At 70.8% G+C, this 228,143-nt stretch carries 200 protein-coding genes, 2 pseudogenes and 2 riboswitches; of the genes and pseudogenes, 73 read left to right on the plus strand and 129 right to left on the minus strand.

All coding sequences use genetic code 11. The features are described from left to right. The first annotated feature begins 11 nt into the window (after nt 1–11). From INT49_RS02505 to INT49_RS02525, 5 genes are all read left to right on the plus strand, one after another. Entirely contained in the window at nt 12–398 is a 387-nt protein-coding gene (locus tag INT49_RS02505) for a hypothetical protein (RefSeq protein WP_319021498.1), read from the plus strand. Between the two features lie 125 nt (nt 399–523). Then, nucleotides 524–1,246, plus strand: a complete 723-nt coding sequence (locus tag INT49_RS02510; protein ID WP_193116149.1) for a GntR family transcriptional regulator — start codon at nt 524–526, stop codon at nt 1,244–1,246. Then, the gene (locus INT49_RS02515; protein ID WP_193116150.1) at nt 1,243–2,760 is read left to right on the plus strand and encodes an MmgE/PrpD family protein; all 1,518 of its coding nucleotides are present in this window, start codon (nt 1,243–1,245) and stop codon (nt 2,758–2,760) included. Before INT49_RS02510 ends, INT49_RS02515 begins: the two co-directional genes overlap by 4 nt. After that, entirely contained in the window at nt 2,760–3,668 is a 909-nt protein-coding gene (gene prpB, locus INT49_RS02520; RefSeq protein WP_193116151.1) for a methylisocitrate lyase, read from the plus strand. Before INT49_RS02515 ends, prpB begins: the two co-directional genes overlap by 1 nt. Before the next feature lie 52 nt (nt 3,669–3,720). Continuing rightward, nucleotides 3,721–4,878 (plus strand): bifunctional 2-methylcitrate synthase/citrate synthase, encoded by a 1,158-nt coding sequence (locus INT49_RS02525; RefSeq protein ID WP_193116152.1) that lies wholly within the window; start codon nt 3,721–3,723, stop codon nt 4,876–4,878. A gap of 167 nt (nt 4,879–5,045) precedes the next feature. On the opposite strand, the gene INT49_RS02530 is transcribed toward INT49_RS02525, so the two are convergent. Further along, nucleotides 5,046–5,822 carry a FadR/GntR family transcriptional regulator gene (locus INT49_RS02530; RefSeq protein WP_226849653.1) on the minus strand — a complete coding sequence of 259 codons (777 nt, stop codon included), beginning with the start codon at nt 5,820–5,822 and terminating at the stop codon, nt 5,046–5,048. A 286-nt stretch (nt 5,823–6,108) separates the two neighbouring features. Between INT49_RS02530 and INT49_RS02535 the strand changes: the two genes are divergently transcribed. From INT49_RS02535 to INT49_RS02550, 4 genes are all read left to right on the plus strand, one after another. Beyond that, nucleotides 6,109–7,794 carry an L-lactate permease gene (locus INT49_RS02535; protein WP_193116154.1) on the plus strand — a complete coding sequence of 562 codons (1,686 nt, stop codon included), beginning with the start codon at nt 6,109–6,111 and terminating at the stop codon, nt 7,792–7,794. A gap of 104 nt (nt 7,795–7,898) precedes the next feature. Then, nucleotides 7,899–9,149 carry an alpha-hydroxy acid oxidase gene (locus INT49_RS02540; protein ID WP_193116155.1) on the plus strand — a complete coding sequence of 417 codons (1,251 nt, stop codon included), beginning with the start codon at nt 7,899–7,901 and terminating at the stop codon, nt 9,147–9,149. A gap of 125 nt (nt 9,150–9,274) precedes the next feature. Beyond that, nucleotides 9,275–11,032, plus strand: a complete 1,758-nt coding sequence (gene ilvD / locus INT49_RS02545) for a dihydroxy-acid dehydratase (protein WP_226849654.1) — start codon at nt 9,275–9,277, stop codon at nt 11,030–11,032. A 52-nt stretch (nt 11,033–11,084) separates the two neighbouring features. Then, the gene (locus INT49_RS02550; protein ID WP_193116156.1) at nt 11,085–11,822 is read left to right on the plus strand and encodes an alpha/beta fold hydrolase; all 738 of its coding nucleotides are present in this window, start codon (nt 11,085–11,087) and stop codon (nt 11,820–11,822) included. Here the strand turns inward: INT49_RS02550 and INT49_RS02555 are convergent. Genes INT49_RS02555 through INT49_RS02565 form a run of 3 tightly spaced genes read right to left on the minus strand, consistent with a single transcriptional unit; the run spans nt 11,809 to nt 13,821 of the window. Then, nucleotides 11,809–12,402 (minus strand): AAA family ATPase, encoded by a 594-nt coding sequence (locus INT49_RS02555; protein WP_319021480.1) that lies wholly within the window; start codon nt 12,400–12,402, stop codon nt 11,809–11,811. The genes INT49_RS02550 and INT49_RS02555 overlap by 14 nt on opposite strands. Before the next feature lies 1 nt (nt 12,403). Then, the gene (locus INT49_RS02560) at nt 12,404–13,180 is read right to left on the minus strand and encodes a class I SAM-dependent methyltransferase (protein ID WP_193116158.1); all 777 of its coding nucleotides are present in this window, start codon (nt 13,178–13,180) and stop codon (nt 12,404–12,406) included. 32 nt (nt 13,181–13,212) lie between these two features. Further along, nucleotides 13,213–13,821, minus strand: a complete 609-nt coding sequence (locus tag INT49_RS02565; protein ID WP_319021481.1) for a class I SAM-dependent DNA methyltransferase — start codon at nt 13,819–13,821, stop codon at nt 13,213–13,215. A 33-nt stretch (nt 13,822–13,854) separates the two neighbouring features. On the opposite strand from INT49_RS02565, the gene INT49_RS02570 reads away from it, so the two are divergent. Continuing rightward, complete coding sequence (locus INT49_RS02570) at nt 13,855–14,616, plus strand: phosphotransferase (protein WP_319021482.1); 762 nt, start codon at nt 13,855–13,857, stop codon at nt 14,614–14,616. 46 nt (nt 14,617–14,662) lie between these two features. Here the strand turns inward: INT49_RS02570 and fmdA are convergent, their stop codons facing one another. Both fmdA and INT49_RS02580 read right to left on the minus strand, forming a co-directional pair. Then, a complete protein-coding gene (gene fmdA / locus INT49_RS02575; RefSeq protein ID WP_193116159.1) occupies nt 14,663–15,919 on the minus strand; it encodes a formamidase in 1,257 nt (418 codons plus the stop codon). Between the two features lie 57 nt (nt 15,920–15,976). Continuing rightward, a complete protein-coding gene (locus INT49_RS02580) occupies nt 15,977–16,264 on the minus strand; it encodes an FmdB family zinc ribbon protein (RefSeq protein ID WP_193116160.1) in 288 nt (95 codons plus the stop codon). A gap of 171 nt (nt 16,265–16,435) precedes the next feature. Between INT49_RS02580 and INT49_RS02585 the strand changes: the two genes are divergently transcribed. Continuing rightward, nucleotides 16,436–16,768, plus strand: a complete 333-nt coding sequence (locus INT49_RS02585; RefSeq protein WP_193116161.1) for a hypothetical protein — start codon at nt 16,436–16,438, stop codon at nt 16,766–16,768. Here the strand turns inward: INT49_RS02585 and INT49_RS02590 are convergent. Next, nucleotides 16,755–17,540, minus strand: coding sequence for a TetR/AcrR family transcriptional regulator (locus INT49_RS02590; RefSeq protein WP_193116162.1), 786 nt, complete (start codon nt 17,538–17,540; stop codon nt 16,755–16,757). The genes INT49_RS02585 and INT49_RS02590 overlap by 14 nt on opposite strands. Nucleotides 17,541–17,648: 108 nt before the next feature. On the opposite strand from INT49_RS02590, the gene INT49_RS02595 reads away from it, so the two are divergent. The 7 genes and pseudogenes from INT49_RS02595 (at nt 17,649) to INT49_RS02625 (ending at nt 25,348) form a co-directional block, all read left to right on the plus strand. Beyond that, the gene (locus INT49_RS02595; RefSeq protein WP_193116163.1) at nt 17,649–18,635 is read left to right on the plus strand and encodes an NAD-dependent epimerase/dehydratase family protein; all 987 of its coding nucleotides are present in this window, start codon (nt 17,649–17,651) and stop codon (nt 18,633–18,635) included. Nucleotides 18,636–18,674: 39 nt separating this feature from the next. Further along, entirely contained in the window at nt 18,675–19,175 is a 501-nt protein-coding gene (locus tag INT49_RS02600; RefSeq protein WP_226849655.1) for an SRPBCC family protein, read from the plus strand. Between the two features lie 134 nt (nt 19,176–19,309). Next, nucleotides 19,310–20,062 carry a DUF899 family protein gene (locus INT49_RS02605; RefSeq protein ID WP_193116164.1) on the plus strand — a complete coding sequence of 251 codons (753 nt, stop codon included), beginning with the start codon at nt 19,310–19,312 and terminating at the stop codon, nt 20,060–20,062. A 101-nt stretch (nt 20,063–20,163) separates the two neighbouring features. Continuing rightward, nucleotides 20,164–21,483, plus strand: coding sequence for a sensor histidine kinase (locus INT49_RS02610; protein ID WP_193116165.1), 1,320 nt, complete (start codon nt 20,164–20,166; stop codon nt 21,481–21,483). Then, nucleotides 21,471–22,112: a response regulator gene (locus tag INT49_RS02615; RefSeq protein WP_193116166.1), complete on the plus strand. Its 642-nt coding sequence runs from the start codon at nt 21,471–21,473 to the stop codon at nt 22,110–22,112. Before INT49_RS02610 ends, INT49_RS02615 begins: the two co-directional genes overlap by 13 nt. A gap of 439 nt (nt 22,113–22,551) precedes the next feature. Further along, nucleotides 22,552–23,895, plus strand: a pseudogene (locus INT49_RS02620) (HNH endonuclease); the annotation flags it as partial. Nucleotides 23,896–24,193: 298 nt separating this feature from the next. Next, complete coding sequence (locus INT49_RS02625; protein ID WP_193116167.1) at nt 24,194–25,348, plus strand: FAD-dependent monooxygenase; 1,155 nt, start codon at nt 24,194–24,196, stop codon at nt 25,346–25,348. 11 nt (nt 25,349–25,359) lie between these two features. Here the strand turns inward: INT49_RS02625 and INT49_RS02630 are convergent, their stop codons facing one another. Next, a complete protein-coding gene (locus INT49_RS02630; RefSeq protein WP_193116168.1) occupies nt 25,360–25,959 on the minus strand; it encodes a class I SAM-dependent methyltransferase in 600 nt (199 codons plus the stop codon). Nucleotides 25,960–26,095: 136 nt separating this feature from the next. Between INT49_RS02630 and INT49_RS02635 the strand changes: the two genes are divergently transcribed. Together INT49_RS02635 and INT49_RS02640 are read left to right on the plus strand one after the other, a co-directional pair. Then, on the plus strand, nt 26,096–27,352 hold the full coding sequence (locus INT49_RS02635) for a glycosyltransferase (protein WP_193116169.1): 1,257 nt from the start codon (nt 26,096–26,098) through the stop codon (nt 27,350–27,352). After that, the gene (locus tag INT49_RS02640; RefSeq protein WP_193116170.1) at nt 27,349–28,131 is read left to right on the plus strand and encodes a PIG-L deacetylase family protein; all 783 of its coding nucleotides are present in this window, start codon (nt 27,349–27,351) and stop codon (nt 28,129–28,131) included. Before INT49_RS02635 ends, INT49_RS02640 begins: the two co-directional genes overlap by 4 nt. 25 nt (nt 28,132–28,156) lie before the next feature. Here INT49_RS02640 and INT49_RS02645 read toward each other — a convergent pair whose 3' ends face one another. Both INT49_RS02645 and INT49_RS02650 read right to left on the minus strand, forming a co-directional pair. Further along, on the minus strand, nt 28,157–28,879 hold the full coding sequence (locus INT49_RS02645) for an endonuclease/exonuclease/phosphatase family protein (RefSeq protein ID WP_193116171.1): 723 nt from the start codon (nt 28,877–28,879) through the stop codon (nt 28,157–28,159). 2 nt (nt 28,880–28,881) lie between these two features. After that, the gene (locus tag INT49_RS02650; protein WP_193116172.1) at nt 28,882–29,937 is read right to left on the minus strand and encodes an ADP-ribosylglycohydrolase family protein; all 1,056 of its coding nucleotides are present in this window, start codon (nt 29,935–29,937) and stop codon (nt 28,882–28,884) included. Nucleotides 29,938–30,011: 74 nt separating this feature from the next. Here INT49_RS02650 and INT49_RS02655 point away from each other — a divergent pair, with 74 nt between their 5' ends. The 6 genes from INT49_RS02655 to INT49_RS02680 all read left to right on the plus strand — a co-directional run bounded on the left by INT49_RS02655 (nt 30,012) and on the right by INT49_RS02680 (nt 36,914). Continuing rightward, on the plus strand, nt 30,012–30,827 hold the full coding sequence (locus INT49_RS02655) for a hypothetical protein (protein ID WP_193116173.1): 816 nt from the start codon (nt 30,012–30,014) through the stop codon (nt 30,825–30,827). 81 nt (nt 30,828–30,908) lie between these two features. Further along, entirely contained in the window at nt 30,909–32,963 is a 2,055-nt protein-coding gene (locus INT49_RS02660) for a M13 family metallopeptidase (RefSeq protein WP_193116174.1), read from the plus strand. 25 nt (nt 32,964–32,988) lie between these two features. Then, entirely contained in the window at nt 32,989–33,555 is a 567-nt protein-coding gene (locus INT49_RS02665) for a hypothetical protein (RefSeq protein WP_193116175.1), read from the plus strand. A gap of 43 nt (nt 33,556–33,598) precedes the next feature. Beyond that, nucleotides 33,599–33,706: riboswitch (TPP riboswitch) on the plus strand. A 48-nt stretch (nt 33,707–33,754) separates the two neighbouring features. Continuing rightward, nucleotides 33,755–34,336 (plus strand): ECF transporter S component, encoded by a 582-nt coding sequence (locus INT49_RS02670; RefSeq protein WP_193116176.1) that lies wholly within the window; start codon nt 33,755–33,757, stop codon nt 34,334–34,336. After that, nucleotides 34,314–36,464, plus strand: a complete 2,151-nt coding sequence (locus INT49_RS02675) for an ATP-binding cassette domain-containing protein (protein WP_193116177.1) — start codon at nt 34,314–34,316, stop codon at nt 36,462–36,464. Before INT49_RS02670 ends, INT49_RS02675 begins: the two co-directional genes overlap by 23 nt. A 36-nt stretch (nt 36,465–36,500) precedes the next feature. After that, a complete protein-coding gene (locus INT49_RS02680) occupies nt 36,501–36,914 on the plus strand; it encodes an ankyrin repeat domain-containing protein (protein WP_193116178.1) in 414 nt (137 codons plus the stop codon). A 28-nt stretch (nt 36,915–36,942) separates the two neighbouring features. Here the strand turns inward: INT49_RS02680 and INT49_RS02685 are convergent, their stop codons facing one another. The 5 genes from INT49_RS02685 to INT49_RS02705 form a co-directional block, all read right to left on the minus strand. Continuing rightward, entirely contained in the window at nt 36,943–37,458 is a 516-nt protein-coding gene (locus tag INT49_RS02685) for a GNAT family N-acetyltransferase (protein WP_193116179.1), read from the minus strand. 101 nt (nt 37,459–37,559) lie between these two features. Further along, nucleotides 37,560–38,600, minus strand: coding sequence for an alpha/beta fold hydrolase (locus INT49_RS02690; RefSeq protein WP_193116180.1), 1,041 nt, complete (start codon nt 38,598–38,600; stop codon nt 37,560–37,562). Between the two features lie 9 nt (nt 38,601–38,609). After that, nucleotides 38,610–39,665, minus strand: a complete 1,056-nt coding sequence (locus INT49_RS02695) for an Fpg/Nei family DNA glycosylase (protein ID WP_193116181.1) — start codon at nt 39,663–39,665, stop codon at nt 38,610–38,612. After that, nucleotides 39,665–40,153, minus strand: coding sequence for a ribose-5-phosphate isomerase (locus tag INT49_RS02700; protein WP_193116182.1), 489 nt, complete (start codon nt 40,151–40,153; stop codon nt 39,665–39,667). The genes INT49_RS02695 and INT49_RS02700 overlap by 1 nt, the downstream gene beginning before the upstream one ends. Before the next feature lie 80 nt (nt 40,154–40,233). Continuing rightward, nucleotides 40,234–40,857 (minus strand): mycothiol-dependent nitroreductase Rv2466c family protein, encoded by a 624-nt coding sequence (locus INT49_RS02705; RefSeq protein WP_193116183.1) that lies wholly within the window; start codon nt 40,855–40,857, stop codon nt 40,234–40,236. A gap of 100 nt (nt 40,858–40,957) precedes the next feature. Here INT49_RS02705 and INT49_RS02710 point away from each other — a divergent pair, with 100 nt between their 5' ends. Both INT49_RS02710 and INT49_RS02715 read left to right on the plus strand, forming a co-directional pair. Continuing rightward, nucleotides 40,958–42,760, plus strand: a complete 1,803-nt coding sequence (locus INT49_RS02710; RefSeq protein WP_319021483.1) for an ABC transporter ATP-binding protein — start codon at nt 40,958–40,960, stop codon at nt 42,758–42,760. Then, entirely contained in the window at nt 42,757–44,601 is a 1,845-nt protein-coding gene (locus INT49_RS02715) for an ABC transporter ATP-binding protein (protein ID WP_193116184.1), read from the plus strand. Before INT49_RS02710 ends, INT49_RS02715 begins: the two co-directional genes overlap by 4 nt. Before the next feature lie 61 nt (nt 44,602–44,662). Here INT49_RS02715 and INT49_RS02720 read toward each other — a convergent pair whose 3' ends face one another. Then, nucleotides 44,663–45,967, minus strand: a complete 1,305-nt coding sequence (locus tag INT49_RS02720; protein ID WP_193116185.1) for a hypothetical protein — start codon at nt 45,965–45,967, stop codon at nt 44,663–44,665. A gap of 194 nt (nt 45,968–46,161) precedes the next feature. Between INT49_RS02720 and INT49_RS02725 the strand changes: the two genes are divergently transcribed. Then, a complete protein-coding gene (locus INT49_RS02725; RefSeq protein ID WP_193116186.1) occupies nt 46,162–47,466 on the plus strand; it encodes a protein kinase domain-containing protein in 1,305 nt (434 codons plus the stop codon). Next, on the plus strand, nt 47,463–47,969 hold the full coding sequence (locus INT49_RS02730) for a helix-turn-helix domain-containing protein (RefSeq protein WP_193116187.1): 507 nt from the start codon (nt 47,463–47,465) through the stop codon (nt 47,967–47,969). The genes INT49_RS02725 and INT49_RS02730 overlap by 4 nt, the downstream gene beginning before the upstream one ends. A gap of 13 nt (nt 47,970–47,982) precedes the next feature. Here the strand turns inward: INT49_RS02730 and INT49_RS02735 are convergent, their stop codons facing one another. Next, entirely contained in the window at nt 47,983–48,663 is a 681-nt protein-coding gene (locus INT49_RS02735) for a response regulator (RefSeq protein WP_193116188.1), read from the minus strand. Nucleotides 48,664–48,701: 38 nt separating this feature from the next. Here INT49_RS02735 and INT49_RS02740 point away from each other — a divergent pair, with 38 nt between their 5' ends. The 3 genes from INT49_RS02740 (at nt 48,702) to INT49_RS02750 (ending at nt 52,574) form a co-directional block, all read left to right on the plus strand. Beyond that, the gene (locus tag INT49_RS02740) at nt 48,702–50,525 is read left to right on the plus strand and encodes a sensor histidine kinase (RefSeq protein WP_193116189.1); all 1,824 of its coding nucleotides are present in this window, start codon (nt 48,702–48,704) and stop codon (nt 50,523–50,525) included. A gap of 63 nt (nt 50,526–50,588) precedes the next feature. After that, a complete protein-coding gene (locus tag INT49_RS02745) occupies nt 50,589–51,695 on the plus strand; it encodes a fatty acid desaturase family protein (protein ID WP_193116190.1) in 1,107 nt (368 codons plus the stop codon). A gap of 225 nt (nt 51,696–51,920) precedes the next feature. Further along, nucleotides 51,921–52,574: a DUF402 domain-containing protein gene (locus INT49_RS02750; protein ID WP_226849656.1), complete on the plus strand. Its 654-nt coding sequence runs from the start codon at nt 51,921–51,923 to the stop codon at nt 52,572–52,574. A gap of 14 nt (nt 52,575–52,588) precedes the next feature. Here INT49_RS02750 and INT49_RS02755 read toward each other — a convergent pair whose 3' ends face one another. Together INT49_RS02755 and INT49_RS02760 are read right to left on the minus strand one after the other, a co-directional pair. Further along, nucleotides 52,589–54,364, minus strand: coding sequence for an ATP-binding cassette domain-containing protein (locus tag INT49_RS02755; protein WP_193116192.1), 1,776 nt, complete (start codon nt 54,362–54,364; stop codon nt 52,589–52,591). Between the two features lie 89 nt (nt 54,365–54,453). Further along, nucleotides 54,454–54,954, minus strand: a complete 501-nt coding sequence (locus INT49_RS02760; RefSeq protein ID WP_193116193.1) for a beta-class carbonic anhydrase — start codon at nt 54,952–54,954, stop codon at nt 54,454–54,456. 151 nt (nt 54,955–55,105) lie between these two features. On the opposite strand from INT49_RS02760, the gene pepN reads away from it, so the two are divergent. Further along, nucleotides 55,106–57,667: an aminopeptidase N gene (gene pepN / locus INT49_RS02765; protein WP_193116194.1), complete on the plus strand. Its 2,562-nt coding sequence runs from the start codon at nt 55,106–55,108 to the stop codon at nt 57,665–57,667. 107 nt (nt 57,668–57,774) lie between these two features. Here pepN and INT49_RS02770 read toward each other — a convergent pair whose 3' ends face one another. Continuing rightward, a complete protein-coding gene (locus INT49_RS02770; RefSeq protein ID WP_193116195.1) occupies nt 57,775–58,776 on the minus strand; it encodes an ABC transporter substrate-binding protein in 1,002 nt (333 codons plus the stop codon). Nucleotides 58,777–58,882: 106 nt separating this feature from the next. Between INT49_RS02770 and INT49_RS02775 the strand changes: the two genes are divergently transcribed. Genes INT49_RS02775 through INT49_RS02790 form a run of 4 tightly spaced genes read left to right on the plus strand, consistent with a single transcriptional unit; the run spans nt 58,883 to nt 62,471 of the window. After that, nucleotides 58,883–59,989, plus strand: coding sequence for a FecCD family ABC transporter permease (locus tag INT49_RS02775; RefSeq protein WP_193116196.1), 1,107 nt, complete (start codon nt 58,883–58,885; stop codon nt 59,987–59,989). Further along, nucleotides 59,986–61,047 (plus strand): FecCD family ABC transporter permease, encoded by a 1,062-nt coding sequence (locus INT49_RS02780; protein WP_193116197.1) that lies wholly within the window; start codon nt 59,986–59,988, stop codon nt 61,045–61,047. Before INT49_RS02775 ends, INT49_RS02780 begins: the two co-directional genes overlap by 4 nt. After that, nucleotides 61,040–61,990, plus strand: coding sequence for a mechanosensitive ion channel family protein (locus INT49_RS02785; protein WP_193116198.1), 951 nt, complete (start codon nt 61,040–61,042; stop codon nt 61,988–61,990). Before INT49_RS02780 ends, INT49_RS02785 begins: the two co-directional genes overlap by 8 nt. A 40-nt stretch (nt 61,991–62,030) precedes the next feature. Next, the gene (locus INT49_RS02790) at nt 62,031–62,471 is read left to right on the plus strand and encodes a globin (RefSeq protein ID WP_193116199.1); all 441 of its coding nucleotides are present in this window, start codon (nt 62,031–62,033) and stop codon (nt 62,469–62,471) included. Between the two features lie 27 nt (nt 62,472–62,498). Here the strand turns inward: INT49_RS02790 and INT49_RS02795 are convergent, their stop codons facing one another. Continuing rightward, complete coding sequence (locus tag INT49_RS02795) at nt 62,499–63,080, minus strand: thioesterase family protein (protein WP_193116200.1); 582 nt, start codon at nt 63,078–63,080, stop codon at nt 62,499–62,501. Nucleotides 63,081–63,149: 69 nt separating this feature from the next. Between INT49_RS02795 and INT49_RS02800 the strand changes: the two genes are divergently transcribed. Next, nucleotides 63,150–64,106: an acyl-CoA thioesterase gene (locus tag INT49_RS02800; protein ID WP_193116201.1), complete on the plus strand. Its 957-nt coding sequence runs from the start codon at nt 63,150–63,152 to the stop codon at nt 64,104–64,106. Nucleotides 64,107–64,110: 4 nt separating this feature from the next. On the opposite strand, the gene INT49_RS02805 is transcribed toward INT49_RS02800, so the two are convergent. The 4 genes from INT49_RS02805 to INT49_RS02820 form a co-directional block, all read right to left on the minus strand. Continuing rightward, nucleotides 64,111–64,785, minus strand: a complete 675-nt coding sequence (locus INT49_RS02805; protein ID WP_193116202.1) for a thiamine phosphate synthase — start codon at nt 64,783–64,785, stop codon at nt 64,111–64,113. 20 nt (nt 64,786–64,805) lie between these two features. Beyond that, nucleotides 64,806–65,624 (minus strand): hydroxyethylthiazole kinase, encoded by an 819-nt coding sequence (thiM, locus tag INT49_RS02810; RefSeq protein ID WP_193116203.1) that lies wholly within the window; start codon nt 65,622–65,624, stop codon nt 64,806–64,808. Further along, nucleotides 65,621–67,054: an MFS transporter gene (locus INT49_RS02815; RefSeq protein WP_319021485.1), complete on the minus strand. Its 1,434-nt coding sequence runs from the start codon at nt 67,052–67,054 to the stop codon at nt 65,621–65,623. Before INT49_RS02815 ends, thiM begins: the two co-directional genes overlap by 4 nt. After that, complete coding sequence (locus INT49_RS02820) at nt 67,051–68,727, minus strand: bifunctional hydroxymethylpyrimidine kinase/phosphomethylpyrimidine kinase (RefSeq protein ID WP_193116204.1); 1,677 nt, start codon at nt 68,725–68,727, stop codon at nt 67,051–67,053. Before INT49_RS02820 ends, INT49_RS02815 begins: the two co-directional genes overlap by 4 nt. Continuing rightward, nucleotides 68,710–68,803: riboswitch (TPP riboswitch) on the minus strand. It overlaps the preceding gene by 18 nt. A gap of 97 nt (nt 68,804–68,900) precedes the next feature. Here INT49_RS02820 and INT49_RS02825 point away from each other — a divergent pair. Beyond that, nucleotides 68,901–69,287 (plus strand): cupin domain-containing protein, encoded by a 387-nt coding sequence (locus INT49_RS02825; RefSeq protein WP_193116205.1) that lies wholly within the window; start codon nt 68,901–68,903, stop codon nt 69,285–69,287. 5 nt (nt 69,288–69,292) lie between these two features. Here the strand turns inward: INT49_RS02825 and INT49_RS02830 are convergent, their stop codons facing one another. The 4 genes from INT49_RS02830 to INT49_RS02845 form a co-directional block, all read right to left on the minus strand. Further along, nucleotides 69,293–70,618 (minus strand): ABC transporter substrate-binding protein, encoded by a 1,326-nt coding sequence (locus tag INT49_RS02830; protein ID WP_319021486.1) that lies wholly within the window; start codon nt 70,616–70,618, stop codon nt 69,293–69,295. 36 nt (nt 70,619–70,654) lie between these two features. Next, entirely contained in the window at nt 70,655–73,294 is a 2,640-nt protein-coding gene (glgP, locus tag INT49_RS02835) for an alpha-glucan family phosphorylase (RefSeq protein ID WP_193116206.1), read from the minus strand. Nucleotides 73,295–73,636: 342 nt separating this feature from the next. Beyond that, nucleotides 73,637–75,319, minus strand: a complete 1,683-nt coding sequence (gene ettA / locus INT49_RS02840) for an energy-dependent translational throttle protein EttA (protein WP_193116207.1) — start codon at nt 75,317–75,319, stop codon at nt 73,637–73,639. 88 nt (nt 75,320–75,407) lie between these two features. After that, entirely contained in the window at nt 75,408–75,989 is a 582-nt protein-coding gene (locus INT49_RS02845; protein ID WP_193116208.1) for a hypothetical protein, read from the minus strand. 46 nt (nt 75,990–76,035) lie between these two features. Here INT49_RS02845 and INT49_RS02850 point away from each other — a divergent pair, with 46 nt between their 5' ends. Beyond that, on the plus strand, nt 76,036–76,575 hold the full coding sequence (locus tag INT49_RS02850) for a hypothetical protein (protein ID WP_193116209.1): 540 nt from the start codon (nt 76,036–76,038) through the stop codon (nt 76,573–76,575). A gap of 26 nt (nt 76,576–76,601) precedes the next feature. Here INT49_RS02850 and INT49_RS02855 read toward each other — a convergent pair whose 3' ends face one another. Together INT49_RS02855 and INT49_RS02860 are read right to left on the minus strand one after the other, a co-directional pair. Then, on the minus strand, nt 76,602–77,294 hold the full coding sequence (locus INT49_RS02855; RefSeq protein ID WP_193116210.1) for an HAD family hydrolase: 693 nt from the start codon (nt 77,292–77,294) through the stop codon (nt 76,602–76,604). Further along, nucleotides 77,294–78,442 carry a YlbL family protein gene (locus INT49_RS02860; protein ID WP_319021487.1) on the minus strand — a complete coding sequence of 383 codons (1,149 nt, stop codon included), beginning with the start codon at nt 78,440–78,442 and terminating at the stop codon, nt 77,294–77,296. The genes INT49_RS02855 and INT49_RS02860 overlap by 1 nt, the downstream gene beginning before the upstream one ends. A gap of 86 nt (nt 78,443–78,528) precedes the next feature. On the opposite strand from INT49_RS02860, the gene INT49_RS02865 reads away from it, so the two are divergent. Together INT49_RS02865 and INT49_RS02870 are read left to right on the plus strand one after the other, a co-directional pair. Then, nucleotides 78,529–80,199, plus strand: a complete 1,671-nt coding sequence (locus tag INT49_RS02865; RefSeq protein ID WP_226849657.1) for a zinc-dependent metalloprotease — start codon at nt 78,529–78,531, stop codon at nt 80,197–80,199. Further along, nucleotides 80,189–80,791 (plus strand): NUDIX hydrolase, encoded by a 603-nt coding sequence (locus INT49_RS02870; RefSeq protein ID WP_193116212.1) that lies wholly within the window; start codon nt 80,189–80,191, stop codon nt 80,789–80,791. The genes INT49_RS02865 and INT49_RS02870 overlap by 11 nt, the downstream gene beginning before the upstream one ends. On the opposite strand, the gene INT49_RS02875 is transcribed toward INT49_RS02870, so the two are convergent. After that, entirely contained in the window at nt 80,779–81,414 is a 636-nt protein-coding gene (locus tag INT49_RS02875) for a M48 metallopeptidase family protein (RefSeq protein ID WP_193116213.1), read from the minus strand. The genes INT49_RS02870 and INT49_RS02875 overlap by 13 nt on opposite strands. A 530-nt stretch (nt 81,415–81,944) precedes the next feature. Here INT49_RS02875 and INT49_RS02880 point away from each other — a divergent pair. Further along, nucleotides 81,945–82,103 carry a DUF5679 domain-containing protein gene (locus INT49_RS02880; RefSeq protein ID WP_010551122.1) on the plus strand — a complete coding sequence of 53 codons (159 nt, stop codon included), beginning with the start codon at nt 81,945–81,947 and terminating at the stop codon, nt 82,101–82,103. A 337-nt stretch (nt 82,104–82,440) separates the two neighbouring features. On the opposite strand, the gene INT49_RS02885 is transcribed toward INT49_RS02880, so the two are convergent. The 3 genes from INT49_RS02885 to nudC form a co-directional block, all read right to left on the minus strand. Next, nucleotides 82,441–82,734: a WhiB family transcriptional regulator gene (locus INT49_RS02885; RefSeq protein ID WP_193116214.1), complete on the minus strand. Its 294-nt coding sequence runs from the start codon at nt 82,732–82,734 to the stop codon at nt 82,441–82,443. A 408-nt stretch (nt 82,735–83,142) separates the two neighbouring features. Further along, the gene (locus INT49_RS02890; RefSeq protein ID WP_193116215.1) at nt 83,143–85,263 is read right to left on the minus strand and encodes an ATP-dependent DNA helicase UvrD2; all 2,121 of its coding nucleotides are present in this window, start codon (nt 85,261–85,263) and stop codon (nt 83,143–83,145) included. A gap of 59 nt (nt 85,264–85,322) precedes the next feature. Then, nucleotides 85,323–86,240 (minus strand): NAD(+) diphosphatase, encoded by a 918-nt coding sequence (gene nudC / locus INT49_RS02895; RefSeq protein ID WP_193116216.1) that lies wholly within the window; start codon nt 86,238–86,240, stop codon nt 85,323–85,325. 49 nt (nt 86,241–86,289) lie between these two features. On the opposite strand from nudC, the gene INT49_RS02900 reads away from it, so the two are divergent. After that, nucleotides 86,290–87,270: a phosphotransferase gene (locus INT49_RS02900; protein WP_193116217.1), complete on the plus strand. Its 981-nt coding sequence runs from the start codon at nt 86,290–86,292 to the stop codon at nt 87,268–87,270. Nucleotides 87,271–87,355: 85 nt separating this feature from the next. Here INT49_RS02900 and INT49_RS02905 read toward each other — a convergent pair whose 3' ends face one another. Both INT49_RS02905 and INT49_RS02910 read right to left on the minus strand, forming a co-directional pair. Beyond that, nucleotides 87,356–90,748 (minus strand): ATP-dependent DNA helicase, encoded by a 3,393-nt coding sequence (locus INT49_RS02905; RefSeq protein ID WP_193116218.1) that lies wholly within the window; start codon nt 90,746–90,748, stop codon nt 87,356–87,358. Continuing rightward, nucleotides 90,745–93,942 carry a UrvD/REP family ATP-dependent DNA helicase gene (locus INT49_RS02910; RefSeq protein WP_193116219.1) on the minus strand — a complete coding sequence of 1,066 codons (3,198 nt, stop codon included), beginning with the start codon at nt 93,940–93,942 and terminating at the stop codon, nt 90,745–90,747. The genes INT49_RS02905 and INT49_RS02910 overlap by 4 nt, the downstream gene beginning before the upstream one ends. 120 nt (nt 93,943–94,062) lie before the next feature. Here INT49_RS02910 and INT49_RS02915 point away from each other — a divergent pair, with 120 nt between their 5' ends. From INT49_RS02915 to INT49_RS02930, 4 genes are all read left to right on the plus strand, one after another. Further along, on the plus strand, nt 94,063–94,713 hold the full coding sequence (locus tag INT49_RS02915) for a TetR/AcrR family transcriptional regulator (RefSeq protein ID WP_193116220.1): 651 nt from the start codon (nt 94,063–94,065) through the stop codon (nt 94,711–94,713). Between the two features lie 71 nt (nt 94,714–94,784). Then, nucleotides 94,785–95,006: a DUF3107 domain-containing protein gene (locus INT49_RS02920; protein WP_193116221.1), complete on the plus strand. Its 222-nt coding sequence runs from the start codon at nt 94,785–94,787 to the stop codon at nt 95,004–95,006. 177 nt (nt 95,007–95,183) lie between these two features. Then, nucleotides 95,184–96,779, plus strand: coding sequence for a metallophosphoesterase family protein (locus tag INT49_RS02925; RefSeq protein ID WP_319021488.1), 1,596 nt, complete (start codon nt 95,184–95,186; stop codon nt 96,777–96,779). Nucleotides 96,780–96,842: 63 nt separating this feature from the next. Next, on the plus strand, nt 96,843–98,825 hold the full coding sequence (locus INT49_RS02930) for a DEAD/DEAH box helicase (RefSeq protein WP_193116223.1): 1,983 nt from the start codon (nt 96,843–96,845) through the stop codon (nt 98,823–98,825). A 162-nt stretch (nt 98,826–98,987) separates the two neighbouring features. Here INT49_RS02930 and INT49_RS02935 read toward each other — a convergent pair whose 3' ends face one another. Further along, nucleotides 98,988–99,617 carry a MarC family protein gene (locus INT49_RS02935; protein ID WP_193116224.1) on the minus strand — a complete coding sequence of 210 codons (630 nt, stop codon included), beginning with the start codon at nt 99,615–99,617 and terminating at the stop codon, nt 98,988–98,990. Next, nucleotides 99,618–100,499 carry a PHP domain-containing protein gene (locus INT49_RS02940; protein WP_193116225.1) on the minus strand — a complete coding sequence of 294 codons (882 nt, stop codon included), beginning with the start codon at nt 100,497–100,499 and terminating at the stop codon, nt 99,618–99,620. A 37-nt stretch (nt 100,500–100,536) separates the two neighbouring features. Here INT49_RS02940 and INT49_RS02945 point away from each other — a divergent pair, with 37 nt between their 5' ends. From INT49_RS02945 to INT49_RS02960, 4 genes are read left to right on the plus strand one after another with little or no spacing between them, the layout of a single operon-like run. Continuing rightward, nucleotides 100,537–102,072 (plus strand): aminopeptidase P family protein, encoded by a 1,536-nt coding sequence (locus INT49_RS02945; protein WP_193116226.1) that lies wholly within the window; start codon nt 100,537–100,539, stop codon nt 102,070–102,072. Next, complete coding sequence (locus INT49_RS02950; RefSeq protein WP_319021490.1) at nt 102,069–103,397, plus strand: magnesium transporter MgtE N-terminal domain-containing protein; 1,329 nt, start codon at nt 102,069–102,071, stop codon at nt 103,395–103,397. Before INT49_RS02945 ends, INT49_RS02950 begins: the two co-directional genes overlap by 4 nt. After that, complete coding sequence (locus tag INT49_RS02955) at nt 103,397–104,113, plus strand: DUF1003 domain-containing protein (RefSeq protein ID WP_404801941.1); 717 nt, start codon at nt 103,397–103,399, stop codon at nt 104,111–104,113. The genes INT49_RS02950 and INT49_RS02955 overlap by 1 nt, the downstream gene beginning before the upstream one ends. After that, on the plus strand, nt 104,110–105,258 hold the full coding sequence (locus INT49_RS02960) for an Mrp/NBP35 family ATP-binding protein (protein WP_193116227.1): 1,149 nt from the start codon (nt 104,110–104,112) through the stop codon (nt 105,256–105,258). Before INT49_RS02955 ends, INT49_RS02960 begins: the two co-directional genes overlap by 4 nt. Nucleotides 105,259–105,367: 109 nt before the next feature. Here INT49_RS02960 and INT49_RS02965 read toward each other — a convergent pair whose 3' ends face one another. Beyond that, the gene (locus tag INT49_RS02965) at nt 105,368–105,793 is read right to left on the minus strand and encodes a twin-arginine translocase TatA/TatE family subunit (protein ID WP_193116228.1); all 426 of its coding nucleotides are present in this window, start codon (nt 105,791–105,793) and stop codon (nt 105,368–105,370) included. 133 nt (nt 105,794–105,926) lie between these two features. On the opposite strand from INT49_RS02965, the gene INT49_RS02970 reads away from it, so the two are divergent. After that, on the plus strand, nt 105,927–106,589 hold the full coding sequence (locus INT49_RS02970; protein WP_193116229.1) for an O-methyltransferase: 663 nt from the start codon (nt 105,927–105,929) through the stop codon (nt 106,587–106,589). Between the two features lie 93 nt (nt 106,590–106,682). On the opposite strand, the gene INT49_RS02975 is transcribed toward INT49_RS02970, so the two are convergent. From INT49_RS02975 to INT49_RS02995, 5 genes are all read right to left on the minus strand, one after another. Further along, entirely contained in the window at nt 106,683–106,853 is a 171-nt protein-coding gene (locus tag INT49_RS02975) for a DUF3117 domain-containing protein (RefSeq protein ID WP_193116230.1), read from the minus strand. Between the two features lie 78 nt (nt 106,854–106,931). Beyond that, nucleotides 106,932–107,093, minus strand: coding sequence for a hypothetical protein (locus INT49_RS02980; RefSeq protein ID WP_193116231.1), 162 nt, complete (start codon nt 107,091–107,093; stop codon nt 106,932–106,934). Continuing rightward, entirely contained in the window at nt 107,090–107,827 is a 738-nt protein-coding gene (locus INT49_RS02985; protein ID WP_193116232.1) for an LOG family protein, read from the minus strand. Before INT49_RS02985 ends, INT49_RS02980 begins: the two co-directional genes overlap by 4 nt. 40 nt (nt 107,828–107,867) lie before the next feature. Then, on the minus strand, nt 107,868–108,977 hold the full coding sequence (gene dapE / locus INT49_RS02990; protein WP_193116233.1) for a succinyl-diaminopimelate desuccinylase: 1,110 nt from the start codon (nt 108,975–108,977) through the stop codon (nt 107,868–107,870). A 58-nt stretch (nt 108,978–109,035) separates the two neighbouring features. Beyond that, the gene (locus tag INT49_RS02995) at nt 109,036–110,796 is read right to left on the minus strand and encodes an FAD/NAD(P)-binding protein (RefSeq protein ID WP_193116234.1); all 1,761 of its coding nucleotides are present in this window, start codon (nt 110,794–110,796) and stop codon (nt 109,036–109,038) included. Between the two features lie 62 nt (nt 110,797–110,858). Between INT49_RS02995 and INT49_RS03000 the strand changes: the two genes are divergently transcribed. Beyond that, complete coding sequence (locus INT49_RS03000; protein ID WP_193116235.1) at nt 110,859–111,815, plus strand: hypothetical protein; 957 nt, start codon at nt 110,859–110,861, stop codon at nt 111,813–111,815. 46 nt (nt 111,816–111,861) lie between these two features. On the opposite strand, the gene INT49_RS03005 is transcribed toward INT49_RS03000, so the two are convergent. Next, on the minus strand, nt 111,862–113,133 hold the full coding sequence (locus INT49_RS03005) for an MFS transporter (protein WP_193116236.1): 1,272 nt from the start codon (nt 113,131–113,133) through the stop codon (nt 111,862–111,864). Nucleotides 113,134–113,265: 132 nt separating this feature from the next. Here INT49_RS03005 and INT49_RS03010 point away from each other — a divergent pair, with 132 nt between their 5' ends. The 4 genes from INT49_RS03010 to INT49_RS03025 all read left to right on the plus strand — a co-directional run bounded on the left by INT49_RS03010 (nt 113,266) and on the right by INT49_RS03025 (nt 116,729). Next, complete coding sequence (locus tag INT49_RS03010; protein WP_193116237.1) at nt 113,266–113,937, plus strand: winged helix-turn-helix domain-containing protein; 672 nt, start codon at nt 113,266–113,268, stop codon at nt 113,935–113,937. Nucleotides 113,938–114,023: 86 nt separating this feature from the next. Then, the gene (gene dapD, locus INT49_RS03015; protein WP_193116238.1) at nt 114,024–115,022 is read left to right on the plus strand and encodes a 2,3,4,5-tetrahydropyridine-2,6-dicarboxylate N-succinyltransferase; all 999 of its coding nucleotides are present in this window, start codon (nt 114,024–114,026) and stop codon (nt 115,020–115,022) included. 79 nt (nt 115,023–115,101) lie between these two features. Beyond that, nucleotides 115,102–115,977: a hypothetical protein gene (locus INT49_RS03020; RefSeq protein ID WP_193116351.1), complete on the plus strand. Its 876-nt coding sequence runs from the start codon at nt 115,102–115,104 to the stop codon at nt 115,975–115,977. A 59-nt stretch (nt 115,978–116,036) separates the two neighbouring features. Then, complete coding sequence (locus INT49_RS03025; protein ID WP_193116239.1) at nt 116,037–116,729, plus strand: glycerophosphodiester phosphodiesterase; 693 nt, start codon at nt 116,037–116,039, stop codon at nt 116,727–116,729. 139 nt (nt 116,730–116,868) lie between these two features. Here the strand turns inward: INT49_RS03025 and INT49_RS03030 are convergent, their stop codons facing one another. From INT49_RS03030 to fdxA, 3 genes are read right to left on the minus strand one after another with little or no spacing between them, the layout of a single operon-like run. Next, nucleotides 116,869–118,221: a citrate synthase gene (locus INT49_RS03030; protein ID WP_193116240.1), complete on the minus strand. Its 1,353-nt coding sequence runs from the start codon at nt 118,219–118,221 to the stop codon at nt 116,869–116,871. A gap of 51 nt (nt 118,222–118,272) precedes the next feature. Then, entirely contained in the window at nt 118,273–119,466 is a 1,194-nt protein-coding gene (gene dapC / locus INT49_RS03035) for a succinyldiaminopimelate transaminase (RefSeq protein WP_193116241.1), read from the minus strand. Nucleotides 119,467–119,478: 12 nt separating this feature from the next. Beyond that, nucleotides 119,479–119,808, minus strand: a complete 330-nt coding sequence (gene fdxA, locus INT49_RS03040; protein ID WP_193116242.1) for a ferredoxin — start codon at nt 119,806–119,808, stop codon at nt 119,479–119,481. Between the two features lie 210 nt (nt 119,809–120,018). Between fdxA and INT49_RS21695 the strand changes: the two are divergent. After that, nucleotides 120,019–120,159: pseudogene (locus INT49_RS21695) on the plus strand (acetyltransferase); the annotation flags it as partial. A 46-nt stretch (nt 120,160–120,205) separates the two neighbouring features. On the opposite strand, the gene INT49_RS03045 reads toward INT49_RS21695, so the two are convergent. The 8 genes from INT49_RS03045 to INT49_RS03080 all read right to left on the minus strand — a co-directional run bounded on the left by INT49_RS03045 (nt 120,206) and on the right by INT49_RS03080 (nt 129,887). Further along, nucleotides 120,206–120,847, minus strand: coding sequence for a CDP-alcohol phosphatidyltransferase family protein (locus INT49_RS03045; protein WP_193116243.1), 642 nt, complete (start codon nt 120,845–120,847; stop codon nt 120,206–120,208). After that, a complete protein-coding gene (locus tag INT49_RS03050; RefSeq protein WP_193116244.1) occupies nt 120,844–121,284 on the minus strand; it encodes a hypothetical protein in 441 nt (146 codons plus the stop codon). Before INT49_RS03050 ends, INT49_RS03045 begins: the two co-directional genes overlap by 4 nt. A 4-nt stretch (nt 121,285–121,288) precedes the next feature. Then, entirely contained in the window at nt 121,289–123,211 is a 1,923-nt protein-coding gene (gene typA, locus INT49_RS03055) for a translational GTPase TypA (RefSeq protein ID WP_193116245.1), read from the minus strand. A 115-nt stretch (nt 123,212–123,326) separates the two neighbouring features. Next, on the minus strand, nt 123,327–124,151 hold the full coding sequence (locus INT49_RS03060; protein WP_193116246.1) for a hypothetical protein: 825 nt from the start codon (nt 124,149–124,151) through the stop codon (nt 123,327–123,329). 111 nt (nt 124,152–124,262) lie between these two features. After that, nucleotides 124,263–126,224: an ABC transporter ATP-binding protein gene (locus tag INT49_RS03065; RefSeq protein ID WP_193116247.1), complete on the minus strand. Its 1,962-nt coding sequence runs from the start codon at nt 126,222–126,224 to the stop codon at nt 124,263–124,265. Then, the gene (locus tag INT49_RS03070) at nt 126,221–127,180 is read right to left on the minus strand and encodes an ABC transporter permease (RefSeq protein ID WP_193116248.1); all 960 of its coding nucleotides are present in this window, start codon (nt 127,178–127,180) and stop codon (nt 126,221–126,223) included. Before INT49_RS03070 ends, INT49_RS03065 begins: the two co-directional genes overlap by 4 nt. Continuing rightward, nucleotides 127,170–128,099, minus strand: a complete 930-nt coding sequence (locus INT49_RS03075; protein WP_193116249.1) for an ABC transporter permease — start codon at nt 128,097–128,099, stop codon at nt 127,170–127,172. Before INT49_RS03075 ends, INT49_RS03070 begins: the two co-directional genes overlap by 11 nt. A 138-nt stretch (nt 128,100–128,237) precedes the next feature. Continuing rightward, a complete protein-coding gene (locus INT49_RS03080) occupies nt 128,238–129,887 on the minus strand; it encodes a peptide ABC transporter substrate-binding protein (RefSeq protein ID WP_193116250.1) in 1,650 nt (549 codons plus the stop codon). Between the two features lie 203 nt (nt 129,888–130,090). Between INT49_RS03080 and pgi the strand changes: the two genes are divergently transcribed. Further along, a complete protein-coding gene (pgi, locus tag INT49_RS03085) occupies nt 130,091–131,788 on the plus strand; it encodes a glucose-6-phosphate isomerase (RefSeq protein ID WP_193116251.1) in 1,698 nt (565 codons plus the stop codon). 436 nt (nt 131,789–132,224) lie between these two features. Here pgi and INT49_RS03090 read toward each other — a convergent pair whose 3' ends face one another. Then, complete coding sequence (locus tag INT49_RS03090; RefSeq protein ID WP_404801942.1) at nt 132,225–133,679, minus strand: MFS transporter; 1,455 nt, start codon at nt 133,677–133,679, stop codon at nt 132,225–132,227. Between the two features lie 123 nt (nt 133,680–133,802). On the opposite strand from INT49_RS03090, the gene INT49_RS03095 reads away from it, so the two are divergent. Next, nucleotides 133,803–135,365 carry a flotillin family protein gene (locus INT49_RS03095; RefSeq protein ID WP_193116253.1) on the plus strand — a complete coding sequence of 521 codons (1,563 nt, stop codon included), beginning with the start codon at nt 133,803–133,805 and terminating at the stop codon, nt 135,363–135,365. A gap of 159 nt (nt 135,366–135,524) precedes the next feature. Here INT49_RS03095 and INT49_RS03100 read toward each other — a convergent pair whose 3' ends face one another. The 13 genes from INT49_RS03100 to INT49_RS03160 form a co-directional block, all read right to left on the minus strand. Then, on the minus strand, nt 135,525–136,463 hold the full coding sequence (locus INT49_RS03100) for an epimerase (protein WP_193116254.1): 939 nt from the start codon (nt 136,461–136,463) through the stop codon (nt 135,525–135,527). A gap of 5 nt (nt 136,464–136,468) precedes the next feature. After that, nucleotides 136,469–137,755 carry an acyl-CoA dehydrogenase family protein gene (locus INT49_RS03105; protein ID WP_193116255.1) on the minus strand — a complete coding sequence of 429 codons (1,287 nt, stop codon included), beginning with the start codon at nt 137,753–137,755 and terminating at the stop codon, nt 136,469–136,471. A gap of 22 nt (nt 137,756–137,777) precedes the next feature. Beyond that, nucleotides 137,778–138,656: an endonuclease/exonuclease/phosphatase family protein gene (locus tag INT49_RS03110; RefSeq protein ID WP_193116256.1), complete on the minus strand. Its 879-nt coding sequence runs from the start codon at nt 138,654–138,656 to the stop codon at nt 137,778–137,780. A gap of 97 nt (nt 138,657–138,753) precedes the next feature. Further along, nucleotides 138,754–142,308: a DNA polymerase III subunit alpha gene (gene dnaE, locus INT49_RS03115; protein WP_193116257.1), complete on the minus strand. Its 3,555-nt coding sequence runs from the start codon at nt 142,306–142,308 to the stop codon at nt 138,754–138,756. 402 nt (nt 142,309–142,710) lie between these two features. Further along, nucleotides 142,711–143,442, minus strand: coding sequence for a hypothetical protein (locus tag INT49_RS03120; RefSeq protein ID WP_193116258.1), 732 nt, complete (start codon nt 143,440–143,442; stop codon nt 142,711–142,713). A gap of 123 nt (nt 143,443–143,565) precedes the next feature. After that, on the minus strand, nt 143,566–144,489 hold the full coding sequence (locus INT49_RS03125) for an RluA family pseudouridine synthase (RefSeq protein WP_193116259.1): 924 nt from the start codon (nt 144,487–144,489) through the stop codon (nt 143,566–143,568). After that, nucleotides 144,486–145,187, minus strand: coding sequence for a signal peptidase II (gene lspA / locus INT49_RS03130; RefSeq protein ID WP_319021492.1), 702 nt, complete (start codon nt 145,185–145,187; stop codon nt 144,486–144,488). The genes INT49_RS03125 and lspA overlap by 4 nt, the downstream gene beginning before the upstream one ends. Continuing rightward, nucleotides 145,184–145,900, minus strand: a complete 717-nt coding sequence (locus tag INT49_RS03135; RefSeq protein WP_193116260.1) for a DivIVA domain-containing protein — start codon at nt 145,898–145,900, stop codon at nt 145,184–145,186. The genes lspA and INT49_RS03135 overlap by 4 nt, the downstream gene beginning before the upstream one ends. Nucleotides 145,901–146,031: 131 nt before the next feature. Next, the gene (locus INT49_RS03140) at nt 146,032–146,322 is read right to left on the minus strand and encodes a YggT family protein (RefSeq protein WP_193116261.1); all 291 of its coding nucleotides are present in this window, start codon (nt 146,320–146,322) and stop codon (nt 146,032–146,034) included. A gap of 8 nt (nt 146,323–146,330) precedes the next feature. Then, nucleotides 146,331–146,819, minus strand: a complete 489-nt coding sequence (locus tag INT49_RS03145) for a cell division protein SepF (RefSeq protein WP_193116262.1) — start codon at nt 146,817–146,819, stop codon at nt 146,331–146,333. Nucleotides 146,820–146,999: 180 nt separating this feature from the next. Next, a complete protein-coding gene (gene pgeF / locus INT49_RS03150; protein ID WP_193116263.1) occupies nt 147,000–147,734 on the minus strand; it encodes a peptidoglycan editing factor PgeF in 735 nt (244 codons plus the stop codon). Then, a complete protein-coding gene (gene ftsZ, locus INT49_RS03155; RefSeq protein WP_193116264.1) occupies nt 147,731–149,059 on the minus strand; it encodes a cell division protein FtsZ in 1,329 nt (442 codons plus the stop codon). Before ftsZ ends, pgeF begins: the two co-directional genes overlap by 4 nt. A gap of 231 nt (nt 149,060–149,290) precedes the next feature. Beyond that, entirely contained in the window at nt 149,291–150,124 is an 834-nt protein-coding gene (locus tag INT49_RS03160) for a cell division protein FtsQ/DivIB (RefSeq protein ID WP_226849658.1), read from the minus strand. Nucleotides 150,125–150,167: 43 nt separating this feature from the next. Here INT49_RS03160 and INT49_RS20990 point away from each other — a divergent pair, with 43 nt between their 5' ends. Then, the gene (locus INT49_RS20990) at nt 150,168–150,389 is read left to right on the plus strand and encodes a hypothetical protein (protein WP_226849659.1); all 222 of its coding nucleotides are present in this window, start codon (nt 150,168–150,170) and stop codon (nt 150,387–150,389) included. A gap of 103 nt (nt 150,390–150,492) precedes the next feature. Here the strand turns inward: INT49_RS20990 and INT49_RS03165 are convergent, their stop codons facing one another. From INT49_RS03165 to INT49_RS03230, 14 genes are all read right to left on the minus strand, one after another. Beyond that, nucleotides 150,493–152,088 carry a UDP-N-acetylmuramate--L-alanine ligase gene (locus INT49_RS03165; protein ID WP_193116266.1) on the minus strand — a complete coding sequence of 532 codons (1,596 nt, stop codon included), beginning with the start codon at nt 152,086–152,088 and terminating at the stop codon, nt 150,493–150,495. 35 nt (nt 152,089–152,123) lie between these two features. Next, entirely contained in the window at nt 152,124–153,215 is a 1,092-nt protein-coding gene (locus INT49_RS03170; RefSeq protein ID WP_193116267.1) for a UDP-N-acetylglucosamine--N-acetylmuramyl-(pentapeptide) pyrophosphoryl-undecaprenol N-acetylglucosamine transferase, read from the minus strand. After that, entirely contained in the window at nt 153,212–154,702 is a 1,491-nt protein-coding gene (ftsW, locus tag INT49_RS03175) for a putative lipid II flippase FtsW (RefSeq protein WP_193116268.1), read from the minus strand. The genes INT49_RS03170 and ftsW overlap by 4 nt, the downstream gene beginning before the upstream one ends. Continuing rightward, the gene (gene murD, locus INT49_RS03180; protein WP_193116269.1) at nt 154,699–156,228 is read right to left on the minus strand and encodes a UDP-N-acetylmuramoyl-L-alanine--D-glutamate ligase; all 1,530 of its coding nucleotides are present in this window, start codon (nt 156,226–156,228) and stop codon (nt 154,699–154,701) included. The genes ftsW and murD overlap by 4 nt, the downstream gene beginning before the upstream one ends. Further along, the gene (gene mraY / locus INT49_RS03185; RefSeq protein ID WP_193116270.1) at nt 156,225–157,325 is read right to left on the minus strand and encodes a phospho-N-acetylmuramoyl-pentapeptide-transferase; all 1,101 of its coding nucleotides are present in this window, start codon (nt 157,323–157,325) and stop codon (nt 156,225–156,227) included. The genes murD and mraY overlap by 4 nt, the downstream gene beginning before the upstream one ends. After that, a complete protein-coding gene (locus INT49_RS03190) occupies nt 157,322–158,800 on the minus strand; it encodes a UDP-N-acetylmuramoyl-tripeptide--D-alanyl-D-alanine ligase (RefSeq protein WP_193116271.1) in 1,479 nt (492 codons plus the stop codon). The genes mraY and INT49_RS03190 overlap by 4 nt, the downstream gene beginning before the upstream one ends. A 2-nt stretch (nt 158,801–158,802) precedes the next feature. Next, a complete protein-coding gene (locus tag INT49_RS03195) occupies nt 158,803–160,317 on the minus strand; it encodes a UDP-N-acetylmuramoyl-L-alanyl-D-glutamate--2,6-diaminopimelate ligase (RefSeq protein WP_377802329.1) in 1,515 nt (504 codons plus the stop codon). Between the two features lie 148 nt (nt 160,318–160,465). Then, complete coding sequence (locus tag INT49_RS03200) at nt 160,466–162,199, minus strand: peptidoglycan D,D-transpeptidase FtsI family protein (RefSeq protein ID WP_226849660.1); 1,734 nt, start codon at nt 162,197–162,199, stop codon at nt 160,466–160,468. 83 nt (nt 162,200–162,282) lie between these two features. Then, nucleotides 162,283–162,801: a septum formation initiator family protein gene (locus tag INT49_RS03205; protein ID WP_193116273.1), complete on the minus strand. Its 519-nt coding sequence runs from the start codon at nt 162,799–162,801 to the stop codon at nt 162,283–162,285. Between the two features lies 1 nt (nt 162,802). Beyond that, the gene (gene rsmH / locus INT49_RS03210) at nt 162,803–163,798 is read right to left on the minus strand and encodes a 16S rRNA (cytosine(1402)-N(4))-methyltransferase RsmH (RefSeq protein WP_193116274.1); all 996 of its coding nucleotides are present in this window, start codon (nt 163,796–163,798) and stop codon (nt 162,803–162,805) included. Between the two features lie 198 nt (nt 163,799–163,996). Next, nucleotides 163,997–164,428 carry a division/cell wall cluster transcriptional repressor MraZ gene (gene mraZ / locus INT49_RS03215; protein WP_193116275.1) on the minus strand — a complete coding sequence of 144 codons (432 nt, stop codon included), beginning with the start codon at nt 164,426–164,428 and terminating at the stop codon, nt 163,997–163,999. Nucleotides 164,429–165,187: 759 nt separating this feature from the next. Then, nucleotides 165,188–165,598, minus strand: coding sequence for a DUF3040 domain-containing protein (locus INT49_RS03220; RefSeq protein ID WP_193116276.1), 411 nt, complete (start codon nt 165,596–165,598; stop codon nt 165,188–165,190). A gap of 135 nt (nt 165,599–165,733) precedes the next feature. Beyond that, on the minus strand, nt 165,734–167,005 hold the full coding sequence (gene dinB / locus INT49_RS03225; protein WP_193116277.1) for a DNA polymerase IV: 1,272 nt from the start codon (nt 167,003–167,005) through the stop codon (nt 165,734–165,736). Nucleotides 167,006–167,067: 62 nt separating this feature from the next. Next, a complete protein-coding gene (locus tag INT49_RS03230; protein WP_193116278.1) occupies nt 167,068–167,550 on the minus strand; it encodes an SAV_6107 family HEPN domain-containing protein in 483 nt (160 codons plus the stop codon). A gap of 213 nt (nt 167,551–167,763) precedes the next feature. Between INT49_RS03230 and INT49_RS03235 the strand changes: the two genes are divergently transcribed. After that, nucleotides 167,764–168,618, plus strand: coding sequence for a spermidine synthase (locus INT49_RS03235; protein ID WP_193116279.1), 855 nt, complete (start codon nt 167,764–167,766; stop codon nt 168,616–168,618). A 107-nt stretch (nt 168,619–168,725) separates the two neighbouring features. On the opposite strand, the gene INT49_RS03240 is transcribed toward INT49_RS03235, so the two are convergent. After that, nucleotides 168,726–168,929: a cold-shock protein gene (locus tag INT49_RS03240; protein ID WP_193116280.1), complete on the minus strand. Its 204-nt coding sequence runs from the start codon at nt 168,927–168,929 to the stop codon at nt 168,726–168,728. Between the two features lie 330 nt (nt 168,930–169,259). Continuing rightward, nucleotides 169,260–170,237 carry a proteasome assembly chaperone family protein gene (locus INT49_RS03245; protein WP_193116281.1) on the minus strand — a complete coding sequence of 326 codons (978 nt, stop codon included), beginning with the start codon at nt 170,235–170,237 and terminating at the stop codon, nt 169,260–169,262. A 153-nt stretch (nt 170,238–170,390) separates the two neighbouring features. Between INT49_RS03245 and INT49_RS03250 the strand changes: the two genes are divergently transcribed. After that, nucleotides 170,391–172,637, plus strand: a complete 2,247-nt coding sequence (locus tag INT49_RS03250) for a HelD family protein (RefSeq protein ID WP_193116282.1) — start codon at nt 170,391–170,393, stop codon at nt 172,635–172,637. 180 nt (nt 172,638–172,817) lie between these two features. On the opposite strand, the gene nrdR is transcribed toward INT49_RS03250, so the two are convergent. Both nrdR and INT49_RS03260 read right to left on the minus strand, forming a co-directional pair. Further along, a complete protein-coding gene (gene nrdR / locus INT49_RS03255; protein WP_193116283.1) occupies nt 172,818–173,276 on the minus strand; it encodes a transcriptional regulator NrdR in 459 nt (152 codons plus the stop codon). Between the two features lie 28 nt (nt 173,277–173,304). Continuing rightward, nucleotides 173,305–173,610 (minus strand): peptidoglycan-binding protein LysM, encoded by a 306-nt coding sequence (locus INT49_RS03260; RefSeq protein WP_226849661.1) that lies wholly within the window; start codon nt 173,608–173,610, stop codon nt 173,305–173,307. A 260-nt stretch (nt 173,611–173,870) separates the two neighbouring features. Between INT49_RS03260 and lexA the strand changes: the two genes are divergently transcribed. Next, nucleotides 173,871–174,566 (plus strand): transcriptional repressor LexA, encoded by a 696-nt coding sequence (gene lexA / locus INT49_RS03265; RefSeq protein WP_193116285.1) that lies wholly within the window; start codon nt 173,871–173,873, stop codon nt 174,564–174,566. Nucleotides 174,567–174,661: 95 nt separating this feature from the next. On the opposite strand, the gene INT49_RS03270 is transcribed toward lexA, so the two are convergent. Together INT49_RS03270 and hflX are read right to left on the minus strand one after the other, a co-directional pair. Next, entirely contained in the window at nt 174,662–176,692 is a 2,031-nt protein-coding gene (locus INT49_RS03270; protein WP_193116286.1) for an ATP-dependent DNA helicase, read from the minus strand. Between the two features lie 35 nt (nt 176,693–176,727). After that, the gene (gene hflX / locus INT49_RS03275) at nt 176,728–178,296 is read right to left on the minus strand and encodes a GTPase HflX (protein WP_193116287.1); all 1,569 of its coding nucleotides are present in this window, start codon (nt 178,294–178,296) and stop codon (nt 176,728–176,730) included. Between the two features lie 159 nt (nt 178,297–178,455). Between hflX and INT49_RS03280 the strand changes: the two genes are divergently transcribed. After that, a complete protein-coding gene (locus INT49_RS03280) occupies nt 178,456–179,076 on the plus strand; it encodes a class I SAM-dependent methyltransferase (protein WP_193116288.1) in 621 nt (206 codons plus the stop codon). Here the strand turns inward: INT49_RS03280 and dapF are convergent. Both dapF and miaA read right to left on the minus strand, forming a co-directional pair. Then, nucleotides 179,063–179,911: a diaminopimelate epimerase gene (dapF, locus tag INT49_RS03285; protein WP_193116289.1), complete on the minus strand. Its 849-nt coding sequence runs from the start codon at nt 179,909–179,911 to the stop codon at nt 179,063–179,065. The two genes, INT49_RS03280 and dapF, sit on opposite strands and share 14 nt — an antisense overlap. A gap of 9 nt (nt 179,912–179,920) precedes the next feature. Further along, a complete protein-coding gene (gene miaA / locus INT49_RS03290) occupies nt 179,921–180,985 on the minus strand; it encodes a tRNA (adenosine(37)-N6)-dimethylallyltransferase MiaA (RefSeq protein ID WP_193116290.1) in 1,065 nt (354 codons plus the stop codon). A gap of 146 nt (nt 180,986–181,131) precedes the next feature. Between miaA and INT49_RS03295 the strand changes: the two genes are divergently transcribed. Then, nucleotides 181,132–181,617 carry a YbjN domain-containing protein gene (locus INT49_RS03295; protein WP_319021494.1) on the plus strand — a complete coding sequence of 162 codons (486 nt, stop codon included), beginning with the start codon at nt 181,132–181,134 and terminating at the stop codon, nt 181,615–181,617. Between the two features lie 53 nt (nt 181,618–181,670). Here INT49_RS03295 and miaB read toward each other — a convergent pair whose 3' ends face one another. The 11 genes from miaB to INT49_RS03350 all read right to left on the minus strand — a co-directional run bounded on the left by miaB (nt 181,671) and on the right by INT49_RS03350 (nt 195,128). Beyond that, a complete protein-coding gene (gene miaB, locus INT49_RS03300) occupies nt 181,671–183,263 on the minus strand; it encodes a tRNA (N6-isopentenyl adenosine(37)-C2)-methylthiotransferase MiaB (RefSeq protein WP_193116291.1) in 1,593 nt (530 codons plus the stop codon). A 70-nt stretch (nt 183,264–183,333) separates the two neighbouring features. Beyond that, the gene (locus INT49_RS03305) at nt 183,334–184,017 is read right to left on the minus strand and encodes a regulatory protein RecX (protein ID WP_193116292.1); all 684 of its coding nucleotides are present in this window, start codon (nt 184,015–184,017) and stop codon (nt 183,334–183,336) included. 3 nt (nt 184,018–184,020) lie between these two features. Further along, complete coding sequence (gene recA, locus INT49_RS03310) at nt 184,021–185,157, minus strand: recombinase RecA (protein WP_193116293.1); 1,137 nt, start codon at nt 185,155–185,157, stop codon at nt 184,021–184,023. Between the two features lie 367 nt (nt 185,158–185,524). Beyond that, nucleotides 185,525–185,749, minus strand: a complete 225-nt coding sequence (locus tag INT49_RS03315) for a DUF3046 domain-containing protein (protein WP_193116354.1) — start codon at nt 185,747–185,749, stop codon at nt 185,525–185,527. A gap of 1 nt (nt 185,750) precedes the next feature. Beyond that, entirely contained in the window at nt 185,751–186,056 is a 306-nt protein-coding gene (locus INT49_RS03320) for a helix-turn-helix domain-containing protein (protein ID WP_193116355.1), read from the minus strand. Between the two features lie 205 nt (nt 186,057–186,261). Beyond that, nucleotides 186,262–186,738, minus strand: a complete 477-nt coding sequence (locus INT49_RS03325) for a CinA family protein (RefSeq protein WP_319021495.1) — start codon at nt 186,736–186,738, stop codon at nt 186,262–186,264. After that, on the minus strand, nt 186,735–187,328 hold the full coding sequence (gene pgsA, locus INT49_RS03330; protein WP_193116294.1) for a CDP-diacylglycerol--glycerol-3-phosphate 3-phosphatidyltransferase: 594 nt from the start codon (nt 187,326–187,328) through the stop codon (nt 186,735–186,737). The genes INT49_RS03325 and pgsA overlap by 4 nt, the downstream gene beginning before the upstream one ends. Before the next feature lie 82 nt (nt 187,329–187,410). Then, nucleotides 187,411–190,335 carry an FtsK/SpoIIIE family DNA translocase gene (locus tag INT49_RS03335; RefSeq protein ID WP_193116295.1) on the minus strand — a complete coding sequence of 975 codons (2,925 nt, stop codon included), beginning with the start codon at nt 190,333–190,335 and terminating at the stop codon, nt 187,411–187,413. Between the two features lie 130 nt (nt 190,336–190,465). Continuing rightward, nucleotides 190,466–191,407 carry a 4-hydroxy-tetrahydrodipicolinate synthase gene (gene dapA, locus INT49_RS03340; RefSeq protein WP_193116296.1) on the minus strand — a complete coding sequence of 314 codons (942 nt, stop codon included), beginning with the start codon at nt 191,405–191,407 and terminating at the stop codon, nt 190,466–190,468. A gap of 55 nt (nt 191,408–191,462) precedes the next feature. After that, nucleotides 191,463–194,234, minus strand: a complete 2,772-nt coding sequence (gene asnB, locus INT49_RS03345; RefSeq protein ID WP_193116297.1) for an asparagine synthase (glutamine-hydrolyzing) — start codon at nt 194,232–194,234, stop codon at nt 191,463–191,465. A gap of 165 nt (nt 194,235–194,399) precedes the next feature. Beyond that, nucleotides 194,400–195,128 carry an HAD-IA family hydrolase gene (locus INT49_RS03350; RefSeq protein WP_193116298.1) on the minus strand — a complete coding sequence of 243 codons (729 nt, stop codon included), beginning with the start codon at nt 195,126–195,128 and terminating at the stop codon, nt 194,400–194,402. A gap of 74 nt (nt 195,129–195,202) precedes the next feature. Between INT49_RS03350 and INT49_RS03355 the strand changes: the two genes are divergently transcribed. Further along, nucleotides 195,203–195,973 carry an AzlC family ABC transporter permease gene (locus tag INT49_RS03355; protein ID WP_193116299.1) on the plus strand — a complete coding sequence of 257 codons (771 nt, stop codon included), beginning with the start codon at nt 195,203–195,205 and terminating at the stop codon, nt 195,971–195,973. After that, on the plus strand, nt 195,970–196,284 hold the full coding sequence (locus INT49_RS03360; protein ID WP_193116300.1) for an AzlD domain-containing protein: 315 nt from the start codon (nt 195,970–195,972) through the stop codon (nt 196,282–196,284). The genes INT49_RS03355 and INT49_RS03360 overlap by 4 nt, the downstream gene beginning before the upstream one ends. Here the strand turns inward: INT49_RS03360 and INT49_RS03365 are convergent, their stop codons facing one another. The 6 genes from INT49_RS03365 to INT49_RS03390 form a co-directional block, all read right to left on the minus strand. Next, nucleotides 196,285–196,758, minus strand: a complete 474-nt coding sequence (locus tag INT49_RS03365) for a hypothetical protein (protein ID WP_226849663.1) — start codon at nt 196,756–196,758, stop codon at nt 196,285–196,287. A 12-nt stretch (nt 196,759–196,770) separates the two neighbouring features. After that, nucleotides 196,771–197,538 carry a 4-hydroxy-tetrahydrodipicolinate reductase gene (gene dapB, locus INT49_RS03370; RefSeq protein ID WP_193116301.1) on the minus strand — a complete coding sequence of 256 codons (768 nt, stop codon included), beginning with the start codon at nt 197,536–197,538 and terminating at the stop codon, nt 196,771–196,773. A gap of 62 nt (nt 197,539–197,600) precedes the next feature. Continuing rightward, nucleotides 197,601–198,938, minus strand: a complete 1,338-nt coding sequence (locus INT49_RS03375; RefSeq protein ID WP_193116302.1) for a M16 family metallopeptidase — start codon at nt 198,936–198,938, stop codon at nt 197,601–197,603. 238 nt (nt 198,939–199,176) lie between these two features. Further along, complete coding sequence (locus tag INT49_RS03380; RefSeq protein WP_193116303.1) at nt 199,177–201,417, minus strand: polyribonucleotide nucleotidyltransferase; 2,241 nt, start codon at nt 201,415–201,417, stop codon at nt 199,177–199,179. A gap of 208 nt (nt 201,418–201,625) precedes the next feature. Further along, the gene (rpsO, locus tag INT49_RS03385) at nt 201,626–201,895 is read right to left on the minus strand and encodes a 30S ribosomal protein S15 (protein WP_193116304.1); all 270 of its coding nucleotides are present in this window, start codon (nt 201,893–201,895) and stop codon (nt 201,626–201,628) included. A 168-nt stretch (nt 201,896–202,063) separates the two neighbouring features. Continuing rightward, entirely contained in the window at nt 202,064–203,080 is a 1,017-nt protein-coding gene (locus INT49_RS03390; RefSeq protein WP_193116305.1) for a bifunctional riboflavin kinase/FAD synthetase, read from the minus strand. Between the two features lie 373 nt (nt 203,081–203,453). Between INT49_RS03390 and INT49_RS03395 the strand changes: the two genes are divergently transcribed. Continuing rightward, nucleotides 203,454–205,100 (plus strand): L,D-transpeptidase, encoded by a 1,647-nt coding sequence (locus tag INT49_RS03395; RefSeq protein ID WP_193116306.1) that lies wholly within the window; start codon nt 203,454–203,456, stop codon nt 205,098–205,100. A 125-nt stretch (nt 205,101–205,225) separates the two neighbouring features. On the opposite strand, the gene truB is transcribed toward INT49_RS03395, so the two are convergent. The 6 genes from truB to INT49_RS03425 all read right to left on the minus strand — a co-directional run bounded on the left by truB (nt 205,226) and on the right by INT49_RS03425 (nt 212,192). Beyond that, nucleotides 205,226–206,179, minus strand: a complete 954-nt coding sequence (truB, locus tag INT49_RS03400) for a tRNA pseudouridine(55) synthase TruB (RefSeq protein WP_193116307.1) — start codon at nt 206,177–206,179, stop codon at nt 205,226–205,228. After that, on the minus strand, nt 206,176–206,739 hold the full coding sequence (gene rbfA, locus INT49_RS03405) for a 30S ribosome-binding factor RbfA (protein WP_193116308.1): 564 nt from the start codon (nt 206,737–206,739) through the stop codon (nt 206,176–206,178). The genes truB and rbfA overlap by 4 nt, the downstream gene beginning before the upstream one ends. A 220-nt stretch (nt 206,740–206,959) precedes the next feature. After that, nucleotides 206,960–209,920, minus strand: coding sequence for a translation initiation factor IF-2 (infB, locus tag INT49_RS03410; protein ID WP_193116309.1), 2,961 nt, complete (start codon nt 209,918–209,920; stop codon nt 206,960–206,962). Between the two features lie 95 nt (nt 209,921–210,015). Then, complete coding sequence (locus INT49_RS03415) at nt 210,016–210,321, minus strand: YlxR family protein (protein WP_193116310.1); 306 nt, start codon at nt 210,319–210,321, stop codon at nt 210,016–210,018. A 163-nt stretch (nt 210,322–210,484) separates the two neighbouring features. Further along, the gene (nusA, locus tag INT49_RS03420; protein ID WP_226849664.1) at nt 210,485–211,591 is read right to left on the minus strand and encodes a transcription termination factor NusA; all 1,107 of its coding nucleotides are present in this window, start codon (nt 211,589–211,591) and stop codon (nt 210,485–210,487) included. Nucleotide 211,592: 1 nt separating this feature from the next. Continuing rightward, nucleotides 211,593–212,192, minus strand: coding sequence for a ribosome maturation factor RimP (locus tag INT49_RS03425; RefSeq protein WP_193116311.1), 600 nt, complete (start codon nt 212,190–212,192; stop codon nt 211,593–211,595). Between the two features lie 131 nt (nt 212,193–212,323). Between INT49_RS03425 and INT49_RS03430 the strand changes: the two genes are divergently transcribed. Beyond that, the gene (locus tag INT49_RS03430) at nt 212,324–213,460 is read left to right on the plus strand and encodes a DUF4439 domain-containing protein (RefSeq protein WP_193116312.1); all 1,137 of its coding nucleotides are present in this window, start codon (nt 212,324–212,326) and stop codon (nt 213,458–213,460) included. 52 nt (nt 213,461–213,512) lie between these two features. Here INT49_RS03430 and INT49_RS03435 read toward each other — a convergent pair whose 3' ends face one another. Further along, entirely contained in the window at nt 213,513–215,297 is a 1,785-nt protein-coding gene (locus tag INT49_RS03435; protein WP_193116313.1) for a proline--tRNA ligase, read from the minus strand. A gap of 111 nt (nt 215,298–215,408) precedes the next feature. Here INT49_RS03435 and INT49_RS03440 point away from each other — a divergent pair, with 111 nt between their 5' ends. Continuing rightward, nucleotides 215,409–216,767 (plus strand): glycoside hydrolase family 15 protein, encoded by a 1,359-nt coding sequence (locus tag INT49_RS03440; protein WP_226849665.1) that lies wholly within the window; start codon nt 215,409–215,411, stop codon nt 216,765–216,767. 29 nt (nt 216,768–216,796) lie between these two features. Here the strand turns inward: INT49_RS03440 and INT49_RS03445 are convergent, their stop codons facing one another. The 12 genes from INT49_RS03445 to tsf form a co-directional block, all read right to left on the minus strand. Then, entirely contained in the window at nt 216,797–217,390 is a 594-nt protein-coding gene (locus tag INT49_RS03445) for an AAA family ATPase (protein ID WP_193116314.1), read from the minus strand. 78 nt (nt 217,391–217,468) lie between these two features. Further along, nucleotides 217,469–218,311, minus strand: coding sequence for a GNAT family N-acetyltransferase (locus INT49_RS03450; protein WP_193116315.1), 843 nt, complete (start codon nt 218,309–218,311; stop codon nt 217,469–217,471). 6 nt (nt 218,312–218,317) lie between these two features. Further along, nucleotides 218,318–219,481, minus strand: a complete 1,164-nt coding sequence (gene ispG / locus INT49_RS03455; RefSeq protein WP_193116316.1) for a flavodoxin-dependent (E)-4-hydroxy-3-methylbut-2-enyl-diphosphate synthase — start codon at nt 219,479–219,481, stop codon at nt 218,318–218,320. Between the two features lie 158 nt (nt 219,482–219,639). Beyond that, on the minus strand, nt 219,640–220,989 hold the full coding sequence (locus INT49_RS03460; protein ID WP_193116317.1) for a M50 family metallopeptidase: 1,350 nt from the start codon (nt 220,987–220,989) through the stop codon (nt 219,640–219,642). Further along, nucleotides 220,986–222,269 (minus strand): 1-deoxy-D-xylulose-5-phosphate reductoisomerase, encoded by a 1,284-nt coding sequence (gene dxr, locus INT49_RS03465; protein WP_193116358.1) that lies wholly within the window; start codon nt 222,267–222,269, stop codon nt 220,986–220,988. The genes INT49_RS03460 and dxr overlap by 4 nt, the downstream gene beginning before the upstream one ends. Before the next feature lie 17 nt (nt 222,270–222,286). Further along, on the minus strand, nt 222,287–222,835 hold the full coding sequence (locus INT49_RS21365; RefSeq protein WP_193116318.1) for a DivIVA domain-containing protein: 549 nt from the start codon (nt 222,833–222,835) through the stop codon (nt 222,287–222,289). A 169-nt stretch (nt 222,836–223,004) separates the two neighbouring features. Next, nucleotides 223,005–223,385, minus strand: coding sequence for a DivIVA domain-containing protein (locus tag INT49_RS03475; RefSeq protein ID WP_193116319.1), 381 nt, complete (start codon nt 223,383–223,385; stop codon nt 223,005–223,007). Nucleotides 223,386–223,395: 10 nt separating this feature from the next. After that, entirely contained in the window at nt 223,396–224,676 is a 1,281-nt protein-coding gene (gene rlmN / locus INT49_RS03480; RefSeq protein WP_193116320.1) for a 23S rRNA (adenine(2503)-C(2))-methyltransferase RlmN, read from the minus strand. Next, the gene (locus INT49_RS03485) at nt 224,673–225,578 is read right to left on the minus strand and encodes a phosphatidate cytidylyltransferase (protein ID WP_193116321.1); all 906 of its coding nucleotides are present in this window, start codon (nt 225,576–225,578) and stop codon (nt 224,673–224,675) included. The genes rlmN and INT49_RS03485 overlap by 4 nt, the downstream gene beginning before the upstream one ends. A 28-nt stretch (nt 225,579–225,606) precedes the next feature. After that, a complete protein-coding gene (gene frr, locus INT49_RS03490) occupies nt 225,607–226,173 on the minus strand; it encodes a ribosome recycling factor (RefSeq protein WP_193116322.1) in 567 nt (188 codons plus the stop codon). A gap of 153 nt (nt 226,174–226,326) precedes the next feature. After that, nucleotides 226,327–227,082 (minus strand): UMP kinase, encoded by a 756-nt coding sequence (pyrH, locus tag INT49_RS03495; RefSeq protein ID WP_193116323.1) that lies wholly within the window; start codon nt 227,080–227,082, stop codon nt 226,327–226,329. A gap of 134 nt (nt 227,083–227,216) precedes the next feature. Then, nucleotides 227,217–228,041 (minus strand): translation elongation factor Ts, encoded by an 825-nt coding sequence (gene tsf / locus INT49_RS03500; RefSeq protein ID WP_193116324.1) that lies wholly within the window; start codon nt 228,039–228,041, stop codon nt 227,217–227,219. Nucleotides 228,042–228,143 lie beyond the last annotated feature (102 nt).

Genomic DNA, 228,143 nt, shown 5'->3' on the forward strand with positions numbered 1-228,143 from the left:
CACCTTCACCCATCACGACCCACCCCTCGGACACCTCAACGATGAAAGCCCGAGGCGAGTGGGACCTCGGCGACGGGAACACGATCACCACGGACAACCCCGGCAAGCCGTACCCCTCCGAGGTCGTCTCGGGCACGTACAGCACCGAGGGCTGGTTCGACATCACCCTCACCACCACCTTCACCGGTCAGTTCGCCGTCGATGGCGGACCCTGGCAGGACATCGCCGGCAGCATCGAGGTCGCCTCCGAGCCCGTGCCGGTCTACTCCAAGTCCCTCGAATCGCGCCTGGTCGATGGTGACGTCCCGGTCAACAACGGCGAGGACCCCTGGATCCCCGAGCGCACTGCCGACACCGAAGGCATCCAGGACCCTCACGCGACGCACCGCACCATCTGACCCGGCACCGTCACGCGGCAGCGCCACCGGGCACAGCGCCTCGTCTGTATACATATATCCGGTCACCTGCAGCCAGCAAGGCTGAGAGTGAACACGATAATCACCCGTGTGTATACAGTGATCCTATGCGAGCAAGCGACCGGGCCTACCGCACCCTCCGTGAGGACATCCTCCAAGGCACCCTCGAGCCCGGGACCGTGCTGGGCGAGATCGAGCAATCCGCCCGCCTCGGAATCTCCCGCACACCCCTGCGCGAGGCCCTGGGCCGGCTGGTCGCCGATGGCCTGGCCGCCCCCTCCGCAGGGCGCGGAATGGTGGTCACCGCAGCCTCCCTCGCCGACGCGGGAAAGCTGTTCGATCTGCGGATCGCCCTCGAAGTGCTGGCCGTACGCCGTGCCGCCGAGACCGCGGCGGACGACCCTGCGGCGCACGACCGGTTCGCAGACCTCGCAGGCACCTTCGACCGCGCGATCTCCCCCTTGTCACAGGGCGCCGATCCCACCGACTACTACGCGCTGACCCAGGAACTGGATCTCGCCGTGGACTCCAGCTGCGGCAACGCCTATCTCGCGGACTCGCTGCGCGGGGTGCGGGTCCACCTGGCGCGACTCCGCCGGCTCTCCCGTCACTCCCCCGCGCGCCTCGCGGAGACCGCCCGTGAGCACGCCGCGATCGCCCGCGCCATCGCCGACGGCAACCCGGAGCTCGCCGCGGCCGCAACCGTCGTGCACCTGCAGCAGGCGCTCGCCCATCTCCGCACCGACCCCGACAGCACGACACCCCCACCAGACGCCGTCACCGACCCAGGCCGGAGCTATACCGCGCCGTTGAAGGAGACCACCGCATGAGGAACCACGACGTCCGCACCCACCGCTCCGACGAGAACCTGGCCCGACCGGACCAGCTGGCCTGGGCCATGGCCGAGGTCGCCACGGACCCGGTCGAGGTCGAGACCGAGGTGCAGGAGATGATCATCAACCGCGTCATCGACAACGCCTCAGTCGCCGTCGCCTCCCTGAACCGAGCACCCATCGTCTCGGCCCGTTCGCAGGCTCTCAGCCATCCGGTCGCTACCGGCGGCAGCGGCGCGAGCATCGTCGGGATCGCCGAGAAGAGCTCCCCCGAATGGGCGGCGTGGGCCAACGGCGTGGCCGTGCGCGAGCTCGACTACCACGACACCTTCCTGGCCGCGGAGTACTCCCATCCCGGGGACAACATCCCGCCGATCCTCGCCGTCGGCGAGCACGCGGGCGGCTCCGGACATGACCTCGTACGGGCCGTCGCCACCGGCTACGAGCTGCAGGTCGATCTGGTGCGGGCCATCAGCCTGCACGCCCACAAGATCGACCACGTCGCGCACCTGGGCCCGTCGGCCGCCGCCGGGATCGGGACCCTGCTGGGACTGGACACCGAGACGGTGTTCCAGGCCATCGGGCAGGCACTGCATACCACCACTGCCACTCGGCAGTCGCGCAAGGGCGAGATCTCGACCTGGAAGGCCCATGCCCCCGCGTTCGCCGGGAAGATGGCCGTCGAGTCCGTCGACCGCGCGATGCGCGGGCAGACCTCCCCGGTCCCGATCTACGAGGGCGAGGACGGCGTCATCGCGTGGCTGCTGGACGGCCCGGACGCCCGCTACACGGTCCCGCTGCCGGCGCCCGGCGAGGCCAAGCGCGCGATCCTGGACACGTACACCAAGGAGCACTCGGCGGAGTACCAGGCCCAGGCGTGGATCGACCTCGCCCGCCGCCTGCACACCGAGCACCCGGAGGCCGGCGATCCGGAGAAGGTCGACTCGATCCTGATCCGCACCTCCCATCACACGCACTTCGTGATCGGCTCCGGGGCCAACGACCCGCAGAAGTACGAGCCCACCGCCTCCCGCGAGACGCTGGACCATTCGATCCCGTACATCGTCGCCGTCGCCCTGCAGGACGGGACCTGGCATCACGAGCGCTCCTACGCGCCGGAGCGCGCCGGTCGCCGCGACACCGTCGCGCTGTGGCACAAGGTCACCACGCAGGAGGATGCGGAGTGGACCCGGCGCTACCACTCCCTGGACCTGCAGGAGAAGGCCTTCGGCGGCGACGTGCGCATCACTCTCACCGACGGCACCGTCATCGAGGACAGCATCGCTGTGGCGGACGCCCATCCGCTCGGCGCCCGGCCCTTCGCCCGGGCGCAGTACATCGAGAAGTTCCGCTCGCTGGCCGACGGGCTCGTGGACGACGCGGAGATCGACCGCTTCCTGGAGACCGCGGCGAACCTGCCGGACCTCGCCGCCGGAGAGCTCGGACAGCTCAACGTCCGCGCCGCTGCCGGCATCGTCGACCTCGCCACCGGACCCAAGGGACTCTTCTGATGCTGAACTCCACCAGGACCCCCGCACAGAAGCGCCAGGACCTGCGCGCCCTGCTCGAACCGGGAGCGGCCCAGCCCTTCCCCGGGGCCTTCACGCCGCTCTCCGCGAAGCTGATCCAGGAGAAGGGCTTCCCCGGTGCGTACATCTCCGGGGCGGTGATCGCCAACGAGCTCGCCCTGCCCGATATCGGACTGACCACGCTCAGCGAAGTGGCCACCCGCGGCCGACAGATCGCCGCCGCCACCGACCTGCCATGCCTGATCGACGCCGACACCGGCTTCGGCGAACCGATGAACGTGGCCCGCACCATCCAGGAGCTCGAGGATGCGGGCCTGGCCGGCTGCCACATCGAGGACCAGGTCAACCCCAAGCGCTGCGGTCATCTCGACGGCAAGTCCATGGTGGATCTGGAGACTGCGACCCAGCGGATCCGGGCCGCGGCCGACGGACGCCGGGACGACGGATTCCTGGTGATGGCCCGCACCGACCTGCGCGCCACCTCCGGGCTGGACGCCGCGATCGAACGGATGAAGGCCCTGGTCGATGCCGGGGCCGACGCGGTCTTCCCTGAGGCCCTCGCGGACCTCTCGGAGTTCGAGCAGGTCTGCGCCGCCCTGGACGTGCCCGTGCTGGCGAACATGACGGAGTTCGGCAAGTCCGACCTCTTCACACGCGACCAGCTGGCCGAGACGGGCGTGGCGATGGTGATCTACCCGGTCACGCTGCTGCGCGCCGCGATGGGCGCCGCAGAGCGGGTGCTGGAGACGCTCCTTTCGGAGGGTACCCAGGCCTCGCAGGTGGATGAGATGCTCACTCGCGCCAGGCTCTACGAGCTGGTGGACTACGAGGGCTACAACCGCTTCGACGCCTCGGTCTTCGATGTCGAGGTGCCCACCTCCCACCCCTGAGCACGTCCCACCAGTACGCGCCCGACACCGACGTCGACCCCAGGAGCGAGACATGAACGAGACCACCGAGATCCGCAAGGGACTGAACGGAGTCGTCGCCGACGTCACCGCCGTCTCCAAGGTCAACCCGGAGACCAATTCCCTCCTCTACCGGGGATACCCCGTCCCCGAGCTGGCCGCCACACAGTCCTTCGAGGCCGTGGCGCATCTGCTGTGGACCGGGGAGCTCCCCGCCGCCGAGGAGGTCGCCGCAGCGACCCGCCACGAGCGCTCCCATCGCGCCCTGGACCCCGAGGTGAAGGCGGCGATGGACTCGCTGCCCACCACGTGCCATCCGATGGACGCGGTGCGCACCGCGGTCTCCGTGCTCGGGGCGCTGGATCCCACCGCGCAGGACTCCTCGCCGGAGGCCGAGCTGGAGAAGGCGAAGGTGCTGTTCGCGAAGCTGCCGGCGGTGGTCGCTTATGAACAGCGTCGTCGTCGGGCCGGCGGCCCCACGGAGCCGATCCCGCCGCGGGAGGACCTGGACTACTCCCGGAACTTCCTGTGGATGACCTTCGGCGAGGAGCCGGCCGACGAGGTGGCCGACGCCTTCCGGGTCTCGATGGTGCTGTACGCCGAGCACTCCTTCAACGCCTCGACCTTCACCGCCCGGGTGATCACCTCGACCCTGGCCGATCTGCACTCCGCGGTGACCGGCGCGATCGGTGCGCTCAAGGGCCCCCTGCACGGCGGAGCGAACGAGGCCGTGATGCACACCTTCGACGAGATCGGCATCCGGCCCGAGGAGTCCCAGGAAGAGGCCCGCGCCCGGGCGAAGGCCTGGATGGACGATGCCCTCGCGCAGAAGAAGAAGATCATGGGCTTCGGGCACCGCGTCTACAAGCACGGCGACTCACGGGTACCGACCATGAAGGCGTCGATGGATGCGATGATCGCCTACGCCGGGCGTTCCGAGATCCTGGGGCTGTACGACGGGCTGGAGCAGTCCATGGACGAGGCGAAGGCCATCAAGCCGAACCTGGACTATCCGGCCGGCCCCACCTATCACCTGATGGGCTTCGACACGGAGATGTTCACGCCGCTGTTCATCGCCGCCCGCGTGACCGGGTGGACCGCGCACATCATGGAGCAGCGCGCCGCGAACTCCCTGATCCGTCCGCTGTCTGCCTACGACGGACCGGACGAGCGTCAGGTCCCCAGGGTCTGAGCGCGCTGTCCGGTGCCCCGCCCGGCCGCCCGGCGCCTCGTCGTCCGGTCGGGGCGCCGTCGCGTTCGCGGGACGGGCCGGCCGGTGGGCAGCCAGTCGGTGGGCAGCCAGTCAGTCGGCAGCCGGTCAGTGGGCAGCCAGTCGGTGCACAGCCAGTCGATGGACGGTCAGTCGGTGGACAGGTCCGGCAGCATGTCCGAGGCGGCGCGGATGTGGGTGGCGGTCAGCTCCGCCGCCTCGTCGGCCCGGCCGTCCGCGATCGCCCGGAAGATCCCATGATGCTGCTCGCGGAGGGTGCCCGCGATGTCCTCCCACGTCGCGACCTTGGTGAACGCCTCCAGGATCGGGGCGCGCAGGGAGGCGCGGATCGCCCCGGTCATATCGGAGAACAGCGCGTTGCCCCCGGCCCGGGCGATCGCGACGTGGAAGGCGGTGTCGGCGTCGTTGAAGGCCTCCCGGCTCACGTCGGGTGCGTCCATCACCGCCAGCAGCCGCTCGAGCTCGGCCAGGGCGGCTGCGTCGACGCGCTCCGCGGCGAGCGAGGCGCTGGTCCGCTCCAGCAGGATCCTCGCCTCGATGACCTCCTCGAGACGGAAGTTCGACAGGGCGACATGAAGCCGGAGGAACTGCTCCAGGGCCGCGCTGGGCAGCGCGGAGACGAACGTTCCGGCCCCTCGACCGGATCCGACCTCGGAGCGCAGCACCCCGTAGGCCTCGAGCACCCGGATCGCCTCGCGCACCCCCGCCCGGCTCACCCGGAGCCGGGAGGCGAGCTCACGTTCCGGCGGCAGCAGGTCCCCGACCACGAGCGCGCCGGTCATGATCTGGTCCTCGATCGCGTCGATCACCAGCTCGTAGGTGCTGCTGCGGGTGACCGGGGCCCACGCGGCATCCGCGCCGGTGGCACGCCCTCTGTGCGGTCGGACCTCATCGTTGTTCGCCATGTCGACCATTGACCCGTTCTAGCACAGGTGAGGCCGGCAAGCTCTCGGGATCTTGCTCCGCGACGCTCCAGCGCCTAACATTCAACCCATCCATCATGTGGTCAGACCACAGCGCGGTCTGCCACCCCTGTTCCCACCGACGCACGTTCCCATCGCTTCGCGTCCCCGCCGATGCACGCTCCCATAGGCTCGCGTCCCCACCGATCCCCGTTCCCACCGACTCACAAGGCACGACATCGACGGCGATGCTGTGCAGCACCGCGGCTGATGTGTGTCGGAGGTTCCCATGTACACCCCTGACCTCGCACCCCTGGCAGGCAGCTTGACGCTGTCCTCGCTCGTCGCGCTGCTTCCGCTGCTGACCATCTTCCTCACGCTCGGCGTGCTGCGCTGGAAGGCCCACTGGGCCGGCCTGGCCGCGCTCGTCGTCGCGATGCTGGTCGCCGCCGTCGCCTACGGCATGCCGGTGGACCTCGTGGCCCTCTCCGCCACCGAGGGCCTCGCCTTCGGCCTGTTCCCGATCATGTGGATCGTCCTGAACGCGATCTGGCTGTACGAGCTGACCGTGCGCAGCGGTCGCTTCGAGGATCTGCGCCTGGTCATCGACGCGATCTCCGACGATCCGCGCGTGCAGGCGATCATCATCGCGTTCTGCTTCGGCGGCCTGCTCGAGGCGCTCGCGGGCTTCGGCGCCCCCGTCGCGATCACCGGCGTGATGCTGATGGCCGTCGGCTTCACCGCGATGCGCGCCGCGACCGTGGTGCTCCTGGCCAACACGGCCCCGGTGGCCTTCGGCGCGATCGCCATCCCGATCATCACCGCCGGCAACCTCACCGGGATCCCCTACCAGCACATCGGCGCGATCATCGGGCACCAGGCCCCGTTCTTCGCCGCGGTCGTCCCGCTGTTCCTGGTCTTCCTCGTGGATGGGAAGCGCGGCGTGAAGCAGCTGTGGCCGCTCGCCCTCGTGGTCGGGCTCACCTTCGCCATCAGCCAGTTCGTCTCCTCGAACTTCATCTCCGTCGAGCTGACCGACATCATCGCGTCGCTCGCCGGCCTCGCCGCCGCCGTGATCATGCTCCAGTTCTGGACGCCCGAGGGAGGCAAGGACGCCCTGGAGAAGATGCGCGGCGAGCGCGAGACCGAGCAGGCCGGACCGGTGGACACCGGCTCCGCGGGAGGCGCCGTGGCCACCACGGCGCGCACCGACGTCCGTCTCACCCCGGGCCGCGTGCTCATGGCGCTGTTCCCCTACCTGCTGGTGATCGCGATCTTCTCGGCCTCGAAGCTGATCCCGGTGCTGAGCTCCGCCCTCGCGGCCACCGACATCAAGATCCCCTGGCCGGGCCTGGACGGCCAGGTGCTCACCGCCGATGGCGAGCTCGCCGGCAGCACGGTCTACGCCTTCCAGTGGCTCTCCTCCCCCGGCACGCTGCTGCTGATCACCGGCATCATCGTCGCGATCGTCTACCGCCTGTCCCTCCGCGACGCCGCGGACGTCTACCTCACCAACCTCGTCAAGCTCCGCTACTCGATCCTCACGGTCGCCTCGGTCCTCGCCCTGGCCTACGTGATGAACCTGTCCGGGCAGACGATCACCATCGGCACCTGGATCGCCGGCACCGGCGCCGCCTTCGCCTTCCTCTCCCCGATCCTCGGCTGGCTGGGCACCGCGGTCACCGGATCCGACACCAGCGCCAACGCCCTGTTCGCCACGCTGCAGCAGACCGCCGCCGAGAAGGCCGGCCTGGATCCGGCGCTCCTCGTCGCGGCCAACACCTCCGGTGGTGTGGTGGGCAAGATGATCAGCCCCCAGAACCTCACGATCGCGGCCACCGCCGTCGGGCTGCTCGGGCAGGAGTCCGCCATCTTCCGCAAGGTCATCTGGTGGAGCCTTGGGATGCTCGCCGGCCTGTGCCTCCTGGTCGGCCTGCAGTCCACCGTGCTCTCATGGATGATCCCCACGCTCTGACCCGCCACCACCCACTGCCCCGCACTGCCAGCCCCTGCCGGCCCGCTGACAACCCCCTGACATCCACTGCCACCCATCGACCGTCTCTCGTGAAGGAGCACCCCTTGGTCAAGCGCCAGGTCCCCCGTCCCGCCGAGCTCCTCGAGCTCATGAAGTTCAAGAAGCTCGACCTCGATCCGAAGCATCGCCGACTCTCCTCGGCACTGACCATCGACGATCTGCGAAAGGTCGCGAAGCGCCGCACGCCGGCTGCTGCCTTCGACTACACCGACGGTGCCGCCGAGGGCGAGATCTCGATGCAGCGTTCCGTCGAGGCCTTCCAGGACATCGAGTTCCATCCCGCGATCCTCAACGACGTCTCCCACGTGGACACCACCACCCAGATCCTCGGAGGCAGCTCCTCCCAGCCGTTCGGCATCGCCCCGACGGGCTTCACCCGCCTGATGCAGACCGAGGGCGAGACCGCCGGCGCGGGCGCGGCCGGCGCTGCCGGGATCCCGTTCACCCTCTCCACGCTCGGGACCACCTCAATCGAGGACGTCAAGGCCGCGAACCCGATGGGCCGCAACTGGTTCCAGCTCTACGTGATGAGGCAGCGAGAGGTCTCCTACGGGCTCGTCGAGCGTGCAGCCGCCGCCGGCTTCGACACCCTGTTCTTCACGGTCGACACCCCTGTGGGCGGGGCGCGCCTGCGCGACACCCGCAACGGCTTCTCGATCCCGCCGCAGCTGAGCGTCGGCACGGTGCTCGACGCGCTCCCGAGGCCCTGGTGGTGGTGGGACTTCCTCACCACGGCGAAGCTCGAGTTCGCGTCCCTCTCGTCCACCGGCGGCACGGTCGGCGAGCTGATCGACTCCGCGATGGACCCGACGATCAGCTTCGACGATCTCGCGGAGATCCGCGCGATGTGGCCGGGCAAGCTGGCCGTCAAGGGCGTCCAGACCCTCGAGGACGCGAAGCGGCTCGCCGACCTCGGGGTCGATGCGATCGTGCTGTCCAACCACGGCGGTCGCCAGCTGGACCGCGCTCCGGTGCCCTTCCATCTGCTGCCCCAGGTGGCCCGCGAGGTGGGCAGCGACCTCGAGATCATCCTGGACACGGGTATCCGCAGCGGCGCCGACATCGTCGCCGCGATCGCACTGGGAGCCGACTTCACCCTGATCGGCCGCGCCTATCTCTACGGCCTGATGGCCGGAGGCCGCGAGGGCGTGGACCGCACCATCGAGATCCTCTCCGACGAGGTGGAGCGGACGATGAAGCTGCTGCAGGTCCCGACCCTGAAGGACCTCACGCCGGAGCACGTCACCCAGCTGAGCCGCTACACGCGGATCGGGGAGGGCGCGCGGATCCGCTGAACCGGCGCCCGCCCCGGGCATTCCCCGGTCCGGGCCTGCACCTGCAGGATCGCCCTGCCCCTCGGCCCATGCCCGCCGAGGGGCAGCCCCTTCCCCGCCACGAGGACCCGGCATAGAGTCGGGCCATGAACGCCGACGACGCCCTCAGCACCGCAGAGACCCCTCTCCCCGACGCCGACGCCACGTTCTCCGCCCCGGACATCAAACCCCGCAGCCGCACCGTCACCGACGGGCTCGGCGCCACGGTGTCCCGCGGGATGCTCCGCGCGGTGGGGATGGGCGATGCGGACTGGGACAAGCCCCAGATCGGGATCGCGAGCTCGTGGAACGAGATCACCCCCTGCAACCTGTCGCTGGACCGGCTGGCCCAGGCGGCGAAGGACGGTGTGCACTCCGGCGGCGGCTATCCCCTGCAGTTCGGCACCATCTCCGTCTCCGACGGCATCTCCATGGGGCACGACGGGATGCACTACTCGTTGGTGTCCCGCGATCTCATCGCCGACAGCGTCGAGACGGTGATGAGCGCCGAGCGCCTCGACGGCTCCGTGCTGCTGGCCGGATGCGACAAGTCCCTGCCCGGCATGCTGATGGCCGCCGCGCGCTTGGACCTGGCCAGCGTGTTCGTCTATGCGGGCACGATCATGCCCGGCCGCGTCACCTTCGAGAGCGGCGAGGAGAAGGACGTCACCATCATCGACGGCTTCGAGGCGGTCGGCGCGTGTGCCCGCGGGTTGATGAGCCGCGAGGACGTGGGCCGCATCGAGCGCTCGATCTGCCCGGGCGAGGGTGCCTGCGGTGGTTTCTACACGGCCAACACCATGTCCACGGCCGCCGAGGCGATCGGGATGTCGATCCCTGGCTCCGCGACTCCCCCGTCGGCCGATCGCCGCCGCGATGCCGACTCCCGCCGCGCGGGCGAGGCCGTGGTGGAGATGCTCCGGCAGGGCATCACCAGCCACGACATCATGACCAAGCCCGCGTTCGAGAACGCGATCGCGGTGGTCCAGGCCTTCGGCGGCTCCACCAACGCGGTGCTGCACCTGCTGGCGATCGCCCATGAGGCGGATGTGGATCTCACCCTCGCGGACTTCGCCCGCATCGGCGCGAAGGTCCCCCATCTCGCCGATCTGAAGCCCTACGGCCGCTACGTGATGAGCGATGTCGACCATGTGGGCGGGATCCAGGTGGTCATGAAGACTCTGCTGGACGAGGGCCTGCTGGACGGCGACTGCCTCACCGTCACCGGTCGGACGATCGCGGAGAACCTCGAGGTCCTCGCCCCCCGCCCGGCCGATGGGAAGGTGCTGCGGCCGGCCTCGGCGCCGATCGCACCCACCGGCGGGATCACGATCCTGCACGGCTCGCTCGCCCCCGAGGGGGCGGTCGTGAAGTCCGCCGGCTTCGAGGAGGACGTCTTCGAGGGCACCGCCCGCGTGTTCGAGCGCGAGCAGCATGCGCTGGACGCCCTGAACGACGGGACCATCACCCACGGTGACGTGGTGGTGATCCGTTACGAGGGCCCCAAGGGCGGGCCGGGCATGCGCGAGATGCTCGCGATCACCGGGGCGATCAAGGGGGCGGGCCTGGGGAAGGACGTGCTGCTGATGACCGACGGCCGCTTCTCCGGCGGCACCACCGGGCTGTGCGTGGGCCACATCGCCCCCGAGGCCGTGGATGCCGGCCCGATCGCTTTCGTGCGCGACGGCGACCGCATCCGGCTCGACGTGAGCTCCGGCGCGCTGGACCTGCTGGTCGACGAGGCCGAGCTCGAGACCCGTCGCGAGGGCTGGGAGCTCCTGCCCCCGAAGTTCACCAAGGGCGTGCTGGGCAAGTACGTGAAGCTCGTGCAGTCCGCCTCCACCGGCGCGATCCTCGGCGACTGAGGGCTCCACGATGAGGACTCCGACATGAGGACTCCGACATGAGCCGACGGCCATGACCGCGAGCACCACCACATCCACATTCGTGCTGATCCACGGGGCGGCCGACGTCGGCTGGTCCTGGCACCTCGTGGCCGAGGAGCTGCGCGCGCACGGCCACGAGGTCATCACGCCGGACCTGCCCTGCGACGATGAGAGCGCCGGGCTGCCGGAGTTCGCCGATGCCGTGGAGAAGGCTGTCGGCGCGTCGACCGGCGATGTGCTGGCCCGCGATGTGTCGCCCGGCGCCCGCCGCGACCTCGTCGTCGTGGGGCACTCCTTCGGAGGCTTCACCGCACCGCTGATCGCGGACCGACTGCCGGTCACCGAACTCATCTACGTGGCCGCGATGATCCCGTCCCCCGGCGAGCGCCCCGCCGGCTGGTGGGCGCACACGGGCTACGAGGCCGCCGTCGCGGAGCAGGCCGCCCTCGACGGCGGACTGACCGGGAACGAAGACCCTTATGTCAGCTTCCTGGGCGGGGTGCCCGAGGAGCTCGCGCAGGAGGCGATGCGCCGGTCCCGCGGGCAGGCCGACGCATCCTCCGCCGCGCCCTGGCCGCTCGCCGCGCATCCGCAGGTGCCGACCCGCGCCCTCGTGGCCCGGGACGACCGCTTCTTCCCTGCCGACTTCCTGCGCCGCGTGACCCGCGAGCGGCTGGGGATCGAGGCCGAGGAGATCCCGGGCTGCCATTGCGCCATGCTCAGCCATCCCCGGCAGCTGGCCGCTGCGCTGGAGCTCAGCCTGCGCTGAGCAGGGCGATAAGAGCCGCGAGCACGTCGTCGCGACTCCGCCGCCCGTCGATGCGTCGCGTCGCGGGACGTTGAGCGAGCACCACCTCGATGGACCGCACGAGTTCCGGGGCGTCGGCCGGCCCGACGAAGCGGTCGTTCGCCGCCTGCTCGGGACGGTCCGGCGCCGCCCGTCGGCCCGCGAGCCGCTGCGCGAGGGTCTCCTCGTCGACCACGAGCGCCGCCTCCACGAACCGCGCACCACAGTCCGTGGCGAGCTGCTCGAGCTCCTCGAGGAACGTAGTGCGCGCGAGGTACTGCCCGATGATCACGTCATGCCTGTCGGCGAGGTGCTGCCGGATCAGTGCGACCGCGAGCCGTCGGGCCTGCAACCCGGAGGCCTGGAGATCCTGGTCCCACGCGCCGAGGGAATGCTTGAGCGTGTCGATGTCCAGGGCGAGGGCCAGCGGGCGCTGGGCCGCGAGCAGCGCGGCGAGGGTCGACTTCCCGCTGCCGGGGGCACCGTTGAGCAGCACCAGGGCCGGTGCCGGTGCCGGTGCCGGTGCCGGTGCCGGTGCCGGTGCCGGAGAATCCTGAGTCACCTCACGCCTCCGAGACCACGAGCACGAGCGACCCCTCGTACTGCGGAAGGGTGCGCAGCTCGCCGTGCTTCGCATCCCAGGTGCCCTCGAGGAGGTCCACGGTGAGCTGCTGAGTGAAGCGGGCGATGACCGCAGGCTCCACGAAGCTCCACGCCGAGCAGGCGAGCTGCGCCTCCACGTCGAGCAGACGCTCCGGGCGGCCGTAGTAGGCCTCGGTGAACCCGTCGGTGCAGGCCTGAGGGATCGCCATCACATTGCTCGAGACCTTTCCGCCGAGCCCCTCGGCGAGTGCCTCCAGCGAAGGATAGCGACGCGCCTCGACAGCGAGCACCTCGGGGGCGTACTCGCGCACCCAGAACGTCTCGACCAGGGTCGGATCGCAGGTCAGGATCACGACGGGGCCACGGGTCACGCGACGCATCTCGCGCAGTCCCGCGCTGACGTCCGGCCATTGGTGGACGCTGAACGTGGCCATCGAGGCATCGAAGGAGTCGTCGGCGAAGGGCAGCTGTTCGGCGGTGGCGTCCACTGCGGAGGGCAGGTCTGCGGGGCGCTGCGCGCGCATCGCCGCCGAGGGCTCCACCGCGGTCACCTCACGGCCAACCGGCTCATAGGACCCCGCTCCCGCGCCGACGTTGAGCACCGTGCGCGCCTCCCCGAGCGCCTCTGTGATCACCGCGCCGATCCGCGGGTCGGGCCGACGGTACCTGGAGTACGAGGAGCCGATCTCCCCGTAGTCCGCGTCGCCTGCGCTGCCGTCCCCCGCTCGTGTGTCCATACCGCTCACAGTAGCCATCGGGACCCGCGCAGTCAGCGGCGCTCGGCGATGAGCGCGGCGTGGGGGCGGGCGCCGGGGTCCTCGCGGCGCTCGCGGGAGACGACGTCGAAGCCTGCGTCCTCGAGCAGCTGCGCCATCGTCTCCGCCGGCCAGAACCACGCCGGGGCCACCGCATGCGCGAACGATTCCTGACGGCGGCCGTCGAAGAAGCCCAGCAGCAGCGATCCCGCAGGCTGCAGCGCTGCGCGGAGCTGCGCGAGGACGTCCGGGAGCTCTCTCGGCTCGAGATGGATCAGCGAGTACCAGGCGAGGATCCCGCCCCACGATCCTGCGTGCGCGGTGCGCAGGGACCCGCCCGCCAGCTCCGCGAAGGACCCGACGTCGTACCCGACCCCAGGATGGTTGCGGCGTGCGATCTCGACGAACTCCGGGACCGGATCGATCCCCCGGGCCTCGTGACCGAGGGCGGCCAGGTGCGCGGTCCAGTGCCCGGGCCCGCAACCGGCATCGAGGATCGGCCCCTCGACGGCCAACGCCCAGGACTCGATGCACTGCCTGTCCTGCGGTGCCATCGCGTCGATCGTGCCGAGCAGGTCGGCGTACTCCTGGGCGCGGGCACCGTAGGCCTCGGTCGTGGTCACCCCGGAAGAGTACGGGGCAGATACCGTAGCGAGGTGACCAGCGACGAGGAGCTCCCGCTCGACGGCGGCAATGCGACCGAGGGCGTGGTGCGCGTCGGCGACACCGTGCGCAAGCCCTGGGAGCCGACCACTCCCGCCGTCCACGAGCTGATGCGCACCGTCGCGGCGGCGGGGATCGACGTGCCCGAGCCGCGGGGTCGCGACGATCGCGGGCGACAGATCCAGGAGTTCGTGCCCGGATCTCTCGCCCTGCACTCCCCTCCGCTCACGCTCGCCGGGCTGGCCCGCGTCGGCGCACTGATCCGCGCGATCCACGATGCCTGCGAGGGGTTCGCGCCGTCGGCCCCCGCCCCCTGGGAGCCGCTGCTCCCCGTGCGCGGTGGAGCGACGGATCTGGTGTGCCACGGGGACCTCACCCCGTGGAACCTGATCCTCGGCGAGCGCTGGGTGTTCATCGACTGGGACGGGGCGGCGCCGAGCACTCGACTCTGGGATCTCGCGTACTCGGCACAGGCCTTCACCCTCAACGACGCCTCCGCCGATCCCGAGGATTCTGCCGTGCGCCTCGCGGCCCTCGTGGACGGCTATGGAGCGGGCGAGGAGCTGCGTGCCGCCCTCCCCCGCGCGATGGCGGGGCGCACCGAGGCGATGTTCGAGCTGCTGCGGAGCTCGAACATCGCCGGTCGCGAGCCTTGGGGATCGATGTTCACCGAGGGCCACGGCGAGCACTGGCGCCGGGCCGCGGACCATGTCGCCGAGCATCAGGACCGCTGGGCTCGCGCCCTGAACGGCTGAGACCGACGGGCCCTGCGGCGCTCAGCACCGCAGGGCCCGTCGGCCCTCAGCCCACGCTCGCCCGCGGCGCCCCGATCCCCGGATCGATCTGCGGCACCTCGCCCGCTCCGGGCCGGATGTCGATGTCGAAGATGTCCAGCGGCAGGTACACCGTGGCGCACGCGTTGGGGATGTCGACGACCCCGGAGAACCGGCCCTCGATGGGTGCGGCGCCCAGCAGCAGATAGGCCTGCTCCTTCGACCAGCCGAACATGGACAGGTAGTCGATCGCGTGCAGGCAGGCCCGCTGGTAGGCGAGGTGCGAGTCGAGGTAGCGCTGCTCACCGTCGAGTGTGACCGAGGTGCCCGAGAAGGAGAGCCACTGGCTGTGCTGCGGTGCCGTGTTGCCGGGCATGAAGATCGCGTTCTCGGAGACGTTGTACTTCTCCATGCCTCCCTTGATGACGTCGACATGGAGGTCGAGGAAGCCGCCCATCTCGATGCCGCCGCAGAAGGTGATCTCGCCGTCGCCCTGGCTGAAGTGCAGGTCGCCCACGGAGAAGTTCGCGCCGTCCACGAACACCGGGTAGAAGATCCTGGTGCCCTTGGTGAGGTTCTTGATGTCCTGGTTGCCGCCGTTCTCGCGCGGCGGGGCGGTGCGGGCGCCCTCCCCGGCGACCCGGTCGTGGTCCCCCTCGCTCACGCCGCCGAGGATCGCGCCGTTCGGCTCGGGCGGCAGGGCGAGAGCGGGGACGCGGTCCGGCTCGGTGGCGATCAGTGCGCCCTCGCGCGTGTTCCAGGTCTTCAGCAGCTCCGGGGAGGGCGCGGTGCCCATGAGCCCGGGATGGATCATGCCGGTGAACTCGACCCCGGGGACGTGGCGGGAGGTCGTGCGGTCGCCGCGGAAGTCCCACACCGCCTTGTACGCATCGGGGAACTCGTCGGTGAGGAAGCTGCCGCCGTTGCGCTTGGCGAAGATGCCCGTGTAGCCCCAGCCCTGACCGGCCAGAAGCCCGGAGTCCTCCTGCGGGATCGGGCCGACGTCGAGGATGTCCACCACGAGCAGGTCGCCGGGCTTGGCGCCCTCGATGCGGAACGGGCCGGAGAGGGTGTGGACCGTGTGCAGCGGGGCCGAGGCGATGTCCTCGGCGGAGTCGTCGTTCTTGATGTAGCCGTCGAACCATTCGCGGCAGTCCACGCGGAAGGTGTCCCCGGGGCGCACGCTCACCGCGGGTGGGATGTCGGGGTGCCAGCGGTTGTGTCCCAGGATCTTCTGGTCGGTGAAGGGCTTGGTGGAATCCAGCGGGAAGACGTTCTCGGGCATGATCTCTCCTTCCACAGCGATGGGCCGCGGGCCGGCGCCATCAGGTCCAGGGGCGCCTCAGGGGCGCGGCAGCCGCGCGTGGCGCGGATCGTGCGTGGTGCGGGCGGGGCGCGGGGCTCCGCGGCCGGGCACCTGGTCGACGACCGTGGGCGCGTGCGCACTCGACTCGGTGCGGTCGATGAGCTGGGCTCGCGCGGAGCCGAGGTGGCCGAGCGCCGGTGAGCTGATCAGGCGGGTCGCCGCGCCGCCGCACTCGGGACATGGTGCGCTGCGGTCCGCCGCTGTCATCGAGAGCAGGAGTTCATGCAGGTGGGAGTTCTCGCAGCGGAATTCGTAGAGGGGCACGACGACCTCCATGTGATGCAGTTCATAGATGATGCCCACCGTAGCCCGTCCGGGTCAGCGCCGGGCGAGAATCACCCACCAGCAGGATCCCGGCACGAGCAGGATCCGGTCACGAGCAGGATCCGGACGCCGGCCCGGTCATCTGTCGGACCCCCTGCGTAGGTTCGCACCATGACCATCACAGGACCGGTCCTCGCACACCCCTCGACGGGCGGCACCGCTCGGCACGAGCGGGAGCAGATCCGTGCTCTTCTGCTGGAGCGACGCCCGGAGCTCACCCAGTACCTGCAGGTCGGCCCGAGCGGCGCTCTGCTCCTGCCGATGGCGGCTGGCCGCGGGATCGAGATCGGTCGGATGCGCCGACGCGGGCGGGCCCGCTGGGTGGTCGTGGTGCCGGAGGCCGACGGGGCACGGCTGCGCGAGCCCGCATCCGTGGTGGCCGCGGCGCGCATCGCCCTGGCTGCGTGGGATCAGGAACGGGGAGGGCGACTCAGCGACCGGTGACGAGGTCCGCCAGCAGCTCCACCTGGCTCGCGAGGAGCTGCTCCCCCACGGCGGCGGCATCGGCCCCCAGCTGGCGGAACACATGGGCGCTGATGATCCCGACCAGGCCGCTCCACGCGGTCACGGCCCGCACGCCGACCTCGGCGTCGGCCTGGACCCCGAACTCGACGAGGTGGGCCTCCAGCAGAGTCTGCACCTCGGGATCGACGTGCATCTCATGGCGCTCGCCCGCGGCGGGCGCTCCTCCCGCATCGGCTGCGATCGCGAGCATGCGCGCCATGACCCGGGTGCCATCGGCGTTGGTGCTCTCCGCCGGGGCGTCGTATCCGCTCACCGGCGTGCCGTACAGCAGGGTCCAGCGCTCGGGGTGCACGACCGCCCAGCGGACCATCGCGGTGGCCAGCGCCCGGAAGCGTGCCCGCGGGTCTGCGCCGGCTCCCGTCCCGGAACCTGCGTCCACCTCGGAACCTGCATCCACCTCGGCGAGCGCGTCATCGACGGCGTCGGCGAGATCTGCGTAGGCGTCGACGATCAGCAGCGTGAGCAGCTCGTCGCGGCTGCACACGTAGCGATACACCGCGGAGGAGACCATGCCGAGGCCGCGCGCGATCTCGCGCACGCTGAGCTCCCCCGCCCCGCACTCGGCGAGCTGGGCGTTCCCGAGCTCGACGATGCGCGCCATCGTGCGCTCCCGCGCCAGGGCTCGTGGTGTGGCCGGCGTGCTCGAGAGAGTCCCGTCAGCAGTCGCGTCAGCAATCCCGTCAGCAGTCATGGCGACATCCTGCCACACTCCGAGAGCACTGCTCTTGACTCGCAACCGAGAGCGGTGTTCACTGTTCTCGACAGCACCGAGAGCAGTGCTCACATTTGAGGAGTTACCATGCATCACCTCGTCATCGGAGAAGGACAGATCGGCCGCGCGATCATCGAGCAGGCCCTGACGGACGGCGACAGCGTCACCGTGCTGCGACGCAGCGAGATCGCCCCCACCCCCGGCATCGATCGGGTCGCGGGCGATGTCCTCGATCGCACCGCCCTCACCACAGCCCTCGCCGGGGCCGACGCCGTCCACGCCAGCTTCCACGCCGCCTACGACGCCCGCGTCTGGCGCCGTGACCTGCCGCCGCGCGAGCTCGCCGTGCTCGATGCCGCCGCCGACCGCGGCATCCCCGTGGTCTTCCCGGAATCGATGTATGCGTTCCAGGGCGGGGCCTCGGATCTCGCCGAAGGGGCGGAGCACACACCGCTGGATGCGAAGGGCGAGGTGCGCGTCGCGCTGCTCGAGCAGCGCCGTCTCCACACCGCGCGCACCCTGAGCCTCGTCGCGTCGGACCTCGTGGGCCCGACCGCTGTGGGCACCGGCGCCGCCGTGGCCAGTGCGATGGTCATCGAGCGCATCGCCGCCGGGCACCGACCGATCGTGGCGGGCGCTCCCGACGCCCCGCACACGCTCACCCACATCCCTGACCTCGCCCGCGCGATGCTCCACGCGGCACGGCACGCCGAGCGCCTCGCCCCGACCGGGGACGCGGTTCTCCACGCTCCGTCGGCCGCAGCACGCTCCCAGCGGGAGCTCATCGCCCTCGCCTCGGACCTGCTGGGCCAGCCGGTCCGTCGGCCGCTGCGGATCCCGCTCGTCGCCCTGCGCGCGCTGTCCGGGGTGGTCACCTTCGCCCGGGAGCTGTCCGGCATCTCGAAGCTCTGGTACGAGCCCTCGGTGCTGCAGCCCGGCATCCTCACCACCCAGGAGGGCCTCGAGCCGACGCCGTGGCCCGAGGCCGTGCGGGTCACGGCAGAGCGTGCCGTGGCGGTGACGTCCGGGACCGCCACAGCGCAGACCTCCTCCAGCGCTCCTCTGGCCTCCTGAAGCGGCCGCCCGAGGGAGGCGACTGCTAGCGTCGCGGCCATGAACGAACACACCGGGACCCCAGCGGACGCAGTGACCACGGAGGACTCCGTGGCTGAAGAGGACTCCGTGGCTGCAGAGAACACTGCGACCCCCTCGGGCGGCAGCGACTCGCGCCACCTCGACGTCGTCATCGAGCGCCCCTGGCGGGCCGTCTACGAGTACGCGAGCGATCCGCGGAACCTCCCCCGCTGGGCCGCCGGCCTCGCCGGCAGCGAGGTGCAGCGCGAGGTCTCCCAGTGGTCGATGAACTCCCCGATGGGGCGGGTGCTGGTCAGCTTCGTACCGGAGAACGAGTACGGGGTCCTCGACCACACCGTCACTCTCCCCACCGGCGAATCCGTGCTGAACCCGGTGCGGGTGCTGCCGCTGGACGACGAGCGCTGCGAAGTCGTCTTCACCCTGCGCCGAGGAGCGATGTCCGACGCGGAGTTCGCCGACGACGCCGCGGCCGTCGCGGAGGACCTCGCACGGCTGAAGAGCATTCTCGAGACGAGCTGAAGGCAGCTTGGATCTCCGGCGCGGCCCAGCCATGCGCACGACGCGACCCTGGCGGCGCGCTCCGTACGGGACTACCGTGACGAGCGAGCTACCGAGACGTACAAGGACAAGCCGCCCCGATGGAGGAAGTCGCCATGTCCGACCGTGCCAGCACTGACGCCGCGCAGCCCACATCCTCGACGCCGACAGAGCCGATCGACCAGCTCGCGAGCCCCAAGGCCCACCAGCCCGCCGCCGCACCACCCGTCGTCGGCCGCGAGGAGTTCGAGAAGGCCCTCGAGACCCAGGTGATCGCGGAGAAAGAGGTGACCCGAGCGAATGACCGCGCCGCCGCCGCGCGGCGCCGCCTGCCGATGGTCGAGGTCCCTGACTACGAGTTCACCGGCGAGGACGGCCCTGTACGGCTGTCGGAGCTGTTCGCCGGGCGCTACCTCCTCCTGGTCCAGAACGTCATGTACGGCTCCGACTGGGACGAGGGCTGCCCGAGCTGCACCTGGGCGGTGGACAACCTGCCGGCGAACATGGGCCGCATGGACGAGGAGGAGATCTCCTTCGCGATGATCTCCGAGGGCCCCATCGACAAGCTCCGCGCCTGGCGCGCGAAGCAGGGCTGGCCGCACACCTGGGTCTCGTCGGCCGGAACCGGCTACCACGAGGACTGGGGATGGACCCTGACCAGCGAGGACGGCAGCTATTCGGGCCCTGTCCCCGGCTATTCGTACTTCCTGCTGCGTGACGGGAAGGTCTATCTCACGTATGCGACCTATGCCCGCGGCACGGAGGCGATCCTGCCCGTCGCGCACATCATGGACCGCACCGTCTACGGCCGCCAGCAGGACTGGGAGGACTCCCCCGCCGGATGGCCCCAGTACCCCACCTATGGGTGAGCCGACCCGTTCTGCACAGCGAGCAGATGTCGGGCCAGCCCGACAATTCCTGACCGGGTGACAGGATGGGGCCGACGACGGTCCGACGACAGAGTTGAGACATGAACACCATGACCATGACCCCACCTGTCGAGGTCCCTCCCGCCCAGCGCTGGTCCATCGGCCGCTGGGCGGCACGGATCGGCCGCGTCCTGCTCTACGTCGTCATCTCCTTCGTGCTCGGGACCCTCGGGTTCAGCGTGGTCCTCACCCTGCTGGCCGCCGGAGCGGGCACGGCCGTGATCTGGATCGGGCTGCCGATCCTCGTCGGCGCCGTGCTGACGGCCCGCGGCTTCGCCGCCGTCGGCCGCGCCCTCGGCTCCAGCCTGCTCGGCGTGGACCTCCCGACCCCGACACCCAAGCAGGCACCGGAAGGTGCCGGATGGGGTCGCCGCCTGGTCACCCCGCTCACCGATCCCCAGTCCTGGCTCGATGCGCTGTGGATCCTGGCGAACTTCCTGCTGTCCCTGATCACCTTCCCACTCGCGCTGCTGTGGACCCTCGGGTCGATCGCCGTCGTCGGCGGCCCCGTCTCAGCACTGGTCCTGGATCGCACACTGCCGGACGCGGACAACAGCGGTCTCGGCGAGTTGTTGGGGTTCACCGGCCAGTCCGCCCTCGGCGTCGACATCGGCCTGCAGTTCGCGGCCGGCCTGTTCTTCCTGCTCACCGTAGGCCTGGTGATGCGGGGACTCGGCGCCGCCCACGGCGGGCTCGCCCGCGGCCTGCTCAGCTCTCGCCATGAGACGCAGCAGCGACTGGTGCGCACGCAGGAGTCCCGCGCCGCCGGGCGCACCGCAGAGTCCACCGCGCTGCGCCGCCTCGAGCGCGACCTGCACGACGGCCCACAGCAGCGCCTGGTCCGGGCCACGATGGACCTGGCCCGAGCCGAGTCCCTCGCCGCCGAGAATCCGGAGAAGGCCGGTGAGGTGATGCGCGAGGCCCGCGAGCAGCTGGGCCTCACGCTCGATGACCTGCGTCGGCTCTCGCGCGGCATCGCCCCGCCGATCCTCGTGGACCGAGGCCTCGCCGCCGCGCTCACCGAGCTCGCCGCCATCTCGCCGCTGCGCACCACCATCGAGTCCCCGGACCTGAAGCTGCCCGAGCATGTCGAGATCGGTATCTACTACGTGGTCTCGGAGTCGCTCACGAACGCCGCGAAGCACTCCGGGGCGCAGGAGATCCACGTCGAGGTGACCCGGATCGGAGATGATGCCCGAGTGAGAATCGAAGATGACGGACACGGAGGCGCCGAGCTGCGCACCGGCGGCGGACTGGCCGGGCTGGCCGGCCGGGTCGCCTCTCTCGAGGGCACGTTCCGCGTGACCTCCCCCCAGGGCCACGGCACCCGGGTGGAGGCGGTGATCCCATGCGCATCGTGATCGCCGACGATTCCGCGCTGCTGCGCGAAGGCCTGAGACTGCTGCTCGAGGACGCCGGGCACGAGGTGGTGGGAACCGCCGCCACCGGCACCGAGCTGGTGGTGCGCGCCCTGGAGATCCGACCGGACCTGGTGATCTCGGACATCCGGATGCCACCGAGCCATACCGACGAGGGACTGCGCGCCGCGCAGGAGATCCGCCGATCCTGGCCCGAGGCCCCGATCGTGCTGCTCAGCCAGTACGTGGTGGTCAGCTATGCGACCGAGCTGATCGAGACTGGCGAGAGCGCCACGGGATACCTGCTCAAGGATCGCGTGTTCGACATCCGCTCGTTCCTGGAGTCGATCGAGCGCGTCGCCGCCGGCGGGGTGGCGATCGACCCGGACGTGGTGGGGCAGGTGATCACCTCGCGCCGGCGCACGCCGCTGGACGACCTCACCCCTCGCGAGCGCGAGGTGCTCGAGCTCATGGGCGAAGGCCTCACCAACGCCGGGATCTCCGAGCGGCTGTTCATCAGCGGTGGCGCGGTGGAGAAGCACACCCAGCGGCTGTTCGCGAAGCTGGGCCTGAGCGAGGGCTCGAGCGTGCACCGACGGGTCACGGCCGTGCTGACGCTGCTGGGGCAGTGACCCCAGCGTCCGCGACGCCCTCCGATCGGGTCGCTGCTTAGCGTGCCCGGGGTGACCCGCGGTTCGGCCGCGGGTCATTCTTGAGGACGACTCGTGGACTGTTCCCGGGACCTACTCGGGTCATTCTTTCCTCCCCACCCGAGGTTATCCACAATTCCCTGAAAACCCGTGTCGAGAAAAGTACCAACTTCTCCGGTCGGCACAATCGGCGCCTGAAACACACAGATGCATACACGAGTCGCAGACGTCACATTGGTGCAGGCAGATGCCGAAATTGTCGACCCTGGCACCGTCGAACACCTATCGGGACACTCCGTGCGACGCGTCGACCTTTCCTCCACACACCTCCTTTATCCACCACGTCATCCACATCTCTCGCGTCATCCACATTTTCACTCGAGCACTTCACTCTCGAGGCGGGAACATCTACGCTCGAGAAATGGATGAGCGACCCGCAGGAGACCAGCACGACGAAGAGCCCGGATCGGGCGATGCTGCGTCGTCCGGCGATCTCCTGTGCGACATCGCCGCCCATGTCACCGCCCTCGACGCGAGTCCCGGAGCCCGGACCCTTCTCGCCGAGATCCTCGCGGCCACGCTGCAGGCCTTCACCCGGACCACCTCCGTCCGGGACCCCCTGCCCGCCACGGCGCCGCACTCTGCGGAGGAGTCGCTCGCGATCCTCGGCGGACTCGATCATCTGCGATCGTCGCTGGCCGCCATCGAGGCCACCTGGCAGGTCCGCGCCGAGCAGAAGATCCGTGAGGCAGACCGCCGTGAAGGAGCCCCGGCCTCCGTCCAGGGGAAGGGTGCCGCCTCCGAGGTCGGGATCGCCGGCCGGGTCTCCCCGGCGTCGGCGTCCTTCTCCCTCGCGTCTGCTCGCAGATTGGTGCAGCACCTGCCGGGCACCTTCGGCCGGCTCTGGGACGGGCGGCTTCCGGTCCGTCAGGCTGTCACCGTGGCGAGCACGCTCGCCACCGCGGATCCGGAGACCTGCGCAGCCATCGACAAGATGATCAGCGAGGACCCGCTGTTCTTGGCCGGGAAGGGTGACCGTCAGCTGCGGTCTGACCTCCAACGCATGATCCAGCAGCTGGAGCCGGAGAGATCCCGCGATCGTGCCGAGCGCGCGGCCCGCGCCCGGCACGTCACGATGACGCCCCTGGCCGACGGTATGGCCCGTGTGAACGCGGTGCTGCGGGGTGTCGACGCGGCCGGTCTGATGAAGTCCTTGCAGCGAAGCGCGGAGTCCTTGCGCGCCGCAGGGGTGAAGCACTCCGTTCCCGCACTCGAGGCGGACCTCCTCGTGGGCGCCGTGCTCGAACGCTCCGACCCGCCGTCCCCCGACGCGGGGCGCGCTCACAGATCACCGGGTCTCGAGCTCGGCATCGTCATCACGGACACTGCGCTGCTGGGTCGCGACAACGAGGCCGAATGCGCTCAGCTCGAGGGCTACGGCACGATCCCGGCCCACATCATCACCGACACCCTGCGCGGCACCCCGCCGGGCTTCCTGCGCAGCTCCGGCGACGATCATCCCGACGAGGAGGTCAGTGTCTTCTACCGCCGCCTCTACACCTCCCCGAGCACGGGCGATCTGGTGGGGATGGAGTCTCGGGCCCGAGCGTTCCCGGCAGGGCTCGCGCGGATGATCCGGTGGCGCGACGTCACCTGTCGCACTCCCTGGTGCAATGCGATAATCCGCCAGATCGACCATGCCCAGCCGCATCATCGCGGCGGCCCGACCAGCTATGCCAACGGGCAGGGGCTGTGCACACGATGCAACCTCGCCAAGGAGCTCGGGCTCTGGACGCTGACCCCCTGCGGCCCGTCCCTGGCTCCGGCCTCCCCTGCAACCGGCTGGTCCTGGAACAGCCCCCACGGCGCGCACGGCCTCTCCCCGGGGTACCGTCTGGTCGACCGGCGGGAACCAGCCAACGCCCCGCCACCGGCGGACCCGTCGGCCATGATTCCTCCGACCGAGAACCCCGACCCGCCGAATCCCACAGTAGGGTCAGGACCCTCTGAGCCGCCGGAGAGCCCCCCGGCTCCCGTCGCCGCCTTCTACCGAAGGGAATCCCATGTGTCGGCCACAATCGATCCGGATCCTGGGCGCCGGAGTGGCAGGGCTCGCAGCCGCGATCGCTCTCGCCGAGGACGGCCATCACATCGAGCTGATCGACGAGCGATTCGAGATCCCCTCCGTAGGGACCTCCTTGGGGATGTTCGCCTCCGCGCAGAGCGCGATGGCCCGGCTCGGGGTGCTGGACGACGTCCGGAACGCCTCGATCGCACCGCGCCGAGGGGTCATCTACGGCCAGGACGGCCAGGCGATCGCCACCCTCCCTGCCGGGGACGCCCTCCTCCTCGCGCGGTCCGACCTCGTGCAGATCCTGCGGGACGCCGTGCCGGAGTCCGTCCAGCAGGTCCGGCGGCGGATCGAGGACGTGCGTCCGCTGCGCGCGGGCGTCGACCTGCTCATCGGCGCCGACGGCGTGCATTCCCTGGTGAGGCGCTCAGGCTGGCCGGGCCGCCAGTCCGCGCGCACTCACGGCATGACTGTGCTGCGGGGCACGGCAGACATCGCCCCGCCGGAGATCTCCGAGACGTGGGGCGGCGGATGGCTGTTCGGCATCACCCCGCTCGCTGGCGCGACGTTCGCGGACACGACCGCGACCGCGACCACAAGCACGAGCACGAGCACGAGCACGAGCACCAGCACGACAGGTACGAATTGGTTCGCCTGCCTCCCGGAGCATCGCGCCCCGTCGGTCCATGCGGACCTGGCCCATCTGCGCTCGGTGGTCGGAGGTCGACGTCCGGCGATCGATGCCGTCCTCGCTGCAGCACGCCCCGAGTCGACCCTGGTCCACGGGCTCCACACCACGCCGCCGGTGCATCCGGTACGGGAGAACGTCGTGCTGCTGGGCGACGCCGCCCTCGCGATGGCTCCGAACCTCGGCCATGGTGCGAACACGGCGCTGCAGGACGCGGTCGCCCTCGCCACAGCTCTGCGGAACGCGTCGGCCGGCCGTGCAGGATCGAACTCGGCCACCCTGAGCGCTGCCCTCCGCGCCTATGCCCGCAATCGCGCTCTGCCGGGCCACGCCTGGAGGATCGGCTCCGCCCTCATGCTTCGCACGGCGATGATGGACGAGCACGCCGGACTCCGCGACCGGGCGGTGCAGGCCGCAGGGTCCCTGGCGCGCAGGCGCGCTGAGGCGCTGAGGCGCTGAGGCGCTGAGGGTCAGCCCAGCTTCCGGGCGAGGGTCGTGATGACGTGCCAGTGCTTCTTGTCCGCCAGGAAACGGCCGTCCTCATCGCGCACCGTGCGGTCGATGATCTGGAACCCGCGGAACATCGCGTCGATCTCGTGCAGCGGGAGGGTCGCGATATCGGGACGGTCTGCCCAGGTGTCGTTGGTGCCGAACAAGTCCACGGCCATCACGCCGCCGCGAGGGAGCGCCGCGACCAGCTTCGTCCAGGTGCTCGCCAGGGCGTCGCGTCCCAGCAGGCCGAGGGTGTAGGTCGAGTAGACGATCTGCGCGGTCGGGAATTCGTCGACGTCGCCGATATCGACATGGTGGAAATCCACCGAGCCGCTCATCCGGTCGTTCTCGACGAGGCGACCGGCGATGGTGTCATCGGTGTCATAGGCGTGCACGGTCCAGCCGCGTCGCGCGAACTGCAGGGAATCCGCTCCGGCACCGGTACCGAGGTCGAGGACTGTGCCGGGTTGTCGATCGCCACCAGCCGCAGCGATGGCTTTCGCCACGAGACGGCGAGCAGGACGGCCCGCCGCGTGGACGTTCAATGCAGCCCAATCCACTTTCTCCGCCGTATCCATGCTCCTCAGGCTGGACGACCATTAGCCCGGTTTCAACTTGCCGTGACGCAGGACGCCCTGTGTTTCGTCACGGGCGAACATCAGGCGCTCCCAGGTCACTCCCTCAGCACCCCAGCGCGCCGCCTAGGATGCTCCCATGCCTGTCGTCCCCTTGCGCATCGCCGCGATCTCCCTGCACACCTCGCCCCTCGAGGAGCCCGGTGGCGCCGACGCCGGCGGGATGAACGTCGTGGTCCTCGAGCAGACCCGAGCGCTCGCTCGGCTCGGTCATCAGATCGACCTGTTCACCCGTCGTCGGGATCCCGACGCTCCCGCCGTGGTCGAGGTCGAGCCCGGCATCCGCCTGCACCATCTCGACGCCGGCCCGGCGCGGCCGATCGCCAAGAGCGCGATGGAGCAGGCGATCGGCCCCTTCCGCGATGCCCTCGGCTCGGTGCTCGCCGAGAGGCACTACGACCTGGTCCACTCCCATCACTGGTTCAGCGGTGTCGCGGCGCTGCCGGTCGCCCGCGAGCTCGGGCTCCCCCACCTGCAGTCCTTCCATTCCGTCGCCGCCCCGGACGGTGCTGAGGGGCTCGACGCCGGTGAGCCGGCGGAATCCGTCGGCCGCATCCCCGGCGAGCGCTTCGTGGCCCAGGGTTCCGACCTCGTGGTCGCCGTCTCCGAGGCGGAGGCGCGCACCGTCGCCGAACGCTACGGCGTTCCCGGTGATCGCCTCACCGTGGTCCGGCCCGGCGTGGATGTGGATCGCTTCCGTCCCTGCGAGGACGTCGACGCCCGCCGTGAGCGCCCCACCCTGCTGTTCACCGCTCGGCTGCAGCCGCTCAAGGCCCCTGACCTCGCCCTCGAGGTGCTCGCCCATCTCGACCCCGAGATCGGGGCACGTCTGGTGCTCGCCGGCGGCGTCTCCCAGGACTTCGAGGACTACCTCGCAGAGCTCCAGGACCGGGCCCGCGAACTGGGCCTGGAGGACCGCGTCGAGTTCGTCGGCTCGCTGGGGCGCGACGAGCTCGCCGAGGCGATGCGCTGCGCCGGCGCCCTGCTGCTGACGAGCTGGTCGGAGACCTTCGGCCTGGTCGCCCTCGAAGCACAGGCCAGCGGAACCCCGGTCATCGCCTGGCGCTGCGCCGGCGGGGTGCAGGAGGCTGTCGGCCCGGAAGGGATCGTGCTGGGCAGCCGTGACCCCGATGTCTGGGCCGAAGCGGTCCAGAATCTGCTGGCCGACGCCGAGACCTATGGCAGCGCCGTGCGCTCCGCCCGCGAGTTCGCCGCCTCCCGCACCTGGGACGCCGCCGCCGAGACCCTCTCCGCGCTGTACACCAGCGTGCTCGACTCCAGCGCGATCACCACGTCTGCGGTCGATTCCGACCCCGCCGCTGGAGGCACCGCATGACCACCGAACCCTGGACGCTCCTCGAGGCCGCCACCACGGTTCTCGCCGTGCACGCCCATCCGGACGACGAGTCCCTCTCCACCGGCGCCCTGCTGACCTCGCTCGTCGGCGCCGGCACCCGGGTGGAGCTCCTCACCGCGACCCGCGGCGAGGAGGGGGAGGTCGTCCCCGGCTCCGTGCCGCCCGAGGACACCCGTCCGCTCGAGCTGGTCCGCGAGGCGGAGATCGACGCCGCCACCTCGATCCTCGGGATCTCGGCCCGCTTCATGCTCGGCACCGCGCCAGCCCTCGCCGCCGACGCCGCTCCGCGCACCTATCGCGACTCCGGCATGCAGTGGATCCGCGAGGGGCTCGCCGGCCCCTCCGAGACCGCCGGCGCCGACAGCTTCACCCATCGGCCCCTCGAGGAGGCCATCGATGACCTCGCCGCCCTGATCCAGGAGCGTCGGCCCGATGCCGTCATCGGATATGACGACGAGGGCACCTACGGGCATCCCGACCATGTGCGCGCCCACCACGTCACCGCCGCGGCCTGCGCGCGCACCGCGACGCCGATGGTCGAGGTCTCCAGCGCACCGGACCCCGCGCCGGACGCCGGATTCGTCTGGCGCGACCACCAGGGCGTGGCCGACGTGGTCCGTCGCGCCGTGGACTCGTACCGCACCCAGCTCACCGTCGTCGACTGGGCCGACGCGGAGAAGACGGGCATCTCGATCCGTCACGTCGGTGGTCAGGACGACGTCGTGCTGCTGCGGACGGGGCTACGTGTGCGGGGGTGAGCTCAGCGTGCGGGAGTGAGCGCTCTCAGAGAGTGATGTCCAGCAGCGTCGGCCGGTGATCCGACGCCCCGGACAGCCGCTCCTCGTCGACCCGCCGAGTCGAGGTCACCGCCCGCGCCTCGCGCACCCTCACCCCCGGCGTCGTGAGGATGGCGTCGATGCGTCGCACCGGCTCGCGGGCCGGGAAGGTGTGCTCGCTCTGCGGGGCCGGATCGGTCAGCAGCGGCTCGAGCGAGGTGCGGGCAGGCCCGTCGGCCGTCTCGTTGAGATCCCCGCCCACGATCGCCGGCGCCCCCGCCCCGCGCACGAGCTCCGCCAGGTGCGCGGCATGGCGCAGGCGGTTGTCCTGCTGGAGTGCCAGATGCGTCGAAGAGACCATCACCGAACCACCGCCGGGCACCGAGAGCCGCACCGCAGCCACCCCGCGCGGGTAGGTCGAGTTGAGGTCCGTCACCGTCTGCTGGACCGCGTGGGCCCCCCGACGGATGACCTGCGCGGCCACCTCATCGGTGGCGAGGATCGCGAGGCCGCGGCCCCCGAACCCTCCCAGCAGGATCCTGCGGTCGATCTGCCGCGCGAACCAGGACAGGCGCGTGGTGGGCAGCACGAATCGAGGCGCCTCCTGGACCAGCAGCACGTCGGGCTCGAGGTCCTGCACCGTCTCGATCAGAGCCGGCAGATCCCCGCGCAGCTCCCAGAGATTCCACGAGACGATCCGCAGATCCCACGGGCCCGATGTGCTCAGCATGCTCAGTCCTCGTCATCCGCCGGCGCGGTCAGCGATCCGAGCAGCCGGTCGATCAGGCCCCTGAGCTCGTCGGTCTCGTAGCCGGGCCAGCCGAACAGCACGCGGCGCCATTCCGGCGGCACGGCCTTCGGGCCCAGGGCAGCACCGATCAGGGCCCCGGTGATGCATGCGACCGTGTCGGTGTCGTAGCCGGCGCGGGCCGCGGATTCGAGCGCCGCGACCAGCGTGTCCCGCTGGGCGAACTTGTCCTCGGGAAGCGGCATCACCCCGGCGATGGCCGCCCAGGACGCCTGGAACGCCCCCACCACCCAGCCGTTGCGACGGAAGAACGCCGGCGTGCCCCGCTCGGCCTCCTCGATCCGCGAGGTCCACAGATCCCGGCGCTCCGGGCTCAGTCGCTCCAGGCCCCGACGGACATCGATCTCGCCGGTGAGGACCGCGTGACGCACCGCGAAACCCCACAGCATGCAGGCCTCGGTCGCGTCGGGATGGACGTGTGTCAGACGACACACCGCGTCGATGCCCGCGGCCGCGTCGTCATCCGAGGCCAGCAGATAGGGCATCACCGCGGCGTGGGTGCGCATGAGCGAGCCGTTGCCCGCCGAGGCCTCCAGATCCTCGTACGCCGAGATCGCCGCGGCGCGGAAGTCGCGGGCCCGCGGGGCGTAGTGGTCCTCGATGCGGGCGCGATCGGCAGCCCGACGGATGACCTGCGAGGTGAGCGCCCCGATATCGGGAGTGCCCAGCGACCAGGAGTACCACTCGCGGGCGATCTGGTCCTGCGCGGACTCGACCCGCAGGTCATGGCGATCCGACGCCGAGACAGCAGCCTCCAGCACCACGATCGCCATCGACGTGTCGTCCGTCCACTCCCCCGGTTGCCACTCGAGGATGCCGCCGCCGATCATGTCGATGTCCTCGGACTCGACGACCGGGGCCTGGAACTCATAGGGCGCGCCCAGGGCATCCCCGGTGGCCGCGGCGATCACGGAACCGGCGGCGCGCCGGCGCTGCTCAGGGGTCAGGCCCGTCTCCGTGTGCGGTGCGGCATTGATCATCACCTGATCATCGTTCCACACCGCGCTGGGGCTCCCTGACCCCAGTACCCTGGTGAGGACTTCGAAGGAGCTCCATGACCGACACCCCCGGCACCCCCGGATCCACCGATCCGCACTGCGCCGATACCCATGCCGATCCGCATGATCACACCGGGCACGACCACCCGCCCACCGGGGCAGACCTCGTGCGGGACCTCGTCAAGGGTCTGTCGGTGCTCGCCCTGGTGATTCCCGTGATCGGGGTGCTCCTGCTGATCGCGATCCTCCCGTTCGCGCCCACCAGCCCGGTGGTGCTCCTGCTCGGCATCGCGCTGGGCGCCGCCCACCTCGCCTCCCTCGTCGCGACCAGCCTGTTCGTGGCCCGCACCCGCAAGCAGCTGGCCGTGAACCCCGGCCTGCTCGCCGTGCGCAGCGGGGTCGAGGAGGCTCTGCGCCTCGCGGCCGTGCTGCTGGCGCTGCTGCTCTGGCCCGGCGACATCCGCGCCGAGCTCGGCGTGTGGATCGGCGCCGGCGCGGCCCTGGTCTGGGTCGCCCTCGCAACCGCCCAGACCGTCTCCACCAGGCGACGCATCGCCCGGCCCTCGGACTGGTCCAAGGAGGCCGTGTCCACGCTGCTCAGCGAGCGCGTGGGCGCTCGCTCGACCGTGGTGATGCGCCTGCTGGACGTCGTCGGCACCGTCGCCTTCCAGGTCGGGGCGACGGTTCTGGTGATCCTCTCCCCCGTGCTGGTGATCGGCACCGCGGTGCTCTCGATCGCCTCGGGCCTGTCCACCCTGGTGCTCCAGCGGCGGTCCCCGGCGGAGCGCGCCCGCACCCCGTGGGCGTACGCCCCGCTCGCGATCGGGCTGCTCACCCTGGCGCTGGGATCGCTGGGCCTGATCACCCTCTGATCCCTCTCTGACCCGAAGTTCTCTGACCCGTAGTTCTCAGACCTGTACTTCTTCCACCCCTCGACCACGCAGGAGCCGATGATGACCGCTGCCCCCACCGATCCGACCCGCTCGGGACTCGCCCTCACCGAGGTCGACGCCGACATCCGCCTTCAGGACGACCTCTTCGGCCATGTCAACGGCCGCTGGCTGGCCACCCACGAGATGCCCGCCGATCGCTCGAGCGACGGCGCCTTCCACCAGCTGCGGGACCTCTCCGAGAAGCGGGTGCGCGAGATCATCGAGGAGGCCGCCGCCGACCTGGGCGGCGACTCGAGCAGCGATGCGGGCAGTGAGGAGGGCAGCGACGAGAGCAGCGACGGAGTGCCGCGCACCGACCATGCCCGCGTCGGCGCCCTGTACCGCATGTTCATGGACACCGAGGCGATCGAGAGCGCCGGCATCGCCCCGCTCGAGGAGCTGCTGGCGACGATCGGCGCGAGCTCGGACCTCGCGGCCATCACCCGCACCATGGCCGCCCCGGATTCCGGTGCCAGCGCCCTGCTCGCGTACGTCTGGACCGACGACCACGACTCCACCAGCTATCAGGTGAAGCTCCACCAGGGCGGTCTGGGCCTGCCGGACGAGTCCTACTACCGCGAGGAGCACTACGCCGAGATCCGGGAGGCCTACATCGCCCATCTCGCGAACCTCGCCGCTCTCGGCGGTCTGCCGGGACGCGAGGGTCTGCTCGCCGGGGACGCCGCCGCCCTCGCCGCCGCGGTGATGGACTTCGAGACCCGCCTGGCCGCCTGCCACGTCGATGTGGTGCGCCTGCGCGACAGCGAGAAGTCCTACAACCCGATGGACGCCGCCCAGCGCCGCGAGCTCGCCCCCACCTTCGAGTGGGACGCCTTCGTGGAGGGCACCGGCGCCCCGGAGTCGGCCTTCGAGATCGTCTCCGTGGGCCAGCCGGAGTTCGTCTCCGCCGCCTCCGAGCTGCTCGCCGGCGAGGACCTCGACGTGCTGCGCACCTGGCTCGCCGTCCACACGGTCTCCGGCTACGCGCCCTACCTGCCCACCGCCCTCGTCGAGGAGGACTTCGCCTTCGCCGGCCGGGTGCTCTCCGGCGCCGAGGAGCTGCGCGAGCGCTGGAAGCGCGGCGTCTCCTTCGTGGAGGGCGCCGTCGGCTTCGCCGTGGGCAAGGAATACGTGAGCCGCCATTTCCCGCCCGCCCACAAGGAGCGCATGAGCACGCTGGTCGACGCCCTCATGGACGCCTACCGCAGCTCGATCCAGCAGCTGGAGTGGATGACCCCGGCGACCCGCGAGAAGGCGCTCGCGAAGCTCGAGAAGTTCACCCCGAAGATCGGCTACCCCGACTCCTGGCGCAGCTACGACGGCTTCGAGATCGTGCCCGGCGACCTGGTCGCCACGGTGCGCGCCTCGCGCCGCTTCGACGCCGAGTTCGAGTACGCCAAGGTGGGCGGCCCGATCGACGAGACCGAGTGGCACATGACCCCGCAGACGGTCAACGCGTACTACAACCCCGGCCGCAACGAGATCGTGTTCCCCGCCGCGATCCTGCAGCCGCCCTTCTTCGACGCCGAGGCCGAGGACGCCGTGAACTTCGGCGGCATCGGCGCCGTGATCGGCCACGAGGTGGGCCACGGCTTCGACGATCAGGGATCGAAGTACGACGGCGACGGCAACCTCGCCTCCTGGTGGACGCCGGAGGACCGCGAGGCGTTCGACGAGCGCGCCGCGACCCTCATCGCCCAGTACTCCGAGCTCTCCCCGCGCGAGCTCGACGACTCCCATCGCGTCAACGGAGCGCTCACCATCGGCGAGAACATCGGCGACCTGGGCGGTCTGTCCATCGCCGTGAAGGCGTACGTCGCGACCGCCGGCCCCGACGCCCCGGAGCTCGACGGCTTCACCGGCCTGCAGCGCGTGTTCCTGTCCTGGGCCACCGTGTGGCGCGGCATGAACCGCCCGCAGGAGGGCATCCGTCGCCTGGCCGTGGACCCGCATGCGCCGATGGAGTTCCGCTGCAACACGGTGGTGGGCCACCTGGCCGAGTTCCATGAGGCCTTCGACGTGCGCGAGGGCGACGGGATGTACCGCGCCCCTGAGGACCGGGTGACGATCTGGTGATCATCGTCCTCCCGACGGGCGCACTGTGAGGCCCGACGCCCCGTTCTACGTCGGCACCACCCGCCCCTCCCGGATCGGGTGGACCCGCATCGGGCTGACGGTGCTGGCCGGCGTGATCGCCACGCTGCTGATGTCCTCGCGCAGCAGCGTGGCGGCCGGCCTGCTGATCGCGTTCCTGTTCGCCCTGCTCACGCTGTGGACCTGGATGGGTCAGCATGCGCGGTTCGTGGTCGACGAGCGTGGTCTCACCGTGAGCCTCGGCGGCTTCCTGCCGCGCAAGCCCTGGCCGCTGGCGGACTTCCGCACCGTGCAGTACCGCACACTGGGGGCCTCCACGGTCGGAGTGACGCTCGGCGGGTACGGCTGGCGCCGGGGCCGGGCGTCCGCGTCCACGCCTGCGGAGCTCAGTCCCGTCGGCAGCCGGAAGATCTACACGACCGGCCAGGCGCAGCAGCCGTACCGGTTGATGGTGACCCGGGCGGGCACGATGGTCGAGATCGTCGGACGCTCGGGCACGAACTACGTGATCTCCCCCGAGGACACCGAGGCGACCGCCGCCGCGATCGACCAGGCGATCCGCGCCCGCCGGTGACACGATCCGCTCCCGCCGCCGAGACGGCTAGACTGTCGGGGTCATCCACTGACAGGGGAGCACCGCCACGGTGCTGAGAGTGCGCGAACCTGCGCAGACCCTCGAACCTGATCCGGCTCGCACCGGCGTAGGGAGTCGGGACATCCGCGCGGGGCCACCGGTCCTGTGCGCCCCTTCCGTGCAGATGGAAGGAGAAGTGATGACGCGTTTCCGCACCCTCGACCTGATGGTCACCGTGCTGATCGGGGCGGCCTTCGGGGTCGCCTATCTGGGATACGGGCAGCTGTACACGCTGATCGGTCCGTTCACCGCCGCCTTCAAGCCGGCCGAGGGGCTGCTCGCCGGGATCTGGTTCCTGCCGGGCATCCTCGCCGCGCTGCTCGTGCGCAAGCCGGGCGCCGCTCTGTTCGCCGGGCTGCTGGCCGCGGTGCTCTCGATGCTGCTGGGCAGCCCGTGGGGCTGGGGCACCGCGATCTCCGGGCTGATGCAGGGCGGCGGCGTCGAGCTCGCGTTCCTGCTCACCCGCTATCGGCGCTTCACGCTCCCGGTCGCGATCCTCGGCGGGCTGCTCGCCGCCGTCCTGGAATGGGGCTGGGAGAAGGTCATCTACTACCCCGAGATGAGCTGGCCGTTCTCCCTGGCCATGCTGGGGGCGTTCCTGGTCTCCGGGGCGCTGCTGTGCGGTGTGCTGGGCTGGGCGGCATCCCGCGCCCTGGCGGCGACCGGCGCGGTGGACTCCCTGCCCTCCGGTCGTGAGCATGCCCGCATCGCCGAGGCCTGAGACGGAGAGCTCGCCGATCTCCCCGATCACCCCGATCGCTCCGGTATCGCTGGACGGCCTCACCTGGCGCCCGCTCACCCGGCGGGAGCCGACGATCGCTGGGCTGGATCTCGTGATCCCTGCCGGCCAGCGCGTGCTGCTGGCCGGGGCGAGCGGGAGCGGCAAGTCGACGGTGCTGCGCGCCCTCGCGGGTCTGCTGGACGAGGAGACCGGCGAGGGCAGCGAGCTGGTCCCGCCCCCGCGACGGCCCGGCGAGCGCGGACTGCTGCTGCAGAACCCCACCCATGCGCTCGTGGCCGCGACCATCACGAGGGATGCCGCCTTCGGACCGGAGAACGCCGCCCTGGACCGCCCGGAGATCCACCACCGCGCCGAGGACGCCCTCGCGTCGGCCCGGGTCGATCTGGATCCCTCCCGCGCCCCGCTGGATGTCAGCGGCGGACAGCAGCAGCGCATCGCCCTGGCCGGGTCGCTCGCGCTGGGTCCCGATCTGCTGCTGCTCGACGAGCCGACGAGCATGCTCGACCCCGCGACCGCACAGGAGGTGCGCACGGCGATCCTCGAGGCCGCCGAGGGCCGCACCCTCGTGCTCGCCGAGCACCGCATCGAGCCCTGGCTGCCCCACGTCGACCGGCTGGTGGTGCTCGGCGACCAGGCCCGGATCCTCGCCGACGGGGACCCGGAGGAGGTGCTGCGGGAGCGGCGGGAGGTGCTCGTCGAGGCGGGGGTGCTGGTCGAGACGGAGGCGCTGGAGGACGTCGCGACGTCGGCTGCACCGCAGCACGGGGCCCCGGCAGAGGCTCCAGACGGTGCTCCGGTGGCGTCACTGCACGGGGTGACGGTGCCGCAGCACGGCCTCCGCACGCCGGTCGATCTAGCGGTCCACGCCGGGCGGTTGACCGTGCTCACCGGTCCCAGCGGGGCGGGCAAGACGACTCTCCTGCGCACGCTGCTCGGGGCAGGTGCCCCGGAGAGCGGCACCGTGGCCCGCCCGCCGCGCGAGAAGATCGCGTCGGTCCCCCAGGACCCCGAGCACTCCTTCGTCGCCACCGCTGTGCGCGGCGAGCTGCTGGCCTCCCCCTGGGCGAACGACGAGAAGCTGGCCGACGAGCTGCTCGAACGCGCCGACCTCGCCCATCTCGCCCGGGCCCATCCCTCCCGGCTCTCCGGCGGAGAGCAGCGCCGCGTCGCGATCGCCGCAGCCCTGGCTCAGCAGCCGTCCCTGCTGGTGCTCGACGAACCGACGGTGGGGCTCGACGCCCGCCGCCGACGCGCCGTGCTGGACCTGCTGGACGAGGCGAGCCGCCGAGGCTGCGCCGTGCTGGTCGCCACCCACGACGCCGAGCTGATCGCGCGGGCCGATGACCACCTCGAGCTGCCGGGCTCCGCGCAGGATGAGCTGCCCCCGGTCCCCCGCCGACGGATCCCGGCCGACGCCCTGAACCCGCTGACGCTGAGCCTGATCGGGATCCTCGCCGCGATCGGCTCCTTCGCCGTGCACAGCTGGCAGGGCGGGCTGCTCTCCCTCGTGCCGATCGTGCTGCTGGCGCCGCTGGCCGTGCGCTCGGTGCGAGGCGCGGCGCTCCGGCTCACCCCGATCCTGCTCTCCGCCGCGGGCCTCGCCTGGACCACGGCCCTCCTCGGTGATGCCCCCGCGCTGTCCGGACCGGCCTGGCTGCTGGGCCTGCGGGAGGCGGCGCGGATCACGGTGTTCGTCGCCCCGGGAGTGCTGGCGCTGGGCAGCGTCGAGGCGACCGCCCTCGGGGACGCCCTCGGCGGCCGCCTGCGACTCCCCGCCCGGCCGGTCGCCGCCGCCGTGGTCGCGCTGGTCCGCGCGGGGCACCTGGGCCGGCAGTGGGAGATCATCCTGCGCACCCGCATCCAGCGCGGGCTCGGCTCCGCGGCCTCCCCGCGGCTGCTCGCGAGCGCGACCCTCGCCCTGCTGGTGGTCACGCTGCGCGGCGCGGAGCAGCAGGCGCTCGCGATGGACGCCCGCGGCTTCGCGACGGCGACGCATCGCACCTGGGCGGAGCCCAGCCGGTTCGGCCGGGCCGACGTGCTCGGTCTGCTGCTCGCGATCGGACTTCTGGCGTGGCCGCTGCTGGCCGAGCTGCTCGTCACCCGCTGAGGCGACACGGCCCTTTGCTCGCCGTAACCTGGGACGATGACCGAGAACTCAGAGGACGCCATGCCCGAGGACGAAGCCGTCGTGGCCCTCGCCCAGTCGATGCTCGATGCCGCCCGGAACGGGGACTCCGCGCAGCTGCTGCCGGTGATCGACCAGGGTGCCCCGGTGGATCTGCGCGACGGCGACGGCAACACCCCGCTCATGCTCGCGGCCTATCACGGGCATGCGGAGCTCGTGCGCGAGCTCGCAGCCCGCGGCGCCGACGTGGACCTGGCCAACGACCGCGGTCAGTCACCGCTGGCGGGCGTCGCCTTCAAGGGCCATACCGCCGTCGCGCAGGTGCTGCTGCAGGCCGGGGCCGACGCCGACCTCGGTGCCCCGAGCGCCCGTGAGACCGCGCAGTACTTCCAGCGCGCGGAGATCATCGCGCTGCTCGAGCAGGCCGGCTGACGCTCAGCCGTTCGGTGGCGGAACGCCCTCAGTCGTGCGGGTGGCGGAACACCATCGGCACGTGCTCGATGCCGGCCTCGAGGAACACGGGGCCGACGGTCTCGAAGCCCATCCCCTGGTACCAGGTCTCGAGGTAGGCCTGGCCGTCGATGTGCACAGGCTGCTCCGGGGCGAGCTGCGCGGTGAGGTCGAGGGCGGCGCGCATGATGCGGCGCCCGAATCCCGCGCGCCTCTCCTGCGCCCGCACCGCCATCCGGCCGATACGCATCGACCCATCATCCTCGCGCAGCACCCGCACGTGGGCGACCGGCTCCCCCTCCAGTCCCGCGGCGTCGGCGTCGGGGCCCGGCACCTCGATCCACAGCAGGGCGGTGGTGGGCTCCAGGTCCCGACCGTCGAGGTCCGGGTCGGTGGCCTTCTGCTCGATCGAGAAGACGTCCTGGCGCAGCTTGGCCAGGAGGTACAGGGTGCGGGGGTCGATGCCGGCGACTGCGGACTGCTGGAGCCGGAGGCGGGTATCGGGGGTGCGAGATGCTGCGGTCATGGCGACACGCTACGGGACGGACGGTCACGGAGCGGTCTCGCAGCGGTCTCGGGAAGAAGCATCGAGATGCTCGTGACAGCAGGTGGGCACGCTGCTCCCGCTCAGGCGTTCTGCGCGACCAGTCGTGTCATCGCCGCGCGCCACTCCTCCACCATGCGCGGACCCCCATGGCCCTCATCCTCGATCATCACCAGCTCGCTGCCCGGCCATGCCCGGTGCAGCTCCCAGGCGGTGAGCGCCGGGCCGGAGACGTCCCGTCGTCCGTGGATCAGCACGCCCGGGATCCCGGCCAGACGGGACATCCCGCCCAGGAGTCCGGAGCCCGGCTCCGCGCCCCAGCGCACCGCCCAGTCGGCGACGAAGCCGTCGTGCGCCCAGTAGTGGGTGACCAGCCGGGCGAAGGCACGACGCTCGATGCGCTGCTGCTCGTCGGCAGGCGTCTGGGGGCTCGAGCGCTCGAGCGCGCCGGTGCCGATCCGGATGTGCTCGTCCTCCCAGGTCATCCAGGCCTCCGCGGCGGCGTCGACGAGTGCGGGGTCAGCGTCAGGACCGTCTGCGCAGAGCAGCTGACGATAGGCCTCGACCAGGCGCTGCTCCGTGCCCCGACGATAGGGGCCGTGCCGCTCGGCGAACGTCGCCAGGGCGTCCCAGCCCTCCGGGAAGACGGCCCCGATCCCCTCGGTGATCCAGTCCACCTCACGACGGCTGGTGCTGGTGACCGCGAACAGCACCACGCCGAGCACCCGCTCCGGATGCGCCTGGGAGTAGGCCAGCGCCAGGGTGCTCCCCCAGGAGACGCCCTCGACGATCCAGGCGGAGATCCCGAGGTGCTCACGCAGCAGCTCGAGATCGGCGACGAGGTGCGCAGTGGTGTTCGCCCCGAGGTCCACCGCCCCCGATATCCCGGCCGACGGGGTGGAGCGCCCCGCGCTCCGCTGGGAGAGACCGATGATCCAAGAGCGGTCCGCCGGGGCGCTGCGCCGGTAGCCGGGGCTCAGGCGGCCGCCGGGGCCGCCGTGGAGGTAGAGGACGGGCACGCCGTCGCGGTTCCCGCTCTCCTCCCAGAAGATCTCGTGGCCGTCGCCGACGGCGAGCAGACCCTCTGCGAGGACGGGAAGGGGGTCGGTGCCCGAGGAGCTCATCCGAGGAGTCTACGGACGCGCGGGCAACGCCCAGGTCGCCGCCGGATGCTCCCGGGTCCAGGTGGCCCGGCGCGTGCGGACGCTCTGGCAGCGGGGGCACCAGAACACGGTGCGGGCGGCCATGTCGGCGCTGCGGATCACCGTGCCGCACGCACGGCAGGGCAGGGTCTGGCGGTGGTAGACGTAGAACGACTTCTCGCGCGGGACCACGTCGGGGTCCTCGTCGCCGTTCTGGCGGGTGCCGCGGGAGCGCTCGAGGATCCGCGCCTCGATGTCGCGGTGCTCGGGCTGCGTGGTGACGATGCGGCCGGTGCGCGCCCCGTACTCCATGAGCGGCACGAGATCCTCCCAGATCCCGTCGACCATCCCGCGGGTCAGGTCGCGGCCGGGGACCGTCGGGTCCAGCCGGGCGCGGAACAGCACCTCGGCGCGGTAGATGTTGCCGATCCCCGCGACGACGTCCTGGTTCATCAGCAGGACCCCGATCGCGGTGCGGGAGGCGAGCACCCGGTCCACGAAGCGGCGGGGGTCCGCGTCGGCCCGCAGCGGATCCGGTCCCAGCCGGTCGATCACCGCCTGCCTGCCGGCGGCGTCGACGACCTCGCAGGCGGTGGGGCCGGTGAGATCGGCGATCCCGTGGGCGCCGGCGAGCCGCAGGCGAGTCGTCGGCCGCGGCACGATCCGGCGCCAGTCCGAATCGCCGCCAACGCCATCGCCGTCGGCCCCGCCGTCGAGCCCCTCCTCGCGCTCCCCGACCCGCACCCGCGGGGCGCCGATCGCATGCGCCGAGGAGAACCCCTCGTCGCCGGCGAAGGTCCACGAGCCGTACAGACCCAGGTGCACGCGCACATAGCGGGTCACCGGGGCGCCGGGATCGACGGAGGCGTCCGGGACGAAGGCGAGGAAGAGGTGCTTCCCCACGGCCTCGGCATCCGCGAGCACCCAGCCGTCGAGGTCCGCCGCCTCGGAGAACCTGCCCTGCGGGCTGGACGTGCGGACCCTCTGATCACCGAAACCGGCCCGCAGCGCCGCTGCGAGCCGGTGGACGGTGTGCCCCTCGGGCATCAGGCGCCGGTGGGCGCGGCTGCGGAGTCGGACCCGTAGCCGCCGGTCTCCTCGTAGCGGGCCATGAGGTCGATGCGGCGCTGATGGCGCTCCTCGCCGGTGAACGGCTCGGCGAGGAAGAGGTCGATGAGCGACTCCAGCTCGTCCTCGGAGTGCTGGCGGGCGCCCACGGAGATCACGTTGGCGTCGTTGTGCTGACGGGCCAGGCGGGCGGTGTCCTCGTTCCAGACCAGGGCGGCGCGCACCCCGGTCACCTTGTTCGCAGCGATCTGCTCGCCGTTGCCGGAGCCGCCGATGACGACCCCCAGGGAGCCGGCATCCGCCACGACCGCCTCGCCCACATCGGTGCAGAACGGCGGGTAGTCGTCGAGGGCGTCATAGGCGTGGGCACCGTGGTCGGTGACCTCGTGGCCCTTGTTCTGCAGGGCTGCGACCAGGCGGTTCTTCAGCTCAAAGCCGGCGTGGTCGGTACCGATGTGCACATGCATCAGGAGAGGTCTCTTTCTCTGGGGAGGATTCGGGCGGGATCAGCAGGCGGCGGGATCAGCCGGCGATGGGATCAGCAGGTTCAGCTGAAGTCGACGCCGCCGGTGCGGGAACGCTTGAGCTCGTAGAAGCCCTCGAGGGACGACAGGGTCTCCAGGGCGTCGAGGAGGCGGCCGGCGTCCTCTCCCTTGGGCGCCGGGGACACGACGGGGCCGAAATAAGCTGTTCCCGCATCGCCGAAGGAGATCACCGGGGTGCCGACCTCGTCGCCGACGCGGGAGATCGCGCCGTCGTGCGAGGCGCGCAGGGCCACATCGGTCGCGTCGCCGGCGACCGGCTCGTAGGCGCCGATGAGCTCGGCGGGGAGCTCCGCGGCCTCGAGGGCGGCGACGGCGACCGCGCGGCGGTCGTCCTGCTGACCGCCGACGTGATACCGCTCACCCCAGGCGGTGTACCAGCGCGCGAAGGCGTCGGAGCCCTGGGTGCTCACGATCTCGACCGCGAGCCGTGCCGGACCCCAGGAATCATCGAGCATCCGGCGATAGCCCGCGTCCAGGTCGCGGCCCTCGTTGAGCACCGAGAGCGACATGACCGAGTAGGTCGGAGCGATATCGCGCACCGTCGCGGCCTCGAGCAGCCACCGGCTGGTCATCCAGGCGAAGGGGCAGACGGGATCGACGAACAGCTCGACAGCACGTGCACTCACGGCAGGTTTCCTTCCCTCGGGGCAATGACGGGACCATTCTCTCACCGCCCTCGGAGAAATGCTGTTGCGCCTTCCGCCCCGTGGCTGTTGGATTCATCAGGTGCTCCTCGCGTCGTCCCCCACCCCCTCCACCACCCCCGTTCCCTCGCGCGGGGTGATGCGCTCGATCGTCCGCAACCACCGCCGCTCGATCCCCTGGATCATGGCGCTCTCCTTCGTCGTCGAGGGCGTGGACATGCTCGTCCCGGTCCTCATGGGCCTGATCATCGACGCCGGCATCGTGCAGGGCAGCCTGCTGGTCACGGTGGGCGGGGCGATCGGCATCTTCGCGCTGCGCCTGCTGAGCACCTGGGCCTGGACCGTCATGTTCGAGGCCAGCCAGCGCGCCCGGATGTTCGAGCGTCACCGGCTGCGCGTCGCCGTGACCGCGGCGGTGCTGGATCCCCGTTCCCGCCAGGTCGAGCGGCCCGCCGGCGAGGTGCTCTCCATCGCCACCTCCGATGCTGACAAGGCCTCGGACATCATGGACATGCTGCCCTGGGCCTTCCCCGCCTCGGCCGTGGTCGTGGCCGCCGGTGTGTGGCTCGCGATCCTCGACCTGTGGCTGGGCCTTGCGACGCTCGTGGGCATCATCGTGATGGTGATCGTGGTGCGCGTGATCAGCCCGGTGCTGTCCGCCCGCTACGACGCCCAGCAGTCCAAATCGGCCGACGCCGCCGCCACCGCCACCGACCTGGTCCATGGCCTGCGCGTGCTCCAGGGCCTTGGGGTGCAGAGCAGGGCGCGCGCGCACTACCGTCGCCGCTCCCGCACGGCGCTCGACGCCGCCCTGGTCAACGCCCGCTTCTCCGGGGTCTCCAGCGGCCTGACCACCCTGGTCACCGCGGCCATGATGGCGGCCGTCGTGATCATCGCGTCGCAGCGGACCGTCGCCGGGGAGATGAGCATCGGCACCCTCATCGCCGTGGTCGGTGTGGCCCGGTCCAACATGAGCATGCTGCAGGGCCTCTCGGGCCTGCCGGTGTGGTGGGCGAGCATGTCCACCTCCGCCCGGCGCGTCCGCGATCTGCTGGCCGATCTGGGCCGCGAGATCGACGACCCCGAGCTCGCCGTGGAGCGCCTGGCCCTGGCGCGCGACGAGCGCGGGGAGCGCAGCCCCGGCGAGCGCCGCCCGGGAACCGGCGGCCTGCAGCTGCGCGGTCCGGACAGCGGGTCGCTGCGAGGCCTCGATCTCGCCGTGCCCGATGGCAAGGTCGTCGCTGTCGCCTGCGCGGATGCCCGCGACGCCGAGGCCCTGATCGAGGCGATCGCCGGCCGCGCCGAGCAGCCCGCGGTGCTCCTGGGCGGCGACGAGGTCACCGCCGGGAACCGTTTCACCGCCCGGGCGGACCTGCTCGTCGAGCCCCACGTCGTGGACCTCTTCGACGGCACTCTGCGGGAGCAGCTCGCCACCCGGGCCCCCGATTCCGTGCTCGCCGCGCCCACGGACGGCTCCGACCCCGATGCTTGGGCCGACGCCGCCCTGCATGCCGCCGGCGCCGATGACCTGCTGCGGATCCTGCCCGAGGGCTACGACACCCGCATCCTGGACCGCGGCGCGAACCTCTCCGGCGGGCAGCGCCAGCGGATCGCCCTGGCCCGGGCGGTCGCCGCCGATGCCCCCGTGCTCGTGCTGCACGACCCGACCACCGCGGTCGACGCCGTCACGGAGCAGGCGATCGCCGAGGCCCTGGTGGCCGCGCGGCGCGCCCCCGATCGCGCGACGCTGCTGGTGACCAGGTCTCCCGCCCTGCTGCGCGCGGCCGATCACGTCTCCTTCGTGAGCGACGGCGCCGTGGCCGGCCACGGCACCCATGACGACCTGATGGACCACGACGACTACCGGAAGATGGTGCAGCGATGACCGCCGACCTCAGCATCGTCGACTGGGATGCCGACCCCGAGGAGCTGCTCGAGAGCGACGCCACCGCGCGCCGCCAGCTCGACGAGCACGCCCAGATCCTCCCCATCGCCAGTGTCGGCGTCTCGGTGCGTCATCTCGGTGGGAGGCTGCGTCGCTTCTGGCTGATGACCACCGTGACCCTGCTGGTCGTGACCGCCGGCGCGGTCGCCGCGGCGTGGATGCCACGACTGATCGGCACCACCGTCGACCTGGTCCAGAACGATGCGGGCTCCGACGCGATCTGGCGCCAGGGCGGCCTGATCATGCTCGCGGGCGTGCTGCAGGCCGCGTTCTCGGCGCTCGGCTGGGCGCTGGTGAGCGGTCTCGGGCAGCGGGTGCTCGCCGGGATGCGCGAGGACGTGATCGACCGTGCCCTCGACCTCCCCGCCCAGAGCATGGAGGTCACCGGGATCGGCGACGCGCTCTCCCGGGTCGCCGACGACGTCGACGTCACCGCCCGCGCGGTCAACAACGTGGTCCCGAACCTGATCCAGATGGGCTTCTACGTCGCGGTGACCCTGGTCGGCATGGTGTCGCTCTCCCCCTGGCTGCTGCTCCTGGTGGTGCTCGTGGTGCCGATGTACCTGATCAGCGCCCTGTGGTACCTGAAGCGGACCGCCCCCATCTACCGGCGCGAGCGCGTCGCGATGGGTGCCCGCGCCCAGGGCCTGCTCTCGGCCATCCACGGCATCCCCACCGTCCACGCCTACGGGATCGAACGTCGCGAGACCCGTCACGTCGCCGTCCTCTCGGAGACGGCCGTCGTGCTCGGCATGCGCGTGATGACCCTCGTGACCCGCCTGGTGAAGATCGTGGTGTGGCCGGAGAACCTCTCGATCGCCCTGGTGCTCGTGCTGGGCTACGTCATGGTCCACGTGGGCGGCGCACCGATCGGCCTGGTCACCGCGGCCGCGCTGTATCTGATCAGCCTGCTGTGGCCGATGATGAACCTCATCTTCTCGCTGGACGATGTGCAGTCCGCGGCGGCGAGCCTGACCCGGATGGTGGGGGTCATCGAGTCGATCGACCTGGCCTCCTCCCCAGGTGACGAGAAGCCCGTGGACGCCTCGATCCGTCTCGAGGGCGTCTCCCACGCGTACGGCACCGACCAGGACGGCGAGGAGCGGATCGTGCTGCGGCCGATCGATCTCGACATCGCCCCGGGCGAGGTGGTGTCCCTGGTGGGTGCTTCCGGCGCGGGCAAGTCGACGCTCGCGGCGATCATCGCGGGAACCCTCGAGCCCCGTCACGGACGGGTGCTGCACGGCGGCGCGGACCTCACCCGCGCCGACATCGAGGCGGGCCGCGCCCATTCCTCGATCGTCAGCCAGGATGTCCACGTGTTCCGCGGGACGCTGCGCGAGGATCTCCGCCTGGCGAACCCGACGGCGAGCGACGAGGAGCTGTGGGCGGCGCTGGTGCGGGTGGATGCCACCGTCTGGGCCGAACGCCTCCCGCGCGGTCTGGACACCGAGGTGGGCGAGAAGGGCGAGCGGCTCACGGCCGAGCAGTCCCAGCAGCTGGCCCTGGCCCGTATCGCGCTCCAGGATCCGGCGGTGCTGGTGCTCGACGAGGCCACAGCCGACGAGGGCTCCTCGGGCGCCCGGGTGCTCGAGCGCGCCGCCCTCGAGGTGGCCCGGGGCCGCACCACGATCATCGTCGCCCACCGGCTGTCGCAGGCGATGGTCGCCGACCGCATCCTGGTGATGGCCGACGGCAGCGTCGTGGAGCAGGGCTCCCATGACGAGCTCGTCGGTCGCGGCGGGGTCTACGCGCGGCTGTGGGAGGCCTGGGCGGGCTGAGACGGGTGCCGGTGGCGAGCCCGGTGCCGGTGGCGAGCCCGGCGGCAGGCTGGAGAGGCTCTCAGCGGCGTCGCAGGCGCAGCACCAGGATGCCGGCCGCTCCGGTCACCAGCGCGATCAGCGCGAGCAGGCCGGCGCCGACGAACAGGGCGATGCGCCCCAGGCCGTCGCCGAGTCCGAGGAACCCGCCCGGGGACGAACCCGAGGTGGTGTCCCCGAGCTCGAGCACGGTCCCGTCGGCGGCATCGGCTGCGATCTCCCCGTCGACCTCGAGGGTGAGGACGAGGGTGACCGGGTCGTCCCCGGCGGGTTCGGCGTCAGCCGCCCGCTGCAGGCGGTGGAGCTGGATCGTCTGCGTGCCGGGCAGCCAGGCCGACTCCACCCCGGAGAGCTCCGAGCTGCGGTTGCCGCGGTCCACCGGCGCGGCCATGCCGCCGCCGGCGATCGGATCGTAGTCCGACATCTGCCAGGTGCCGCCGCCGACCGCGACGGGCTCTCGAGCGGCGTTGAAGGCGAACAGCGAGATCTCCCCCGCGCCCTCCGGCTGGGAGGTGACCTCGGTGCGCCATCGCAGGCGCTGTCCCTCCTGCACCGGGATCCGGACCAGCCCGCTCTCCCCCGGCACCAGCTCGACGACATAGGAGCCGGGCTCGAGCGGGGTCGCCGATGAGAACGAGCGGCCCAGCTCGATCGGCTCATCCGTGGCCGGCGCGACCGGGGAGGCGCCGTCATCCTCGATCTCCTCGTCGACCGACGGCGATCCGCCGCCGATGCCCGAGGGCTGGATCGCGACCTGGATCTCCACCGGCAGGGGCTCGTCCGCCGCCCGCAGTCCGGTGCGGGTGACCTGGATGAACAGCTCCGTCCCGGCGCAGCCGTCCGGTCCGACCACGCCGGAGACGGCGCTCGAGGTGATCGGGCCGTCGCCGGTCATCGTCGCGCCGGTGGAGGACGAGCTGCTGTCGTCGCAGGTGTCGCCCCCAGCGGTCAGATAGGAGATCTGCAGGTCCAGGCCCTCGTACCCCTCGGGGAGCCCGCCGGGATAGGGCGGGGCGGCGATCGTCGCCGAGCTGCGCACACGCTGCCCGTCCTCGACCGCGACCCGGTAGTACTTCGTGGTGCCGCTCCCGAACTCCTCCGACGCCCCCTGCGCGTAGCTGTCGAGGTGGATCCCGGGCTCGACGACGGCCGCCTGGGCGAGGGAGCCCCCGCCCTCGACCTGCTCCCCGTCGGCCGCATAGGCGTAGGCAGGCAGCTCGCCCTCGGCGGGGGGATCCGCGAGCGCCGCGGGCATGCCGCTGACCAGCACGAGGGACGCCGCGAGCAGAGCGGGCAACAGCCCAGGGCGGTGTGCTCGGCGGGTCATGCGCGCTCCTCGCGGTCGATCGGGTCCTCGGGCACCGGAGGGATGGCGCCTGTGGTCTGGAAGGTCTGGGCGGTCAGGGTCTGGCGGTCAGGGTCTGGGCGGGCACGACGATCAGTCGGTCCGGCCGACATTCTATTTGCCTTCGCGAACGCTGCCGTCACCTCGGGACGCCGTGCCCTAGCATGACCACCATCATGTCCGATGTCATCGCCGGCCGCATCGAGCTGCTCGATCCCCTCGCCCGAGGCGCCTCCGGGTCCCTCTGGCGCGCGGTCGACCGGCGGTACGGCGCGATCTGCGCGGCCAAGGTCATGCGCCAGCGCGACGGGGCCGAGGTGCTGCGCTTCGTGCGCGAGCAGACGGTCGGCACCGCCCAGGGCCTGGGCGCTCACCCGCATCTCCTGCCCCCGTACACCTGGGTCGCGGAGGACGACACGGTCGTGCTGGTGATGCCCCTCGTGCACGGAGGCACCCTGGCCGGAGCCCTCGACGACCACGGAGCCCTGTCCCCCTCGCTCGTCGCCCAGCTGCTGCGACAGCTCCTGGACGCCCTCGCGGCGATGCACACCTCCCAGTGGGTGCACCGTGATGTGAAGCCCGCGAACCTGCTGCTCGATGCCACCGGGACCGGGGCCCCGCACCTGCTGCTCGCCGACTTCGGCATCGCCCTGCATGTGAGCGACGTGCGCCTGACCGAGACGGGCTTCGTGCACGGCACACCCGGTTTCATGGCCCCGGAGATCCTCGCGGGCGGAGGGACCTCTGCCGCGCAGGACGTGTGGGCGGCGGCGGCCTGTGCGCTCGAGGCTCTCGACCCGCTGCCTCCGCGTGCGCGTCCCGAGCCGTCGGCCGCGCCGAAGCGGGTCACCGACGCGCTGGCCGGGAGCGCGGATCCGGCGGCGGCGCCCCTCGGGGAGCTGCTGCGCGCGATGCTCGCGACGGATCCGGCCCGGCGGCCGTCGGCCGCACGGGCCCGCGACACGATCCCCCGCCTGGGAGAACCCCTCTCCGCGTGGTCCCGCACCGCCGAGGGCGAGCCCTTCGAGGTCTTCGACCAGATCGAGGCGGGCGGCGAGCTGCGCGAGGTGCCGCTGGACGGTCCCGCGACGCTCGCCGGCCTCGCACCCGGCCTCCATGAACGTCTCCAGGCCCGATCGGTGGTGACCGGCGCCGCCGTCGGGGGATCCACCGCCGGTGGGTCCGCAGCGGCGGGCAGTTCTGTCTCGGCCGACGGGCGGAGCGCGCCGAGCCCGGATCAGCGCCCCAGCCCGGATCCAGAGCGGACCGCCAAGCGCCCGCAGGGCGCCACGGAGCTGTTCGTGCAGGAGCCGACCCCGCAGTATCCCCACGCCCACAACCCCGCACCGAACGATCTCCAGCCCGCGCCGGCGCAGGCTCCCCGCCCGCGGCGCGGTGCCTGGGTCGGGGTGCTCCTGCTGGTGATCTCGTTGCTGTGCCTGATCGGCGCGGGCGCGCTGGTGTGGACGGCGCTGGGATGACCGCCGACGCGGAGAAGGACGCCGCCACGCTCGAGGAGAACCGGCGGCGCCAGCGCGAGCTCTACGGCCGGCCGCTGCGGGACCGGCTGCGAGCGCTCATGACGCTCTACGGCATCTCGCAGCGGCGCCTGGCCGAGGTGCTCGGCGTGAGCGCCCCGATGCTCAGCCAGCTGATGTCCGCCCGCCGGGTGAAGATGGGCAACCCCCGCTCGCACGAACGGATGATCGCCCTCGAGCAGCGCGCCGCGGCCCAGGGGCCCGCCCCGCTGTCGCCGGAGACCGCGGCCGCGATCACGGCGGAGATCGCCGTCGAGGAGCTCTCGGACACCACCGGTCTGCGGGTCCTGCACGGGGCCGACGCCACGTCGCTCACCACCGAGGACCTCGTGCAGGCGCTGCGCGCCCATGTGGGAGCCGGCGAGCTGCGCGCCGCGAGGGATGCTCTGCGCTCGGCGGAGCTGTCCCCGGCGCTGCGCGCCGTCCTGGAGCAGGCGCTCGACTGACTCCGCCAGGGAGTCAGCGCCCTGCCCGCACCAGCCCGGACTCGTAGGCGGCGACCACGAGCTGGGTGCGATCGCGGAGCATCAGCTTGGAGAGCATGCGGGAGACATGGGACTTCACCGTCTGCTCGGCCATCACCAGCTCCTTGGCGATCTCCCGGTTCGCGAGCCCGCGCGCCACCAGCAGCAGCACGTCGATCTCGCGCTCCGTGAGCGCCGCCAGGCTCGCATCGTCCCGGGCGCTGCGCTCGGGGCGCGCCACGAAATCGGCGATCAGGGCGCGGGTGACGCGGGGCGCGAGCAGCGAATCGCCGCCCGCGACGACACGCACCGCCTGGACGAGCTCATCGGGTGTGGAATCCTTGAGCAGGAACCCGCTCGCCCCGGCCCGCAGGGCGGCGAACACATACTCATCGGCATCGAAGGTGGTCAGCATGATGATCTTCGGAGGCGTCCCCGGCATCGCGAGCACCGAGCGGGTCGCGTCCAGGCCTCCGACGTGCGGCATGCGGATATCCATCAGCACCACATCGGGGCGGAGACGACGCACCACCTCGACGATCCCGGCGCCGTCGCCCGCGGTGCCCACCACCTCGATCCCGTCCTGCGCATTCAGCAGCGCCTCGAAGCCGCCGCGGATCATCGACTGGTCGTCGACGATCAGCACACGGATGACTGCCTGCTCAGGGGGAACCATGGCGCCACAGTATCCCCGCTTCCCGAGAGGACCCCTGAGTGTTCCTCGTCCCTGACCGACACAGCCTGCGCCGGCTGGGCCACGACCTCGCCCTCATCCTGCCGGGCCTCGCCCTGACCCTGCTCGCGATCGTGGTGCTGCTGCCGCTGGCGGCGGTCTCCGCCGCGCTCGCCATCGTCTGGATCGGGGTGCTGCTGTTCCCGCTCACCCTGGCCCTGGCCTCGGTGTACGCGCAGCTGGACCGTGCCCGCCTGAGGCGCTGGGGCGTCGAGGTCAACCCACCGAGCTATCGACCGCGAGGGCGCGGCCCGCGCGGGCTGCTGCGTCTGGTCACCGATCCGCGCCGCTGGCTCGACCTGGCCTTCGAGGCCCTCATCGCCCTTCCGGTGCGCGCGCTGACCGTCGGGGTCACGGTCGCCTGGGCCGTGCTCGCCCTGGCCGGCCTCAGCTACTGGCTGTGGGGGCGGACGCTGCCACCGGGCGGGACCCCGGTCCCCGGCCAGTGGTCGCTCGCCCTGGTCCTCGGCCTCGCCCTGGCCCTCTCCTTCCCGGCGATGGTGCGTGCGCTGGCGCTCCTGGACGCGGTGGTCTCCGTGCCGCTGCTCGGCGGGGCGGTCCCGGGATCCCGCCGCCGCGGCTCCCCCGCTCCGCCGACGGTGCTCACCGTGGACGCCCGGCTGCGCGAGGGCGCCTGGACCTGGATGACGGTCGCCTTCATCAGCTTCGTGCTGGTGGTGGTGAGCTGGCCGGTCACGGCCGGCCTGTACTCCGTGCACCCGGCTGTGGCGATGCTGGTCTCGATCGCCTCAGCCCTCGCCGGGGTGCTGGCCGTGCGCTGGCCATGGGCCGGGCTCTCCCTGAGCATCGTCGGAGCCATGGCGACCATCCTGGCGACGGCCTCGGCCCCCGATACCCTCCCCTGGCCATGGCCGGTGACCGCCCTGCTGGCCCACTGCCTGACCCTCACCGTGCTGGCGGTCTTCCACCGCTGGTTCTGGGCGGTCTCGGCCTGGTCCGGCGGCGCTCTGCTCACCCTCATCTCCCTGCTGATCACGGAACCTGCCATCCGTGCGGACGACTCGCTGCGGGCAGTGACCACCAACGGCGTGGTGCTGGTGGCGATCAGCGGCGGCGTGGTGCTGCTGGGCCTGACCGTGCGGCAGTGGCTGCTGATCAGCTCGCAGGTCGAGCAGGCCCAGTCCCTGGGTGCCGACCAGATGCGCCGGCGCTACGAGCTCGAGGAGCGCAGTCGCATCGCGCGCGAGCTGCATGATGTGGTGGCCCACTCGATGTCGGTCATCACCGTGCAGGCGGGCACCGCGAAGTTCCGGCTCTCGGGCCTCGACGCCCAGACCGAGCAGGAGTTCGAGGACATCGCCGCCTCCTCCCGGCAGGCCCTCGGGGAGATGCGGTCGCTGCTGGCCACCCTGCGCACCGACGACGACCTCGACGACATGCCGATGCCCGGCCTGGCCGACGTCACCGACCTGGTCGAGACCAGCCGCGCCACGGGAGCCTCGATCAGCGCCGACCTCGAGCCGGTGGAGGTCCCCCCGACGGTGGGGCTGACCGCCTACCGGGTGGTGCAGGAAGCCCTGAGCAACGCGCTGCGCCATGCGCACGGCGCGGCGATCGCGGTCTCGGTCTCCGTCTCGTCGACCCCGGAGAGGACCCTGCAGGTGAACGTCTCCAACGTCGCACCCGAGTCCGAGCATGACCCCATCCCCGGCTCCGGGTTGGGCCTGTCGGGAATCCACGAACGGGTCTCCGCCCTCGGAGGCTCCGTCCAGGCAGGGCCCTCGCCCGACGGCGGCTATGCGATCTCCGCGCAGATCCCGATCGCGCACCCCCTACCCCGGTAGGGGGTGCAGGTTCGCTCCGAGGAGGGACGCCAGGAGGCTCGTCCCAGCACTAGCGTCATCGACATGACGACCACTGCACAGCGGCCTCCGGCCCAGTCTCGACCTCCGGTCCAGTCCCGGGCCGCCGCCCAGACCAAGGACTACTTCGAGCTCTCGCAGCGCGTGAAGGATGCCGGCCTGATGGGTCGCAACGTCCGCTCCTACGTTCTGCGCACCGTGCTCCTCGGCCTCGCCTTCGTCGGCGCCTTCGTGCTGCTGCTGACGCTGGGCAGCACCTGGTGGCAGCTCGCCGTCGCCGTCCTCTTCGGGATCCTGTTCACGCAGGCGGCGTTCATCGGCCACGACGCCGCGCACCAGCAGGTCTTCTCCTCCGGCAAGCGCAACGCCTGGTTCGCGCGCATCATCGGAAATCTCGTGGTGGGCCTGGCCATCGCCTGGTGGACCCGCAAGCACAACAAGCACCACGCGAACCCCAACACCGTGGGCCGCGACGGGGACATCGCCGGCGGAGTGCTGGTGTTCATCCCTGAGGAGCAGGCCACCCGCACCGGCTTCATGGCCTGGTTCGCGAAGCGTCAGGGCTGGGCCTTCTTCCCGATCCTCACGCTGTTCGGCTTCGTGCTGCACTACGAGGGCATCACGGCTCTGCTGAAGACCGAGAAGGTCAAGCACCGCAAGGTGGAGCTGGCGCTGGTGCTGGTGCGTCTCATCGGGTTCCCCGCGATCGTGCTCTCGACTCTGGGCCTCGGCATGGGCCTGGCCTTCCTCGGCGTGCAGATGGCGGTCTTCGGGGTCTACATGGGCTCCTCCTTCGCCCCGAACCACAAGGGCATGCCGCTGATCCCCAAGGGCCTCGAGGTCGACTTCCTGCGCCGCCAGGTCCTCACCAGCCGCAACATCAGGGGCGGCCTGCTGATGAACTGGGCGATGGGCGGGCTGGACCTGCAGATCGAGCACCACCTGTTCCCCCGCATGCCCTCGGCGAACCTGCGCAAGGCGAAGCCGATCGTCAAGCAGTTCTGCGCCGAGCGCGGGATCACCTACACCGAGACGAACCTGATCACCTCCTACGGGATCATCATCCAGTACCTCAACCGGGTGGGCCTCGGCCACGCCGATCCGATGGACTGCCCGCTGGCAGCCCAGCTGCGCGGCGCCTCCGTCGCCTGATCAGCATCGCCTGACCCGCTCGCGGGGCCGTCACCTCGGTGGCGGCCCCGCAGTCGTCTCCCAGTCCGGGCACTGTCGCCCGGAACCGGCGCGCCGCCCGCACGGTCCAGGGGCAGGCGGTATGGTCGCCCCATACGCCTACCCCTTCACGGGCAGAGCAGCCCCGGCCCGATGGCCGGTCGGTACGGGGCGTCCGTGGAGGCCGATCCGGCCGGGATCACCACCATGTCTTCCTCCCCACGCTGGTCGCCTGGCGACCAGGTGACCTGGACCTACTACACCTCCCAGCACTCCACCCGCACCGTCCGTCCTGGCACTGTCGTGCTGGACGACGATCGCGGCATGGCGGTCTGGATCGCGCCCGGCACCGAGGTGCTGCTGCCCGTCCTCGAGTCCGGTGCGGCGCTGCGCCGCGCCGGTGACGAGGGCATGTTCACCGCGCCCCGGCTGCAGTCCAAGCAGCTGTGGACCGGGAACGGCATCCTCATGATCGCCCTGCCGGACAAGCCGTACTCCGTGTGGCTGTTCTACAAGGACGACGGCTCGCTGGGTTGCTACTACATCAATCTCGAGACCCCGTACGAGCGCACCGACGAAGGGGTGCGCACCCGGGACCTCGTGCTCGACCTGGTCGTGCTGCCGCGCCGCGACTGGCACTACAAGGACGAGGACGAGCTGGAGGGTGCCGAGCGCACCGAGTACTTCTCCCCCGAGGAGATCGAGTCCATCCGAGCTGCCGGTCGCGAGGCCGAGCAGCACATCGCCGCCTGGTCCTACCCCTTCTCCGCCGGATACGAATACTTCTTCCCGGATCCGAAGTGGCCGGTGCCGTCCCTGCCCGAGCACTACACCTGGGATCTCGACCTCACGCGACGCTGATCGGGCCGGGCTGATCAGGTCAGCTGCTGCGCGAAGATCTCCGCGAACCGGGTCCCGGGTGCCAGGAGCTCCTCGTAGGTGCCGGTCTCCACGATCCGGCCCTCCTCCAGCACGTGGATGCGGTCCATGCCGCGCAGCGTCCACGCCCGGTGCGAGACGACGATCGTGATGTGCCCGGCCGCCGTCTCCCGCAGCTGCGCGAAGACCTCCTGTTCCGCCTCGGCGTCGATCGCCGAGGTGGGCTCGTCGAGCACACGGATGCCCGCGCCGCGCAGGTGGATGCGCGCCAGGGCGATCCGCTGCCATTGCCCGCCGGAGAGCCCGACGCCGCCGAACTGTGGGCCGAGCATCATGTCCAGGCCCTCCGGGAGGCGACGCACGAGATCCCCTGCGCGGGCGGCGTCCAGGGCCTGCCAGATCTCCTCGTCGGCCAGGTCCTCGCGCGGGGTGCCCAGGGCGACCGCGTCGCGCACCGTCATCTCATAGCGGCCGAACTCCTGGGTGACCAGACCGAAGCTGGCGAAGCGCTCGGCGGTGCCCATCGTGCTCGCATCGACTCCGTCGATCTCGATCGTGCCGGAATCCGGCGCTATGCCGCCCAGCAGGGCGGAGACCAGGGTCGTCTTGCCGGCGCCGTTCACGCCGACCAGCGCGATGATCTCCCCGGCCTCGGCGCGGACGCTCGCTCCCTGCACGGCAGGACCTTCAGCGCCGGGATAGGTCACGGTGATCCCCCGGGCCTCGATCGAACGGACGTCGCTGACCACGTCGTGCGGTTCCATGGCACCCCCGAGCGCTCCGAGCTCCTCGAGCTCGCGGAAGCGGATGACCATCGGCGCCACGGAGATCACGTCGCCCATCGAGTAGCCGGCACTGCGCGTGGCCTGCAGCCCCGCGATCACCCCGAGCACGCCGGCGCTGAGACCCGCGGCCCCTGCACCGTCGACGAGCACCGCGAGCAGCGCCGCTCCGAGCAGGGCCGCGGTGACCGCCCCGCCGAGGAGGTCGCCGCGCAGCAGCGCCGCATAGATTCCGTCGTTGACCCGCGCGAAGCGCCCGTGCGCGGAGCCGGCGTCCCGAGCCACCTTGGCCGCGGTCCCCAGCGTGGCCAGCTCCGCGCCGGTCCGGCCGTCGACGAGCTGGTCGAGCAGGTACCGGAAGCGGGCACCGTGCTTCGCCCCCTCGGCGAAACGCGCGTCCTGCATCCCTGCTGACCAGGCGAAGTTGACCAGGTTGGGGACCAGCGCGAGCACCACGAGTCCTGCGGCGAGAGGCGAGAACGGCCAGATCGCAGCACCTAGGGCGACTGCTGCGAGCAGGGCGGAGAGCGCAGAGATCACGGAACCGGGGGCACGGGACAGGGCGAAGGTGCTCTCCCGAGTCCCCTCCAGGAGGGCGTGGGTGCCAGGCGAGGCGAGCTGCTTCGGCTCGAGCATCGCCGCGATACCGGCCAGGCGCTCGTTCAGCCCCGACATCAGGCGCAGGCCGGCTCGCTGGCCCACGAGGTTCTCCGCGCTGCCGATGACCTGCCCAGCCCCGACCAGCAGCGTGAGGACGAGCAGCGGCAGCATCGCCGACCGCACCCCGTCGTCGGCGACCTCCACCATCCAGGCCACCGCCCGTACCTGCGCCGCCGGGATCAGAGCCAGGACGAGCGAGGTGATCACAGTGAGCACGACCCAGCGGGGACTCGTGCGCACTGCCTGCCCGAGACTCCACCTCGCCCCGGCGACGATGCTGCCGAGACCGAGGGCACGCTGGGCGGGGGCGTCGTCCTCCTCGGTGAGCATGGTCGGACCCTACCGGCGACAGGCCAGCGTGTCGTGCGGTTTCCGCAACGGCACTCAGCCGCGAGATACGTGGGCGTCTGGTCCCGCCGTCACGCCTCGTCGGCGATTTCGGTGAGGGTCCCGTCGGTGACGGAGTAGACGAAGCCGCGCACCTGATCCCGGTGTGGGATGGAGGTCGTCGCGGCGATCCGTCGGAGGGACTGACGGACGTCCGCCGCCGGATCGGCGAAGGCTTCGGCGGCCCAGGAGGGGCGGATCCCGGTATCCGCCTCGATCTGCGCCTTGAAGTCGTCGTCGGTGAACGTGAGCATGCCGCAGTCGCTGTGATGGATCAGCACGATCTCCCGGGTCCCGAGCAGCCTCTGGCTGATCGCGAGGGAGCGGATCGCATCCTCGGAGACGACGCCGCCGGCATTGCGGATCACGTGCGCCTCACCCTCGGACAGACCGAGCAGGCCGTAGACGTTCACGCGGGCGTCCATGCAGGCGAGAACTGCGATCTGACGTCCAGGGGGCATGGGCAGATCACCGTGGGAGAAGGAGGCGGCGTAGTCCTGCGCGCTGGAGAGCAGCTCATCGGTGATGGACATGGGGGTCTCCTCGAGGTCGGGATCGACAGGTATCCAATAGCTCACCTTATGTCACTCCCAACCACTACGACAGGCCTGCGCTCGAGAGTCGAGACGTGCTCGAGATCAGATCGCACAGAATCACCCCACCAGCGGTGGCAGGATGGATGGCATGTCATCCGAGAACCTCACTCGCGACGAGGCCCGCAGCCGCGCCTCGTTCCTCAGCACCGACTCCTACGACATCCGACTGGACCTCACCACGGGCCCGGAGACGTTCCTGACCGAGACCACCCTCCGCTTCTCCTCCACCGCGGCGCAGGAGACGTTCGTGGACCTCATCGCGAAGGCGGTGCAGGAGATCGAGCTGAACGGCGAGCTGCTGGCCGATCCCGCCTCCCGCTTCGACGGCGCCCGCGTGCGACTGCCCGCCCTCGCCGAGGGCGAGAACGTCCTGCGGATCCTCGCCGAGGGGAACTACATGAACACCGGCGAGGGTCTGCACCGCTTCGTGGACCCGGTCGACGACGAGGTGTACCTCTACTCCCAGTTCGAGGTCTCCGACGCCCGCCGGATGTTCGCCTGCTTCGAGCAGCCCGACCTGAAGGCCACCTTCCAGCTCACGGTCACCGCCCCCGCCCACTGGCGGGTCATCTCCAACGCCCCGACCCCTGCTCCGTCCGCCGCCGAGAACGGCACGGCTGCTGAGACCGCCACCTGGTCCTTCGATCCCACCGAGCGGATCTCCACCTACCTCGTCGCACTGATCGCCGGCAACTACCAGGGCGGCACCGGCGAGATCACCACCCGCGACGGTCGCACCGTGCCGATGGGCGTGTTCGCCCGCGCCTCCCTCGCCGAGCACGTCGACGCGCAAAACGTCATCGACGTGACCAAGGCCGGTATCGACTTCTACGAGGAGGCCTTCGACCAGGACTTCCCGTTCCGCAAGTACGACCAGGTCTTCGTCCCCGAATACAACATGGGCGCGATGGAGAACCCCGGCGCGATCACGTACGTGGAGTCCTACGTGTTCCGCTCCGAGGTCTCCGACGCGGTGCGCGAGCGCCGCGACCTCACGATCCTCCACGAGCTCGCCCATATGTGGTTCGGGGACCTCGTGACCATGCGCTGGTGGGACGACCTGTGGCTGAACGAGTCCTTCGCCGAGTACGCCTCCACGCTCGCGAGCGCCGAGGTCACCCGCTGGACGGACTCCTGGACCACCTTCGCCCTCTCCGAGAAGGGCTGGGCCTACCAGCAGGACCAGCTGCCCTCGACCCACCCGATCGTGGCCGACATGGTCGACTTCGAGGCGGTCGAGACCAATTTCGACGGCATCACCTACGCCAAGGGCGCCTCGGTGCTGCGCCAGCTGGTCGCCTATGTGGGCCGCGACGAGTTCTTCGCCGGGGTGCGCGCCTACTTCGCCAAGCACGCCTGGAGCAACACGGAGCTCACGGACCTTCTGGTCGAGCTCGAGGCCACCAGCGGCCGCGACCTCAGCACCTGGTCGCAGCTGTGGTTGCAGACCGCCGGCGTCAACACGCTGCGCCCGCTGATCGAGCGCGCCGAGGACGGCACGGTGACCAGCTTCGCGATCCAGCAGACCGCTCCCCAGGAGCACCGGACGCTGCGCCCCCACCGTCTGCAGGTGGGCGGCTTCTCGCTGGAGGGCGGCACGCTCGCCCGCACGTCGTCCGTGGAGATCGACGTCGACGGCGACCTCACCGAGGTGCCCGACCTCGTCGGGAAGCGCGCCGACCTGTGGCTCGTCAACGACGGCGACCTCGCCTACGCCAAGGTGCGCCTGGACGACGACTCCCTCGCCGTCGCGATGGATCACCTGCGCGATCTGGACGATGCGCTGGCCCGCACCCTGCTGTGGTCCTCCGCCTGGGACATGGTGCGCGACGGCGAGCTGCCCAGCCGCCGCTACCAGCAGCTCGTGCTCGCCAACATCACCGGCGAGGACTCCTCCTCCGTGGTGCGCACCCTGCTGCAGCAGCTCGAGACCGTCGCCGGGCCGTACGCCGCCCCGGATCAGCGCATCGGGCGCACGCTCGACGCCGCGAGCGCGGTGTGGGAGCTCGCCCAGGGCGCCGACGCAGGGTCCGACGCCCAGCTCCAGTTCGTGGAGTCCTTCGCCCGGCTCGCCCGCTCCGACGAGCACCGCGGGACCCTCGAGGGACTCCTGGGCGGATCGGTCACGCTCCCCGGCCGGACCATCGACACCGATCTGCGCTGGAAGCTCGTGATCTCCCTCGCCGTGCTCGGCGGGATCGACGTCGCCGGCATCGACGAGCAGCTCGCCTCCGACGACACCCAGTCCGGCCGCAAGAGCGCCCTGACCGCGAAGGCCGCCCTGCCCACGGAGGTCTCCAAGGCGAAGGCCTGGCGGCGCACCATGGAGAAGGACACCCTGGCCAACGAGTCGATCACCGCCGTGATCCTGGGCTTCCGCCGTGTGGTCGACGAGACCCTAATCGCCCCGTACCGCCAGCGGTACTTCGCGGCGATCAGTGCGGTCTGGGCGGAGCGGTCCAACGAGATCGCCAACCGTCTCGTCTCGGGCTATTTCCCCTCCTCGTACGGGGGCCAGGGCGTGCTCGACGACGCCGACGCATGGCTGGCCGACGCGGAGGAAGCCCCCTTCGGCCTGCGACGCATCATCATCGAGGGTCGCGACACCGTGGCTCGTCAGGAGAAGGTCCGCACCGCGGACGTCGGCTGATCTCCTCGCGGGTCCGCTGAGACGCCTCACCTGACCCCGCCTCGACGCCGATGGGCGCCGTGCACCTCAGCGGTGCGCGGCGCCCATCGGCTGCGAGAGCCCGGTGTTCAGGCGTCGAGCGTCTTCTCGATCAGCGGGACCATCTTCTCGACGGCGTACTTGGTGGAGAGCACCGAACCCAGCGAGTAGGCGGAGGACAGGTCACCCTCGAGGACGATGGCGCGGCCGTCGGCGACCGCCGGGATGGCCTGCCACTGCGGATCCTCGGTGATCTCGGTGGTCTCGATGTAGATCGGGAACGCAACGATGAGGTCGGCGTCGAACAGGTCGAGCTGCTCGGCCGAGACGTCCACGCTGAAACCGGTCTCGGTGGCCGGGAGCTCGGCGATCGCCGGGGACTGGACGAATCCGAGACGCTTGAGGAACTCCACCCGCTCGGTGCCGTCGACGTACGCGCCCCAGCCCTCGGAGGTCCGCGTGGCGGCGGCGACGCTCAGGCCGTCCCACTGCTCGTGGTGCGAGGCGGCCTCCGCGAAGAGGCTGTCGATCTCCCGCTGGAGGGCGTCAGCCGCTTCCGGGACCCCGAGCGCCGTCGCGATCATCGTCAGCTGCTGCTCGGGGGTGGTGAGGTAGTTCTCCCCGCCGGAGGGGACCCCCACCGTGGTGGCGATCTGGGAGAGACGGTCGTAGCGGTCCTGGTCCCCGGAACTCTTCACATCGAGGATGAGATCGGGCTCGAGCGCGGCGATCGCCTCGTAGGAGGGCTCGAGCGTCTCGATGATCGTCGGCGCCGTGTCGTACAGGCCCTCGGCCCAGGGCCCGACGCCCTCGCCGCCGAACGCCAGCCAGTCGGAGGCTCCGACGGGCTGGACACCCAGGGACAGCGCGGTCTCCGCATCGCCCCAGCCCAGTGCGACGATGCGCTGGGGAGTGGCCTCGAGGGTGATCTCGCCGAAGGCCGTGTCGAGCGTCGCCGGGAACGCCCCGCCCTCGGATCCCGCGCGGGTCGGCCCGTCGGCGGAGTTCTCCGCCTGCGAGTCGCTGCACGCGGCGAGCACGAGGCCGGAGCCGGCGGCGAGGACGACGGCGAGCGAACGACGAGTGATCATGGTGGGTGCTCCGTGGGATGAGTGATGGTCCCGTGTGAACCGTAGGCGAGGTTACCCTTACCCTCTAGGAGGCCAACAGGCCCCTCACCCCCTCGGGAAGCAGATTGTGACCGGACGCTCACCCCTCACGGCCCCGCGCCGGCCCCGCATCAGGAGAGCCGGACCGCGCCCGCGGCGCCTGGTCGCGACAGGCCTCGCGCTGGTCGCGCTGGTTCTGCTCTGCGCTGCGAGCCTCTACGTCGGCTCCCGCCTTGTGCCCCCGACGACGGTGAGCCGGATCCTCATCGATTCGCTCACACATCTGGGGTCCGGCCAGTCCTCGCCCGAGCGCGCCCGGGCGCTCGGCGTCATCGCCCAGGACTATTCGGCCGTGGTCGACCTCCGCCTGCCCCGCACCGTGATCGCCCTGAGCGCGGGCGCCGCCCTCGGGGTCGCCGGCGCCCTGATGCAGGTGCTGACCCGCAACCCGCTGGCCGAGCCGGGGATCCTCGGGGTGAACGCCGGCGCGGCCTTCGCGATCGTGCTCGTGATCGTGCTCCTGGGGGTCTCCTCCCCCGTCGCCTTCGTCGCCGCCTCCCTCGCAGGTGCCTTCGTGGCGACCCTCGCCGTGTTCCTGATCGGCACCCTGGGTGCCGGGGTGATCACGCCCGAGCGGCTCACCCTCGCCGGCGTCGCGATCGGGGCCGTGCTCGCCGGGATCACCTCCGCGTTCCGGCTGTCGAACCCGCGGGAGTACTCGATCCTGCTGAGCTGGGAGAGCGGGGACCTCTCGCAGCGCGGTTGGGAGACGGCGCTGCCTGCGCTGCCGGTGGTGCTGGCCGGTCTCGTGCTCGCCCTCGCGCTCGCCGGGCCGATGAACGCACTCCTCCTCGGGGAGGACATGGCCGCCTCGCTCGGGGCGAACGTGCGCAGGACCCGCTTCCTGCTGGTCCTGGCGATCACCCTCCTGGCCGGGTCGGCGACCGCCCTGGCCGGACCGATCGTGTTCCTCGGCCTAATGGCCCCGCACGTGGCGCGCTGGATCGTGGGCCCGGACCAGACCCGGCTGCTGCCCCTGGCCGCGCTGCTGTCCGCGGTGATCATGGTGCTCGCCGACGTCATCGCCCGCGTGGTGATGTGGCCCGGCGAGGTGCCCGTGGGCATCGTCAGCGCCCTGCTCGGCGCCCCGGTGCTGATCGTGCTTGTCCGACGACGACGGGCGAGCGGGCTGTGAGCGCCGCGAGGACCGCGGTCACCGCGCGACGCACCCGCTCCGTCGTCGTCTGCACCGTGCTGGGGCTGATCACCCTCGTGCTGACCTTGATCGCCCTGTCCCGCGGCGACTTCCCGCTGACCCTGCCCGAGCTGCTCGAGGCCCTCACCGGCCGCGGCGGCTTCGCGAGCACCATCGTGCTGGAGTGGCGACTGCCACGCGCCCTGGCTGCGGTCGTGTTCGGGGCCGCGCTGGCCCTGTCCGGGGCGATCTTCCAGACCCTCACCCGCAACCCGCTGGGCTCCCCCGACGTGCTGGGCTTCTCCACCGGCGCCTACACCGGCGTGCTGCTGCTGACCCTCGTCGCACCCCCTGCGGCGGCCGGCCTGCTCGGAGGCGCCGCCACGACCGTCGGCGCCCTCGTGGGCGGGATCGGCTCCGCCCTGATCGTGTACCTGCTGGCGCGGCGCGACGGCGTGCAGGGATTCCGGCTGATCGTGGTCGGCATCGCGATGTCCGCCATGCTCAACGCGGTCAACGTGTGGATCCTGCTGCAGGCCCAGGACGAGGTCGCCATGGCCGCGAGCATGTGGGGCGCGGGCACGCTGTCCCTCCTCGACTGGGCAGGGCTGGTCCCCGTGCTGATCCTGCTGGTCGTCGTGGTTCCCCTGCTGATCCTGTGCGTGCCCCTCCTGCGCCAGCTCGAGCTGGGCGACGACGTCGCCGCCGTGCACGGTGTCGCCGTCGAGCGCACCCGGCGCCGGATCCTGCTGCTGGCGGTCGTGCTGGTGGCCGCGGTCACGGCGCTGTCCGGGCCGATCGCCTTCGTGGCGCTGTCCGCCCCGCAGCTCGCCAAGCGCCTGGTACGCGGCACCGGCATCCCGCTCGCGGCGAGCGCCGCGATGGGGGCGGTGCTGCTCAGCGGCGCCGACCTCGTGACCCAGCACGTGCTGCCCACCGCCCTGCCCGTCGGCGTGGTGACCATCGTGCTCGGTGGTCTCTATCTCGTGGGTCTCCTGCTCGCCCCCGCTCTCCAGGCTCTGCGCACCGGTGGGCGTTATGGTCAGGACCATGCCTGACGAACCCTTCGACCTCGGAACCCTGCTCTCCAGCCCCGGCACCGACGAGGCGCTGTCCGTGATGGATCAGCTCGTGAGGTGGCTGACCAGCAGCGGTCTGCTGATCGTGGTGATCCTCGTCGCCGCGACCTTCGCCACCATGGTGGCCAGCTGGCTGCTGCGACGCTTCTTCCGCACGATGGCCGATTCCGGCACGAAGCTCTCGAGCGTGGCCGGCTCGGTCGTCAAGCGCGACGCGCGCGCCCAGAAGGCGGCGCAGGCACGACGGGAGCAGCGGGCCGAGACGCTCTCCAGCGTGGCCCGCAATGTCGCGCACCTCATGATCTGGGCCGTGGCCCTGGTCATGATCCTGGACAAGATCGGGGTGAACATCGCCCCGGTCATCGCCTCGCTCGGCGTGATCGGCCTGGCCGCCGGCATCGGCGCGCAGACGATCATCAAGGACGTCGTCGCCGGCATCGTCATGCTGTTCGAGGACATCGTCGCCGTGGGCGACTACGTGGACCTCGAGTACGCCGAGGGCACCGTGGTGGGGATCAACCTGCGCGTGACCCAGGTGCGCGGGATCGACGGCGTGCTGTGGACCGTGCGCAACGGCGAGATCATCCGGGTCGGCAACTACTCCCGCGGCTACTCCAACGCCGTGGTGGTGCTGGATATCGATGCGGACGCCGACGACGACATCGTCACCCAGGTGCTCACCTCCGTCACCGACGAGCTGGCACAGGACACGGACTGGGCACAGCTGGTCCAGTCCGGGGCGAACATCAGCGGCATGCTCGACGTGGACGGCAACCGCTACCAGCGCCGCGTGATCATCCAGACCTCGCCCGGGGAGCAGTGGGGTGTGGAGCGCGAGCTGCGTGGCCGCATCCGGGCCGCCTTCGCCGCGGCCGACGTCTCCTTCGCCCAGCCCCGCTTCACCGACATCGCCCAGCCGTGATCTGCTCAGCCGTGATCAATCCCGACCTCCAGGAGCTCCCATGACCACCCCGCCTGCTCAGATCAGCTTCTACGAGGCCGTCGGCGGCCACCCCACGTTCGAGGCGCTCATCGACCGCTTCTACGAGGGCGTCGCCGAGGATCCGGTGCTGCGCCCGATGTATCCCGAGGAGGACCTCACCGGGGCGAAGGACCGCTTCCGCACCTTCCTCGAGCAGTACTGGGGCGGGCCCAAGACCTATGGCGAGCAGCGCGGCCACCCGCGGCTGCGGATGCGCCATGCCCCGTTCCCGGTCTCGCCGTCGGCCCGCGACGCCTGGCTGCGGCACATGCGCACGGCGATCGACTCCCTCGACCTGCCGCCGCTGCACGCCGACACCCTGTGGGACTACATGGACCGGGCCGCGCAGTCGATGGTGAACACGGTCGACGGCGGCGAGGCCCCGGCTGCCGGGCGGACCATCCCGGACCATCTGACCTGAGGGCGTCCGGCGCCCGGGGCGAGCCCGTCAGTCGCGGAAGGTGAGCCCCTCGCCCTGGAACCGCTCGAGCTGCGCGCGTGTCGCGGCGTCCAGCCGCATCGGGGTGCCGGCCTCGGCATCGATCATCACCACCACGGTGCGGGCACGGGCGTAGGGCGCCGCGCCGTCGGGATCATCGCGCGTGAGCACGAGGTAGTCCACGCTCAGGCTCGCCCCGCCCAGGCGGGAGATCCACAGGCGCACCACGGCCCCGTCGCGGCGGTGACCCATGGATCGCACGTACTCGATGCGCTGCGAGGCGATCACGGTGCTGATCGTCGAACCGACCCCGCCTCCGGGCAGCGCGGCGGCCGGCGCCGGAGCACCGAGCGCGATCTGCTCCTCGGGCGCCGGCCAGAAGGCCCCGATGCGGGCCTCCTCCAGCAGCCGCACCATCGCGGCGTTGTTCACGTGCCCGTAGGCGTCCAGGTCGGTCCAGCGGACGGGGACCGCGATGTCGACGTGCGCCGCGCCCCGGATCTGCTCGACCTGCTCTGCCTGCTCGACCCGGGGAGCCGGTTCTGGATGCCCACGATGGTCACTGCGGTTCGTTGATGTGGTGTCGGCCATGGTCAGCATCGTATTGCCTGTGTCGGTCCGTGCCGTCCCCCGTCGAGATGGACCAGTACGATCAGTCCTATGAGCGCACCCCTCCATGACCCGGCGGCTGTCGCAGCGGGCCTGATCGAGCTGCTGGACCCGCGCGCGATCGAGATCGCCCCGGACTTCGCCACGCCCGCGACCGTGGCCGCCTTCCAGGCGGACTCCTCCCCGCAGCCCGGGGGCCATGTGTTCGGCGGGCAGGTGATGGGCCAAGCCGTGACCGCTGTGGGCCGGACCGTGCCCGAGGGGCGCCGCATCCATTCCATGTACTCGTACTTCCTGGCCCCGGGCGATCCGGCGCACCCGATCCGTTTCCAGGTCGATGCGCTGCGCGACGGGAACTCCTTCTCGGTGCGCCGCGTGCTGGCCACCCAGCCGGGCCGCACCCGGGCCGACGGGACCACCGAGGGCGAGCGCACCATCCTCGCGATGACCGCCTCGTTCCAGGAGCAGCAGGAGGGTCTCGAGCATCAGGAGCGCGCCCCCGAGGCCCCGGATCCCGAGGGGCTTCCGACCACCGCCCAGGTGCTCGAGGGGATCGACCACCCGGTGGCCCGCTACTGGGCCACCCAGCGACCGATCGACATCCGCCACGTCACCGACCCGATCTACCTGCGCCCGGATCCCACCTCGGAGTCCCCGGAGGCCACCGAGACGCAGATGGTGTGGATGCGCATGATCGCCCCGGTCCGGGCGGAGCCGCTGCTCCACGACGCGATCCTCGCCTTCGCGAGCGACTACACGCCCTTCGAGCCGATCCTGCGCCGGCAGGGTTTGAGCTGGATGACGCCCGGTCTGCGCATGGCCACGATCGACCACGCGATCTGGTGGCACCGGCACGTGGATACCAACGAGTGGCTGCTGTACGTGCAGCGCTCCCCCTCAGCCTCCGGCGGGCGCGGCCTGACCCACGGCCAGCTGTTCGACCGCTCCGGCGACCTCGTCGCGACCGTGACCCAGGAGGGCATGATCCGGGTGAAGGACGGCTCCTGAGCCGTCAGGACTGGGCCGCGACCACGTCCCGGGCAATGCCAGCTGGGTCCTCGGCGTCCATGATCGCGCGCACGAGCGCCACCCCGGCGATCCCGATCCCGGCCAGCGCCGGGACGTCCGCGGGGGTGATGCCGCCGATCGCGACGACCGGGAGCCGCGTCGCCGCGACGAGGGCCGCGCAGCCGTCCACGCCGAGCGGCTCGCGACCGGAGTCCTTCGTCGGGGTGGGGCGGAACGGGCCGGCGCCGACGTAGTCGAGCAGGTGGTGGATCTCCTCGGCCCCGCGCACGGTCGCCAGCGTGCCCGTGGTCAGGCCGATGATCGCCTCCGGTCCCAGGAGGGCTCGGGCCTCGGCCACGGGCAGGTCGTCCTGCCCCAGGTGGACGCCGTGCACCTCGGCGCCCCGACGCCGCGCCGCGAAGGCCACGTCGGCGCGGTCGTCCACGACCACCCGGGTCGCGGGCCGCGCCTCGTGGACGGCCGCCGCGAGAGTGCAGGTGAGCTCGAGCAGCTCAGCGGTCGAGGCGTCCTTGGCGCGGACCTGGATCATCCCGGCACCGCCGGCCGCCGCGGCCGCGGCCGCCTCGACCGTGCGTCGGCCCGTACCGGAGGTCACCAGGTAGCAGCGCAGGTCCAGAACCTTCGGAGCTGCCGTCGGGACTCTCTGCGTGGCAGTCATCGTGAGGGGCCGCTCCCGGGTCATCGCCCCACCTCGTCGAGGGCGTCGAGCAGGTGGAGGCGGAAGGAGCCGGGCCGGGAGGACCGCTCCTGCGCCGTCTCCCCCGCCAGCGCCATCCAGGTGCTCGCGGCGAGCGCCGCCGTCAGATCGTCGGTCTCGACCGCCCGGCACGCGGCGGTCAGCGCGGCGAGCAGGCATCCGGTGCCGGTCACCCTGGTCAGCAAGGGCGTCCCGCGCTCCAGACGGAAGCGACCTCGGGTCGACACGATCAGGTCAGCGGCCCCCGAGACCGCGACGGCGCCGCCGGTGCGCGCCGCGATCCGGGCGGCGGCGTCCTCGGCGCTCCCGGGATCCGCACCGGAATCTGCACCGCGACCGCCGTTCCCCTCGCCGGCCAGGGCGAGCACCTCGGAAGCGTTTCCCCGCACCACCGCTGGGGACGAGGCGAGCAGGGTGCGCGCCAGCGGGGTGCGCACCGGGGCGATCCCGATCGCCGTCGGGTCCAGCACCCAGGGGCGGCCATCCCGCACCGCAGCCTCGACCGTTGCCGGGATGCCGTCCATCGCGTCGGTGCTGAGGGTCCCGAGGTTCACCACGAGCGCGTCGGCGAGGGTGGTGAGCGTCGGTGCCTCCTGGAGGGTCTCGGTCATCATCGGGCGGGCGCCCGCGGCGAGCAGGCCGTCCGCGACGAGGCCCATGGAGACGGTCGCGGTCAGGCAGTGCACGAGCGGTTCGCGCCGTCGGACCGCGTCGAGGACGTGCGCGATCGGCTCGAGGTCCGCGTCAGGGGCGCTATCAGGGGCACCGACGCGGGCTGGATCGTGCTGCAGGGGACTCATCGGGAGGTCTCCTTCTCGCCGGCGGACGGGTAGGTGGGGTCGACGGTGGTGGTCGGTGCACCGACGACGCGGTCGAGCTCGGCGTCGACCTCTCCCGGCCCGAGCCGTGGCCCGAGTGCGGCGCCGAGGATGAGCAGCGCGCCGCCGAGGGAGATCAGCGCCATCACGGACCCGTCGCGGCCGAGGAGGGCTTCGATCCCCGGCAGGTAGAACGGATACAGCGCCGGGATCACGAGGGAGAGGCTGTAGCCCATGCCGTAGCCGGTGGAGCGGACCTCCGTCGGGAACCGCTCGGAGAGGTAGGCCGCCACGGGCCCGTAGGCGGCGACGGTGATGACCTGCAGCAGGGCGGCGAAGACCGCCGCCCGCCCCACGCTCTGCGAGGTGACCGCGAGCCACCACAGCAGGGGGCCGAGCGTGGCGGCGCAGGCGCCCCAGACCAGGAACACCCGGCGTCGGCCGATGCTGGTCGACAGGTGCCCGGCGATCGCCATCACGATCGCCTGCGCGATCGACGCGATCCCGATGGCCAGGGAGACCCCGGTGGCGGGCAGCCCGGTGTCCGTCGCGAGGCGGCCGGTCAGCAGCAGCACGGTGGTGTTCGTGAGCAGCCACAGCCCCGTCATCAGCACGAAGACCTGCCAGAAGGTCCGTGCCCAGCGGCCGACGAACATGTCGCGCAGCCCGGCTCGTGGTCGCGCGGCGGCTGTCCGGTCCAGCTCCGCCCGGTCGCGCTCCGCCCTGTCCTGCTCCCTGCGGGCCTGCCGGTGGAAGACCGGGGCGTCGGCCACCTGCCGGCTGTAGTAGATCAGCATGCCGAGCGAGGCGACCGCCCCGAGCACGAACAGCAGCCGCCAGCCCCAGGCGGCGTAGGCGTCCGGGCCGAGGATCACCAGCAGCATCGCGACGGCGAAGGCGATGCTCGCCTGCGCCCACGGGGCCATCGAGAGGATCAGCCCGCTCAGGAGCCCGCGGCGGCGCGGCCTCGACCACTCCATGGCCAGCGGGATCGCCGCGGAGTACTCGCCGGCCACGAAGATCCCGCCGAGGAATCTCAGCGCCAGGATCAGGGCGATCGTGCCGACGCCGAGCACCTCGTGGGTGGGCATGGCGGCAATCACCAGCGCGCAGGCGGCGGTGCCGGCGATCGCGACCCGCGTGGTGCGGGTGCGCCCGAGCCGATCGGAGATGCGTCCGAAGACGACTCCGCCGATCGGACGGCCCAGCAGCATCGCGACGACGATCAGGGACCCCGTCGAGGCCGCCGCCGCGGGACCGGCGAGCACGATCATCGCGGGGGCGAGCGCGGTGAGCGGGAGGAACACGTGGATGTTGTCGATCCAGTTGCCGACCACTCCGGCCCGCAGCGCTGCCCGTCCCTGGGGAGGGAGTCGCTCGACGTCGGGTCGGGGCGTGGCGGGGGCGCTCACAGCGCACCGTCCAGAGCGAGGGCGCGGTGCCTCTGGGGAGCCGGCGCCGCCAGGCGCAGTGCCTGGTCGAAGAACTCGAGCTCGTGTCGGCAGGCGACGAGATAGGCGCGAAGGGCTGCGGAGCGTGCCGCCGGCGCGGCGGCGGAGAGCTCCCGTTCGATCAGGTCGAGGGCGCCCTGCGTCGCGGTGACGAAGTCGGGATCGCGGTAGGTGTCGAGCCAGTCCGCATACGGGTGGCCCTCCGGGACAGCCGGCAGCGTGGCCCCGGTCTGGGCGTAGAGCCAGTAGCAGGGCAGCACGGCGGCTGCGGCGACGACGCGGTCCTCGCCCTGGGTCGCGGCCAGCAGGAAGTCGGTGTACGCACTGGTCACAGGCGATATCTCGGGTTCCTCCCGGTCGCCGTTCCAGCTGCGGTGCAGAGCGGACTCGACGGTGAGGCAGTTCGCCGCGCCATGCGCCCAGAACACCTGAGCCTCGGGCTCGCTCGACGCAGCGGACAGCGCCGCGAGCGCCCGGGAGTACCGGCGCAGATACAGCGCGTCCTGAGCCAGGTAGAAGGAGAACTCCCGGTCGGGGAGGCTGCCGTCGACCAGGGCGCGCACGAAGTCCGAGTCCGCGACGGCTCGCGCGAGGGACTCCCCCGCCGACCAGAAGGCGCGCGTCCAGGGTCCGGCCGGTGCGACGGCGGGCTCTAGGGCAGGTCCGACTGCGCCGGCGTCGGTGGGATCCGGGGTGCCCGCGTGAGGACCGACCGCCGCGAGGGCCGGCACGTCCTCCGGGGTCTCGAGCGTCACCGGGATCCGGCCGGGCTCGAGCCAGGGGGTCGACTCCCCTGCCGCCTCGAGGCTGCGGGCGCGGTGGGAGTGGTCCACGGGACCGTGGCCTGTTCCGACACGCAGCGCCTCCCCGTGGGCGATCGCCTCGTGGAGCCACTGCGTGGCCCAGGTGAGAGCCGCCTGCGGGGTCCCGCCGCCGCCCAGCCGTGTCGCGAGCGCTGAGGCGAGGGAGCATCCGGTGCCATGGGTGCTGGTCGAGGTCAGGCGCGCCGAGTCGACCCGGTGCTCGAGACCATCGGGCTCCACCCACGTGTTCGTGACCTGCGGAGCCTCGAGATGACCTGTCTTCACCACCACGGCGACCCCGGTCCGTGCGGCCCACTGCCGGGCCTGCGCGAGCGCCTCCTGCTCGTCGGCCGCGCGCTCCGTCCCCGCCAGCCGGGCGAGCTCCTCGATGTTCGGGGTGACCACGGTGGCGCGGGCGCAGAAGTCGATCATCGCCTGCTCCGCGTCCGGCTCCAGGAGGCTGTCCCCGCTGGTCGCGACCATCACCGGATCCACCACCAGGATGTGCGGCGGATGCTCGTCGAGCCAGGCGGCGACGGTCGCGATGATCGCGGCGGTGCCGAGCATCCCGGTCTTGACCGCATCGATCTGCACGTCATCGCTCACGGCGCGCAGCTGCTGGTCGAGGAAGGCGACCGGCGGCACGTGGATATCGCGCACTCCGCGGGTGTTCTGCGCGACCAGCGCGGTCACCACGCTCATGCCGTAGCCGCCGGCCGCCGTGATGGATTTGAGGTCCGCAGCGGTGCCGGCTCCTCCGGAGGGGTCGGTGCCGGCGATCGACAGCACGCGGGGAATTCGGGCAGGGTACGACGGAGCCACTGAGGACATCCCTTCGCTAGTACGAACTAGATCAGGTTCCACGGGTGTGATCTCAGCGCCGGACGGCGCACCCCGTGTCCGCGGGCCAGTATAGGCAGGCCCGTGGTCCGGCCGGCGAAGGGTCCGTCAGCGCGGCCACGGTGGCGCCCGACGGTCCTCGGCCCCCGCCGTACGATGACCGCATGAGGATCGTGACCCTTCCGAGGCAGCAGATCACCGCCTTCGCCAGCAGCGGCGTCGCGATGGACTTCCTGCCGCGGATCACGGACGCGGAGCGCGCACATGTCCAGATCGCGCACCTCGCCGCCGGTGGGACGCTCGGCGAGCACCCGGCCGGGATGCGGCAGGTCTTCGCGGTCCTCAGCGGGCACGGGGAGGTCTCGGCCGACGGCGGCTCGCGCCGACCGATCTCCGCGGGGCAGGCGGCCTTCTGGGAGCCGGGAGAGGTGCATCAGACCTGGGCGAGCTCGGACATGGTCGTCGTGATCGTGGAGACCGCGGGACGGCTCGACCCCGATGAGCTCTTCATCGAGGTCCGTGCCACCCGCGAGGGTCCTGCCACGGACTGAGCGGATCAGCCGGTGGCGTCCTCCGCCGCGTCCTGAGCCTTCGGCAGCGCATCGGCGGCGGTCGCTGTGCCGGTGAAGACCTCGGCGATGATCGGGAGCGCTGCCCCTGTGCCCTCCGCCGAACGGTTCCCGGTCTCCGGGAGGGCCACGTCACCGGGCGCCTCCGCCAGGACGGAGACGTCCACGCCGTCGGCCTTCCACTCCTCCTGCCAGACGCTGTGGAGATCGCGGTGGGCGGGGATGCCGAGGCGGTTCTCCGCGAGCGGCCGCTGTCCCTCCACGCTCCCCAGCCAGCTCAGCAGCTCCCCGATCGCCTCCTCGCGCTCCTCATCGTCGTCGGGCGTGATCCCGACCGCCGCGACCGCGTGCACCAGTGGGCGCGGCCCCTCGGCCCCGGCGACCGGTGGGTGGACGGACCAGGGGAACGCCTCCTTGATCCCCTCGGCGAGGACATGGAGGTCGTAGGTTCCCGTCTGCAGGAGGCCGAGCTTGCCCTCGACGAACAGGCTCTGGCACAGGGTCTCGTCGGTGACCGCTTCGGCGCCGTCGGGCGCGAGATGGCCCGCCGTGAGGTCCGCGAGGTACTGCACGGCCTCGATCCCCTCCTGCGAGGCGAAGGTGAAGGCGCCCTTCTCGTCCTGCCAGGCGCCGCCGTGGCCGGCGATGAAGGGTCCCAGCACCGCCGATCGGTCCGGATGCGCGCTGAACCCGAACGCCGCGCGAGCCGCGGGGTCGAACCCCTTGTCGCCGGGATGCAGGCCCTCACCGTCCACCGTGATCTCTCGGGCGAGGTCACGGAGGCTGTCCGTCTCGGCGCCGGGCTCGAAACGCAGCTCCGCGGCGTCCCCTCCCGCGGCCTCGACCAGCTCCTGGTGGGCGACCAGGATGCTCCGGTCCCAGACCTGCGGCACGCCCCACAGGGCGTCGTCGATCCGATAGAGGTCGGTGGCGGACTCCTCCCACTGCGCGGCCGCATCGGCCACGACCTCCCCGACCTCGATCAGCTGACCGCTGGCATGAGCCTCCGCGAGATTCGCCGTGTTCATCCACAGCACATCCGGCAGGGACTCCCCCGCGACATCCAGCGGGAGCTGCTTCCAGTAGTCGTCCCAGCCCATCACCTCGACGTGCACGTCGATGCCGGACTCCTTCGAGAAGGCGGCCATGGACGTCTCGTAGGCGGAGGCCGCGGCGTCGTCCCACACCCGCATCCGCAGGGTGTCGGCATCATCGACGTCCGGGGGAGCCTCCTCGGAGCACCCGGTGAGGGCCCCGATCCCGGCCACCCCCATCGCCGCGGAGGAGAGCAGGAGCTGACGACGAGTCGGCACGGGGTCGGGACCTTCCGTTCGGATGCTGCGGGCTGCTCAGGCGGTCGCGACCAGGCCGAGCTCTGCACGGTGCGCGAGCACCGGATGCTGCGGGGTGACCCGCACGGTGTATCCCACCTCGCCGGGGACGGAGAGCGCAAGACGAGCGGTCCACCGGCCGTTCTCCTCACTCTGCAGCGGGATCAACTGGGCGTCGATGATCTCACCCTCGGCGTCGACCGCGCCCAGGACCGCCTCGACCAGGACGTCCTCAGCGCGAAGACCGGCGAGATCTACCTGGGCCACGAGGGAGATCTCGGCGCCGCTGGTGATCTCGGCGCCGCTGGTGATCTCGGCGCGGCTGGAGCTCTCGGAGCTGCTGGAGGCCGCACGATCGACGGCGCCCTCGAGCGACACCGCGGAGACGCGCACGCCGGACCAGGCCGCCTGCACATCGGCCTTCCACGCCGTGAACGTCGAGGCGAGCGAGAGATCCGAGCGGAACGCGGAGGCGGCGCGGGCGGCGGGGAGGTACAGCTCCGTGACGTAGTCGCGCACCATGCGGGCCGCGGTGATCTGCGGAGCGATCGCCACCAGCGAGGACCGGACCGTGGTCATCCAGGTGTGCTGCAGGCCCCGGGCGTCGCGCTCGTAGAACTGCGGCACGATGCGGCCCTCGAGGATCTCGTAGAGCGCCTCGGCCTCGAGCCGGTCGCGCTCGGACTGGTCCTCGACGCCCGCGGTGGGGATCGTCCAGCCGGCCTCGTCGTCCTTCATCTCGTCCCACCAGCCGTCGGAGACGGAGAACGTGAGGCCGCCGTTGAGCACGGCCTTCATCCCGGAGGTGCCGGAGGCCTCCTCGGGACGGATCGGGTTGTTCAGCCAGACGTCGGATCCGGCGATCAGCACGGAGGCCATCGCGATGTCGTAGTCGGGCAGGAACGCGATCCGGTGGCGCACCCCGTGGTCGTCGGCGAACTGCACCAGCTGCTGGAGGAACTCCTTGCCGGGGCGGTCCGCCGGATGGGACTTGCCGGCGATGACGATCTGGACCGGACGCTCCGGGTCCAGCAGGATGCGCTTGAACCGCTCGGGGTCGCTGAGCATCAGGGTGAGCCGCTTGTAGGTGGACACGCGACGGGCGAAGCCGATGGTCAGCGCCTTGGGATCCAGGATGTGATCGGTCCAGGCGAGCTCGGCCGCGTCCGCGCCGCGGCGCAGCCAGGACTCCCGGACATGGGAACGCGCCATGGTCACCAGGGACTCGCGCAGCGTGTCCCGGGCCTCGGTGAGCTCGTGGTCGCTAAGGGTCGACAGCGCGCTCCAGTCGCTGAGCGAGGAGACGTCGACATCGCCGAGGGCCTTCTTGAACAGGTCGTCCATGACCGACGAGGTCCAGGTGCGGCGGTGCACGCCGTTGGTGACCGACCCGATCGGGACCTCCGGCACGTCGAAGCCGGGGTACAGATCCTGGAACATGGCGCGGGAGACGGCGCCGTGGAGCTTCGCGACGCCGTTGGAGCGCTGGGCGATGCGGAAGCCGAGCTGGGCCATGTTGAAGATGTCCCCGCCCTCCTCGATGCCCAGGGCGAGGGCGGCCTCGACCGGCAGCGCCGGGATCAGCCGGGAGATGCCGGAGTCGTCGGCGCCGAGGTACTGGCGCAGGCGATCCGCCTCGAAGCGGTCGATGCCCGCGGGCACCGGCGTGTGGGTGGTGAACACGGTCCCGGCTCGCACCTCGGCGACGGCCTCGGAGAAGCCCGCGCCGCTCTGCATCAACCGGCCCACGCGCTCGAGACCGGAGAAGCCGGCGTGGCCCTCGTTGAGGTGGAAGACGGTCGGGGCGGGGACGTCGGTCGCGGCGGCGAACGCCTCCACGGCGCGCACGCCGCCGATGCCCAGCACGATCTCCTGGACGATGCGGTGCTCGTGGTCGCCGCCGTAGAGGCGATCGGTGATCTGCCGGGCCTCCTCGTCGTTGACCTCGAGGTTGGTGTCCAGCAGGAGCAGGGGGATCCGGCCCACCTGGGCCTTCCACAGCGCAATCGTGACCTCGCGGCCGTCGGGGAGGACGACCGCGACGGTCAGCTGCTCGCCGTCGGCCCCGTGCACGGGCTCGACGGGGAGCTTCTCGGGGTCGTTGTGCTTGTAGTTCTCCTGCTGCCAGCCCGAGCGGTCCAGCGACTGCGAGAAGTAGCCCCACTGGTAGAGCAGACCGATGGCGACCAGCGGCACGCCGAGGTCCGACGCGGACTTCAGGTGGTCACCGGCCAGGATGCCCAGGCCGCCGGAGTAGATCGGCAGCGTCGGGCTGATCCCGAACTCCATGGAGAAGTAGGCGACCGACGGGGTCCCAGTGGCACCGGTGGCCGTAGCGCCGGAGGCCGAGGCGCCGGGGACCATGCGCTGGAACCAGCGGCCGGACTCCAGGTAGGTGCGCAGGTCGCCGACCTCGGAGCGCATGCGGCCCAGGAAGGACTCGTCACGGGCGGCCTCGGCGAGCCGTCCCGCCGACACGCGCGAGAGCATCGCGATCGGGTTCTCGCCACTCGCGGTGAAGGCGTCGGCATCGAGGGCGCGGAAGAGGTCGGCGGTCTGGCGCCGCCAGGTCCAGCGCAGGTTCAGGGCGAGCTCGCGCAGGGGCTCGAGGGCACCGGGGAGTTCCGAGGACACCGTGATCGTGGAGAGCGGCTTCATGCTCGTAGGGTACCCGGGATCACCGTTCCCCTTGCGCCGATCTTGCGCGCGGACGGCAGGCCGCGCACGCCGCCGAATCCTGGTTCACAGCCTGCGTCGATGCGAGGCTCGCGGCCGTCGGTCGGACGCGCCGAACGCCCCTCTCCTGCAAGAACTTTCTGGACGGATGGCGAGGTGGTTCCCGCCTGCAGGAACGGACAGCATCCGGCCCGTCGGCCCGATGGCTTGACAGCTCGACGGCACAACGGCACGACGACTCAACGCCGAGCGCCCCACGGCCGATCACCAGGTGATCGATCGTGGGGCGCTCGGCAAGGGATTCTCTCCGCGAGGAGCGGGCCCTCAGTCGCGGGTCAGGCGACGGTAGGTCATGCGGTGAGGACGAGCGGCCTCCGCACCGAGACGATCGACCTTGTTGGCCTGGTACGACTCGAAGTTGCCCTCGAACCAGTACCAGTTCGCCGGGTCCTCCTCCGTGCCCTCGTAGGCCAGGATGTGGGTCGCGACCCTGTCCAGGAACCAGCGGTCGTGGGACACGACCACGGCGCAGCCGGGGAACTCCAGCAGGGCGTTCTCGAGCGATCCGAGCGTCTGCACGTCGAGGTCGTTGGTGGGCTCATCGAGCAGGAGCACGTTGCCGCCCTGCTTGAGGGTCAGTGCGAGGTTCAGGCGGTTGCGCTCACCACCGGAGAGGATCCCCGCCTTCTTCTGCTGATCCGGGCCCTTGAAGCCGAACTGGCTGACGTAGGCGCGTGAGGGGATCTCGACCTTGCCGACCTGGATGTAGTCCAGCCCGTCGGAGACGACCTCCCAGAGGTTCTTCTCCGGGTCGATGTTCTCGCGGTTCTGGTCGACATAGCTGATCTGCACGGACTTGCCGATCTTCAGCTCGCCGTCGTCGATCGGCTCCAGGCCCACCATCGTCTTGAACAGCGTGGTCTTGCCCACGCCGTTGGGGCCGATGACGCCCACGATGCCGTTGGGCGGCAGGGTGAAGGAGAGCCCGTCGATGAGCACCCGCTCGCCGTAGCCCTTCTTGAGGTCCTTGGCGTCGATGACCTGGTTGCCCAGGCGCGGGCCCGGCGGGATCGTGATCTCCTCGAAGTCGAGCTTGCGAGTGCGCTCGGCCTCCTCGGCCATCTCCTCGTAGCGAGCCAGTCGGGACTTCGACTTCGCCTGGCGGCCCTTGGCGTTGGACCGCACCCACTCCAGCTCCTCCTTGAGGCGCTTGGCGAGCTTCTGGTCCTTCTTGCCCTGGACGTTGAGGCGCTCTTCCTTCTTCTCCAGGTAGGTGGAGTAGTTGCCCTCATAGGGGTACAGGTGACCGCGGTCGACCTCGGCGATCCACTGGGCCACGTGGTCCAGGAAGTACCGGTCGTGGGTGACGGCGATGACGGCGCCCTCGTACTGCGTGAGGTGCTGCTCGAGCCACAGCACGCTCTCGGCGTCGAGGTGGTTGGTGGGCTCGTCCAGCAGCAGCAGGTCGGGCTTCTCCAGGAGCAGCTTGCACAGCGCCACGCGGCGGCGCTCACCACCGGAGAGATGGGTGACCATCTCGTCTCCGGGCGGGCAGCGCAGCGCGTCCATCGCCTGCTCGAGCTGGGAGTCGAGATCCCAGCCGTTGGCGGCGTCGATGTCGGTCTGGAGCGTGCCCATCTCGGCCATCAGCGCATCGAAGTCGGCGTCGGGCTCGGCCATCTCCTCGCCGATGGCGTTGAAGCGCTGCACCTTCTTGAACAGCTCGCCCATGCCCTCCTGGACGTTCTCCAGGACGGTCTTGGACTCGTCCAGCGGCGGCTCCTGCAGGAGGATGCCGACGCTGTAGCCGGGCGAGAGCTTCGCCTCGCCGTTGCTGGGCGTATCGAGCCCGGCCATGATCTTCAGGATCGTCGACTTGCCGGCGCCGTTGGGGCCGACCATGCCGATCTTCGCACCCGGGTAGAAGCTCATGGAGACGTCATCGAGGATGACCTTCTCGCCCACAGCCTTCCGGGCCTTGTACATGGAGTAGATGAATTCAGCCAACGCGTGTTCCTGTTCGGAGAGGGGTCTGGTGGATTCTCACCGGCGCGCCGCGACGCGGTGCCGCACGGGATGTGTCGCCTGCCCGACTCTACCCCGACGTCGCCGGATCGAGCCCCAGCAGGTTCACCGCCAGAGCGAGGCCGTTGACGAACCACCAGACGCTGAAGAACGACACCACGAGCGCCGAGCCCGCGGCGAGCAGGAGCATCGCCCGGCGCCGTTGCGAACGGGCGATGGAGAGGTAGCCGGAACCTGCCAGGCAGGCCAGGAGCACCAGCGAGGTGAGGAGGCTCATCGCGTCCCCGGCCTGAGGGAGCAGAGACCCCATGGTGAGGAGCCCGGCCAGGGCGATGAGCGCGGTCGGTACGGCACTCGCCACCACCCCGATGCTGTGCGCGAGCAGGCGCGCCCCTCGTGTGGCGACGCTCGGCACCAGGAGCGTCGCCACCTGCAGGGCGAGGGAGAGCAGACCACCGGCCACGGCGACGAGCACGAGGAGCTCCAGAGCGGTCGCGTCAGCCTCGGGCTGGGTACTCGCATGGAAGGACCAGCGGGCGAGATAGCCGCTGGAGGCCGCGAGCACCACGGCGACCAGGTGCAGGCCCACGAGCAGCGCGTCACCACGGGGGCTCGAGGGCTCGCTCGGAGATGTCACAGGGGGTTCGTCCACGACTGGAGCCTAGGCGCTGCTCTGTTCCAGCCGCTACGGTGCCGCCATGATCGAGACCGCACCGCGCCGAAGCCGATTGCCCCTGCTGCTGTGCTGCCATGTCCTGGCGGCGATCCTGGCGATCCTCGGCGGGGTCGGCTCGATCTGGGTGATGCTCGAGAACCTCGGGTGGGACCGGGGCAACGATCTGGCCGTCATGGTCCTGACCTCGGCGACGGCGCTCGCTGGGGTGATCTCCGTGGTGCTCCAGCTCGGGTCCCTGCTGGTGCCGGACCGCACCGCCTGGTGGGAACGTCTGATCGCACTGGTGGCCGGTTCCGTGATCGGAGGGATCGGAGCCGGGGTGGTGCTGCTCTCCGCCGCGGCGACCTTCGGTGTCATCGCCGGCCCGGCGGGCCTCCTGGTCGGCGGGGCGGCGCTGGTCCTGTTCCTGCTCCTTCTGATCGCGGCGCTCGTGGTCCGTGCCACGAGCCGCGACACGCGCTGGCCCGTGCTGCTGGTCGCGGCAGGGAGCCAGGTGGCCGTCGCCCATTTCGTGCCGTGGTGGGTCCTCGGCACGGTGCTGATGGGCGGCGAGATCCTCTGACCCAGCGCGGCTCAGTCCAACGGGGCTCAGTCCAGCGGGACGCCCCGTTCGGTGAGCACGCGGCGCGCGATCGCCGCCCCGTGCTCGGCGCCGTCGGCCTGCTCCTCGCCGTTGCGCGGCCACAGATGCGCATCGATCCCCAGCGCCCGAGCGGCGGCGACGTTCTCCTCGCGGTCGTCGAAGAAGACGACGGCCGACGGGATCGACACTCCCCCGGTCTCGTGCGCCAGCACGTCCAGCAGGATCTCGTAGATCTCCCGCCCGGGCTTGACCGCCCGCTCCTCGCCGGAGATGACCGCGAGGGTGAAGGCCTCGAACCAGTCGGCGCGACGCACCGCCTCGCCGAACGCCTCGGAGGCATTGGACAGCAGCGCCAGGCGCACGCCGTTGCGGGCGAGGTCGTGGAGCAGCTCCCGGGACGCTGGGTCCAGTCGCAGGAAGTACCGGTTGTCCGCAGCCTGGAGCTCGCCGACCTCGGTCTCGGTGAGGTGCTCGACGCCGGCGGCCATGGCCACCGAGCCCCAGTACTCCTCCGGCGTGCTGGCACCCCGGTCGTAGCTGTCGCGGTGGGCCCAGAGGGCCTCGCGGACGGCGCCGATGTCGCCGCCGAGCAGGTCGTGGATGCCCGGAACCGGGTCGTGTCCGGCGCTGAGCACTCCCCCGTAGTCGAAGACCACGGTGGGGCTCGGCGGGGTGCGGCGGCGGTTGCGCTTACTCATCAGTCCTCGTTCTGCGACGTCTTCGCGACGTCGTCACAGGTGGGGAGACCGTCGGTGCTGCCGGTCTCGGCGATGGTCTCGGTGGCCTTCAGGGCCCCGTCGAAGTCGGAGACCGCGACGACGTCCAGTCCGTCGGGCTCGTAGCCGACGACCTCGTCGCAGTTCGCGGCAGGGGCGAGGAAGTAGTCGGCCTCGGAGTCGTGCGCACCGACCATCTTCTGGCGGATCCCGCCGATCCCGCCGACCGTGCCGTCCGCGGCGATGGTGCCCGTCCCGGCGATCTGGTGGTCACCGGTTAGGGCGCCCGGGGTCAGCTCGTCGTAGACCGACAGGGAGAACATCATCCCGGCGCTGGGGCCGCCGATGTCCCCCACGGCGATCTCGACGTCGATCGGGAAGTCGTACCCGGAGGTGAGCACGACGCCCATCTTCGGGGCACCGTCCACCATCTCGGCGGGCACCTCCAGGTCGAGCTCCTCACCGTCGCGACGAACGGTCATCGGGACGGGTTCGCCCTTCGGCGTGCCGAGGACCAGCTCCTGGTAGCCGGCGACATCTGTCGCGCTGCGTCCGTCCACAGAGACGATCACGTCACCGGCCTCGAGGGTGCCGTCGGCCGGAGCGTCCTGCTCGACCCCGCCGATCATGATCACGGGGTCGAAGTCGATGTCGAGCTCCTCGAGGGCGACGGCGACCGCACCCTGCTGGGACGAGCCCATCGCGACGGAGTTCGTCAGCACGGTCTGCTCACGGGTCTGCCCCTCGGGGAAGACCGCCTCGCGGGGCAGCACGGACTTCGTGGGATCGAACCAGGAGGCGACCACCTCGACCGGGGTCACCCGGTAGCCGGGCCCCCCATCGACGGAGACGGTGGTCATCATCAGCGTCCCCTCGGTGGGGTACGTCTTCGCGCCGTCGATCACGATGATCTGCTCATCGTCATAGGAGCCCAGCACGTCGATCGCCGGGCCCGGCTGCTCGATCACGTACGGCACCGGCATCAGCGAGGCGCCCAGGATCATCAGGCACAGCACCACCATCGAGACCAGGGCCACCACCGGGCGGGCGAGCTGCGCGTCCTCGACCTGGCGCGAGAGCAGTGCGCGGGCCCGCCGGGTTCGGGAGGGCCGGGACTGGTCGTCTATCACCCCGACATTGTGCCTCACGCGAAGCCTTCACCCTGTTCCCGGATGCGCTCGGTACGCTGGGCGCCCACGGACTGCTGGAGGTGGCCATGAACACTGATCCGATCCCGGGTGGACCCGGCGATATGGACGAAGAGGCGCTCAAGCGCTTCCTCAAGGAGACCTTCGGGGACGCGCTCCCCGAAGGCGCCCTCGACGGGCTGGACCTGTCGGCGCTCGCCGAACAGGCGAACCTGCCCCAGGACCCTGCGCAGCTGCGTGCCGCCGCCGCGCAGATGCAGAGCATGTTCGCCGCCCAGGGCGACAACCCGGTGAACTGGCAGATGGCCGAGGACATCGCCCGGCGCACCGCCGCCGGCATGGCCGGCGTCCCCGGCGCACCGGAGCCCACCGGCACCCCCGGGGACCCCAATCCGACCGACGCCCAGATCCACGATCTGCGCCAGGCCGCCCAGGTCGCACGGCTGTGGCTGGACCCCGTGATCGCCTTCGACGTGCCCACCGCCGAGCTGGCCGTGTTCAGCCGCGGCACCTGGCTGCATCGGACGCTGCCGCATTGGAAGACCATCGTCGAGCCCGTCGCGAAGTACATGGCCGGAGCGATCGGCGAGGCGATCGCCTCCCAGATGGGCCAGATGGGCGACCTCTCCGCGATGGGCGGGAACGCCTCCGGGCTGCCCGGCGATCCCGCCGGCATGATGGAGCGCATCGGCGGCACGATGTTCGGCGTCCAGTTCGGTCACGCCATCGGCTCCCTGGCCCGCGAAGCCTCGGGCACCACCGATCTGTCGCTGCCGCTGGGTCGCGACGGCGAGCCGGCGCTGGTCGCCGCGAACGTCGACGACCTGATCTCGTCGCACACCCTGGATCCCTCCGCCGCACGGATCTTCCTCGCCACCCGCGAGATCGCCCACACCGCCCTGTTCAGCGCGGCCCCGTGGCTGGGCAAGGCGCTGTTCTCCGCGATCGAGGACTTCGCCCGCGGCATCACCCTGGACCTCGACGCCCTCGACGAGATGGTGCGGGACCTGGACCTCTCGGACCCCCAGGCCATGCAGGCGAAGCGCCCCGAGGAGATGTTCGTCTTCACCCGACGGGCCTCCCAGGAGCGTGCGCTCGAGGAGCTCGCCACGACCTTGGCGCTGATCGAGTCGTGGGTCGATCACGTCACGACCAAGGCGCTCGAGGGGAAGCTCCCTGAGCTCGAGGCGATGCGCGAGGTGCTGCGGCGTCGCCGCGCCGCCGGCGGCCCTGCCGAGCAGATGCTGGCCCGGACGATCGGCATCGAGCTGCGCCCCCGGCGCGTGCGCGAGGCCCTCACCTGGTGGGACAGCGTGCTGGCCACCGAGGGCGAGCAGGGCCGCGAGGCGACCTGGGATCACCCGGATCTGCTGCCCACCGCCGAAGTGCTCTCCGGGCGCCCGCAGGCACCGCAGACCCCGCAGGCTCCGCAGGGAGCTGCGCAGGACGTCCCCGACGGCATGGCAGACGTGGAGATCCCCACGGACTTCGACGCCGAGCTCGAGAAGCTCCTCAGCGGCGCCGACTCCGGCTCCGCGCCCCGGGAGGACGACAAGGGCGGCCTGCGCCGGGACGCCGACGGCGGCAGCCCTCGTGACGGCGAGGACTCCGCCGATGGGGACTCCGGCACTGGAGACGCCAGCGATGGGGGCTCCAGCACTGGGGGCTCCGGCGATCAGGCCCCCGACGAGGGGACGTCCGGCGAGGACGAGGAGCCGGGAACTCCCGATGGGCGCTGATCCGCTCGAGGCGGCGTTCGCGGAGCTGCAGCTCGCCCGCGACGCCGCCTCCGGCCCCGAGATGGCCGCGGAGTACACGGCGCTGCTGCAGGGCTCCCCGAACGCCCTCTATCGCGAGGGCGGCCCCCGCCACCTCACGGCGAGCGCCGTGGTGATCGACGCTCCCGGAGAGCACATCGCTCTGGTGTGGCATCGCAAGGGCAGCTTCTGGGTGCAGCCCGGCGGACATCTCGAAGCGGGCGAGACGAGCTTCGAGCTCGCCGCGCGCCGCGAGGTCGCCGAAGAGGTCGGCCTGTCCGCGCTGGAGCGCGTGGGGCCGGGCCCCGCGGTCCTGCACAGTCATCAACTCGATGCGGCCTTCGGTGCCTGCGCGGAGCATTGGGACGTGCAGTTCCTCCTGCGCGCCCCCGGTCCGGCCTCTGCGACGCCCCTGGCCACGAGCGACGAGTCCCCCGAGGTGCGCTGGATCCCCTGGCCGCTCCTGGATGGCGGCCCGTCCCGCTCCACCGCGCACCTGCCCGAGGGCACCGTGCCCGATATGGCGGCGAAGCTCGACGCGCTCGCCCCGATCCTGGCCAGCTACTCGGACTGAGCCTGCGTTCGTCGCTCCGGATCCCGGACCGAGTCCTGGTCCGGCTCGTGCTCCAGATCTCCGTCCAGCTCCGCGGACGGCAGGCTCCGCGCCCAGGAGAACCCGTCCAGGAAGCCCTGCGCCTTCTGCGCCTGGGGGTACAGCGCCATCAGCGCCTGGAACTCCTTGCCGTGGCCCGGCACGAGGAGATGGACGAGCTCGTGCATCATCACCGAGCGCACGACGTAGTCCGGCATGTCCTGCAGCTGATGCGAGAGCCGGATCGTGCCGTCGGCCGGCGTGCAGGACCCCCAGCGGTGGTTCTGGCGGGTGGACCACGTGACCGAGGACGGGTGGGCCCGGCCCCCGAGATATGCCTCACTGACTTCTCGGGCCATCCGGGCGAGAGCCTCATCACCGCGCCGGGTCCTCGTGGTCCGAGCCTCTTTCCTGACCAGCTGGTCGACCATCTTCGTGACCCAGTCCCGTTCCTGCCGCGCGCTGAACGTCGCGGGGATCGCGATCACGAGATCCCCGTCGCGCCGGCTGATCGACACCGTGCGGCGCCGGCGCGCCGACCGACGGACCATCACCCGCTCCCCGCGAGGGCCGGCGACGTTCTCCTGGAGGACGAGATCACTCATGGGGAGAAGCCTGGCACGATCCGGGGCAGAATATCTTCATCCACAACCGAGCCCGCGAGAGGAAACCTTTCGGGGCCGTGACCTGCAGGAATGCATCTTCCTCCACAGTCGCCGCCGCACCGTCCCGAACCTGTCCACACCCATTGCGGGGTTGTCCACAGTCGGTCCCCGACGGCCCTTTGACCGGTGCCGCTCCCAGGGGCTAGGTTTCCCTGCACGTGGGACCCCGGGATAACTAGCAGGACGCACACGGGGAAGGTGCGCGTGGTGCTGAGCGCCCCCGGGGTCCCACGGCCCTTCAGGCCTCTTTGCGCCTACGGGGCCTCCGTTGTCGGTTCGTCGCGCGCACTTCCTCGGCTCTCCGTTGAGCCTCCTGATCCCGAAGCGCGCGACGGGCCGCCCCGTTCGGAGCATCCCTCGATTCGTTCGGCTCCACCGCCCCCCGTTACAGTGGATCGATCCCGGCCTCGCGGCGAGAGCTGCGCGTCCGGGGAACCGAACATCACCATCGATTCCCACAAGGAGCGGATATGGCCGACGAGACCTATGCCGGAGAGTTCTACTGCGTCAAGTGCCGCGAGAAGCGGGAGGCCGAGGGCAACGTCGTCGTCTCCAACGGTCGCCGCATGGCGAAGGCTGTGTGCCCGGAGTGCGGCACGAAGCTCAACCGCATCCTGGGCAAGGCCTGATCGACGTACCGCGAGGTACGAGCGGTAGGAGATCAGGCGATCCTGACACTCCTGATCGACGTACCGCGAGGTACGAGCGGTAGGAGATCAGGGGCTGGAGACAGCCTGATCCGACCGGCCTGATGCACGACGAGGGGCGAGACACCATGACGGTGTCTCGCCCCTCGTGCATGCGGCCTCGGGCGGTGCCGATCCGCCCGTGACCGCTCCGGGTCGCCCACTGACGTTGCGGGCCGCCCGTGAGCGTTGCCGGCCGCTCTGGGGACGCTGCAGGCCGCCCCGGGCTGTTCCAGGCCGGCCTGCAGGCCCCTTCGGCGATCCGGGACCGTCACGGTCCTCATGCCGCGTTCTGGTCGGGATTCTTCCGTGGACGGCCGCGACCGCGCTTGACGGCGATGATGCGGCCGGAATCGAAGATCGAACCGCCCCAGACGCCCCAGGGCTCTTCGCGCTCGAGAGCGCCCTGGCGGCACTCCTGGAGGAGCGGGCAGTCGGCGCACAGGCTCTTGGCCTGCTCCAGATCAGCCGGACGCTCGGAGAAGAAGAGGTCCGCGGCGGCGGTGTCGTGGCACGGCAGCAGATGCGCTGCGGTGTCGGCGGGGTTCAGGAATGTGGTGAGTAGAGAAGTCATCGTCTCGCTGCTTTGAAGATCGTCGGGGGACGAGCCCTTTCGGGCGGAGGTGCGGCGGCGGTGCCGCACCGGCAGCGAGGGGAGGCCTCGTCAGCTCAGGCTGGGCACCGCGGGGGCATAGCCCCGTACGCGCGGCAGAAGGGAGGGCGCGCCGAGGGGGCGCAGTCCATCTCCTGCGAGATTCCTGATGATGTTCACTGAGGCCACCCCCTTTCGAATGCGCGCGTCCCGGTGTCCCGGACCACGACGTGGACGATTGACAAGCATGAGTCTACACACGTTCACCAGAAGTCACATCTATTTTTTGACCTGCGGTTTCAGGACTTCCGGAGCGGCTACGCACGGGGTCCGGCCGAGGCAGTTCGAGCCCGCAGTGGCCGGCAGTGGCCGCTGCAGCCCGATGGAGCCTCAGGCCGGGTGCTCGGCGAGGAGGGCGAGGAGCGCAGGACCGAACCGCTCTGCTTTGCCGGGGCCGATGCCCGGCACGGCGAGCAGCTCGCGCTCGGTGCCCGGTCGCCGCTCGGCGAGCGCCTCGAGGGCCGCATCGGTGAGGACGGAGTAGGCCGGGGCGCCGTTCTCCCGTGCGCGGTCCAGCCGCCAGGACCGCAGCGCCTCCAGGAGCGCTGGGTCCGCGGTGGGAGGGCACCCTTCGTGCCGGCCCAGGCGCTGCTCCCGGGCGGAGACCAACCCCTGGGAGCACACCCTGCACTCGGAGTAGACGGTCGCGCTGCGGCGGCCGGTGCGGCGGGCGTCGGCTCCCGGGCGCTTCCCGCCGGCCTCGGGATGATCGAGCGCGCCGTCCAGGAAGCGGGAGGCTCGACGGCTCCCCCGGGCTCCCGGGGTGCGGGCGGCGGACCAGCTCACGGTGAGCAGGTCGCGGGCCCGGGTCAGAGCCACGTAGAACAGTCGCCGCTCCTCCTCGACCTCTGCCGGGGTCGAGGCCATGGAGATCGGCATCAGCCCGTCGCTCGCTCCCACCAGGAACACGACGGGCCACTCGAGACCCTTCGCGGCGTGCACGGAGGCGAGGGCCACGCCGTCCACGACCGGGGCCGACTGCGCCTCGGCGCGCTCCTCGAGCTCGCGGACCAGATCGGTCATCGTGGCACCGGGCCGGGCGGTGACGGTGTCCGCCAGGCCCACCAGCGCGTTCAGGGAGTCCCAGCGGTCCCGGATCGCCCCGGTGGTCTCCGGGGCCGTCTCGGACCATCCCTGCTGCGAGAGGATGTCGCGCACGGCGCGGCCGGGGTCGAGCTGCTCGACCCGGGTGGCGGCCCGCAGCGAGACCATGGCGCGCCGCACCTCCTGGCGCTCGAAGAAGCGGTCGCCGCCGCGCACCAGGTAGCCGATGCCCCGGGCGGTCAGCGCCTGCTCGAAGGCCTCGGACTGGCTGTTGGTGCGGAACAGGATCGCGATCTCCGCGGCGGTGCGGCCCTCGGCGATCAGCGCCCCGATGCGGTCGGCGATGCCGTCGGCCTCCGCCGGATCGTCGGGGAAGGACTCCACCAGGGGCGGGGGGCCGTCCTCCCGCTGGGCGACCAGGGTGAGCCGGTTGTCCCGGGTGCGCCCGCGGGCGCCGTCCAGGACCGTGTTGGCCAGGCGCACGATCTGCGGGGTGGAGCGGTAGTTCCGCTCGAGCCGGATGGTGCGGGCCCGTTTGAACTCGCTGCGGAATCCCAGCAGGTAGGAGGCGCGCGCACCGGCGAAGGTGTAGATGGTCTGGGCCGCGTCGCCGACGACGCAGACGTCGTCGGTGGTCCCGAGCCAGAGCCGCAGCAGGGTGTGCTGGAGCGCGGAGACGTCCTGGTACTCGTCGACGACGAAGTGCTTGTACTGGCCGCGGATCTCCCGGGCGACGTCGGCCCGCTCGGAGAGGAAGCCCACGAGGTGCAGCAGGACGTCCTCGAAGTCGATGACCCCGCGCTCCTTCTTGACCTCCTCGTACTGGGTGAGGATCCGGGAGATGGACCGCGAGTCGAAGCCGGCGACGCCGGGGCGCTTCGCGGCGGCGGCCGCCTCGGGATACGACTCCGGGGTGAGCATCGTGACCCGGGACCACTCCACCTCGGAGACGATGTCCCGCAGCGCCGCCCGGTCCACGCTCAGGTGCAGTCGCTGGCAGGCCTCGCCCACGCCGGCGAACTTGTTCGCCATGATCTCCGGGACGGGCCCGCCGACCACCCGCGGCCAGAAGTGACGCAGCTGGCGCAGTGCGGCGGAGTGGAAGGTGCGCGCCTGCACGGCGGGCACGCCGAGATCCCGCAGCCGCGAGCGCATCTCCGCGGCGGCCTTCGCGGTGAAGGTCACCGCGAGCACGTGGCGCGGGTTCAGCTGCCCGGTGGCCACCCCGTACGCGATGCGGTGGGTGATGGCGCGGGTCTTGCCCGTTCCCGCGCCGGCGAGGACGCACAGGGGCACGCCGAAGGTGCTGGCGACCTCACGCTGCTCCGGGTCGAGCGCGGCGAGGATGCTCTCGGCGTCACCCGGGGTGGGAGTCGTCGGGGCGGGGGGCAGGGCTGATTCGGTCATCGGGGCCATCCTGCCAGCGGCGCCCGACGTTCCGGGCACCGCTGTGGATGGCGAGTCCCTCACGCCTCGGCGGAGCGGCCGTACCAGTCGTCGATCAGCGCACGACCGAGGGAGGCGTTGTTGGGGATCTCGATCTCCTCGGCCGCGAGCGCGGCGGCGAGCTCCTCGCGGGTGAACCAGCGCGCCTCGGCGATCTCGTCCTCCTGGAGCGTGAGCTCGACCGCCCCGGGGACCCAGGCCCGGTAGCCGAGCATCAGGGAGCGGGGGAAGGGCCAGGGCTGGCTGCCGACGTACTCGACCTCCTCGACCGTGATCCCGACCTCCTCGGCGACCTCACGGGCCACAGCGTTCTCGAGGCTCTCGCCCGGCTCGACGAAGCCGGCCAGGACCGAGTAGAAGCGGTTGCGGAAGTTCGCGTTGCGGGCCAGGAGCAGGCGGTCCTCGCTGTCGCGCACGGCCATGATGACGGCCGCGTCGGTGCGCGGGAAGTGCTCGGAGCCGTCGTCACGGCAACGCAGCACCCAGCCGCCCACCTCGGCCTCGAGCAGTGCGCCGCACAGGGGGCAGTGCCGCATCGACCGATGCCAGGCACCCATCGCCACCGCGGTCAGGGCGAGGTCGGCGTCGGCCGGATCGAGCTGATCGGCGATGCGCCGGAGGTCGCGGAGGTCACGGCCGGGATCGTCGATCTCGGCGCTGGTCTCGAGGATCTCGACGGCGAGGATCCGCAGCCCGTCCCGCACTCCCAGCAGCACGAGCGGCTGGGTGCCGCCGGCGCGGGGGTCCGCGGTCTCCAAGGCCAGCTGGAGGGAACCGTCCTCCGCTTCCTGGAAGGCCGTCTCGCCGGCTCGGGAGACCAGGTACCTGGCGTCGTCGCCGGGGGCGACCATCGCCGGGTCGACGCGGCTGAGCGCGTCCCGGTCGGAGCTGAGGAGGGTCAGAGGGGTGTGCAGATGCGGGCCGCGGAGATTCGCCATACCCGGAAGCCTACGTGGATCGGGCCGACCACCCGGGTACGGTGGACGCGTGCATCGCAACTCGTATTCCCTGGCTGCTCTCGCCGCGGCAGCGGTCCCCGGTCTGATCCCGGTCAGGACCACCCCGATCGCGACCCCGATCGATGACCTCGACGTGGCCGGGGTCATCGGCGAGCAGGGCCGCCGCGTCATGGTCCTCTCCCCCTCCTCGACCGCCTCCGGGGTGCGCCTGGAGCGTGATCTGAAGGTGGCGGACGCCCTCTCCGGCACCCCGCTGCACGGCATCATCCCCCCGGTGCTGGGGTTCGTGAAGCTCTCCGAGGGCGGCCGCGCAGCCGTCACCGAGGCCCCGGTGGGCCGGCCGCTGATGCTCGATGATCTCCAGCACTCCCCCGAGCTGGCCCGGTCGCTGGGGCGGGTCCTGGCCCGCATCCATACCGTCCCGCGCTATGCGGCCGAAGCGGCGGGGGTGGAGTCCTTCACCCCGGAGGTGCTCCATGCCGAGCACCGCACCCGCATCGCCACGGCCGCGGAGAGCGGACATCTCCCGGCGGCCGTCTCCCAGCGGTGGGAGGCCCTGCTCGAGGACCAGGAGCTGTGGGACATCTCGGCGCAGTTCATCCACGGCGATCTGTCCGAGGAGAGCCTCTTCGCCTCCGGCGATGACGTCAGCGCCATGCGCGACTGGTCCTCGTCCCGTGTCGCGGACGCCGCCTCGGACCTGGCCTGGTTGATCTCCTCGCTGGATCCGGAGCGCTTCGACGACCTGTACGCCGCCTACTGCGAGGAGCTGCCCACCGCGCCGCATCCGCGTCTGGTGGAGAGGGCCCAGGCCCTCGGCGAGTTCGCGGTCGCCGAGTGGCTCGCGCACGGGCTGGAGACCGGCGACGAGTCGATCGTCTCCGATGCCCGCGGCATGATCGCCGACCTCGACGCCGATCTCGCGCAGCTAGCCCGGGACGAGGCCGAGCGCGCCTACGAGGAGATGAGCTCCCGCGAGGAGACGGGCTCCCGCAGCGAGCAGGCCTGAGGCAGAGCCCGACGGCAGGGCCCGGGCACGACGCCCGAGGTGGGCACCTGAGCGAGGACGCGCGGGACAGCAGGTCCCGGGGTGATCACCCCCCGGTGAGCATCTCCGCGATCCGTTCGCGGGACGGATGCCGCCGCACCTCGTGGGTGACGTCGTCGGCCACGAAGTGGAACGCCGTGCGGATCCGCTCCAGCGGGAGCCCCGTGCGTTCGTGCCAGGCCAGCCGGTACAGCGACAGCTGAAGGGCTCGCTCCCGCAGCTGAGCGGGGCGCGGCACCCGGCCGGTCTTCCAGTCCACGATGATCACGCCCCGAGCTCCGGGACGCTCGCTGTCGGTGCTGTCAGAGTTCTCGGGGCTGTCGGGATCCTCGAAGACCGCATCGATGACGCCTCGCACGGCGATCTCCCCTACCCGGGTCTGCACCGGGTGTTCGACGACGATCGGGGTGCGCTGCGCCCACTGCGAGGAGTCGAAGGCCTCGCGCAGGGCGAGGTCGTCGCGATGCGGGCCCTCGTCCTCCCCCAGGTCCAGGACGTCCTCCAGATCCAATAACGCCGTGCTGTCGTACCGGGACTCGAGCCAGGCGTGGAAGGCGGTCCCGCGGGCGGCGGCCGGGGACGGCCGGCGGGGCAGCGGACGCAGCAGATCGATCGCCGCGCCGCGCGGATCCTGCGCCTGGTGCACGACCTGGGAGGCGGACAGCCTCGGCGGGGAGTGCACGAGCGGGGGCGCGGCCTGCTGCTCGAGGTCGTCGATCGCCCGCCGCACGATCTCGGCGAGCGCCGGGTCGGTGACCTCCGGGGCCGGCCCCTTCGTCGCCGCCTCGGGGATCGCGTCCAGCATCCCGGCGGCGCGGGCACGGCGCCGCTCGGGCTCCCCCGGCGGCGGCGGCCACTGCGCCTGAGGCCGCTCCGACTCCAGCGGATTGGTCTCGGGCACCTCCTGGACCGTGCGGAACTGCTCGGGGACCAGGTCATGGATCTCGACCAGATAGCGGGAGCGGGGTCGTGCGGTGGCCAGCCCTGCGCGCCAGGCGGCGGAGGTCAGCAGCAGGCGCCGCCGGGCCCGGGTGACGGAGACGTACATGAGCCGGCGGTCCTCCCGCAGGGACTCCTCGCCCTGGGCGAAGCGGTAGTCCTCGATGAGCCCCTCGGCATCGACCTGGGTGTCCGCCTCGGCCCAGGCCAGCTCGGGCAGGGTGTCCGCATCGCCGCGCAGGGCGGTGGGGACCGACGCCGAGGCGAGCTTGTCCAGCCACCCGTTGTCCGGGACCCGCACCCGGCCCGCCTCGTCCGTCTTCGCCCGTCGCAGGTCGTAGGAGGGCACGGACCCCTCGGTGAGGCCGGCTACGGCCACCAGGTCCCACTCGAGCCCCTTCGCGGAGTGCATGGTCACGATGGTCACCGCGCCGGAGTCGCCCTCCTCCTCGGTGTGCTCGGGCGAGGCGGAGACGGCGAGCCCCGCTTCCTCGTCCTCGCTGATCTCGAGCAGGTCGAGATAGGCGCCGAGCCCGCCGCGCTGAGCGGTGCGGTCGAAGGCCGCGGCGTGGTCGCGCAGCGCCTCGAGGTCCGCCAGCACGCTCGAGCCCGGGTCCGCGGCGAGCAGGGTGAGGTCCACGTCGAGAACCCGCACGGCGGCCGTCACGAGGTCCGGCAGGGGCAGCGGCAGCAGGCGCCGCATCTCCCTCAGGATCTGCTGGATCTGCCGCAGACGGTCCCGGCCGGTGGTGGACAGGGAGCGGCCCGACGGGTCGGTCCAGTCCGCGGGCGGGAGGTCGTCGACGGCGTCCACGAGGGAGACGGACTCGGCCTCGTCCTCGCCGCCGGGGGCGTCGGCCGTGCGGCGCAGGCGTGAGCCCATCCGGTCCCGCCACCGGCCCAGCACGGAGAGGTCACGGGCTCCGAGCCGGAAGCGCGGCCCGGTGAGCAGGCGCATGAGGGCGTCACCGCGCCCCGGGTCGTGCGCGCACTGCAGCACGGCGCGCACGTCGGCCACCTCGGGGCGATGCAGGAGCCCGCCGAGGCCGACCACGTGGACCGCGAGGCCGCGCTCCTCGAGCCCCTCGACGAGGGCGGGGATCTGGCGGCGGGCGCGCACCAGCACGGCGGCCGACGCCTGCTCCGCAGCCTCTGCCGAGCCCCCTGCGCGGTCTGCCCCGTCCGCCCCGGCGGGCACCGCCTCGGAGATCTCGGCGCGGCGGGCGAGGATCCAGTCGGCGATGGCGCGCGCCTCCGCCCGTTCGTCGGAGGCCTCGAGGATCTCCGCGGCGCCCTCACCGGCGCCGGGGCGGGCCTGGAGCTCGGGGATGGTGAGTCCGGCGTCGGCCGAGCGCAACGGCGCGGCCAGAGTGTTCGCCACGGCGAGCACGGCCTGGTCGTTGCGCCAGGAGGTGGACAGGGTGCGCTGCAGCACGGGCTGCTCCGGGGTGGCGAACGTCGTCGCGAAGCCGGCGAGGGAGGCCGCCGACGCGCCGCGCCACCCGTAGATGGCCTGCTGGGGATCCCCGACCGCGCACGCGGCATGCCCGGGGCCGAACAGGTCCGTGAGCATCTGCAGCTGGGCGACGGAGGTGTCCTGGAACTCGTCGAGCAGGACCACGCGGTGCATGCGTCGGGCGAGCGCGCTCGCGGCGGGCACCTCGCGCGCCACCCGGGCCGCGAGGGAGACCTGGTCGGCGAAGTCCATGGCGGAGCTGTCGGTCCGCAGCTGGGCGAAGCGCTCGAGCAGCGGGATCAGGGCGAGGCGGGACTCGAGGGAGGTGAGCACGGAGGCGACGGCCTTGGGTGTGGTGCGTCGGCGTCCTTCGACCTGGAGCGGGATCCCGCCGAGGTGGTCGTGGATCTCCTGGAGATGCTCGCGCAGCTGCTCGGGGGTCACGAGGTGGTCGGCGATCGAGGAGGTCAGCGACAGCAGGGCGGCGGTGAGCGTGGCCGGCGAGGCCTCGAGGTCCAGCGAGTCGTCCCAGCCCTCGACGATCGAGTGCGCGAGCTGCCAGGACGCCGAGGTCGACATCATGGTCAGCTCGGGGTCGATGCCGACGGCGAGGGCGTGCTCGCGCACCAGGTCCAGGGCGAAGCCGTTGTAGGTGTGCACCAGGGGGCGCTGCCCCACCAGCTCGTCGTGGCCGCGTTCGAGCCCGGGCGGCAGCGTGAGGCCCTCGGCGCGCATCGCGGCGGCCAGGGCGGTCAGCCGGGCGGAGATCCGGGCGGAGAGCTCGTGGGCGGCCTTGCGGGTGAACGTCAGCCCGAGCACCTGGCGCGGCTCGACGATCGCGTTGGCGATCAGCCACACCACCCGCGAGGCCATCGTCTCCGTCTTCCCGGAGCCGGCGCCGGCCACGACCAGCATCGGTGCCAGCGGGGCTTCGATGACGGCGACCTGCTCGGGCGTGGGCGGGGGCTGGTCCAGCAGGGCGGCGAGGGTCCCTGCGCTGAGCCGCCCGGGGCTGGTGGGCTCGGGGCCGATGTGCTCTGTCATAGCTGGCCTCCTTCGGGCTGCAGCGGGCAGCTGCTGCGCACGGCGCAGTGGGAGCAATGGGAGTTCAGGCGTGCGGTGACCGCGCGGCCGGCGACGTCCTCGGAGACCTGGGCGACGAGGGAGTCGAACCAGGCAGGGTCCTCCGCCTGGCCCAACGCGATCTGGGTGCGCACGGCGGCCTTCTTCCCGCCGGTGCCGACGTAGACCAGCTGGGCCCCGTTCAGCCGCTCCGGGGCGTCGTCCCCGAGCTGCTCGGCGAGCGCGCCGTCACGTACCGCGGCCTGGTAGGCGGCCAGCTGGAGGTCGTCCTGCGCAGCGGCCGCGGACTTCGCGTTCTTCCCCGATTTCAGGTCCACGACCCGCAGTCCGGTCGCATCCCCCTCGATCCGGTCGATGCTGCCGCGCAGCCGTACCCGCCCGAGGTCCACCTCGAAGGGGACCTCGACGGCGAGCGCCTCGGGCGCGGTGCGCAGATGCTCGGCGAGCAGGCGCGCGGCGTCCTCGGCCCGGCGCACCCGGCGGCGCCCGGACCAGGTCTCGGTGCCGGGCACCGATCGCAGCAGGGTGTGCAGCTCCTCGAGCAGGTCCTCGGCCCCGCCCTCGGGGCCCTGCGGATGGATCTGCGCGAGATGGTGCAGTGCGGTGCCGATGAGCTGCGCGGGCCCGCCGGAGCGGGTGCCGCCGGCGCGCTCCATGAGCCACGACTGCGGGCAGTCCACCGCCCGTTCGAGGGCCGACGGGGACAGGCCGATGACGGAGCCCTCGTCGTGCAACGGCGCGGTGCTGCTGGGATCCTGGTGGTACCAGCTGCTCGGATCCGTCCCGGGCGCGCCAGCGCGCGAGAGGGCGTGCAGGGCCAGCGCCGCATCGTGCGCACGCTGCGGGTCCTCGTCATGGAGCCTGCGGCGCAGCGCCGCGACCAGCTGTCGGGCATCAGGGGCCGGGCCCGGGTCCTGACGGAGCCGGTCGAGGTCGATCCAGGGCTCGCCGGCGCGCGCCGCGAGCGACGCGATCGCCTCGTGCAGGGCCGACGGCTCGAGCTGCTCGTCCTGGACGGCGGTGACCAGCACCCGGGTGCTGGCCCGGGCCATGGCGCTGATCGCGAGCCGCAGCTCGTCGGCGATCACCTGGCTGCGCTGGATGGCCCGCAGCGACTCGGGATCCGAGGGCAGCTCCGCGCCCGGCCGGGCGGCGGCCAGCAGGGAGAGCTCGGCCGCCCCGAACAGCGTCGAGCGCAGGCGCAGGTCGGGCCAGGCCCCCTCCTGGAGCCGGGCGAGCACGACGGTGTCGCGATGCTCGCCGGCGATCTGTGCGGGGGTGAGCACCGCGATCCGGCCGCGCGGGGCAGCGGCGGGGGCCAGCGTGTCCTCGACGACGGCCTGCGAGCGGATCTGCTCGACGAGGTCGAGGGCCCCCGCACCGGGGCGGCGCGCGGTGAGCCGCTCGGCCGCGGCGAACAGCTCGAGCAGCGCATCCAGTCGGGAACCGGCGAGCCGTGCACGGGCCCCGTCGACATCGCCCGGGGCCCCGAGCGCCGCCCGGCGCCAGCCACCGGCGAGCGCTGCGGCGTCCCAGGCCTCCCAGATGATCTGTTCGGCATCGGCCGTGCGATGGTCGCGCACGGCCCGGATCATCGCGCGCACCCGATGCACCGGGGCGGCGGCGCGGTCCCGGTCCTCGGGGTCCGGGAGGCCGGGGACCTCCGGCTCCACGAGCGCCCGCGCGAGCAACTGGTCGCTGGGGATCTCCGAGGCGGGGTCCAGGGAGCGCTGCGCGCTCAGCAGGAGGCGCCGGATGCGCCGCAGCCGCAGCGTGTCCGCGTCGCCGAAGGGACCGCGCAGCAGGTCACCGGCCACCTGCGGGTCCACGGGAGTCCCCTCCGGAGCGAGTCCGACCTCCAGGACTGTGAGGAGGTCCGCGATGACCGGCACCTCCCGCAGGGGCTGGGGTCGGCGCGGCACGCGCACGGGCAGACCGGTGCGGGAGAGCAGATCGGCGACGTCGGCGACGGCGGAGCCGGAGCGGCACACCACGGCCATGTCGTCGTAGTCGATCTGCTCGCGGTGGTGCAGATCGCGCAGGGCGGAGCCGATCAGGCGCGCCTCATCGAGCGGGTCGTCGGCCTGGAGCACGGCGATCCCGGGGCCGTCGGCCGCTCGGGGGCGGCGGGAGTCCGCCGTGGCGCCGGCCAGCGGGAGCCGGCCGCGCAGGGAATCGACCCCGGCCACGATGCCCGGGGCGATCCCCGGGGAACCGGTGAGGGTGATCTCGGACAGCGGCCGACGCAGGAGATCGCGCAGTCGGTCCGCGGCATCCGGCAGGGCGCCGCGGAAGGTATCCACCGCGGAGTCCGGGCTGCTGCAGATCATCACGCTCGACCCGGCCGCGGCGAGCGCCGCCACGAGGGCGACGCCGGCGGTGGTGAGGTCCTGGGCGTCGTCGACCACCACGGTGTCGAAGGGGGCCGCGGTCCGGGGGTCCTCGAGCAGGCGGACGGCGCGGCGCACCAGGCCCCCGGAGTCCAGGCGGGGCCCGGCATCCAGAGCAGCAGAGGCCTCGAGGTCGAGCACACCGAGGTAGTCGCGCAGGATCGCCGCGGCGTCGCACCAGGCGGGCCTGCCGCGCTCACGACCGAGGCGGTCCAGATCGCCCGGCGCCAGCCCGAGCTCCGTGGCGCGGGTGATGAGGTCGCGCAGCTCGGTGCGGAAGCCGGGCAGGGTGCGGGCTCCCGGATCGACCTCGAGGTTCCAGCTCTCGCGCCCGGCGATCAGCTCCGCCAGCAGGGAGTCCTGCTCCGCCCCGGTGACGAGGTTCGGCTCGCCGAGACCGCGGGAGAGGGCGTCGGCCCGCAGCAGGGCATGGCCGAGGGCGGGCGGCGTCATCGCCCGCACCTCGCCCGCTCCCTGCACGGCGAGAGCGTCGCGCAGGCGCCCGGCGGCGTGGCGTCGCGGCGCCAGCAGCAGAGTCCTCTCCCCGGCCTGCGCCGCGGCCGCGAGGGCGAGCGTCGTGCGCCCGCTCGCGGGCCCGCCGTGCACCATGACGTCGGCCCCACCGAGCAGCAGCTCCAGCGCATCCTGCTGCGGGCCGTCGAGCTCCCCGGCGGGGAGGACCGCCGGGAGGGCGGCCAGGTCAGGTCCGAGCAGACGGATCCCCTCGCTCGGGCTCCGCCCCGCACCGCTCGTCGTCCTGCTCATCGTCATTCCCCTATTCCACCTCACGCGGAGGACGTTCGAACCGTCCCGGCGGGCGGTGACGGGGCGGTAGAGTGTCACGCATCACTCGGACCCCGTCATCCCCTCCGGAGGTCGATGAGCATGTCTCCGTCACCCACCACACGGATGCCTCGCGCCCAGCGTCGCACCCAGCTCCTGGAGCTCGCCACACAGGTGTTCACCCGGAAGGGCTATCACGGCACGTCGATGGACGACATCGCGGCGGCCGCCGGGGTCACCAAGCCCGTTCTCTACCAGCACTTCGACTCGAAGGTCACGCTGTACCTGGAAGTCATCGACATCATCGCCGTGGGCCTCCTGGCGGAGGTGAGGGAGATCGGCGCCTTCGAGGGCGACACCACGCAGCGGGTGCGCTACGGGATCACCCGTTTCTACGAGCTGATCTCCGTCCAGAACGCCTTGAGGCTGTTCACCGGCAACGAGTCGATCTCCGACGAGGTGCAGGAGCGGGCGAGCGCGGTGCTCGACCAGATGGCGATCGACCTGGCCGAGGTGCTCACGGCATTCCGCGAGATGAGCACGGCGCAGTCGAGGATCATCGGACGGGGGCTCATCGCCGCCACCCAGACCACGGCGCTGCTGCTGCACGACGCGCAGGATGATGTCGAGCGCGAGGAGATCCTCGAGGTCATGTCCACCTTCATGGTGCACGGACTGGCCGGTTTCACGCCTCGGGAGGGCACGGCGGCCACCGGCTCTGCGCTGGGAGCGGACGCCCCCGCCTCGTCCTGATCCGCCGGGTAGGCTTTCTGACATTTAGCATCGGACGTCCCCGCCTCAGAGGCGGAGGGAAGGACATCGCCATGGAGATCCGCATCGGCATCCAGCACTCGCCCCGCGAGATCGTCATCGAGTCCACGGAGAAGGCGGAGGAACTGCTCGAGCGTCTGAACACCGCCGTCGCCGAGGGCTCCCCCGTCACCCTGGTCGACGACAAGGGCCGCACCGTGCTCGTCCCCGGCGCCAAGGTCGCGTACGCGGAGCTCTCCACCGAGGAGCCCCGCCGCGTCGGCTTCCTCGGCTGAGCATCCATGACCTCGTCGTCAACGGGGAACGGTCCGTCAGGATCGGCGGGCTCGGCGGGTACTCCTGGGGGCGCAGAATCCCCCACAGGCACGGATCATGCCGTCCCGACGTCGGAGGACACCGCCGCTGACCCGGAAACGGCAGCGGAGGCCGCGGCGCGGCATCGCCGTCGCCGGGTGCGCACCCTCCGAGCCCTGCACGTCTCGACCACGACGGTCGTGGCCCTGCTGGGAGCGATCGTGGGCCTCATGCTGGTCCCCGCGACCCGGGTCGACATCGGCCCGCTGACCGCGAGCGTGCACCTGCGCCCGTCGCTGACCTCGGAGACCGTGCTCCTGCTGCCGCCGGTCGGCGAGGTCTCCTTCGACACCCACACGGCCCCCGTGCGCATCGAGACGCGTGTGCAGGGCGTCGACATCGCCAAGGCCGAGGCGCTCTTCTACTCCAGCACGGGCTTCACCGAGCTCACCCGCACCGCGCCGGAGGCGATCATCCGCGCGGCCGCCCTCAATGCCGTCCTGAACGCCCTGTTCGCGGCCGCCGGCGCCGGTCTCATCGTCGGCCTCACCTTCCGTCGGGTGCGGCGTGCGCTCATCGCCGGCGGCAGCGCCGTGGCGCTGGTGGGCGTCTCGGTCGCGATGACCTCCGTGACGTTCCGACCCGATTCGCTGTACCAGCCGAAGTTCGACGGCCTGCTCTCGCAGGCGACCTACATCGCAGACATCGGCCAGGCCACGGCCGCCGACTACCAGAACTATCGCAGCACCCTCGCGGAGTTCGTGGGTCAGGTCTCCGCCCTGTACATCGCCGCGGACTCCCTGCCCGTGGGACTCGACGAGGACAACCTGATCTCGGTCCTCCATGTCTCCGACATCCACGACAACCCCCAGGCCTACGACGTCATCGAACAGCTGCACACGCAGTTCGCGATCGACATGGTCATCGACACCGGCGACATCGTCTCCTGGGGCACCCCGGTGGAGACCCAGCAGCTGAGCGTGATCGGCGGGCTCGGGATCCCCTATGTCTACGTCAGCGGCAACCACGACGGTGCGGCGTCCGCGGCGAAGATCGCCGAGCAGCCCAATGCGACCGTCGTGGACAACGAGGTCGTCGAGGTCGCCGGCCTGCGGATCGCCGGGATCGGCGATCCCCGCTTCGCCGCGGACGACGACTCCGACGCCGGCGGCTGGCGCGAGGGCACCGAGGCGATGGCCGCGAGCGGATTCCAGCTCGGGGACACCATCACTGCCTACGACGAGGCGCACCCCGATGCTCCGGTCGACCTCGCCCTGATGCATGATCCGACGCAGCCCCAGGGACTCGAGGGTCGCGTGCCGATGGTGCTCTCGGGCCACATGCACACCTCGAAGGTGGAGCTGGACCGGGATGGCTCGGGCACGGACTGGTTCACCGTCGGCTCCACCGGCGGCGCGCTCGCCTCAGGCGGCGTGCTGCCCGTGCTGAAGGGTGACGCCCCGCTCGACCTCACCGCCAGGATGCTCTACTTCGACAAGGACACCCGGCGCCTCGTCGCGTACGACGACATCGTCATGGGCGGCCTGGGCCTGGTCTCGGTATCCATCCAACGCACCCAGATGCCCACGGAGGTCCCGGAGCTCGAGGTCCCCGACGGCGCCGAGACGCCCGAGGCCCCGATCCCCGAGGACCAGGAGGTCGAGCCGGGCAAGGGCCTGCCGGACGAGGAACGCGTCACCCCGACGGATCCGGTCAGTCCGCTCCCCGAGGTCAGCGACGCCGGCGAGGGCTGATGACGGATGCACGGCGGCCCCGGGGGCTACCATGGCAGTGCTTACCCATGACCAGAGAGTTGAATGGTGCCTGAATCCATCCCGCACATCGATGAGGCCGTGTCGGCCTCCCCCGCCGTCGAGCTGAGCTCCGGCACCCCGAACACGAACGAGGCTCCTGTCGCCGTCGAGCCTCAGCAGACCTTCGCGGACTTCGACGTCCGCTCCGACATCGTCGATGCCCTCGCGGCGAAGGGGATCATCCATCCCTTCCCGATCCAGTCGATGACCCTGCCGATCGCCCTGCGCGGGCGCGACATCATCGGCCAGGCGAAGACGGGCACCGGCAAGACCCTCGGCTTCGGCATCCCCCTGCTGCAGGCGGCGATCGCCCCCGGCGAGGACAACCCGGACGACCGACCCATCGGCAAGCCGCAGGCCCTCATCGTGCTGCCCACGCGCGAGCTCGCGGTGCAGGTGGCCGAGGATCTCATCGCCGCGTCGGCCAAGCGGCCGGTGCGCATCCTCACCGTCTACGGCGGTCGCGCCTACGAGCCCCAGATCGAGGCGCTCGAGCGCGGCGTCGAGGTGGTCGTCGGCACCCCGGGTCGTCTGATCGACCTCATGCGCCAGAAGTACCTGGACCTGTCCCAGGTGCGCACCGCGGTGCTCGACGAGGCCGACGAGATGCTCGACCTCGGCTTCCTCGAGGACATCGAGAAGCTCCTGCAGGCTGTGCCCACCACGCGCCAGACCATGCTCTTCTCCGCGACGATGCCCGGCCCGATCATGGCCCTGGCCCGTCGCTTCATGAACCGTCCCACGCACATCCGTGCCCAGGACCCCGATGACGGTGCGCGCACCAAGGCCGACATCAAGCAGGTCGTCTACCGTGCGCACCAGCTCGACAAGATCGAGGTCATGGCCCGGATCCTGCAGGCTCGTGGGCGAGGCCTGACGATCATCTTCATGCGCACGAAGCGCCAGGCGGACCGGGTGGCCGGCGATCTCGCCGATCGTGGCTTCGCCGCCGCCCCGCTGCACGGCGACCTCGGCCAGGGCGCCCGCGAGCAGGCCCTGCGCGCGTTCCGCAACGGCAAGATCGACGTGCTAGTCGCGACCGACGTCGCCGCCCGCGGCATCGATGTCACCGACGTGACCCACGTCGTGAACTGGAACTGCCCGGACGACGACAAGACCTACCTGCACCGCACCGGCCGTACGGGCCGCGCGGGCAAGAAGGGCACTGCGGTGACCTTCGTCGACTGGGAGGACCTGGCGCGCTGGGGGCTCATCGCCCGTCAGCTGGGGCTGGATTCTGCCGAAGCGGTCGAGACGTACTCGACGTCGGATCACCTCTTCGCCGAGCTCGACATCCCCACCGAGGCCAAGGGCACCCTGCCCAAGAACAAGCGCACCCGCGACGGTCTCGAGGCCGAGACGCTCGAGGATCTCGGCGGGCCCGATGGTGGCCGCGGCGGTCGCGACAGCGGACGTGGCGGGCGCGATGGTGGCCGTGGCGGGCGTGACAGCGGTCGCGAGAGTGGTCGTGGCGGTCGTGAAGGTGGCCGCGGCGGACGTGACAGCGGTCGCGGTGGCCGCGACAGCGGGCGCGATGGTCGTGAGGGCGGGCGCGGAGAGCGCAGCTCCGCGCCGCGCGAGGATCGAGCACCTCGTGAAGACCGGGCTCCCCGTGAAGACCGAGCACCTCGTGAGGAGCGGGCTCCCCGCGAGAATCGAGCACCGCGTGAGCAGTCGGCCGACGGGGCGAGCGACCGTCCCCGCCGCACCCGCTCCCGCACCCGCCGGGTGAACGGCGACGTCGTCTCCGACTCGGGTGCTTCCTCGTCGAACGACAGCTCGTCGAACAATGGCTCGTCGAACGGTTCAGCGTCCGAGAGCGCCGCGTCCAGCAATGCCTCGTCCCGCGGCTCCGGCCTCCGGAGCGAGAAGACGTCCGAGGGAAGCGGCGAGGACCGTACGCGTCGGCGTCGTTCCCGTGGCGGCCGCGGTCGCAGCCGCGGCGGCGAGGGCCAGCAGACGCAGAACTCCGGTTCCGACGCCTGACCTTCCAGGACATCACGACGGCCCTGCGGCGAGCACCAGCTCGCGGCAGGGCCGTCGTCCTGTTCCGTCTTCTCCAAACCATCCCCAGGCCAGCTCAGGCCGACTCAGACCTGCTCAGTACCTGCTCAGGGACTGCTCACGCCGGGACAGGCATCGTGCGGATCATCCGGCGATGACGCCCCAGCTGACCAGGAACGAACGGATCGCGTCGAAGATCATCTGGGTGCTGATCGCCGCCAGCAGCACGCCGGAGATCCGGGTGACGAGTGTGACGCCGCCGTCACCCAGCACCCGGGCGATCACCCCCGCGAAACGCATCGCGAGATACATCGCCAGCGCGAGGGCCACCATGGCGACCACGAGCGAGATGACCCGTGAGGCCTCGCCGCCGGTCTGCTGCACGAAGAGCATCACGGCCACGATCGCTCCCGGACCGCCCAGCAGCGGGGTGCCCAGCGGCACCAGAGCCACGTTCACCCCCTCGCTCGCCGCCATCTCGCCCTCCTTGCCGGCCAGCAGCTGGAGGGCGACGATCAGCAGCAGCAGGCCCCCGGAGAACTGCAGCGCCGGCAGCGAGATGTGCATGTAGTCGAGGATGAAGCGCCCGAACACCGCGAACACGGTGATGATCAGCATCGCGACCGCGACGGCGACGAGGGCCGCACGGGACCGCTGCTTCGCGGTCATGGTGCTGGTCAGGGAGAGGAAGATCGGGACGGTGCCCGGGGGATCGATGATGACGAAGAGGGTGACGAACACTCCCGTGAGGAAGCTCAGGTCGACCAGGTTCACTTAGCGTATGACCTCGGTGCTGCTCGTGGCGCGGTGGGTGATCGCGGCCAGGACGTCCGGCTGCGTGAGGTTCTCTCCGAGCCGGTTGGGTTTTCCCGCGCCATGGTAATCGCTGCCGCCGGTGATCAGGAGGTCATGCGAGGCGGCGAAGTCCTTCAACCGCGTGCGTTCTGCCTCATCGTGCTCCCGGTGGTCGACCTCGACCCCCGCCAGTCCCGCCTCCACCATCTCCTCGAGCAGCTCCAGGGGCAGGTCCGCATCGCGGGTCACGGAGCCGGGATGGGCCACGATCGCCACTCCCCCGGCGTCCCGGATCGCGCGCACCGCCGCGACCGGGGACGGCGCGTAGTACGGCACGTAGTAGGGCCCGGAGGGTTTGAGGATCTCCTGGAACGCAGCGGAGCGGTCCGTGACGGCCCCGTAGGCGACCAGGGCGTCGGCGATGTGGGGCCGTCCGATCACGGTCGACTCGCCGGCGGCCTGCGCTCGCACGTCGTCCCAGGTGATCGGATAGTCCTGGGAGATCAGTTCGACCATCGCACGGGCACGGTCGACGCGGGAGGCGCGGGCCCGGGCCATCTCGGCGGCCAGCTCGGTCTCCGGCGACGGATCCACCAGGAGGGCCAGGACATGGATGCTCAGACTCCCGTGCTCCGCAGAGACCTCGATGCCCGGCACCGCGGCGACGCCGCTCGCGGCGACCGCGGCGGGCAGCTCCTGCCACCCGGCGACCGTGTCGTGGTCGGTGAGGGCGAGGACATCCAGATCAGCCTTCCGCGCACGGGAGAAGAGCTCCCGCACATCGCAGGTGCCGTCGGACCAGGACGTGTGGGCATGCAGGTCGATGCGCGCCGCGCGGGGCTGGTTGGACCGCTCACTCATACGCCCAGCGTAGTCCGCGTCATGAGACCATCGGGGGGTGAGCACCGAGAGCATCGAAACCAGCACAGATCGCACGGACGACACGAAGGACCTCGCGAGCCGCGGTGACACCCGCAGCCAGCGACCCACCAACGAGGCCTTCCGTGAGTTCATCTCCTCCGGGTGGGACGAGACGGTCCCTGATGCGGAGCGTCGCGAGGCCGCGGATTTCACGCCCGCGCGACGCGATGCCCTGGTGCGCCGTCTGCCCGCGACCCGGCTGGTGCTGCCCGCCGGTGTGCTGAAGGTCCGTTCGAACGACACCGACTACCCCTTCCGCCCGGAGACGGCCTTCGCCTACTTCACGGGGCTCGGCACCGACGAGGAGCCCGACAGCGTGCTCGTCGTCGAGCCGTCGGCCGAGGATCCCGAGCGTGCGGTGGCGACGTACTTCTTCCGCCCGCGCGCCGGTTTCGACACCTCGGAGTTCTACGCCGACTCCCGCTACGGCGAGATGTGGGTGGGGCGGCGCCCCACCGTCGCCGAGGCCTCCCAGCGTCTGGGCATCGAGGTGCGCCACATCGACGAGCTGCGCGACCATCTCGCCAAGGACGTCGGGGCCCAGCTGTCGCTGTCGGTCATGCCCTCGGTCGATGCCGCCGTCGAGGCGATGGTCCAGGAGATCCGCACCCAGAACGGCCTCACCGACGGAGCCGACGCCACGGCGGAGTTCGACCGTCTGAAGGAAGCCGCGAGCGAGCTGCGGCTGGTCAAGGACGAGTACGAGGTGCGCCAGATGCGCGCGGCGGTCGATGCGACCATCCGCGGCTTCGAGGACGTCATCACCCGCCTGCCCGAGGCCGTCGGCCATGAACGCGGCGAGCGCGTCATCGAGGGCGTCTTCGCGGCCGCCGCGCGCGCCGAGGGCAACGGCGTCGGCTATGACACCATCGCCGCCGCCGGCGACCACGCCTGCACCCTGCACTGGACCCGCAACACCGGGGCGGTGCGCGGGGACGAGCTGGTGCTGATCGACGCCGGCGTCGAGATCGATTCGCTGTACACGGCGGACGTCACCCGTACCCTCCCGGTCTCGGGGAGCTTCTCCCCCGTCCAGCGCAGGGTCTACGAGGCCGTGCTCGAGGCCGCCGACGCCGCCTTCGCCGTCGCCCGCCCGGGTCTGCACTTCCGTGATCTGCACACCGCGGCGATGACGGTCCTCGCCGCCCGCCTCGAGGAGTGGGACCTGCTGCCCGGCACCGCCGCAGAGTCGCTCTCCCCCGAGGGCCAGTGGCACCGTCGCTGGATGCCCCATGGCACCAGCCACCACCTGGGCATGGACGTGCACGACTGCGCCCAGGCCCGCCGCGAGATGTACCTCGACGCCGAGCTCGAGCCCGGCATGGTCTTCACCATCGAGCCGGGGCTGTACTTCAAGGAGAACGACCTGCTGGTCCCCGAGGAGCTGCGGGGCATCGGCGTGCGTATCGAGGACGACGTCCTGGTGACCGAGGACGGCGTGGAGAACCTCTCCGCCGCCGCCCCGCGCCGGGTCGAGGACGTCGAGCGCTGGATCGCAGAGCTCCGGCGGTGAGCACCACGTCGCCGCCGCGCTTCTACGCGGCACGTCTGGTCGGCACCACCGTCTTCGATCCCCTCGGGGATGCCGTCGCACGGGTGCGGGACATCGTCGTGCTCCCGCAGTCGCGCGGCGCGGCGCGCGCCGTCGGCCTCGTGGTCGAGGTCGCCGGCAAGCGACGCGTGTTCCTCCCGATCACCCGTGTCACCGCCATCTCCCCGGGCCAGGTGATCTCCACCGGGGTGCTCAACGTGCGCCGTTTCGAGAAGCGCTCCGGTGAGCTCCTGGTGGTGGGCGACCTGCTCGATCGTGCGGTGACCCTGACCGACGGCACCGGCGGGGCGACGGTGCTGGACATCGCGCTGGACCAGAACCGGCACAAGGACTGGGAGGTCTCCCGGCTGCACCTCCGGCGCCCTCGCCGTGGCAGCTCCTTGAGCCGTCTCGTGTCCCGCGGCGAGACACTCACGGTGGAGCTGAACGAGGTCACCGGCCTCTACGGCACCCAGGAGGAGCAGTCCGCGCATCTGCTGGCCGCGTCCTACCAGGACCTCAACCCCGCCGACCTCGCCGAGATCCTCCAGGAGCTCGACGCGAAGCGCCGCATCGAACTGGCCGGGGAGCTGGCCGACGAGCGCCTGGCGAACGTGCTCGAGGAGCTACCCGAGGACATCCGGGTCGAGGTCGTCACCGGGCTGGACGCCACCCGTGCGGCGGACATCCTCGACGCGATGGACCCCGACGACGCCGCGGACCTCGTCCAGGAGCTTCCCGAGCAGGTCGCCTCCCAGCTGCTGAACCTCATGGAGCCGGAGGAGGCCGAGGACGTCCGTCGGCTCCTGGCCTATGACGAGTACACCGCCGGCGGCATGATGACCACGGAACCGCTCATCGTGGCCCCGGAGACCCCGGTCGCGCACTGCCTGGCCATGATCAGCCGAGAGGCGCTGCACGCCGCCCTGGCCTCGACCGTGCACGTGTGCCGCTCCCCGCTGGAGACCCCGAGCGGGAAGCTGCTGGGCATCGTCCATTTCCAGCAGCTGCTGCGGGAGCGTCCCGACCGGCCCGTGGGCGAGATCCTCGACAACGACAAGGTCGCCGTCCGCCCCACCGCACCGCTGTCCGCGGTGACCCGCGAGATGGCCACCTACAACCTCGTCTCGATCCCGGTGATCGACGAGGAGGGCCGCCTGCTGGGGGCGGTCACCGTCGATGACGTGCTGGACCACATGCTCCCCGATGACTGGCGCGAGCAGGACGAACCCGTTCCCACCACCGGACAGATCGACCTGTCCGAGATCGCCCGGGCCACCGCCCGTGATACCGCGAAGGAGGGCTGATGATGGCCGAGCACAACCCTGCACCGCTCGATGATCCGTCGCCCCGCCGCACCGCCCTCCTGCGCAACCCGTTCCGCGGAGATGCCTTCGGCCGCGGCGCCGAAGGGTTCGCCCGCATGATGGGCACCCCGGCCTTCCTGGTCGGGATGACGCTGTTCTGCGCGATCTGGCTGACCTGGAACTCCCTGGCCCCGGTCTCCGCGCAGTTCGATCCGCGCGCGCTGAACTTCACCCTGCTCACGCTGATCCTGTCCCTGCAGGCCTCCTACGCCGCGCCCCTGCTGCTGCTCGCGCAGAACCGCCAGGACGACCGCGACCGGGTGCAGGCCGAGCAGGACCGCCAGTCCAACGATCGCAACCATGCGACCACGGACTTCATCACCCGCGAGATCGCCTCGCTGCGTCTCGCGCTCAACGACGTCGCCACGCGCGACTTCGTGCGCGGCGAGCTGCGCGATCTGCTCGAGGACCTCGAAGCGGACCAGTCGGGGACCGAGGGCCGCAACGCGGTCGGCGGGCGCGGCTCCCGGGGGGACCGCGGCGCCGCTGGCCCGCTGGACGCGGACTCGCTGCGCACCATCCTGCGTGAGGAGATCGATGCCGTGCTGAGCGAGCGCGAACGCACCGGCTCTTCCGACGCCTCCGACAGTTCCGGCACCGCCGGCCTCCCGATCGAACTCCCGATCGAACTCCCGAAGGAGCAGAACACTCTGTGACCACCGCTGATTCCGTGCCCGCCGACGACCGTGTCGCCCAGATCCATGAGGCGCTGGCCGGGGTGATCGACCCCGAGATCCATCGGCCCATCACCGAGCTCGGGATGGTCGACTCGGTGACCGTGGATGACGAGGGCATCGCCCGCGTGCAGGTGCTGCTCACCATCGAGGGCTGCCCCATGCGCGATCGCATCGAGCGGGACACCGCCGAGGCGACCGCGACGGTCCCCGGGCTCAGCCGGGTCGAGGTGAGCACGAGCGCCATGACCGAGGAGCAGCGGCGCGAGCTCACGGACCGGCTGCGCCAGGGGCGCCGCCAGATCCCCTTCAACCAGCCCGGTTCGCTCACCCGGATCTACGCGATCTCCTCCGGCAAGGGCGGTGTCGGCAAGTCGACGGTGACCGCGAACCTCGCCGCCGCGATGGCCGCCGACGGGATGCGGGTCGGGGTCATCGACGCCGACATCCACGGTTTCTCGATGCCCGGCATGTTCGGCATCACCGACCAGCCCACCAAGGTCTCCGATCTGCTGATGCCGCCCGAGGCGCACGGCGTGGCCGTCATGAGCATCGGGATGTTCGTGCCGGAGGGCCAGGCCGTGGTGTGGCGCGGCCCGAAGATGCATCGGGCGATCGAGCAGTTCGCCTCCGACGTGTTCTGGGGTGACCTGGACGTGCTGCTGCTGGACCTGCCGCCGGGCACCGGCGATGTGGCGATCTCGGTCGCGCAGCTGCTGCCCGGGGCCCAGATGGTCGTGGTGACCACTCCGCAGCAGTCCGCCGCCTCGGTCGCGGAGCGGGTCGGCTCGCTCGCGAGCTCCACGGAGCAGGAGATCGCCGGGGTGGTCGAGAACATGGCCGGCCTCACCCTGCCCGACGGCACGGTGATGGACGTCTTCGGCTCCGGTGGCGGCGACCGGGTCGCCGAGACCCTGGCGGGGGCCGTCGGTCATGACGTGCCCGTGCTGGGCCGTATCGGCCTGGATCCTGCTCTGCGCGAGGGCGCCGATCAGGGGATCCCGCTGGTGCTCTCCTCCCCGGACTCCCCCACGTCGATGGCGCTCAAGGGCGTCGCCCGGGCGCTGGTGCGCAAGCCGCGCGGCCTGGAGGGGATGAAGCTGCCGCTGACCGTGGCGCGGCACTGAGCATCACGCCGCACGCGGGGTCACCCGGTGCAGGCACGAGGTGCTGACTGCCGGGTGGTGCAGAGGGCCGGGTCCTGAGTGCTGGGTGCTGGGTGCAGGGTGCTGAGGCTCAGGTGGCCTCGGGGTCGAAGGGGGCCCGCTGAGGGCTGTCGTCCTTCGAGCCCTTGGAGGACTTGCCGCTCTTGGAGGACTTGGCCTTCGACGCCGCGCCGGCCGCTCCGGCCCCGGCTGCGACGGAGAGCGACTCCTTGCTGGGCAGCAGCTCCTCGATATCGGTGTCGCCCCAGGCCTCCCGGATGATGCGACGGGGGTCGTACTGGCGAGGATCGTACTTCTTGAGATCCTCCATGGCGATGCCCATCTCGTCCTCGACGGTCGCCCGGGAATCGTCGACCCATCGACGGGCCTGGCGAACCCACTGCACGAGCTGGCGCGTGACGCCCGGGAGCCGCTGCGGGCCGACGATCACGAGGAACACGACGATGAGGATGACGAACTCCCACCCGCCGAGTCCCATGAATCCGGTGCCGCCCATGTCCCACCTGTATGTGTCGTCCGCTGGTATGCAATGCCATTATGGCATCGCGCACGGCTGTGGGGTCCCAGCCTCGCCCGGTTCCTGACATAGTCTGGGCCAGATCGTATGGGCCCACGGAAAGGATGCAGTCATGTCGTCGGGAAAGGTGGCCAGCTGGGCCCATGGTGAGGAGTTCGTCGACGAGTCGATCCTCTTCGCCGACGACGGCGTCCTCGCCCGTGCCAGGGAGCGGGGCAACGAGCTCGGAGCGACTCCGGTGCTGCCCGGGGCGGGCGCCCTGATGCGCGTGCTCGCCGCGGCCGTGCAGGCGAAGGCGGCCGTCGAGATCGGCACCGGAAGCGGCGTCGGCTCCCTCTATCTGCTCTCCGGGATGCACCCGGACGGTGTGCTGACCACGATCGACCCCGAGGTCGAGAACCAGCGAGCCGCGCGGCAGTCGTTCACCGAGGCGAAGATCCGTTCGCCGCGGGTGCGCACGATCGCGGGCAACCCGCGAGATGTCGTCGGCCGCCTCACCGATCACGCCTATGACCTGGTGAGCTTCCCGGCACAGGCCCCGCATGCGGTGGATCTGCTCGCCCATGCCCGACGCCTGCTGCGCCCGGGCGGCGTGCTGGTGATCCCGCATGCGCTCTTCCACGACCGGGTCGCGGATCCGGCCTCCCGCGACGCGGATACCCGCTCAGTGCGCGCCCTGCTCAGGGCCGTCGCCGAGTCCGAGGACCTGGTGCCTGCCCTCACGGGCAGCGGCGACGGCGTGCTCGCCGCGGTCCTGCGCCCCGTCTCGCCCTGAGCGGACCGGGTCGGCCGCGGCACGACCCTCCGAGACGTCGACAGCCCCGCACCTGGTAGGTGCGGGGCTGTCGACGGCGGCCTGGCCCGGCTGTCAGGACGGGATGACGCCCTGCAGGGCGTCACGAAGCTCCACGGCTTCCGACGCGGCGATCTCGACGACCAGACGGCCGCCTCCCTCGAGCGGAACCCGCATGATGATGCTGCGTCCCTCTTCCACGACCTCGAGCGGACCGTCCCCGGTGCGCGGCTTCATAGCAGCCATGGCGTGCCTCCTTGATGGTGTCGCTGCCCAGAGTGGCTCCCCCGGACGGGGCCTCCGGCAGCGCGCGTACGGTGGCTATTATCTCAGGTTCTTCGACCGGATCGGGCGCCTTGCCCGCCGATGCCCCCGAGGAGCCTCGATTCCGGATCCGATCCGGCCCGTCGCGAGCAGCACCATGAGCACGGCGACCACCGCTGCGACCAGCAGGAGCAGCAGCACGATGGGGGTGGCTGCGCTCATCTCCGTGCCGACTCGCGCAGCACGTCGAGGGCTTCCTGCGCGGTGTCCACCACGCGCAGCAGGTCGATGTCTCCCGGGTTGATCGTGCCCCCGTCGAGAACGGCGCTGGTCAGCCAGTCCAGCAGGCCCTGCCAGTAGGCGCGGCCCACGAGCACCACGGGGAACATGTCGATCTTGTGGGTCTGCATGAGGCACAGGGCCTCGAACAGCTCGTCGAAGGTGCCGAAGCCGCCGGGCATCACCACGAAGCCGCTGGAGTACTTCACGAACATCGTCTTGCGGGCGAAGAAGTACCGGAAGTCGACACCGAGGTCGACATACTCGTTCATCCCCTGTTCATGGGGCAGCTCGATCCCGAGGCCCACGGAGATACCACCCGCTTCCTGGGCGCCGCGGTTCCCGGCCTCCATGATGCCGGGGCCGCCGCCGGTGATGACGGCATAGCCGAGGTCCACGATGCCCTGGGCGATCTCGCGGGCGCACTGGTAGGACGGGTCGTCCTCACGCAGGCGCGCGGACCCGAAGATCGAGATGGCCGGCCCCAGCTCGGCCAGCGCCCCGAAGCCCTCCACGAACTCCGACTGGATGCGCATCACCCGCCACGGGTCCGAATGCACCCAGTCACCGGGCGCGTTCTCCTCCAGCAGCCGCTGGTCCGTGGTGCGGGCGGGGCGCTGCGTGCCGCGCAGGGTCACCGGCCCTTTGCGATGCCGTTCTCGTTCCTCGGGAGTCATGGGCCGAGCGTAACCGTGCGGCCGCCCCCGCGGCGCCCGCTCACCGAGCGGACACGCCCAGCCAGCGGCGCAGCGCGGCGAGCGCCACCCGGAGATCCTCGAGCGGCACGTGCTCGTCATCGGTGTGGGCGAGCAGCGGGTCGCCGGGCCCGAAGTTCACCGCCGGGGTGCCGAGCGCCGAGAAGCGGGCCACGTCGGTCCAGCCCTGCTTGGCGGAGACCGGCACATCGCCGAGGGCGGCGAGGAAGTCGCGGGCCGCGTCATCGCCGAGGCCGGGCAGGGCGCCGGCAGCGGAGTCGGTGACCACGATGTCGAGGTCGAGACCGGAGAGCACCTCGCGCACATGCGCCTCGGCCTGCTCCGGGGAGGTGTCCGGGGCGAAGCGGTAGTTCAGGGTCATGCTCGCGAGGTCGGGGATGACGTTGCCGGCGATGCCGCCGGAGATCGCGACGGCGTTGAGGCATTCGCGGTACTCGAGGCCGTCGATCACGGCGCGACGGGCCTCGTAGGCCGCGAGTCGCTCGAGCACGGGGGCGAGGTGGTGGATCGCGTTGTCCCCCACCCAGTCCCGCGCCGAATGCGCGGCGATGCCGCGGGCGGTGACCTCGAGCTTCATGGTGCCCTTGCAGCCGCCCTCGACGCCCGCCGAGGTGGGCTCGCCGAGGATCGCGAAGTCCGCCTCGAGGTAGTCGGGATGCTCGGCGGCGATGCGGGTCAAGGAGTTGTCCGCCGCTGCGACCTCTTCGTGGTCGTAGAAGATCCAGGTGAGGTCCACCGGTGCGGCGTCGGCCTCGACGGCGAGCTGGAGGAACACCGCATCGCCGCCCTTCATGTCGCAGGTCCCGCGCCCCACGAGCTCGTCACGGCCGTCGCGGGTGCGGCGGGAGGAGGGCAGGTTGTCGGCGACCGGCACGGTGTCCAGGTGGCCTGCCAGCAGCACGCGGCGCTCCAGGCCGCGCCGGGTGCGGGCGATGACGGTGTCGCCGTCGCGGATCACCTCGAGGTGCTCGGCGTGCTCGCGCAGCGCGGCCTCGACGGCGTCGGCGAGCGGCTTCTCGTTCCCGGAGACGGATTCGATGTCGACGATCGCGGCGGTGAGCTCGACGATGTCGGCGTGGGGGTCCAGGGCAGGGGCGACGCTGTTGTGCATGCGGCCATTGTGCCCCTCCGGTCGGGGGCTGCGAGCGAGGCTGCAGCGCGCGCGGGGGTCAGTCCGCGCTCAGCGCACCACCGGCGCGGGCGAGCCGCAGGGCGACTGCCTCGGCATGGCGCAGGAGCTGGGCGGACGTGCCCGGCTCCGCACTGATCGCCGAGCCGGGCTGCGCGGTGCTCACCGGCACGCCCACCAGCAGCCGGCGCTCGTAGACCGTGTCGTCGAGGCCGACGGGCGCGTACAGGCCGTCCACCGCGATCGAGCCGGTGAGCATCCGGCGCCGGCTGCCGCGGGAGGCCCAGGAATCCTTCTGGACCTCGCCGCGCTCGCGCCAGGCACCGAGCAGCGGGCTGCGATAGGCGGGAAGGTCCACCGGAGGCAGATGGGCCTCGAGCACGCCGTCGCACAGCGTGGTCGTCCCGTCGGCCGCACGCACCGCGAAGCGCCCTGCCTCCTCATCGATGTCCAGGTGCATCCGTGGGCCGGCGAAGCGGAGCAGACCGGCCTCCTCCAGGGCGAGCACCTGGCGGGCGCGCAGCACCGGAGGCCCCGAGGCCCAGGAGGCGAAGGCATTGCGCAGGTGCTTGTCGATGTCGCCGCGCACCGATTCGGTGGTGTAGGCACCGAGATCGACCAGGCGGTTGACCTGGACGCGCAGGGCGATCAGCACGCGGTACACGAGCAGCCAGGCAGGGTCCGGCCCCGTTGCGTCGTCCAGGGCCCGTCGCAGCACGTCGCGCGTGTGCCGATGGGGGTCGGCGCTGTCCCCGCCGCGCCGCCCGAAGGGGAACAGCAGGTGCAGCAGGGCCTCGTCGGTGGCGAGCTCGCTGTGCCCGGCCCCCTCCAGCGCGCGCCGCAGCTCAGCGAGCATGAGCGGCATGACGTCCCGTTCGTGGTCCACGCCGGCGGAGCGCACCGCGATCTCGAGCACCCGCTCCCCGGTGAGGATCTGCGGCGTGTAGGGCTCGGGCACCTCCGCGCCGAGGTCGGGCTTGGGCCGGTAGACCATGCCGGAGCGCGAGCCGACGATCAGCACCGGCTCCTGCCCGCCCGGGAGATACCGCAGGCCCGACGGGGCCCCCTCGTCGGGGACGAACCTGCCGCCGGCGACGCTGGTGAGCATGCCGACCGCGTCGTAGAAGTTCAGCCCCATCCCCTGCACGGCGACCCGCTCCCTGCCGAGCAGGGCGGCGTAGTCCACGTCCAGCGGGTTCGCGGGCGCGAGGTGCACCAGGCCATGGCGCTCGGCGGCGTCGGCCAGCTGCTGGGAGCGGGGGCCGAGCGCGGTGGGCAGGTGCCCCAGGGCGAGCGCGACGGCGTCGGCGCGCAGCACGCGCCCGTCGTCCAGCCGCACCCGCTGGATTCCGTCGGCCAGCCCGGTGACGTCGACGGCCTCGGCTGCGTGCTGCACGATCCGCAGGCGAGCGGGGTCGGCGTCGGCCTCGGCGGTGGCCAGCACGTGGGCGAGATAGCGCCCGTGGGCCGCACGGGAGGCGAAGTCGCTCGGGGCGAGGCCCTCCGCGGCGAGGTGGTCGGCCAGGGTCTCGTGGCGCGAGGAGGGCACCAGGGGGTGGCAGGAGGCGTCGGGGTACATCGTGGTCTGGCAGGTGGTGGTGTTCATCAGCAGCACGTCGGGCTGGTCGTGCCGCCAGACGGCCCCGCCGCGGCCGACGTACGGATCGATGAGGTGCACGGTGAGCCCGCCGTGCCACTCGTCTCGGTGCGACGCCGCGACCAGCCGTTCGATGATCGCTGTCCCCCGGGGGCCGGCACCGATCACGGCGACGGTGCGGGCGAGGTCGGTGGCGGCGGTCATCGCACCAGTATGGCGCGAGCAGATCCGCTCCTGGACGGTCCCGGTCTGGGAGCATATGTGGCATGACGAACATCCCGCAGCCACCGCCGAGACACCTCCAGCACGGTGCTCCTGCCGTGTCCGGCGGCCCGTTCGGCGGGAAGCACGCCGCACGGATCCGGGCAATCGCGAGCTCGAGCCAGCTGCCCACAGAACGTGCCCGGGCGGACGCGATCGTGATGACCGCGTGGCTGACCGCCGGGCAGCGCGCCCAGTACGCCCCCTCGCTGCGCGCCGCAGGGCACGGCGAGGACTTCGTGGAGCATCTTGCCGATGAACGGCGGGTGGTGCTCGAGGAGGGCCCCGATCCGCAGGACGACGAGCTGGACTCGGCGAGCCGGGCGGAGCGCTCCGCCCGTCAGCTCCCCCTGCGGATCCTCGAGACGCTCCTGGTGCTGGGCGCTCTGGCCTGCTTCACGGTCGCGGCCCTGCGCACCGAGTACGGCGCCGGGATGAGCCGCGACGCCCTCCCGGACGGCATCGTCCCGCTCCTGGTGGGCACCGTGCTGTGCCTGATCGCGGGGGCCGTGGTGGGCGCGGTCGCGACTCGTCGGCGCGATCACCAGCTGCTGGACTGGGCGGTCTCCCGGCCCGGCCAGCTGGGTCGGGGCCTCCCGCTGCGTCGCCCGCTGCAGGGCGGTTCCGTGGGGCCCGCCCTGCTGCGAGGGGTGGGCCCAGCCGTGCTGGTCGCCGCCGGGGTGATCGCGATCTGTGTGGGCGCCGCCATCTTGCTGATCACGCTGCTCAGCGACGCCGACTCCGAGGCCACCACGCTGGCCCTGTGGCTGCTGGGCGGCGGCGTGCTCGCTCTGCTCCTGGCCGTGATCGCGGTGCAGCTTCGCGGCCGACGCCTCGAGCAGATCGTGCGCCGGGCCCGCGCCGCGGAATGGTTCGGCGCGCAGGGCGCGGAACGGTTCGGCGCCCAGGCCGCAGAGCAGAACCCGGATCTCCTCGAGGACACGGGCCTCGGCGAGTCCTGACCCGTCGGTCGCCCAGTGCTCTGTACGGCGCTGGCGCTGGCGCTGGTCAGTCCCCGGCGCTCAGCCCCTGCTCTCGGGCGTAGGACTCCCAGCGCGAGGCGACCGGCACGCGGCGCAGGTCCTTCCCGCCCAGCACCACCAGGGCACCGAGCCCGATGATCACAGCGAAGAGGATCATCGTGGGTCGAGGACCGGTCAGCTCGAGTCCCCAGCCCGCGACCGCCGGGGCGAGCGGCATGAGCCCCATCGCGACCATCCCCATCAGCGCGCCGATCCGACCCTGCATCGACACCGGGGTGATGTGCATGAAGAAGCCCTGGGCCGCGGCGTTCAGCGGGGCGAGGCCGATCCCCATCACCGCGTAGGCCGCACCGATCGCCAGCAGCCCCGGCGCGAACGGGACGAACACCCCGGCCACCGTCATCAGCAGGATGGGCGCGGTGACCAGCATCCCGGTGGACACCCGGTCCACCAGGCGCGGTGCGAGGAATGCGCCCAGCAGGATCGAGGCTGCGAACACCGTGTTCAACAGACCGACGCGCCCTGTCGGGACGCCGCTGGCGGTGAGGTGCAGCAGCACTGTCAGCAGCAGACCGTTCATGCCGAGGTTCACCAGGGTGGCCACTCCGAGCAGCTGGATGCGGACCCGCTGCGAGAGGGTCCAGGCCACGGCCTCTCGCAGATCATCTCGGACCCGGGTGGGGGCGTGATCCTCTGCCCGCGGGAGGTAGCGGCCCCGCATCCTCCAGGTGGCGAGCACCGAGCCGAGGTTCCCAAGCAGCTGGGCGAGCGGCGGGAACACCACGGACAGGCCGACGAGGGCGCCGCCCACCGGGCCCGCGGCCATCTCGACCGCGGCGTCGCGCCCCTCGTTGACAGCGGCGGCGCGCGCCAGCTGCGCCGGCGGGACGATCTGCTTGAGCATCGCATCAGAGGCCGCACCCAGCAGCGCGGCGCGGAATCTGTCCAGGAACGCAATCACCGCGAGCACCGCGACGCTTCCCCAGCCCGCCACGAGCACCGCGACCAGGATCGCCTGCAGGAGCACCCCGGTCGAGCCGGCGAGGAGACGCAGCCGCCGCCGGCCGAATCGATCCGCGAGGAGGCCGCCGGGGATCAGCCCCGCCAGGCCGCCGATCCCCTGGATCATCCCGACCAGGCCCGTCGCCCCGAGCGAGCCGGTCACCACGAGGGTGACCAGCGGGAAGGCGAAGGTGCCGATGCCCGTGCCCAGCTCGAGGCAGATGTCCCCGACCAGCCAGCGGCGGTACTCGGCATTGCGGCGCAAGGGCGGCGGAGCGGGTGCGGCGGTCGTCATGCCGAGAACAGTAGACCGACTTCGCCCCTTGCACAACAAATGGTGCGCACTGCTTCTTGCGCAGTCTCCCGTGCGCAGCAACCCCTGCGCATCACATGGTGCACGCTTCGCCGAACTCCGTACACTCGGGTCATGAGCTCCACCTCGGACGACGACGCGACCACTCCCCCGCGGCACGCCACGCAGGAGCAGCTGCGAGCGCTCGCCCACCCCCTGCGCCTGGACATCGTCGAGCGGGTGGGACGTCGCGGGACGGCCCGTGCGGCCGATGTCGCCGCCGACCTCTCGATCCCCGCGAACTCTGTGAGCTACCACCTGCGGATCCTCGCTCGCGGCGGCGTGATCGAGGAGGCCCCCGAGGCGGCCCGCGACCGCCGCGACCGGGTGTGGAAGCTGACCCAGAGCTCCTTCTCCTTCCGCAGCGGCAGGCACTCGACCAACGATCCGACCAGCATCGATGCCGAGTATCTCGCTGCCTCGGGGGCGACCTCACTCGCGGCCTTCGATCGGATGCGCTCCGCCTGGGGTGCCGAGATCGCGCGGCAGAGGGCGGCCCCGGACCACGCGGACATCACCTCGCTCTACGCCTCGGACCTCCGCCTCTCGAGGGAGCAGGCACAGGAGCTGAACGCGCTCATCCAGGCCACGCTCTCGGACTACGACACGCTCAACCGTGACGAGCAGGGCGTCGAGATCCCGGGCGACCCCGATTCCACGCACGAGGCCTTCTCGTACCAGGTCCTCTGGGCTGCGGTCCCCCTCCGCACGGCGCCCGGCGAGCACACCGCCGGGCACCACGACTGACCCGGAGCCGCACCAGGATGTGCTGTTCCCCGCTGGTCGCTGGGCAGGACGGGCATTCCCCAGCCCGTGCTTCGTAGACTGACCCCATGACTACGACGACGCCCTCCCCCGCCACCCACGCCTGGGGCATCGGCCTCGCCACGCTCGCCGCGGACGGCTCCACCCTGGAGACCTGGTACCCCGCCCCGCAGCTCGGCGAGGCCCCCGCCGCCCCGGAGTCCGAGCCGCTGCACGCACAGCTGGCCGCCGCCGCCCGCACCGACGACGTGCGCGGCACCACCCAGGAGGTCGTGGTGCGCGCGCTCGAGCTCGCCGCCGCCCCGGAGGACACCTCCGACGCCTACCTGCGCCTGCACCTGCTCTCCCACCGTCTCGTGCAGCCCAACGCCCAGAATCTCGACGGACTCTTCGGGACGCTCACCAACGTCGTGTGGACCTCCGAGGGCCCCTGCGCCGTGGCCGGCTTCGAGGAGACCCGCCTGCGCCTGATCGCCGCCGGCCGCACCCCCACCGTGTTCGGCGTCGACAAGTTCCCGCGCATGGTCGACTATGTGCTGCCCACCGGGGTGCGCATCGGCGACGCGGACCGCGTGCGCCTGGGCGCCCACCTCGCCGAGGGCACCACCGTCATGCACGAGGGCTTCGTGAACTTCAACGCCGGCACGCTGGGCACCTCGATGGTCGAGGGCCGCATCTCCCAGGGCGTCATCGTCGAGGACGGTTCCGACGTGGGCGGCGGCGCCTCCACCATGGGCACCCTCTCCGGCGGCGGCACCGAGCGTGTGCGCATCGGCAAGCGGGCCCTCGTGGGCGCTGAGGCCGGGATCGGCATCGCGCTCGGTGACGACAGCGTGGTCGAGGCCGGCCTGTACCTCACCGCCGGCACGAAGGTCGAGGTCGTCGGCGAGAAGACCCAGCAGAGCCAGCAGGGTGCCGGCGCCGACGAACCGCATGTCGTCAAGGCCCGCGAGCTCTCCGGGGTGCCGAACCTGCTGTTCCGTCGCAACTCCCTGACCGGCGCGGTCCAGGCGGTGGCCCGCGAGGGTCAGACCGTCGAGCTCAACGCCGCCCTGCACGCGAACTGATCGCACGAGGGGGCACGAGGTGGCGCGACGCACGGGCACACAGCGCTCGTTCACCCGCCACCTCGTCATCCCCCTGGTGATGGTGCTGCTGCTCGCCGGGATCGCGGGCGGCTCCTATCTCGCCCTGCAGCGCTACGGCTCCCCCGCGCACGCCGGGACCTGCACGGCGAGCGGGCTGGGCACCTCGCACCGCTACTCGACGGAGCAGACGGCGAACGCCGCGCTGATCAGCGCGGTGGCCGTGGACCGCGGTCTGCCCCCGCGCGCCGCCTCGATCGCTCTGGCGACCGCGTTCCAGGAATCGCGGCTGCAGAACATCGACCACGGGGACCGCGATTCCCTCGGACTGTTCCAGCAGCGACCCTCGCAGGGCTGGGGCAGCGCGGAGGAGATCCTGGATCCGGTCTATTCCACCAATGCCTTCTACGACGTGCTCGAGGAGATCGACGGATACGCCACCGCCGACATCAACGACGTCGCCCAGGAGGTCCAGCGCAGCGGCTTCCCCGAGGCCTATCGGGACCACGAGACCGAGGGGCGCCTGTACGCCTCCGCCCTGACCGGTCAGTCCGACGCGAACCTGGTGTGCTCCCTGGACGACGTCGGCTCCACCGTCTCCCCCGAACAGCTGCGTGCCGAGCTGACCCGGCAGTTCCCGCGCCTGAGCGAGGCGGGCCGGCTCACCTCCGCGCTGTCCGGCGCCGCGGCCTCCGCCCCGCAGGTCCCGGCGTCCGCAGGCGCGACGGCGCTGGTCATCGGGGCCGACGGGGACCCGTCCGTCGGCTGGGCGGTCGCCAACTGGGCCGTCGCCCGCGCGGCGGACGACGGCGTGGTCCAGGTGTCCTACCAGGGACGCACCTGGGACCGGTCCCAGCGGGGTGAGGAGGCTGCGGCCTGGTCGGCCATCGACGGAGGCGACCCGGACCAGGTCGTGGTGCTCGTCAGCGGGTCCTGACGACCGTGGGGCCGACGCAGGGTGACGGAGTGCGCGGGGTCCCGCGTAGCCTCTCCCCCATGAGCGACGCCCTCCCCGTCCGGCAGCCCGTCCCGCAGATCGTCGCCCACCGCGGCGACCCGATCCACGAGGTCGAGAACACCCTCGCCGCGATCCGGCGCGCCCATCACGACGGCGCGGAGATGGTCGAGGTCGACCTCCGGCTGACGGCCGACGGGGACTGCGTGCTCCTGCACGATGCGACCACCGCGCGCCTGTGGGGGATCGACCGCCCGGTGAGTGACCAGCGCACCGCAGAGCTCCCTGAGGGGGTCCCGCTGCTCCGCGACGCCCTGGCCGCCACCCCTGCACGGCTGCTGCTCGACATCCCCGATGACGACCCCGCCGACGATCTCGCGCGCGCGGCCGTGGGCGTGGCCCGCGAGGCCGGGGTGGACGTCGTGTTCTGCGGCGAGGAGACCGCGATGCAGGCGGTGCGGGCCGCGGATCCCACCGTCGAGATCCGGCTGACGTGGAAGACTCTCGACCCTCTCCCTGACGCTCTCGTCGAGCAGCTGCGGCCGAGCTCCTGGAACCCGCCGCACGAGCTGGTGGACGCGGCGTCGATCGTGCTCGCCCGGACGCAGGGCCTCGCCGTGACCTGCTGGACGGTCGACGACATCGATCGGGCGCGCGAGCTCGCCGCCCTCGGGGTCGACGCCATCACCTCGAACCGGGCCGGAGAGCTGCGCGCCGCGCTGCAGGGAAGGTGACCCCGGACGACGAGCTGTCCCGCCACGTCGCACCGACGACGAGACCCTGACCTCGACGACGAGACCCTGACCTCAGCGCCCCTCGCGGGGTGTCGTGGTCAGGGTCGTCATGCGCCGTCTCGCGCGGGCAGTGCAGAGATCAGTCGCGGCCGTCGAGATCCGCCTTGAGCCCTGCCAGGCGCAGCTCGCTGGTGCCGGTGCGCCCCGTCATGGGCACGTAGGACCGCTCGGAGTGACCGGTGTAGATCTGGCGCGGGCGCCCGATCTTGGTCTCGGGATCGTGGACCATCTCCTGCCACTGGGCGATCCAGCCCGGCAAGCGGCCGATCGCGAACAGGACGGTGAACATCTCCGTCGGGAAGCCGATCGCGTTGTAGATGAGCCCGGTGTAGAAGTCGACGTTCGGGTAGAGCTTGCGCTCCACGAAGTAGTCGTCCTTCAGGGCGATCTCCTCGAGCTTCATCGCGAGCTCGAGGCGCTCGTCATGGATGCCGAGGCGCTCGAAGACGTCGTCGGCGATCTTCTTCACGATGCGAGCGCGCGGATCGTAGTTCTTGTAGACCCGGTGGCCGAAGCCCATGAGCCGGATCCCGTCCTCCTTGTTCTTCACCTTCTCCATGAAGTCGCGCGGGTCCATGTTCTCGGCCTGCATCTGGTCGAGCATGTCCATCACCGCGGCGTTGGCACCGCCGTGGGCGGGGCCCGAGAGCGCGCCGATGCCGGCGGCGATCGAGGTGAACAGGTTCGCCTGCGAGGAGCCCACCAGGCGCACGGCCGAGGTGGAGCAGTTCTGCTCGTGGTCGGCGTGGAGAATCAGCAGCTGCTCCATCGCGCGCACCACGACCGGGTCGGCGATGTAGTCCTCGACCGGGAAGCCGAAGGTCAGGCGCAGGAAGTTCTCGATCAGCGAGAGCCGGTTGTCCGGGTACAGCAGCGCATGGCCCTGGGCGATGCGGTGCGCGTAGGCGGCCATCGTGGGCATCTTCGCGAGCAGCCGTACGGAGGACAGCCGCACCTGCTCCTCGTCGAAGGGATCCAGGGAGTCCTGGTAGAAGGTCGACAGCGCGGAGGTGCCGGCCTGCAGCACGGCCATCGGGTGGGCGTCGCGCGGGTAGCCGTCGAACATGCGCTTGAAGCGCTCGTCGAGCAGGGTGCGGCGCTCCACCTGGGCCTCGAAGTTGTCGAGCTGGCCGTTCGTGGGCAGCTCGCCGTTGATGAGCAGGTAGGAGACCTCCAGGAAGGAGGACTTCTCCGCGAGCTGCTCGATCGGGTACCCGCGGTAGCGCAGGATGCCCTCGTCGCCGTCGATGAAGGTGATCGCCGACTTCGCGTTCGCGGTGTTCATGAAACCGGGGTCGTAGGTGACCTCACCGGTCTCCTTGCGCAGCGGGCCGATCGAGATGCCCGAGTTCCCCTCGACAGCAGGGACGATCGGCAGCTCGAGGGACTTCTCGCCGTGCGTGAGCTGGGCAGAGGGGTTCGCGTGATCCATGGGCTCTCCGTTGTGCAGTATCGGATCGGTGGTGCGCGCAGGGCGCAGGGTTCAGGGGTGCGAGAGGCGCCGGGCGGCGGCGCTGATCCGCTCGTCGGTCGCGGTCAGGGCGACGCGGACGGAGTTCGCGCCCCCCTCACCATAGAACATCCCCGGAGCCACGAGGACCCCGAGGTCAGCGAGACGTTCGACGCTGGTCATCGAGTCCTCGCCGAAGCTCGTCCACAGGTACAGGCCGGCCTGGGAGCCGTGAATCGTGCCGCCGGCGGCCTGCAGCGCAGGCTCCAGGATGGCGCGGCGCGAGCGGTAGACCTCCCGCTGCGCGGCCACGGCCGCATCATCGCCGAGGGCCACGGTCATCGCGGCCTGCATCGGCCCGGGGAGCATCATGCCGGCCTGCTTGCGCACGGCCACCAGCTCCCCGACCAGCGACGGGTCACCGGCGACGAAGGCCGCCCGGTAGCCGGCCAGGTTGGACTGCTTGGACAGCGAGTACACGCACAGCACGCCGTCGAGATCGCCGCCGTTCACGCGCGGATCCAGCACCGAGGGGACCTCGTCGACGGTCCACGGCAGCAGCGCGTAGCACTCGTCGGAGGCCACGACGATGCCGCGGCCGCGGGCCCAGTCGAGGATCGCCGCCATCTGCGCAGCGGTGAGGACCTCACCGGTCGGGTTCGACGGGGAGTTCAGCCAGAGCAGTCGGATGCGGCTCGCGTCCGACGAGTCGGGCAATGCCGCATCACCGCGCGCCGCGAGGTCCGCCATGTCCACCGCCAGCGGCTCGGCGCCGACGAAGCGGGCGCCGATGTCGTAGGTCGGGTAGGCGATGTGCGGGAACGCGACGACGTCTCCTGCTCCGATGCCGAGCTGGAAGGGCAGGTGCGCGACGAGCTCCTTGGAGCCGACGGTGGGCAGCACGCCGTCGACGTCGAGCTGCTCGGGAGCGGACCGATGACGACGCACGAAGTCCACGAGAGCCGCCCGGAGCGCCGGGGTGCCGATGGTCGTCGGGTAGCCGGAGCTGTCCGCGGCGGCGGCGAGCGCCTGCTGCACCGAGGTGGGCGTGGGATCCACCGGGGTGCCCACGGAGAGGTCGACGAGGCCGTCCGGATGGGCCGACGCACGCCGCTTGGCGTCGGCCAACGCGTCCCAGGGGAAGGCGGGCAGCCGGGCCGCGAGGCCACGGCGGACGCTGCCGGCGGACGTCCGGGAAGCCGTGGAGGAGTCTGAGGTCCGGGACATGTCGCTCATCGGTCAGGCCAGCGGATTGGTCTGCGCGGGCAGGGCCTCGACGAGCGGGTGATCCTTGTCGATCACGCCCATCTTCGCCGCGCCGCCCGGCGCTCCGAGATCGTCGAAGAAGTCGACGTTGGCCTTGTAGTAGTCGGCCCACTGATCCGGGGTGTCATCCTCGTAGAAGATCGCCTCGACGGGGCACACGGGCTCGCAGGCGCCGCAGTCCACGCACTCGTCGGGCTGGATGTACAGCATCCGATTGCCTTCGTAGATGCAGTCCACGGGGCACTCGTCGACGCAGGCACGGTCCTTCACGTCGACGCAGGGCAGGGCGATGACGTAGGTCATGGGCAGCATCCTTCCGGCAGGGAGACGCCTTCATTCTGTCATCCCCGACCTGCCCGGTCCCGCCGATCCGGGGCCCGAGCGGCGGACGTGACACGACGAACACCTCTGTCGCGCTAGCCTCGCAGGATGACCAGGCACGACGGGCACCCCAGCGATCCCTCTGACGGCCCCCTCGACGACCCCCGGGACGTCTCTGTCCCGGGGCATCGGATGCGCGCCGGCTGGGCTCCGTTCCTCCAGGTCGGGACCCGGGTGGTGCTGCGCTACGCGATCGACCGGGAGGCCTCTCCGCACGGGGAATCGATGAGCGATGCCCTGGGCACGATCCTGGAGGTCGACGAGGCATCCATCCAGGTGATGACCCGGCGCGGCGAGAGGCGGGTCCCGCGGGCCCTGGTCATCGCCGCGAAGGAGGTTCCTCCCCCGCCGGTGCGCCGTCCTCGGGCCGCGCCTGCTCCGGAGTCTGAGCCTGGGCCCGGTCCTGGATCTGTGCCTGAGCCGGGGCCCGGGTCGCCCTGAGGATGTAGTCGACAGCGGACAGCACGTGCAGCACCACCGAGATCCACAGCAGCACCCGCACCGCACCGAGCAGGCCCGGAGCCCAAGCCGCGGCGGCCACGAGCAGGAACACCGAGGTCATGAGCGCGAAGGTGCGCGCCTTCCCGATCCGGGACACCTCGAGCCGGCCTCCCAGCGCCGCGCGCGTGGCCAGGAGCACCATCGCCACATCAGCGACGACGATGATGATCAGGGCCAGCCAGGGCAGGAGTCCCGCAACCGCGAGAGTCGCCGTGATGGCGGCGAGTCCCAGCCGGTCCGCGATCGGGTCGATGATCTCGCCCGTGCGGCTGGTCTGGTCGAGCGCGCGGGCCAGCATCCCGTCGATCCAGTCGGTCGATGCCCAGGCCAGGAGGAGCACCACGGCAAGGGTGTCCGGGCCGTCCAGGAGCAGCGCGCACACCGGGGCCAGCAGCACGAACCGGACGAGGGTGACGAGGTTCGGGATCGTCGCCCAGTCGGGACGACGGGACGTGCTCATGGGCGCCGGTGTCGCCACAGCGTGATGGCCAGCAGCGCGAGGAACGGGATCGCGATCCCGAGGCCCTGCACGATCCACCCGGAGTACTGCGGCTGATCGCCGATGACGGCCGGCATCAGCACGCCGCCACCGGCGCCGTTGCCCAGGAACGGCGCCGCGAGGAGGCCCCAGAGACCGCCGAGCACCAGCAGCGGCAGCCGGGCCCCGGTCGCGGCGTAGAGGAACACGCAGGCGACGATCTGGAACAGAGCGCCGAGGAGGAGCCCGACCGGGAGGTCCAGGCCGAGCACATCCAGCTGCATCCGATGCGTCGTGATCATCAGCAGCACCGAGATCACCGTCAGCACGACCCCCATCACCACCTGGAGGATCCGGGCGGGGATGGAGGTCGTGTCGACCGTCGTGGGCCTCGTCGGCCGAGGACTCGCGTCCGTCACGGGATCACTTCCCGGACTTGGCCTTCGACCGGGCGCGGTTGCGCTCGTTGGCGTCGAGGAGGACCTTGCGGATGCGGACGACCTCGGGGGTCACCTCGACGCACTCGTCGTCGTTGGTGAACTCGAGGGACTCCTCGAGCGTGAGCCGGCGCGGCGGCACCAGGTTCTCGAAGGAGTCCGACGATGCGGCACGCATGTTCGTCAGCTTCTTCTCCTTCGTGATGTTCACGTCCATGTCCTCGTTGCGGGAGTTCTCCCCGACGACCTGGCCTGCATACACCTCGGAGGTGGGCTCGACGAAGAACGAGCCGCGCTCCTGGAGGTTGATCATCGCGAAGGGGGTGACGGTGCCGGCGCGGTCGGCGACCAGCGAGCCGGTGGCGCGGAACTCGATGTTCCCCATCCACGGCTCGAAGCCGTCGGCGTAGGACGAGGCGATGCCGTTGCCGCGCGTCTCGGTCATGAACCGGGTGCGGAAGCCGATCAGGCCGCGCGACGGGACGGTGAACTCCATGCGCACCCAGCCGGAGCCGTGGTTGCTCATGGTCTCCATACGGCCCTTGCGGGACGCCATCAGCTGGGTCACGGTGCCGAGGTACTCCTCGGGCACGTCGATGGTCATGCGCTCGACAGGCTCATGCTTGCGCCCGTCGATGTCGCGGGTGAGCACCTTCGGCTTGCCGACGGTGAGCTCGAAGCCCTCACGACGCATCTGCTCGACGAGGATCGACAGGGCGAGCTCGCCGCGGCCCTGCACCTCCCAGGCGTCGGGACGCTCGGTGGGGAGCACCTTCAGGGACACGTTGCCGACCAGCTCCTGGTCGAGACGGTCCTTGACCTGGCGGGCGGTGAGCTTGTGCCCCTTGCCGTTCTTGCCGGCCAGCGGGGAGGTGTTGATGCCGATGGTCATCGAGATCGCGGGATCGTCGATGGTGATCAGCGGCAGCGGGCGCGGGTCCGCGAGGTCGGCGAGGGTCTCACCGATCATGATCTCGGGGATGCCGGCCACGGCGACGATGTCGCCCGGACGGGCCACGCCGGTCATGGGAACGCGGGTCAGGCCCTTGGTCTCCAGCAGCTCGGTGATCTTGACCTGCTTGGTGGTCCCGTCCTGCGTGCACCATGCGACCTGCTGGCCCTTGGCCAGCTCGCCGTTCTTGATGCGCAGCAGCGCGAGGCGGCCCAGGAACGGCGAGGCGTCGAGGTTGGTCACGTGCGCCTGCAGCGGGACCTCGTCATCGTAGCTCGGAGCCGGGATCGACTCGAGGATCGTCTTGAACAGCGGCTCGACGGTCTCCTCCTCGGGGAGGGTGCCGTCGGCGGGCTGCGTGGTCGACGCGCGGCCGGCCTTGCCGGAGGCGTAGACGACGGGCACGTCCAGCACGGCGTCGAGGTCGATGTCGGGCATCTCCTCGGCGAGGTCGGAGGCCAGGCCCAGCAGCAGGTCGGTGGCTTCGCCGACGACCTCTTCGATGCGGGCGTCGGGACGGTCGACCTTGTTGACCACGAGGATCACGGGGAGCTTCGCGGCCAGCGCCTTGCGCAGCACGAAGCGGGTCTGCGGGAGGGGGCCCTCGGAGGAGTCCACGAGCAGCACGACACCGTCGACCATGGACAGGCCGCGCTCGACCTCGCCGCCGAAGTCGGCGTGGCCGGGGGTGTCGATGACGTTGATGGTGATGCCATCGGGCTCGCCGATCCCTGCGGCCGACGGGCCGACGTAGCGGATCGCCGTGTTCTTCGCGAGGATGGTGATGCCCTTCTCGCGCTCCAGCTCGCCCGAGTCCATCGCCCGCTCATCGTGCGTGTCGTGGTCGCCGAATGCGCCACCCTGGGTCAGCATGGCGTCGACGAGCGTGGTCTTGCCGTGGTCGACGTGGGCGACGATGGCGACGTTTCGCAGGTCGTTGCGGAGGCGGAGAGTCATACGCGAGGGCTCGTTTCAGGTTGCGCGTCGGGTCGGGGACCGTGCAGCGCCTGACCGCACCGCTGTGCGGCCCGCTCCAGGGCCTCGGTGAGTCTATCGGCCTGGAGCACAAAGGTCAGCGGTCTGTCGATGAGACGTTCGACGCTGTCCGACCCGCGACCACGGCGACGGTCAGCGCGATGAGCGTCCCGAGCACCAGCTGGACGGCGACCGGATGGCTCCAGACGGAGCCGGGCTCCTCCCCTGCCACGTGCTCGGCGACGGTGACCGGATCCGCGTAGAAGAAGGAGCAGGTCAGGAGGGAGACTGCGAACATCCAGGAGGCCGCGATCGCCACGAGCTCCAGCCACCTCACGCCCCTCATAAGACTCGCCCGAGCCGATCCGCGGACGGATTCCCGACGGATCGGCGGATTCTGCACCGGTTCGTCGGCGGGAGAGTCGCCGCGGTCCGCCCCCGCCGAGGCCGCCAGCTGCCGCCGCTGACCGGCGAGCAGTGCGATCATCCCTCCGCCGAAGACCAGGAGCAGCAGTGCGAGTGTGATCGACGCCACCTCGCCCGTCAGGAGCGGACCGACCATGCTCCCGTCGGTGTCCCGCATCGCGGGGAACGCCCACCGTGGGATGACGAGAGCACCCCACAGCATCCCGACCCCGATGCCCGCGATGAGGGCGGCCGCTCGGCGGAAGGACATCCAGCGCGCGAGCAGCGGCCAGAGCGCATGAACGCCGACAGCGAGGGCGATCTCCAGCAGGAGATCGCCGACAACGCCGCCGACGCCGCTGCTGCGGGACGCGCCGAAGCCACTGCTCCGCGAACCGCTGATGCTGCGCGAGAGACGAGGTCGGGTGAGGGAGGACCAGGCAGCTTCCTTCGCCGCTCGTGCGCGGGCCGAGTCCTCGGCCCGCGCACGATCCGCCGCAGCGGGGTCCTCGCTCATCGGCTCACTCACTCCTGGGCTCACTCACTCTCGGGAACAGCCGCTGTGAGGAGCAATCGCTCGTGGGAGCGATCGTTCCTCGGATCAGGTGCTCGCCGGATCAGAGAGTGCTCAGACGTGGCCCGCCTCGGAGAACGGGTCGATGACGCCGTCGTCCTGCGGCGAACCGTCGACCTGCTCGTCCTCGACCGCCGCGTCCGGGGCGTCGACGTCGATGGTCTCCGACCCCGCGAGCGGGATGGAGCCGCCGGGGATCGCCGCCAGCAGGCGCTTGGTGTAGTCCTGCTGCGGGGCGTGGAAGACCTCGTCGGTGGTCCCCTGCTCGACGACCTTCCCCTTCTCCATGACCAGCGTGCGATCGGCGATCTGTCGCACCACGGCGAGGTCGTGGGTGATGAAGAGGTAGGACAGCCCCAGCTCGGACTGCAGATCGTTGAGCAGCTCGAGCACCTGGGACTGGACCAGCACGTCGAGCGCGGAGACCGCCTCGTCGCAGATCACGACCTCCGGGTCCAGGGCCAGGGCACGCGCGATCGCGATGCGCTGGCGCTGGCCGCCCGAGAGCTCGTTGGGATAGCGACGCATCATCTCCGCCGGCAGCGCGACCTTGTCGAGCAGGTCGCGGACCTTCGCCTCACGACTCTTCGCATCGCCGATGCCGTGCAGGCGCAGCGGCTCCTCGATCGTGTTGTAGATCGAGTACATCGGGTCCAGCGTGCCGTACGGGTTCTGGAAGATCGGCTGCACCCGGCGGCGCAGCGACTTCAGCTCCTTGCCCTTGTACGTGGTCACGTCCTTGCCCTCGAAGAGCACACGCCCCGAGGTCGGCTCGAGGAGCTTCAGCACCATCTGCGCCACGGTGGACTTGCCCGAGCCGGACTCCCCCACGATCGCCGTGGTGGTGCCGCGTGCGATCTCGAAGGAGACCTTGTCGACCGCGGTGAACGGAGTGGTCCTCCAGGGCACGTTCCCGCGGATCGGGAACTCCTTGGTGAGGTCCTGCACCTGGATCACGGCATCGGAGCTCACCTCGCCGTAGCCGAACTGCGGGCCCGCGTGCTCGGCCTGCGTCGACGGGTCGGTTGGGGTGGGGCCCGTCGGGGTGGAGACCGTCAGCGACGGGACCTTCGGACCCGACAGCTTCGGGGCGGAGTACGTCGGCCGCTGCACAGCAGAGGCCCCGTCCGTCTCCTCCGCCGCGGGTGTGCCCGATCCGGAGACCAGACGACGCGACGCCAGCGAGGGCGCCGCCGCGATCAGCCGCTTCGTGTAGGGATGCTGCGGGTTCTGCAGCAGCTCGATCGCGGGACCGGACTCGACGATCTGGCCCTTGTACATGACCACCAGGTGCTGGGCGCGCTCAGCGGCCAGGCCCAGATCGTGGGTGATCAGCAGGACCGCCACGCCGAGCTCCTCGGTGAGGGTGTCGAGGTGATCGAGGATCTGCTGCTGCACGGTCACGTCGAGCGCGCTGGTCGGCTCATCTGCGATGAGCAGCTTGGGACGGGCCGCCAGGCCCATCGCGATCAGGGCGCGCTGCTTCATGCCGCCGGAGAACTCGTGAGGGTACTGGTTCGCCCGGCGCGCCGCATCGGGCAGGCCGGCCTCCTCGAGCAGCTCCACGGAACGGGCACGGGCCTTGGCCCCCCGCGCGACCCCGTTGGCGGCGAGCGCCTCGGTGATCTGGGCGCCCACCTTCCACATGGGGTTGAGGTTGCTCATCGGGTCCTGCGGGACGAGCCCGATCTCGCTGCCGCGCAGGGCGAGGATCTCCCGGGTCGGGACCGCGGTGATGTCCCGTCCGCCGAAGCGGATGCTGCCGCCGGTGATCGAGCCGTTCTTCGGAAGCAGGCGGGCGATGCTCATCGCCGTCGTGGACTTGCCGGAGCCGGACTCGCCGACGATCGCGACCGTCTCGCCGGGATAGACGGACAGGCTCGCCCCACGGACGGCGCGGACCTCTCCGTTCGTGGTCCCGAAGGTGATCTCGAGATCAGAGATCTCCAGCAGCGGGTCGTTGCCCGCTGCGCTCCCCGCGTCGGGGGCTGCTGCGGTGTTCGTGGAGGTGGTCATCGCTTCCTCGCCTTCGGATCGAGGGCGTCGCGCACCGCGTCGCCGAGCATGATGAAGCTCAGCACGGTAATCGCGAGCGCCATCGAGGGGTAGAAGAGCATCATCGGCTGGGTGCGCAGCGCCGGTCGGGCGTCGGAGATGTCCCCGCCCCAGGAGACCGAGCTCGCAGGAAGGCCCACGCCGAGGAAGGACAGCGTCGCCTCGGCCACGATGTACACACCGAGGTTCACGGTGGCGGTGACGATCACCGGGGCGATCGCGTTGGGCACGACGTGCTTGACGAGGTTGGTCACCGAGTTGGCGCCCAGTGCCGTCGAGGCGGTCACGAAGTCCTGGTTCTTCACCGAGATGACCGAGCCGCGCATGATGCGGGCGACGTTGGTCCAGCCGAAGACGCCCAGCACCAGGATCACCATCGGCACGTTCATCGACTCGACCCGGTTGGCGATGACGATCGCCCCCAGGATCAGCGGGATCGCGAAGAAGATGTCCGTGACGCGGGACAGGATCGCATCGAAGACGCCGCCCACATAGCCGGCCAGGGCACCCAGGACGCCGCCGATGAGCGTCGCCAGGATCATCGTGAAGAAGCCGACCATCACCGAGGTGCGGGTCCCGTAGAGCACGCGGGCCAGGACGTCATAGCCCTGCCTCGTGGTCCCGAAGGGATGCTCGCTGCTCGGCGGCTGATTGGCCTTCGAGATGTCCCCGTAGTTCGGGTCCTGCCCGGTCAGCAGACCCGGGAAGGCCGCGACGAACAGGATGACCACGATCAGTGCCGCGGAGATCAGGAAGACGGGGTTGCGGACCAGGTTGCGGCCGGCCTCCGCCCACATCGAGCGGGGCGCGGACGTGGTGTCCACGGCGTCGACCGCCTGCAGGGGGGTCTCGTCCAGCGGGGCGACGAAGTGCGTCGCCGCGGGTCGGACGGAACGGGTGACGGGTTCACTTCGCATAGCGGATCCTCGGGTCGAGAACGGCGTAGAGCAGGTCCACGATCAGGTTGGCGACCAGGAAGATGATCACCAGCAGCGTCACCACGGACACGATCATCGGGCTCTCGCCGTCGATGATGGCGCGGAAGAGCAGCGAGCCGATGCCGCTGATGTTGAAGATGCCCTCCGTGACGATCGCGCCGCCCATCAGCGCACCCAGATCCGCACCGATGAAGGTGACGACCGGGATCAGGGAGTTGCGCAGGATGTGCTTGGAGACGACCCCGCCGCGGGAGAGTCCCTTGGCGGTCGCCGTGCGCACGTGGTCCGCGGTGGCGACCTCGGCGATCGAGGTGCGGGTCAGGCGCAGCACATAGGCGAACGACACGGCGCCGAGCACGGCGCCGGGTACCAGCAGGTTCTGCCACGAGGGGTCGCGCCCCACGTTCACCGGGGCGACGCCGAGCTGCACGCCGAGCACGAACTGGGCGATGAAGCCGATGACGAAGGTGGGGACCGCGATGACGAGCAGCGACACCATCAGCAACGTGGTGTCGATCAGCGTGCCCTTCTTCAGACCCGAGATGACACCGGCGACCACGCCGAAGACGCTCTCGATCACGACGGCGATGATCGCGAGCCGGAAGGTGACGGGGAAGGCCGCCTTGATCTGGTCGATGATCGGCCGGCCGTTGAACCCGATGCCGAAGTCTCCCTGGAAGAGATTCCCCAGATAGATCAGCCACTGGATGAGCACGGGTTTGTCGAGGTTGTACTGCGCGCGCAGCTTGTCGGCCACGGCCGGGGAGATCGGCTTGTCACCCGCGATCGCCGCGATGGGGTCGCCGGAGGAGACGAAGGCCATCAGGTAGACGATGAGGGTGGCGCCGAGGAAGACGGGGATCATCTGCAGCAGTCGCCGCCCGATGTACCAGATCACGTCGGTCACCTTCGGTTGAGGGAGCGCGGGGCGAGGAAAGAAGGGGAACAGCCGTCCGTCCATGGCCCCGGCACATGGACGTGCGACGGCGGGAGACGGCACCAGGGCCGCCTCCCGCCGGAGGTCGCGATCAGAGGATCACTTGGTGATCGCGTAGTACAGCGGGACGGTGTCCCAGCCGTACTCCACGTTCGAGACCAGGTCCGAGAACCCGCCGAAGGTGTTCTGGTACCACAGCGGCAAGGCCGGGAGATCTTCCATGAGGATGGCCTCGGCGGCGTGGAACTTCTCGTTCGCGGCGTCGATGTCCGGTGCGGCGAGGCCTTCCTTCAGCAGGTCGTCGAACTCCGGGTTCTTGTAGTCGCCGTCGTTGCTGCCCTTGCCGTCCGCCGCGGCGGAGGAGTAGATCGGGCCGAGGAAGTTGTAGACGGAGGGGTAGTCCGCCTGCCAGCCGGAGCGGAAGGCACCCTCCATCGTGCGGGCCGTGATCTGCTCACGGAACTCGCCGAAGGCGGGGAACGGGTTCGGCGTGGCCTCGATGCCGAGGGTGTTCTTGACCGAGTTGCACACGGCCTCGACCCAGTCCTTGTGCGGGGAGTCGGCGTTGTAGGCCAGGGTGAAGGGGCCCTTGAAGGGCTGGATCTTCTCGGCCTCGGCCCACAGCTCCTTGGCCTTGGCCTCGTCGAACTCGAGGACCTCCGCGCCGGGGATGTCGGTGGCGCCGCCGCCATCGATCACGGGGGCGACGAAGTCCGTCGCGGGGCTGCGGGTGCCGTAGAACAGCGAGTCGCAGATCGCCGTGCGGTCGATGGCGTACGAGAGTGCCTGGCGGCGGATCTTGCCCGCCTCCCCGGAGAAGTCCGGATCGTCCTGCGGGATGGTGAAGGACTGGAACACCGCGCCCGGGGCGTTGATGGCGCGGTCACCGAGCTCGTCCTCGAAGGTGGACAGGGCCGAGGTCGGGATGATGTCCGAGACGTCGACATTGCCCGAGAGCATGTCGTTGTAGAGCGTCTCGTCATCCGCGTAGACGACGAAGGTGACGCCGGAGTTCTGGGCGGCGCGGGGGCCGTCGTACTCCGGGTTCGGGACGAGCACGATCTCGGCGTCGTGGGTCCAGGAGTCGACCATGTAGGGGCCGTTGCCGATGGGGGCCTCGCCGTAGGCGTCGATGTCCTCGAAAGCCGAGGGCGGCATCGGCGAGTAGGCCGAGTAGCCCAGGCGCGAGGAGAAGTCGGCCTGCGTGGAGACCAGCTTGACGGTGAAGCTCGTGTCGTCGACGACCTTCAGACCGGAGAGCGTGAGGTCCTTGGTCGCGTCATCGGCGGCGACCTCGTCGAAGCCCTCGATGGGCTGGAAGAAGGACTGGCTCTTCTGGGCGTTCGCGGTGTTGGCGCCGAAGTTCCAGGCGTCCACGAAGTTCTGCGCGGTGAGCGCGGTGCCATCGGAGAACTTCAGACCCTCACGGATCGTGATGGTCCAGTTCTGGTTGTCCTCGGACTCGATGGACTCCGCGACCTCGTTCTCGACCTTGCCCTCGGCGTCGTAGTAGACGAGCCCGGAGAAGACCGACGTGATGATTCGACCGCCGCCCACCTCGCTGGTGTTCGTCGGGACCAGGGGGTTCTCCGGCTCGGTGCCGTTGGCGAGGATGGGCTCGCCCGTTCCTCCGCCGGCATCGCTGCCGGAACCGGAACCGGTGTCGCCGCCGGAGCAGGCGGCCAAGGTGACAGCTGCGGCACCGCCGGCGGCGGTGCCCAGCATCATCGATCGTCGCGAAATAGCCATGGGATCTCCTGGGATGACTGAGCTGGATTCGTCGCGCTCCGTTGCGCACGACGCATCCCTCAGTGTGCACCCTCACCTGTCAAGAACTATCCATCAGTCGGTCACAAATCGGTCTCGGGCCCTTTTCAACCACCTTGACCAGGGCAGCTGAAACACACTGACCGGGCACGACGTTCTTCTCGTGAAGGGTGTTGAATGGCCTCATGACTGCTCCGACCACGCCCTCCGCCCCCATCGATCCCACGAGCACCGACGCGTGGGCCTCCCTCGAGGCGCACAACCTCGAGCTGACCGGGTCACTGCGCGAATGGTTCGACGCGGACCCCGAGCGTGCGCAGCGCTTCAGCGCCGACGCCGCGGACCTCCACGTCGACCTGTCCAAGAACCTCGTGACCGCCGAGACCCTCGAGCTCCTGCAGCAGCTCGCCCGTGAGGTCGGCGTGGAGGCGCACCGCGACGCCATGTTCGCCGGCGCCCACATCAACACCACCGAGGACCGCGCGGTGCTCCACACCGCGCTGCGCCGCCCCGCCGGCGCCTCCCCCGCCCTCGAGATCGACGGACAGCAGATCGACGAGGACGTCCACGAGACCCTGCAGCGGGTCTACGACTTCGCCGACTCCGTGCGCTCGGGCGAGTGGACCGGCGTGACCGGCAAGCGCATCGAGACCGTCGTGAACATCGGCATCGGCGGCTCGGACCTGGGCCCCGTGATGGTCTACGAGGCGCTGAGGCCCCAGGCGCAGGACGGTCTGAGCGCCCGCTTCCTCTCGAACATCGACCCGACCGACGCCTACGAGACCACCCGGGACCTCGACCCCGAGACCACGCTGGTCATCGTCGCCTCGAAGACCTTCACCACGCAGGAGACCCTCACCAACGCGCGCCTCGTGCGCGAGTGGCTGCTGCAGGGGCTGCGCGAGAACGCCGGCCTGACCGTGGAGCAGGAGCAGGAGGCCATCGCGAAGCACTTCGTCGCCGTCTCCACCGCCTTGGACAAGGTCGAGGCCTTCGGCATCGACCCCAAGAACGCCTTCGGCTTCTGGGACTGGGTGGGCGGCCGCTACAGCGTCGACTCCGCGATCGGCACCGTGCTCGCCACCGTGCTGGGCCCGGACACCTTCGAGGAGCTCCTGGCCGGCTTCCACGCCATGGACGAGCACTTCGCCACCGCCCCCGCGGAGAAGAACGTGCCGCTGCTGATGGGCCTGCTCAACATCTGGAACGTGAACTTCCTCGAGGCGGAGACCCACGCGGTGCTCCCCTACTCCCAGTACCTGCACCGCTTCCCCGCGTACCTGCAGCAGCTGACCATGGAGTCCAACGGCAAGGCGACCCGCCGGGACGGCTCCCTCGTCACCACCGAGACCGGCGAGGTGTTCTGGGGCGAGCCCGGCACCAACGGCCAGCACGCCTTCTACCAGCTGATCCACCAGGGCACCCGGATCATCCCGGCGGACTTCATCGCTTTCGCCACCCCGAACCATGCCCTGGCCGACGGCGAGCAGGACGTGCACGAGCTGTTCCTCGCGAACTTCTTCGCCCAGACCAAGGCGCTCGCCTTCGGCAAGACGGCCGAGGAGGTGCGCGCCGAGGGCACCGAGGGTGCTCTCGTGGCGGCCCGCGAGTTCTCCGGTGATCGCCCCACCACCTCGATCATGGCCCCGAAGCTCACCGCGTCGGTGCTGGGCCAGCTGATCGCGCTGTACGAGCACATCACCTTCGTGCAGGGCGTCGTGTGGGGCATCAACTCCTTCGACCAGTGGGGGGTGGAGCTGGGCAAGCAGCTCGCCAAGGGGCTCGCCCCTGCCGTCGCCGGGGACGAGCAGGCGATCTCCTCCGAGGACTCCTCCACGTCGGCGCTGATCCGCTACTACCACGAGCACCGCCAGCAGGGCTGAGCGCACGGGCCGAGCACCGGCGACCGCCCGTCGGCACGTTCCGCTCGGCCCGGCATGTCCCGTGCGGGCCGGTATGTTCCGTGCGGGCCGATATGTCCCGCGTGGACCCGCATGTCCTGCGCGGGCCGATTTGTCCCGCGTGGACCCGCATGTCCTGCGCGGGCCGATATGTCCCGCGTGGACCCGCATGTCCTGCGCGGGCCGATGCTGAGGGGAGCTGGCGATATCGCCACCTCAGCGCATAGACAGCCCCTGCAGAACCTCGACGGGCGGGCACGCCCACCGCGAGGAACGACGACGGCGCCCCCGGAGCAGGTCCGGGGGCGCCGTCGTTGTTCCGAGCTGGCCACACTCGTCCAACGTGCTGAGGACGACGGTCCGGCCGGAGGCTAGGTTCCAGTCCGGCCACGCTCCTCAGCTCAGCCGATCTCGCGGCTCAGGCCAGGTAGTCGACCTCGCGGGTCTCCTTGCCGAGCAGCAGGGCCACGATCGTGATGATCGCCGCGAGAGTCAGGTAGCCGCCCACGAGCCACAGCGGGCCGTCCAGCAGCTGCCACAGCGCGATCATCGCGTAGGGCGCGGGGGCCGCGCCGATCACGGAGGCCATGTTGTAGCTGACGGCGCTGCCGGTGTAGCGCACGTCCGAGGAGAACATCTCCGGCAGGAACGCCGCCATCGGGCCGAAGGTCAGGCCCATGAGTGTGAAGCCGAGGATCAGGGTCGCCATCACCCCGACCGTTCCGGCCTGCACCATCGGCTCGATGAGGAGCCCGAAGACTCCGATCGCGGCGGTGACGGTCAGCAGCAGCTTGCGGCGGCCGAGTCGATCTGCGAGCGGACCGGAGACCAGGGTGAAGATGCCGAAGAACACGACGCCGATGATCAGCATGGTGAGGAACTGCGGGCGGTCGTACCCGAGTCCGGGAGCGAAGCCCGCGGCGTCGAAGGGCTTGCCGGCGGCCTCGGCGGCGGCGCGGGCGGTCCCCTCGTCGGCCTCGGTGGTCCCGACCACCATGAGGAAGGCGGTCATCAGGTAGAAGAGGACATAGGTCGCGACCATGGCGACCGTAGCGAGGATCAGCGGCTTCCAGGCGGTGCGGAACACGCGCGCGATCGGGATGGCGGCCACTCGCTCCTCGTCGATGACCTTCTGGAAGGCCGGGCTCTCCATGAGCTTCAGGCGCACCCAGAGGCCCACGATCACCAGGATCGAGGACAGCAGGAACGGCAGGCGCCAGCCCCAGGACATGAACTGCGCGTCGGTGAGCTGCAGGCTGAGGACCACGAACAGCAGGTTGGACAGGATGAACCCGATGGGGGCGCCGAGCTGCGGGAAGGTTCCGTAGAGCGCGCGCTTGCCGGGCGGGGCGTTCTCGGTGGCCAGCAGCGCCGCCCCGGACCATTCGCCGCCCAGGCCGATGCCCTGGCAGAACCGCAGCAGCACCAGGATCGCCGGGGCGAGGACCGTGAACCCCGGGGTCGAGGCAGTGGGAAGCACCCCGATGAGGAAGGTCGCGATGCCCATCACCAGCAGGCTCGCGACCAGGGTGGTCTTGCGGCCCACGCGGTCCCCGAAGTGGCCGAAGACCAGGGAGCCCAACGGGCGGGCCACGAAGGCGACGCCGAAGATCGCGAAAGAGCTCAAGAGCTGGTTCGCCGGGGTCTGCGTGGGGAAGAACAGAGCGGGGAACACCAGCGAGGCGGCGGTCGCGTAGGCGTAGAAGTCGAAGAATTCGATCGTCGTGCCGACCATCGAGGCGGTGATGACGCGGCCGCGGGTGTTCGCGGGGGCGGCTTCGGGTGCCGAGGTGGAAGGGGACGGGGACGGGGCGGTACTCACGGCGATCGACTGTAGACCCGAAATCCCGCCATGCGGACGACTCTGACACATCGTGAGACGACGGTCGGCAGGCCGTCAGGTCACGAGACGGCCCCGGTCCTGGAGCACAGCCCCGCCCCTGCCCTTTCGATGAAAGGATGATGGAGGCATGCCTGAAAAACTCGAGGGGAACCCATGGAAGCACTGATACCACTCATCGGTGGCGCGGTCGTCATCATCGTCGTCATCCTGATCCTGCTGCTCATCCTGATGCGCAGCTACCGGATCGCGGCGCCCAACGAGGCGCTCATCATCACCGGTCGCAACGCGAAGGCCAGCCCGACCGGCGACATCGACCTCGAGTCCGGCAGCGCCCGGGTGATCATCGGTGGTCGGGCGATCGTGCGTCCGATCGTCGACCGTGCCTTCGTGCTGAGCCTGAGCTCGCGCCAGATCCCGGTCGAGGTCGAGGGCTACTCGATGAACGGCATCTTCCTGCGCCTGCGCGGCGTCGCGCAGGTCAAGGTCGGGGGCAACATCGAGGACGTCCGCAAGGCCTCGCAGCGCTTCCTCGATCAGCAGCAGCAGATCGACCATTACACCCAGGAGATCCTCTCGGGCACGCTCCGCGCCGTGGTGGGCACGCTGAGCGTCGAGCAGATCATCCGTGACCGCGCCTCCTTCGCCAACCAGGTCCAGGCCGAGGCCGAGCATTCGATGAACAACCAGGGTCTGGTCATCGACACCTTCCAGATCTCCTCGATCGAGGACGACGGCTCGTACCTGCGCGACTGGGGGCGGCCCGAGGCCGCCCTGGTCGCCAAGCGCGCCGCGATCGCCGAGTCCGACGCGAATCGTGAGTCGACCCAGGCCACGAACCTCAACCTCCAGCAGGAGGCCGAGTCGAAGCAGTCCTTCGACATCCGCAACGCCGAGATCAAGGAGCAGACCGACGCCCGTCAGGCCGTCGCCGATGCCTCCGGTCCGCTGGCGCGCGCCGCGCAGCAGCAGAAGATCATCGAGCAGGAGGAGCTCATCGCGGTCCGCAACAACGACCTGCGGGAGAAGCAGCTGATCGCCGAGGTCCACAAGCCGGCCGAGGCGAAGCGCTACGCCGAGCAGCAGGATGCGGACTCCAAGAAGTACGCGCACATCGCCGAGTCGGAGGCCCAGCTGCAGGACGAGCGCAACCGCGCCGAGTCCCGCAAGGTCACCGCGGACGCCGAGGCCCACGCCATCGAGGCACGGGGTCGTGCGGAGGCCGAGATCGAGCTGCAGCGCCGCTCGAAGGACGCCGAGGCTGTGCGCCTCGAGGGTCAGGCCGAGGCTGATGCCCTGCGTGCCAAGGGTGACGCCGAAGGTGCATCGATCCGCGCCAAGGGTGACGCCGAGGCGGAGACCACGCGTGCTCGCGCCGAGGCGTACAAGCAGTTCAACGACGCCGCCGTGCTCAACCAGGTGCTCGAGGTGCTGCCTGCGGTCGCCAACGAGCTCGCCGCGCCGTACTCGAACATCTCCAACCTGTCGGTGTTCTCCACCGATGGTGAGTCCAAGATCGGGCAGAACATCTCGCTCGGTCTCGCTCAGGTGCTCGACATGGTCAAGTCCACCACCGGTGTGGACTTCCAGGACACGCTCCAGCGTGCCGCCGATGGCGGCCGCGAGGTGCGTGAGCAGGCCGACCAGGCCGAGCAGACGTCCGGCTTCGGCGATCTCGCCGACGCCGAGGACGACTCCGCTCCCGCCGACGAGGCCTGATCGCCTCGACGTCCCGCGGAACGCCCCGGTCCCTCCTCGCGGAGGGCCCGGGGCGTTCTTCCTTCGCGGCAGCGGATCGGCTCGGCGAGACGAGACAGAGCGGGCTGGGCGCCGCAGAGCGCCCGGGATCCTCGAGCGGCAGCTGCGCAAGGCCGCAGTTCAGCGAGAAGGACGCGGTGGCAGCAGATCCCGGACTGCCCCTTCGAGATGAGGGTGCTCGAACCGGAATCCGGTCCGGTCGAGCACGCTCGACGTGGCGTGACGCCCCGTGAGCCCCAGAGCAGGGTCCGTGCGCAGCAGCAGCGCGCCCAGCCGGAGCACGGGGGCGGGAGTGGGCAGACCGATCCGCTGGCCGACCGCCCGGCGCAGGATGCGCATCAGCTCGGCGTTGCGCACCGGATGGGGCGCCGAGGCGACCACCACCCCTGCTGGCAGCTCGGGCCCCTCGAGTCCGAGAGCCGTCAGGACGATCCGCACCCAATCCCGGACGTGGATCCAGGAGACCCATTGGCGACCGGTGCCCACGGGTCCGCCGAGGCCGAGCTCGGCCAGGAGCAGCAGGCGGTCCAGCGCCGGGGTGTTCGCCTCCAGCACGACGCCGGTGCGCAGGATGGCCGTGTGGTCGCTGTGCGCTCCGTCCAGGGCCCGCTCCCACTGCTCGGCGACCCCGGTCATCTGAGGCAGGCCGATGGGGATCGGACTGCTCTCGTCCAGTCTCTCCTCGCCCGCGTCGGACCAGATCGCCGTGGTCGAGGCCTGCACCCAGCGTCGCAGGGGCCGATCCAGATCGCGGCTCGCCGTCACCAGCGCTCTCGTCGCCTCGACCCGGGATCGGGTGAGATCCGCGATGGTCGCCGGGGTGGGCCGGGCATCGACGAGCCGCCCGGCGAGGTTGACGATTGCGACCTCTCCGCCGGCGAGCTCGGCGGTCCAGCCGCCCGCAGTGCGGGCATCCCACCGGACGTCGCGAACCATGCCGCGCTCCCGTTCCGGGCGCGGGGATCGGGTGAGGACCACGACCTCGTGCCCGGCAGCGGTGAGAGCTTCGCTCAGGGCTCGCCCGAGGGTGCCGGAGCCGCCGGCGATGATGACCTTCACTGCGCTCAGCGATCCTGAGGGGCGTCGGCCGTGCCGGTCGCACCGGTCGTGTCCGTCGTACCCATCGTGGTTGTCGCACCGATCGAACCAGTCGCACCGATCTCACCGAGCAGCGCCCTCGCGTAGGTGGCGTGCACGGATTCGTCGTCGCTGGGGTGGTACATGCCCGCGCGCACATCCCTCGAGAGCCGCTCGAGCTCGCTGCGCCGGAAGAACTGGGAGCCGCCGCTGGCGCGCAGCACCTGGTCGACGGCGCTGATCGCGGCCTCGGTGGAGCGGGCCTTCACGCCGGAGAAGTGCAGGAACCACCGTGCTCCGTGATCGGTGATCCCGGGTCCGGTCTCCCCCGTTCCCAGGGCGTCGAGGTCGGCCATCACCTTCTCGATCTGCAGCACCGAGCCGTCGATGCCGATCGCGGCGTCGGCGAGGCGCCGGCGGATGTCGGGGTCGTCGGCGTGGACCAGGTCCCGGGTGACGTTGCGGCGCGTCGCGGCGATCTGCGCCCCGACGGCGACGGCGCGTTCCGCGATGCCGGTGTAGACCGAGGCGATCAGCAGTTCGAAGGCGCCGAAGATGCCCATCACGAAGGGGTCGGGGTTGGGGCCGACGGGGGTGTCGGTCAGGATCCGGTCGGGCTCGATCCGGGCCCCGTGCAGGCGGGTGGTGCGGGACTGGGAGGCGCGCATGCCATGCGTATCCCAGTCGTCCAGCGTCTCGACGTCCTCGGTCCGCTCGAGCACGCCGAAGACGAGCCGGGGATCCGTGAGGCTGGCGCTGGCGACCCGGCCGTGGACGACCATGCGATCCCAGACGGGAGCGAGGGAGGTGAAGATCTTGGTGCCGGTGAGCCGGTATCCACCGTCCTCCTCCGTCTCGGCGCTGGTCCCGGAGTCGAAGAGCATCGCGTCGTTGCCGGCCTCGGAGATGCCGAAGGCGAACAGGCGATCGGCAGCGGCGTCCTCGAGGATCGTGCGCACGGGGCCGACGCCGAGGCGATGGGCATGCAGGGCTGCGCCGGTGACCACGAGGTGCATGTTCATCGACAGGGCGGTCGCCGGCGCGGCCTGCGCGAGGCGTCGCTGGATCCTGCTGGCCTCCAGCAGGCTCGCGCCGAGCCCGCCCAGCTCCCAGGGCACCAGCAGGCGCAGGAAGCCGGCCTCGCGCAGATCGGCGAGGTCCTCGCGCGGGAAGGTGTTCTCGCGGTCGTGGACCACCGCGCGCTCCCGGAAGGTGTCCAGGAGGTCGTCGGGGAGGATCGTCGCCGGGTCCGTGGCAGGTTCTGGAGCGCTCATGTCCCCACGATAGTGGTGCCGCTCAGCGTGCGGTCGGGACCCGTTCGAAGGCCGCCACCAGGGGGCGGTGATCCGAGGCGCGGCTGGGTCCGACCTCGAGCGCCGTCGCCTCGAGGCCGCCGCGCGCCCAGATCGAGTCGATGCGGCGCAGGGGCAGGCGGGAGGGGAAGGTCGCCCGCCCCGGGAACCTCCCCAGCGGCCGCGCCGCCGCGAGCATCGAGGCCAGCGGCGAGCGCGGCGGGTCCGGGGAGAGGTCGGTGGCGGCCTCCCGCCACCCGCTCGCCGACAGGGGTGCGAGCTCCGGGGCCCCGGGGTCGGCGTTGAAGTCCCCGAGCAGCACGGCGGGACCCTCCAGGGCTGCGGCGTGCTCGAGGATCCTCAGCACCTGCGCGGTGCGGTGCCGAGGGTCCTCGTGGTCGAGGTGCGTGACCAGCACGTCGATGGGCTCCTGGCCAGCTGGGTGCACCGTGGTGCTCAGCAGACCGCGGGGTTCGTGGAGCGCGCCGAGGGCCGGATGGCCGGGCAGCGGATGCATCGCGTGCGCGACGATCTCGTGCCGGGTCAGCAGCGCGAGACCGTACTGCTGCCGCTCTCCCCCATGAGTAGAGGTCACGTCGGCCCCAGTCCGGCCGGTGACAGCGCGATCGCCGCTGGCCCTGTCGGCGCCGGCACGGTCGATCGCCGCCCCGAAGCACATCTGCAGGCCCAGCAGCTCCGCCAGGCGGGCCGCCTGGTCCTCGAAGTCCGATCGGGGACCGTAGCCGACGTCGACCTCCTGCAGGCCGATCACGTCGGCCCGCAGGGCGGCGATCGCCGCAGCGGTGCGACCCAGGTCCAGACGGTCCTTGCCGTCGGCCCCGTGGTGGATGTTGTAGGTCCCGACCCGCAGCGCGCCTGTCATCTCACTCCTGTCGTGTCACTCGCGTCGTGTCAGGCCCGTCGTGGCGCTGTCGCCCGTCGTGGCGCTGTCGCACGTCGCGGCGTTCTCACCCGCCGAGTCACTGCAGGCAGCTGGGTCCCAGCAGCGTCTTCAGCGAGGCGTACAGCGCGGCCGACGGGTTCACGGAGAGCCGCTTGTCGAGCTGCATGAGCGTGGTGCGGCCGGGCTCCTGCAGGCGCAGGCGCACCTCGCTGGAGCCGGGGTTGTCCTCGAGCACCCCGCGCAGCTGCTGGGCCACCTTCGTCGTGGCGCGCATCGCGGGCAGAGCGATGGTGACGGGACCGTCGGGCCCGCCCCCGGTCTCCGGGATCGTCATCTCCATGACGCGCAGCTCCGGCATGCCCTTGGAGGTGTCCACGCGGCCCTTCATCGAGACGATGAGGTCCTCCGCGAGCTCGGTGGCGACGGTCTGATAGGTCGAGGGGAACATGAGGCAGTCGATCGACCCCTCGAGGTCCTCGACCGTGGCGATCGCCCACATGTCGCCCTTCTTGGTGGTCTTGCGCTGCAGGGTGGTGATCAGCCCGGCGATCGTGACCATGGCACCGTCCTCGACGGCCCCGTCATCCGCGAGGGAGCTGATCGAGGTCGAGGAGTTCTGGGCGATGACGTGCTCGAGGCCGTACAGAGGGTGGTCTGAGACGTACAGGCCCAGCATGTTGCGCTCGAAGGCCAGCTTCTCCTTGCGATCCCACTCGGGCAGGTCGGGGATCACGATGGTCGCCGCGGATCCGGTCGCCACGTCGTCCCCGCCCGCGTCGCCGAAGACGTCGCCGAAGAGGTCGTACTGCCCCTGGGCCTCCTTGCGCTTCACGTCGACCACGGAGTCGACCGCGTCCTCGTGGATGAGCACGAGGGCGCGACGGTTCGCGCCGAGCTCGTCGAAGGCGCCGCCCTTGATGAGCGACTCGATGGTGCGCTTGTTGCAGACGCTCAGCGGCACCTTGTCCAGGAAGTCGGTGAAGGACGTGAACGCGCCCTTCTCCTGACGGGTCTTGATGATCTCCTCGACCACGTTCGCGCCGACGTTCCGGATGGCTGAGAGGCCGAACCGGATGTCCTCCCCCACGGCGGAGAAGTACAGGTCGGACTGGTTGACGTCCGGCGGCAGCACCGTGATGCCGCGGTGCCGGCAGTCGCCGAGGTACAGCCCCAGGCGGTCGCGGTTCTCCTGGGTGGAGGTCAGCAGCGCCGCCATGTACTCGGTGGGATGGTTCGCCTTGAGGTAGCCGGTCCAGTAGGAGACCACCCCGTAGGCGGCGGAGTGCGACTTGTTGAAGGCGTAGTCCGCGAACGGCATCAGCGTCTCCCACAGCGCCGTCACCGCGGCGGTGGAGTACCCGTTGTCCTTCATGCCGGCCTCGAAGGAGGCGAACTGCTTGTCCAGCTCCGCCTTCTTCTTCTTGCCCATCGCGCGGCGGAGGATGTCGGCCTGACCCAGGCTGTAGCCGGCGACCTTCTGCGCCGTCTGCATGACCTGCTCCTGGTAGACCAGCACGCCGTAGGTCTCGCCGAGGATCTCCGAGAGCGGCTCCTCGAGCTCCGGGTGGATCGGCGTGATCTCCTGCAGGCCGTTCTTGCGCAGCGCGTAGTTCGTATGGGAGTTCATGCCCATCGGACCCGGGCGGTACAGCGCCGAGACGGCGGTGATGTCACCGAACTGGTCGGGCTTCATCTGCCGCAGCAGGGTGCGCATCCCGGAGCCGTCCAGCTGGAACACGCCCAGGGTGTCTCCGCGCTGCAGGAGCTCGTAGGTCTTCTCGTCGTCGAAGGGCAGCGTCTCCAGGTCCGGGGGGACCTTCCCGTTGCGCTCCATGTTCGCGACCGCATCGGAGAGCACGGTGAGGTTGCGCAGCCCCAGGAAGTCCATCTTCAGCAGGCCGAGGGTCTCCAGCGTCGGATACTCGAACTGGGTGATGATCTGGCCGTCGGAGGGACGGCGCATCATCGGCACGATGTCGACCAGGGGGTGGCTGGACATGATCACCGCGCAGGCGTGGACACCCCAGCCGCGGGTCAGACCCTCGACGCCCTTCGCGATCTCGACGACCTTCTGGACGTCGGGGTCCTCGTCGTGGATCCGACGGAACTCGCCCGCCTCCGCGTAGCGCTTGTCCTCGGGGTCGAAGATCCCCTTGATCGAGATGTCCTTGCCCATGACGGTGGGCGGGAGCGCCTTGGAGAGGCGGTCGCCCATCGCATACGGGTAGTCGAGCACGCGCGAGGCGTCCTTGAGGGAGTTCTTCGTCTTCATGACGCCGTAGGTGATGACCTGCGCGATGCGGTCGTCGCCGTACTTGCGCTCCACGTACTCGATGACCTCGCCGCGGCGGCGATCATCGAAGTCGACGTCGAAGTCGGGCATGGACACGCGGTCGGGGTTCAGGAACCGCTCGAACAGGAGGCCATGCTCGAGGGGATCGAGATCGGTGATGCGCATGGCGTACGCGACCATCGAGCCGGCGCCGGAGCCACGGCCGGGTCCCACGCGGATGCCCTGCTCCTTGGCCCACTTGATGTAGTCGGAGACCACCAGGAAGTACCCGGGGAAACCCATCTGCAGGATGACGCGGACCTCGTAGTCGGCGCGCGCCTGCACCGTGTCGGGGATGCCCGCGGGGTAGCGGTACTCCAGCCCGCGCTGGATCTCCTTGATGAACCAGGACTCCTCGTCCTCCCCCTCCGGGGTGGGGAAGTTGGGCATGTAGTTGGCGCCGTCGTCCGTGGTGCGGAACTCGACCTCGCTCATCTCGGCGATGCGCAGCGTGTTGTCGCAGGCCTCGGGGAACTCGCGGAAGAGCTCGCGCATCTGCTGGGCGGACTTCAGGAAGTACCCGGAGCCGCCGAACTTGAAGCGATCCGGGTCGTTCAGCCGGGACCCGGAGTTGATGCACAGCAGGACGTCCTGGATCGTCGCATCCTGCTCGGTGACGTAGTGGAGATCGTTGGTGGCCAGCAGCGGCGCGCCGACGGCCTTGGAGACCTCGATCAGGTCCTTGGTCACGCGCTGCTCGATGGACAGTCCGTGGTCCATCAGCTCGATGAAGTAGTGCTCCTTGCCGAACATGTCCTGGAACTCGCCGGCGGCCTTGACCGCCTCGTCGAACTGACCCAGGCGCAGCCTGGTCTGCACCTCGCCGGAGGGGCAGCCGGACGTCGCGACGAGTCCCTCGGAGTACTTGGAGAGGATCTCGCGGTCCATGCGAGGCCACTTGCCCATCTGCCCGTCGAGCGAGGCGGCCGAGCCCAGACGGAACAGGTTGTGCATGCCCTCGGTGGAGCGCGACAGCAGGGTCATGTGGGTGTACGCGCCGCGCGCAGAGACGTCGTCGCCGGCGAGCTGCTGCTCCCGGGTGCCCCACTGCATGCGAGTGCGGTCATGACGGCTGGTCCCCGGCGTCACATACGCCTCGATGCCGATGATCGGCTTGATACCGGCCGCCTTGGCGGTCTTGTAGAACTCATAGGCACCGAACAGGTAGCCGTGGTCCGTGATCGCGACGGCCGATTGGCCTTGGCGGACGGTCTCGTCGACGAGTTTGTCGATCTTCGCGGCCCCGTCCAGGAGCGAATAATCGGTATGGACGTGGAGGTGCACGAAATCGTCGGACATACCCTCCAGACTAGCCAGTCCGGACGGCCGACATGCCATCAGATGGGCGTCGGGGAGGTCACCCCGGCGCGTCCGACGGGTCGGGAATATTCGGGGCCTCGAGGCCGACTCCCCAGAAGCAGCCCTGCGCGTCCCGAACGGGCTCTCCCCCGACGGCCCGCCTGCCCGCCAGCCGCCAGCCGCCAGCCGCCAGCCCGCCAGCCCGCCAGCCCGCCAGCTCCCCAGCCGCCAGCCTGCCGGCTTCCCAGCCCGCCATGCTCAGAAAGGTTCCACTCCGATGGCACCTTTTGCGTCACCGCACGATCGAACTGCCTGCGCACGGAGCACGCGGAGTGGGCACCTGTGCACGGAGCACGCGGAGCGGGCGCCTGCTCCTGAGCAGCGACGTGTGGGAAGCGAGGCTCACGCCCCGTCGCCCTCGGCCTCCTGCTCACGGCGCGTCTCGGCCAACAAGGTGTTCATGTAGTCGTGGACGTCCTCGAAGCTCAGGCTGCGCTCGTCCCGACGCGGCGGGATGCCGCCCACGAAGGCGCCGCCGTGCCAGGACATGGAGTCGTCCGGCAGGCTCGGGTCGTCGTCACGCCACAGGTCGATCGGGATCGCGTGGGCGGCGAGGTCGCGGGCGATCTCGTCGGCCTGGGCCGGGGGTCCGGAGCGCTGCAGCACGGAGACGAGCAGGGACTGCGCGGCCCAGGCGAGGGCGTCGCCACGGCTGTCCTCCCCCGGGTCCACGGACTCCTGGACCAGGGCGATGTAGCTCGCGGCGAGCTCGTCCGCCCCGTCCTCGTAGTGGTCCTTGGCGACCCTCAGCGCAACCTTCGGCACCAGATCGCGGGCCTCCCACAGCACGGCCGCGCCGACCAGGGCCATCCCCACCCCGGTCGGGAAGTCGGGGTCCAGGGCCATCGCGGTGGCGGGCGCCTTCCCGGCCCGACGGGCGTCGTCCGCCTCCAGGAAGTCGTGGACGGTGCGCGCGATCGCGGCGCGAGCACGGTCATCGTCCCGCAGGGCGACCTCGGCCTCAGCCGGGTCGATGCCGAGCCGTCGCGCCACCTTCGTGAAGGGGAAATCTGCTCGGGCCAGGGCCGCATCCCGCGTGGGGCTCAGCGCGGTGGAGGTCTGCTCGTCGGTCATGCCTCGACGCTACCCCGGCTCCGGCCCTCGCCCCGACGCAAGCGCGACCTCGAGCACGGCCACGCTCACGGTCACGACGGACCACGGGCACAGGCACGGGCACGACCGAGCACGTGCACGCGCTCAGGCGCGAAGGGCGTCGAGCGCGTCCTGCAGGTCCTGCGGGTACTGGGAGGTGTACGTGACGGAGCGACCCGTGGCCGGGTGCACGAAGGTCAGCTCCATCGCGTGCAGCCACTGCCGGATCAGCCCCACCTTCTGCGCGAGTCCCGGATCCGAGCCGTACTGCGGATCTCCCACCAGCGGGTGCTTCAGGGCTGCCATGTGCACGCGGATCTGGTGGGTGCGCCCCGTCTCCAGGCGCACCTTCAGCAGCGTCGCGCCGTGCAGGGCTTCGAGAGTCTCGTAGTGGGTGACGGAGTGCTTGCCGTCCTGAAGCACCGCGAACTTGTAGTCGTGGTTCGGGGACCGACCGATCGGCGCCTCGATGGTTCCCGCGGCCTGATCCGGTGTGCCCTGGCAGACGGCGTGGTAGATCTTGCCGACCTCCCGGGCGCGGAAGGCGTCCTTCAACGTGGTGTAGGCGCGCTCGGTGCGGGCCACGACCATCAGGCCGCTGGTTCCGACATCGAGGCGGCTCACGATCCCCTGCCGATCGGGGTCACCGCTGGTGCGGATACCCACGCCGGCCGCGGCCAGATGACCGAGCACGGTGGGCCCGGACCAGCCGGCGCTGGGGTGCGCGGCGACGCCGATGGGCTTGTCGACCACCACGATGTCCTCGTCCTGGTGGACGAGGCTCATGCCGTCGGCGATCTGCGGCCGCACCTGCGCGGCGGGCCGCTCGTCCGGGAGCTCCACATCGACCATCGAGCCGGGCTCGAGCCGGGTGGAGCGCGCCGGGACGCTGCCATCGACCAGGACCTGGCCTGCCATCACGAGGTCAGCGGCGCGGGTGCGGGACAGGCCCAGCATCCGGGAGATGCCGACGTCGACCCGTTCACCGGCCAGCCCGTCGGGGACCATGAGGGTGCGCGAGGAGCTCACCGGGTCTCCTCCGGGTGCTCGACGTCGTCGGCCCGAGCAGCGCCGCCGGCCCCAGCGGTGTCATCGGCCCGAGCAGCGTCGTCGGCCCCAGCGGCGTCGTCGGCCCCAGCAGTGTCGTCGGCCTCGGCGCGGGCGCGCTCCTCGGCCTCCACCTCGGCGGGATCCGCCGGAACTCCGATCACACCAAGCAGCACGACGAGGATCGCCCCTGCGACCACCGCCATGTCGGCCACGTTGAACACGGGCCAGTGGGGCAGCTCGAGGAAGTCGACGACCGCGCCGTGGAAGGGACCGGGAGGGCGCAGCAGGCGATCGTGGATGTTGCCCAGGGCGCCGCCGAGGATCAGGCCCAGGGCGAGCGTATACCAGAGCGAGCGGACCGAGCGGACCGCGAAGACGAGCACGCCGATCACGATCGCGATCTGCAATCCGGTCACCACGGGCGTGATCTCGGAGCCCATGCCCCAGGCCGCACCGGAGTTGTACAGCAGGGTCAGGTGCAGGATCTCGCCGAGGAACGGCTGGGGATCCAGCTCGGGCAGGTTCGCGACGGCCCAGTTCTTGGTGAGCTGGTCGACGACGGCCAGCAGCACGCCCACTGCTGCTATGCCGCCGAGGACCACACCCCGGCTCGGACGGCGACGAGCGCCGGACCCCAGGGGCCCGGCGCTCGTCGACGACTGATCAGCGTGGTTCACAGACCGAAGTTCGCCTGCTTGTCCTGCGTCTCGCTCGTGTCGAGATCGCGGAGCTGGTTCTCGAGGTAGTTGCGCAGACGGTTGCGGTAGTCGCGCTCGAAGGTGCGCAGGCCCTCGATCGTCTTGTCGAGGTCCGCCTTCTTCGTCTCGAGCTCGGCCAGCGTGCTGCGGGACTTCTCCTCGGCCTCGCCGACGATGCGCTTGTGCTCGTCGTTGGCCTCGGTGATGAGGCGATCGCGCTCGTCCTCACCGTTCTTGACGTACTCGTCGTGCAGACGGTTCGCCAGGGCGATGATGCCAGCGGCGTCCGCGCCACCCGCGGCGGCGGGAGCGGCTGCGGCGGCAGCGGAGGACTGCTCGGCGGGGGCATCTGCCACGACGGTGTTCGCCGCCGTCGCGTCGAGATCCGACTCGTCCGTCGACGCGGCCGGGGCCTCGTCGGCCACGACATCGTCCGCCACGACGTCGTCCTCGACCGCAGGGGTCTCGGCAGACTCGGCGGCCACGGGGGCCGGCGCGGACTCGACCTCGGCGAGGCGGTTGTGCGCCTCCTCGAGCTCCTTGGTCAGTCGGTTGTTCTCGTCGATCAGCTCTTGCAGGCGCGGCAGGATGTCGTTATCGAGGTAGTTGTCCACCTCGTCCATGTCATAGCCCTCGGAGAACCGAACCGGCGTGAACCGCTTGGACAGCAGGTCATCGGGCATCAGAGCCATGGGTCACCTTCTCATCAGTCAGGGGTCGTCGTGCGCTTGACGCGCGGTTCCGTCAGCCTAGCGGATAGTGGGAGCCTGCCACGACTGCTGAGGAAAGCCGTGAGGGGGCCGCGAGGTCGCGGCGCGCCCCGTCAGCCCGCGAAAGCGGCCAGGACCGAGAGCAGGATCCACCCCACGACGAGCAGGATCATGAGGCTCAGATCGAGCACGATCGAGCCCAGGCGCAAGGGCGGGATGAGGCGTCGCAGGCCCTTCACCGGAGGATCGGTCAGCGTGAACACGACCTCGAAGAGCACCAGGACGATGCCCCGGGGGCGGAAGTCCCTCGCATAGGACTGGATCCACTCCAGGACCAGGCGCGCGATGAGCACGATCAGGTACAGCAGAACTGCGAGGTACAGCACTCCCGCGACAAGCTGCATGAAGGCGCTCAGCTCTGGTTGTAGAAGCTGCCCTCGTCGGCAGAGGTATCTCCGTCGACCTGGACGAACTCCGGCGAGAGCAGGAACACCTTGGAGGTGACCCGCTCGATGCTGCCGCGCAGACCGAAGACGAGACCGGCGCAGAAGTCGACCATGCGCTTGGCATCGCCGTCCTGCATGTCGGAGAGGTTCACGATGACGGGCACGCCGTCACGGTAGGACTCGCCGATCGCCTTCGCGTCGTTGTAGGAACGCGGATGGATGGTGGTGATGCGGTGCATCGACTCCTCCACTGCCGGGGCCATGGCCACAACATTCGAACGCTGGCGGATCGGGGTCACCTGAGCCTCCCGTTCGGGTGCGGGCTCGGCGCCTCGCTCGGTGCGGCGAGCCGGAGCGGCGGCCTCTTCCGGGCGCTGCCGCTCGTCCTCGTAGTATTCATCGTCGACCTCGTTGGCGAGGCCGAGAGCGACCATGGCGTTGCGCCAGTTACCCATCGCAGATCTCCCAGTTTGTTGTTCACGCTGACCGGGGCTCCGGGGAAGCACGGGGAGTGCGTGGGAGCCCTGTGCCTCGAAAGTACCGCAGGGGTTTCCTCTGCCCAGGGAGGCCGTCGGCGTGTCGCCACCCGTGTCGCGCCCCGTGCCACCTCCTATGTCTCGCCTGTGCGGCGGCGGTCAGCGGCGGCGGATGACCCCGGCGAGCCGGCCTGTGCGGGACTCCCGCCGATAGGAGAAGAACTCCTCGCGCTCGAGGGTGCAGGGGTGATCCTCATCGATCTCCGCCGCGGGGATGCCGGCGGCGGTCAGCACGCTGAGGGCGCCCGCACGCAGGTCGAGCGCAGGGGTTCCCCACCGTGTGACGGACCACGTGGCAGGCAGAGCGACCGAGGAGTCCGCGCGCATCTCCTCCGGGACCTCGTAGCAGCGCCCGCAGATCGACGGGCCGATGCTCGCGGAGATCTGCGCGGGAGCCGCTCCCAGCTCGGCCATCGCGGCGAGGGTGTTCTGGAGCACGCCGCCGAGCAGACCGGCTCGGCCGGCATGGGCGACGGCGATGACGCCCGCCTGCTCGTCGGACAGCAGCACCGGGAGGCAGTCCGCGACCATGATCGCCAGCGCCACATCGCGACGACGTGTCACCAGTGCATCGGCGGTGAGCACGGGGACGGGGCCGGTCTCGGGCAGCACGTGGACGTCCGCGGAATGGACCTGATCCACGAACACCAGCGGGAGACCGATCTCGGCGGCGACGAGCGCCCGGTTGCGCTCGACGACGCCGTCGTCATCGCCGACGTGGCGTGCGAGGTTCAAGGTGGCGTAGTCGCCGGCCCCCACTCCCCCGGCACGCCCCGTGAACAGGGCACGGGCCCCGCGAAGTCGCGAGGCCCGTGCTGGGAGAGCTGATGTCACTTGAGGAACGACGGCAGATCGAGGTCGTCATCGTCCGACGGCGGCTCCTCGATGCGCGGGGGGCGCACCGGCTCCTGCTGCGGCGCGCGGGGCGCGGGCTGCGGCGGGAACTGCGACTGCTGCGGCGCGGCGTACTCCTGATCGGCCTCGGTGGACTCGAGCACCTCGGTCTCCGGATCGTCCGACCCCGGACGGGTCGGGGAGAAGGTCTGCTGCGGCAGGCCCCAGGCACCCGGGGCTGCGGCGGCACCGGAGCCCGACGGCGAACGCTGCGACGTGGCGGCCGGACGCGGCTCCTGGGCGGCGCGCGGCGGCTGCACCGGCTCCTGGCGCGGGGCCGGACGCTGCTGCGGGGTGACGTCCTGACGCTGGGCCGGGCCACCGCTCTCGAAGCCGGCGGCGATGACGGTCACGCGGACCTCGTCACCCAGGGCGTCGTCGATGACGGAGCCGAAGATGATGTTCGCGTCCGGGTGAGCGGCCTCCTGGACCAGACGAGCGGCCTCGGAGACCTCGTACAGGCCGAGGTCGCTGCCACCCTGGATGGAGAGCAGCACGCCGTAGGCGCCGTCGATCGATGCCTCGAGCAGCGGGCTGGAGACCGCGAGCTCGGCGGCCTGGAGGGCGCGGTCGTCGCCGCGCGCCGAGCCGATGCCCATCAGGGCGCTGCCGGCGCCCTGCATGACCGACTTCACGTCAGCGAAGTCGAGGTTGATCAGACCCGGCGTGGTGATCAGATCGGTGATGCCCTGGACACCGGACAGCAGCACCTGGTCGGCGCTCTTGAAGGCGTCGAGCATGGAGACCTGCTTGTCCGCGATGGACAGGAGGCGGTCGTTGGGGATCACGATGAGAGTGTCGACCTCGGCCTGCAGGCCGGCGATGCCGGAATCCGCCTGGGTGGAGCGGCGACGCCCCTCGAAGGTGAACGGGCGGGTGACGACACCGATGGTGAGCGCCCCGAGGCTGCGGGCGATCTTGGCGACGACGGGGGCGCCGCCGGTGCCGGTCCCGCCGCCCTCGCCGGCCGTCACGAAGACCATGTCGGCCCCGCGGAGGACCTCCTCGATCTCCTCGGCGTGGTCCTCGGCCGCGCGCTTGCCGACCTCGGGATCGGCGCCGGCGCCGAGACCGCGCGTGATCTCCTTGCCGACGTCGAGCTTGACGTCCGCGTCCGACATGAGGAGCGCCTGGGCGTCGGTGTTGATCGCGATGAATTCGACGCCCTTGAGACCGGACTCGATCATGCGGTTGACAGCGTTGACACCTCCGCCGCCGACGCCGACGACCTTGATGACTGCTAGGGAGATCTGGGTTCCGGCCACGTTTGAGGTCCTTGCTCTTGTCGTTCACCTGCGAAGAGGGGCCTGCGTCGCGCCTGGTCACCGACTGCCGAAACTCTCAACCTCGACTCGAGGTTTGGAGTTCGGGGCACCTCTTCTTTCCTTTGACGCTAGGGAGGACTTCACTCCCACGCAAACACCACGGGTGCGTGTCGGGCGCGTGTCGGCCCCGAACCGTGGAAAGCCTCACCCTGCCCGGGCCGAACCGGCGGGTCAGCGCGTGACGGGTGCGACCGGGGAGGAGACGTCGATCTCGGTGCCGGGCTGCTCGATCAGTGCCAGGACCACCTCGGCCTTGAGCGTCGAATCGGCGGCGTCCCCCCAGACGACGGTCTTCGTGCCGCCGTCTTCGAGGGCGAGGACCAGCTGGACATCGCTCGCGCTCGAGGCGGTCATCGTCTGGACGGAGCCGCGCAGGCTGTCCGGCATGCTCGCGAGGACCTCGCTGAGTGCGGTGGCGGCACCCTCCGGATCCGCGGATCCTCCGTCGACGGTCAGCGGGATGAGCTCGGCGCCCTCCCCTGCGTCGGCGGGCAGCTCTTGCCCGGAGCCGTCGATCACGGCGGAGGTCCCATCCGTCGTGGTGAGGACGGCGACCGGTTCCGACTCGGTGATCGTCACCGTGGCGCCGTCGGGCCAGGAGCGGTGCACCTCTGCGCTCTCGACCCCCGGCACCGCTTCGACGCGCTCGGCGATGTCCGTGGTGGGCAGGAGCAGGACGCTGTCGCCGAGGTCCTGATCCAGCACGGAGCGCACCTCGTCCTCCTGGACGTAGCCGAGGCCGGAGACCGAGACCTCCCGCAGCTGGAGGGCCGGCAGGAAGATGGCGACGAGGACCGCCGCGACCAGGAGCACGACGAGACCTGATGCGCCGGCGATGATCGCCCGTCGGCGACGGCGCCAGGGCCGCCCGGCGACGATCTCCCGGAAGCGCCCCGCGGCCTGGACCACCCGGCCGCCGCCCCCGGTGCCGGGATCGGCTGCGGAAGTCTCGGCGGGCGCCTGCGGGCCCGGTCGACCGACGGCGGCGCTCGAGGTGCGCGGCATGCGCGCGGCGGCGCGGGGCGCCGGGTTCGCGGATGCAGCGGAGGTGGCAGACGCAGCGGAGCTGGCCGAGGGAGCCGATGCAGCGGACGTGCCGGAGCGTGCCGATGACGCGGAACGCGTCGAGGATGCTGACGGCGCAGAGGCCGCGGAGGGTGCGGAGGGTTCGGAGGGTGCGGAGCGTGCCGAGCCGGCAGACCGTGCGGGGCGGGTCGACGGCGCGGGGCGCGCTGTGGCGCCGTCCCCCGGTGCGGGCGTGATCCCGTGACCCGAGCCCGGCCCCGCTCCCGGCGCCGGTCGTCGCGGGGTCTGTGCGGTGCTGGGCCGCCGTGCGGTGGTGCGGGGGCGTGGCACCGAGGGACGCCGTGCCATCAGCGCTCCTCCGCACCGTCGTCCAGCGCCGCCAGCACCGACGGAGTGGTCTCGACGATGTCCCCGGCGCCGAGCATGAGCACGAGGTCACCGGGCGCGGCGGCATCACGCACTGCGGCGGCGACCTGCTCCGGCCCGGCGACGGGCAGAACCGCCTCGCCGGTCACGTGATCGGTGATGGTGCGGGCGTCGATGCGCGGATCGGGATCCTCGCGCGCCGCGTAGACGGGCATCACCCAGGTGCGATCGGCAGCGGCCAGCGCGGTCGCGAAGTCCGCGGCGAAGTCCCGGGTGCGGGAGAACAGGTGCGGCTGGAAGACCACGAGCACCCGGCCGCCGCGCCCCTGGTCCTCGACGATGCCGCGGGCTGCGGCGATGGTCGCCGCCACCTCCCGGGGGTGGTGGGCGTAGTCGTCCACCACCGTGATGCCGCCGACGGTCCCTGCGACGTCGAAGCGCCGCGACGCGCCCGTGAACACGGACAGGCCCGACGCCAGGGCGCTGAGCTCGGCGTCCGCGACCGCAGCGGCGGACGCTGCGAGCGCGCCGAGGGCGTTGAGCACGTTGTGATGCCCGGCGACCGAGAGGGTGGTGCGGAGCGTGCCGCGGGGGGTGCCGAGCTCGAGCTGGGTGCCCCCGGCGCCGCCGGTCTCGGAGAGCACCTGCCAGTCGCAGTCCGCGCCGGTGCCGTAGCTCGTCACGGCGACGCCGCGCTGCGCGGCCCGTGCGCCGAGGGCGCGGGCACCGGGATCGTCATCGCACACCACGAGCTGCCCGCCGGGGACGATCTGCCCGGTGAGGGCGTCGAAGGCCGCGGTGAGCGTCTCCTCGTCGCTGTGGAAGTCGAGGTGGTCCGGCTCCAGGTTGGTGACCACGAGGGAGCGCGGAGCGAAGGCGAGGAACGACCCGTCGGACTCGTCGGCCTCGATCACTGCGGGGGCCGTCGAGCCGCCCCTCACGGCGTGAGCCGTGCCGGGAGCGTCCGATCGCTCGGTGCCGCCCGAGGTGCCGGAGCCCGATGCCGTCAGGACCGGGTCGGCGCGGAAGCCGGCGTTGCGACCGAGGTCCGGGACCGCGGCGCCGAGCGCCCAGGCAGGGTCGAGACCGGCGCCGCGCAGCGCCATCACGGCCATCCCGGTCGTGGAGGTCTTGCCGTGGGTGCCGGCCACGGCCACGAGGTCACGGCCGGCGAGCAGGCCCGCCAGGGCGGCCGCGCGGTGGATGACCGGGATCCCGCGCTCGCGGGCGGCGATCACCTCGGGGTTGTCGGCGCGCACCGCGGTGGAGACCACCACGACGTCGACATCGTCACTCAGGGACGCGGCGTCGAAAGCGAGGGTGATCCGGGCGCCCGCCTCGCGCAGCGGGGCGATGAACTGGCCGTCCTGCGAGTCCGACCCACTCACGCGGAGCCCGGCCTCCAGAGCGAGGCGGCCGACGGCGGACATCCCGGCGCCCCCGATACGGATCACATGGACACTGCGGATCGGACGATCCGTGGGCCACGCGGGCTGCGAGATGACGCCCCCGGGACGCAGGATCGTGCGCGGCGCGCGCTGCGTCGAGGGGCCGGTGGGGACTGCAGCGGAGCTCATGGGATCACCGTAGTCGGATCGGTCGGGAGACCGGGTCAGGCTCGGCGTGCGACGCCGGTCACGACGTCGGCCATCACCTCGGCGGCATCGGAGATGCCGAAGGTGCGGGAAGCCTCGGCCATGGCGCCCAGGCGCTCGGCATCCTGGAGCAGCGGGAGGACCTGTGTGCGCAGCACCTCAGCATCCAGATCCGCGTCCGCCACCATCAGTGCGCCACCGGCGGCCACGACGTCCTGCCCGTTCAGAGCCTGCTCGCCGTTCCCGATCGGGAGCGGCACCAGGAGGGATGGCAGCCCCACGGCGGTCAGCTCGCTGACCGTGCCGGCGCCTGACCGGGTCAGGGCGAGGTCCGCGGCGGCGTAGGCGTCCTCCATCGACAGCACGTACTCGACGACTCTGTAGCCGGGCCGCTCGACGAGACCCTCCGCCTTGCCGCGGCCGGTGACATGGAGGATCTGCACGCCGGCGTCGAGGAAGCTCTCCGCGGCCTCGGAGACCGCGGTGTTCAGCCGCAGGGCACCGAGGGATCCGCCGGTCGCGAGCAGCACGGGCCGGTCGGGGTCCAGACCGAAGGCCTCCCGTGCGGCGGCGCGGCGGGCAGCACGATCGAGGTGGGCGATGCCGTCGCGCATCGGCATCCCGATCCGGCGGGCGCCGGGCAGGCTCGAGCCGTCGAAGGCGGTGAGCACCTCGTCGGCGCGGCGGGCACCGAGCCGGTTCGCGAGCCCCGGACGCCGGTTGGCCTCATGGACGACCACGGGCAGGCGGGCGGAGAACGCCGCGAGATAGGCAGGCGGGCACACATAGCCGCCGAACCCCGCGACCACGTCGATCTGCCGCTCGCGCAGGATCGCCCGCACCTGGCGCAGGGTCCCCGCGAAGCGCCCCGGGAAGCGCAGCGCGGTGCCGTTCGGGCGCCGGGGGAAGGGGACCTTGTCGATCGTGAGCAGCTCGAAGCCGGCGGCGGGGACGAGATCGGTCTCGAGCCCGTCGGGGGTGCCGAGCACGAGCACCTCGGCCTCCGGGGTGCGTCGGACGATCTGCGCAGCGGTGGCCAGCAGCGGGGACACGTGCCCGGCGCTGCCACCCCCGGCGAGCAGGATGCGGGGCGGTGTGGTCGTGGTCATCGGGTCCTTCGGGACGAGGGGGAACGACGAGCAGGCGAGGTGCTCGAACGGGCGGAAGAGCGGGACGATCCCGAGGACGTCGAGGGACTCGAGCTCTTGGTGCCCTTCACGCTCTTGGCACTCTTCGCGCTCTTGGCACTCTTCGTGGTCTTCGTGGCCTTCGAGCGCTTCGACCCGGCGCGGCGCTTCGTCGAGCCGGAGGCGCTGTCGCGCGGGGCGGGCAGCACGCCGACGGAGCTGCGCACGGAGGCCATCCGGGCGCTGATCGCCTCGGGGGCGCCGGGCTCACGGCGCGCGAAGGAGATCAGCACCCCGAGCGCCGCCATGGAGGCGAGCAGCGCGGAGCCGCCGGAGGAGATGAACGGCAGCGGGACGCCGATCACGGGCAGCATCCCGGTGACCACCATCATGTTCACGAAGGCCTGGCCCAGCAGCCAGGCGCTGATCCCGGCGATCGTGATCTGCATGAAGTGGTCGTCGATCCGCGTGATCATGCGGAAGAGGATCAGCGCGAGAACGGTGAAGAGCAGAAGCACGCCGAGGGTGCCGATGAGACCCAGCTCCTCGCCGATGATGGCGAAGATGTAGTCGTCCTCGGCGGCGGGGAGGCGACCCCACTTCTGACGGGACTGGCCGAGGCCCACGCCCCACCAGCCGCCTTCGGCGAGGCCCATGAGGCCCTGGTCGGACTGATAGCAGGAGTCGCCTTCGCAGATCCCATGGATCCAGTTGCCGATGCGTGCCATGCGGTTCGCGCTCGTGACGGTCAGACCGATGACCGCGACCAGACCCGCGACCCCGGCCGCCAGGAACCAGCGTCGCGGGACGCCGGAGACCCACACGGCCCCGGCGACGAGCATGGCCATGATCATCATCGTGCCGAGGTCGTGGCCGGCCATCACCAGGCCCAGGGCGAGGACCGCTCCCGGGACCAGGGGGAACAGCAGATGGCCTGGTCTGTGCAGCAGCGGCCGTTTCACGGCCAGCACGGCTCCGAGCCACACGGCGAGGGCGAGCTTGAGGAACTCCGAGGGCTGGAGGGTCTGGCCGGCGACCCGGATCCAGTTCTGGTTGCCGTCCACCGCCCAGCCCAGGCCCGGCACGAAGACCAGGCACTGCAGAGCGATGCCCACTCCGAGCAGGGGCCAGGCCGCCTTGCGATAGAAGGCCGGAGGCAGCAGGGCGGCGACGAAGAGCAGGACGAGTCCCATGGCCGCGAAGGTCCCCTGGCGGAACAGACCGGCGAACCCGGAGTTCCCACGGGAGATGTTCAGGACCGCAGAGGAGGACAGCACCATCACCAAACCCACGCTGACCAGCAGGGTGCCGATCACGATCAGGCCGTAGAAGTCCAGCGCCGGGGACTTCAGCCAGGAGCCGACGCCCTCCCGCATGCGGGAGCCGATGCTGCCGAGCGGCTGGTCCTCATCGGGACGCACGACGCCGGTGGACCGACGGGGGTCCCGTCGGGTCTCCTCGATCGTCATGTGCTCGCTCCTGGCAGTCGATGGACGGCCGCCGCGAAGAGATCCCCCCGCTCCGCGTAGTCACGGAACTGGTCGATGGAGGCGGCTGCCGGTGCCAGCAGCACGACATCCCCTGCCGAGGCGAGGGAGCGGGCGGCGTGCACCGCGTCCTCCATGAGTCGGGAGCGCCCGGCGACATCGTCAGTGTCACCCGGATCGATGCGACGGACGGGGACCTCGGGGGCGTGTCGCTCCAGAGCGGAACGGAAGGGCTGGTCGTCCTCCCCGAGCAGGACGACTCCGACCAGGCGGTCCGTCGTGGCCGCGATCAGCGGGTCGAGATCGGCGCCCTTGGTGTCGCCCCCGGCGATCCACACCACGCGGTCCGCGGCGTGCAGGGACGCGGCGGCGGCCGCCGGATTGGTGGCCTTGGTGTCGTCGACGAAGCTGATGTCGTCGATCGTCGCGATCAGCTGCGCCCTGTGGGAGCCCACGCGATAGGCCCGCAGCCCGTCGCGCACGGCCTCGGTCGGGACGCCATGGGCGCGCGCGAGCGCCGCGGCGGCGAGGGCATCGAGCACGAGGTGAGGCCCGGCGCCGTGCGGGCCGAGGTGGGCGAGGTCCTCCAGCGTGGCGAGTTCGGCGGCGGCTGTGCGCCGCTCGGCGAGGAAGGCACGATCCACGAGGATCCCGTCGATCACGCCGATCTCGGACAGGCCGGGCGTGCCCAGGGAGATCCCGACCGCGCGGGCCCCCTCGAGGACATCGGCATCCTCGACCAGCCGTCTGGTGATCTCGTCGGCGACGTTGTAGATGCACGCGGTGCGGACACCGTGGAAGATCCGTCCCTTGGCCAGCGCGTACTGCTCGGCGCCGCCGTGCCAGTCGAGATGGTCGGCGCTGACGTTGAGCACGGCGGCGGCCTCGCAGCCGAGGTTCTGCGTCCAGTGCAGCTGGAAACTGGAGAGCTCGATGGCGAGCACGTCGAAGCCCTCGGGGTCCAGGGCCGCCTCGATCACGGGCAGGCCGACGTTGCCGCAGGCGACGGCGCGCAGCCCGGCGTGCTGGAGGATCGTCTCGAGCATGGTCACGGTGGTGGTCTTGCCGTTGGTGCCCGTCACGGCGAGCCAGGCGGGGCCGTCGGCCGCCTGCATCCGTCGGGCCAGCTCGATCTCGCTCCACACCGGGATCCCGGCGGCCGCCGCGGCGGCGAGCAGGGGCTGGTCGGGGCGCCAGCCCGGGGAGGTGATCACGAGGTCGATCTCCCGGTCCGCGGGCAGGGCGAGCGTGTGCTCGCGGCCCAGGCGCACCTCGACCCCGAGCACCTCGAGGATCTGGGTGCGCTCGCGGATCTCCGGGGTGTCGGAGCCGTCGACCACGAGCACGTGCGCGCCGCGCTGCATGGTCTGATCGGCGACCGCATAGCCGGAGATGCCGAAGCCGGCGACCAGGATCCGCAGCCCGGCGACGTCGAGGCCCGGCCAGGCGAGGTTCTCGACGTTGGCACGCCCGCTGCCGGGCGCGGGGGCGGGTTCCGCGGCGGTCATGAGGTGATCCTCGGGAGGGCGTCGAGGTAGAAGATGCCGAGGCCGAGGCCGGCCAGCACGCCGGCGACGATCCAGAAGCGCACCACGATCGTGACCTCGTTCCAGCCCTTGAGCTCGAAGTGGTGCTGCAGCGGGGCCATGCGGAACACACGTTTCCCGGTGAGCTTGAAGCTCCCCACCTGGATGATGACCGACAGGGCGATGACCACGAACAGGCCGCCGATAACCGCGCCGAGGATCTCGGTGCGGGTGACGATGGTCAGCCCGGCGATCGCGCCGCCGAGGGCGAGGGACCCGGTGTCGCCCATGAAGATCTTCGCGGGCGAGGTGTTCCACCACAGGAAGCCGACGCAGGCGCCGATGATCGCGGCGCAGAGCACGGCAGCATCCAGCGGATCGCGGGCGTCGTAGCAGTGCACCACTCCCCCGGCGTCGAGGTCGACATTGCACACCTGGCGCCACTGCCAGAACGCGATGACCAGGTAGGTGGCGGTGAAGATGATAGTGGCGCCACTGGCGAGGCCGTCGAGGCCGTCGGTGAGGTTCACCCCGTTGGACCACGCGGCGACCAGGAAGTTCGCCCAGATCGCGAAGAGGATGAAGCCGACGACGGAGCCCGCGAAGGCGAGATCCAGCCACTCGACGTCCCGCACGAAGGAGATCTTGGTCGAGGCCGGGGTGTTGCCGTTGCCGTCGGGGAACAGCAGGGCGAGCACCGCGAAGGCGGTCGCGACGAGGAACTGACCGATCAGCTTCGCGCGCGGCCGCAGTCCGAGGCTGCGCTGCTGCGAGATCTTGAGGTAGTCGTCGAGGAAGCCGACGACCCCGAGCCCCACCATGAGGAAGAGCACCAGCAGGATCGAGATGGAGGGCGCCGTCAGCAGGAAGAGGTGCGAGAGCCCGTAGCCGAGGATCGTGGCCAGGATGATGGCCACGCCGCCCATGGTCGGGGTGCCGCGCTTGGTGGCGTGCGAGGTCGGGCCGTCGTCCCGGATGAACTGGCCGTAGCTCTTGCGCACCAGGAGCTTGATGAACAGCGGCGTGCCCACGATGGACAGCAGGAAGGCCGTCGCTCCCGCGATGATGATCGCGATCATGCGTCGTCTCCTTCGTCTGCCGGATGCTCCGGGAGGGCACCGTCTCGTCGCTGCAGGTGGTCGATCAGGGGCGCGGCGATCTCACGGAGTCCTGCGTCACGCGAGGACTTCAGGAGCACCACGTCACCGGGCACCACCGTTCGTTCCAGCACGGCGATCGCCTCCTCGATCGTATCGAGGTACTCGGACTCGCCCCCGAAGCTGCCTTCGAGGCTCGCCCCGTGGTGGATGGGCGCGGCGCCGTTGCCGATCGCATACAGCTGACCGATGTTCAGGCGCACCACGAGGCGGCCGATCTCATCGTGCAGGCGCACGGAGTCCGGCCCCATCTCGAGCATCTCGCCGAGCACCGCGATCGTGCGGTGGCCCCGGCCGAGGTGGGCGAGGGTCTTGAGCGCCTGGCGCATCGAATCCGGGTTGGCGTTGTACGCGTCGTTGATGACGATCACGCCGCCGGCGCGCAGCGCCTCCATCCGCTGCCCCGAGGCGAGCTTCGCATCCTCGAGGGCGGCGGCAGCGGCGGCCGGGGCCACCCCAGCGGAGACCGCTGCCGAGAGGGCGGCCAGGGCGTTGGCCGCCTGATGGTCGCCCAGCAGGTCCGGACGCACCGGGAACCGACCCGCGGGGATGTCCTCGCCCTGCAGCGTGGTCAGGCCGTCGGGGACGACGAGGGTGAAGCTCACGCGGGCGTCCACGTCGAGGGCGAGGTCCTCTCCGCGCAGATCGCCGGTGGTGAAGCCCCAGCCGAGCACGGGAGCCGCGCTGCGATCGGCCATGGCGGCGACCAGACGGTCCTCGGCGTTCAGGATCGCCCTGCCGGAGGGCTCGAGCGCTTCGACCAGTTCACCCTTGGCACGGGCGATGGCCTCGACGCTGCCGAACTCCCCGAGATGGGCGCTGCCCACGTTCAGGACGAGGGAGACGTCGGGGCGTGCGATGTCCGTGAGCTGCTTGATGTGGCCGACGCCGCGGGCGCCCATCTCCAGGACGAGGTACTGCGTCCCGGCGTCCAGGCGCAGCACGGTCAGCGGCAGGCCGAGCTCGTTGTTGAAGCTGCCGACGGGGGCGATCGTCTCTCCTGCGGTCCGCAGGATCGTCCCCAGGAGGTCCTTGGCGCCGGTCTTGCCGGCGCTGCCCGTGATCGCGAAGACCACGAGGTCCTCGCGCTCCTGGCGGGCTCGTGCCAGCTGTGCCCGGGCGAGGTCCCACAGGGCCGTCCGGACGTCGTCGACGAGCACCGCCGGGAGACCGAGGTCCCGGGTCACCAGGGCGATGGCCGCCCCGGACCGCTGCGCCGCGGCGACATGGTCGTGCCCGTCGGCGTGCTCACCGAGGAAGGCGGCGAAGAGGTCACCGGCCTCGATCCCTCGGGAGTCGATCCGGGCCGCTCCGGTGACGGTCTCGTCACCGGTCGCTCCACCCACGAGTCGACCTCCGGTGATCCCAGCGATCTCCCCAGCTGTGGTCTGCAGCATCGTCAGCGTTCTCCGTCCGTGTCGTCGGCGCACTTGGTCCCGGTCCCGGACAGCGCGGTGCGCAGTCGGAGGCGGTCATCGAACGGATGGACGATATCGCCGATCTGCTGTCCGGTCTCTGCGCCCTTGCCGGCCACGAGGATGGTGTCGGACACGTCCGCCAGACTCGCCGCGAGCTCGATCGCCGCACGCCGCCCGTCCACCTCGTGGACCTGCGCCTTCGTGTCCTCGGGCATGCCGCCGAGCACAGCTCGTCGGATCTCGGCGGGGTCCTCGGAACGCGGGTTGTCGTCCGTGACGATCACCACGTCTGCGAGACGTGCGGCGACTTCGCCCATGGCAGGCCGCTTGCTGCGGTCCCGATCCCCACCGGCGCCCATCACGGCGATCAGTCGGCGGGTGCCCGGGACGGCGCGCAGAGTGATCAGGGCCTGTTCGAGGGCGGCCGCGGTGTGGGAGAAGTCGACGACGCCGCGGATGGGCTCCGCAGTGACGAGCTCCATGCGTCCGGGGACGGTGCCGGCCTCGCCGAGCGCCGCCGTCGTCTCGGGACCGGACAGGCCGATCGCGGCGAGGAGGAGCTCGGCGGCGAGCGTGTTGGCCACGTAGTGGCGACCGGGCAGCGCGGCGTGCAGGGAGCGTGGACCGTCCGGACCGTCGACGGCGAAGGTGCTGCCGAAGCCCTCGGCGCGGATATCACGGGCCGTGTGGTCCGCCTCGACTCCGGGGAGCGTGGCGTAGGTCATGACCGGGATGCTCGCCTCGTGGGCGAGGCGTCGGCCCCACTCGTCATCGACGCAGACGACGCCGTGCGTGGCGTGCTCGGGCGTGAACAGGGTCCGCTTGGCCTCGTAGTACGCCTCCATCGTGCCGTGGAAGTCGAGGTGGTCCTGGCTGAGGTTCGTGAAGCACGCGACGTCGAAGACGACCTCGTCGGCGCGGTGGAGCACGAGGGCGTGGCTGGAGACCTCCATCGAGGCCACCTGCACGTCGTCCTCGAGCATGCGGGCGAGGATGCCGTGGAGCTCGGGGGCCTCGGGGGTGGTGCGGACCGTCCCGATCCGGTGGTCGGCGCCGGATCCGTCGCGATAGGCGGTGCCGCTGGTGCCGATGACGCCGGCGGGCACGGAGAGCTGGTCGAGAACGCGGGTGAGGACCGTGGTGACCGAGGTCTTCCCGTTGGTGCCGGTCACTCCGATGGTCCGCAGTCGCTCGGCGGGCCGACCCTGCACGATCGCGGCGGCGGTGGCCGTGGCGGCTCGAGGGTCCTCGACGACGAGGGCGGGAAGCCCGGCGGCCTCACATCGCGAGCGGCCCGCCTCATCGGTCAGGGCGAGCACAGCGCCCTGCTCCCGGGCCTGGGCGGCGAAGTCGGCCCCGTGCGCGTTGGCACCGGGCAGGGCGCACCAGAGGTCGCCGTCCCGGGCACTGCGGGAGTCCAGGGTGACGCCGTACAGAGTGATGTCGCGATCGGGCGCGGAGGCGCCGAGCGCGGCGGCGAGCTCCGCTGCGCTCACCCCGTGGGGATGCCGGGGACGGGGCGTCTCGGCGGCGAGGGTGTCCTGGCCCCCGGGGCTCTGGTCCGAGGGCTCCTGTTCGGCGAGCTCTGCGGGATCTGCGGGTTCTGCGGGATCTGCGGGTTCTGCGGGGATGGTCACCGGGGGCTCACCACTCGTTCTCGTACTCGCGACCGGGAACGCCGGTCGGGGGGATGCCCTGGTTCTGCAGGGTGAAGGTCATCAGCTCGGAGAACGCGGGGGCGGCGGCCGTGTTGCCGGAGATGAAGGTGTCCAGGCCGAACACGAAGACGCCGACCACGATCTCCGGGTCGTCCGCCGGGGCGAACCCGATGAACGACGCGGTGTATCCGTCGTCCCCCACCTGTGCGGTGCCGGTCTTGCCCGCGGTCGCGTAGCCCGTGACCGAGGCGTTGTTGTCGCCGTCCTCGATGTCGTTGTCCATCAGGCCACGCATCGTGGCGGCGGTGTCCGAGGAGATCACCCGCGTGCTGTCGGGCTGGCCGAGCGGACGCACGGTCCCATCGTCCTGCCGCACCCCGGAGACCAGCGAGGGGTTCACCCGCACCCCGTCATTGGCGAAGGTGCCCACGGCGGAGACCATCTGGAGGGCGTTGACGCTGTAGCCCTGCCCGAAGGCGGTGGTGTAGCGGGTGCGGCCGGTCCAGTCCTCGGGGGGATGCACGATGCCGGCGGACTCGGCGGGCAGCTGCACACCCGTGGTCTCCCCGAGACCGAAGGCCCGCAGGTAGTCGTAGCGCACCTGGGGGTCGAGCTTCTCGGAGATCTGCACGGTGCCGACGTTGGAGCTGTGCTTCAGCACCCCGGCCAGGGTCAGCTTCTGGTCCGGGTGGTAGTGGGAGTCCTTGATCCGCTCACCCTCGAAGTACTGCTCGTACGGGATCTCGTACTGCGACTCCGGGGTCGCAGTGCCCTCTTCGAGCGCCGTGGCGAGCGTGAAGAGCTTGCCGGTCGAGCCCGGCTCGAAGACGTTGGAGATGGACCTGTTGCCCAGGTACTGGCCGTCCTCTGTCGTCGGGTTGTTGGGATCGTAGGAGGGGTACTCGGCCATCGCCAGCACCTCGCCGGTGCGGGCGTTCATCGCCACCGCGCTGCCGCCGGTCGCTTCCCACTTGTCGACGGCGCCCGCCACGATCTGCTGCGCCTTCCACTGCAGGTCGCGGTCGATCGTCAGCACGAGGTCGTTGCCGTCGACGGCCGGCGTGGTCTGCTGCGTGCCGGTCGGGATGATCTGGCCACCGGCGCCGCGTTCGTAGCTGGTCTTGCCGTCCGTGCCGCTGAGCTCGTCGTCGAAGGAGTACTCGGTGCCGGCCAGCGCGGAGCCGTCGGCGCCGACGAAGCCGAGGATGTTCCCACCCACGGATCCGGCCGGGTAGATGCGATCGGCAACGCGATCCGCGCCGATGCCCGGGATCTTCAGGGAGATGATCGCGTCGCGCACCTTGGGGTCCACGTTCTTCTGCAGATACATGAAGCCGCGATCACCGGTCAGCTTCGCCTTGGTGTCCGAGACGGACCAGCCCAGCACGGGAGCGAGCTCCTGGGCCGCGGCGTCGATACCCGTGACCTCGGCATCCTTCGACCCCTGGAGGTACTCGTCGACCTGCAGCTGGTTGACCCACAGGTCGTAGCGCTCGACCGAGCTCGCCATCGTGGTGCCGTTGCGGTCCAGGATGTCGCCACGCAGCGCCGGGATGGTGCGGGTGACGGTGCGCTGGTCGATCGCCTCCTGGGCCCGTGCGCTCGCATCGAGCCCCTGGACCCAGACGAGCCGCCCGGAGATCATCAGCACCGCCGCCATGATCAGGCAGATCAGCAGCCGGTGCCGGACAGCCGGTGCACCGAGTCGGCCCTGTGGCATACGGGCGGCCCCGGCACGAGCTCGTGGGCGGCCGGTGGTCTGCGTCGTGCGTGTCCTGCGGGACGAGCGTGACCGCGCCATGGTCAGACTCCCTCGTTGCCCATGCCGTGGTACGTCGTGGGCTTGTCGTAGATCTCAGCCGGCGGCACGGCGGCCTCTGGGGCCACGGGCGCCAGCTCCGGGTTGACCTCAGTCTGCGCCGCCGAGGACGTCTCACCGATGATCTTGCCCGTGTCGAGGTCGATATATGCCGGATCCGTGACCGGGACCATGCCGAGCTCGCGGGCCTGGCGCTCGAGCTCCTGGGGCGTGCCCAGACGCTCATCGGTCTCGGTGAGCGCCTGCTTCTCCTCCGTCAGTCGCTGGGACTGGCTCTGGAGCCGCGTGATCTCGTAGCTGGTATCCGACATCTGGATGTTCATGTAGAGCAGCGCCGCCAGGGTCGCCGTCACGATCAGGGTGCACAGGATCGTGAACGGCATCGAGCTGCCGGCGGTCTTCGGCGCAGCGACGATGGCGAGGCGCGGGCGGGCTGCGGAGGTGCTCCGCGGGCCCCGGACGGGACGGACCGCGGGGGCGTGAACGGCTGAAGTGCTGGCCATGTCAGTGAGCTCTCTCGGCGGATCGGGTACGGGTCAGGGCGCGCAGGCGGACGGAGGCGGCCCGGGAGTTGCTCCCTCGTTCGGTCTCGTCGGCCTTCAAGGCGCCGCGGACCACGGGGGCGAAGCTCGGCTTGTGCTCCTCGAGCTCGACCGGCAGCCCCGGAGGGGCGGAGGACCGGGTACGCCGCGCGAAAGCAGTCTTGACCAGGCGGTCCTCGCCGGAGTGATAGGACTCCACGACGATCCGGCCTCCCACGTGCAGGCAGTCCAGTGCGGACTCGATCGCCGAGGCGAGAATCTCGAGCTCCTCGTTGACGGCGATCCGCAGCGCCTGGAAGGTGCGCTTGGCAGGATGTCCGCCGCTCGCCTTCGACGCCCCGGGGATGGCGCGGTCGAGAAGCTCGACGAGCTCGCCGCTGCGGGTCAGCGGAGCAGTCTGACGCTGCTCGACGATCCGGTGTGCGATCCGCTTGGCGAAGCGCTCGTCGCCGAGGTCGTGGAGGATGCGGGCGATCTCCGCCTCGGGCAGGTCGCGCAGCAGATCCGCCGCCGTCGGTCCGTCCGATGCCGTATCCATCCGCATGTCCAGCGGCGCATCGACCGAGTACGAGAAGCCACGATCGGTGGTGTCGATCTGGAAGCTCGACAGGCCCAGGTCCATCATCACGCCGTGTGCTCCGGGGAGCCCCAGCTCCTCGAGCACCTCGGGGATCTCGTCGTACGTGGCGTGGACCAGCGTGGCCCGATCTCCGACTCCCTCGCGATCCAACCGGGTGCGGGCGAGCGCGAGAGCCTCGGGATCGCGATCGATGCCGACCAGTCGCGCATGGGGTGCGGCGTGGAGGACAGCGGTGGCGTGGCCCGCCATGCCGAGCGTGGCATCGACGTAGACCGAGCCGGGCTCCTGGAGGGCGGGGACGAGGAGCTCGACCGAGGTGGCCAGCAGAACGGGGACGTGCCGCTCTTCTGCCGGCAGGTCGTGCTGCGTCTCGTCCATGTCACCTCTCCCCTGCGTGCTGTTCGTGCGATGTGCTGTGGCCGGATCCGTGGGGATCCTTCGTGTCGGTCGACTCCGCATCCTGGTCGCGGTGCCGTCCTGTCAGATTCCTCGTCGTTCCCGACCCGCCACCGGGGAAGTTGCATCGGGGCGGGAACGACGAGAGGTCTCACAGGACGGATGTCCGTCGAGTCGAACTCAGAACAAGCCGGGAACCACCTCCTCGGAGGTCTCGGCGAATCCTTCTTCCTTCTGTTCGAGATAGGTCTCCCACGCCGGGAGCGACCAGATCTCGAGTCGGTCGAGTGCACCTATGACGGCGCACTCCCGGTCCAGATCCGCGTAGCCGCGGAGGTGGCCCGGAATGGTGATGCGGCCCTGCTTGTCCGGGATGACGTCTTCTGCTCCGGAGAGCAGCACTCGCAGGTAGTCACGAGTCCGCTGATCGGTGGTGGGAGCCCGACGGGCCTCCTCGAGCTTCTGGCGGAACTCGGCGAGCGGATACACGGCGATGCAGTGCTCCTGCCCACGAGTCATGACCAGTCCCGAAGCGAGCTCGTCGCGGAACTTGGCCGGGAAGATCAGGCGCCCCTTGTCGTCGAGCTTGGGCGTAAAGGTGCCGAGGAACATCCAGCACCTCCTCTACCTGCCGCGACTCGAGAACCGAACCCCATCTCCTCCCAACACGCTCCACTTTACCCCACTACTCCCCACACTGGGCCCTGTTTCGGGCCCAATCTCCCCCCAGTGCACACATCACTGCTGGTCAGCCGGGTGGGGCAAGGTGGGGGGAAATCTGCTCGCGGCGAGTCGATTCCGCCACCCATCGCCCGACATCGACTCGTCACACCCCGCTGCCGAATGCGACGATTTCGAATCACCGCAGGTCAGAGGTCCGAGCGTGCTGCTCGCCTCCGTGTCGCCTCTCCGGTGGAGGGAAAGGGAGGGGCTTGGTGGGGTGAAGTGGGGAATGGGCCGTGGCAGGCCGTGACGGGCCGCGCCGGAGCGCTGGCACCGAGGTGGAAGCCGCGGGTCATCCGACGAACCGTCCGGTCAGCCGTGACGGACGGACGCCATTCCCGACGCCTGCTCGGCGCCTTCTCGGCGCCTCCGCGCGGCCTCTGCGGCCTCTGTGCGGCCTCCGAGCAGCGTTGATCGGAGGCGACCCCATCGCCGGGCACGACGAAGCCCCGGCTCACAGAGCCGGGGCTTCACATATTCAGTGCTTCAGTGCTTCAGTGCTTCAGTGCTTCAGTGCTTCAGTGCTTCAGTGCTTCAGTGCTTCAGTGCTTCAGTGCTTCAGTGCGGAGCCTCAGTCGAGGCATGTTCCGGGTTCGGGGCAGGCTGTGGAACCGCGACGGGCACCCTTCCCCGCCGACAGGTCGGCCGTCAGCGCCGGGGGTCATCTCCCGAGCGCTTCTCCCAGCGCTGCTCCAGCTTGCCCATGAAGGTCCCGCCATGACCATCATTCGGTGCGGTGGGGCCGGTATGGCCGCCTCCCCCTCCCGAGGGTCCCTGCGTGTCCCCCTGGGAGGCCGAGCTCGGCGTGGTCACGGCGTAGATGGCACCGGCGAGCATCCCCAGGAAGGCGATCACTCCGAGCCAGATCGCCGGCAGCGAGACGGCTAGCACCAGGACTCCGAGACCGAGAAGCACGGCGCCGAGGCCGATGGCTATCCGCCGTCCGCTCCGTCGCGAATTCTTCGTCGGTGCAAAAGCCCGTGCGAGACGTGGATCATCAGCGAAGAGCTGACGCTCCATCTCGTCGAGCATCTTCTGCTCATGTTCAGACAGCGGCATGGTCCCGCTCCTTGTCCCCGGTCCTCACGCGCCCCGTTCGGCGCCCCAGCTGCCGATCAGGTTCCGGTGCCCTCATCGGCGATTCACCCAGTTTAGAGCCAGTTCCTGGGTAATGGGAACACTCGGGGCACTGCATCACAGACCTGAGCCGTCGCGGGCGTCCCGATCGTCCTCGGGATCGCGGGACGACGCCGAGCGCTGCGCCCCGTCGGCGGCTGGTCCCAAGGTGGAGCCCCTGCTGAGGCTGGCGGTCCCGAAACGGTCCGTGGCCCGGTCCATCGCGGTCTCCAGATCCCGCCAGAGGGCGGACCGGCTGGTCAGTTCCTGCTGGACCGCGGAGGTCGATTCCGCCGTCAGATGCGTGACCCTCACGCCGGCCAGGCGGATCCGTCGGAGCCGGTGACGCTCCTTGTCCCACAGGGCGACGACCTGTTCACGAAGACGCTCCCCGCTGGACGTCGGCTGATCGAGGGTCGAGGAGCGCGTGATGGTCGTCCCGTCGGGACTGCGCAGCTTGAGGACGACGGTGCGGGCCACGGCGTCGCTGCGACGGAGCTGGCGCGCGACGTCATCCGCCATCGAGGTGATGCGACGCCGGACCTCGTCCGCGTCGGTGAGGTCCTCGTCCCAGGTCCGTTCTGTGCCCAGCGACTTATCCCGGACCCGGTGTCCCAGTCCCGTCCGATCGCTGCCGGTGGCCAGGTGGATGATCTCGGGGGCGCGGGGGCCCAGTGCCCGCGCCAGGGTGGAAGGCGGGATCTCCCTGATCTGGCCGATGGTCCGCACCCCGATACGTTCCAGGGAGGCGACCGCCTTCGGTCCGATCCCCGAGACCGCCGAGACCGGCAGCGGGGCGAGGAACTCCGCCGTCTGCTCCGCCGGGATGATCAGCTGGCCGTCGGGCTTCGCCCGCGCCGAGGCGATCTTCGCGACGGCGCGGGAGACCGAGCCGCCGACGGAGCTGGGCAGCCCGAGCTCGTCACGGATGCGGCTGCGCAGCAGGGAGGCGATCTGGTCAGGTCCCCCGAAGAGACGACGCGCTCCGCGCACGTCGAGGAACGCCTCATCGATGCTGATCTGCTCGATATCGGCGACGACGGAACTCAACAGCTCCATCACCAGAGCGGAGGTCTCCTGGTAGCGAGCGATGCGTGGCGGGACGATGACCAGATCGGGGGCGAGTCGGCGCGCGCTCGCCATCGGCATCGCCGAGCGGATCCCGCGGGTCCGGGCCGGATAGCTGGCCGCAGCGACCACGCCGCGCGTTCCGGCCCCGCCGACGACGACGGGGAGTCCCCTGAGCTCGGGATGGTCACGGACCTCGACGGACGCGAAGAAGGCGTCCATGTCCAGATGGAGGATTCCCGGGATCTCCACGGTCGGTCCGACACCGTCCTGCGCTGCCATCGGCACCTCCTTCGTGGTGGCACTGTACTCGGCGCGCGGGACGGTCCGTGGCCAGAACTCCCTCAGCCGGCCAGCGCGGTCATCGGAGAGGGCAGATCGGAGACCAGGCGCTCCGAGACGCTCCTCAGATGCAGCGCTGTCTGCTCGAGATGGGCCTGCAGCAGGACAGGATCGGGGACGGCCGACGCATCCCGGTCCAAGCGGGACCGCTCCGCCACCAGAGGAGCCATATCGCTCGCACGCTCCGCATCTTCACCGCCGATGCGCTCCAAGGCCGTCCACACGTTCAGTGGAAGCCGGCGGCGGCGGTCACGATTGGCGCGCGCGACGATGATCCCGGCGCCGCGCAGCGCTGCGCGGTGGATGAGCTCGAAAGCCTCACGGGGGTCGTCGGCGATCGCGGCCTCTCCCTGGTGGAGAAGATCCCGGGCACGCTCCAGATCGGCCTGGTCCTGGTCGAGATGCGCGAGGCGCAGCCTGACGGAGCGGGAATCGCCGGAGAGGACCGTAGCGCTCCCCCGGGTCCTCGATGCGGTCGTCGCCATCTCTGCCTCCTCTCCGTGCTGCGGCGGTGCGGATGCTCGGGTTCCTCGCCATCCGCTTCGTCCTCGAACCATAGGCAGGGGGTCCGACAGACGGGGCGTGACGACTGGTGCGGTGGATGATCGGCGGCTGGGGAGGAAGGAAGGGCGAAGAGGTGCAGGGCCCGCACGGCGCGTGCACCCCAGACCCGGCTCCCGGTCTCCTACAGTGGGACGATGTCCCGTCGCGAGCGTGTGCGCCACGCCCCTTTCGAGCACCTCGGACCGCTCGATACCGCCATCCCCATCTCCACCGGGATCGCCCGGCTCACCCTCGAGAACGACGGCTCCGTGCTGCTCGACGTCAACGGGGTGCCGTCCTCGCATCTGCATCCGGATCCTGAGCATCTGGTGTTCGAGTACATGCGGTGGATGCTCATCGCGATCGACCAGCATCTGGATCCGGGCAGGGACGGTCGCGCGGAACCCGGCGGCGCCGCCTCCCCGCAGCTCGCCCACCTCGGTGGGGGCGGATGCTCGCTGCCCCGGGCGATCGCGATGCGCCACCCTCGGTCCAAGCAGATCGTCGTCGAGCTCGACGAGCTCCTCGCGAACCAGGTCCGGGACTGGTTCGACCTGCCCCGCTCGCCCCAGCTCCGTCTTCGGATCGACGATGCCGTCGACGCACTGACGGCGTGGCGGGACGATCGGTTCGATGTCCTGGTACGGGACGTGTTCTCCGGTGCGATGACGCCGGAGTCCCTCATCACCGTCCAGACGGCGCAGCACGCAGCTCGCGTGCTGCGCGATGGGGGGCTCTATCTCGCGAACTGCGCCGCTCCCCCGGGAACCGGGCTCATGGCCGATGAGGTCGCAACCCTCAGCGCCGTCTTCCCCCACGTCGGCGTCATCGCCGAGCCGGCCCACCTCTCCGGGAAGCGCCGCGGGAACTGCGTGCTCCTGGCCTCGAACCGCCCGCTGCCCGAGGGGATCGACCGCGATCTGCGCTCGGATGCGGTGTCCGTGCGCCTGGCCCAGCCCTCCCAGGTCCAGGCGCTCACACGGGCCGGACGGGTGCTCGGCCAGGCCTGAGGTCGAGGCGCCGCCACCGGACAGGCCACAGACTCCTTACACGACGACGGACCGGCCAGGAGCATGTGCTCCTGGCCGGTCCGTGAGATTAACGGGGTTGCCGTCGATCAGACCGGGCGAACCTGCTCGGCCTGCGGGCCCTTGTCGCCCTGGCTGACCTCGAACTCCACACGCTGACCCTCGTCGAGCGCGCGGTAGCCGTCCATGTCGATCTTGCTGTGATGCACGAAGACGTCAGCGCCGCCTCCGTCGATCTCGATGAATCCGAAGCCCTTTTCGGCGTTGAACCACTTGACCGAGCCCTGTGCCATACCTGTCACCTTCTGTGTCGTCCATCAACGATCGCGGTACGCGATCGCGGTGCCACGGGAAACCGCCCGCCGCCGAAGCGGAAGACGTCAGGTGCAAGCCGTACTGCTGTGCCGAAGCACCTTCGACGGACTGTCCTGCGAAACCTGCATCTCCGTAACGCCGCCATTCTGCCACGGCAGTGTCCCCGTTCACACTGCGAAGTCGACCGAACGGTCACGAAGGGGTAACGACTTGCCGGTCTGCTGTCGAAACTACGGCCCAGCGCCGGGATATCCGGTCCGGCTCCAGGAATCCCGGCTCCACGAAGGACTGCAGGCGTCGGCCCCGGCTCAGGCCGAACGGGGCTCGTCCGGACTCTCCCCGTCGTGGTCCGCCAGGAATCGCTCGAAGTGCTCCCCGAGCTCTTCCGCCGTCGGCAGATCCATCGTGGTCGAGAGCGGGGACTGGTCGCTGCCCTCGCTGAGGGAGTCGTACTGCTCCTCGAGAGCAGTGACGATCTGGCGCACCTCGGAGTTCTGCTCGAGGGTCCCCTGCAGGGCGACCGTGGCGGCATCTGTCAGGTCGCCGAGATGGACCAAGGGCAGGTCGAGGCCCGCGGCATCGCTCACCCGACGCAGCAGGGCGAGCGCCCCAGCTGGGAAGTCGGTGCGCGTCAGATAGTGCGGGATCTGGGCGGCGTAGCCCATGGCGGCATGGTCGGCGCGACCGAGCTGCAGCTCGAGCAGCGCGCCGAAGGCCGCCGGAACCAGGATCTCCGGGGAGTCGTCCTCGTCGTCTCCGAGCATCGTGCCCGGCGCCGGGGTCGGCCGGGTCGACGGCCGCCCCAGGAGGGCGGGATCGTTGGCATGTGCGAAGAGCCCGATCGGCCGGGTGTGTGGCACCGCCATGGGCACCGCCTGCATGCCGACGACGCGCTCGACGTCGAAGAATTCGACCAGGTCCGTCAGCGCCTCCGCGAGACGACGCCACTGGAGGTCCGGTTCCGGCCCGTCGAGGAAGAGGAAGGGGCGATCCGACTCGTCGTACATGAGGGACAGCGTGAGCTCCGGGATGTCGACGCTCGTGTACGAGGTCCCGTCGAACACCGCCTGTGGGCGGGACCCCCGGTAGTCCAGCAGCTCGTCCATGTCGAACGTGACCAACCGGAGGTGGCGGAGCTCGTCGCGCAGATAGGTCGAGGCGATCCGGCAGGCATTGCCGGCATCCACCAGACCCGGCAGAGCATGGACCAAGGTCAGACCGGTCCGCGGCACCTCCGCCAGCACATCGGCGGATTCGAAACGGTACAGGTCACGCGGGTCACGCATCAGCGTCTCCTCCCTCGCGGCCGGTTGGATGTCACGTGCCGGATGGCACGCACATCCAGGCCTGTCCACCATAATGGACCACTGTGCTCCGCCGACCCTGGGTCCTTCCCGTGAGGTCCGGCGGAAGGATTCACCGTCAGAGGGAGCAGATCCGTGGACGATGCTGAGGGACAGATCGACCGGGAGATCGCGCACGAGCAAGCCTATGCCGATCGCCTCTACGCACGCCTGGACGTGCTGATCGACCAGGTCGAGCGCAATCTCGAGCAGATGCAGGCCTCGCAGAACGCCTCGACGCACCAGAACCGGTCCGAACGGGACTCGTTCATGGCGCTGTACGAGGACCGGCTGGCGCTGCTGCGATCCGTCGCACGCGCCGTGGTGTTCGGACGCCTCGACATGGATGACGCGGAACGCCACTACATCGGCCGCATCGGACTGTTCACCGCCGAGCGCGAGCAGCTCCTCGTCGACTGGCGCGCCCCCGCTGCCGCCGCCTTCTACCAGGCCACCAGCACCGACCGACAGCAGGTGCGCCTGCGCCGGCATCTGATCAGCCGCGGCCGCACCATCAACGGTCTGGAGGACGATGTTCTGGACCAGTCCGTGCTCGAGGAGGCCGACCACGACGTCGTGCTCCAGGGCGAGGGCGCTCTGCTCGCCGCCGTCTCCGGCCACCGCACCGGGCGGATGGGTGACATCGTCGCCACGATCCAGTCCGAGCAGGACCGCATCATCCGCTCCGAGAACCGTGGCGTGCTCGTGGTCCAGGGCGGTCCGGGCACAGGGAAGACAGCGGTCGCCCTGCACCGGGCGGCCTACCTGCTCTACACCCATCGCCGCCGCCTCGAGCACACCGGCGTGCTGATCATGGCGCCGACCCCCGGGTTCCTGCGCTACATCGAACGGGTCCTGCCGAGCCTCGGCGAATCCGGCGTCGTGATGCTCACCCCCGGCGAGCTGTACCCGGGCATCGAGACGTTCCTCCACGATGAGGACGAGATCGCCGCGCTGAAGGGCGACATCGCCATGGCCGAGCTCCTCGACCGGGCGATCCGACAGCGCCAGATCGTGCCCGACGCAGATATCCGCCTGCGCATCGACGGCACGCCCATCACCCTGACCCGGAGCGCCCTCCGCGCCGCCCGTCGCGAGGCCCGCGCGTCGCGCAAGCCGCACAACATGGCACGCACCATCTTCGTGCGGGTGGCGATGGACCGGCTCGCCGAGTCGTACGAGAAGGCATTGGCCGCCGGCGGCCACACCGTGGTGCCCGAGGATCGCCCGGACCTCCTGTCGGACCTCCGCAACGATTCCGAGATCAAGAGACAGCTCAACCTGGCCTGGCTGCCCTACACGCCGCAGGGGTTCCTACGGATCCTGCTCTCCCGACCCGATCGTCTGCGTGCGGCGGCCCCGCCTGCGCTCGCGGAGAGCATCGAACGCCTGGTGCGCCCCAAGGACGCCCCCTGGACGGTCGAGGACATCCCGCTGCTCGACGAGGTCGCCGAGCTCCTCGGCGAGGACTCCGCGCCAGCCGAGGCCCGCGCCCGCGACGCGGCCGCGCAGCGCGAGGCGGATGTCGACTACGCCCGGAAGGTCATCGAGAACATCGACAGCTCCGGGATCGTGCGCGCCGAGGACCTCGCCGACCAGGTCAACCGGGTCCGCGACGGCCGCACGCTCGCCGAGCGCGCATCGTCCGAGCGCAGCTGGACCTACGGCCATGTCGTCGTCGACGAGGCCCAGGAGCACTCGCCCATGAGCTGGCGCGCCCTGATGCGACGAGCACCCACCAAGTCCTTCACCGTGGTCGGCGACGTCGCACAGACCTCCTCTGCAGGAGGCACCACCTCGTGGAGCGACGCCCTCAGCCCGTACATCCAGGACCGGCTCCAGGTCGAGCACCTGACCGTCAACTACCGCACGCCGAGCCGCATCATGGATCGCGCGATGGCGATGGCGCATGCCCAGAACCTGCCCGTCACCGAGGTCAGCTCGGTGCGTGACGGAGACCGGGACCCCCTGATCCAGCGCAGCGAGCAGATCGACCTGGCCCGGGTGGCCGCCGATGCGGTCGAGGTCGTGCACAAAGAGGGCATCGGACGGCTCGCGGTCATCGCCGCGTCGGAGCGGGTCCCCGACCTCTTCGCCGAGCTGAGCAGGCGCAGCGAACTGCCGGACGTGGGCGAGGGTTCTTCGGGCGTCGACGACGCCATCGCGGTGATGACCGCCCAGGAGGCCAAGGGGCTGGAGTTCGACGGCGTGATCATCCTCGAACCGATCGAGCTGATCGAAGCCCACGGGGCCGGCGACCTCTACGTCGCGATGACCCGCGCGACGCGTCATCTCGGCGTGGTCCACTCGCGGGAGCTCCCGGCGGGCATCGCTCCCGCCTGAAACGGCGATCGGCGGCCGCGGCTTCCCCTCCGCGACCGCCGATCAGGTGTGCACTGCAAGAGTGCACGAGGGATATCTTATGCACAGTCGGGGACGGCCCTGGACCATCTCCACAGAATCCACAGAAGTTGGTGTCCGGACCGGACAGATATGTCTGACTCCGGCCGCGATGCCGGCGGATCAGCCCGCCGTCGTCGCCTCGGCGCGCAGTCGGGTGATGGCCGCGTCGAAATCGTCGAGCGAATCGAAGGCCTGGTAGACGCTGGCGAAACGCAGGTACGCCACCAGGTCGAGCTCCTGGAGCGGCTGCAGGATCGACAGACCGACCTCATGGGCATCGATCTCGGCCTGCCCGCTGGAGCGAATGTCCTCCTCGACGCGCTGGGCCAGCATGGCGAGCTGATCGTCGGTCACCGGCCGCCCCTGGCACGCCTTGCGAACCCCGGAGATCACCTTCGCCCGGCTGAAGGGCTCGCTCACGCCGGAGCGCTTGTGCACCGAAAGCGACGCGGTCTCCGAGGTCGAGAATCGACGCGAGCAGTTCGGGCACTGGCGGCGGCGACGAATCGTCGCACCGTCGTCGGAGGTACGCGAATCCACGACTCGCGAGTCGGGATGGCGGCAGAACGGGCAGTGCATCCCCTCAGGATACCGGCCCGCACCCGCATCAGCGCGATGCGCCGTCGAAGACGGGCATCTCGAGCTCCTGACCGACGGACACCCGTCCGGTCGGAAGCTGGTTCACAGTGCGCGCCTCCACGACGAACTCATGGGGACTCATCCCTTCCGGCGCATACTCCTCGGCGTAGCCCCAGAGGGTGTCGCCCTCCTGGACCGTCACGGTCACCGCATCATCGTCGGCTCCGCCGGCGAGAGCGGCGGGGATGCCGAACACCAGCAGTGCCGCCGCGGCGACGGCGAGCCCGAGCAGGAAGGCGATCGCCGTCAGGAGCATCCGGCCGCGCCGGGTCATGACGAGTCGAACGTCCGATCGAGCAGAACGCTCAGCCCGCTCATCACGGTGCTGCGGGAGGGGAAGAACCGTAGCCATATTCGTATGCATGTCCGAACTCCTGTTCGATCGAATGTCTGTGCGACTGTAGCCCCCCATCGCCGCGACACGCAAGAGGAACCTCGAACACCTGTTTGGAATCCCGTGCGTGCCGCCCTAGGCTGGGCAACACGACAACGGAACCGCAAGGGTCCGACAGACGAAGCCAGGAGGCCCGCACCATGACGCCGAGCACCCCCAAGCCGAGCCGGGTCCGCGACGACGCCGTGGAGGATCCAGTGACGGCAGGGCTCACGCCTCGGCAGCGGCTCGTGCTCGAGACCATCACTGCCGAGATCGCCGCGCACGGCTACCCGCCCACCATGCGCGAGATCGGTGACGCGGTGGGCCTGACCTCCTCGTCCTCCGTCTCCCACCAGCTCCAGGCCCTCGAGCGCAAGGGCTTCCTGCGCCGCGACCCCAAGCGCCCCCGCGCGATGGAGGTCGTCATGCCCGGTGACGACGGGACGCCCGACTTCCCGTCCACACCCGAGATCACCCCGAACTCGGTCTCCGTGCCCCTCGTGGGAAGGATCGCGGCCGGCGTCCCCATCACCGCCGAGGAGCAGGTCGAGGACATCTTCACCCTGCCCTCACGGCTGGTCGGCGACGGCGACCTCTTCCTGCTCCAGGTGGTCGGCGACTCGATGATCGACGCTGCGATCTGCGATGGGGACTGGGTGGTGGTGCGCAGTCAGAAGGAGGCGCAGAAGGGCGAGATCGTCGCCGCGATGATCGACGGTGAGGCGACCGTGAAGACCTTCGTGCAGCGTGACGACCACGTGTGGCTCATGCCGCACAACCCGTCCTTCGCCCCGATCCTCGGTGACCACGCCGAGATCCTCGGCAAGGTCGTGGCCGTGCTCCGCTCGGTCTGACGCATGACGACGTCCGTCGAGGGGCTCCGCTCGGTCTGACGCATCACGACGTCGAGGGCCTCCGCTCGGCCTGCCTCCTGACGACGTCGAGGGGCTCAGCCCTCCGCGAGACGCCGCAGGGCCCCCAGTGCCACCTCGGGATCCGTGGTGGGCCACAGCGGAGGCATCGACTCTCGGAGGAATCCGGCATACCGCGCAGTGGCCAGCCGCGGATCGAGCACCGCGACCATCCCGCGATCCTCCTGGGACCGGATCAGCCTCCCGGACCCCTGCGCCAGCAGCAGTGCCGCGTGCTGCGCGGAGATCGACATGAAACCGTTGCCCCCGTGACGGCTGATCCGCTCCTGCCGGGCCGCGGTCAGAGGGTCGTCGGGACGCGGGAACGGGATCCTGTCGATGGTGACCAGGCGCAGCGCCCGCCCCGCGACATCGACCCCCTGCCAGAGGGTGAGGGTCCCGAACAACGAGGCGTCCTCGTCCTCCCGGAAGTTGCGCACCAGGTTCGCCATCGAGTCCTCGCCCTGGACCTCGATCGTGAGGTCCAGGCGGGCCCGCACATGCTCGGCGGCCAGCTCGGCGCCGCGGCGCGAGGAGAACAGGCACAGCGCTCCCCCACCCGATGCCTCCACCAGCTCGGTGAGGTGATCGAGCATCGCCGTCGAGGGCCCTTCCCGTCCCGGCGGCGGGAGATGGCGCGCGGTGTAGAGGATGCCCTGGCGGCGGTAGTCGAAGGGGCTCCCCACGTCCACCCCGGCCCAGGCACCGGTGTCCGCCGCGATCGGAACCTCCTCGGCACCGATCCGGTCCACCCTGGCCAGCCCCACCTCGCCGGCGGCCGGCTCGAAGCGATTCCCGAGCGCGAGCGTCGCGGAGGTCAGGACGGCAGTGCGGTGCTCGAGGATCGCCCCACGCATCGCACCGGCGACGCTCAGCGGCGCCACCTGGATGCTCGAACGCCCCGTGGCCTGCGAATGGGAGACGGAGACGACGTCGTCGTCGGCCGGGGCCCCCAGGCGTTCGCAGACGTCGATGATCTCCTGCAGGTTCGCGCGGACCGTCTTGCGGGTGCCGGCGGTCCCCGTCGTCGTGTCGTCACCGGCGTCCTTGGCGTCGGAGTGGGCCGTGCGGGCCTCGATCCGCAGCTGCTGGATCGCATCGGCGAGGCGGTCGGGCAGGGGACCGATCACGCGGCCGTCGGGGGCGAGCTCGAGGGATTCGCGCAGCTCCTCCGAGGCATCGTCGAGGGCCGTCCCGGCGACGCCGAGCCCGCGCAAGTCGCGCACGGTGCCGCGCAGCATGCCCGGGTTCAGGACATCGGTGACGGCGCTGGTGACGCGCCCGGAGAGGTCATGCGCCTCGTCGAAGACGACCACGTCGTGCTCGGGGATGATGCCGTGGCTGTCGAAGGCGTCGATGGCCAGGAGGGCATGGTTGGTGACCACGATGTCCACCTCGCGGGCGAGCTCGCGGCTGCGCTCGGCGAAGCAGGACTCCACCATCGGGCAGGTCCCGCCCAGGCACTGGGATCCCGTGACGGACACCTGGCGCCAGGCACGATCGGAGACCGCATCCTCCAAGGAGTCACGATCTCCGCTGTCGGTCTCCTCCGACCACTCCCGCAGGCGCTTGACCTGGTCCCCCAGGCGTTCGCTGCCCGAGCGCGACGGATCGGTCGAGGCCTCGGCGAACAGCGCGCCGGGGTCGATGTCCACCGGGTACCCGCCGTCGATCTTGTGCCGGCAGAGGTAGTTCGCACGCCCCTTGAGCAGGGCGAAGGTGGGCGTGCGCGGCAGGTGCGGGGCCACCGCCTCGACCAGGCGCGGCAGGTCCTTGCGCACGATCTGGGTCTGCAGGGCGATCGTCGCGGTGGAGATCACGACTGGTCGGCCGCTCACCAGGGCATGGCGGAGCGCGGGGACCAGATAGGCGAGCGACTTGCCGGTGCCGGTGCCTGCCTGCACGAGCAGGTGGCGGCCTCCGGACATCGACGTGTCGACCGCCTCCGCCATGGTCTGCTGGCCGGGGCGCGGCACGCCGCCGATCGCCTCGACCGCCGCCTCCATGAGGGTGGACAGCTGGATATCGGCTGCCCCGGGGGCGGCCTCATGATCGGTGGCGGTGGTCATCGGATCAGCGTATCCGCGCCGGATCCGATGACCCCTCAGGCCGCGCCGTGCAGCTCTGCGGCAAGCGCCTCATCCACGCGGGCATGGAGCTTCGTGCCCTCCATCACGTGCTCCTCGGAGAGCACCTCGCCGGTGGTGTGCGCGCGGGCGATCAGGTCGCCGCGGGAGTAGGGCACGAGCACCTCGACCTCGACCGCCGGGCGCGGGAGGTGCTCGGCGATCAGATCCCGGAGCTCCTCGATGCCCATGCCGGTCCGGGCCGAGACGACGATCGAGTCCTCGACCTGGCTGCGCAGGCGGGCGATGGTCTCGGGCTCGGCGAGGTCCGCCTTGTTGAGCACGATGACCTCGGGCACATCGAAGCCCTCGACCTCGCCGAGCACGGTCCGCACGGCTTTGATCTGGCCTTCGGGATCCGGATGGGAGGCGTCGACCACATGCAGCAGCAGATCGGAGTCGCCCACCTCCTCGAGGGTCGAGCGGAAGGCCTCCACCAGCTGCGTGGGCAGGTGCCGCACGAAGCCGACGGTGTCCGCGTAGGTGAACTCGCGGCCGTCCGGGGTGGTGGAGCGGCGCACCGTCGGGTCGAGGGTCGCGAAGAGCGCGTTCTCCACGAGGACCCCGGCACCGGTCAGCCGGTTGAGCAGGGAGGACTTGCCGGCGTTGGTGTAGCCGGCGATCGCGACCGCCGGCACCTGGCTGCGGCGGCGGTCGGCCCGCTGGGCTTCACGCCCCGGGGTCATCGCCTTGATCTCGCGGCGCAGCTTGGACATCCGATCACGGATCCGACGACGGTCCAGCTCGATCTTGGTCTCACCGGGGCCTCGAGAGCCCATGCCCGCTCCCGCGCCGCCGACCTGACCGCCGGCCTGCCGGGACATGGAATCGCCCCAGCCGCGCAGACGCGGCATCAGGTACTCGAGCTGGGCGAGCTCGACCTGCGCCTTGCCCTCGCGGGATTTGGCGTGCTGGGCGAAGATGTCCAGGATCAGCGCGGTGCGGTCGATGACCTTCACCTTGACGATGTCCTCGAGCGCGCGGCGCTGGCCGGGGCCGAGCTCGCCGTCCGCGATCACGGTGTCAGCACCGCTGGCGGCGACGATCTCGGCCAGCTCTGCCGCCTTGCCCTTGCCCAGGAAGGTCGCGGGGTCGGGGTGTGCACGACGCTGAAGCACGCCGTCGAGCACCTCGGAGCCCGCCGTCTCGGCGAGCGCGGCGAGCTCGAGCAGGCTGGTCTCCGCCTCCCCGGTGTTCCCCGAGGTGTAGAGACCCGCCAGCACGACTCGCTCGAGGCGGAGCTGTCGGTATTCGACCTCGCTGACGTCCTCGAGCTCGGTGGAGAGCCCGGCGACGCGACGCAGAGCCTGACGGTCGGCGAGGTCGTACTGTTCCCCGTCGGACGAGGAATCGTAGGTGGCGGATGCCGCGCTGCGGGAGAGGATCCGCTGGGTCAGCGCGTCTCGTCGGCCCACGGCCGGCGCGGTCTCCTCCGGGATGGCCGGGGTGCCTGCGCTGTCGGTGTGCGCCGCGGCCCCGGTCCCTCCCGTGGTGGTCCCGTCGACGTCGGTGTCGGAGTCGGGTTCGGGATGGAAGGCGATGGGCACGGTCGGGGCACTCCTCAAGATGGGGGACGAACTGTCCTGACAAGAGTCCCACGACCGCGGGCCGTGGTCGAGGCATTTTGCGGTGAGCGGATAGCGGTGCTGTGGTCATCCTTCCTCGACGTGCTCCTCCCGGGCCGTCGGAGTCCGTATCCTGCTCAGGTGGACGAGCACTATTTCACCCCTTCCCCGACGACCGATGCCCGGCGCTTCCCGCTTGCGGTGCGCCTGGCCGGCCGCGACCTCGAGCTGGTCTCCAGCGCCTCCGTGTTCAGCGGGCACGGTGTGGACAAGGCCACCGCCGTGCTCCTGAACCGGCTCGACGAGATCACGGAGCCGCCGGCGCGGGCACGGATCCTCGATCTGGGATGCGGCTGGGGGCCGATCGCCCTGACCGCAGCGATCACGCATCCTGACGCAGAGGTGTGGGCGGTCGACGTCAGCGAGCGCGCTCGTGAGCTCACGGCGCAGAACGTCGAGCGAGCCGGCCTCACGAATGTGCGCGTCGTCGCCCCCGACGAGGTGCCGGAGGATCTGATGCTCGATGCGATCTGGTCGAACCCGCCGATCCGGATCGGCAAGCCGGCGCTGCATGACCTGCTGCTGCAGTGGACGGCCCGTCTGACCCCGGAGGGGACTGCCGCGCTGGTTGTCGGGAAGAATCTCGGAGCGGATCCGCTCGCCCGGTGGCTCGGGGAGCAGCTGCCCGATCGAGAGGTCGCGAAGGTCGCCAGCGCGAAGGGCTTCCGCGTGCTCGAGGTGGGTCCCGTCAGACCAGCGTGACGCCGTCGGCGACGAGCACCGCCGGGCCGGTGAGCGTGACCTCACCGGTCGCCGTCCATCCCACCTGCAGGCGCCCACCGGGAACATCCACCGTCCAGGGCTCTGCACTGGTGTCGCCGGCGCGCAGGGCCGCCGCCACAGCGGTCGCCGCGATCCCGGTCCCGCAGGAGCGGGTCTCGCCCACCCCGCGCTCGAACACCCGCATCGCCACGTGGCGCGGCCCGCGCTCGACGACGAGCTCGATGTTCGCGTCAGCGGGAGGTTCGGGGTCCAGGGACGGCCGATGCGTCAGGTCGAGCTGCTCGAGAGCGGTGCCCTCCGGGAGGAAGGCGACGGCGTGCGGGTTGCCCATATCGACGTCCGTGACCGGGAGCGCCTGCCCGGCGACCTCGACGGTGCGCTCCCCCTGGAGGCTCGTGCTCCTCCCCATGCCGATGCGCACCGACCAGGGAGCCCCGTCCGTCTCCGCGCGCTCGAGGACGTCGACCGACCGTGCCCCGGCGCGGGTCCAGACGGCGAATCTGTCGCCCTGCACGTGCCCCGCACGCAGCAGATGCGCGGCGAGCACGCGGACCCCGTTGCCGCACATCTCCGCGATCGAGCCGTCGGCGTTGCGGTAGTCCATGAACCATTCCGGGGCATCCACCGGGGCGTCGATGCCGGCGGCCCGGGTGCGCACGGCGCGGATCACGCCGTCGCCGCCGATACCGGCCCGACGGTCCGTGAGCGCGATGACGGCCTGCGGTTCCAGGTCCAGGGCACCGTCCGGGTCATCGAGGATGACGAAGTCGTTCTCGGTGCCGTGGCCCTTGGTGAAGCGGATGCTGTCGGTCATGGGACGAGCCTATGCCGTCGCCGGCCCGTCCGGCCCGCCCAGCCCGTCCGGCCCGCCCAGCCCGTCCGGCCCGCCCAGCTCGCCCGCGTCCCTGATCGCGTGCAGCGCCCGCTCGAGCACGACGTCGCCCGTGCGCTGCGGGTCTGGGACCGCATCGATCCAGCGCACCCGGAGGTCACGGCGGAACCACGTGTCCTGCTTGCGCACCAGGCGGCGCGTGCCCACGATCGTCGCCTCGATCGCCTCCTCGCAGCTCATCGTCCCGTCCAGGACGGCCAGACCCTGCGCGTACCCGATCGCGCGGCGAGCGGTGAGACCCTGGTCCAGGCCACGGTCGCGGAGTGCCCGGATCTCGTCGAGCAGCCCGAGCTCGACCATCCTGTGCACCCGCTGCTCGATGCGTTCGTGCAGTTCCGCTCGATCCAGGCGCAGCCCGAGCTGCACCGTGCCGGGCTCCGCGTAGATCGGCCGGGGCAGGAAGGCGGCGAAGGGTCGGCCGGTCAACTCCCCCACCTCCAGCGCGCGCACGATCCGGCGAGCATCCCCCGGACCGATCTTCGCCGCGGCCTCAGGGTCGCTGCGGGTGAGCTCGGCATGCAGCGCGGCCGGGCCTTCTCGCGTCGCGCGTGCCTCGAGGCGGGCGCGGGTCTTCGCGTCGGTGGGTGGGAACTCGATCTCGTCGAGGGCCGCGCGCACGTACAGCCCTGAGCCGCCCACGAGGATCGGTCGCCGTCCCCGGGAGCGGATCTCCGCGATCGCTGTGCGTGCGCCCTCCTGGTACGCGGAGACGCTCGCCTCCTGGGTGACCTCCAGGATGTCGAGCTGATGATGGGGCATCGCCTCGCGCTCGGCACTGGTCACCTTCGCGGTGCCGATATCCATGCCGCGATAGAACTGCAGGGCGTCGGCGTTGATGATCTCGCCGTCGAGCCGCCGGGCCAGCGCGATGGCAAGATCCGACTTCCCGGTCGCCGTGGCTCCGACGACGGCGACCACCGGAAGGGCGGTGTGCTCTGCGCGGAGTCCGGCCTGGAGCGGTGATGTCTCGGGCCGCACGGTCGCAGGAAGGTCCATGCCTGGCAGACTACCTGCGCCGATGGCGAAGGTCAGCCGGATCACGCCTGGTGGCAGGCCGATTCCCCGAGGAAGGGAGTAGTGTGAGCCGCGACCCGGCGCCGCCGGGCCGTCGACCACGACTACTGCATTGCCTGAGGTTGGAAGTGACTGCACCGCACGAGTCCCCTGCACTGCCGGACTCGACTCACGGGCTCGCCCCGATGACCATGGCCCGCATCGAGCAGAGCCTTGCTCGGCACGGATATGCCTTCGTCGAGGACGACGAGCACGCGGAGATCCTCCGCGCGCGCTTCGACGACTACCGTTTCCAGTTCATGCTCTCCGGCGAGGAGCAGGCTGTTCTGCAGACCCGCGGACGCTGGAGCCACTCGGTGGACTTCTCCCGCAAGGTCGAGATGGTCAAGCTCTGCAACGAGTGGAACATGAACCGGATCTGGCCCAAGGTGTACGTGCGCCGCGAGTCCGAGGGGCTCCTCGGCGTCTACGGCGAGCTCGCCGCGGACTTCCGCGCCGGCGCCCTGGATTCCCAGGTCGACTCAGCGATCAAGTGCGGGCTGAGCACGGTGATCGCGTTCTTCCACAGCCTCGAGGAGCGCCTCGGCGCCGAGCTGGACGAGCTCGACGTCTGAGCCTGAGGTCCGCGGTTCTCGCGGGCCCTGCGCTATACAGCGCCAGAGCAGGCTCAGGGACGACGCAGGCTCGGCATGCCCAGGGTGACCGGTCCCGGCGGCGCGGCAGCGCCGCCTGTTCCGCAGGAGGATCCGCCGTCCGTGCCGCTCACCCCGGCCTCCCAGGCGTCCCCGGAGCGGGTGCGACGCACGGAGAACTGCTCCGGGGCGAGGGATCCGTCCATGGCGCCGAGAGCGCTGTCCGCGATGAGGTAGTAGGGCGCCGCGCGGGTGACGGTGGCGGTGACCAGGTCCCCCGGGCGCGGCCGGTCCGCGGCGGGCAGACCGGGCGGGAGCGCCAGATGGACCAGGCGGTGGTCGCGGGAGCGGCCGGAGAGACGATGGGTCGCATGCTCCCTCTCGCCTTCCCCCTCGGCGACGAGCACCTCGACCACGCTGCCCTCCAGGCGAGTGTTCTCTTCGAACGTGATCCGGTCCTGCAGAGCCGTGAGTCGCTCGTAGCGCTCCTGGACGATCTCCTTGGGGATCTGGTCGTCCATGGTCGCGGCCGGGGTGCCGGGACGGATCGAGTACTGGAAGGTGAAGGCGCTGGAGAAGCGTGACGCCTCGACGACATCGAGCGTGCGCTGGAAGTCGTCCTCCGTCTCCCCGGGGAAGCCGACGATGATGTCGGTCGTGATCGCCGCCTCCGGGATCCGCTCGCGCACCCGCTCGAGGATGCCGAGGAACTTCCTGCTGCGGTAGGAGCGCTTCATCCGGCGCAGCACGTCGTCGGATCCGGACTGGAGCGGCATGTGCAGCTGGGGCATGACGTTCTGGGTCTCGGCCATTGCGTCGATGACGTCATCGGTGAACATGGCCGGATGCGGGGAGGTGAAGCGCACCCGCTCGAGCCCCTCGATCTCCCCGCACGCCCGCAGGAGCTTCGCGAAAGCGCCGCGGTCGCCGAACTCCACGCCGTAGGAGTTCACGTTCTGCCCGAGCAGGGTGACCTCCAGAGCGCCGGAGTCCACCACGTCGCGCACCTCGGCGAGGATCTCCCCCGGCCGGCGGTCCTTCTCCTTCCCCCGCAGCGAGGGCACGATGCAGAAGGTGCAGGTGTTGTTGCAGCCGACGCTGATCGAGACCCATGCCGCGTAGGCGGACTCCCGACGGGTGGGCAGCGTGGATGGGAACACCTCGAGGGACTCGAGGATCTCGACCTGCGCCTCGGCGTTGTGGCGGGCGCGGTCCAGCAGGACCGGGAGCGAGCCGATGTTGTGGGTCCCGAACACGACGTCGACCCAGGGGGCGCGCTCGACGATCTCGGCACGGTCCTTCTGCGCCAGGCAGCCGCCGACGGCGATCTGCATCCCCGGATTCGCCTCCTTCGCCGGGCGCAGCGAACCGAGGGTCCCGTAGAGCTTCTTGTCGGCGTTCTCGCGCACCGCGCAGGTGTTGAACACGATCACGTCGACCTCGCCGCGACGGGCGTCGGCGCCCGCCGGTGCCGCCGCGTACCCGGACTCCTCGAGCATCCCGGTGAGGCGCTCGGAGTCGTGGACGTTCATCTGGCAGCCGAAGGTGCGCACCTGATAGGTGCCTCGCGGCGCGTTGCGCGCGTCGTCGGTCATCAGGGGATCGGTGGCGAGAGAGCTGAGGGACATAGTCCCCCCAGGATACGGCGCGACTCCGGGCCGGTGTGTGCCGCACGGGCCGTCGAGGATCGGTCGGCGATCAGCCCTCTGCAGGGTCCGCGGCCGCTCGCAGCTCCGCGGCGATCACCTGCACGGCGAGGGATCCCGGGTATCCCTTCCGGGTCAGCAGGGCGTCGAGACGGCGGGAGAGCCGCCGACGGTGGCTGCCATCGCGTTCGCTGCGCAGCTGCTCTCGATCGCGGTATCCGATCCGAGAGCGCACCAGATCCCGGCAGCGCTCCTCCTCGTCGTCCTCCCCAGTTCCCAGGGCGTCCTCGATGAGATCGGACTCCACGCGCCTCGAGGCGAGCTCGCGACGCAGCGCCTCGTCTCCCAGCGCTCGCATCGAGCGCCGCTGCGTCACCCATTCCTGGGCGAAGGCGGCGTCATCGATGAGGTCGGCCCGGTCGATGCGCGCCATGACCTCATGGGCGACGTCCGCGGGGACCTCGCGCTGAGCCAGCCGGTCACGCATCTCCCCCGCAGACCGTTTGCGCAGCGACAGCAGGCGCATCAGGTAGCGGCACTCATGGACGATCGCCTTCTCGCGCTCGGCGTCGTACGGATCGACGGCATGGTCAGGAGCGTCGAGGATCCGGCGGGTCCGCTGCGAGAGATCGCTGCGGATCTCCGAGGCGGTGCGCGGCCCTCCCGGATCGATGTCGGCGGCAGCCGCGGCCTCCGGGCCACGGCTGCCGCCGACATCGAGCTGAGAATCCGCCATGGATCAGATGGTGGCGGGGACGTCCTCGTCGAGGAACTCGTCCTCGGCGAGGGGCGCCTCGAGCGGATCGAGCGCCTCGTCCTCCGGCGCCGCCTGCTCGGCCGCGTACTTGCCGACGCCGAGGGTGCGCAGGATCTTCTCCTCGATCTCCACGGCCAGGTCCGTGTTGTCCTTGAGGAACTGGCGGGAGTTCTCCTTGCCCTGGCCCAGCTGGTCACCCTCATAGGTGAACCAGGCACCGGACTTGCGCACGATGCCATGCTCGACGCCGAGGTCGATCAGACCGCCCTCGCGGGAGATGCCCTCGCCGTACAGGATGTCGAACTCGGCCTGCTTGAAGGGCGGGGCCATCTTGTTCTTGACGACCTTGACACGGGTGCGGTTGCCCACGGAATCGGTGCCGGTCTTCAGGGTCTCGATCCGACGGATGTCCATGCGCACAGAGGCGTAGAACTTCAGCGCCTTGCCACCGGTGGTGGTCTCGGGGCTGCCGAAGAAGACGCCGATCTTCTCGCGCAGCTGGTTGATGAAGATCGCGGTGGTGCCCGAGGCGGACAGCGCGCCGGTGAGCTTGCGCAGCGCCTGCGACATGAGGCGGGCCTGCAGGCCGACGTGCGAATCGCCCATCTCGCCCTCGATCTCCGCCTTCGGGACCAGGGCGGCCACCGAGTCGATGACCACGACGTCCAGGGCCCCGGAACGGATCAGCATGTCGGTGATCTCGAGCGCCTGCTCACCGGTATCCGGCTGGGAGACCAGGAGTGCGTCGGTGTCGACGCCAAGCTTCTTCGCGTACTCGGGGTCCATCGCGTGCTCGGCATCGATGAAGGCGGCGATGCCGCCGTTGCGCTGGGCGTTGGCGACCGCGTGCAGTGCGAGCGTCGTCTTGCCGGAGGACTCCGGTCCGTAGATCTCGACGATGCGGCCGCGGGGCAGGCCGCCGATGCCGAGTGCGGCGTCCAGCGCGACGGAACCGGTGGGGATGACCTCGACGGGCGGCCTGGTGTCGTCGCCCAGGCGCATGATCGAGCCCTTGCCGAACTGGCGGTCGATCTGTGCGAGCGCGTTGTCCAGCGAGGAGTCGCGATCCTTCGCGGTGGACCTCGTGACGGCGGGCTTCGAAGACTTCGGTGCAGCCATGTGCTTGGTTCCTTCCAGGGGGCCGGGGGGCCGACGTATTGACCGTACGGCCACAGTAAGCGGGGCCCCCGACATTCGCCGCCGCCCTGCACCCCCTGTGGAAGACCGGGGTGTGGGGAGGAAAGGCGAGTTCGCGGTTGTCGTGCCGGGTGACCGTCGGGGACCACTGTACCGAACAGACGTTCGAACACGCGAGCCCATCGGCCGTGTCGCGGCGTGTCGCGTCGTGTCGTCGTGTCGGGTCGAACCGGGCGGCGCGACCACGGGCTCTGCGGCGTGCGCGCAGAGGCCCGCGGCGTGCGCGGAGAAGTCAGCGGCTCGCGCAGCGGTCAGCGGCTCGCGCAGCGGTCAGCGGCTCACGCGGAGGTCAGCGGCGGCGCTGCTCCAGCGGCACTTCCCAGCGACGGGACTCCGGGACCTCCATCGCGTCGCACAACGAGACCCACACCCGACGCACGGGAACCCCGTGCTCGAGAGCCTGCGCGGCGGTCATGCCGCCGGCTCCCTCGAGCACGAGGTCCCGGACATACGTTCCTGCGAGGACCGGGCCGAACACGTGGTCGGCCAGCTCCGTGAACTCGCTGCGACGCACCTCAGTGGGCGCCGACCAGCGGGCTCGCATCGTCGGCGAGGCCCTCGGGCACGGTGTCGGGGATGCTGACGTTCTCGGAGACGGCGATCCGGTCGGACACCTCGCGCAGGACGAAGGACAGCGGGAGACCGAGAGCATCGGTCACGGAGACCAGCAGCTCGCTGGAGGCCTCCTTCTGGCCGCGCTCGATCTCGCTGAGGTAGCCCAGGGACACGCGCGCATCGGAGGACACCTGGCGCAGCGTGCGCCCCTGATTGCGACGCGCGTCGCGCAGGACGTCTCCGAGCTCCTGACGGAACAGGACCATGGCCTTGCCTCCCTTCCTCTGGTTGAACTGATGGAACACCTCGGGGGTGCGGTGCAGAGAAGTCATCACGTCCACCACAACGCCACACCCCTCAAGAGTGTTCCCCAGAGTGTAGTGGCCTCGATCCCAGGGATCCCTGGGAGCTGTGGACAGCGAGAGGGTCCGCGCGGCTCCCCGCACAGCACGCGTTGACCTGCACAGGGACTCAGTCCTCGAGCTCCTCGGCGAGCATCTGGATCGCGAGGTCGACGGTCGTGGCCCGGATCCGTGCCCTGCCTCCGCTGAGATGCAGTTCACGACTGGAGGTCGGAGCGCCTCGTCGGGCCAGTCCCAACCAGACCGTGCCCTCTGCCGCACCGCGCTCATCGGGGCCGGGGCCGGCCACCCCGGTGGTGGCGATCGCGAGGTCGGCGTCGTAGAGATCGAGCGCACCCTCGGCCATGGCCCCGGCGACCTCGGCGTTCACCGCCCCGCGGTCCCGGAGCAGTGCCGCGTCGACTCCCAGCACACGGGTCTTCGCCGCATACGAATAGCAGGCGGCTCCGCCCGCGATCACCGCGCTCGCGCCGGGCACGTCCACCAGGCGGGCCACCACGGCGCCGGCCGTGAGCGATTCGGCCGTGGCGATCATCAGCCCTCGCTCTGCGGCCCGGGTGATGACCGCCTCCGGGCCGGTGCTCACGAGGCGCGTCCGGCGAGGGCCTCGCGGCGCAGGCGCAGACCGTCCTTGAGGTTCACGAGGCCGGACCAGACGGTCAGCACCACGGCGAGCAGCACCAGGGCGAGCCCGACCCAACGGGCCGGCTCCCACCACAGCTCGAACGGGATCAGGCAGAAGGTGATCGCGATCGTCTGGACCATCGTCTTCGCCTTGCCGGCCATGTTCGCCGGCAGAGCGCCGTACTTGAGGATCGTGAAGCGCATGACGGTGATGCCGATCTCGCGCACGAGGATCAGGATCGTCATCCACCACGGCACGTACTCCCAGATCGAGAGCATGATGAGCGCCGCCCCCGTCATCGCCTTGTCGGCGATCGGATCGACGATCTTGCCGAAGTCGGTGATGAGGTTCCGGCTCCGCGCCAGATATCCGTCGAGGAAGTCCGTGATCATCGCGACCACGAAGACGGCCGCGACCAGCAGACGGCCAGGGACTGTGTCCGGGTACAGGACGGCGAGCACCACCAGCAGCGGCACCATCGCGCACCGCACCATGGTGAGGATGTTGGCGATGTTCCAGAGCGGCACAGGGTCCGTGCGGGGTGTGGTCATGATGCTCCTGCGCTCGCGGGGTGGATGGGGTGTCCGGAAGGGTTCGGGGCTCGTACCCCGAGTGGGGTGGAGGGGCGGAGGCTCACCGCCCGGTGAGGCTCCAGGCGTCCTCGCTGTCCTCGCCGCCCTCGTCGTCGTAGTAGTCGGTCGCCGGCTCGGAGCCGTCGTCGGCCAACGGATCAGAGCCGTACCGGTCCTCCGTGCCTGCGGCCGGGGCGGCCTCGGGGGCCGGTGCATCCTGCGCGTCGGTCTCCTCGAGGTCCACCGCCTGGTCGGCGCCGTAGGGCTGTTCGGCGTCGTCCCCGGGGACGTCCTCTCCGCGGATACGGGCGATGGCGGAGGCGAGATCGTCCGGGTGGATCATCACGTCGCGCGCCTTGGACCCCTCCGAGGGGCCGACGATCTCGCGGGACTCCAGCAGGTCCATCAGGCGACCCGCCTTGGCGAAGCCCACCCGCAGCTTGCGCTGCAGCATCGAGGTGGAGCCGAACTGCGTGGTGACCACGAGCTCAGCTGCCTGCAGCAGCACGTCGAGATCGTCGCCGATGTCGTCGTCGATCTGCTTCTTGGCTGCGACGACCTGGACGTCCTCGCGGTAGTTCGGCTTCATCTGGGTCTTGACGTGGTCGACGACCTTGTGGATCTCGGACTCGTTGACCCAGGCGCCCTGGACGCGCATCGGCTTCGCCTTGCCCATCGGATGGAACAGGGCGTCGCCCTGACCGATGAGCTTCTCGGCGCCGACGGAGTCGAGGATGACGCGCGAGTCCTGCAGCGAGGAGGTCGAGAACGCGAGGCGGCTGGGCACGTTGGCCTTGATGATGCCGGTGACGACGTCGACCGAGGGACGCTGGGTGGCGAGGATCAGGTGGATCCCGGCCGCGCGCGCCAGCTGGGTGATGCGCTGGATCGAGGCCTCGACATCACGCGGGGCCACCATCATGAGGTCCGCGAGCTCGTCGACCACGACGAGGAGGTACGGGTAGGGGGCGAGGCGTCGCTCGCTGCCCGCAGGCAGCTTCACCTCGCCGGCCCGCACCGCCTTGTTGAAGTCGTCCACATGCTTGTACCCGAAGGCGGCGAGGTCGTCGTACCGGGCGTCCATCTCCTTCACGACCCACTCCAGGGCTTCGGCGGCCTTCTTGGGGTTGGTGATGATCGGGGTGATCAGGTGCGGGATGCCCTCGTAGATGCTGAGCTCGACGCGCTTGGGGTCGACCAGCACCATGCGCACCTCCTCCGGGGTCGCGCGCATGAGGATCGACGTGATCATCGAGTTCACGAAGACCGACTTGCCGGCGCCGGTGGCACCCGCGACGAGCAGGTGGGGCATCTTGGCGAGGTTGGCGATGACATAGCCGCCCTCGACGTCCTTGCCCACGCCCATCACCAAGGGGTGCTCCGTGCGACGCGCGACCGAGCTGCGCAGCACGTCGCCGAGGACGACCGTCTCGCGGTCCGTGTTGGGGATCTCGATGCCGATGGCCTTCTTGCCCGGGATCGGAGAGAGGATGCGCACGTCTGAGCTCGCCACGGCGTACGAGATGTTCTTGTCCAGGGCCGTGACCTTCTCGACCTTGGTGCCCGGAGCGAGCTCGACCTCGTAGCGCGTGACCGTCGGCCCGCGGGAGAAGTCGACCACCTTGGCGTTGACGTTGAACTGCTCGAAGACCTCCTCGAGCGCAGCGACCACCTGGTCGTTGGCCTCGGAGCGCGTCTTGTGCGGCGCACCCTCGAGGAGGAAGGACGACTCCGGCAGCGTGTACACGACATCGCCGGCCAGCTCGAGCTGCTCGCCGGCCCGCGGCAGGTCGCCCATCGGCGGGTGCACGAGGTCCGCCTTCTCCTCCTCGGCAGGCTTGGTGGGAACAGCCTTGGTCGCAGCAGGTGTGCTCGCGACCGGCGCCTTCGCCGCGGCAGTCGGCATCGGGGTGGTCGCTCCGGCAGCGGCAGGGGCGCCCTTGCCGGGGAAGGTCTTGGCCCGGTTGTTCTCGTCCTCGACCACGTCGAAGACCTCCGCGGAGTCGGCCGTCGAGGCCCGCTTCGCGCGGGAGCCCCGACCCTTCTTCGCCGCGGCCGCGGCGGCCTCCTCGGCGGTGACGCCCTGTTCGAAGGCCTCGTCGCCGGCGTAGCCGAAGCTCTCGTGGTCCCGGGTGGCCTCGTCCTCGGCCTTCTCCCGGCGGCTGCGACGGCGCGGGCGGCCAGTGGACTGGGCCTGGGTGGCCTGCTCATGGACTGCGGGGTCGACGCGGCGGGGGCGCAGCCCGAGGGCGACCCGCTCGGCGTCCTCCTCCTCGCTGCTGCCCACCATCACGTCGTACACATCGCGCAGGCGGGACGGGATCGACTCGACAGGCGTCGCGGTGAGCACCAGGACGCCGAAGGCGATCACCACGGAGTGGATGACGATCACCGCGACCGGCGGGAGCAGGGCCTCGAGCGGGGCGGCGGCGAGATAACCGAGCACCCCTCCCCCGCGGGCCAGGGCGTCGATGCCGTCCGCCGGGGCGGGGAGCCGCGCGGAGACGGAGGCGATCGCCGAGATCGCGGTGAGGAGCAGCAGGATCCCGATCGCGATGCGGCTGTTGGCGCGCACCTGGTCGGGACGGCGGAACATGCGCATCGCCCATCCGGCCGCGAGCAGCGGGATCACCATGGAGGAGATGCCGAAGGTGCCCGCGACCACGGTGTGCACGGCGCCGAACACAGGACCGGCGGACTGCCACCACTCCACGACGGCCACCAGGGCCGCGATGAGGAGCAGGAACAGCGCATAGCCGTCCCGTCGCTGGTCGGGTGAGACCTCCCAGCGTGCGACGCCGATCGAACGGACGAGGCCGCCGATCATCCGGGCGATCGCCAGATAGCCGGAGCGCACTGCGCGCACCGGCAGAGGGAGCGTCGACGGATCGTGGGCCGCGGAACCGGCGGTACGCGAGGTACCGGCGGACGAGCTCCGGGACGAGCCTTTCGACGCACGTGCGGGGGAAGACGTACGTGTCGCCATGTCACCCAGGGTACCGCCCGACCCCTGTCGGACCCGGGAGGCGGCGCGACGGCCCGTCACACCGGTCGTATCTCACGCCCTCGACGGGGAGGCGCGGCGTGGGCCGGAGCCCACCGCTGCACCGCTGGGATCACAGAGGGCGGCGGGACGGATCGCACGGCGGGATGCCGTCCGCTGCATCGAGCGCGGCGGCGAGGGCGCGCAGCTGGTCCGCATCGGCCGGGACGTGCGGGCCGCGCATCGCGGCATGGGGCAGCACTCCCTGCAGGGCGAGAGCCGCCTTGGCCGCGACCGCTCCGGGGAGCTGACTCATGATGGCCTCGACCAGCGGGACCAGACGGCGGTGCGCCTCGAGCGCGCCCGCGAGGTCGGAGCGGTCCACGGCCTCGACCATCTGCTTCTCGAACTCGGCCGCGACCTGGCCGACGACGGACACCACGCCCGAGGCGCCGATCGCGAGCCACGGGAGGTTCAGGGCGTCCTCGCCGGAGTAGTAGGCGAGACCGTTCTCGGCCATGACCCGGCTGGCCTGCTGCAGATCGCCCTTCGCGTCCTTGACCGCGAGGATGCGCTCGTGCTCGCCCAGCCGCAGGAGGGTCTCGTAGGCGAGCGGGATGCCCGTGCGCCCCGGGATGTCGTAGAGCATGACCGGGAGATCGGTCGCGTCGGCGATCGCGGTAGTGTGGGCGATCACCCCGGCCTGGCTGGGCTTGGAGTAGTACGGCGTGACGACCAGCAGGCCGTCGAGCCCCTCGAGCTCCGCATGGGCCCGTGCCAGATCGATCGAGTGGGCGGTGTCGTACGTGCCCACCCCGGCGACGACCTTGACCTCGGGGCCGACGGCGGCGCGCACGGCCCGCGCCAGCTCGAGCTTCTCGACGTCGGTGAGCGCGGGCGCCTCGCCCGTGGTGCCCGAGACGACGATGAGGTCGTTGCCGTGCTCGCTGATGTGCACCGCGAGCTTCTGGGCGGCGTCGAGGTCGACCCCGTGGCCGTCCTGCGTGAGCGGCGTGACCACGGCGGTCCCCACCGCGCCGAAGGGCCGTGCGGGGCGCATGTCGGTGCTGGTCATGATCTCCTCCCAGAGATGTCCTGATCCCAGGAGCCTAATGCAGGCCCCGTCCTGCTCAGCGCCGTGACGCGGCTCCGAGATCGACGAGGATCGCCAGCGGGGTGCGCTGACGGCCCTGTCCCAGCGGGTTGTCCGCGAACGTCGCCTCGAGGCGCTCGTTCGGGGTGTCGACGTCCGATCCCAGCACATTGCGCCCGATGTCGTTGGCGTCCATGACCACGGTGCCCACGAAGCTGTCGCGCAGCGCCGCAGGGATGTCCGCTCCGCGGATCGCCGCGGAGATCGTCGCCGAGACCGCGTCCGGGTCCTTCGGGGGAAGCTTCGCGGAGACGTTGGACGGGAAGGCCGAGTACGGCGTGGGCCCGTCGATCGCCCGCACGTTCGCGCCGACGACCTCGTAGAACAGGCCGCGCTTGCCGATCACCTTGCCGGCCGCGCCGGCGGCCGAGGCCGCCACGACACGGGGCAGGCCGACCTCGCGGATCGCGAGCTCCATCGTGGTGGGGTCGCCCAGGCCGATGCCGGCCGGGGTGCGGGTGACGAAGCGGCTGAGGACCTTCGCCGACCGCCGGGGCTTGATCTCCCAGGTGAACCAGGAGCGGCCCTGCGTGATGGCGATGATCTTCTCGCTGATCACGAAGTACCACGGGGACCCGTCGGGCACGACATCCGCGGGCAGGGATGCCGCGAAGGCCTCGACCCGCTCGCGCGCGAGCGACTCGACATCGTCCCCGCGGGCCACCAGGGCGGTCTGCAGAGGCAGACGGCGCCAGGTGTGGCCGTCGGGCTCGGAGACGAGGTCGAGCTCCTTGGCCGGGTTGGCGACGTAGTCGCTCTTGGGCTCCTCCTCGGTCTCGGGCTCCCGAGCTGCGTCGACGGGGGCCGCAGCGGCCGCGGCGGCCAGCTCCGCCTGCTCGTCGGCGGCGGCACGATCGCCGAGCGCCCGCGTGGAGCCCTCCGCGTCGTCGAAGAAGGTGCGCATCCACAGCTCGACGTTCAGCAGGCGCCAGAACATCATCGTGCCGTGGTTGCCGGGGTTCGCGATGTAGTCCTCGAACAGGGCGACCACGCTGGGGGCGTCGAAGTAGGGGCGGCTCGCGAAGGACTCGGAGGCGAAGATGTCCATCAGCTCCGGGGCGATCGTGCGGAACCACTCGCCCTCCGGGGTCGTGAAGCCGATCTTGTTGCGACGCTTGGAGATCATGTCGGGCAGGATCCCGTCCATGGCCTCGCGCAGGATCCGCTTGTTCCAGCCGTCGTGGATGATGGCGGACTCGTCGAGGGAGAACAGGAACTTCAGCAGCTCCTTGTCGACAAAGGGCACACGGCCCTCGATGCTGAAGCGCATCGTGTTCTTGTCCTCGTAGCGCAGCAGGGAGGGCAGCGAGGACCGGAAGGTGTCCTCGAGCAGGCGCTCCTTGATGTCGTCCTGCACGGACGTGACCTTCTCCGAGCTGTGCTCGGAGACGAAGCCGGAGTTCAGCAGCGCCTCGATCGGTACCGAGGTGCGCCCGGAGTACTTGGTGCGGGCGAGCTTGCGCAGGATGTCGCGGGAGCCGACGATCTCGCTCGCGAGCTCCTTGAACCGCTTCTGACGACGCAGCTGGCGCAGGTAGACGTAGAAGTACGGGTTGTACCCGGCCATCATCTCGTCGGCGCCCTGACCGTCCAGCAGCACCGTCACGTGCTGGCTGGCCTCACGCATCACCGCGTACTGGGCGTACGGCCCGGTGGAGATGATCGGCTCCTCCTGGGTGCGCACGAAGTCACGCAGGTCCTCGAGGAAGGCGTCCGGCTGGGGATGGATCTTGTGCGCCGTGATCTGGCCCGCGTTGTCGCTGAGCAGCTTGTCGACATAGGCCTCCTCATCGTTCGAGGAGTTCGGGAAGACGGCCGAGAAGGTGTTCTGACGGCTGCCGACGGCGCTGAAGTTCTCGTCCTGGGGCTGCTCGCGCAGGTGACGGGCGATCACGGCGGCGACCGCGGAGGAGTCCAGACCGCCGGAGAGGGACGTGCCCACGGGGACCTCCGACTGCAGACGCAGCCGGACTGACTCCTGGAAGCGTTCGCGGTACTCGTCGACGACCTCCTGGCTGTACGGACGGCTGGGGCGCTCGGCGATCTCGCGCAGCTCCTCCTGGAGCCTGGTGAAGGACGTGACCGAGGTGCCGTCGGCGCTGATCTCGAGGACCTCGCCCGCCATGAGGCGGCGCACGCCGCGGAAGAAGGTCTGGGAGTCGTCGTCCTGGACACGGAACTTCAGGTAGCGGTACACGGCGCGGTCGTCCGGTGCGGCGTCGAAGCGCTGCGCCGCGAGCAGAGCACGGATCTCGGAGCCGAACAGGACCTGGGGGCGTCCCCCGGCGCCCTCGGCGCTCTCGTCGATCCAGTAATAGAGGGGCTTGATGCCGAAGTGGTCACGGGCCACGGTGACCGTGCCGGTCTGCGCGTCGTGGATCGCGAACGCGAACATGCCGTTGAAACGGTCGTACGCCGCGGTGCCCCACTCGGCATGCGCCTCGAGGAGCACCTCGGTGTCCGAGTCGGTGCGGAAGGTGTGGCCCAGCTCCTCGAGCTCGGCGCGCAGCGGCAGGTAGTTGTAGGTCTCGCCGTTGTAGACGATGGTGTACCGGCCATCGGCGGTGGTCATCGGCTGGGCACCGCCGGCGACGTCGATGATGGAGAGGCGTCGGTGGGCCAGGCCGGTCTCACCGTCGACGAAGAGGCCTTCTCCGTCGGGCCCGCGGTGGGCCAGAGCGCTGTTCATCCGCCGGGCGATGCCCTCGGTGTCGGCACCGAATCCGTAGCTTCCGGAGATTCCGCACATGAGAGGGGTCCTTTCGAAGGGGACGGCTCCGATCCGCGGCGGCGTCACGTCGAGGCGACGCGGACACCGGATCCGACCGGCACCCGTGAAAGGCGTGCGGACCGGGATCGGCCGCCTGAGCCTATCAACGCCGAGCACCTGCGCAGAGCAGGCGCGGCGTGACGTTCAGCTACCGCGTCGAGCGAGCACCAGGTCATCGCCATCGACCCGGATCTCCAGGTCGTCCAGCGAGGTGACCAGGGCGTCCGCGAGCGGCGACAGCTCGGCGGCCGGGGTGGTGCTCGTCACGGCGACCGTGCGCGCCCCGGCCTCGGCGCCGGAGAGCAGCCCGCCCACGGAGTCCTCCAGGACGATGCTCTGCGCAGGGTCGACCTCGAGCCGTCGGGCACCGAGCAGGTACGGCTCGGGATCCGGCTTGCCGCGGCTCACCTGGTCCGCCGTGACCATCTGCGCAGGCACCGGCAGCCCGGTGGTGGCCCACCGCGCCTCGAACAGCGGGGCGGTGCAGGAGGTCACGATCGTCCAGGTGGCACGACCGAGCTGCTGTGCCGCCTCGTCGAGCTCGCGCAGCAGCCGCTCGGTGCCGGGCAGGGTCACGATCGATCCGACGTCGGCGATCTCGAGCGCCTCGACCCGGGCATGGGCCGCGGAGAGCTGGTCCGCATCGAGCTCGGGCATCAGCTCGGCGAGGACCTGGCGGGCAGGCTTCCCGTGCTGGGCGTGCCCGAACTCGAGATCCGTCCCGAGCTCTCGCAGCAGGGTGTTCCAGGCGCGCTCCACCGCGGGCCCGGAGTCGATCAGGGTGCCATCCATGTCGAGCAGGAGGACCTTCGCGCGCAGTGGGAGGGCGTCGCCGGAGGCGGTCTGGGCGAGGGGGTCCGAGGTGGCCGTCATGGCCTCACGATCTCACACCGAGGACCGGACAGGAAGGCAACGTCCGCCCAGGTGACCGTACAGTGAACACCATCATGACCACTGCTTCACCCGGCACTCCCCAGGAGGCGCCCGGCACCGTGGACCCGGTGCGCAGGATCCGTCGCACCGGATTCTCGATCGGGCTCGCCACCGGTCTGTACGGGATCTCCTTCGGCGCTCTGGCCACCTCCTCCGGGCTCGACGTCTGGCAGGCGATGGTGCTCTCCGCCGTGATGTTCACCGGCGGCAGCCAGTTCGCGTTCATCGGGGTGATCGGGGGCGGCGGATCTGCCCTCGGCGCCGCCCTGGCCTCGGTGCTGCTGGGCGTGCGGAACACCCTGTACGGACTGATCCTCGCCCGCTCCCTCCCCCGGCACGGAGTGAAGGGGCTGGCCCGGGTGCAGCTGACCATCGACGAGTCCGCGGCCCTGGCCGCCTCCGGCAGCGATGAGCGGGAGCGGCAGGCAGGGTTCTGGGCGGCCGGCGTGTGGGTGTATGTCTTCTGGAACCTGTTCTCCCTGGTCGGGGCCGTCGCCGGGCAGTTCGTCGCCGACCCCCGGGCCTGGGGTCTGGATGCCGCGGCCGCCGCGGCCTTCCTCGCCCTGCTGTGGCCTCGCCTGCGGTCGGCCGATGCGGTGGCGATCGCCGTCGCCGCCGCCTTCATCGCGCTCGTGACCACACCCTCGCTGCCTCCGGGCCTCCCGGTCCTGGCCGCCGCCCTGGTCGCCGTGCTCGCCGGGCTGCTGCCCGCGCGCCGCTCCGCAGAACCCCCGCGGCGCGAGACCCCTCCCGACCCGCGACCGCGTACGGAGGACCGACGATGAGCATGCTCTGGGTCGCGGTGATCGCCGCGTCCGTGCTGTCCTTCGGGCAGAAGTGGCTGGGCTACCAGGCCCCGCCCGACGTCCTGGACCGGCCGCGGATCGCCCGGATCACGACGCTGCTGCCGATCGCCCTGCTGGGTGCACTGGTCGCCACGCAGACGGCCGCGAGCGGCGCGGAGATCGTGCTCGATGCGCGCCTGGCCGCGATCTCCGTGGCGGCGGTGCTCCTGCTGGCCCGGGCCCCGTTCCTCATGGTCGTGATCGCCGCGGCGGTCGCGGCGGCCGGCCTGCGCGCCCTCGGCTGGGCCTGATCAGCGACCGGCCCCGTCCCGTCGAGCATCAGCTCCACGAACACCAGCCCGTCCGACACCAGTTCGACGAACATCAGCCCGACGGGCGTCGATCGCCCGCCGGGTCGCCATCCGGGCGCCCTTGCGATCACGCAGCGCGTCGTACGCCAGGGCGAGGCGGAACCATGCGGTCCAGTCCTGCTCGCCCCGGTCCTGCACCGCCGCGCGCGCGGCCTCGAACTCGGCGCGCGGATCCTCGGCGTCGGCATCGGCAGGGGGCTCGTAGCGGCGGGCGAGGTCACCGGCGCCGATCCCGAAGAGCACCTCCCGCCAGGTCACCCAGACGGTCAGCCCCAGCAGGATGACGATCCCCAGGGCGAGCCCGTAGCCCAGCGCGCTCCCGGCGCGCACGAAGCCCCACGCGATCCAGCCCAGTCCCCAGCAGTACGCCGCCGTGATCAGCAGGAGGGCGACGACGACGATCTTCTGACGCATCGACGTGCCCGCTCAGCCGAGCTCGAGGTAGCCGTCCAGGCCCACCGTGAGGCCCGGGTGCGCAGCGACCTCGCGCACGCCCAGCAGCACGCCGGGCATGAAGCTGGCGCGGTCGAAGGAGTCGTGGCGGAGCTGGAACTGCTCCCCCGGGCCTCCGAACTGGACCACCTCATGGGCGACCAGGCCGCGCTGTCGCACCGCATGCACGTGGATCCCGTCGACGACTGCGCCGCGGGCTCCGTCAGGATCCTTCTGGGTCGCATCGGGCACTGCCCCGAGTCCGGCGGCCTTGCGCCCACGGGCGATCGCCGCCGCGGTGTGGCGGGCCGTTCCCGAGGGGGCGTCGAGCTTGTCCGGGTGGTGCATCTCGATGATCTCGGCGCTGTCGTAGTAGCGGGCGGCGACCTCGGCGAAGCGCATGGCGAGCACGGCACCGATCGCGAAGTTGGGGGCGATGAGCACGCCCACCCCGTCAGCTCCCTCGAGCTGCGAGCGCAGGTCGCCGAGGGTCTCCTCGGTCCAGCCCGTGGTGCCGACCACGGCATGGATGCCGTGCTCGACGAGCCACCGGACGTTCTGGGCGGTCACGGACGGGACCGTGAGGTCCACAGCGACCTGCGCGCCGGCGTCGGTGATCGTGGAGAGCTCGTCGTCGCGCCCGAGCGCGGCGACGAGCTCCAGGTCCGTCGCGGCCTCGACGGCGCGGCAGGCCTCGGAACCCATCCGGCCGCCCGCGCCGATCACGGCGACGCGCAGGGGGGTCTGGTCAGTGCTGGTCATGGGGTGCTCCTCGACGGATCGGGGTGGATGGGCTGTCAGGCTTTGCGTGGCGGGGCAGGAGCTCAGGACTCCGGGCCGACCTCGACCCGGGTGCTGAAGGAACCCGCCAGGCGCGCGGCGAGCTCCTGCACAGCCGCGGCGTCGACCCGGCCGATCTTCTCGAGCGTCTCGTCGACGCTCGTGTACGTCCCGTGGACCAGCTCGATCGTGCCGAGCCTGCCCATCCTGCTGCTGGTGTCCTCGAGCCCCAGGGCGAAGGACCCGGTGATCTGACCCTTGGCGCGGGACAGCTCCTCCTGCTCGATGCCGCTGGCGCCCATCCGGTCGAGCTCCTCGGCGAGCAGCTCGACGACCTGCGCGGTGCGGGAGGGACGGCAGGCGGCGTACATCCCGAACAGGCCGGCGTCGCGGTAGCCGCCGCTGAAGGAGTACACCGAGTAGGCCAGGCCGCGCTGCTCCCGGATGTTCTGGAACAGGCGTGAGGACATGCCGCCGCCGAGCACCGACATGAGCACCGAGAGCGTGTGGCGGTCCTCGCTGAGAGCCGAGAGGCCCTGGCCGCCGAGGTAGATGTGGTTCTGCTCCGCAGGACGGATCAGCCGGTGCGAGGCGATCGTGGAGACGTCCTGGACGGACCTGTTCGCCGTGGTCCCCCTGGGAGCCTCCGAGCGCGGCCGACGGCGGGGCAGAGCCCCCTCCTCGAGCGTCCAGCCCCCGCGGCGCAGCCCCGTCCGGAGCAGCTCGGCCAGCTCGTCGTGATCGATGTCCCCGACCGCGGTGACGACCAGGTTGTCGGGTCGGTAGTGCGTATCCCAGTGGGCGCGCACATCCTCGATGCTCAGCGCGTTCACGGACTGCTCGGTGCCGCCGACGGGGCGGCCGAGGGCGGTCTCGGCGCCGAGCACGTCGGCGAGGAAGGTCTCGTAGCCCACATCGGTCGGATCGTCCTCGGCCATGGCGAGCTCCTCGAGGATGACCTCCCGCTCGGTGGCCAGGGCCTCCTGCTCCAGCAGGCTCGCCGTGATCATGTCCGTGAGGACGTCCACGGCCATCGGCACATCGGAGGAACGGACCCTGCCGTAGTAGAGGGTGTGCTCCTTCGCGGTGATGGCGTTGGAATCGCCGCCGACCTCGTCGAAGGCCGTGGCGATGTCCATCGCGGAGCGCCGCTGGGTGCCTTTGAACAGGAGGTGCTCGAGAACATGCGTCGACCCGGCATGCTCGGGACGCTCGTCGCGCGATCCGACGGGCAGCCAGAGCCCGATGGTCGCGCTGCGCACGCTGCGATCGGTCTGGGTCAGCAGACGCACACCGCCGGGCAGGATGCTGCGCCGCACACCGGTGGCGGCATCGAGCATCACGTCGGAGGCGGGATCATCGAAAACGAGGTCGGAAGGCATCGATCGATTGTTCCACGACCTGGCCGGCATCGGGACGAGAGTTCGCCCTCCCTCCCGGACCTCGACATCCCCGGCCTCGACCCTCCCCGAGCTCCACGACGCTCACCCCGCCCCCGAGGGACCCGTGCCGGAACAGCCGGTCGACTCGCCCCGGGACAGCAGGACGGGGAGGCACCCGATGGTGCCTCCCCGTCCTGGGAGCTACGGCCTCAGAAGGCCGAACAGATCACTGTGCGGATCACTTCTCGCCGGAGGAGCTCTCCTCGGAGGGCTTCTCGTCGTCCTCGGAGACCGCCAGGGAGATCTTTCCGCGGGCGTCGACCTCGCGGATCTCCACCTCGATCTTCTGACCGACCTTGGCGACGTCCTCGACGCTCTCGACCCGCTTGCCGTCGTTCAGCTTGCGCAGCTGGGTGACGTGGAGCAGGCCGTCCTTGCCCGGGGTCAGCGAGACGAAGGCGCCGAAGTCGACAACGCGCACCACGGTGCCGAGGTAGCGCTCGCCGACCTCGGGGACCTGCGGGTTGGCGATGGCGTTGACCGCGGAGCGTGCCGCCTCGGCCGAGGGGCCGTCGGTCGCACCGATGTAGACGGTGCCGTCGTCCTCGATCGTGATGTCCGCGCCCGTGTCGTCCTGGATCTGGTTGATCATCTGGCCCTTCGGGCCGATGACCGCACCGATCTTGTCGACGGGGACCGTGACGGCGATGACGCGAGGAGCGTGGGGGCTCATCTCGTCCGGCGCGTCGATGGCCTCGTTGAGCACACCGAGGATCGCCAGGCGTGCCTCGTGAGCCTGCGACAGCGCACCGCCGAGCACGGAGGCCGGGAGGCCGTCGAGCTTGGTGTCGAGCTGGATCGCGGTGATGAACTCGCTGGTACCGGCCACCTTGAAGTCCATGTCGCCGAAGGCGTCCTCCGCACCGAGGATGTCGGTGAGCGCCGCGTAGCGGGTCTCGCCGTCCACGGTGTCGGAGATCAGGCCCATGGCGATGCCGGCGACCGGGGCGCGCAGCGGCACACCGGCGTTGAGCATCGCCAGGGTCGAGGCGCACACGGAGCCCATCGAGGTGGAGCCGTTGGACCCGAGGGCCTCGGACACCTGACGGATCGCGTAGGGGAACTCCTCGCGGGACGGCAGGACCGGCACCAGGGCGCGCTCGGCGAGCATGCCATGGCCGATCTCACGACGCTTCGGGGAGCCGACGCGACCGGTCTCACCGGTGGAGTACGGCGGGAAGTTGTAGTGGTGCACGTAGCGCTTGCGCGTGACCGGCCCGAGAGAGTCGATCTGCTGCTCCATCTTGAGCATGTTCAGCGTGGTGACGCCCAGGATCTGGGTCTCGCCGCGCTGGAACAGCGCCGAGCCGTGCACCCGCGGGAGCACCTCGACCTCGGCGGAGAGCGCGCGGATGTCGCGGAGGCCGCGGCCATCGATGCGGACGCCGTCGGTGAGCACCTTCTGGCGCACGACCTGCTTGGTCAGCGCACGGAAGGCGCCGCTGACCTCCTTGTCGCGACCCTCGAGCTGCTTGCCCTCGCCGGCGAGCTCCTCGGTCAGCTCACCGAGCAGCTGCTCGGTGCGCTCCTCGCGCTCGGTCTTCGCGGCGATGGACATGACCTCGGCCAGACGCTCGGTGGCTGCGGCCTCGACGACGTCGTGGGCGTCGTCCTGGAAGTCGAGGAAGAGCGGGAACTCGCGCACCGGCTTGGCGGCGGTGGCGGCGAGCTCCTGCTGGGCGACGCACAGGCTGCGGATGAAGACCTTCGCGGCCTCCAGACCCTCGGCCACGACGGGCTCGGTGGGAGCGATTGCGCCCTGCTCCTTGATGAGCGTCCACGCGTTGTCGGTGGCCTCTGCCTCGACCATCATGATCGCGACGTCATCCTCGACGATGCGACCGGCGACGACCATCGAGAAGACGGCCTCGTCGAGCTGCGAGAAGGTCGGGAACGCGACCCACTGGCCACCCTGGGCGGTCGGCATGAGCGCGATGCGCACGGCGCCGATCGGACCCGAGAAGGGCAGACCGGAGATCTGGGTGGAGGCGGACGCGCCGTTGATGCCGACGACGTCGTAGGCGTCGTCCGGGCCGTTGGCCATCACGGTGAGGACGATCTGGACCTCGTTGCGCAGGCCCTTGACGAAGGCCGGGCGCAGCGGGCGGTCGGTGAGGCGGCAGGCCAGGATGGCGTCGGTGCCGGGACGGCCCTCGCGACGGAAGAACGAGCCGGGGATGCGACCCGCGGCGTACATCCGCTCCTCGACGTCGATCGTCAGGGGGAAGAAGTCGAAGTGGTCCTTGGGACGGTTCGAGACGGCGGTGGCCGACAGGATCATCGTGTCGTCGTCGAGGTAGACGGCGACGGCGCCGGCGGCCTGCTGGGCGAGACGTCCGGTCTCGAAGCGGACCTCACGACGGCCGAACGAGCCGTTGTCGATGACCGCGGTCGTCGCGGTGATTTCAGGGCCTTCCATGGCCATGTGGATCTCCTCTGGTAGGGGGTTGCCCTGCCGGTGCGGCCTTCGTCAGTCACACGCGGTGCACGATCCCGTGAGGGGGATCCGTGCCCCGAAGGTCACTGCCGAGGACCGAACCTGGTCGGGGCGGGGTGTCGGAGGGGCGTCCGCGTCAGCGGACAGACGGAACCGCCGCCCGCCTCTGGAGGCGAGCGGCGGACAGCGATCAGCGGCGGATGCCGAGGCGCTTGATCAGCGAGCGGTAACGCTCGATGTCGGTGGCCTGGAGGTACTTCATCAGGCGCTTGCGCTGACCGACCAGCAGCATCAGACCGCGGCGCGAGTGGTGATCGTGCTTGTGGGTCTTCAGGTGCTCGGTCAGGTAGGTGATGCGATGCGTGAGGAGCGCGGCCTGGACCTCGGGCGAACCGGTGTCACCCTCGGCGGTCGCGTACTCCTTGATGATCTCCTGCTTGGTGGCGGTGTCGAAGGCCATGGTTCTCCTGTGGTCGTTGCGCGGCGCTCCGGGACCTGCTGTCCCGGGCTCTCTGGGCGAGCCTCGCCCCGGATTCCCTGCCTGGGCGCACGTCGAGGACGAGCACTGCAGACATCTGGGTGGGGCGGACTGACTCTCCGCGGCCGAATTCACGGCGGCACCAGGATATCAGCCCTCGACAGGCGGACGGGAGGGACCGGGACCCAGAGTGCGGCGGGTCACCTCGACGTCCCGCTGCATCTGCTCGACCAGGCTCTCGACCGAGTCGAACTTCAGGGTCGGACGCTGGAAGGCCACGAACTCGAGCCGCACCGTGTCGCCGTAGAGGTCCAGGTCATGGGCGCCGTGCACGTAGGCCTCCACGGTGCGCCGGGGAGCGCCGTCGACCTCGAAGGTCGGGTTGGTGCCGATCGAGATGGTCGCCGCCGCTCCGGCCAGAGGGTCCGTCCCGGCGTGCGCGCGATCCTGCGCGACCACCGTGAGATGACCGGCGTAGACCCCGTCGGCCGGGATCAGACCGGCCGGCGACGATCCCAGGTTCGCCGTGGGGAAGCCGAGCTCGCGGCCGCGCTGGAAACCGTGATGGACGACGTCCGTCACCGTGTGCAGCCGACCCAGACCCTCCGTCGCGAGCTCGATGTCACCCGTCAGCAGCGCGGCACGGATTCCCGAGGAGGAGATGCGCCCGCCCTCCTCCCCGTCGGGACCGAGGTCGGAGACCGTGACGACCTCGAAGCCGTACTTCCTGCCCAGTTCGCGCATGGTGTCGATATCCCCCGCGTTCGCCCGGCCGAACAGAGCGTCCTCGCCCAGCACGACGCACTTCATGCCGAGGCCCTCGACGAGGAAGACCCGCACGAAGTCCTCCGGGGAGTAGAGCGCGAAATCATGGGTGAACTCGAGGTCCAACACGCCGTGGACGCCGGCGAGGAGGAGCAGGCGGTCGCGGTCCTCGTGCCCGGTCAGCAGCGGCGGCTCGCCGGGCGTGCCCATGACGTGTCGCGGATGCGGCCAGAAGGTGAGAGCGACCGGCGAGAGCCCACGCGTCTCGGCGTGGTGGACCAGCTGTTCGAGCACATAGCGATGGCCGCGGTGGATCCCGTCGTAGTTCCCGATGGAGACCGCTGTGGCCCCGAGATCGGCGGGCACGTCCTGCACGGAGTGCCAGATGGGGGTGCGGGTCACGGCGCGGTCAGGTCCTTCCAGGGCCGGGTGCTCGGACGCACCCACGGGGGTTCCACCCGGGGGCGGAGCATCTCGGGCAGGAGCACCGAGGAACGGGGAACACTGTAACGCCCGAGCACTCGCCCGCGGGCGACGGGCCCGTGCGACGAGCCTGTCGCCGAGCCGTGGTCCGATGCCTTGGAGACCCGACGCCGCCCCGACAGCCGGACAAGCTGTGACGTACCTGTGACGAAGCTCGGCGGCGCAGGCATGTCGCGAAGCACGCCTGCTCCGTTACTCTGAAGGACAATGCGGCGCCGGGGAGGGACCCCTGTGCCCTCCGGCGTTCCATGCGGGGGCAGACAAGACGGCCGCGGAGAACGGATCAGAATCCATGACGAACGTGACCGAATCGGCGTCGCTGGGCGGCCCGTCCCGACCCACCGGCCGCCACGGCCGTCGCCGCGCCCTCCTCATCGTGATCGCCATCCTCGCGGTGATCGCCGTCGCCCTGACCGGTGGCGCGATGGCCTACGCCAAGCAGTTCGACGATCGCGCGCTCCCGGGGACCACCATCCTCGGGCAGGACGTCTCCGGCAAGTCCGCTGACGAGATCTCCGCGCTCGTCGCGGAGAAGGGCGAGGGCGTCTCCGTCGCGGTGACCGCCGGCGATCAGGAGGTCGAGGTCCCGCTCGCTGATCTCGGGGTGACCGTCGATGCCGACGCCACCGCGACAGCCGCTCTCGACCGCGAGAACTCCGTGGCCGAGGTCATCTCGTCGACCTGGTCCGGCGAGCACCCGGTCGCCCCGGTCGTGTCCGTCGACGACGCCGCAGTCGCCGACTTCGCCAAGAGCCTGGTCCCCGAGGACAAGACCGAGCCTGTCGACGCCGAGGTCACCTTCGATGAGGACGCGCAGACGTGGAACGCCGTCCCCGGCCGCAACGGCCAGGGCGTGGACCCGAAGGTCCTGGTGGACACGGTGACGCAGAAGGCCCCCGCGCTCGAGAGCTTCAGCGTGGAGCAGCCCATCGAGGAGATCGCCCCGGCGATCACCACCGAGGAGGCCGAGGAGACCGTCGGCACGATCTCCTCCCTGCTCGAGCAGCCGATGTCCATCCAGGGCGCGGACGACGCGACCCACGAGGTCTCCGCCGAGAAGCGCTCCGGGTGGCTCTCGGTGGCTCCGGACAAGGCCGGCGAGGCGCTGGCGATCAGCGTGGACGAGGACGCCGTGCGCGAGTGGGTCTCGGACCGCGCCACGGATGACGCCGTCGAGGCCAAGGACGGCATCGAGCAGATTGACGAGGACGGCAAGGTCGTCAAGGTGGTCGCCGAGAAGGAGGACGGTCTCAAGATCACCAACACCGATGCTGTCGCCGACGAGCTGATCGCCGCCCTGCAGGGCACCACCCCCCTCGAGGCCGCCTTCGAGACTCAGAAGATCAAGGCCGAGGTCAACGAGGTCGACGCGCCGAAGGACCCGGACGACGAGAAGGACAAGAAGGACGAGGACGCGAAGGACGACGACACGAAGGACGCGGACAAGAAGGACGAGGACGCCGCGAAGGACGAGAAGGACAAGGACGAGAAGTCCAAGGACGAGAAGGACAAGTCCAAGGATTCCGACGAGGAGACTCCCGCCGACAAGCCCACCGGCGAGAAGTGGATCGACGTCAACCTGAGCAACAAGACGGTCACCGCCTACGTCGGCGACACCCCCGTGTGGGGCCCGCGGTCCATCGTCGACGGCAAGGAGGGGAACGAGACCGTCACCGGCTCCTTCGAGATCTACCTGCGGTATGACCGTCAGGACATGACCAATGCCGCGTACTACCCCGAGGGGCACGAGAAGTACTACCTCACCCCGGATGTGCCGTGGGTGCAGTACTTCCATAACGGCTACGGCTTCCATGGAGCACCGTGGCGCTCGTCCTTCGGGTACTCCGGATCGCATGGCTGCATCAACATGACCGTGTCCGATGCGAAGTGGCTCTACGACTGGGCGTCGATGGGCACTCGCGTCGAGTCCCACTACTGAGCGGACGCCCGCCCACGCATGACGAAGCCTCCTCCCGGATTCCGGGAGGAGGCTTCGTCATGATGTAGGGCCGACAGCGTCCGTCCGTCGGTCAGCACCGTCCGTCGGTCAGCACCGTCCGTCGGTCAGCACCGTGCCTCGAGCGGGATCACGAGGGCGGGACGCCAGCTCGAGCCGTCGGGACGGAGCACGGCGCAGAGGGCTCCGTCGGCGTCGAGAGCGGCGACCAGGTCCAGCTCCTCTCCCCCGCCCCTCGGGGCGCTCCGGGGGAACGCAGGCGCCGCAGAGGGCGCCGCGGCTCGCGGGATGCGCCGGCCGTCCGCGAGATCCCGCGCCTCCTCGGCGGAGACGCTCAGGGTGGGCAGCACGGCGCCCGCGCTGCGGCCCAGTCCCCGCAGGGGCAGGTGCACGTCATCGCCCTCGCCCCGAGCCGGAACCGGCACGGCGTCGTCCACCGTGAACGGACCGATGCTGGTGCGGCGCAGGGCCGTGAGATGGCCTCCCACGCCCAGTGCGGCGCCCAGGTCCCGGGCCAGAGCCCTCACATAGGTTCCCGAGGAACAGGTGACCACGGCGTCGAGGTCGACATAGCCGTCGCTCTCGCGGCGCGCCGTCACGTCCAACTGGGAGATCCGGACCGGGCGTGCGGCCAGCTCGACCTGCTCCCCCGCTCTGGCACGGGCATACGCGCGCTTGCCGTCGACCTTGATGGCGCTGACGGTCGAGGGCACCTGCTGGATGTCACCGCGGAGCTGCTCGAGCTGCTGATGTATCGAGGCGTCGGTGATCCCCCCGGTATCGCTCGGCGTCCCGATCGGTTCGCCCTCACGATCATCGGTGGTCGTGGACAGGCCGAGGCGGATCGTGGCCTCATAGGTCTTGTCCAGTCCCACCAGATGGGTCAGCAGCCGGGTGCCCTGGCCGATCCCCAGGATCAGCAGGCCCGTGGCCATGGGGTCCAGGGTGCCGGCGTGGCCGACCTTCTTGGTTCCCAGCAGCCAGCGCACCCGGGCCACGACGTCGTGGCTCGTGCGATCCGGCGCCTTGTCGACCAGCAGGATGCCGTGCGGGGCGCTCACACGCCCTCGCGCCCGCTGACACCGGTCGACGGGCCCTGCTCGTCCTCGCGATCGGCAGCGGTCTCGCCGTCGACCTCGTCCGAGTCGTCGGTCTCGTCGTCGGTCTCGTCCTCGTCGATCTCGTCGTCCTCGTCCTCGTCCTCGCGGGGGACGCGATAGGGATCGGCGTCGCCGGCGTAGGCCGCGCCCTCCTTCGACTTCGCGAGCTCGGCGTCGCGGCCGCGGGCCTCGGAGAGGAGGTCCTCGATGACGCGGGCGTTCTCGGGGATCGCATCGGCGATGAACTCGAGGGTCGGGGTCAGGCGCACGCCGGTCTGTCGGCCCACCTCGCGGCGGAGCATGCCGGTGGCGCTCACGAGGGCTGCGCCGGTACCTTCGCGCTCCTCGTCCGTGCCGAAGACGGTGTAGAAGAGCGTCGCATGCTGGAGGTCGCCGCTGACGCGCACATCGGTGATGGTCACGAACCCGAGGCGCGGGTCCTTGACCCGAGTGTCGAGCATGGTCGCCACGATGACCTTGATGCGGTCGGCGAGCTTGAGGGCGCGGGGGCTGTCGTTCATGATCGGTCAATCTCCTGATCGGGGTGAGGATCTGCGAGGGGTGAGGAGGGATGTCGGCAGCAGGATCGTCGCCGGGCAGGGGGCGTCCCGGCCCCGGAGGAGGTGTCCGTCCGGGCGCGTCCGGGAGGACAGCTGCAGGGGAGGAGAGTCGCGACGGACATGCGGCTCTCCTCCCCTGCGGATGCGGCCGGGCGCCGCGGGGCGCCCGGCCGGTATCGGATCAGCTGCGGGGCTTCTCCTGCATCTCGTACGTCGTGACGACGTCACCGATCTGCAGGTCGTTGAAGGATCCCAGGTTGATGCCGCACTCGTAGCCCTCGCGGACCTCGGTGACATCGTCCTTGTAGCGACGCAGCCCGGCGATCTCGAGGCTCTCCGTGACGACCACTCCGTTACGGGTGATGCGCGCCTTGCCGCCTCGCTTGATGAGGCCGCCGCGGACGATCGAGCCGGCGATGTTGCCGAACTTGGAGGAGCGGAAGATCTCGCGGATCTCCGCCGAGCCGAGCTCGACCTCCTCGTACTCCGGCTTGAGCATGCCCTTGAGGGCCTGCTCGACCTCGTCGATGGCGTTGTAGATGACCGAGTAGTACTTGATCTCCACGCCCTCGCGGTCGGCGTACTCCGCGTTGAGGCCCTCGGCCCGCACGTTGTAGCCGATGATGATGGCGTCCGACGCGACGGCGAGGTTGATGTTGTTCATCGTGATCGCACCGACACCGCGGTCGATGATCCGCAGATCGACGCCGTCTCCGACCTCGATCCCGAGCAGCGACTCCTCCAGCGCCTCGACGGCACCGGCGGCGTCACCCTTGAGGATGAGGTTGAGGGTCTCGACCTTGCCGTCGGCCATCGACTTGGTGATGTCCTCCAGGCTGATGCGCTTGCGGGCCTTGGACAGCGCGGCGGCACGCTTGGCGGCCTCGCGCTTCTCGGCGATCTGGCGGGCGGTGCGCTCGTCCTGGGCGACCAGGAAGGAGTCACCGGCGCCGGGCACCGAGGTGAGACCGAGGACCTGCACCGGGCGGGACGGGCCTGCCTCGGTGATGTTCTCGCCGTTCTCGTCGAGCATGGCACGCACGCGGCCGTGACCGGTGCCGCAGACGATCGCGTCGCCGACCCGCAGGGTTCCCTGCTGGACGAGCACCGTGGCGACCGGGCCGCGACCGCGGTCCAGGTTCGCCTCGATGGACACGCCACGAGCGTCCTTGTCCGCGTTCGCGGTCAGCTCCAGCGCGGCGTCCGCGGTGAGCAGGACGGCCTCGAGCAGCGCCTCGATGTTCTGGTTCTCCCGAGCGGAGACGTCGACGAACATCGTCTCGCCGCCGTACTCCTCGGCCACCAGGTTGTACTCGGTGAGCTGCTGGCGGATCTTCTGCGGGTTCGAATCCGGCTTGTCGATCTTGTTGACCGCGACCACGATCGGCACGTTGGCCGCCTGGGCGTGGTTGAGCGCCTCGATGGTCTGCGGCATGACTCCGTCATCGGCGGCGACCACGAGGATCGCGATGTCGGTGACGTCCGCACCGCGGGCACGCATGGCGGTGAACGCCTCGTGGCCCGGGGTATCGATGAAGGTCAGTGCACGATCGACGCCCTCGTGCTCCACCGGGACCTGGTAGGCACCGATGTGCTGGGTGATGCCGCCGGCCTCGCCTGCGCCGACGGTCGCCTTACGGATCGTGTCGAGCAGGCGGGTCTTGCCGTGGTCGACGTGACCCATGACGGTGACCACGGGCGGACGCGGCACGCGGTCCTCGTCGTCCTCCTCGGCGAGCTCGGCATCGAGATCGATGTCGAACTGTCCGAGCAGCTCGCGCTCTTCGTCCTCCGGGGAGACGATCTCGATCTTGTAGCCCAGCTCGGTGCCGAGCAGATCGAAGGTGTCCTCGTTCAGCGACTGCGTGGCCGTGGCCATCTCGCCCATCGCGAAGAGCACCGTGATCAGCGACGCGGGGTTCACATCGATGCGGTCGGCGAAGTCGGAGAGCGAGGCTCCCCGGCGCAGGCGGATCGGGGTGTTGCCGTCGCCGCGCGGGATCGAGACGCCGCCCGGTGCGGGCGCCGACATCTGCTCGAATTCTGCGCGCTTCGCACGCTTCGACTTGCGCGAACGGGCGGGCTTGCCACCACGACCGAAGGCACCCTGCGTGCTGCCGCGACCACCGCGACCGCGGGGACCGCCGCCACCTGCGGGACCACCGGGGCCGCCGCCGGGACGAGCACCGGGGCCGCCACCGGAACGACCACCGCGGCCGCGGTTGTCGCCGCCGCCGGGACGGGCATCGGCCAGACCGCCGGAGGAGTGCTGGCGCATGATGCCGGGGGTGGGCATCCCGGGACGGGGCGGACGGGGAGCCGCACCCTCACGGGCGGCGGGACGACCGGCACCGGCCTGATCGCCGCTGCGACCCTGGCCCTGGGGCTTGGATCCGGGACGGGGCATCCCCTGCGAGGTCGCGAAGGGGTTGTTGCCCGGACGGGGACCGCCCGGACGCGGCGCGCCCTCACGCGGAGCGCCGTCTCGTGCGGGACGGCCGCCGCCCTGGCCCGGCTTGCGGGACCCGGCGCGGGGCATGCCCTGCGAGCTGGCGAAGGGGTTGTTGCCGGGGCGTGCTGCACCGGGGCGGGGCGCGGGACGCTCGCCACCGGGCTTCGGAGCGGGCGCCGGGCGCGCAGCACCGGGCTTCGGCGCGCTGCTGGCGGACGCAGAGGGACCGTCGGTCGCCGGCTTCTCGGCGGGCTCGGACGGCTGATCGCTCGCGGGCTTCGCGGCGGTCTCGGCGGCCTGCTCGGACGGAGCGGGCTGCTCGGCCTTCTCCACGGGGGCGGAGGGTGCCGGGGTCGGTTCGGGAGCCGATGCTGCGGGCTGCTCCGGAGCGGCCGGGGCGGGCTTCGAGCCGGGCTTGGGGGCGCTGCCGGGCTTGGGGGCACCGCCCGGCTTGGGCGCTCCACCGGACTTGCGCTCTGCGTCGCCTGCGGGGGCGGCGGTGCCGCTCTTCTCGGACGAGCTGTCCCCACCCTTGGCGGGGAGCTCCTCACGCAGCCGACGGGCGACGGGCGCCTCGATGGTCGAGGATGCGGAGCGAACGAATTCGCCCATGTCCTGCAGCTTCTGCAGAACGGCCTTGCTGGGGTGTCCGAGCTCCTTGGCGAGCTCGTGGACGCGGACCTTAGCCACATTTCTCCTGTCTCGGTCCGGCCGACAAGAGGGCGCGGACCATTAATTCCTGAGGGTGCTCATTGGTGAGTACTCATCGGATATCCATGGTTCTTCTACCTGTTCCACGTTCGGGTGAAATCGGAGTTCTCGAGGTCCTGGACGAGATGCCCGGTGTCGACGCCGCCCCGGAAGGACCGGGCGAAGCCGCCTCGCTTCACAGCGAGCTCGAGACATGATGCCTCGGGATGGAGCCACGCACCGCGACCCATGGCCGATCCGGTCGGATCGGGCAGGACTCGCGGGATGACGCCTCCGGGAGCGGACTCCCGGACCAGACGCACCAGCTGGTCGCGCGGGGCCACCTGATGGCAGCCGACGCACGTGCGCTCGGGACGATGGGGTGCAGAGTGGGTGACCACGCCTCCACCTCCGTTCCGGACGCTTCCATCGGACCATGATCCAGACCGCGTGCAGTCTGCATCACACCTCGACGAACAGCCTCCCCAGTGTAGCGGACGCGCCGCGACGGGCGCTCACCCGGGAGGCGTGGGCCACACCTCACTCCGTCAGATCCGTGGCAGCTCAGTCCTCGGGGACGGCATCTCCGGCAGCGGGCGCCCGATCGGCCTGAGCAGGCGCCTCATCCGTCGGGGCGGCGGTGTGGGCCACCGGGACGGACGCGCTCTCCTCCACCGCCTCCTGGGCGGAGGCGGGGTACGCGTTCGGATCGTCGTCCGGGCGGATGTCGATCTTCCACCCGGTGAGCTTGGCGGCCAGGCGCGCGTTCTGCCCGTCCTTGCCGATGGCGAGCGAGAACTGCCCGGCGGGCACGACGGCGCGGACCGCACGGCCCACCTCGTCGATGACCGTGACGCTGGAGACCTTCGAGGGCGAGAGCGCGTTGGCGACGAACGTGGCGGGGTCCTCGTGGAAGTCGACGATGTCGATCTTCTCGCCGGCCAGCTCGTTCATCACCGAGCGCACGCGAGCCCCCATGGGGCCGATGCAGGCGCCCTTGGCGTTGATCCCGGGAACCGTCGCATGCACCGCCATCTTGGTGCGGTGACCTGCCTCGCGGGCGAGCCCGGTGATCTCGACGCTGCCGTCGGCCACCTCGGGCACCTCGAGCGCGAACAGCCGGCGCACCAGGTTGGGGTGCGAGCGCGAGAGCGTGATCTGGGGGCCCTTCGGTCCCCGTCGGGCCTCGGTGACGTAGGCGCGCAGGCGCTTGCCGTGGGAGTAGTCCTCCCCCGGGACCCGCTCGTGCGGGGGCAGCACGGCCTCGACCTCGCCGAGATCGACCAGCACCATCCGGGGATCGCGGCCCTGCTGGATGATCCCGGAGACGATGTCATCGGCCCGCTCGGCATACTCGCCGAGCACTGCTTCGTCCTCGAGGTCGCGGATGCGCTGGAAGATCACCTGTCGCGCCGTCGAGGCGGCGACCCGCCCGAAGTTCTCCGGGGTGTCGTCCCATTCCTCCAGGACGGTCCCGTCCGAGTTGCGCTCGCGCGCCATCACGGCGACCTGGCCGGTGCGCTCGTCGATGATCACCTCGGAATCCCGCACCGGATGATCGGTGTGCAGGTAGGCGGCGTGCAGAGCGGAACGGATCGCGTCCAGCAGGACGGGCAGGCGGATGTCCCGCTCCCGTTCGAGGGCCCGCAGGGCACCCATGTCGATGTCCATCTCAGCTCTCCTTCGATGCGGTGGGGTCGGCGTCAGCGTCAGCGTCAGCGATCAGCTGCGCAAGATCAGCAGGCGGGTCGAACTCGACCTGCACCTGGGCGGTGGAGACCTCGGCGACCGGGATATCCAGCCGCTCGGAGGTGCCCTGGGGCATACGGAGCGGGCGGCCGCGGTCGTCCCGGCCGGGCTCCTGACGCAGGATCAGGACGTCACCGGCGGTCACGGCGAGCAGTCGTGCCCGGTACAGCGTGCCGTCGACGGTCAGGGAGAGCAGGCGGCCCCGCGAGCGCCGGAAGTGGCGCACGGCGGTGAGCTCCCGATCGACCCCGGGGGTGGTGATCTCCAGGACCACCGGGTCGGGGCCCAGCAGGGAGTCGTCGGCGTCGATCAGATCGGAGAGCTCGCGCGAAGCGATCGCGACGGCGTCCAGATCTGCGCTGCCCAGCTGGTCCTCGGGCAGATCCACGATCAGCCGCACCTCGGGCATCGAGCGGGGGCCTGTCACCACGATCTCTTCGAGCACGAGGTCATGGTTGTCCAGGACCTGGGATGCTGCCTCCCGCAGGGCGGTGTGGGCCGTCTGGCCGTCGAGGTCGCTCATCGCTCGCTCACCTCCTCCTGCATATAGGTACCTGTGCCCGCCGGTGACAGATCACCGGCAGGGTCACTCCCAGGATAGTGCGCGCGCGGCGCGGATGCCTCCCGGATGGGCCTCGATGCGAGAATCCTCCTGTGCTCCTTCCCACCGACTCCCCCTCTGCTGCCCGACTTCCCTCGCGGCGCAGGGTCCTGGCGTCGGGCGCCCTGGGCGTCCTCGCCCTCGCCGGGCTGCCCGGATGCGGACGGATCGCCGTAGGCGGGCCCGAGGCCTACACGCCCCCTCCGCCCGGGATCGATGACCTGTACCGGGCTGATCTGCTCGACGTGCTGGACCGCGCGATCGCCGGTGCGGAGGCGCTCGCGGGCTCAGACGGAGACTCGGACTCGGACGACGGGGCGCCCGACCCCTCCGGCGCCACCGCCGATGGTTCGACGGGCCCCGCGCTGCCCGGCGTGCTGTCGATGCTGGTCGCCGCACTGCCCGCACAGCGTGCGGCCCTGCTGACCGGTGCCGAGGCCGAGCGCGCGGCGACGGCCGGCTCCGACCCGGCCTCGACGTCTCCTCCCCCGCCCTCCGACGCGCCGACGGACGCAGCAGGGCTCCTCGCGGTGCTGGTGGAGCTGCGGCTGCTCGCGGCCGATGCGGCACGGCAGGTCTCCGGATCCCTCGCCCGTCCGGTCGTGGCGATCGCGGCGCATTCGGCATGGAGCGCACGACGCCTCCACGTCGCCGCTGCGGCGGGCGAGGTGGCCCCGTTGCGCCCGGCGGAGGAGATCGTGCCCTCGCGCGAGGTGCCGACGACGGACCCGGCGACGGTGGGCGCCGAGGTGGACTACCACTCCACGATCGAGCGGGCGCAGCAGGAGGAGTGGTACGTCGGCTACCTCTACGAGGTGCTCGCGGCCCGGACCACGGACGCCGGCGAGCGCGAGGCGGACCTCGCCCACAGCGACCGCCATCGCGCTCGCGCAGAATCCCTCGCGGCGATCGCGGAGGAGGACGGCGCCCCGGTCGTGCCCCGTCAGGCCGTCTACGCGCTTCCCGGCGGCACGCTGGACGACCGGATGGCCGCGGAGCTCCCGAGGATGCTCGCCGAGGGCCTGCTGGTGGATCATGCCGCGCTGGTCGGAGCCGCCCCGTTCGACCGCCGTCCGCTGTCGATCCTCGCCACGATGCAGGAGGGCGAGCTGCTGGCCACCCGCACGGAGGAGATGCCCCCGCTGCCCGGCCTCGAGATCGAGGACCCCGCGCCGAGCGACGGCGGCTGAGCACCGCTGCCCGGGGCCGCCGCCGGCTGGCAGCGGCGGCCCTGCTGGGGGCTCAGGCCCCGCGCACCGCCGACACCAGGGCCTCGACGGCCGCCTCGGGGGCGACCTCCTCGATGGATCCCGTCGCGCGGTCCCGGATCTCGACCACGCCGGTCGCCAGGCCCTTGCCGACCACCACGGAGGTGGGGATGCCCAGCAGCTCGGCGTCCTTGAACTTCACGCCCGGGGAGACCTTGGGGCGGTCGTCGTAGAGCACCTCGAGGCCGCGGGACTCGAGCTCGATGCCGATCCGCTCGGCCTCCTCGAAGATCTCCGGCGTCTTGCCGGTCGCCATGATGTGCACGTCGGCCGGGGCGACCTGACGGGGCCACACCAGTCCCTTGTCGTCGTGGTGGAGCTCGGCGATGGCGGCGACGGCGCGGGTCACGCCGATGCCGTAGGAGCCCATCGTGACCACGACCGCCTTGCCGTTCACGTCGAGCACCTTGAGGTCGAGCGCCTCGGCGTACTTGCGGCCCAGCTGGAAGATGTGTCCCATCTCCATGCCACGGGTCAGTCGCATCGGGCCCGAGCCGTCGGGCGCAGGGTCCCCGTCGCGCACCTCGGCGGCCTCGACGGTGCCGTCGGCGGTGAAGTCGCGGCCGAAGACGAGGTCGTAGACGTGCTTGTCCTTCTCGCCGGCGCCGGCGACCCAGGAGGTGCCGGGGGCGACGCGAGGGTCCACGAGGTAGCGGATCTCCGAGGGAGATTCCAGGCCCAGGCCCTCCGGGCCGATGTAGCCCTTCGTCAGCACGGGGTGCTTGGCGAAGTCGGCATCGGTGAACGGTGCGGCGACGGCGGGCGCGACTGCGGACTCGAGGCGCTTCTCGTCGACCTCGCGGTCGCCGGGCAGCGCGATGACCAGCGGCTCGGTGCTGCCGTCGGGGTAGGTGAGCAGGTAGACGAGGTGCTTGAGCATCTCGTAGCGGGTCCACTCCCCCGACTCCGTGATGGGGCCCGTGCCGGGGAAGGCCTCGTTGGAGAAGTCCGTGAGCGCGGCGATGGTGCTCGCCCACGGGGTGTCCTCGACGTGCATCGCGGGCAGCCCGGCGATGGCGGCCTCGTCCAGGGCCGGCGGGGCGACGGTCGTGACGGCCTCGACGTTGGCGGCGTAGCCGCCGTCGGAGACCACGAAGGTGTCCTCGCCGACGGGCGTGGGGTGGAGGAACTCCTCGGAGCGGGAGCCGCCCATCGCGCCGGCGTCGGCGCGGCAGATCACGGTGGGCAGACCGAGGCGATCGAAGGTGCGCTGGTAGGCGCCGCGCTGCTTCTCGTAGGAGACGTCCAGGCCGGCGTCGTCGATGTCGAAGGAGTAGGCGTCCTTCATGATGAACTCGCGGGTGCGCAGCAGCCCAGCCCGGGGACGCGCCTCGTCACGGAACTTGGTCTGCACCTGGTAGAGCATCGCCGGGAGGTCCTTGTACGAGTTGTACAGATCCTTCACCGTGAGGGTGAACGTCTCCTCGTGGGTGGGCGCGAGCAGGTAGTCGTTCTCGCGGCGGTCCTGGAGGCGGAACACCTGGGGGCCGTACTCCTCCCAGCGCCCGGTGGCCTCGTACGGCTCGCGCGGCTGGAGCGCGGAGAAGACGAGCTCCTGGCCGCCGATGGCGTCCTGCTCGTCGCGCACGATGGCCTCGACCTTGCGCAGCACCTTCAGCCCGAGCGGCAGCCAGGTGTAGACACCCGGTGCGCTGCGGCGGATGTATCCGGCGCGCACGAGCAGCTTGTGGCTGGCGACCTCGGCGTCGGCCGGGTCCTCCCGCAGGGTGCGGACGAACGACGACGACAGACGGAGCATGGGGCAGGCCTTTCACAGCAGGGACTGGGCGCTACCGCCACCGGGGGCGGACGCGGGGTCCATCGTACTGGCCGCCGTGCCGGCAGACGAGCACCGACGTACCCTGGCAGGATGCACCCGCGAGCACGAGAGGATCCCGGATCCTCGCACACGTCGCGCCGACAGGCCCTGCGTGCGGCGGGCACCGTCGGCGCCCTCGGCGTCGTGGGAACCGGCGGGTACCTGACCTATCGCCTCGCCGTCCCCGCCACGGACCCGCGCACCGTCATCTCCCTGTACTCGCAGACCGTCGCCTATGCCGCGAACCAGTCACGCGTGCTCGTGAGGACCCCCGAGTCGATGTCCGAGCTGCTCCCGGGAACCCGCCTGCACTCGGGCCTCCCCACGTCCTCCCCCGTCCTCCGGCGTGCGCACGACTTCTGGGAGGGAACCGCCTCGTGGAGATCACGGGTCGACGAAGCACAGGAAGGGCACGAGATGCGCGCCGTCCTCCGGGACCTCGCGGGATCCGCTCTGCGCGACCTGTGGGTGCTCGCGGATGATCTGCCCGCCCCGGTCGCCGGCTGGAGCACGAGCTGGCGATACATCTGGCCGCGGGATGCCGCGTTCTGCGCGGTCGCGCTCGCCCGCGTGGGGCATGTGGACCGCGCGATCGGCGTCCTGACCCATCTGCAGTCGATCCAGGCGGAGGATGGGTGGTTCGAGGCGCGCTATGCACCGGGCACAGATCGGGCACCGGATGGCAGGGACCGCCAGTTCGACGGCACCGGTCTGGTGCTGTGGGCTCTCTCCGAGGTCGCGCGGACCGTTCCCGATGCCGACCGGCCCCAGCTCCTCGAGGACTTCGCGCCCCTGATCAGCACCACCCGCGATGCGCTGCTCCGGGAGACGCAGGACGGGACCGAAATGCCTCCCGTCTCCCCCGACTACTGGGAGGTGCGCGAGCGCGCCGTGACGCTCGGCCTCATGGCCAGCGCCCTGGCGGGTCTGCGCGCCGTCGGCGAGCTGACCGGGGACGACAAGGACCAGGAGGCCGCCCGCTCGTTCTCCGCGGTGCTGACCGACTCCTTCGGCGCCCATGGCTTCCAGCGCTACCGGCGCCGCGGCGGATCCGACTCCGCTCTCGCCGTCCTCGATGCGACCGGATGCCACGGTGTGGCATCGGCCCAGCAGCTGCTGGACCTGCGTCAGGAGCTCGCCCGTCCGGGAGGCGGCATCGCCCCGGGGGCGTCCTGGCGCGAGGACGGCGTCAGCTGGACCCCGTCGACGAGCCTGCTCGCCCTCGCCCTCGCCCGGGCCGGAGAGGTCGACGCCGCGCTCGAGATCCTCGGCTGGCTCGCAGCGCACCGCACCGATGCGGGCTCCCTGCCGGAGAAGGTCCTCTTCGACGGCCGCCCGGCGGCGGTCGCCCCGCTCGCCTGGACCGCGGCGAACGTGCTGCTCACGCTCGACGCGCTCGCGTCGACGTGACCCTGCGAATCTGACGCGGGCCGACCCCGTCAGGTCAGGGCGTGGAGCACCTGAGCTGCAGCGTCCTCCGGCCCCATGGTCGACAGATCCAGCGTGATCGCGTCCTCGGGCGGTGGCAGGACCGGCAGCTCGAGAAGATCGCGCAGCACCTCGGGGTCGGTGAGCTTGCTGCGCTCCGCGCGCCCCGGCGCGTCGATGCGTGCCAGAAGCGCCTCCGGCGACGCCGTCAGCCAGACCGGCACGAATCGGGCTCCGCGACGGCCAGCCAGAGCCCGCAGTCGATCGACATGCGCGGCGTTCCCGGGACCGTCGGGCAGCCAGATCGTGAAGACGTGGCTGAGTCCGGGCGGGGCCAGATGGGTCGATTCCAGGACGACGTCGAGGACCCGGCCCCGCAGCGCGTCGGTATCGGCCAGCTCGACCCCGAGACCACGGCCCAGGCCCATCGGGACGAACACCGCGTTGTTGACCAGGTGGTTGTCGACGACGATCGCGCCCGTCCTGCGCCCGATCTCCGTGGCGACGCTCAACTTGCCGACCGCCGGGGGCCCGACCAGGAGGATGAGGTGGCCGCCGGGAAGGTCGACGTCGTGTGTTTGGTGCCGCCGATGGTTCTCGCTCATCTGAGCAGGCTAGGCATCCCCGTCGCTCCACACCACCGGATTTCCCGGTTCCGTACCGGCGCAGAACACTCAGAACACTCAGAACAGGATCGTGGTGAGCTCGCCGATCTGGTGGAATCCGGCGGCGGCATAGGCGCGGCGGGCCGGTTCGTTGAAGTCGTTGACGTACAGGGTGACCTGCGGAGCGTGGTCTCGGCGCACCTGTCGCACCAGGTCCGCCATGGCCGCACGGCCCACGCCTCGCCCCCGCTGATCCGGTCGCACCCACACTCCGTGGATCTGGGCGACGGGACCGAACAGGGCGCCGACGTCGGCCTTGAACAGCACCTCGCCGTCCTCGATGATCACGTAGGTCCGGCCCAGGTGGATCAGGTCATCGATCCTGGTCCGGTAGGAGCGGCCGCCGTCGCCGAGCAGGGGATCGATGCCGACCTCCTCGCGGAACATCGCCACGGCGGCCGGGAACACCGCTCGCTCCTCGCCCGGCAGCGCCGCCCGCAGCTGCGAAGCACCGGACATGACCTCATCCTGCGCGCTGAGCAGCGGCTGGCTCCACCGGTACTCGCGCACATCAGGACCCCAGCCCGGCGCGAGGTGCTGCCACATCGCCTCGACCGCGGCGCGGTCGCCGACCACGGAGCTGGCCCGCCGGTTCCGAGCCGAGAGGAATCTTCCGAACTCTCCCAGGGCGAGACCGGTCGCCGACATCGGAGACAGGTTCACGCCGTGCCACAGCAGGCCGTCGGGCCGGGTCTCATCCCCTGCCAGCGAGAACTCCTGCGCCACGGAGGCGCTGCGGCCCACATCGCGCAGACGCGCACCGGCCAGGGCATTGGTCGCCGGGTCCCTCAGGGCATGCGCGATCGCGACGTCCAGCCCCGCGGGACGAACTGCTCGAACCCGCCCTCCGCGACGGAACACGCGCGATCAGCTCACAGAGACCGACGGGGCACCGGGCGCCTCGGCGTCTTCACCCTCCATCTCGGCGGCGATGCGGTTCGCCTCGGCCAGCAGCGTCGGGACGATGTCCGACTCGGGCACGGTCTTGATGACCTTGCCCTTGACGAAGATCTGGCCCTTGCCGTTGCCGGAGGCGACACCGAGATCGGCCTCGCGGGCCTCGCCCGGGCCGTTGACGACGCAGCCCATGACGGCCACACGCAGCGGCACCTCGAGGTGCTTGAGCCCCTCGGTGACCTCGTCGGCGAGCTTGTAGACGTCCACCTGGGCGCGGCCGCAGGAGGGGCACGAGACGATGTCGAGCTTGCGATCCTTGAGGTTCAGCGACTGCAGGATCTGGATGCCGACCTTGACCTCCTCGACCGGCGGGGCCGACAGCGACACACGGATGGTGTCACCGATGCCCTCGCTCAGCAGGATGCCGAAGGCGACGGAGGACTTGATGGTGCCCTGGAACGCCGGGCCCGCCTCGGTGACGCCGAGGTGCAGGGGCCAGTCGCCCTCCGCGGAGAGCTGACGGTAGGCCTCGACCATGATCACGGGGTCGTTGTGCTTCACCGAGATGCCGAAGTCGTGGAAGTCGTGCTCCTCGAACAGGGACGCCTCCCACTTCGCGGACGCCACGAGGGCCTCGGGGGTGACGCGGTCGCCCGTCATCATCCGCTGGTCGATGCTGCCGGCGTTGACGCCGATGCGCAGCGCGGTGCCGTGGTCCTTGGCGGCCTGGGCGATGTCCTTGATCTGATCGTCGAAGCGACGGATGTTGCCCGGGTTCACGCGGACCCCCGCGCAGCCAGCCTCGATCGCGGCGAAGACGTACTTCGGCTGGAAGTGGATGTCGGCGATCACCGGGATCGGGGACTTCGCCGCGATCGCCGCGAGGGCGTCGGCGTCCTCCTGCCGAGGACAGGCCACGCGCACGATGTCGCAGCCCGCGGCGGTCAGCTCCGCGATCTGCTGGAGGGTCGCGTTGATGTCATGCGTCGGGGTCGTGGTCATCGACTGCACCGTGATGGGTGCGTCGCCGCCGACGTAGAGATCGCCGAGCTTGACCTTGCGGGTCGTCCGCCGCGGTGCGAGGACCGGAGGCGGCGTCTTGACGGAGGGGATGCCGAGGCTCACTGAAGTCACCCCTCCATTATGGACTCGTCCCGACGCTCTGGAGGGTCAGGTGCGACACCTCCACCGCTCCTGCACGCCTGTCGTGGCGCGAGGCACATGGTTTCGGGGCACCGGATACGTTCCCGAGGCGGCATCCGCGAGGACCGACGTCGGTCAGGGACGCGGCGTCAGGGGAAGAGCGTGATGGGTTTGACGATGTCGGCGTAGAGCAGCAGCACCGTCATGAGGATGAAGATGATCGCGACCGCATTCGTCAGCGGCAGCAGCCGCGACATGTCCACCGGCCCGGGATCGAGCCGTCCTCGCCAGCGGGCGATCCGCCGCCGGACGCCCTCGATCAGCGCACCCAGGACATGCCCGCCGTCCAGGGGCAGCAGCGGCACCAGGTTGAACACGAACAGCGCCATGTTCAGCGACGCCAGCATCGAGATCAGGGTCGCGGCCTTCTCCTTGAGCTCGAAGCCCGGCTGGTCCGCGGAGGCGACCTCACCGGCGAGGCGCGACACCCCGACGACGCCGAGCGGGCCGTTGGGATCGCGCTCCTCGCTGCCGAACGCAGCCTGCGCCACGTCATATAGCCGCACCGGCAGGGTCAGGATGATCTTCCCCGTCTGCGTGAACGCGGACCACGCCATCTCCGGCACGAGCGCCGGCGACTGCGGAACCAGATCCGGGGTGCCCGAGACACCGAGGAAGCCGACCTGCTCGGTCATCAGGTCGCCGTTGGCGTCATAGACCGCGGCGCCGTCCGCATCGAGCACGGGACGGGCATCCACGATCGGGGTGGCCTCGAGATGCAGAGTCTCGCCGTCCCGCTCGACGACGACGGGGACGGTGCGGTCCCCGCTCGCCCGGATCGCCACGGTCACATCTGACCAGGTGTCGATCGGATGCCCGTCGATCTCCTGCAGCGTGTCCCCGGGGCGGATCCCCGCGGCGAGGGCCGGGGCCTCCTGCTCGCCCTCGCAGCCAGCATCGGCAGGGGCTTCGGCCGGGAGCACGCACTCCGAGACCGACTGCACCGTGGGGGTCACCGCGGGCAGTCCGATGCCGCTGACCATCACGGTCATCAGCACGATCGAGATCAGCAGATTCATGGTGGGCCCGCCCAGCATGACCACGAGCTTCTTCGGCACGGACAGCGCGACGAACGTGCGATGAGCGTCCTCCTGCCCGTATTGCGAGGACTCGAACTCCTTGGCGTCCTCGGACATCTGCGACATCTGCTGCAGGAATCCGGTGGAGTCCTCGCGGATGGTGCCCTCCGGCTCCCCCTTGTGCGGCGGGAACATGCCGATCATGCGGATGTACCCGCCCAGCGGGATCGCCTTGAGCCCGTACTCGGTCTCGCCGCGGGTGCGGGAGAGCACCGTCGGCCCGAAGCCGATCATGTACTGGGTGACGCGGACGCCGAACAGCTTGGCCGGGACCAGGTGGCCGACCTCGTGCAGAGCGATCGAGAGCGCGAGCCCGAGCCCGACCACGAGCACCCCGAGCGCGAACAGCGCGATGCTCATCGCTCGGTCTCGGAGCTCGCGGGGCCTGCGGGATTCGTGGGGTTCGAGGAGGTCGTGGAGACCCCGGGGATCTTCGTGGTTCCCTCAGAGATCAGGATGCGGGCGGTGTCGCGGGCCCAGCTCTCGACGGCGAGCACGCCGTCGACCCCGGCGGCGAGTTCGGCGCGGGGGCGCCCCGGATGCTCGAGGACGGCGCGGATCATCTCGACGATGCCGAGGAAGCTGAGGCCGCCCGTGAAGAACGCCTCGACGGCCTCCTCGTTCGCGGCGTTGTACGCGGCCATCGCTCCCCCGCCCTCACGATGCGCCGCCCGGGCGATCGAGATCGCCGGGAAGGTCACCTCGTCGACCGGCTCGAAGGTCCACGACTGGGCGGTTGTGAAGTCGAGCGAGGCGGCGAGACCGGGCAGCTTCTCGGGGTGGGCGAGCGCCCAGCCGATGGCGTGGCGCATATCGGGCGGGCTCGCCTGCGCGATCGTCGAGCCGTCGACCAGGGTGGCCATGGAGTGCACGATCGACTGCGGATGGACGACCACGTCGACGCGGTCCTCGGGCAGATCGAACTGGAAGCAGGCCTCGACGACCTCGAGAGCCTTGTTGACCAGGGTCGCCGAGTTCGTGGTGATCACGCGTCCCATCGCCCAGGTGGGGTGCGCGAGCGCCTGCTCCGGCGTGACGGCGCCGAGCTCGGCACGGCTCCGCCCGCGGAAGGGTCCCCCGGAAGCGGTCACGACCAGGCGATCCACCTGATCCGGACGCACCCCGGCGAGGGCCTGCGCGATCGCGGTGTGCTCGGAGTCGACCGGGAGGATCTGCCCCGGCGCGGCGGCGTCGGTGACCAGGTGGCCGCCGACCACGAGGGACTCCTTGTTGGCCAGGGCCAGGCGGGCACCGCTGGCGAGGGCGGAGAGCGTGGGCAGCAGACCGACGGAGCCGGTGATCGCGTTGAGCACGACGTCCTGCCCCCCGAGGGAGCCGGCGAGGTCGACGACCGCCTGCTGGCCGGCCTCGATCGAGGGTGCGGTGATGCCGGCCGCGCTGCAGGCGAGCGTCACGGCCCGCTCGACGGCCTCGGCACGCGCAGGATCGGCGACGACGAGCCGCTCAGGGCGGTGACGCGCCACCTGATCGGCGACGACATCCGGGCGCGAGCCGCCGACGGCGAGGCCGTGCAGTCGGGCGATGTCCGGATACCGGGCCAGGACCTCGAGGGTCTGGGCCCCGATGGAGCCGGTCGCCCCCAGCAGCACCAGCCGTCGCGCGGAGGGCGTACCGGTCATGACGCTCGGGGCCGCGATCACGGCACGGAGGCCATCACGTCCGCGACATGGTCGAGGTAGACGTCGACGACGGCCTCGCGGTAGCCCTCGGTTCCTCGGCGACGTCGGAAGGCGGCGCGACGCACGTCGTCGACGCTCATCGGCAGCCCGTCGGTGAAGTAGGCGACCAGCTGATCGCACAGTGCGTCGACATCCGTCCGGTCGTAGGACGGCTCCCCCTGCTCGGCCGGGGCGAAGCGCTCACCGGCAGGGCGCTCGAGACGCTCCTTGAGGGTCTCCGCCCGCTCGGTGAGCTGGGCGACCCAGACGTCCTCGCCCTTCTCGGCGATGGAGTCGTCACGGGACTGCAGGGCGAAGGCGTCGGAGAGGCGGTCCAGCGCCTCGTCCACGACGCGCATGTCATAGCCGCCGCGTTCCGTGCCGAAGCTCGCCGACGTGATGTCGCCGCCGCTGAACGCGGGGTCACGTCCCTCGTAGGCGGTGCGGGCGCGGGCGAGGAACTCGTCGACCTCCCGCATGTTGTATCCGACGCTGAAACGGGAGACGCGCTCGAACGATGTGCTCACCAGTGGATCCTTCCTCGGTGCTGTCGGTGTCCCACTGTAGCGGCGTGGGCGGTGGGGTTCGGGGAGGTGCGGTGCGTGGAGACGCGGTTCATGGGTGGACGGTTCATCGATGCGAGGTTCATGGGTGCGAGCGTCATGGGAATGGTCGTCATGGGAGTGGGCGCCTCGCTCAGCGACCGCCGCCGAAGAGCCGCGCGAGGAATCCGCGCTGCTCGGCCGGGTGGCTCCCTGCCGGCTCGGGCCGCGGCGGAGCAGCCGAGGGTGCCCGTGCGGCACCACGATCGCCTCGCACGGAGTAGTCGCGCGCCGGGTCGTACTCCATCCTGCCCTCGAGGAGCTCGATCGCGACCTGGTCGAGGAAGGCGTCGACCTCGGCCATGTCGTAGCCGGCCGCGAACCGCACGGGCGCGAACACGACCGTGCGGACGTCCTCCGCACCCAGCGAGCCGTCGCCGCGCCGGAGCGCCAGTTCCAGACGGTCGATGAAGGCGTCGACCGCGTCCATCTCATACGCCTCGGAGAACCTGCTCCGGGTGAAGGTGATCTTCATCGGTGGCTCGTCACTCGCCGGCGGCGACGGCCTCGACGCGCGCGATCCGCGCCTCGCGGTCCTCACGGTGCTCGTCGGTCTCGATGACCTCCGCCGCGAGCTGACCGCAGGCACCATCGATGTCGCTGCCGCGCGTGTCGCGGATGGTCGCCGAGATGCCGTTGTCCCGCAGGGTCTGCACGAACTGCTTCTCCACGAACGGATCCGACGCGGTCCACTTCGACCCCTTCACCGGGTTCAACGGGATCGGGTTGACGTGGATCCAATGCGCACCGCCCTTGGAGATCAGTCGATCGGCGAGGAGCTGGGCACGGTGCGCCTGATCGTTGATGTCACGGATCAGGGCGTACTCGATGCTCACCCGTCGGCCAGTGGTCTCGAAGTACTCGTAGGCGGCGTCGAGGATCTCGTCGATGTCGAAGCGCGTGTTGATCGGCACGAGCTCGTTGCGCAGCGCGTCGTCCGGGGCGTGCAGCGACACGGCGAGGGTGAGCGGGATCTTCTCCTTGGTCAGCTTCCGCACCGCCGGGGCCAGCCCCACCGTGGAGACGGTGATGTGGCGGGCGCCCATGCCGAAGCCCTCGGGCGTGGGCTTGTTCAACCGGTGGCACACGGTCGCCACGGGACGGTAGTTCGCCAGCGGCTCACCCATGCCCATGAACACGATGTTGGAGACCTTCCCGGTGCCGCCGGGCAGCTCGCCGTCGGCCAGCATCTTGTTGGCGATGCGCACCTGCTCGAGGATCTCGGAGGTGGACAGGTTGCGGGTCAGGCCCATCTGCCCGGTCGCGCAGAACGGGCAGTTCATGCCGCAGCCCGCCTCGGAGGAGATGCACAGGGTGACGCGGTCGCTGTAGCGCATCAGCACGGACTCGACCATCGAGCCGTCGAACAGCTTCCACAGGAACTTCTGGGTGGCCCCGTGATCGGCGGACTGCCGGGAGACCTCCGTCAGCAGCTGCGGGAAGAAGCGCTCCACGAGCGCATCCCGGCCGTCCTTGGGAAGATCGGTGAGGTCCTCGGGGTCGGTCGTGAAGTGCTCGAAGTAGTGCACGGAGAGCTGCTTGGCCCGGAAGCCGGGCAGGCCCATCTCCTTGACCGCTGCGACCCGCTCCTCCATCGTGAGGTCCGCGAGGTGGGCTGGCGCCTTGCCGCGACGCGCGGGGCGCAGCTGCAGCTGCCCCGGGGCAAGGGCGATCTTCTGACCGGGGACCGCCTCTCGGGAGAGGTCGGGGAGGTCCGCGTTCTTGGTGGACGCGGCCTTGTCGGTTCGTTCGTCGGCGCTGTTCATGGCAGCAGGACCTCCAGCATGATGTAGGTGGTGGGGGCGGCGAGCAGGATGGAATCCACCCTGTCCAGCACGCCTCCATGGCCAGGGAGCAGGTGCCCCATGTCCTTGATTCCGAGGTCGCGCTTCAGCAGCGACTCGGATAGATCGCCGCAGGTGGAGACGACCACGAGCACGACACCGAGGGCCGCGCCCGCCCACCAGGGGACGTCGAGCGCGAGCATCCCGAAGGTGGTCACCGAGGCGACACCCAGGATCAGCGAGCCGGCGAAGCCCTCCCAGCTCTTCTTGGGACTGATGCCCGGCGCCATCGGGTGGGAGCCGAACAGCACTCCGGCCACATAGCCTCCGATGTCATTGCCCACCGGGCCGAGCACGGCGAGCATCACGAGCAGCGGGCCCTGCTCCATCCCGAACAGGAGCAGCGTGAAGCTGCCCAGGAATGCCACCCAGGACAGTGCGAACACTCCCCCGGCCACGTCGCGCAGCGCCGTGAGACCCATCGATTCCGAGACCCGCCACAGGATGAGCACGCAGACCGCCACTGCGGTGGAGATCAGCAGTCCCTGGACGTCGAACACGACCGTCGAGATCGCCATCCCGATCACTCCGACGAGCACCGGGACGGCCGGGATCCGCAGGCCGCCGTGGGCGAGCGCGCGGGTCAGCTCGAGCACGGCGAGCACGACGATGATCGCGACGAGCACCGGGAACGCCTGGGGGACGACGAACAGCGAGACCAGCAGCACCCCGCCGAGCACCGCGCCGACGGCGATCGCGGCAGGAAGGTTCCGGCCCGGCCCTCGTCGCTTCGCGTGGTCGGGAGCAGGGTCGCCCGCGCCGTCGGCCGCCACGACGGTGGTCGTGGCGGCCGGGCGTGGGGTGGGATCCGAGTCCGTGTTCACTGAGCGGGCCGAGGCAGCGTGGGAGACCTCAGATGGTCTCGAGCTCGGTTTCCTTCAGACCGAAGGCCTCGTCGATCTGCTCGATGAACGACTTGGTCAGGTTCTCGAGCTCCTTCTCGGCGCGCGTGCCCTCGTCCTCGCCGATCTCCTTGTCCTTGACCAGCTTCTCGATGGCCTTCTTCGCGTTGCCGCGGGAACCGCGCACGGCCACTCGACCGTCCTCGGCCTTGGTCTTGGCGAGCTTCACGTACTCCTTGCGGCGCTCCTCGGTGAGAGCGGGCAGCACGACGCGCAGGTTGTCGCCGTTGTTGGTCGGGTTCACACCGAGGTCCGACTCGCGCAGAGCCGTCTCCACGCCCGTCGTCGCGGACTTGTCGTACGGGGTCACGATGACGGTGCGCGCCTCGGGGAACTGCAGCGATGCGAGCTGGTTCAGCGGGGTCGGCGCACCGTAGTACTCGACCGTGATGCCCTGGAACATGGCGGCATTGGCGCGGCCCGTGCGGATGGAGGTGAACTCATCCTTGGTGACGTCGACGGTCTTGGACATCTTGCCCTTCGCGTCCTTCAGGATGCTGGCGGTGTCGTCGCTCACGACTGCTCCTCGGTTCTCGGTGGGTGGTGATGAGGTCCATTGTCCCGCATCGTCGCGGCGGGATGGCTGATCAGGCGGTGCGGGCGTGCCGCACCCGGTGGGCGCCGTCGGCGGGGGCTCCGGGTTCCTCGGGGGCTCCCCACCGCTGACCGCTCAGTCGTGGGTGACGACCGTGCCGATCCGGTCTCCGCGCATCGCACGGGTGATGTTGCCCGGGGCGTCGAGCCCGAACACCATCATCTGCTGGGCGTTGTCCATGCACAGGCTGAAGGCGGTGGAGTCGACGACCTTCAAGCCGCGCTGGAGGGCGTCGTTGTAGGTGATGTGCTCGAGCTTCACCGCGTCCGGGTTGGTACGGGGATCGGAGTCGTACACCCCGTCCACCCCGTTCTTGGCCATGAGCACCTCCTCGCAGCCGATCTCGAGCGCACGCTGCACGGCGACGGTATCGGTGGAGAAGTACGGCATGCCGGCGCCGGCACCGAAGATGACCACACGGCCCTTCTCCAGGTGGCGCACGGCGCGCAGCGGGATGTAGGGCTCGGCGACCTGGCCCATCTCGATCGCGGTCTGCACGCGGGTGGAGACTCCGCGCTGCTCGAGGAAGTCCTGCAGGGCGAGGCAGTTCATGACGGTGCCGAGCATGCCCATGTAGTCGGCGCGGCGGCGATCCATGCCACGCTGGGAGAGCTCGGCGCCGCGGAAGAAGTTGCCGCCGCCGACGACGATGGCGCACTCGACGCCTTGGGCAACTCCTTCGGCGATCTCTCCCGCGACGCGGGAGACCACATCGGGGTCGACGCCGACGGCGCCTCCGCCGAAGGCTTCACCGGAGAGCTTCAGGAGGACACGACGTCCGTCCTCTCTCTTCGGGAGAACAGGTATCGGTGACGTGAACGTCTGGGTCATGTCGGTCCTTCCGCGCTGGGTCCTCGGCGATGATACCGGTGCGGCCCCGCACCGATGGTGCGGGGCCGCAGGGCGGTGGCGACGCTCACGCGCCGCGAGTGGGATCGGGTCCGCAGGGCCCCGTTCCCGGTGTGTCAGCCGCCGACGCGGAAACGGACGAAGCCGGTGAGCTTGCCGCCGGCGTTCTCGACGATCTGACCGACGGTCTGCTTCGGATCCTTGGCGAACGCCTGGTCGAGCAGGACGTTCTCCTTGAAGTACCCCTTGAGGCGACCCTCGACGATCTTGGTGATCGCCTTCTCGGGCTTGCCCTCGTTCTTGGCGGTCTCCTCAGCGATACGACGCTCGTTGGCGACGATCTCCTCGGGGACCTCCTCGCGGGTGAGGTACGCCGGGGAGAACGCAGCGATGTGCATCGCGACGTCGCGCCCGACCTCGGCACCGGCCTTGTCGGAGGCGACGAGGACGCCGACCTGCGGGGGCAGGTCCTTGTTGGTGCGGTGCATGTACGAGGAGACGGCCTCGCCGGAGACGCGACCGATGCGACGCACCAGGATCTTCTCGCCCATGGTGGCGCCGGCGTTGGTCAGCGCCTCGCCGAACGAGGTGTCGGCGAGCTCCTCGGGCTCGTTCGCGCCGGACTCGACGGCCGCGGCCACGGCCTCGTCGCCCAGGGCGACGAACTTGTCGTTCTTGGCCACGAAGTCGGTCTCGGAGTTGAGCTCGACCAGGGTGCCGGTCTGGCCACCCTCGCCATCGCGCACGTCGACGGCGATGAGGCCCTCGGAGGCGGTGCGGCCTTCGCGCTTGGCGATGCCCTTGAGACCCTTGACGCGGATCATCTCGACGGCCTTCGCCTTGTCGCCGTCGGACTCGTCGAGAGCCTTCTTGACGTCGAGCATGCCCGCGCCGGTGGACTCGCGGATCTCCTTGATGTCTGCTGCCGTGTAGTTGGCCATGTTCCTCTTCCTTCTAGGAGCTGATGTCTGGAGGGAGGGGCGGCGGCGAGCGCCGCCCCGTGGAGGGGCCCGGGGACGCCGAGGGCGTTCCCGGGCCCGCTA

The organism is Brachybacterium tyrofermentans (genome assembly GCF_014897585.1).
In the GTDB taxonomy this organism is placed as follows: domain Bacteria; phylum Actinomycetota; class Actinomycetes; order Actinomycetales; family Dermabacteraceae; genus Brachybacterium; species Brachybacterium tyrofermentans.

Bases quoted from the DNA above. Each gene is read 5' to 3' on its own strand.
- INT49_RS02510 (WP_193116149.1), top strand. From the start codon at position 524: ATGCGAGCAAGCGACCGGGCCTACCGCACCCTCCGTGAGGACATCCTC.
- INT49_RS02515 (WP_193116150.1), top strand. From the start codon at position 1,243: ATGAGGAACCACGACGTCCGCACCCACCGCTCCGACGAGAACCTGGCC.
- prpB (WP_193116151.1), top strand. From the start codon at position 2,760: ATGCTGAACTCCACCAGGACCCCCGCACAGAAGCGCCAGGACCTGCGC.
- INT49_RS02525 (WP_193116152.1), top strand. From the start codon at position 3,721: ATGAACGAGACCACCGAGATCCGCAAGGGACTGAACGGAGTCGTCGCC.
- INT49_RS02530 (WP_226849653.1), bottom strand. From the start codon at position 5,822: ATGGCGAACAACGATGAGGTCCGACCGCACAGAGGGCGTGCCACCGGC.
- INT49_RS02535 (WP_193116154.1), top strand. From the start codon at position 6,109: ATGTACACCCCTGACCTCGCACCCCTGGCAGGCAGCTTGACGCTGTCC.
- ilvD (WP_226849654.1), top strand. From the start codon at position 9,275: ATGAACGCCGACGACGCCCTCAGCACCGCAGAGACCCCTCTCCCCGAC.
- INT49_RS02550 (WP_193116156.1), top strand. From the start codon at position 11,085: ATGACCGCGAGCACCACCACATCCACATTCGTGCTGATCCACGGGGCG.
- INT49_RS02560 (WP_193116158.1), bottom strand. From the start codon at position 13,180: ATGGACACACGAGCGGGGGACGGCAGCGCAGGCGACGCGGACTACGGG.
- fmdA (WP_193116159.1), bottom strand. From the start codon at position 15,919: ATGCCCGAGAACGTCTTCCCGCTGGATTCCACCAAGCCCTTCACCGAC.
- INT49_RS02585 (WP_193116161.1), top strand. From the start codon at position 16,436: ATGACCATCACAGGACCGGTCCTCGCACACCCCTCGACGGGCGGCACC.
- INT49_RS02590 (WP_193116162.1), bottom strand. From the start codon at position 17,540: ATGACTGCTGACGGGATTGCTGACGCGACTGCTGACGGGACTCTCTCG.
- INT49_RS02595 (WP_193116163.1), top strand. From the start codon at position 17,649: ATGCATCACCTCGTCATCGGAGAAGGACAGATCGGCCGCGCGATCATC.
- INT49_RS02600 (WP_226849655.1), top strand. From the start codon at position 18,675: ATGAACGAACACACCGGGACCCCAGCGGACGCAGTGACCACGGAGGAC.
- INT49_RS02605 (WP_193116164.1), top strand. From the start codon at position 19,310: ATGTCCGACCGTGCCAGCACTGACGCCGCGCAGCCCACATCCTCGACG.
- INT49_RS02610 (WP_193116165.1), top strand. From the start codon at position 20,164: ATGAACACCATGACCATGACCCCACCTGTCGAGGTCCCTCCCGCCCAG.
- INT49_RS02615 (WP_193116166.1), top strand. From the start codon at position 21,471: ATGCGCATCGTGATCGCCGACGATTCCGCGCTGCTGCGCGAAGGCCTG.
- INT49_RS02625 (WP_193116167.1), top strand. From the start codon at position 24,194: ATGTGTCGGCCACAATCGATCCGGATCCTGGGCGCCGGAGTGGCAGGG.
- INT49_RS02630 (WP_193116168.1), bottom strand. From the start codon at position 25,959: ATGGATACGGCGGAGAAAGTGGATTGGGCTGCATTGAACGTCCACGCG.
- INT49_RS02635 (WP_193116169.1), top strand. From the start codon at position 26,096: ATGCCTGTCGTCCCCTTGCGCATCGCCGCGATCTCCCTGCACACCTCG.
- INT49_RS02640 (WP_193116170.1), top strand. From the start codon at position 27,349: ATGACCACCGAACCCTGGACGCTCCTCGAGGCCGCCACCACGGTTCTC.
- INT49_RS02645 (WP_193116171.1), bottom strand. From the start codon at position 28,879: ATGCTGAGCACATCGGGCCCGTGGGATCTGCGGATCGTCTCGTGGAAT.
- INT49_RS02650 (WP_193116172.1), bottom strand. From the start codon at position 29,937: ATGATCAATGCCGCACCGCACACGGAGACGGGCCTGACCCCTGAGCAG.
- INT49_RS02655 (WP_193116173.1), top strand. From the start codon at position 30,012: ATGACCGACACCCCCGGCACCCCCGGATCCACCGATCCGCACTGCGCC.
- INT49_RS02660 (WP_193116174.1), top strand. From the start codon at position 30,909: ATGACCGCTGCCCCCACCGATCCGACCCGCTCGGGACTCGCCCTCACC.
- INT49_RS02670 (WP_193116176.1), top strand. From the start codon at position 33,755: ATGACGCGTTTCCGCACCCTCGACCTGATGGTCACCGTGCTGATCGGG.
- INT49_RS02675 (WP_193116177.1), top strand. From the start codon at position 34,314: ATGCCCGCATCGCCGAGGCCTGAGACGGAGAGCTCGCCGATCTCCCCG.
- INT49_RS02680 (WP_193116178.1), top strand. From the start codon at position 36,501: ATGACCGAGAACTCAGAGGACGCCATGCCCGAGGACGAAGCCGTCGTG.
- INT49_RS02685 (WP_193116179.1), bottom strand. From the start codon at position 37,458: ATGACCGCAGCATCTCGCACCCCCGATACCCGCCTCCGGCTCCAGCAG.
- INT49_RS02690 (WP_193116180.1), bottom strand. From the start codon at position 38,600: ATGAGCTCCTCGGGCACCGACCCCCTTCCCGTCCTCGCAGAGGGTCTG.
- INT49_RS02695 (WP_193116181.1), bottom strand. From the start codon at position 39,665: ATGCCCGAGGGGCACACCGTCCACCGGCTCGCAGCGGCGCTGCGGGCC.
- INT49_RS02700 (WP_193116182.1), bottom strand. From the start codon at position 40,153: ATGCATGTGCACATCGGTACCGACCACGCCGGCTTTGAGCTGAAGAAC.
- INT49_RS02715 (WP_193116184.1), top strand. From the start codon at position 42,757: ATGACCGCCGACCTCAGCATCGTCGACTGGGATGCCGACCCCGAGGAG.
- INT49_RS02720 (WP_193116185.1), bottom strand. From the start codon at position 45,967: ATGACCCGCCGAGCACACCGCCCTGGGCTGTTGCCCGCTCTGCTCGCG.
- INT49_RS02725 (WP_193116186.1), top strand. From the start codon at position 46,162: ATGTCCGATGTCATCGCCGGCCGCATCGAGCTGCTCGATCCCCTCGCC.
- INT49_RS02730 (WP_193116187.1), top strand. From the start codon at position 47,463: ATGACCGCCGACGCGGAGAAGGACGCCGCCACGCTCGAGGAGAACCGG.
- INT49_RS02735 (WP_193116188.1), bottom strand. From the start codon at position 48,663: ATGGTTCCCCCTGAGCAGGCAGTCATCCGTGTGCTGATCGTCGACGAC.
- INT49_RS02745 (WP_193116190.1), top strand. From the start codon at position 50,589: ATGACGACCACTGCACAGCGGCCTCCGGCCCAGTCTCGACCTCCGGTC.
- INT49_RS02750 (WP_226849656.1), top strand. From the start codon at position 51,921: ATGTCTTCCTCCCCACGCTGGTCGCCTGGCGACCAGGTGACCTGGACC.
- INT49_RS02755 (WP_193116192.1), bottom strand. From the start codon at position 54,364: ATGCTCACCGAGGAGGACGACGCCCCCGCCCAGCGTGCCCTCGGTCTC.
- INT49_RS02760 (WP_193116193.1), bottom strand. From the start codon at position 54,954: ATGTCCATCACCGATGAGCTGCTCTCCAGCGCGCAGGACTACGCCGCC.
- pepN (WP_193116194.1), top strand. From the start codon at position 55,106: ATGTCATCCGAGAACCTCACTCGCGACGAGGCCCGCAGCCGCGCCTCG.
- INT49_RS02770 (WP_193116195.1), bottom strand. From the start codon at position 58,776: ATGATCACTCGTCGTTCGCTCGCCGTCGTCCTCGCCGCCGGCTCCGGC.
- INT49_RS02785 (WP_193116198.1), top strand. From the start codon at position 61,040: ATGCCTGACGAACCCTTCGACCTCGGAACCCTGCTCTCCAGCCCCGGC.
- INT49_RS02790 (WP_193116199.1), top strand. From the start codon at position 62,031: ATGACCACCCCGCCTGCTCAGATCAGCTTCTACGAGGCCGTCGGCGGC.
- INT49_RS02795 (WP_193116200.1), bottom strand. From the start codon at position 63,080: ATGGCCGACACCACATCAACGAACCGCAGTGACCATCGTGGGCATCCA.
- INT49_RS02800 (WP_193116201.1), top strand. From the start codon at position 63,150: ATGAGCGCACCCCTCCATGACCCGGCGGCTGTCGCAGCGGGCCTGATC.
- INT49_RS02805 (WP_193116202.1), bottom strand. From the start codon at position 64,785: ATGACTGCCACGCAGAGAGTCCCGACGGCAGCTCCGAAGGTTCTGGAC.
- thiM (WP_193116203.1), bottom strand. From the start codon at position 65,624: ATGAGTCCCCTGCAGCACGATCCAGCCCGCGTCGGTGCCCCTGATAGC.
- INT49_RS02820 (WP_193116204.1), bottom strand. From the start codon at position 68,727: ATGTCCTCAGTGGCTCCGTCGTACCCTGCCCGAATTCCCCGCGTGCTG.
- INT49_RS02825 (WP_193116205.1), top strand. From the start codon at position 68,901: ATGAGGATCGTGACCCTTCCGAGGCAGCAGATCACCGCCTTCGCCAGC.
- glgP (WP_193116206.1), bottom strand. From the start codon at position 73,294: ATGAAGCCGCTCTCCACGATCACGGTGTCCTCGGAACTCCCCGGTGCC.
- INT49_RS02850 (WP_193116209.1), top strand. From the start codon at position 76,036: ATGATCGAGACCGCACCGCGCCGAAGCCGATTGCCCCTGCTGCTGTGC.
- INT49_RS02855 (WP_193116210.1), bottom strand. From the start codon at position 77,294: ATGAGTAAGCGCAACCGCCGCCGCACCCCGCCGAGCCCCACCGTGGTC.
- INT49_RS02865 (WP_226849657.1), top strand. From the start codon at position 78,529: ATGAACACTGATCCGATCCCGGGTGGACCCGGCGATATGGACGAAGAG.
- INT49_RS02870 (WP_193116212.1), top strand. From the start codon at position 80,189: ATGGGCGCTGATCCGCTCGAGGCGGCGTTCGCGGAGCTGCAGCTCGCC.
- INT49_RS02875 (WP_193116213.1), bottom strand. From the start codon at position 81,414: ATGAGTGATCTCGTCCTCCAGGAGAACGTCGCCGGCCCTCGCGGGGAG.
- INT49_RS02880 (WP_010551122.1), top strand. From the start codon at position 81,945: ATGGCCGACGAGACCTATGCCGGAGAGTTCTACTGCGTCAAGTGCCGC.
- INT49_RS02885 (WP_193116214.1), bottom strand. From the start codon at position 82,734: ATGACTTCTCTACTCACCACATTCCTGAACCCCGCCGACACCGCAGCG.
- INT49_RS02890 (WP_193116215.1), bottom strand. From the start codon at position 85,263: ATGACCGAATCAGCCCTGCCCCCCGCCCCGACGACTCCCACCCCGGGT.
- nudC (WP_193116216.1), bottom strand. From the start codon at position 86,240: ATGGCGAATCTCCGCGGCCCGCATCTGCACACCCCTCTGACCCTCCTC.
- INT49_RS02905 (WP_193116218.1), bottom strand. From the start codon at position 90,748: ATGACAGAGCACATCGGCCCCGAGCCCACCAGCCCCGGGCGGCTCAGC.
- INT49_RS02910 (WP_193116219.1), bottom strand. From the start codon at position 93,942: ATGAGCAGGACGACGAGCGGTGCGGGGCGGAGCCCGAGCGAGGGGATC.
- INT49_RS02915 (WP_193116220.1), top strand. From the start codon at position 94,063: ATGTCTCCGTCACCCACCACACGGATGCCTCGCGCCCAGCGTCGCACC.
- INT49_RS02920 (WP_193116221.1), top strand. From the start codon at position 94,785: ATGGAGATCCGCATCGGCATCCAGCACTCGCCCCGCGAGATCGTCATC.
- INT49_RS02930 (WP_193116223.1), top strand. From the start codon at position 96,843: ATGGTGCCTGAATCCATCCCGCACATCGATGAGGCCGTGTCGGCCTCC.
- INT49_RS02940 (WP_193116225.1), bottom strand. From the start codon at position 100,499: ATGAGTGAGCGGTCCAACCAGCCCCGCGCGGCGCGCATCGACCTGCAT.
- INT49_RS02955 (WP_404801941.1), top strand. From the start codon at position 103,397: ATGATGGCCGAGCACAACCCTGCACCGCTCGATGATCCGTCGCCCCGC.
- INT49_RS02965 (WP_193116228.1), bottom strand. From the start codon at position 105,793: ATGGGCGGCACCGGATTCATGGGACTCGGCGGGTGGGAGTTCGTCATC.
- INT49_RS02970 (WP_193116229.1), top strand. From the start codon at position 105,927: ATGTCGTCGGGAAAGGTGGCCAGCTGGGCCCATGGTGAGGAGTTCGTC.
- INT49_RS02975 (WP_193116230.1), bottom strand. From the start codon at position 106,853: ATGGCTGCTATGAAGCCGCGCACCGGGGACGGTCCGCTCGAGGTCGTG.
- INT49_RS02980 (WP_193116231.1), bottom strand. From the start codon at position 107,093: ATGAGCGCAGCCACCCCCATCGTGCTGCTGCTCCTGCTGGTCGCAGCG.
- INT49_RS02985 (WP_193116232.1), bottom strand. From the start codon at position 107,827: ATGACTCCCGAGGAACGAGAACGGCATCGCAAAGGGCCGGTGACCCTG.
- dapE (WP_193116233.1), bottom strand. From the start codon at position 108,977: ATGCACAACAGCGTCGCCCCTGCCCTGGACCCCCACGCCGACATCGTC.
- INT49_RS02995 (WP_193116234.1), bottom strand. From the start codon at position 110,796: ATGACCGCCGCCACCGACCTCGCCCGCACCGTCGCCGTGATCGGTGCC.
- INT49_RS03000 (WP_193116235.1), top strand. From the start codon at position 110,859: ATGACGAACATCCCGCAGCCACCGCCGAGACACCTCCAGCACGGTGCT.
- INT49_RS03005 (WP_193116236.1), bottom strand. From the start codon at position 113,133: ATGACGACCGCCGCACCCGCTCCGCCGCCCTTGCGCCGCAATGCCGAG.
- INT49_RS03010 (WP_193116237.1), top strand. From the start codon at position 113,266: ATGAGCTCCACCTCGGACGACGACGCGACCACTCCCCCGCGGCACGCC.
- dapD (WP_193116238.1), top strand. From the start codon at position 114,024: ATGACTACGACGACGCCCTCCCCCGCCACCCACGCCTGGGGCATCGGC.
- INT49_RS03020 (WP_193116351.1), top strand. From the start codon at position 115,102: ATGGTGCTGCTGCTCGCCGGGATCGCGGGCGGCTCCTATCTCGCCCTG.
- INT49_RS03025 (WP_193116239.1), top strand. From the start codon at position 116,037: ATGAGCGACGCCCTCCCCGTCCGGCAGCCCGTCCCGCAGATCGTCGCC.
- INT49_RS03030 (WP_193116240.1), bottom strand. From the start codon at position 118,221: ATGGATCACGCGAACCCCTCTGCCCAGCTCACGCACGGCGAGAAGTCC.
- dapC (WP_193116241.1), bottom strand. From the start codon at position 119,466: ATGTCCCGGACCTCAGACTCCTCCACGGCTTCCCGGACGTCCGCCGGC.
- fdxA (WP_193116242.1), bottom strand. From the start codon at position 119,808: ATGACCTACGTCATCGCCCTGCCCTGCGTCGACGTGAAGGACCGTGCC.
- INT49_RS03045 (WP_193116243.1), bottom strand. From the start codon at position 120,847: ATGAGCACGTCCCGTCGTCCCGACTGGGCGACGATCCCGAACCTCGTC.
- typA (WP_193116245.1), bottom strand. From the start codon at position 123,211: ATGACTCTCCGCCTCCGCAACGACCTGCGAAACGTCGCCATCGTCGCC.
- INT49_RS03060 (WP_193116246.1), bottom strand. From the start codon at position 124,151: ATGAGCGAGGACCCCGCTGCGGCGGATCGTGCGCGGGCCGAGGACTCG.
- INT49_RS03065 (WP_193116247.1), bottom strand. From the start codon at position 126,224: ATGACCACCTCCACGAACACCGCAGCAGCCCCCGACGCGGGGAGCGCA.
- INT49_RS03070 (WP_193116248.1), bottom strand. From the start codon at position 127,180: ATGCGAAGTGAACCCGTCACCCGTTCCGTCCGACCCGCGGCGACGCAC.
- INT49_RS03080 (WP_193116250.1), bottom strand. From the start codon at position 129,887: ATGGCTATTTCGCGACGATCGATGATGCTGGGCACCGCCGCCGGCGGT.
- pgi (WP_193116251.1), top strand. From the start codon at position 130,091: ATGACTGCTCCGACCACGCCCTCCGCCCCCATCGATCCCACGAGCACC.
- INT49_RS03090 (WP_404801942.1), bottom strand. From the start codon at position 133,679: ATGTGTCAGAGTCGTCCGCATGGCGGGATTTCGGGTCTACAGTCGATC.
- INT49_RS03095 (WP_193116253.1), top strand. From the start codon at position 133,803: ATGGAAGCACTGATACCACTCATCGGTGGCGCGGTCGTCATCATCGTC.
- INT49_RS03105 (WP_193116255.1), bottom strand. From the start codon at position 137,755: ATGAGCGCTCCAGAACCTGCCACGGACCCGGCGACGATCCTCCCCGAC.
- INT49_RS03110 (WP_193116256.1), bottom strand. From the start codon at position 138,656: ATGACAGGCGCGCTGCGGGTCGGGACCTACAACATCCACCACGGGGCC.
- dnaE (WP_193116257.1), bottom strand. From the start codon at position 142,308: ATGTCCGACGATTTCGTGCACCTCCACGTCCATACCGATTATTCGCTC.
- INT49_RS03120 (WP_193116258.1), bottom strand. From the start codon at position 143,442: ATGACCGACGAGCAGACCTCCACCGCGCTGAGCCCCACGCGGGATGCG.
- INT49_RS03135 (WP_193116260.1), bottom strand. From the start codon at position 145,900: ATGGCTCTGATGCCCGATGACCTGCTGTCCAAGCGGTTCACGCCGGTT.
- INT49_RS03140 (WP_193116261.1), bottom strand. From the start codon at position 146,322: ATGCAGCTTGTCGCGGGAGTGCTGTACCTCGCAGTTCTGCTGTACCTG.
- INT49_RS03145 (WP_193116262.1), bottom strand. From the start codon at position 146,819: ATGGGTAACTGGCGCAACGCCATGGTCGCTCTCGGCCTCGCCAACGAG.
- INT49_RS03160 (WP_226849658.1), bottom strand. From the start codon at position 150,124: ATGCCGCGCACCTCGAGCGCCGCCGTCGGTCGACCGGGCCCGCAGGCG.
- INT49_RS03165 (WP_193116266.1), bottom strand. From the start codon at position 152,088: ATGAGCTCCGCTGCAGTCCCCACCGGCCCCTCGACGCAGCGCGCGCCG.
- INT49_RS03170 (WP_193116267.1), bottom strand. From the start codon at position 153,215: ATGACCACGACCACACCGCCCCGCATCCTGCTCGCCGGGGGTGGCAGC.
- ftsW (WP_193116268.1), bottom strand. From the start codon at position 154,702: ATGACGATCGAGGAGACCCGACGGGACCCCCGTCGGTCCACCGGCGTC.
- murD (WP_193116269.1), bottom strand. From the start codon at position 156,228: ATGACCGCCGCGGAACCCGCCCCCGCGCCCGGCAGCGGGCGTGCCAAC.
- mraY (WP_193116270.1), bottom strand. From the start codon at position 157,325: ATGATCGCGATCATCATCGCGGGAGCGACGGCCTTCCTGCTGTCCATC.
- INT49_RS03190 (WP_193116271.1), bottom strand. From the start codon at position 158,800: ATGCTGCAGACCACAGCTGGGGAGATCGCTGGGATCACCGGAGGTCGA.
- INT49_RS03200 (WP_226849660.1), bottom strand. From the start codon at position 162,199: ATGCCACAGGGCCGACTCGGTGCACCGGCTGTCCGGCACCGGCTGCTG.
- INT49_RS03205 (WP_193116273.1), bottom strand. From the start codon at position 162,801: ATGGCCAGCACTTCAGCCGTTCACGCCCCCGCGGTCCGTCCCGTCCGG.
- rsmH (WP_193116274.1), bottom strand. From the start codon at position 163,798: ATGGACGAGACGCAGCACGACCTGCCGGCAGAAGAGCGGCACGTCCCC.
- mraZ (WP_193116275.1), bottom strand. From the start codon at position 164,428: ATGTTCCTCGGCACCTTTACGCCCAAGCTCGACGACAAGGGGCGCCTG.
- INT49_RS03220 (WP_193116276.1), bottom strand. From the start codon at position 165,598: ATGCCGCTGTCTGAACATGAGCAGAAGATGCTCGACGAGATGGAGCGT.
- dinB (WP_193116277.1), bottom strand. From the start codon at position 167,005: ATGGCAGCGCAGGACGGTGTCGGACCGACCGTGGAGATCCCGGGAATC.
- INT49_RS03230 (WP_193116278.1), bottom strand. From the start codon at position 167,550: ATGGCGACGACCGCATCGAGGACCCGGGGGAGCGCTACGGTCCTCTCC.
- INT49_RS03235 (WP_193116279.1), top strand. From the start codon at position 167,764: ATGTCCCGTCGCGAGCGTGTGCGCCACGCCCCTTTCGAGCACCTCGGA.
- INT49_RS03240 (WP_193116280.1), bottom strand. From the start codon at position 168,929: ATGGCACAGGGCTCGGTCAAGTGGTTCAACGCCGAAAAGGGCTTCGGA.
- INT49_RS03245 (WP_193116281.1), bottom strand. From the start codon at position 170,237: ATGCGTGACCCGCGTGACCTGTACCGTTTCGAATCCGCCGATGTGCTG.
- nrdR (WP_193116283.1), bottom strand. From the start codon at position 173,276: ATGCACTGCCCGTTCTGCCGCCATCCCGACTCGCGAGTCGTGGATTCG.
- INT49_RS03260 (WP_226849661.1), bottom strand. From the start codon at position 173,610: ATGACCCGGCGCGGCCGGATGCTCCTGACGGCGATCGCCTTCCTGCTC.
- lexA (WP_193116285.1), top strand. From the start codon at position 173,871: ATGACGCCGAGCACCCCCAAGCCGAGCCGGGTCCGCGACGACGCCGTG.
- INT49_RS03270 (WP_193116286.1), bottom strand. From the start codon at position 176,692: ATGACCACCGCCACCGATCATGAGGCCGCCCCCGGGGCAGCCGATATC.
- dapF (WP_193116289.1), bottom strand. From the start codon at position 179,911: ATGACCGACAGCATCCGCTTCACCAAGGGCCACGGCACCGAGAACGAC.
- miaA (WP_193116290.1), bottom strand. From the start codon at position 180,985: ATGGACCTTCCTGCGACCGTGCGGCCCGAGACATCACCGCTCCAGGCC.
- miaB (WP_193116291.1), bottom strand. From the start codon at position 183,263: ATGTCCCTCAGCTCTCTCGCCACCGATCCCCTGATGACCGACGACGCG.
- INT49_RS03305 (WP_193116292.1), bottom strand. From the start codon at position 184,017: ATGGCGGATTCTCAGCTCGATGTCGGCGGCAGCCGTGGCCCGGAGGCC.
- recA (WP_193116293.1), bottom strand. From the start codon at position 185,157: ATGGCTGCACCGAAGTCTTCGAAGCCCGCCGTCACGAGGTCCACCGCG.
- INT49_RS03320 (WP_193116355.1), bottom strand. From the start codon at position 186,056: ATGGTCCTGTTCCGTCAGGAGCTCGGAGACGTCCTGCGCGACGCGCGT.
- pgsA (WP_193116294.1), bottom strand. From the start codon at position 187,328: ATGACCACACCCCGCACGGACCCTGTGCCGCTCTGGAACATCGCCAAC.
- INT49_RS03335 (WP_193116295.1), bottom strand. From the start codon at position 190,335: ATGGCGACACGTACGTCTTCCCCCGCACGTGCGTCGAAAGGCTCGTCC.
- dapA (WP_193116296.1), bottom strand. From the start codon at position 191,407: ATGACCAGCACCGACATGCGCCCCGCACGGCCCTTCGGCGCGGTGGGG.
- asnB (WP_193116297.1), bottom strand. From the start codon at position 194,234: ATGTGCGGAATCTCCGGAAGCTACGGATTCGGTGCCGACACCGAGGGC.
- INT49_RS03350 (WP_193116298.1), bottom strand. From the start codon at position 195,128: ATGACGGCCACCTCGGACCCCCTCGCCCAGACCGCCTCCGGCGACGCC.
- INT49_RS03355 (WP_193116299.1), top strand. From the start codon at position 195,203: ATGACCACTGCTTCACCCGGCACTCCCCAGGAGGCGCCCGGCACCGTG.
- INT49_RS03360 (WP_193116300.1), top strand. From the start codon at position 195,970: ATGAGCATGCTCTGGGTCGCGGTGATCGCCGCGTCCGTGCTGTCCTTC.
- INT49_RS03365 (WP_226849663.1), bottom strand. From the start codon at position 196,758: ATGCGTCAGAAGATCGTCGTCGTCGCCCTCCTGCTGATCACGGCGGCG.
- dapB (WP_193116301.1), bottom strand. From the start codon at position 197,538: ATGACCAGCACTGACCAGACCCCCCTGCGCGTCGCCGTGATCGGCGCG.
- INT49_RS03375 (WP_193116302.1), bottom strand. From the start codon at position 198,938: ATGCCTTCCGACCTCGTTTTCGATGATCCCGCCTCCGACGTGATGCTC.
- INT49_RS03380 (WP_193116303.1), bottom strand. From the start codon at position 201,417: ATGGAAGGCCCTGAAATCACCGCGACGACCGCGGTCATCGACAACGGC.
- rpsO (WP_193116304.1), bottom strand. From the start codon at position 201,895: ATGGCCTTCGACACCGCCACCAAGCAGGAGATCATCAAGGAGTACGCG.
- INT49_RS03395 (WP_193116306.1), top strand. From the start codon at position 203,454: ATGACGAACGTGACCGAATCGGCGTCGCTGGGCGGCCCGTCCCGACCC.
- rbfA (WP_193116308.1), bottom strand. From the start codon at position 206,739: ATGAACGACAGCCCCCGCGCCCTCAAGCTCGCCGACCGCATCAAGGTC.
- nusA (WP_226849664.1), bottom strand. From the start codon at position 211,591: ATGGACATCGACATGGGTGCCCTGCGGGCCCTCGAACGGGAGCGGGAC.
- INT49_RS03425 (WP_193116311.1), bottom strand. From the start codon at position 212,192: ATGAGCGACCTCGACGGCCAGACGGCCCACACCGCCCTGCGGGAGGCA.
- INT49_RS03435 (WP_193116313.1), bottom strand. From the start codon at position 215,297: ATGCTCCGTCTGTCGTCGTCGTTCGTCCGCACCCTGCGGGAGGACCCG.
- INT49_RS03440 (WP_226849665.1), top strand. From the start codon at position 215,409: ATGCACCCGCGAGCACGAGAGGATCCCGGATCCTCGCACACGTCGCGC.
- INT49_RS03445 (WP_193116314.1), bottom strand. From the start codon at position 217,390: ATGAGCGAGAACCATCGGCGGCACCAAACACACGACGTCGACCTTCCC.
- INT49_RS03460 (WP_193116317.1), bottom strand. From the start codon at position 220,989: ATGAGCATCGCGCTGTTCGCGCTCGGGGTGCTCGTGGTCGGGCTCGGG.
- dxr (WP_193116358.1), bottom strand. From the start codon at position 222,269: ATGACCGGTACGCCCTCCGCGCGACGGCTGGTGCTGCTGGGGGCGACC.
- INT49_RS03475 (WP_193116319.1), bottom strand. From the start codon at position 223,385: ATGAAGATCACCTTCACCCGGAGCAGGTTCTCCGAGGCGTATGAGATG.
- rlmN (WP_193116320.1), bottom strand. From the start codon at position 224,676: ATGAACAGCGCCGACGAACGAACCGACAAGGCCGCGTCCACCAAGAAC.
- pyrH (WP_193116323.1), bottom strand. From the start codon at position 227,082: ATGACCCAGACGTTCACGTCACCGATACCTGTTCTCCCGAAGAGAGAG.
- tsf (WP_193116324.1), bottom strand. From the start codon at position 228,041: ATGGCCAACTACACGGCAGCAGACATCAAGGAGATCCGCGAGTCCACC.